The organism is Cobetia sp. QF-1, assembly GCF_002213105.1.
GTDB lineage: Bacteria > Pseudomonadota > Gammaproteobacteria > Pseudomonadales > Halomonadaceae > Cobetia > Cobetia crustatorum.
Window position 1 is genome coordinate 230,687 of record NZ_NBVS01000003.1, and the last position, 230,686, is coordinate 461,372.

The 230,686-nt window shown below is 58.2% G+C and carries 199 protein-coding genes and 14 tRNA genes (2 of these 213 cut by a window edge); 80 read left to right on the forward strand and 133 right to left on the reverse strand.

What is annotated here, in order from left to right; genetic code table 11:
- A protein-coding gene (locus tag CFN46_RS07405) for a hypothetical protein (protein ID WP_024952067.1) crosses the window boundary here: on the forward strand, positions 1-265 show its 3' portion. Its footprint begins 50 nt before the window's first position; 265 of the gene's 315 nt are visible here — the last part of the coding sequence; the start codon falls outside the window, past its left edge; the stop codon is at positions 263-265.
- 228 nt (positions 266-493) lie between these two features.
- The gene (locus CFN46_RS07410) at positions 494-2,893 is read left to right on the forward strand and encodes an AAA family ATPase (protein WP_088743143.1); all 2,400 of its coding nucleotides are present in this window, start codon (positions 494-496) and stop codon (positions 2,891-2,893) included.
- 120 nt (positions 2,894-3,013) lie between these two features.
- On the opposite strand, the gene CFN46_RS07415 is transcribed toward CFN46_RS07410, so the two are convergent.
- Positions 3,014-4,309, reverse strand: a complete 1,296-nt coding sequence (locus CFN46_RS07415; protein WP_088743144.1) for an NAD(P)-binding domain-containing protein — start codon at positions 4,307-4,309, stop codon at positions 3,014-3,016.
- A 247-nt stretch (positions 4,310-4,556) separates the two neighbouring features.
- Here CFN46_RS07415 and CFN46_RS07420 point away from each other — a divergent pair, with 247 nt between their 5' ends.
- From CFN46_RS07420 to CFN46_RS07430, 3 genes are all read left to right on the forward strand, one after another.
- Positions 4,557-5,447 (forward strand): pseudouridine synthase, encoded by an 891-nt coding sequence (locus tag CFN46_RS07420; RefSeq protein ID WP_088743145.1) that lies wholly within the window; start codon positions 4,557-4,559, stop codon positions 5,445-5,447.
- 143 nt (positions 5,448-5,590) lie between these two features.
- The gene (locus CFN46_RS07425) at positions 5,591-6,784 is read left to right on the forward strand and encodes a DUF3500 domain-containing protein (RefSeq protein ID WP_217897793.1); all 1,194 of its coding nucleotides are present in this window, start codon (positions 5,591-5,593) and stop codon (positions 6,782-6,784) included.
- On the forward strand, positions 6,781-7,488 hold the full coding sequence (locus CFN46_RS07430; RefSeq protein ID WP_088743146.1) for a hypothetical protein: 708 nt from the start codon (positions 6,781-6,783) through the stop codon (positions 7,486-7,488). The genes CFN46_RS07425 and CFN46_RS07430 overlap by 4 nt, the downstream gene beginning before the upstream one ends.
- Positions 7,489-7,511: 23 nt before the next feature.
- Here CFN46_RS07430 and CFN46_RS07435 read toward each other — a convergent pair whose 3' ends face one another.
- The 8 genes from CFN46_RS07435 to CFN46_RS07470 all read right to left on the reverse strand — a co-directional run bounded on the left by CFN46_RS07435 (position 7,512) and on the right by CFN46_RS07470 (position 18,145).
- Positions 7,512-8,738, reverse strand: coding sequence for a multidrug effflux MFS transporter (locus CFN46_RS07435; RefSeq protein ID WP_217897794.1), 1,227 nt, complete (start codon positions 8,736-8,738; stop codon positions 7,512-7,514).
- A gap of 447 nt (positions 8,739-9,185) precedes the next feature.
- Complete coding sequence (locus CFN46_RS07440; protein WP_088743147.1) at positions 9,186-9,884, reverse strand: competence protein CoiA; 699 nt, start codon at positions 9,882-9,884, stop codon at positions 9,186-9,188.
- A 244-nt stretch (positions 9,885-10,128) separates the two neighbouring features.
- On the reverse strand, positions 10,129-10,932 hold the full coding sequence (locus tag CFN46_RS07445; RefSeq protein WP_088743148.1) for a hypothetical protein: 804 nt from the start codon (positions 10,930-10,932) through the stop codon (positions 10,129-10,131).
- Positions 10,933-11,430: 498 nt separating this feature from the next.
- Positions 11,431-13,005 (reverse strand): glutamine-hydrolyzing GMP synthase, encoded by a 1,575-nt coding sequence (guaA, locus tag CFN46_RS07450; RefSeq protein ID WP_024952073.1) that lies wholly within the window; start codon positions 13,003-13,005, stop codon positions 11,431-11,433.
- 137 nt (positions 13,006-13,142) lie between these two features.
- Positions 13,143-14,612 (reverse strand): IMP dehydrogenase, encoded by a 1,470-nt coding sequence (guaB, locus tag CFN46_RS07455; protein ID WP_024952074.1) that lies wholly within the window; start codon positions 14,610-14,612, stop codon positions 13,143-13,145.
- A gap of 368 nt (positions 14,613-14,980) precedes the next feature.
- Positions 14,981-16,078: an ABC transporter substrate-binding protein gene (locus tag CFN46_RS07460; RefSeq protein ID WP_254918430.1), complete on the reverse strand. Its 1,098-nt coding sequence runs from the start codon at positions 16,076-16,078 to the stop codon at positions 14,981-14,983.
- The gene (locus CFN46_RS07465) at positions 16,071-17,474 is read right to left on the reverse strand and encodes a sensor histidine kinase (RefSeq protein ID WP_088743149.1); all 1,404 of its coding nucleotides are present in this window, start codon (positions 17,472-17,474) and stop codon (positions 16,071-16,073) included. Before CFN46_RS07465 ends, CFN46_RS07460 begins: the two co-directional genes overlap by 8 nt.
- Positions 17,471-18,145, reverse strand: coding sequence for a response regulator transcription factor (locus CFN46_RS07470; RefSeq protein ID WP_024952076.1), 675 nt, complete (start codon positions 18,143-18,145; stop codon positions 17,471-17,473). The genes CFN46_RS07465 and CFN46_RS07470 overlap by 4 nt, the downstream gene beginning before the upstream one ends.
- A gap of 192 nt (positions 18,146-18,337) precedes the next feature.
- On the opposite strand from CFN46_RS07470, the gene CFN46_RS07475 reads away from it, so the two are divergent.
- The 4 genes from CFN46_RS07475 to xseA all read left to right on the forward strand — a co-directional run bounded on the left by CFN46_RS07475 (position 18,338) and on the right by xseA (position 22,799).
- Positions 18,338-19,327, forward strand: coding sequence for a tripartite tricarboxylate transporter substrate binding protein (locus tag CFN46_RS07475; RefSeq protein ID WP_088743150.1), 990 nt, complete (start codon positions 18,338-18,340; stop codon positions 19,325-19,327).
- On the forward strand, positions 19,324-19,764 hold the full coding sequence (locus tag CFN46_RS07480; RefSeq protein ID WP_088743151.1) for a tripartite tricarboxylate transporter TctB family protein: 441 nt from the start codon (positions 19,324-19,326) through the stop codon (positions 19,762-19,764). The genes CFN46_RS07475 and CFN46_RS07480 overlap by 4 nt, the downstream gene beginning before the upstream one ends.
- An 18-nt stretch (positions 19,765-19,782) precedes the next feature.
- Complete coding sequence (locus tag CFN46_RS07485) at positions 19,783-21,285, forward strand: tripartite tricarboxylate transporter permease (protein ID WP_088743152.1); 1,503 nt, start codon at positions 19,783-19,785, stop codon at positions 21,283-21,285.
- A gap of 134 nt (positions 21,286-21,419) precedes the next feature.
- Positions 21,420-22,799, forward strand: coding sequence for an exodeoxyribonuclease VII large subunit (gene xseA, locus CFN46_RS07490; protein WP_088743153.1), 1,380 nt, complete (start codon positions 21,420-21,422; stop codon positions 22,797-22,799).
- Between the two features lie 156 nt (positions 22,800-22,955).
- Here xseA and glrR read toward each other — a convergent pair whose 3' ends face one another.
- From glrR to CFN46_RS07520, 6 genes are all read right to left on the reverse strand, one after another.
- Positions 22,956-24,323: a two-component system response regulator GlrR gene (glrR, locus tag CFN46_RS07495; protein ID WP_024952081.1), complete on the reverse strand. Its 1,368-nt coding sequence runs from the start codon at positions 24,321-24,323 to the stop codon at positions 22,956-22,958.
- Between the two features lie 121 nt (positions 24,324-24,444).
- Positions 24,445-25,011: a hypothetical protein gene (locus CFN46_RS07500; RefSeq protein WP_024952082.1), complete on the reverse strand. Its 567-nt coding sequence runs from the start codon at positions 25,009-25,011 to the stop codon at positions 24,445-24,447.
- Positions 25,012-25,055: 44 nt separating this feature from the next.
- On the reverse strand, positions 25,056-26,621 hold the full coding sequence (locus CFN46_RS07505; RefSeq protein WP_051510898.1) for a HAMP domain-containing sensor histidine kinase: 1,566 nt from the start codon (positions 26,619-26,621) through the stop codon (positions 25,056-25,058).
- A gap of 1,086 nt (positions 26,622-27,707) precedes the next feature.
- Positions 27,708-29,018, reverse strand: a complete 1,311-nt coding sequence (argA, locus tag CFN46_RS07510; RefSeq protein WP_088743154.1) for an amino-acid N-acetyltransferase — start codon at positions 29,016-29,018, stop codon at positions 27,708-27,710.
- A gap of 212 nt (positions 29,019-29,230) precedes the next feature.
- A complete protein-coding gene (locus CFN46_RS07515) occupies positions 29,231-30,514 on the reverse strand; it encodes an inorganic phosphate transporter (RefSeq protein ID WP_024952085.1) in 1,284 nt (427 codons plus the stop codon).
- Positions 30,515-30,554: 40 nt separating this feature from the next.
- Entirely contained in the window at positions 30,555-31,235 is a 681-nt protein-coding gene (locus tag CFN46_RS07520) for a TIGR00153 family protein (RefSeq protein WP_024952086.1), read from the reverse strand.
- A 489-nt stretch (positions 31,236-31,724) separates the two neighbouring features.
- Here CFN46_RS07520 and CFN46_RS07525 point away from each other — a divergent pair, with 489 nt between their 5' ends.
- Entirely contained in the window at positions 31,725-32,705 is a 981-nt protein-coding gene (locus CFN46_RS07525) for a CYTH domain-containing protein (RefSeq protein WP_176426432.1), read from the forward strand.
- Positions 32,706-32,810: 105 nt separating this feature from the next.
- Positions 32,811-33,821: an ion transporter gene (locus CFN46_RS07530; RefSeq protein WP_088743156.1), complete on the forward strand. Its 1,011-nt coding sequence runs from the start codon at positions 32,811-32,813 to the stop codon at positions 33,819-33,821.
- 131 nt (positions 33,822-33,952) lie between these two features.
- Here CFN46_RS07530 and CFN46_RS07535 read toward each other — a convergent pair whose 3' ends face one another.
- The 3 genes from CFN46_RS07535 to CFN46_RS07545 form a co-directional block, all read right to left on the reverse strand.
- On the reverse strand, positions 33,953-34,744 hold the full coding sequence (locus tag CFN46_RS07535) for a 5'-nucleotidase, lipoprotein e(P4) family (RefSeq protein ID WP_035159737.1): 792 nt from the start codon (positions 34,742-34,744) through the stop codon (positions 33,953-33,955).
- Between the two features lie 209 nt (positions 34,745-34,953).
- Positions 34,954-35,577 (reverse strand): L-threonylcarbamoyladenylate synthase, encoded by a 624-nt coding sequence (locus CFN46_RS07540; RefSeq protein ID WP_024952090.1) that lies wholly within the window; start codon positions 35,575-35,577, stop codon positions 34,954-34,956.
- 66 nt (positions 35,578-35,643) lie between these two features.
- Positions 35,644-36,504 carry a PHP domain-containing protein gene (locus tag CFN46_RS07545; RefSeq protein WP_084488060.1) on the reverse strand — a complete coding sequence of 287 codons (861 nt, stop codon included), beginning with the start codon at positions 36,502-36,504 and terminating at the stop codon, positions 35,644-35,646.
- A 416-nt stretch (positions 36,505-36,920) separates the two neighbouring features.
- Here CFN46_RS07545 and CFN46_RS07550 point away from each other — a divergent pair, with 416 nt between their 5' ends.
- The 3 genes from CFN46_RS07550 (at position 36,921) to mnmC (ending at position 40,205) form a co-directional block, all read left to right on the forward strand.
- Positions 36,921-37,505 (forward strand): septation protein A, encoded by a 585-nt coding sequence (locus CFN46_RS07550; protein WP_024952092.1) that lies wholly within the window; start codon positions 36,921-36,923, stop codon positions 37,503-37,505.
- Positions 37,505-37,804: a YciI family protein gene (locus CFN46_RS07555; RefSeq protein WP_024952093.1), complete on the forward strand. Its 300-nt coding sequence runs from the start codon at positions 37,505-37,507 to the stop codon at positions 37,802-37,804. The genes CFN46_RS07550 and CFN46_RS07555 overlap by 1 nt, the downstream gene beginning before the upstream one ends.
- A 184-nt stretch (positions 37,805-37,988) precedes the next feature.
- Positions 37,989-40,205 carry an FAD-dependent 5-carboxymethylaminomethyl-2-thiouridine(34) oxidoreductase MnmC gene (gene mnmC / locus CFN46_RS07560; protein ID WP_369597142.1) on the forward strand — a complete coding sequence of 739 codons (2,217 nt, stop codon included), beginning with the start codon at positions 37,989-37,991 and terminating at the stop codon, positions 40,203-40,205.
- A gap of 38 nt (positions 40,206-40,243) precedes the next feature.
- Here mnmC and CFN46_RS07565 read toward each other — a convergent pair whose 3' ends face one another.
- Together CFN46_RS07565 and CFN46_RS07570 are read right to left on the reverse strand one after the other, a co-directional pair.
- Positions 40,244-40,975, reverse strand: a complete 732-nt coding sequence (locus CFN46_RS07565) for a response regulator (protein ID WP_088743157.1) — start codon at positions 40,973-40,975, stop codon at positions 40,244-40,246.
- 4 nt (positions 40,976-40,979) lie between these two features.
- Positions 40,980-42,833: a sensor histidine kinase gene (locus CFN46_RS07570; protein ID WP_254918438.1), complete on the reverse strand. Its 1,854-nt coding sequence runs from the start codon at positions 42,831-42,833 to the stop codon at positions 40,980-40,982.
- A gap of 256 nt (positions 42,834-43,089) precedes the next feature.
- Between CFN46_RS07570 and CFN46_RS07575 the strand changes: the two genes are divergently transcribed.
- Complete coding sequence (locus tag CFN46_RS07575; RefSeq protein WP_246116457.1) at positions 43,090-44,340, forward strand: 2-hydroxycarboxylate transporter family protein; 1,251 nt, start codon at positions 43,090-43,092, stop codon at positions 44,338-44,340.
- Between the two features lie 142 nt (positions 44,341-44,482).
- Here CFN46_RS07575 and CFN46_RS07580 read toward each other — a convergent pair whose 3' ends face one another.
- From CFN46_RS07580 to ccmA, 13 genes are all read right to left on the reverse strand, one after another.
- Positions 44,483-44,761 (reverse strand): YheU family protein, encoded by a 279-nt coding sequence (locus CFN46_RS07580; protein ID WP_035159774.1) that lies wholly within the window; start codon positions 44,759-44,761, stop codon positions 44,483-44,485.
- A gap of 101 nt (positions 44,762-44,862) precedes the next feature.
- Positions 44,863-46,956, reverse strand: coding sequence for an NAD-dependent DNA ligase LigA (ligA, locus tag CFN46_RS07585; RefSeq protein ID WP_254918439.1), 2,094 nt, complete (start codon positions 46,954-46,956; stop codon positions 44,863-44,865).
- A 267-nt stretch (positions 46,957-47,223) separates the two neighbouring features.
- Positions 47,224-48,471, reverse strand: coding sequence for a cell division protein ZipA C-terminal FtsZ-binding domain-containing protein (locus tag CFN46_RS07590; protein WP_088743160.1), 1,248 nt, complete (start codon positions 48,469-48,471; stop codon positions 47,224-47,226).
- A gap of 259 nt (positions 48,472-48,730) precedes the next feature.
- Positions 48,731-52,255, reverse strand: a complete 3,525-nt coding sequence (gene smc / locus CFN46_RS07595) for a chromosome segregation protein SMC (protein WP_088743161.1) — start codon at positions 52,253-52,255, stop codon at positions 48,731-48,733.
- Positions 52,256-52,466: 211 nt separating this feature from the next.
- A complete protein-coding gene (gene ccmI / locus CFN46_RS07600) occupies positions 52,467-53,810 on the reverse strand; it encodes a c-type cytochrome biogenesis protein CcmI (protein WP_088743162.1) in 1,344 nt (447 codons plus the stop codon).
- On the reverse strand, positions 53,807-54,337 hold the full coding sequence (locus CFN46_RS07605) for a cytochrome c-type biogenesis protein (RefSeq protein ID WP_024952102.1): 531 nt from the start codon (positions 54,335-54,337) through the stop codon (positions 53,807-53,809). Before CFN46_RS07605 ends, ccmI begins: the two co-directional genes overlap by 4 nt.
- Entirely contained in the window at positions 54,334-54,945 is a 612-nt protein-coding gene (locus CFN46_RS07610) for a DsbE family thiol:disulfide interchange protein (protein WP_088743163.1), read from the reverse strand. Before CFN46_RS07610 ends, CFN46_RS07605 begins: the two co-directional genes overlap by 4 nt.
- Complete coding sequence (locus CFN46_RS07615; RefSeq protein ID WP_088743164.1) at positions 54,942-56,933, reverse strand: heme lyase CcmF/NrfE family subunit; 1,992 nt, start codon at positions 56,931-56,933, stop codon at positions 54,942-54,944. The genes CFN46_RS07610 and CFN46_RS07615 overlap by 4 nt, the downstream gene beginning before the upstream one ends.
- Positions 56,933-57,484: a cytochrome c maturation protein CcmE gene (gene ccmE / locus CFN46_RS07620; protein WP_088743165.1), complete on the reverse strand. Its 552-nt coding sequence runs from the start codon at positions 57,482-57,484 to the stop codon at positions 56,933-56,935. The genes CFN46_RS07615 and ccmE overlap by 1 nt, the downstream gene beginning before the upstream one ends.
- A gap of 91 nt (positions 57,485-57,575) precedes the next feature.
- Positions 57,576-57,758: a heme exporter protein CcmD gene (gene ccmD, locus CFN46_RS07625; RefSeq protein WP_246116440.1), complete on the reverse strand. Its 183-nt coding sequence runs from the start codon at positions 57,756-57,758 to the stop codon at positions 57,576-57,578.
- On the reverse strand, positions 57,759-58,553 hold the full coding sequence (locus tag CFN46_RS07630) for a heme ABC transporter permease (protein ID WP_024952106.1): 795 nt from the start codon (positions 58,551-58,553) through the stop codon (positions 57,759-57,761). It lies immediately after the preceding gene.
- A gap of 186 nt (positions 58,554-58,739) precedes the next feature.
- A complete protein-coding gene (gene ccmB / locus CFN46_RS07635) occupies positions 58,740-59,399 on the reverse strand; it encodes a heme exporter protein CcmB (protein WP_246116459.1) in 660 nt (219 codons plus the stop codon).
- Between the two features lie 65 nt (positions 59,400-59,464).
- Positions 59,465-60,184 (reverse strand): cytochrome c biogenesis heme-transporting ATPase CcmA, encoded by a 720-nt coding sequence (gene ccmA, locus CFN46_RS07640; RefSeq protein WP_024952108.1) that lies wholly within the window; start codon positions 60,182-60,184, stop codon positions 59,465-59,467.
- Positions 60,185-60,699: 515 nt separating this feature from the next.
- On the opposite strand from ccmA, the gene CFN46_RS07645 reads away from it, so the two are divergent.
- Both CFN46_RS07645 and CFN46_RS07650 read left to right on the forward strand, forming a co-directional pair.
- A complete protein-coding gene (locus CFN46_RS07645) occupies positions 60,700-61,176 on the forward strand; it encodes a LexA family transcriptional regulator (RefSeq protein WP_024952109.1) in 477 nt (158 codons plus the stop codon).
- Positions 61,177-61,220: 44 nt separating this feature from the next.
- Entirely contained in the window at positions 61,221-61,847 is a 627-nt protein-coding gene (locus CFN46_RS07650) for a YigZ family protein (protein ID WP_024952110.1), read from the forward strand.
- 108 nt (positions 61,848-61,955) lie between these two features.
- Here the strand turns inward: CFN46_RS07650 and CFN46_RS07655 are convergent, their stop codons facing one another.
- Positions 61,956-62,576, reverse strand: coding sequence for an FMN-dependent NADH-azoreductase (locus tag CFN46_RS07655; RefSeq protein ID WP_024952111.1), 621 nt, complete (start codon positions 62,574-62,576; stop codon positions 61,956-61,958).
- A gap of 181 nt (positions 62,577-62,757) precedes the next feature.
- Complete coding sequence (locus CFN46_RS07660) at positions 62,758-63,978, reverse strand: hypothetical protein (RefSeq protein WP_024952112.1); 1,221 nt, start codon at positions 63,976-63,978, stop codon at positions 62,758-62,760.
- Positions 63,979-64,485: 507 nt separating this feature from the next.
- On the opposite strand from CFN46_RS07660, the gene CFN46_RS07665 reads away from it, so the two are divergent.
- Entirely contained in the window at positions 64,486-65,397 is a 912-nt protein-coding gene (locus CFN46_RS07665) for a LysR family transcriptional regulator (RefSeq protein WP_024952114.1), read from the forward strand.
- Between the two features lie 233 nt (positions 65,398-65,630).
- Here CFN46_RS07665 and CFN46_RS07670 read toward each other — a convergent pair whose 3' ends face one another.
- The 4 genes from CFN46_RS07670 to CFN46_RS07685 all read right to left on the reverse strand — a co-directional run bounded on the left by CFN46_RS07670 (position 65,631) and on the right by CFN46_RS07685 (position 68,884).
- Complete coding sequence (locus tag CFN46_RS07670; RefSeq protein WP_024952115.1) at positions 65,631-65,837, reverse strand: cold-shock protein; 207 nt, start codon at positions 65,835-65,837, stop codon at positions 65,631-65,633.
- A 216-nt stretch (positions 65,838-66,053) separates the two neighbouring features.
- On the reverse strand, positions 66,054-66,512 hold the full coding sequence (locus CFN46_RS07675) for a lipocalin-like domain-containing protein (protein ID WP_024952116.1): 459 nt from the start codon (positions 66,510-66,512) through the stop codon (positions 66,054-66,056).
- Positions 66,509-68,170 (reverse strand): ATP-binding protein, encoded by a 1,662-nt coding sequence (locus CFN46_RS07680; RefSeq protein WP_088743166.1) that lies wholly within the window; start codon positions 68,168-68,170, stop codon positions 66,509-66,511. The genes CFN46_RS07675 and CFN46_RS07680 overlap by 4 nt, the downstream gene beginning before the upstream one ends.
- A gap of 3 nt (positions 68,171-68,173) precedes the next feature.
- Positions 68,174-68,884 carry a winged helix-turn-helix domain-containing protein gene (locus CFN46_RS07685; RefSeq protein ID WP_035159738.1) on the reverse strand — a complete coding sequence of 237 codons (711 nt, stop codon included), beginning with the start codon at positions 68,882-68,884 and terminating at the stop codon, positions 68,174-68,176.
- 632 nt (positions 68,885-69,516) lie between these two features.
- Here CFN46_RS07685 and CFN46_RS17565 point away from each other — a divergent pair.
- The 4 genes from CFN46_RS17565 to gnd all read left to right on the forward strand — a co-directional run bounded on the left by CFN46_RS17565 (position 69,517) and on the right by gnd (position 75,790).
- Complete coding sequence (locus CFN46_RS17565) at positions 69,517-69,678, forward strand: hypothetical protein (RefSeq protein WP_176426434.1); 162 nt, start codon at positions 69,517-69,519, stop codon at positions 69,676-69,678.
- Between the two features lie 587 nt (positions 69,679-70,265).
- The gene (locus tag CFN46_RS07690; protein WP_088743167.1) at positions 70,266-73,169 is read left to right on the forward strand and encodes a ribonucleoside-diphosphate reductase subunit alpha; all 2,904 of its coding nucleotides are present in this window, start codon (positions 70,266-70,268) and stop codon (positions 73,167-73,169) included.
- A 248-nt stretch (positions 73,170-73,417) separates the two neighbouring features.
- Entirely contained in the window at positions 73,418-74,650 is a 1,233-nt protein-coding gene (locus CFN46_RS07695; protein WP_024952120.1) for a ribonucleotide-diphosphate reductase subunit beta, read from the forward strand.
- A gap of 156 nt (positions 74,651-74,806) precedes the next feature.
- Positions 74,807-75,790: a phosphogluconate dehydrogenase (NAD(+)-dependent, decarboxylating) gene (gene gnd / locus CFN46_RS07700; protein ID WP_024952121.1), complete on the forward strand. Its 984-nt coding sequence runs from the start codon at positions 74,807-74,809 to the stop codon at positions 75,788-75,790.
- Between the two features lie 113 nt (positions 75,791-75,903).
- On the opposite strand, the gene CFN46_RS07705 is transcribed toward gnd, so the two are convergent.
- The 6 genes from CFN46_RS07705 to CFN46_RS07730 all read right to left on the reverse strand — a co-directional run bounded on the left by CFN46_RS07705 (position 75,904) and on the right by CFN46_RS07730 (position 80,571).
- Complete coding sequence (locus tag CFN46_RS07705; RefSeq protein WP_254918431.1) at positions 75,904-76,464, reverse strand: TIGR02281 family clan AA aspartic protease; 561 nt, start codon at positions 76,462-76,464, stop codon at positions 75,904-75,906.
- Positions 76,461-76,958 carry a hypothetical protein gene (locus CFN46_RS07710; RefSeq protein ID WP_088743168.1) on the reverse strand — a complete coding sequence of 166 codons (498 nt, stop codon included), beginning with the start codon at positions 76,956-76,958 and terminating at the stop codon, positions 76,461-76,463. The genes CFN46_RS07705 and CFN46_RS07710 overlap by 4 nt, the downstream gene beginning before the upstream one ends.
- Positions 76,959-76,984: 26 nt before the next feature.
- Positions 76,985-77,632: an ankyrin repeat domain-containing protein gene (locus CFN46_RS07715; protein ID WP_024952124.1), complete on the reverse strand. Its 648-nt coding sequence runs from the start codon at positions 77,630-77,632 to the stop codon at positions 76,985-76,987.
- 291 nt (positions 77,633-77,923) lie between these two features.
- Positions 77,924-79,288 carry a sensor histidine kinase gene (locus CFN46_RS07720; protein ID WP_024952125.1) on the reverse strand — a complete coding sequence of 455 codons (1,365 nt, stop codon included), beginning with the start codon at positions 79,286-79,288 and terminating at the stop codon, positions 77,924-77,926.
- Positions 79,285-79,992, reverse strand: a complete 708-nt coding sequence (locus tag CFN46_RS07725; RefSeq protein ID WP_024952126.1) for a response regulator transcription factor — start codon at positions 79,990-79,992, stop codon at positions 79,285-79,287. Before CFN46_RS07725 ends, CFN46_RS07720 begins: the two co-directional genes overlap by 4 nt.
- A gap of 90 nt (positions 79,993-80,082) precedes the next feature.
- Entirely contained in the window at positions 80,083-80,571 is a 489-nt protein-coding gene (locus CFN46_RS07730; RefSeq protein WP_024952127.1) for a PepSY domain-containing protein, read from the reverse strand.
- A gap of 231 nt (positions 80,572-80,802) precedes the next feature.
- Here CFN46_RS07730 and CFN46_RS07735 point away from each other — a divergent pair, with 231 nt between their 5' ends.
- Complete coding sequence (locus CFN46_RS07735; RefSeq protein WP_088743169.1) at positions 80,803-81,582, forward strand: hypothetical protein; 780 nt, start codon at positions 80,803-80,805, stop codon at positions 81,580-81,582.
- A gap of 302 nt (positions 81,583-81,884) precedes the next feature.
- Positions 81,885-82,238, forward strand: coding sequence for an ABC transporter ATP-binding protein (locus tag CFN46_RS07740; RefSeq protein WP_088743170.1), 354 nt, complete (start codon positions 81,885-81,887; stop codon positions 82,236-82,238).
- 141 nt (positions 82,239-82,379) lie between these two features.
- Here the strand turns inward: CFN46_RS07740 and coq7 are convergent, their stop codons facing one another.
- Positions 82,380-83,027 carry a 2-polyprenyl-3-methyl-6-methoxy-1,4-benzoquinone monooxygenase gene (coq7, locus tag CFN46_RS07745; RefSeq protein ID WP_024952130.1) on the reverse strand — a complete coding sequence of 216 codons (648 nt, stop codon included), beginning with the start codon at positions 83,025-83,027 and terminating at the stop codon, positions 82,380-82,382.
- Between the two features lie 247 nt (positions 83,028-83,274).
- On the reverse strand, positions 83,275-83,616 hold the full coding sequence (locus CFN46_RS07750) for a histidine triad nucleotide-binding protein (RefSeq protein WP_024952131.1): 342 nt from the start codon (positions 83,614-83,616) through the stop codon (positions 83,275-83,277).
- A gap of 268 nt (positions 83,617-83,884) precedes the next feature.
- Between CFN46_RS07750 and CFN46_RS07755 the strand changes: the two genes are divergently transcribed.
- A complete protein-coding gene (locus CFN46_RS07755; RefSeq protein ID WP_088743171.1) occupies positions 83,885-84,703 on the forward strand; it encodes an RIO1 family regulatory kinase/ATPase in 819 nt (272 codons plus the stop codon).
- 78 nt (positions 84,704-84,781) lie between these two features.
- On the opposite strand, the gene CFN46_RS07760 is transcribed toward CFN46_RS07755, so the two are convergent.
- The 5 genes from CFN46_RS07760 to phaR all read right to left on the reverse strand — a co-directional run bounded on the left by CFN46_RS07760 (position 84,782) and on the right by phaR (position 89,596).
- Positions 84,782-85,834, reverse strand: coding sequence for an alpha/beta fold hydrolase (locus CFN46_RS07760; protein WP_088743172.1), 1,053 nt, complete (start codon positions 85,832-85,834; stop codon positions 84,782-84,784).
- 84 nt (positions 85,835-85,918) lie between these two features.
- Positions 85,919-86,791 (reverse strand): phosphoribulokinase, encoded by an 873-nt coding sequence (locus tag CFN46_RS07765; RefSeq protein WP_024952265.1) that lies wholly within the window; start codon positions 86,789-86,791, stop codon positions 85,919-85,921.
- Positions 86,791-87,246: a thioesterase family protein gene (locus CFN46_RS07770; RefSeq protein WP_024952266.1), complete on the reverse strand. Its 456-nt coding sequence runs from the start codon at positions 87,244-87,246 to the stop codon at positions 86,791-86,793. Before CFN46_RS07770 ends, CFN46_RS07765 begins: the two co-directional genes overlap by 1 nt.
- 360 nt (positions 87,247-87,606) lie before the next feature.
- Entirely contained in the window at positions 87,607-88,899 is a 1,293-nt protein-coding gene (gene purD, locus CFN46_RS07775) for a phosphoribosylamine--glycine ligase (protein WP_024952267.1), read from the reverse strand.
- A gap of 190 nt (positions 88,900-89,089) precedes the next feature.
- Entirely contained in the window at positions 89,090-89,596 is a 507-nt protein-coding gene (gene phaR / locus CFN46_RS07780) for a polyhydroxyalkanoate synthesis repressor PhaR (RefSeq protein WP_024952268.1), read from the reverse strand.
- Between the two features lie 258 nt (positions 89,597-89,854).
- Here phaR and CFN46_RS07785 point away from each other — a divergent pair, with 258 nt between their 5' ends.
- The 7 genes from CFN46_RS07785 to CFN46_RS07815 all read left to right on the forward strand — a co-directional run bounded on the left by CFN46_RS07785 (position 89,855) and on the right by CFN46_RS07815 (position 97,372).
- The gene (locus CFN46_RS07785; protein ID WP_088743248.1) at positions 89,855-90,568 is read left to right on the forward strand and encodes a 16S rRNA (uracil(1498)-N(3))-methyltransferase; all 714 of its coding nucleotides are present in this window, start codon (positions 89,855-89,857) and stop codon (positions 90,566-90,568) included.
- Positions 90,569-91,508: 940 nt separating this feature from the next.
- Complete coding sequence (locus CFN46_RS07790) at positions 91,509-94,301, forward strand: monovalent cation/H+ antiporter subunit A (RefSeq protein ID WP_088743173.1); 2,793 nt, start codon at positions 91,509-91,511, stop codon at positions 94,299-94,301.
- A complete protein-coding gene (locus CFN46_RS07795) occupies positions 94,301-94,651 on the forward strand; it encodes a Na+/H+ antiporter subunit C (RefSeq protein ID WP_024952271.1) in 351 nt (116 codons plus the stop codon). Before CFN46_RS07790 ends, CFN46_RS07795 begins: the two co-directional genes overlap by 1 nt.
- The gene (locus CFN46_RS07800; protein WP_024952272.1) at positions 94,651-96,192 is read left to right on the forward strand and encodes a monovalent cation/H+ antiporter subunit D; all 1,542 of its coding nucleotides are present in this window, start codon (positions 94,651-94,653) and stop codon (positions 96,190-96,192) included. Before CFN46_RS07795 ends, CFN46_RS07800 begins: the two co-directional genes overlap by 1 nt.
- Positions 96,189-96,689: a Na+/H+ antiporter subunit E gene (locus tag CFN46_RS07805; protein WP_024952273.1), complete on the forward strand. Its 501-nt coding sequence runs from the start codon at positions 96,189-96,191 to the stop codon at positions 96,687-96,689. The genes CFN46_RS07800 and CFN46_RS07805 overlap by 4 nt, the downstream gene beginning before the upstream one ends.
- Positions 96,683-96,952 carry a K+/H+ antiporter subunit F gene (locus CFN46_RS07810; protein ID WP_024952274.1) on the forward strand — a complete coding sequence of 90 codons (270 nt, stop codon included), beginning with the start codon at positions 96,683-96,685 and terminating at the stop codon, positions 96,950-96,952. The genes CFN46_RS07805 and CFN46_RS07810 overlap by 7 nt, the downstream gene beginning before the upstream one ends.
- A gap of 18 nt (positions 96,953-96,970) precedes the next feature.
- Positions 96,971-97,372 (forward strand): Na+/H+ antiporter subunit G, encoded by a 402-nt coding sequence (locus CFN46_RS07815; protein WP_024952275.1) that lies wholly within the window; start codon positions 96,971-96,973, stop codon positions 97,370-97,372.
- Positions 97,373-97,467: 95 nt separating this feature from the next.
- Here CFN46_RS07815 and hemH read toward each other — a convergent pair whose 3' ends face one another.
- Entirely contained in the window at positions 97,468-98,457 is a 990-nt protein-coding gene (gene hemH, locus CFN46_RS07820) for a ferrochelatase (RefSeq protein ID WP_024952276.1), read from the reverse strand.
- Positions 98,458-98,654: 197 nt separating this feature from the next.
- Between hemH and CFN46_RS07825 the strand changes: the two genes are divergently transcribed.
- Entirely contained in the window at positions 98,655-99,074 is a 420-nt protein-coding gene (locus tag CFN46_RS07825) for a thiol-disulfide oxidoreductase DCC family protein (protein ID WP_035159891.1), read from the forward strand.
- A gap of 7 nt (positions 99,075-99,081) precedes the next feature.
- Here CFN46_RS07825 and CFN46_RS07830 read toward each other — a convergent pair whose 3' ends face one another.
- The 9 genes from CFN46_RS07830 to rnr all read right to left on the reverse strand — a co-directional run bounded on the left by CFN46_RS07830 (position 99,082) and on the right by rnr (position 107,949).
- A complete protein-coding gene (locus CFN46_RS07830; protein ID WP_222429699.1) occupies positions 99,082-99,438 on the reverse strand; it encodes a DUF6482 family protein in 357 nt (118 codons plus the stop codon).
- Between the two features lie 428 nt (positions 99,439-99,866).
- The gene (locus CFN46_RS07835; RefSeq protein WP_024952279.1) at positions 99,867-100,154 is read right to left on the reverse strand and encodes a hypothetical protein; all 288 of its coding nucleotides are present in this window, start codon (positions 100,152-100,154) and stop codon (positions 99,867-99,869) included.
- Positions 100,155-100,243: 89 nt separating this feature from the next.
- Positions 100,244-101,632 carry a replicative DNA helicase gene (gene dnaB, locus CFN46_RS07840; protein ID WP_088743174.1) on the reverse strand — a complete coding sequence of 463 codons (1,389 nt, stop codon included), beginning with the start codon at positions 101,630-101,632 and terminating at the stop codon, positions 100,244-100,246.
- A gap of 333 nt (positions 101,633-101,965) precedes the next feature.
- Positions 101,966-102,412, reverse strand: a complete 447-nt coding sequence (rplI, locus tag CFN46_RS07845) for a 50S ribosomal protein L9 (RefSeq protein ID WP_024952280.1) — start codon at positions 102,410-102,412, stop codon at positions 101,966-101,968.
- Between the two features lie 12 nt (positions 102,413-102,424).
- Positions 102,425-103,279, reverse strand: coding sequence for a hypothetical protein (locus tag CFN46_RS07850; protein WP_088743250.1), 855 nt, complete (start codon positions 103,277-103,279; stop codon positions 102,425-102,427).
- A gap of 12 nt (positions 103,280-103,291) precedes the next feature.
- Positions 103,292-103,519 (reverse strand): 30S ribosomal protein S18, encoded by a 228-nt coding sequence (rpsR, locus tag CFN46_RS07855; protein ID WP_024952281.1) that lies wholly within the window; start codon positions 103,517-103,519, stop codon positions 103,292-103,294.
- A gap of 25 nt (positions 103,520-103,544) precedes the next feature.
- On the reverse strand, positions 103,545-103,925 hold the full coding sequence (gene rpsF, locus CFN46_RS07860; protein ID WP_024952282.1) for a 30S ribosomal protein S6: 381 nt from the start codon (positions 103,923-103,925) through the stop codon (positions 103,545-103,547).
- A gap of 264 nt (positions 103,926-104,189) precedes the next feature.
- On the reverse strand, positions 104,190-105,080 hold the full coding sequence (gene rlmB / locus CFN46_RS07865) for a 23S rRNA (guanosine(2251)-2'-O)-methyltransferase RlmB (protein WP_084488079.1): 891 nt from the start codon (positions 105,078-105,080) through the stop codon (positions 104,190-104,192).
- 160 nt (positions 105,081-105,240) lie between these two features.
- Positions 105,241-107,949 (reverse strand): ribonuclease R, encoded by a 2,709-nt coding sequence (gene rnr / locus CFN46_RS07870; RefSeq protein ID WP_024952284.1) that lies wholly within the window; start codon positions 107,947-107,949, stop codon positions 105,241-105,243.
- A 316-nt stretch (positions 107,950-108,265) separates the two neighbouring features.
- Between rnr and CFN46_RS07880 the strand changes: the two genes are divergently transcribed.
- The 4 genes from CFN46_RS07880 to CFN46_RS07895 all read left to right on the forward strand — a co-directional run bounded on the left by CFN46_RS07880 (position 108,266) and on the right by CFN46_RS07895 (position 108,877).
- Positions 108,266-108,352, forward strand: a tRNA-Leu gene (locus tag CFN46_RS07880).
- A gap of 122 nt (positions 108,353-108,474) precedes the next feature.
- Positions 108,475-108,561, forward strand: a tRNA-Leu gene (locus CFN46_RS07885).
- 42 nt (positions 108,562-108,603) lie between these two features.
- Positions 108,604-108,690 (forward strand) — tRNA-Leu (locus CFN46_RS07890).
- A 100-nt stretch (positions 108,691-108,790) separates the two neighbouring features.
- Positions 108,791-108,877: transfer RNA gene (locus CFN46_RS07895), tRNA-Leu, on the forward strand.
- A gap of 314 nt (positions 108,878-109,191) precedes the next feature.
- Here CFN46_RS07895 and CFN46_RS07900 read toward each other — a convergent pair.
- Positions 109,192-110,046 (reverse strand): DNA/RNA non-specific endonuclease, encoded by an 855-nt coding sequence (locus CFN46_RS07900; protein WP_024953072.1) that lies wholly within the window; start codon positions 110,044-110,046, stop codon positions 109,192-109,194.
- 100 nt (positions 110,047-110,146) lie between these two features.
- Positions 110,147-110,422, reverse strand: coding sequence for an Lrp/AsnC family transcriptional regulator (locus CFN46_RS07905; RefSeq protein WP_024953073.1), 276 nt, complete (start codon positions 110,420-110,422; stop codon positions 110,147-110,149).
- Positions 110,423-110,771: 349 nt separating this feature from the next.
- On the opposite strand from CFN46_RS07905, the gene CFN46_RS07910 reads away from it, so the two are divergent.
- Positions 110,772-111,089, forward strand: a complete 318-nt coding sequence (locus CFN46_RS07910) for a high-potential iron-sulfur protein (protein WP_024953074.1) — start codon at positions 110,772-110,774, stop codon at positions 111,087-111,089.
- Between the two features lie 90 nt (positions 111,090-111,179).
- Here CFN46_RS07910 and CFN46_RS07915 read toward each other — a convergent pair whose 3' ends face one another.
- The 6 genes from CFN46_RS07915 to CFN46_RS07940 all read right to left on the reverse strand — a co-directional run bounded on the left by CFN46_RS07915 (position 111,180) and on the right by CFN46_RS07940 (position 121,419).
- Entirely contained in the window at positions 111,180-112,748 is a 1,569-nt protein-coding gene (locus CFN46_RS07915; protein ID WP_024953075.1) for a SpoVR family protein, read from the reverse strand.
- A gap of 47 nt (positions 112,749-112,795) precedes the next feature.
- Positions 112,796-114,079 carry a YeaH/YhbH family protein gene (locus tag CFN46_RS07920; RefSeq protein WP_088743175.1) on the reverse strand — a complete coding sequence of 428 codons (1,284 nt, stop codon included), beginning with the start codon at positions 114,077-114,079 and terminating at the stop codon, positions 112,796-112,798.
- A gap of 97 nt (positions 114,080-114,176) precedes the next feature.
- Positions 114,177-116,099, reverse strand: a complete 1,923-nt coding sequence (locus tag CFN46_RS07925; RefSeq protein ID WP_024953077.1) for a PrkA family serine protein kinase — start codon at positions 116,097-116,099, stop codon at positions 114,177-114,179.
- A 737-nt stretch (positions 116,100-116,836) separates the two neighbouring features.
- Positions 116,837-117,922: a low specificity L-threonine aldolase gene (locus CFN46_RS07930; RefSeq protein WP_088743176.1), complete on the reverse strand. Its 1,086-nt coding sequence runs from the start codon at positions 117,920-117,922 to the stop codon at positions 116,837-116,839.
- A 157-nt stretch (positions 117,923-118,079) separates the two neighbouring features.
- Positions 118,080-119,216 carry a 1-aminocyclopropane-1-carboxylate deaminase/D-cysteine desulfhydrase gene (locus tag CFN46_RS07935; protein WP_088743177.1) on the reverse strand — a complete coding sequence of 379 codons (1,137 nt, stop codon included), beginning with the start codon at positions 119,214-119,216 and terminating at the stop codon, positions 118,080-118,082.
- A 175-nt stretch (positions 119,217-119,391) separates the two neighbouring features.
- Positions 119,392-121,419, reverse strand: coding sequence for an NADPH-dependent 2,4-dienoyl-CoA reductase (locus CFN46_RS07940; protein WP_088743178.1), 2,028 nt, complete (start codon positions 121,417-121,419; stop codon positions 119,392-119,394).
- 299 nt (positions 121,420-121,718) lie between these two features.
- On the opposite strand from CFN46_RS07940, the gene CFN46_RS07945 reads away from it, so the two are divergent.
- Entirely contained in the window at positions 121,719-122,786 is a 1,068-nt protein-coding gene (locus CFN46_RS07945) for an AraC family transcriptional regulator (RefSeq protein WP_088743179.1), read from the forward strand.
- A gap of 161 nt (positions 122,787-122,947) precedes the next feature.
- Here the strand turns inward: CFN46_RS07945 and CFN46_RS07950 are convergent.
- The 6 genes from CFN46_RS07950 to CFN46_RS07975 all read right to left on the reverse strand — a co-directional run bounded on the left by CFN46_RS07950 (position 122,948) and on the right by CFN46_RS07975 (position 124,529).
- Positions 122,948-123,024: transfer RNA gene (locus tag CFN46_RS07950), tRNA-Asp, on the reverse strand.
- 4 nt (positions 123,025-123,028) lie between these two features.
- A tRNA-Val gene (locus CFN46_RS07955) sits at positions 123,029-123,105 on the reverse strand.
- Between the two features lie 50 nt (positions 123,106-123,155).
- A tRNA-Asp gene (locus CFN46_RS07960) sits at positions 123,156-123,232 on the reverse strand.
- 41 nt (positions 123,233-123,273) lie between these two features.
- Positions 123,274-123,350, reverse strand: a tRNA-Asp gene (locus CFN46_RS07965).
- A gap of 79 nt (positions 123,351-123,429) precedes the next feature.
- Positions 123,430-123,505 (reverse strand) — tRNA-Val (locus tag CFN46_RS07970).
- A gap of 214 nt (positions 123,506-123,719) precedes the next feature.
- Positions 123,720-124,529 carry an alpha/beta family hydrolase gene (locus tag CFN46_RS07975; protein ID WP_088743180.1) on the reverse strand — a complete coding sequence of 270 codons (810 nt, stop codon included), beginning with the start codon at positions 124,527-124,529 and terminating at the stop codon, positions 123,720-123,722.
- Positions 124,530-124,749: 220 nt separating this feature from the next.
- On the opposite strand from CFN46_RS07975, the gene CFN46_RS07980 reads away from it, so the two are divergent.
- The 4 genes from CFN46_RS07980 (at position 124,750) to fnr (ending at position 128,138) form a co-directional block, all read left to right on the forward strand.
- Positions 124,750-126,171, forward strand: a complete 1,422-nt coding sequence (locus tag CFN46_RS07980) for a cbb3-type cytochrome c oxidase subunit I (protein WP_088743181.1) — start codon at positions 124,750-124,752, stop codon at positions 126,169-126,171.
- Positions 126,168-126,836, forward strand: coding sequence for a cbb3-type cytochrome c oxidase subunit II (locus CFN46_RS07985; protein ID WP_088743182.1), 669 nt, complete (start codon positions 126,168-126,170; stop codon positions 126,834-126,836). The genes CFN46_RS07980 and CFN46_RS07985 overlap by 4 nt, the downstream gene beginning before the upstream one ends.
- Positions 126,833-127,105, forward strand: a complete 273-nt coding sequence (locus tag CFN46_RS07990; RefSeq protein ID WP_024952871.1) for a hypothetical protein — start codon at positions 126,833-126,835, stop codon at positions 127,103-127,105. The genes CFN46_RS07985 and CFN46_RS07990 overlap by 4 nt, the downstream gene beginning before the upstream one ends.
- A 283-nt stretch (positions 127,106-127,388) precedes the next feature.
- Positions 127,389-128,138: a fumarate/nitrate reduction transcriptional regulator Fnr gene (gene fnr, locus CFN46_RS07995; protein WP_024952872.1), complete on the forward strand. Its 750-nt coding sequence runs from the start codon at positions 127,389-127,391 to the stop codon at positions 128,136-128,138.
- 126 nt (positions 128,139-128,264) lie between these two features.
- On the opposite strand, the gene CFN46_RS08000 is transcribed toward fnr, so the two are convergent.
- Entirely contained in the window at positions 128,265-130,763 is a 2,499-nt protein-coding gene (locus CFN46_RS08000) for a fatty acid cis/trans isomerase (RefSeq protein ID WP_088743183.1), read from the reverse strand.
- A 263-nt stretch (positions 130,764-131,026) separates the two neighbouring features.
- Between CFN46_RS08000 and CFN46_RS08005 the strand changes: the two genes are divergently transcribed.
- The 8 genes from CFN46_RS08005 (at position 131,027) to CFN46_RS08040 (ending at position 137,497) form a co-directional block, all read left to right on the forward strand.
- Positions 131,027-131,293 carry a hypothetical protein gene (locus CFN46_RS08005; RefSeq protein ID WP_211242470.1) on the forward strand — a complete coding sequence of 89 codons (267 nt, stop codon included), beginning with the start codon at positions 131,027-131,029 and terminating at the stop codon, positions 131,291-131,293.
- Between the two features lie 117 nt (positions 131,294-131,410).
- Positions 131,411-132,364: a DUF692 domain-containing protein gene (locus tag CFN46_RS08010; RefSeq protein WP_088743184.1), complete on the forward strand. Its 954-nt coding sequence runs from the start codon at positions 131,411-131,413 to the stop codon at positions 132,362-132,364.
- Positions 132,361-133,227: a DNA-binding domain-containing protein gene (locus CFN46_RS08015; protein WP_024952875.1), complete on the forward strand. Its 867-nt coding sequence runs from the start codon at positions 132,361-132,363 to the stop codon at positions 133,225-133,227. The genes CFN46_RS08010 and CFN46_RS08015 overlap by 4 nt, the downstream gene beginning before the upstream one ends.
- A gap of 149 nt (positions 133,228-133,376) precedes the next feature.
- Entirely contained in the window at positions 133,377-134,285 is a 909-nt protein-coding gene (locus tag CFN46_RS08020; RefSeq protein WP_088743185.1) for a pseudouridine synthase, read from the forward strand.
- 122 nt (positions 134,286-134,407) lie between these two features.
- Complete coding sequence (tcdA, locus tag CFN46_RS08025; RefSeq protein ID WP_051511038.1) at positions 134,408-135,283, forward strand: tRNA cyclic N6-threonylcarbamoyladenosine(37) synthase TcdA; 876 nt, start codon at positions 134,408-134,410, stop codon at positions 135,281-135,283.
- Between the two features lie 44 nt (positions 135,284-135,327).
- The gene (locus CFN46_RS08030) at positions 135,328-135,585 is read left to right on the forward strand and encodes a DUF1653 domain-containing protein (RefSeq protein WP_246116443.1); all 258 of its coding nucleotides are present in this window, start codon (positions 135,328-135,330) and stop codon (positions 135,583-135,585) included.
- Positions 135,586-135,853: 268 nt separating this feature from the next.
- Positions 135,854-136,372, forward strand: a complete 519-nt coding sequence (gene purE / locus CFN46_RS08035; RefSeq protein ID WP_088743186.1) for a 5-(carboxyamino)imidazole ribonucleotide mutase — start codon at positions 135,854-135,856, stop codon at positions 136,370-136,372.
- A 3-nt stretch (positions 136,373-136,375) separates the two neighbouring features.
- On the forward strand, positions 136,376-137,497 hold the full coding sequence (locus tag CFN46_RS08040) for a 5-(carboxyamino)imidazole ribonucleotide synthase (RefSeq protein WP_088743187.1): 1,122 nt from the start codon (positions 136,376-136,378) through the stop codon (positions 137,495-137,497).
- Between the two features lie 104 nt (positions 137,498-137,601).
- Here CFN46_RS08040 and bfr read toward each other — a convergent pair whose 3' ends face one another.
- Together bfr and CFN46_RS08050 are read right to left on the reverse strand one after the other, a co-directional pair.
- On the reverse strand, positions 137,602-138,081 hold the full coding sequence (gene bfr / locus CFN46_RS08045) for a bacterioferritin (protein ID WP_024952879.1): 480 nt from the start codon (positions 138,079-138,081) through the stop codon (positions 137,602-137,604).
- Positions 138,082-138,388: 307 nt separating this feature from the next.
- The gene (locus CFN46_RS08050; protein ID WP_024952939.1) at positions 138,389-138,592 is read right to left on the reverse strand and encodes a bacterioferritin-associated ferredoxin; all 204 of its coding nucleotides are present in this window, start codon (positions 138,590-138,592) and stop codon (positions 138,389-138,391) included.
- A 728-nt stretch (positions 138,593-139,320) separates the two neighbouring features.
- On the opposite strand from CFN46_RS08050, the gene CFN46_RS08055 reads away from it, so the two are divergent.
- Positions 139,321-140,145, forward strand: a complete 825-nt coding sequence (locus CFN46_RS08055; protein ID WP_088743188.1) for a hypothetical protein — start codon at positions 139,321-139,323, stop codon at positions 140,143-140,145.
- Between the two features lie 120 nt (positions 140,146-140,265).
- Here CFN46_RS08055 and CFN46_RS08060 read toward each other — a convergent pair whose 3' ends face one another.
- The 3 genes from CFN46_RS08060 to lptF are packed head-to-tail and all read right to left on the reverse strand — an operon-like array spanning position 140,266 to position 142,902.
- Positions 140,266-140,733, reverse strand: a complete 468-nt coding sequence (locus tag CFN46_RS08060) for an RDD family protein (protein ID WP_088743189.1) — start codon at positions 140,731-140,733, stop codon at positions 140,266-140,268.
- Positions 140,726-141,808, reverse strand: a complete 1,083-nt coding sequence (lptG, locus tag CFN46_RS08065; protein WP_024952943.1) for an LPS export ABC transporter permease LptG — start codon at positions 141,806-141,808, stop codon at positions 140,726-140,728. Before lptG ends, CFN46_RS08060 begins: the two co-directional genes overlap by 8 nt.
- Positions 141,808-142,902 (reverse strand): LPS export ABC transporter permease LptF, encoded by a 1,095-nt coding sequence (gene lptF / locus CFN46_RS08070; protein WP_088743190.1) that lies wholly within the window; start codon positions 142,900-142,902, stop codon positions 141,808-141,810. The genes lptG and lptF overlap by 1 nt, the downstream gene beginning before the upstream one ends.
- Before the next feature lie 388 nt (positions 142,903-143,290).
- On the opposite strand from lptF, the gene CFN46_RS08075 reads away from it, so the two are divergent.
- The 3 genes from CFN46_RS08075 to CFN46_RS08085 all read left to right on the forward strand — a co-directional run bounded on the left by CFN46_RS08075 (position 143,291) and on the right by CFN46_RS08085 (position 146,717).
- Entirely contained in the window at positions 143,291-144,814 is a 1,524-nt protein-coding gene (locus CFN46_RS08075; protein ID WP_088743191.1) for a leucyl aminopeptidase, read from the forward strand.
- 144 nt (positions 144,815-144,958) lie between these two features.
- Positions 144,959-146,053, forward strand: a complete 1,095-nt coding sequence (locus CFN46_RS08080) for a branched-chain amino acid aminotransferase (protein ID WP_088743192.1) — start codon at positions 144,959-144,961, stop codon at positions 146,051-146,053.
- A gap of 193 nt (positions 146,054-146,246) precedes the next feature.
- Entirely contained in the window at positions 146,247-146,717 is a 471-nt protein-coding gene (locus CFN46_RS08085; RefSeq protein WP_088743193.1) for a DNA polymerase III subunit chi, read from the forward strand.
- A gap of 5 nt (positions 146,718-146,722) precedes the next feature.
- Here the strand turns inward: CFN46_RS08085 and CFN46_RS08090 are convergent, their stop codons facing one another.
- On the reverse strand, positions 146,723-149,665 hold the full coding sequence (locus CFN46_RS08090) for an ATP-binding protein (RefSeq protein WP_088743194.1): 2,943 nt from the start codon (positions 149,663-149,665) through the stop codon (positions 146,723-146,725).
- A gap of 280 nt (positions 149,666-149,945) precedes the next feature.
- On the opposite strand from CFN46_RS08090, the gene CFN46_RS08095 reads away from it, so the two are divergent.
- Positions 149,946-152,789, forward strand: coding sequence for a valine--tRNA ligase (locus tag CFN46_RS08095; protein ID WP_088743195.1), 2,844 nt, complete (start codon positions 149,946-149,948; stop codon positions 152,787-152,789).
- Between the two features lie 120 nt (positions 152,790-152,909).
- Here the strand turns inward: CFN46_RS08095 and CFN46_RS08100 are convergent, their stop codons facing one another.
- Positions 152,910-153,434: an META domain-containing protein gene (locus CFN46_RS08100; RefSeq protein ID WP_024952950.1), complete on the reverse strand. Its 525-nt coding sequence runs from the start codon at positions 153,432-153,434 to the stop codon at positions 152,910-152,912.
- A gap of 334 nt (positions 153,435-153,768) precedes the next feature.
- Here CFN46_RS08100 and CFN46_RS08105 point away from each other — a divergent pair, with 334 nt between their 5' ends.
- On the forward strand, positions 153,769-154,479 hold the full coding sequence (locus tag CFN46_RS08105; protein WP_088743196.1) for a phosphatase PAP2 family protein: 711 nt from the start codon (positions 153,769-153,771) through the stop codon (positions 154,477-154,479).
- 60 nt (positions 154,480-154,539) lie between these two features.
- On the opposite strand, the gene CFN46_RS08110 is transcribed toward CFN46_RS08105, so the two are convergent.
- The 5 genes from CFN46_RS08110 to CFN46_RS08130 all read right to left on the reverse strand — a co-directional run bounded on the left by CFN46_RS08110 (position 154,540) and on the right by CFN46_RS08130 (position 160,162).
- Complete coding sequence (locus CFN46_RS08110) at positions 154,540-155,730, reverse strand: GGDEF domain-containing protein (protein WP_024952952.1); 1,191 nt, start codon at positions 155,728-155,730, stop codon at positions 154,540-154,542.
- Between the two features lie 231 nt (positions 155,731-155,961).
- Positions 155,962-156,402, reverse strand: coding sequence for a VOC family protein (locus CFN46_RS08115; RefSeq protein WP_088743197.1), 441 nt, complete (start codon positions 156,400-156,402; stop codon positions 155,962-155,964).
- Positions 156,403-156,575: 173 nt separating this feature from the next.
- Positions 156,576-158,969, reverse strand: a complete 2,394-nt coding sequence (locus CFN46_RS08120; RefSeq protein WP_088743198.1) for an FdhF/YdeP family oxidoreductase — start codon at positions 158,967-158,969, stop codon at positions 156,576-156,578.
- 53 nt (positions 158,970-159,022) lie between these two features.
- Entirely contained in the window at positions 159,023-159,862 is an 840-nt protein-coding gene (locus CFN46_RS08125; RefSeq protein ID WP_024952955.1) for a formate dehydrogenase accessory sulfurtransferase FdhD, read from the reverse strand.
- Between the two features lie 39 nt (positions 159,863-159,901).
- A complete protein-coding gene (locus CFN46_RS08130) occupies positions 159,902-160,162 on the reverse strand; it encodes a hypothetical protein (RefSeq protein ID WP_141103643.1) in 261 nt (86 codons plus the stop codon).
- A 45-nt stretch (positions 160,163-160,207) separates the two neighbouring features.
- Between CFN46_RS08130 and CFN46_RS08135 the strand changes: the two genes are divergently transcribed.
- Positions 160,208-161,269 carry a rhodanese-related sulfurtransferase gene (locus tag CFN46_RS08135; RefSeq protein WP_084488143.1) on the forward strand — a complete coding sequence of 354 codons (1,062 nt, stop codon included), beginning with the start codon at positions 160,208-160,210 and terminating at the stop codon, positions 161,267-161,269.
- 126 nt (positions 161,270-161,395) lie between these two features.
- Here CFN46_RS08135 and CFN46_RS08140 read toward each other — a convergent pair whose 3' ends face one another.
- The 8 genes from CFN46_RS08140 to CFN46_RS08175 all read right to left on the reverse strand — a co-directional run bounded on the left by CFN46_RS08140 (position 161,396) and on the right by CFN46_RS08175 (position 168,719).
- Positions 161,396-162,253, reverse strand: a complete 858-nt coding sequence (locus CFN46_RS08140) for a LysR family transcriptional regulator (RefSeq protein WP_024952958.1) — start codon at positions 162,251-162,253, stop codon at positions 161,396-161,398.
- 146 nt (positions 162,254-162,399) lie between these two features.
- Positions 162,400-162,531, reverse strand: a complete 132-nt coding sequence (locus CFN46_RS08145; protein ID WP_024952959.1) for an entericidin A/B family lipoprotein — start codon at positions 162,529-162,531, stop codon at positions 162,400-162,402.
- A 232-nt stretch (positions 162,532-162,763) separates the two neighbouring features.
- Positions 162,764-162,895 (reverse strand): entericidin A/B family lipoprotein, encoded by a 132-nt coding sequence (locus tag CFN46_RS08150; protein WP_084488144.1) that lies wholly within the window; start codon positions 162,893-162,895, stop codon positions 162,764-162,766.
- Between the two features lie 45 nt (positions 162,896-162,940).
- Positions 162,941-163,075 (reverse strand): entericidin A/B family lipoprotein, encoded by a 135-nt coding sequence (locus tag CFN46_RS08155; protein WP_084488145.1) that lies wholly within the window; start codon positions 163,073-163,075, stop codon positions 162,941-162,943.
- Between the two features lie 62 nt (positions 163,076-163,137).
- Positions 163,138-164,133, reverse strand: a complete 996-nt coding sequence (locus CFN46_RS08160) for a zinc-dependent alcohol dehydrogenase family protein (protein ID WP_024952960.1) — start codon at positions 164,131-164,133, stop codon at positions 163,138-163,140.
- Positions 164,134-164,297: 164 nt separating this feature from the next.
- Positions 164,298-165,077, reverse strand: coding sequence for a TSUP family transporter (locus CFN46_RS08165; protein WP_051511051.1), 780 nt, complete (start codon positions 165,075-165,077; stop codon positions 164,298-164,300).
- A gap of 141 nt (positions 165,078-165,218) precedes the next feature.
- Positions 165,219-167,291: a TRAP transporter permease gene (locus CFN46_RS08170; RefSeq protein WP_217897798.1), complete on the reverse strand. Its 2,073-nt coding sequence runs from the start codon at positions 167,289-167,291 to the stop codon at positions 165,219-165,221.
- A 420-nt stretch (positions 167,292-167,711) separates the two neighbouring features.
- Positions 167,712-168,719 (reverse strand): TAXI family TRAP transporter solute-binding subunit, encoded by a 1,008-nt coding sequence (locus CFN46_RS08175; protein WP_088743200.1) that lies wholly within the window; start codon positions 168,717-168,719, stop codon positions 167,712-167,714.
- 414 nt (positions 168,720-169,133) lie between these two features.
- On the opposite strand from CFN46_RS08175, the gene CFN46_RS08180 reads away from it, so the two are divergent.
- Complete coding sequence (locus CFN46_RS08180) at positions 169,134-169,562, forward strand: HIT domain-containing protein (RefSeq protein WP_024952963.1); 429 nt, start codon at positions 169,134-169,136, stop codon at positions 169,560-169,562.
- A 99-nt stretch (positions 169,563-169,661) separates the two neighbouring features.
- On the opposite strand, the gene CFN46_RS08185 is transcribed toward CFN46_RS08180, so the two are convergent.
- The 6 genes from CFN46_RS08185 to CFN46_RS08210 all read right to left on the reverse strand — a co-directional run bounded on the left by CFN46_RS08185 (position 169,662) and on the right by CFN46_RS08210 (position 176,240).
- Positions 169,662-170,921 carry a nickel/cobalt transporter gene (locus CFN46_RS08185; RefSeq protein WP_088743201.1) on the reverse strand — a complete coding sequence of 420 codons (1,260 nt, stop codon included), beginning with the start codon at positions 170,919-170,921 and terminating at the stop codon, positions 169,662-169,664.
- The gene (locus tag CFN46_RS08190) at positions 170,918-171,622 is read right to left on the reverse strand and encodes a DUF1007 family protein (protein ID WP_246116444.1); all 705 of its coding nucleotides are present in this window, start codon (positions 171,620-171,622) and stop codon (positions 170,918-170,920) included. The genes CFN46_RS08185 and CFN46_RS08190 overlap by 4 nt, the downstream gene beginning before the upstream one ends.
- A 134-nt stretch (positions 171,623-171,756) precedes the next feature.
- Positions 171,757-173,211, reverse strand: a complete 1,455-nt coding sequence (locus tag CFN46_RS08195) for a sigma-54 dependent transcriptional regulator (RefSeq protein WP_088743202.1) — start codon at positions 173,209-173,211, stop codon at positions 171,757-171,759.
- On the reverse strand, positions 173,208-175,172 hold the full coding sequence (locus tag CFN46_RS08200) for an ATP-binding protein (RefSeq protein WP_176426435.1): 1,965 nt from the start codon (positions 175,170-175,172) through the stop codon (positions 173,208-173,210). The genes CFN46_RS08195 and CFN46_RS08200 overlap by 4 nt, the downstream gene beginning before the upstream one ends.
- Positions 175,173-175,212: 40 nt before the next feature.
- Positions 175,213-175,629: a hypothetical protein gene (locus CFN46_RS08205; protein WP_088743203.1), complete on the reverse strand. Its 417-nt coding sequence runs from the start codon at positions 175,627-175,629 to the stop codon at positions 175,213-175,215.
- Positions 175,629-176,240 (reverse strand): hypothetical protein, encoded by a 612-nt coding sequence (locus tag CFN46_RS08210; protein ID WP_141103644.1) that lies wholly within the window; start codon positions 176,238-176,240, stop codon positions 175,629-175,631. The genes CFN46_RS08205 and CFN46_RS08210 overlap by 1 nt, the downstream gene beginning before the upstream one ends.
- 354 nt (positions 176,241-176,594) lie before the next feature.
- Between CFN46_RS08210 and betT the strand changes: the two genes are divergently transcribed.
- The 3 genes from betT to CFN46_RS08225 all read left to right on the forward strand — a co-directional run bounded on the left by betT (position 176,595) and on the right by CFN46_RS08225 (position 180,806).
- Positions 176,595-178,592: a choline BCCT transporter BetT gene (gene betT, locus CFN46_RS08215; protein WP_088743205.1), complete on the forward strand. Its 1,998-nt coding sequence runs from the start codon at positions 176,595-176,597 to the stop codon at positions 178,590-178,592.
- A 386-nt stretch (positions 178,593-178,978) separates the two neighbouring features.
- On the forward strand, positions 178,979-179,455 hold the full coding sequence (locus CFN46_RS08220; RefSeq protein ID WP_088743206.1) for a Dps family protein: 477 nt from the start codon (positions 178,979-178,981) through the stop codon (positions 179,453-179,455).
- A 238-nt stretch (positions 179,456-179,693) separates the two neighbouring features.
- Complete coding sequence (locus tag CFN46_RS08225) at positions 179,694-180,806, forward strand: App1 family protein (RefSeq protein WP_088743207.1); 1,113 nt, start codon at positions 179,694-179,696, stop codon at positions 180,804-180,806.
- A 100-nt stretch (positions 180,807-180,906) separates the two neighbouring features.
- Here CFN46_RS08225 and CFN46_RS08230 read toward each other — a convergent pair whose 3' ends face one another.
- The 5 genes from CFN46_RS08230 to rmuC form a co-directional block, all read right to left on the reverse strand.
- On the reverse strand, positions 180,907-181,389 hold the full coding sequence (locus CFN46_RS08230) for a DoxX family protein (protein ID WP_088743208.1): 483 nt from the start codon (positions 181,387-181,389) through the stop codon (positions 180,907-180,909).
- Positions 181,390-181,507: 118 nt separating this feature from the next.
- A complete protein-coding gene (locus CFN46_RS08235) occupies positions 181,508-182,308 on the reverse strand; it encodes a DNA-binding domain-containing protein (protein WP_088743209.1) in 801 nt (266 codons plus the stop codon).
- On the reverse strand, positions 182,305-183,231 hold the full coding sequence (locus CFN46_RS08240; RefSeq protein ID WP_024952974.1) for a DUF692 family multinuclear iron-containing protein: 927 nt from the start codon (positions 183,229-183,231) through the stop codon (positions 182,305-182,307). The genes CFN46_RS08235 and CFN46_RS08240 overlap by 4 nt, the downstream gene beginning before the upstream one ends.
- A gap of 94 nt (positions 183,232-183,325) precedes the next feature.
- Positions 183,326-183,625, reverse strand: coding sequence for a DUF2282 domain-containing protein (locus CFN46_RS08245; protein WP_024952975.1), 300 nt, complete (start codon positions 183,623-183,625; stop codon positions 183,326-183,328).
- A gap of 423 nt (positions 183,626-184,048) precedes the next feature.
- Positions 184,049-185,764, reverse strand: coding sequence for a DNA recombination protein RmuC (gene rmuC / locus CFN46_RS08250; RefSeq protein WP_254918432.1), 1,716 nt, complete (start codon positions 185,762-185,764; stop codon positions 184,049-184,051).
- A gap of 185 nt (positions 185,765-185,949) precedes the next feature.
- On the opposite strand from rmuC, the gene CFN46_RS08255 reads away from it, so the two are divergent.
- On the forward strand, positions 185,950-186,513 hold the full coding sequence (locus CFN46_RS08255; protein WP_024952977.1) for a type 1 glutamine amidotransferase domain-containing protein: 564 nt from the start codon (positions 185,950-185,952) through the stop codon (positions 186,511-186,513).
- A 330-nt stretch (positions 186,514-186,843) separates the two neighbouring features.
- Positions 186,844-187,227: a hypothetical protein gene (locus CFN46_RS08260; protein ID WP_088743210.1), complete on the forward strand. Its 384-nt coding sequence runs from the start codon at positions 186,844-186,846 to the stop codon at positions 187,225-187,227.
- A gap of 138 nt (positions 187,228-187,365) precedes the next feature.
- Here the strand turns inward: CFN46_RS08260 and CFN46_RS08265 are convergent, their stop codons facing one another.
- A complete protein-coding gene (locus tag CFN46_RS08265; protein ID WP_088743211.1) occupies positions 187,366-188,829 on the reverse strand; it encodes an aminoacyl-histidine dipeptidase in 1,464 nt (487 codons plus the stop codon).
- A 356-nt stretch (positions 188,830-189,185) separates the two neighbouring features.
- On the reverse strand, positions 189,186-191,564 hold the full coding sequence (locus tag CFN46_RS08270; protein ID WP_176426436.1) for a tRNA(Met) cytidine acetyltransferase TmcA: 2,379 nt from the start codon (positions 191,562-191,564) through the stop codon (positions 189,186-189,188).
- 203 nt (positions 191,565-191,767) lie between these two features.
- On the opposite strand from CFN46_RS08270, the gene CFN46_RS08275 reads away from it, so the two are divergent.
- The 4 genes from CFN46_RS08275 to CFN46_RS08290 all read left to right on the forward strand — a co-directional run bounded on the left by CFN46_RS08275 (position 191,768) and on the right by CFN46_RS08290 (position 195,333).
- Complete coding sequence (locus CFN46_RS08275) at positions 191,768-192,328, forward strand: iron transporter (protein WP_035160284.1); 561 nt, start codon at positions 191,768-191,770, stop codon at positions 192,326-192,328.
- A gap of 123 nt (positions 192,329-192,451) precedes the next feature.
- A complete protein-coding gene (locus tag CFN46_RS08280; protein ID WP_051511057.1) occupies positions 192,452-192,814 on the forward strand; it encodes a cupredoxin domain-containing protein in 363 nt (120 codons plus the stop codon).
- A 174-nt stretch (positions 192,815-192,988) separates the two neighbouring features.
- Positions 192,989-193,849, forward strand: a complete 861-nt coding sequence (locus tag CFN46_RS08285) for an FTR1 family protein (RefSeq protein ID WP_024952982.1) — start codon at positions 192,989-192,991, stop codon at positions 193,847-193,849.
- A 71-nt stretch (positions 193,850-193,920) separates the two neighbouring features.
- Positions 193,921-195,333, forward strand: coding sequence for a 4Fe-4S binding protein (locus CFN46_RS08290; RefSeq protein WP_088743255.1), 1,413 nt, complete (start codon positions 193,921-193,923; stop codon positions 195,331-195,333).
- Between the two features lie 144 nt (positions 195,334-195,477).
- Here CFN46_RS08290 and CFN46_RS08295 read toward each other — a convergent pair whose 3' ends face one another.
- Both CFN46_RS08295 and CFN46_RS08300 read right to left on the reverse strand, forming a co-directional pair.
- Positions 195,478-197,037, reverse strand: coding sequence for a DHA2 family efflux MFS transporter permease subunit (locus CFN46_RS08295; protein WP_024952794.1), 1,560 nt, complete (start codon positions 197,035-197,037; stop codon positions 195,478-195,480).
- Between the two features lie 29 nt (positions 197,038-197,066).
- Positions 197,067-198,188, reverse strand: a complete 1,122-nt coding sequence (locus CFN46_RS08300; RefSeq protein ID WP_024952793.1) for an HlyD family secretion protein — start codon at positions 198,186-198,188, stop codon at positions 197,067-197,069.
- A 290-nt stretch (positions 198,189-198,478) separates the two neighbouring features.
- Here CFN46_RS08300 and CFN46_RS08305 point away from each other — a divergent pair, with 290 nt between their 5' ends.
- Positions 198,479-199,177, forward strand: a complete 699-nt coding sequence (locus CFN46_RS08305; RefSeq protein ID WP_024952792.1) for a TetR/AcrR family transcriptional regulator — start codon at positions 198,479-198,481, stop codon at positions 199,175-199,177.
- A 244-nt stretch (positions 199,178-199,421) separates the two neighbouring features.
- On the opposite strand, the gene CFN46_RS08310 is transcribed toward CFN46_RS08305, so the two are convergent.
- From CFN46_RS08310 to polA, 7 genes are all read right to left on the reverse strand, one after another.
- Positions 199,422-200,063: a hypothetical protein gene (locus tag CFN46_RS08310; protein ID WP_246116447.1), complete on the reverse strand. Its 642-nt coding sequence runs from the start codon at positions 200,061-200,063 to the stop codon at positions 199,422-199,424.
- Between the two features lie 61 nt (positions 200,064-200,124).
- On the reverse strand, positions 200,125-201,474 hold the full coding sequence (locus CFN46_RS08315) for a TRAP transporter large permease subunit (protein ID WP_088743214.1): 1,350 nt from the start codon (positions 201,472-201,474) through the stop codon (positions 200,125-200,127).
- On the reverse strand, positions 201,464-202,189 hold the full coding sequence (locus tag CFN46_RS08320) for a TRAP transporter small permease subunit (protein WP_088743215.1): 726 nt from the start codon (positions 202,187-202,189) through the stop codon (positions 201,464-201,466). The genes CFN46_RS08315 and CFN46_RS08320 overlap by 11 nt, the downstream gene beginning before the upstream one ends.
- On the reverse strand, positions 202,186-203,352 hold the full coding sequence (locus CFN46_RS08325) for a TRAP transporter substrate-binding protein (RefSeq protein ID WP_246116448.1): 1,167 nt from the start codon (positions 203,350-203,352) through the stop codon (positions 202,186-202,188). Before CFN46_RS08325 ends, CFN46_RS08320 begins: the two co-directional genes overlap by 4 nt.
- A 447-nt stretch (positions 203,353-203,799) precedes the next feature.
- Positions 203,800-205,290, reverse strand: a complete 1,491-nt coding sequence (locus CFN46_RS08330) for a sigma-54-dependent Fis family transcriptional regulator (RefSeq protein WP_254918433.1) — start codon at positions 205,288-205,290, stop codon at positions 203,800-203,802.
- A gap of 315 nt (positions 205,291-205,605) precedes the next feature.
- Positions 205,606-206,658: an HNH endonuclease gene (locus tag CFN46_RS08335; protein ID WP_088743216.1), complete on the reverse strand. Its 1,053-nt coding sequence runs from the start codon at positions 206,656-206,658 to the stop codon at positions 205,606-205,608.
- An 82-nt stretch (positions 206,659-206,740) separates the two neighbouring features.
- Positions 206,741-209,626, reverse strand: a complete 2,886-nt coding sequence (gene polA / locus CFN46_RS08340; RefSeq protein ID WP_088743217.1) for a DNA polymerase I — start codon at positions 209,624-209,626, stop codon at positions 206,741-206,743.
- Between the two features lie 245 nt (positions 209,627-209,871).
- On the opposite strand from polA, the gene CFN46_RS08345 reads away from it, so the two are divergent.
- From CFN46_RS08345 to speA, 3 genes are all read left to right on the forward strand, one after another.
- A complete protein-coding gene (locus CFN46_RS08345) occupies positions 209,872-210,201 on the forward strand; it encodes a DUF2782 domain-containing protein (RefSeq protein ID WP_024952856.1) in 330 nt (109 codons plus the stop codon).
- A 162-nt stretch (positions 210,202-210,363) separates the two neighbouring features.
- On the forward strand, positions 210,364-211,326 hold the full coding sequence (locus tag CFN46_RS08350) for a homoserine kinase (protein WP_088743218.1): 963 nt from the start codon (positions 210,364-210,366) through the stop codon (positions 211,324-211,326).
- 194 nt (positions 211,327-211,520) lie between these two features.
- Positions 211,521-213,419 (forward strand): biosynthetic arginine decarboxylase, encoded by a 1,899-nt coding sequence (speA, locus tag CFN46_RS08355; RefSeq protein WP_088743219.1) that lies wholly within the window; start codon positions 211,521-211,523, stop codon positions 213,417-213,419.
- Between the two features lie 167 nt (positions 213,420-213,586).
- On the opposite strand, the gene CFN46_RS08360 is transcribed toward speA, so the two are convergent.
- Positions 213,587-214,321 (reverse strand): fumarylacetoacetate hydrolase family protein, encoded by a 735-nt coding sequence (locus CFN46_RS08360; RefSeq protein ID WP_024952854.1) that lies wholly within the window; start codon positions 214,319-214,321, stop codon positions 213,587-213,589.
- 159 nt (positions 214,322-214,480) lie between these two features.
- Complete coding sequence (thpD, locus tag CFN46_RS08365) at positions 214,481-215,602, reverse strand: ectoine hydroxylase (protein ID WP_369597143.1); 1,122 nt, start codon at positions 215,600-215,602, stop codon at positions 214,481-214,483.
- A gap of 523 nt (positions 215,603-216,125) precedes the next feature.
- Here thpD and CFN46_RS08370 point away from each other — a divergent pair.
- The 4 genes from CFN46_RS08370 (at position 216,126) to CFN46_RS08385 (ending at position 219,929) form a co-directional block, all read left to right on the forward strand.
- Positions 216,126-217,073 carry a CsgG/HfaB family protein gene (locus CFN46_RS08370; RefSeq protein ID WP_254918434.1) on the forward strand — a complete coding sequence of 316 codons (948 nt, stop codon included), beginning with the start codon at positions 216,126-216,128 and terminating at the stop codon, positions 217,071-217,073.
- Positions 217,074-217,098: 25 nt separating this feature from the next.
- Positions 217,099-217,971, forward strand: coding sequence for a hypothetical protein (locus CFN46_RS08375; protein WP_024952851.1), 873 nt, complete (start codon positions 217,099-217,101; stop codon positions 217,969-217,971).
- Between the two features lie 132 nt (positions 217,972-218,103).
- The gene (locus CFN46_RS08380) at positions 218,104-218,487 is read left to right on the forward strand and encodes a hypothetical protein (protein ID WP_024952850.1); all 384 of its coding nucleotides are present in this window, start codon (positions 218,104-218,106) and stop codon (positions 218,485-218,487) included.
- A gap of 338 nt (positions 218,488-218,825) precedes the next feature.
- Positions 218,826-219,929 carry a sigma-54-dependent Fis family transcriptional regulator gene (locus CFN46_RS08385; RefSeq protein WP_176426437.1) on the forward strand — a complete coding sequence of 368 codons (1,104 nt, stop codon included), beginning with the start codon at positions 218,826-218,828 and terminating at the stop codon, positions 219,927-219,929.
- 137 nt (positions 219,930-220,066) lie between these two features.
- Here CFN46_RS08385 and CFN46_RS08390 read toward each other — a convergent pair.
- The 9 genes from CFN46_RS08390 to CFN46_RS08430 all read right to left on the reverse strand — a co-directional run bounded on the left by CFN46_RS08390 (position 220,067) and on the right by CFN46_RS08430 (position 225,429).
- Positions 220,067-220,141: transfer RNA gene (locus CFN46_RS08390), tRNA-Gln, on the reverse strand.
- A 3-nt stretch (positions 220,142-220,144) separates the two neighbouring features.
- A tRNA-Phe gene (locus CFN46_RS08395) sits at positions 220,145-220,220 on the reverse strand.
- A 93-nt stretch (positions 220,221-220,313) separates the two neighbouring features.
- Positions 220,314-220,389: transfer RNA gene (locus CFN46_RS08400), tRNA-Thr, on the reverse strand.
- A 41-nt stretch (positions 220,390-220,430) separates the two neighbouring features.
- Positions 220,431-220,505 (reverse strand) — tRNA-Gln (locus CFN46_RS08405).
- A gap of 5 nt (positions 220,506-220,510) precedes the next feature.
- Positions 220,511-220,586: transfer RNA gene (locus CFN46_RS08410), tRNA-Phe, on the reverse strand.
- 102 nt (positions 220,587-220,688) lie between these two features.
- On the reverse strand, positions 220,689-221,000 hold the full coding sequence (locus CFN46_RS08415; RefSeq protein WP_024953054.1) for an oxidative damage protection protein: 312 nt from the start codon (positions 220,998-221,000) through the stop codon (positions 220,689-220,691).
- 141 nt (positions 221,001-221,141) lie between these two features.
- The gene (gene mutY, locus CFN46_RS08420; protein ID WP_088743221.1) at positions 221,142-222,281 is read right to left on the reverse strand and encodes an A/G-specific adenine glycosylase; all 1,140 of its coding nucleotides are present in this window, start codon (positions 222,279-222,281) and stop codon (positions 221,142-221,144) included.
- A 108-nt stretch (positions 222,282-222,389) separates the two neighbouring features.
- Positions 222,390-224,786 (reverse strand): AsmA family protein, encoded by a 2,397-nt coding sequence (locus tag CFN46_RS08425; RefSeq protein ID WP_024953056.1) that lies wholly within the window; start codon positions 224,784-224,786, stop codon positions 222,390-222,392.
- A gap of 157 nt (positions 224,787-224,943) precedes the next feature.
- Positions 224,944-225,429, reverse strand: a complete 486-nt coding sequence (locus CFN46_RS08430; RefSeq protein ID WP_246116451.1) for an acetyl-CoA sensor PanZ family protein — start codon at positions 225,427-225,429, stop codon at positions 224,944-224,946.
- Positions 225,430-225,672: 243 nt separating this feature from the next.
- On the opposite strand from CFN46_RS08430, the gene hisB reads away from it, so the two are divergent.
- From hisB to hisF, 4 genes are all read left to right on the forward strand, one after another.
- Positions 225,673-226,266 carry an imidazoleglycerol-phosphate dehydratase HisB gene (gene hisB, locus CFN46_RS08435; protein ID WP_024953058.1) on the forward strand — a complete coding sequence of 198 codons (594 nt, stop codon included), beginning with the start codon at positions 225,673-225,675 and terminating at the stop codon, positions 226,264-226,266.
- 117 nt (positions 226,267-226,383) lie between these two features.
- Positions 226,384-227,025 carry an imidazole glycerol phosphate synthase subunit HisH gene (gene hisH / locus CFN46_RS08440; RefSeq protein ID WP_024953059.1) on the forward strand — a complete coding sequence of 214 codons (642 nt, stop codon included), beginning with the start codon at positions 226,384-226,386 and terminating at the stop codon, positions 227,023-227,025.
- A 115-nt stretch (positions 227,026-227,140) separates the two neighbouring features.
- Entirely contained in the window at positions 227,141-227,887 is a 747-nt protein-coding gene (gene hisA / locus CFN46_RS08445; protein WP_088743222.1) for a 1-(5-phosphoribosyl)-5-[(5-phosphoribosylamino)methylideneamino]imidazole-4-carboxamide isomerase, read from the forward strand.
- A 12-nt stretch (positions 227,888-227,899) separates the two neighbouring features.
- Positions 227,900-228,673 carry an imidazole glycerol phosphate synthase subunit HisF gene (hisF, locus tag CFN46_RS08450; protein WP_024953060.1) on the forward strand — a complete coding sequence of 258 codons (774 nt, stop codon included), beginning with the start codon at positions 227,900-227,902 and terminating at the stop codon, positions 228,671-228,673.
- 142 nt (positions 228,674-228,815) lie between these two features.
- Here hisF and CFN46_RS08455 read toward each other — a convergent pair whose 3' ends face one another.
- The 3 genes from CFN46_RS08455 to CFN46_RS08465 form a co-directional block, all read right to left on the reverse strand.
- Positions 228,816-229,670, reverse strand: a complete 855-nt coding sequence (locus tag CFN46_RS08455; RefSeq protein WP_088743223.1) for a CHAD domain-containing protein — start codon at positions 229,668-229,670, stop codon at positions 228,816-228,818.
- A gap of 99 nt (positions 229,671-229,769) precedes the next feature.
- A complete protein-coding gene (locus CFN46_RS08460; RefSeq protein WP_088743224.1) occupies positions 229,770-230,381 on the reverse strand; it encodes a YjaG family protein in 612 nt (203 codons plus the stop codon).
- Positions 230,382-230,504: 123 nt separating this feature from the next.
- Positions 230,505-230,686, reverse strand: the 3' portion of a protein-coding gene (locus CFN46_RS08465; RefSeq protein WP_024953062.1) for an MGMT family protein. It continues 112 nt past the right edge of the window; 182 of the gene's 294 nt are visible here — the last part of the coding sequence; its start codon lies off the right edge, out of view; the stop codon is at positions 230,505-230,507.

Below are 230,686 nucleotides of genomic sequence, written 5' to 3' on the forward strand. Positions count from 1 at the left end.
CCCCGACTCTACCGACCGCTGGTTGACGAAGTTTGCCTGGAAGCTACGCGCCCTGGCAGACCGCGTTGATAGCGGCAGTCGTACAATGAAGATTGACTGTAACGTTACCCCTGCACTCAGTAGTGATGAGATAGACACCTGCCTGGGCAAGGGCTTCGCCCTTAGCCAGAATTTGATGATGCAACTGGCCAACCACGGCGCATGTGAAGACGTGCTACGCGACGCCAAGGCAGAGCTTTACGCAGAAGAGCAGCACCCGCTGTAGATCTCAGTAGAAAATGGCAGATCTACTCGCGGAAGAAAGCGATCAGCACGACGCAAGAAAAAGCCCTCTCAGCTATGCTGAGGGGGCTTTTTCTAATGATAATTATTTAACATATCTTATTAATATTACTAAAACAAAATAAACACTATAAAACGTTGGAAGTACACGTGCCGATCTGCTATAAAATACATAGAGCTCTTAAAAAATTACCAATGAGTACTAATATATATGTTAAAAACATTTGAAGCTATAAAAAATATTGGTATTTTCAAAGACTTTGTATGGAAAAATGAAGTTAAAAGTAATGGCGGAGCAGTACAAAACTTCACCGATCTAAATATACTGTATGGCAGGAATTATTCTGGAAAAACAACTCTTTCTAGAATTATTAGGTCAGTAGAAACTAAAAATTTAACTGATAAATATTTAAATCCAGAGTTTATTATAAAGTTAGGCGATAGAACCGCTATAACTCAAGAAAACTATTCTTTACAAAATATTAAGGTTAGAGTTTTCAATGAAGATTTTATAAAAGAAAACTTGCGATTCATCATTAATCCTGATGATCATATTGAATCCTTCGCCATTTTAGGTGATAATAACGCGACTCTGGAAAAAGAAATAATTCAGCTTGAAGAAGAGCTTGGAAGCAATATTGAAAGAAACGAAACTGGAATCTATCTTAAGAAAAAAGACTCGCATAATAACTATATTGAGGCTGATGCGAAATATAGAACTGCACAAAGTAATCTTGATAAAAAATTAAATCAGAAAGCAACTGACAAGGAACTCGGTATAAAATACAAACCAGAAAAATATGGTGATCAAAATTATACAATAATCAAGCTTAAGCACGATATATCCCAAGTACTTTCTGAGAACTACACCCCGCCTAGCGAGGAGGAACAAAAAACATATGAAAATTTGATTTTAGAAAGCATCATACCTAGCACAAGTATACAAAACCCACCCTCATTCAGTTTATCCAATATAATTCAAGCTTCAAAAGAAGTTATTGAGCAAGAAGTAAGTGAGTCAAATAAATTAGAAGAGTTAGTAAAAAATTCTATTTTAAACAGATGGGCTAAAGAAGGCGTAGCCTTGCATAAAGATACAGATATGTTATGTGTCTTCTGCAGTAACGAAATAACTCAAGATAGATGGAGTAAACTAGAAAACCATTTTGATGAAGAATCACAAAAAATCGAAAACAAAATAGACTCTATCCTAAACAGCATAGCTCAAGAAAAGGCTAAGCACTCCCAAATAAACAAACTTGATACATCGAAGTTATATTCAAAATGGCATAGTCAAGCAAATGCTATACTAAAGCAGATAGGAATAGAAAGTGAAATCTATATAAAAAATCTAGAAATTATAGAGGAACAGTTATTAGCTAGAAAGAATGATATAATAAATACCATAGCATTTGAAACGCCAACGGATAACTCAAATGAATTGAATACGTATTGGTCTTTATATAAAGAAATATTTATTGAATCAAATAATTTTACAACTTCTTTAGGAAAAGAAAAAAATAAGGCTAAGACAGAGCTTAGATTAAAAGAAGTATATGATTTCTTAACAATCATCAATTATACCAACGAACAATTATCACTTCAAAATTTAAAACAAAGCCTTGAACCTGCGGTCCAAAAATATGAAGGTTATAAAGAAAAAATAAGTAGTACATTAAGAGAAATATCTACAAAGAAAAAAGCCCTTAATGATGAAGCAAAAGGAGCAGAAAAAGTCAACGAGTATCTGAATAATTATTTTGGCCATCAGTCTTTAAAGCTAGAAGCCATAAAAGAAAGCAACAGCGTTGATAATCATAAAGCTGTACGTTTCGAAGTTATGCGCGATGGGAATAAAGCGTACCACCTCAGCGAAGGTGAATGCAGTTTATTAGCTTTTTGTTATTTCATAGCAAGACTGGATGATATTGAAACCAAGGCTACCAAGCCATTAATTTGGATAGATGATCCAATATCTTCCCTTGATGGCAATCATATATTTTTTATCTTTAGCATAATTGACTCAGAAATAGTGTCCAGTGGTAATTTTGATCAACTATTTATATCAACTCACAATTTGGAGTTTTTGAAATATTTAAAAAAGCTTAACGATAATAAAGCTCAGGAGGATGGAACTAGCCGAAAAATTCAAAAATCTTATTTTACTATTAATAGACAGCACGACAAATCAACCATTCAAGTTATGCCTAAATATCTAAAAGATTATGTAACTGAATTCAACTTTCTTTTCCATCAAATACACAAGTGCGCCAATATTGAATCAGTTGACGACTCAAATTATCATGTTTTTTATAACTTCCCTAACAATTCAAGGAAATTCTTTGAAATTTATCTCTATTACAAATACCCTGATCAGGGGATGAATGATAAAAGCTTAGAAAGATTCTTTGGCAATGAGGGCATCCCTACTACACTTATATCGAGAATAAATAATGAATATTCTCACCTCTCTGGCGTATTTGAAAGAGGTGCGACTCCTATTGAAATACCAGAGATGCAAACAGCAGCAAAGCGAATACTTGAAAAACTGCAAGAAGACGAACACCAATATAATGCACTATTAAAGAGTATTGGTGCTGAAAATCAATGATAAAAAATAATGATGTAGTAACAAAACAAAAATCTAGCAGAATTATTCTTTACACAAATGAATATGGCAGCTTTTCAAAAGCCGTGGCTACTCTGCCACGGCTTTCTTCATTGTCAGCCGTTACCCGCAGCTCGACTCACATGCGGTGGTGTCTTTCGCGGCGGCCTTACTGACTGCCCCGCATATAGGTGCAGGTGTTACTGACTCAGGATCAACCAAGGCGGCGACGACGGATGTCACCTGCTGATAACCGGTGCGCATCAAAAAGGTCGGCGCGCGCCCATAACTCTTGATGCCGACGATATACAGGCCGGATTCCGCGTGGGCCAGTTCCGCGGCGCCATGCGGCGGCACGGAGCCACAGCTGTGCTGGTTAGGGTCGATCAGCGGTGCAAGACGCACGGGGCTTTGCGTGGCGGGGTCCAGCGAGACGCGTAGCTCCGAGAGTAGCGCGAGATCCGGTCGAAAGCCGGTGGCGGCAATGATGCGATCTACCGCTGGCAGATATTGCGCGCCACTTTCCACCACGAGTTGCCCACTCTCGTGATGAATCGCGTCAATGGCGAGATTCGTCACTACCTCGAATCTGCCCGCTTCCAACCATTGCTGGATACGCTCCTCAAGCGCTCGGCGCTCTTGCAGCTCATCGTCCTCGGGCGAGCGGATGACGTTATCCATCGTCGCGCCGCGCACGCCCCACAGAATGCGCGTATCAGGATGCTCATCCGCCAGGGCGATCAAGTCCTGCAACGCATTGAAGGCAGAATGCCCACCACCGACGACGAGAACGGTCTTGCCCGCATACTGCGCACGCGCCTTGCCGGTGATATCCGGCACGCCATAGGCGATGCTGTCGGCCGCCGCGATTTCACCCAGTGCGGGAATGCCGTGCGCGCCAATACCGTTGGGAGTTTGATAGGTGCCGGAGGCATCGATCACGGCGCGAACGAGCACATCGCGCTCGCCTGCCGGGTTTCCGCTCGCACCACTCACGCGCAGCACGAAGGGTGCGGCGTCTCGGCCAGAGGAGCGCAACACATCATGCTGCTGACGACTGACATGCGTGACGCGTGAGTGGGTATGCAAGCGCGAGGCAATCGCCGGATACGCTGCCAGCGGCTGCAGATACTGCGTCAGCAGCTCCGCGCCGGTGGGAAACGCCGTCGGCTCCGGCTCCCTCCAACCCGTCTGCTTGAGCAGAGCCGCAGCGGCGGAATCGATATTGTAGGACCACGGCGAGAACATGCGCACATGCCCCCAGCTCGCCAGGTGGGCTCCCGCCTGCTCACCGGACTCGAAGATGATGGGCTCAATGCCCGCCTCCAGCAGGTGAACCGCCGCGCTCAGCCCTATCGGCCCTGCCCCGATGACGGCGACTGGCAGCTGAGTGATGGGTTGGGTGATGTCATGCTCCATGCGTTATTCCCTCTTGATCGTGCTTGAAAGCCTCGTCACTCGGTATCATCAGCGTAAAACCGTCTGTGCCACTTGGCCATTGCTCTTTAGATAGGCCGCATATTCATATGCCAGAGGAAAAACCCTGGCAGACTTCGCCCGTTCGCCACGTGCCCGCCATCACTCGGTTACACTGACAGCCTCTTTGGCAAGCTGGGACTGTCTCGCCACTTGCTCATCCGTTCTCTCACTCTGTGTGACTCACGCCATGTCGATTTCCGCGCGCCCTTCCAAGCTGAGCCTGCCTCAGGTCAATCCCGGTGTGACGACGGTGCTGGAGTATCTGCTACTCAAGTTTCCGGCGATTGATGAAACGGCATGGCGAGCGCGCATGGCCGAGGGCAAGGTGCATCGCGATGATGGCTCGCTGATCACGTCGGAGTGCCCTTTCAAGCCGCAGCTGCGCGTGTTCTATTACCGCGAGGTGGCAAGCGAGCCGAGCATCCCCTTCGCGGAGCGAATCCTCTATCAGGATGAGCACATTCTGGTGGCCTACAAGCCACACTTTCTGCCCGTCACGCCCGGTGGCCTGTACGTGAACGAGTGCCTGCAGCAGCGCCTGCGCCAGCGCATCGGAATAGAGGCACTGCAGGCGGTACATCGCCTGGATAGAGTCACGGCGGGGCTGGTGATGTGCTCCGTCAATCCCGACACACGCCACCTCTACCATGAGCTGTTCAAATCGCGGAATATCCACAAGACCTATCAGGCCATCGCCGAGACACACAGCGATGAGTCCATTGTCGGCCAGCAGTGGGAGGTGAAGAATCGCCTCGAGCAGAGCGAGCAGCGCTTTCGCATTCACGTCACCGAAGGCGCCGCCAACAGCCACTCCGTGATTCGTTGTATAGAGCAAACTGACAGCCAGGCATTGTTCGAGCTGCACCCTGTCACCGGCAGAACCCACCAGCTGCGCGTGCACATGCAGACCCTCGGCTGGCCGATCCTGAATGATCGCTACTACCCCGTGCTGCAGCCACTCTCGCCGGATGATTATGCTAGCCCGTTGCAGCTGCTCTCCAGGGGACTCGAGTTCATTGACCCGGTGACTCAGGCACCGAGACGCTTTGAATACGACGGCCAGCTGAGCCTGGCGTGAGGCCAGATAAAGCCCATTCTCGTCGCCGCCTGCCGACATGCCGGCAGCGGCATGTGCACAAAGAATTCATCTGGCGAAGGCTTCCTGCTCGACGTCAGGCGGGCTAAGGTTTTCCTCCTGTCCCATAGAAAATAGGCACATCGATGTCCCGACGTCTCATGTTGACCGGTGGAACTGCGCTTGCCGCACTCCTCTCCTTCCCCGTCCTCGCTCAGCAAGGACAAGATGGGCCGCCGCCCGGTCATGATGGCCCGCCGCCGATGTCTGCTGAAGACGAGGCACTGAGTGAAGCGCTGCGCACGCGGATGGGCGACACCAGCACCCTGATGGAAAGCGTGCCTATCCCCGAGAGCGCCGCCGAATGTGGCGACACGCCAGGTTATGAGCGCATGCTGTGCCTGATTGATCTGCTCAAGGCCGATATCTCCGACGATGACATCCTCAAGAATCTGCAACATGACTACTCCCTCGAGGAAGCCGAGAACTGGAGCAATCTGCCCGCTGGCGCCTTCCCGAAACGCCCCGGCGTGCTGCTGGGCGAGCTGAACATCAAGCAGCGTGGCTTCGTCAAAGCCATCATGATGGAAGCCACCGGCAAGGCCCCGGATGAAGGCTTCGACGAGATGATCCAGACGCTCAACGCCGATGACTACATCAACACCGTCAGCACCGACTACAAGGCCGGTTACTCCTCCTACAACACCAAGTTCGCCTTCCTCGGCACACCGGGTGAGACCGGCACCTGGGAGCTGTACTACGGCGGCCACCACATGGCCTTCGCCAACACCTACACCGATGGCAAGCTGGCCGGTGCCACGCCCTCCTTCCGTGGCGTGGAACCCTTCCCGTATTTCGAGATGAACGGGCGCGTGAACGAGCCGCTGACCCAGGAACGCGATGCCTTCGCCACCCTGCTCAGCTCGCTCTCCGAGGATCAAAAGGCCGAGGCGACACTGGAAGGCACCTACCGTGACATCCTCGCTGGCCCCCAGGCCGACGATGCCATCCCCGAAAGCTATGAAGGCATTCCCGTCTCCGAGCTGGATGATGACCAGCAAGCCCTGCTGCTCACCGCCATCGAGACCTACGTCGACGACATCTCCGCGCCGGAGGCCAAGGCCTACATGGCGAAGTACACCGCAGAGCTTCCGGACACCTACCTCGGCTTCTCCGGCACGCCGCAGGTCAGCGCCGAGAACGATTACGTGCGTATCCACGGCCCCTCGCTGTGGATCGAATTCTCGTTGCAGTCGAACAAGTCCACCGACAAGGTCGGCAACCATCCGCACTCGGTATGGCGGGACCGCACCGACGACTACGGCGGCCAGACCGAATGAGCCGGCGCGTTTCCTGGCGCACCGCCCTGCTCCCCCTTGCCGTGATCTCCCTCGGCCATGGGGCCAGCGGGGCGGGAGGCGGCCTCATCGAGACGGCTCACGCCCACGCCCTGCCCGGCAGCGTGCTGACATTCGAGCAGCAACCGCAGCACACGCTGCACCTCACGCTCCAGTTCCCGCGCGAAGACCTGCTGATCGCCGCGCCGGCACTGGCAGCCCTTGGTGAGCAGACACCAGGCCAGCCCCTGCCGCAGCCACTGGTGGATCAACTCGGCGACTACCTCAATCACCACCTCGCGCTCTCCGAGGATGACGACTCGCTACCGATGACGCTCACCGAAGCGCATCTCGAATCGACCTATCAACCACAGCTCGGTGACTACGTGCTGGTCATCACCCAATGGAACGTGAAGACCGAAAAGCCCGAACCGGACTCACTGCTGCTGAAATACAACGCCGTGATGCACGAAGTCCGCAACCACCGCGCCGACGTGGAATGGCAGACGCCTGACGCCGACACCCGCCCACTGGCCGGTTTTGGCTTCTTCCACTCCGCCCACGGCATACGGCTGAACCTGCAGAAAGCCAGGCAGGCGCCAGCCGAGCAGGAGCCACAAGGCGGTAAGCGATCTCTGAATAGCGCCCACAAAAAAGCCCTTCCGGCCATTGGCCGGAAGGGCTTTTTACGCCGCTCTCTCACCTGACATCCTCAAGCAGGATGCACGTCTCAGGACGCCACGGCTTCTGGATCATCGCGTTTCGACAGGTTGTCGGTCACGAAGGAGCGGCCTTGTACCGCCAACCACATGAGCCCACACAGCACGCCGACCACGATAAAGAGACCTCCCAGGGTGGGAGTCAGATCACCGGAGTGTGCAGCGACCAGTTGCACCGCGATGGCGCCGAGCATGCTGGTGAGGAAGTGGATGAGGGCGACCGCGGAGCCGGTATCGCGCTGCTGCTGTTCCAGGATGAGGTTGGTGCCGGGCACGCGCAGGCCAACCACGGCGAGCGTAGCGCAAGCGGCACAGGCGGCGAAGAGCCACGGGGAGCGATCACCGAAGAGCACCAGTATCACGCCACTCACGACCAGCACCGCGAAACCCACCCGGATGATGGTCTGGACGGACATCACCCGCGACAGGCGCAGATACAGCATCGGGCCGAAAAGCGCGCACAGGGCATTCATGGCGAAAATCAGACTGAAGGCCTGCTCGGACATGCCGAACCCATCGATATAGATGTACGCGGCACTGCCGATGAACGCCATCAGGCACATCGGCGCCATGCCGAACAGCAGCACCAGATAGGCGAAGTGCGGATTGCGCAGCACCGTGCCGAGTCGGCTCCAGGATTTGAGCACTGGCCCTTCATAGCGATGCTCGAGCGATTCCCGAAACAGCAGCACGAGGGCAAACGCGAGGGCGCCAAACACGGCGAGTGTCACGAAGATCGCGTGCCAGGAGGCTATCTTCAGCAGCGCTGCCCCCAGCACGGGGGCGACCAGCGGCGCGATCACGACCAGCGACATGACGGTGGCCAGAATTCGCTCTCGCTCACGGCCCTTGTAGAGGTCCTTCACGATGGAGGTTTCCACCACCGTGACGGCGCCACCGCCGAAACCCTGCAGGACTCGGAAGATGATCAAAGGCTCGATGCTGTGAGTGAACACGCAGCCGATGCTGGCCAGAACATAGAGCACAAGACCGATCATCAGGATCGGCTTGCGCCCGAACTTCTCGCTCAACGGCCCCCAGAACAACATGCCGCAGGCATAGGCGACCATATAGCCACCCAGCGTCAGGTTCACGGCATCACGCGCAACCCCGAAGGTCTCTGCTATCTGCGGCAGCGCTGGCAGATAGATATCCATCGTCAGTGGAGGGAAAGCCCCCAGGACAATCAGCAGAAACAGCATCCCTCGTCGGCCCAGCCGTGGTTGTTCGGTCGTCATCGTCTTTCCTTCAGATTCGGGGGGGCTCCATCACTGGTCACGACACCAGCATCGGCACCGCGCAAGAGGGTATCACCGCGATGCGCGCGCCTTCCCGAATCTGCCACGACTCTCCTTATACTGACGAAAGCTCCACAATCTATCGCCAAAAGACGACTATTCGGCTGTGAGGCGAGGCTGTTGATACTCTCTGAGTTGCACCGCAATCTCATGACTCCACCATACTCTATGACGATGTGTTGGTTCTCACGTATGTATATGAAGTACAGAGAATGGCGAACATTGCCTTCTTACACTCCTCTCACGACGTGCGGCTGGATTTACAGAGGGATAGGCAGGAACCAGCCGGGCAGAAGTACACAAAACCGTAAACGGCCCTGAACTGAATCCACAAAAAAGCCCTTCCGGCAAATGAGCGGAAGGGCTTTCGGCTCCTATACACTTTTATTAATCAAGAGTCCAAGAACCTTCACGATATTTATATATCCCATCAATAATACCAGATAACCACACGGGTACTGTTGCGCTTTTTAAACATCCAAATTCAACCAATTGCTCAGCTTCAATATTAAGCATAGCTACTGGTAACTCGGGCAACATACCAGTACCAATTCCTCCAGGTGGAAATAGACCTTCGAAATCACGCTTCAACAGTAATCTAGCTGTAGCCTTACTTAGAGTTATAAATACATCTTTACGCACCAACCAATAACACTCCACGTCCGATTCAGCATACCTCTCCTGCCGGCGTATAAAATCGCGCAAGTGCTGATAAGAACGTTGCAACTCGATGGCTACTCTACGATCATTAATTGAAAAAAGCACATCTGCCTTCCAACTAGAGCCACTTGATGATTGGCCTAGAACCTCGTCGCAGTGCTCAATACCCATGCTAGCTAAGGCAGCCATCACTGTAGCTTTGCCAGACTTGTGCCATTTCGTTTCAGGTGCACTACTGCACTCACCTGATGCGTGAGCAAAGAACGGTAAGTTATTGATGCTCGTTTTAAGGATTGCTGGTGCATCACAACAAGGCATTATAAAATCATCTGAATTCACCGTCAGCTTTAATACTTCCCAATCAGCGATAGCTATAGAAGAAGCATATATTAGTTTGCCGCTATGCGTCCGAGCTACTTGCGTCATGTTTTATCCTCGCTAAAAATATCTATAAATTTTCAGTCAACATCAGCAGCACAGATTATAGCTCAAAACTAAAATCATATAACTTCTAGGCTTGGGGAGGGGGGGGGGAACACTCCATCCTATAGTTCTGATTGTGAGGAGCCAGTATAACTCTATCTAGACAACTTGACTATTATATAAAGCAAGAAAACTAGCAGGCATCATCTATATTTTAATTACAGATAATCACACCGCACACTTGAGATCAATAAGTACTACCTCGAATTATAGAGGCTTCTTGGATCGTAAAACTTGGCCCTAGATTGATCTGTACATCATTAATTATCAATCCCAAAAAACACAATTGTTCAAAATCAGTCCTTAACTCGTCAATAAAGACAGACTTATATGTTTTCTCATCAAAGCCATTAAACGGTATTTCAGCTCTATCCAAGGCAGTAAAAACTTTTGATACTGCAGAAATAAAAATAGGCAGCAAATCTAAATATACCTGTTTATCCGGATAGTTATCTTGTTTAGCCTTAGACCAAATCTTATCGCAAGACAGACTGTTTTCTAAAGAAATGAATTTTGACAATGCCTTAGTTACAATATTAGGAGCTATGTAGCCTGACTCTAGTCTCGGGTCAAGGCGAAAATATATATCTTCTAGTTTTATCAAGTGCATCGGCGGCGGTGGACATCCACCAACAGTTCGATGCCTTGCTATTAAGAATTCAGCACCAAGTAGTTTTTCAGGCCCTTCATCTAACCAGATAGTTTGAAGAATGCTATGAAATAAAGCATGATTTCGATGGTGAATGGCATTACGAATATTAATCAGTAAGTTTGCCTCAGGGCAGGCATTATAATCAAACACCCCCTTTGACACATCGTATAACGAATGAAAATATTCGAGTTTTTGTTCAAATGCGCGATCGAGATTATTAATAGCCTCTTCATGATCAATAGCAACTAAATACTTATATTTTAAAAAGGCTTCGTTATAGAGACGCATAGAATTAGCGAAACGCCCCAGTGCGTTTATTATAGCAGTAGAATTATTCATTAATAAACCTAGCTCAAAATTTTATAAAAGCTCGCAAACAACAAGCATTATTTAGCATGGCAACCTGAATACATAGAACTAAAACCCGCCATCAAGCTATAACCATAGAAAAAATATTACTATATTTTTGTCAAGGACAGTAAACTTTTCTCTACAGCTTGCCGCATGTTAACATTATGACTTATCAAGCCTTACCGTAAAGGGAATATTCAACAAGCATCACTTTAAATCTAGAAACTACTATTTTTAAAGCACCAGCCATATAGCTAATAATAACAACTTTATTTAGTTTGAAAATAATTATAACCACGCAAAAAAATCTTAACCTTTAGCGGTATAACAATAGTCCCTAGGTATAAGTGAATAATAATTACACAAAAAGCCCTTCCGGCCAATGGCCAGAAGGGCTTTTTGCTTGCTGCGTTCTCGTCTCGATCAGTTCAAGAGACCGTCTCGACAGAGCGCTGCGTCAGCTCAGCGAGGGGGATCGTCAGGCGATCATTCCCACTCGATGGTGGCCGGCGGCTTGCTGCTGACGTCATAGGTGACGCGCGAGACGTGCTCCAGCTCGTTGATGATGCGGTTGGAGACCTTCTCCAGCAGCTCATACGGCAGGTGCGCCCAGCGGGCGGTCATGAAGTCGACAGTCTCGACGGCACGAATGGCGATGACCCACTCGTAACGACGGCCATCGCCGACGACACCGACGGACTTGACCGGCAGGAAGACGGCGAACGCCTGGCTGGTCTTGTGGTACCAGTCGAAGTTGTGCAGTTCTTCGATGAAGATGGCGTCGGCTTCACGCAGGATATCTGCGTATTCCTTCTTCACTTCACCGAGGATACGCACGCCCAGACCCGGCCCCGGGAAGGGGTGACGGTAGACCATGTCGTACGGCAGGCCGAGTTCCAGGCCAATCTTGCGCACTTCGTCCTTGAACAGTTCACGCAGCGGCTCGACCAGTTCCATCTTCATGTCGTCCGGCAGGCCGCCGACATTGTGGTGGGACTTGATGACGTGTGACTTGCCGGTCTTGCTGGCGGCGGACTCGATCACGTCAGGGTAGATGGTGCCCTGGGCGAGGAAGTCGACATCCTTGAGCTTGGTGGCTTCGGCATCGAACACTTCGATGAAGGTGTTGCCGATGGCCTTGCGCTTGGCTTCCGGGTCACTGACGCCCTTGAGCTTGCCGAGGAAGAGGTCTTCAGCATCGACACGGATGACCTTGACGCCCATGTGGCGTGCGAAGGTTTCCATGACCTGATCGCCTTCCTTCTTGCGCAGCAGGCCATTGTCGACGAAGACGCAGGTCAGCTGAGCACCGATGGCCTTGTGCAGCAGCGCCGCGACCACGGAGGAATCGACACCACCGGACAGGCCGAGCAGCACCTTGCGATCACCCACCTGAGCGCGAACGCGATCGGTGAGGTCTTCGATGATCTTGGCCGGTGTCCACAGACGCTCTGCTTGGCAGATCTCGATCACGAAGTGCTCGAGAATGCGCTGGCCCTGCAGGGTGTGAGTGACTTCCGGGTGGAACTGCACGCCGTAGAGCTGCTTCTCTTCCCACGCCATGGCGGCAATCGGGCAGCTCGGGGTGGAGGCGGTGACCGTGAAGGTTTCCGGCACCTGGGCGACCTTGTCGCCGTGACTCATCCAGACATCCAGCAGCGGACGGCCTTCGTCATCCAGGTGGTCCTTGATGCCGCTGAACAGCGCGGAGTCACCATCGACACGAATCTGGGCATAGCCGAATTCACGCACGTTGGAGCCTTCGACCTTGCCGCCCAGCTGCTCGGCCATGGTCTGCATGCCGTAGCAGATACCGAATACCGGCAGACCCATCTCGAACACGCACTGCGGGGCACGCGGCGAATCAAGTTCGGTCACGGATTCCGGACCACCGGCAAGGATGATGCCGTTGGGGTTGTACTCGCGAATCTCTTCTTCAGTGATGTCGAAGGCACGCACTTCGGAGAACACGCCCAGCTCACGCACGCGACGTGCGATCAGCTGAGTGTACTGAGAACCGAAATCGAGGATCAGGATCTTGTGGGAATGGATGTCTTGCATCTTCAGTCTCTCATTGGGGAGTCGTGAGACCCGCTTCGGAGCTGCGAGGGAGCACGAGAGGGGCCGAGACTTCCGGAACCCTAAGCAAAGCGGGAACCCGTCTAGGGCTCCCGCTTCACGTCGCGCTTCGCTGTGCTTCAGTCGCGCCGGTAGTTGGGCGCTTCTTTGGTGATCTGCACGTCATGGACGTGGGATTCGGCGAAGCCGGCACCGGTGATCTGCACGAATTCAGGCTTGGTGCGCATCTCTTCGATGGTCTGGCTACCGGTGTAGCCCATGGAGGCACGCAGGCCGCCCATCAGCTGGTGCACGATGGCGCTCATCATACCCTTATAGGGCACGCGGCCTTCGATGCCTTCCGGTACCAGCTTCTCGACGCCGGCATTCTTGTCCTGGAAGTAACGGTCGCTGGAGCCTTGGGTCTGGGACATGGCGCCCATGGAACCCATGCCACGGTAGGCCTTGTAGGTCCGACCCTGGAACAGCTCGACTTCGCCCGGCGCTTCTTCGGTACCGGCGAGCAGGCCACCGATCATGACGATGCTAGCGCCTGCGGCGATGGCCTTGGCGATGTCACCGGAGAAACGGATACCGCCATCGGCGATGACCGGCACGTCGTACTTGGCCATGGCAGCCACGACATTGGCGACAGCGCTCATCTGCGGCACACCAACACCCGCGACGATGCGCGTGGTGCAGATAGAACCCGGGCCGATGCCGACCTTGACGCCATCAGCGCCAGCTTCGGCCAGCGCGATGGCGGCTTCAGCGGTCGCGATGTTGCCACCGATGACCTGAATCTTCGGATGGTTCTGCTTCACCCAGGCGACGCGCTCGATCACGCCCTTGGAATGGCCGTGTGCGGTATCGACGACGATGACGTCAACGCCGGCTTCGGCCAGTGCAGCAACGCGATCCGGCGTTTCCGGGCCGGTGCCGACCGCAGCGCCAACCAACAGGCTGCCGTTGCTGTCTTTTGCGGCGTTCGGGTAGGCCTTGACCTTCTCGATGTCGCGCACGGTGACCAGACCACGCAGGCGGAATTCGTCATCGACGACCGGCATCTTCTCGATGCGGCTTTCCTGCAGCTTGGCCTTGATTTCGTCCAGTGACGTACCTTCAAGCACGGTCACCAGCTTGTCGCGGCCGGTCATGATACCGGCGACGGTATCGCTGTGATCCGGTTGAAAGCGCATGTCACGGCCAGTGACGATGCCGACCAGATATTCACCCTCAACGACCGGGAAGCCGGAGTAGCCGTGTTCCGCGGACATTGACAGCAGGTCCTGGATCTTGGCTTTCGGGCTGACGGTGACCGGGTCACGCACGATGACGCTCTCGTGCTTCTTGACCTTGCGGACTTCCGCCGCCTGCTGGACGATGCTCATGCTCTTGTGGATGATGCCGACACCGCCTTCCTGAGCCATCGCAATGGCCAGGCGAGCTTCGGTGACAGTATCCATCGCGGAAGAGATAAGTGGGATATTGACGCTGATGTCACGTGTGAGACGGGATCTCAGGCTGACGTCCTTGGGGAGGACCTCGGAGTAGCCGGGGACGAGAAGAACGTCATCAAACGTCAGAGCTTCTTGCGCTATACGTAGCATGTCGAACGCCCAGTAGCAGTTTGTGAGGGATGCGCGAAAGCCGCAGTGCAGGGCCTGAGTGACAGGCGCCATGACTACGGATATTGCGGTGCTGCGAGAGGTAATGACCCATTATAGCTCATATGAATCCCTGCAGACAAACGTCGCACGCTATGGAAATGAAAATCCCGAACGCCGCGACACTAACCGATTGGTCAAGTGTGGCGGCGCCGCCGGGGGTCTGAATGCTCCCTCAATACTCTCTCGATTCATGCCTGGTGCAATGGCACGCCAGCCTGCGAGCGACACCATCAGCGCCGCCAGGGGCTTGGCCTCAAGAGCCAGGTTCAAAGGCAAAGACTCAGGCTCAAGCTCGCCTCCTTCATGCGTCAAGGGGTTGGCGCGCCCCCCGAGTAGGCATTGAACCAGCGGGTAAGAAAGTCCGCCCGGCGCGAGCCATCCAGCATGCTCAGCGAGGAGGCGTCCAACGGCTGCGGATAGAGGCGCTGACCGACCTGATCGCGCAGTGATTGCGCGGTGAAGGGGCCAACAACATCGCTGCGAATGCTGAAAAGCGGTGTTTCGCCCGCCAGCACATGCTGGCCTGCGCGGCTGAGCAGGAAATTCAGAAAGGTACGTGCCGCTTGCGGATGCGGTGCATCGCGATGAATGAACGCGGTACGCATCGAAATCAGCGCGTAGTCAGAGGGCATCTGCACGATGACTTCAGGATGTGACTGCGCCCATTGCAACGCATACGACCCCAGCAGGTTATAGCCCAGCCAATAACGCCCCTCGGAGAGCCCTTCAAGAATGCGCTGCGTACTGGTCTCAAGCGTGGCATTGACGCGCCCCAGCGCCTCGACCAGCGACCAGAAGCGGCCGGAGTAGCGCGAGTCCTGCAGATAGAGCACATAGCCCAGCGCACTCCGGGAGGGCGAATAGGCGGCAACGCGCCCTGACAGGGTGTCTGCGTGTTCGGTCAACAACCGCAGCACATCGGCATGCGAAGACGGCGGCAGCATCTTGCCCGCCAGATCCAGCCGATAGGCCATCACGATGGGCTCAAAAGTGAAGGCGAAGACTTCATTGCGCCACTTGGCCCATGCCGGCCATCGCCGAGCGACGTCGCTGTCGAGTCGCTGCGCCAGCCCTTGATTCACCAGCGCCACCTGCCACGGCATGGCGGAGCTGATGATGATGTCGGCACCGGGGGCAGTCTGCTCGGCAAGGGCATGGACGCCCATCGAGGTGCGGTCACGATAGTCGATCTCGAACTCGGGATGTTGCTGCGAGAAGGCCGTCAGCAGCGGCGTCGCGACCTGTTGATCGAGTGCTGCTTCAATCACCAGTCGCGAGGCTGCCGAGGCTGTCGATATCCCCATGCCCCCCACCAGCAGGCTTATCAACAGGCGCATCAATAGCCTCGTCAACAGATTCATCACCAGCTGAACGGTCAGTCGCTGTCCCGGCTTGCGCTTATGCATCTGCCTCTCCTGTCGGCAATTGCCGCAGCGTCAGGCTGATGTGCAAGCCGCCCTCAAGACGATTGCTCACCTGTAGCGTGCCTTGATGACGCTGCGCAATGGTCTCGACGATGGCAAGCCCAAGCCCTGAGCCTTCGGTGTCCTGACGCCCGCCGCGCTCGAAGGGCTGACACAACCGTTCCAGCATTTCGGGGGCAACACCCGGCCCATTGTCTTCGCTATACAGCACGACCTTGTCAGCCGCCAGCGTCAGTCCCAGCGTGATTTCACTGCCGGCGGGCGTATAGCGCAGTGCGTTCTCGATCAGGTTGCCGATCAATTCCCGTAGCGCCCACTCCTCGCCCAGCACGCTGATCGGGCTATCGGGGAGCGACGCCAGCCCCAGGTCATGCTGAAGCGCCATGTCGCGCTCTGTCCACTCCAGCACGACATCTCGCAACAGCGCGCTCAGCTCCACCACCTCGTGTTCGGCGGGCAATGCCAGATGGCGAAGACGGGTGAGATTCAAGAGCTGGCCCGCCAGTCGACTGGTGCGTGCGGCACTGGCATGGATGTCACTCAAGGCTTGATGCCACTCATCGGGAGAGCGGCTCTGCAGGGCAAATTCCGCCACGTTCTGCACCCCCGCCAAGGGCGTGCGCAGCTGATGGCTGGCATCCGCCGTGAAGCGCAGCAAGGCATCACGCGACGCCCCCTGACGATGGAAGAGTTGCTCAAGCGTATCGACGAGTTCGCGCATCTCCTCAGGCATGCTACCGGAGAGCGGACTGGCATCCTGCGACTGTCGGCGACGCAGCTGATCCCGCAGCCGCTTGAGTGGCGTGAGCGCCAGTCGCAGCGTGATGAAGATCATCACGACCGCCAACAGCCCCATCACCAGTATTCGCCCTACCGCACGGATCAAGAGATCGCGCGCCAGCAACTCGCGCCCCTCCGTGGTGTGGCCGACCCAGATCTGCACGCGAAACTGACGCTCCCAACCGGCAGAGCGCACGCTGCGCGCATGCAGTCGCCACTTCACGCCCTGGTAGTCGGTATCCAGCCAGACATCCCCCTCTCTGGCTTCGCGCTTGAGCTTGCTCGCCAGGGGGATGTCGAGATTGTTGGCCAGCACCCGCCCTTGGTCATCAATCAAGCGATAGAAGACGCGCTCCTGATGGCGGGTCGACAGAATGCTGAGCGCGGCGGGCGGCATCATGATGCGCGGCATGTCGTCCTGCCACTGGATGGCCTCTGACATCGCCAGCAAGGCATCTTCCAGTTGGCTGTCAAAGGCGCGCTGCGCCGAGCGCTGACTGGTCACCCAGGCGTCGATCAACAGCAGGCCGCCGACGATGAGCATCATGCTCATCAGCCAGCCCAGCAGACGATTGCGCAGCTTGCCCTGGATGATCATCCAGCGCCTGTCATCTCGAGGCGATAGCCCAACCCACGCAGGGTGCGAATCTGGACATCGCTGCCCGCCAACCGCTTGCGCAGGCGGCTGATATACACCTCCAGCGCATTGGAGCCGACCTCCCCATAGCCGAACACCTTGCCCTCGATGACTTCTCGCGACACCACCTTGCCGGCATGCAGCATCAGGCTTTCCAGCAGGCGGCGCTCACGCGGGGGCAGGTCCAGCACCGCGTCCTGCAGGGTCAAGGTGCCGCTACCGGCAGAGGACATCGTCAGTGGCCCGAAGCGGATGCTGTTGTCGCTGCGCCCCTGACTGCGCCGCAGCAGCGCACGCACGCGCGCTTCCATCTCCACCAGCGAGAACGGCTTGGCCAGATAATCATCGGCGCCGAGATCCAGCCCGCGCACGCGGTCATCCACCCCATCGCGGGCAGTGATGATCAGCACCGGCGTGAGATCACCGCGCTGGCGTAGCTCTGCCAGCAATTCCATGCCCTGCCCGTCCGGCAAGCCCAGATCGAGCAGCACGAGATCGAAGCCACCCTGACGCGCAGCATCGCGGGCCGAGGCCAGGCTTGAGAAGGTGTCCACCGCGAATCCCGACGCAGAAAGACTGCGCTCCAGGGCGCTGGAAATGAGGGGATCGTCCTCAATCACTAGCAGGCGCATGCGTCGAATGTCTCATGAGGGTTAGGGAAATCTGACAGGTTGATGAAAGGTCGCGCTCCTACCATGCCTTCATCGCCTCAGCATTCGCGATGCATCACCACAAGAGCGCCAGCTTTCGCCTTGAACATAAAGCAAAAAGCGCTCTGTGGACAAAAAAATCTGGACAACAACAAGACGCATCAGGAGCACACCATGCCATCCACAAAACGTCTCGCCGCCGCCCTCGTAGCACCGCTGGCCATCGCCACCGTCAGCCTGCTGTCATTGCCAGTCATGGCCGCTGACAGAAGCGAGTGCATCGCCCCCGCCAAACCGGGGGGTGGTTATGACCTGACCTGCCGCCTGGCCGCCAATGGCTTGCTGGAAACCGGCGTCATCGATTCCCCGATGATGGTGACCTACATGCCGGGCGGTATCGGCGCTGTCGCCTACAACCATGTCATCGGAGTACGCAGCGACGATCCGAACCTGATCGTGGCCGCCAGCACTGGCGCCGCCGTCAATCTGGCGCTGGGTAAATTCGGCAAGTTCACCGCCGATGACGTGCGTTGGGTCGGTGCGCTGGGCGTCGACTATGGCGCCGTGGTCGTGAATGCCGACTCTCCGTGGCAGACACTGGATGAGCTGATGGACGACCTCAAGAAACATCCGAGCGACATTCCCTTCGGCGCCGGCGGTACCATCGGTAGCCAGGACTGGATGAAGGCGGCACTGATCGCCAAGTCGATCGATGTCTCGCCGCGCAAGCTGCGCTATGTGTCCTTCGAGGGTGGCGGTGAAGCGCTGGCAGCCCTGCTGGGCAATCACATCAAGGTATATACCGGCGACCTTTCCGAGCTTCAGTCACAGCTGTCCAGCGGCAAGATTCGGGTGCTGGCCGCGCTGTCGGAAGAACGCGTGCCAGGGGCCTTCGCTGATATTCCCACCGCCACCGAACAGGGCTACGACGTGACCTGGCCAATCTGGCGCGGGTACTACATGGGCAAGGATGTCAGCGATGCTGATTACAACGCCTGGGTCGAGCGCCTCAAGCTGCTGAGCGAGAAGCCTGAATTCGCCAAGATTCGTGAAGCTCGCGGTCTGTTTCCGATCCAGAAATTCGGCCCTGACTTCGATCAGTACGTGAAAGCGCAGATCACCGACTTCAAGACCCTCGCCCAAGAAGTAGGTCTGACCCAATGAAAATCGCCGCCGACCGCATCCTGGGCATTGCCCTGATGGGGCTGGCGGCGTTCATCGTCGCCCAGGCCCTCAGTATCCATGTGCCCTTCGCCTACGACCCGGTAGGACCCAAGGCCTTCCCCATCGGGCTTTCCATCATGATGGCCGCCTTCTCTCTGGTGCTGATCGTACGTCCTGGCCCCGAAGGAAACTGGCCCTCTGCCGCGATTTTCGTGCAGCTGGGACTGGTGCTGCTGGTCCTCATCGTTTTCGCCTTCTTCTTCGTGCGTCTTGGCTATCCCCTCACCGCGGTGGCCGCGATTACCGCGATTGCACGGCTATTCGGCGCTAACTGGCGTGCGGCCTGCTTGACCGGTGTACTGATGGCCGGCCTGAGTTATCTGCTGTTTACCGCGGTATTGGAAATATCCCTGCCCACAGGCCTGTGGTTTTCCTGATACCGAGAGAGGTGTTGCATGTTTGATTTCATCATTCAGGGCTTCGGAGTGGCGTTGACGCCCCTCAATCTTGGCCTGGCCTTTACCGGCGCCCTGCTCGGCACACTGTTCGGTGCCCTGCCGGGCATCGGGCCCATCAACGGCATCGCCATTCTGATGCCGCTTGCCTATACCCTCGGCCTGCCTGCCGAATCTGCGCTGATCCTGCTGGCAGGTATCTATACCGGCGCGGAATACGGTGGTCGGATGTCCAGCATTCTGCTCAATGTGCCGGGGGACGCCGGCGCCGTCATGACCACCCTGGATGGCTACCCGCTGGCCAAGAAGGGCCTGGCGGGGCCTGCGCTGGGCATCTCGGCGATCAGCTCCTTCGTGGGCGCCAGCATCGCGATTCTCGGCTTGACGCTGTTCGCGCCGCTGCTGGCCAAGGTCGCGGTCCTGTTCGGCCCGGCAGAGCTGTTCACCATGATGGTGTTCGCGTTTGCCTCCATGTCCGTGATGATGGGCAATGATCCGGTCAAGACCGCCCTGGGCGCCATTCTGGGTGTGCTGATCGGGACGATCGGCGTCGACTCAGGTACCGGTATCCAGCGCTTCACCTTTGATATTCCGGACCTCTACGATGGCATCGACTTCGTGGTATTGATCATCGGCATGTTCGCGATCAGCGAGATTCTGTTGATGCTGGAAAGCCGACTGCAACACGGCAAGACAGGCGAGCTGCCCGTCATAGGCCGCGTCTTCGTGACCATGAAGGAAATTCTCTACTGCAAGGGCGCCATGCTGCGCTCCAGCCTGATCGGTTTTCTGATCGGCGTGTTGCCGGGCACCGGTGCTTCGGTCGCAGGGGCCGTGGCCTATACCACCGAAAAACGCATCAGTGACAAGGACAACACCTTCGGCACCGGTGACATGCGCGGACTTTCCGCCCCGGAGGCGGCCAACAATGCTTCGGCAGCAGGTTCCTTCGTGCCGATGCTGACACTCGGCATTCCCGGTTCTGGTACCACTGCCGTGCTGCTGGGCGCACTGATGCTCTACAACATCACGCCGGGCCCGATGATGTTCAGCGAACATCCGAAAGTGGCCGGTGGCCTTATCGCATCACTCTATATCGGCAACATCGTGCTGCTGCTGCTCAATCTGCCGCTGGCGGGTTTCTTCGCGCGCGTACTGACCATCCCGCGTTGGGCACTGGTGCCCGGCATCGTCATCCTGTCCTTCGTCGGCGTGTATCAGCTGCACTCGGACATGGGTGCCATCTACCTGATGCTGGGCATCGGCATCCTTGGCTACCTGCTGCGCAAGCTCAACTTCTCGCTGGCCACCATCGTGTTGGGCTTCGTGCTCGGCGGGCTGATGGAAGAAAACCTGCGCCGAGCACTGGCCATCAGTGGTGGCGACACCAACATTCTGTGGCAATCTGGTATCTCGCAAGGACTGTGGGCCGCCTCGTTGCTGTTGATACTCGTGCCCTTTCTGCTGTCACGCCTTGGCAAGCGCAAGGCACAGACTGCCTGATCAGGACACACCTGCTGGCAGTCACTCAAGCCCCCGCCTTCGTTCAAGAGGCCGGGGGCTTTTTGGTGGCAAGCCAGTCGCCTGTGGCATCATGGCGCTCTCTTCCGTCCAGCCCTCCACTCAAGGATTCGCGCGTGTTCGAACCGCCTTCTTCTGCCGCCAACGCCATCAGCGTGACTCAGCTCAACCGCGAGGCCAAGCGCCTGTTGGAGCGTGGGTTGGGCGAGCTGTGGATCGAGGGTGAGATTTCAGGCTTTTCGCAGCCGCGCTCTGGTCACTGCTACTTCACGCTGAAAGATGACGGCGCACAGGTGCGCTGCGCGCTGTTCAAGAGTCGCGCCCAGTTTCTACGCGAGAAGCCGAAGGATGGCGATCGTGTCCGTGTCCGCGCCAAGGTGTCGCTGTTCGAGGCACGCGGCGACTATCAGCTGATTGTCGAGGCGCTGCAGCAGGCGGGGCTGGGTGAATGGCTGGCGCGGTTGGCAAGACTCAGGGAGCAGCTGGCAGCCGAGGGTATCTTTGCCAATCAGCGTACCCTGCCTTATCCGCCGCAGCATCTGGGTGTGATCACCTCGGCGACCGGTGCGGCGCTGCAGGATGTGATCGCCGTGACCCGTAAACGCTGGCCGCAAGCGCATCTGAGCGTGTTGCCCGTCGTAGTACAGGGACCGCAAGCGGTGCCACAACTGATTCGCGCGGTGGCGATGGCCAATCGTGACAGTGACTGCGATGCACTGCTGATCACTCGTGGTGGCGGCAGCCTGGAAGACTTGTGGGCATTCAATGATGAGCATCTGGCACGCGCCATCTTCCATTCGCGCCTGCCGGTGGTCGCGGCCATCGGCCACGAGACCGACACCACGTTGGCCGAGCTGGCTGCCGACCTGCGTGCGCCTACGCCATCAGCTGCCGCGGAGGCGCTGTTCCCCGATCAGCGCGCGTTGGCGCATCAATTGGATGCCCTCTCCCAACGACTGTGGCGCACTCAACGTGCCCTGCTCGACCAGGCTGCACAGCGTCTCGATCATGCTCGCTCACGCCTGCGCCATCCGGCACGCGACCTGACGCTACAACGTGAACGTGCCAGTGAGTTGGAGCGCCGCCTGCACACTGCCCTGCGTCAGCGCTTGCTGAGTGAACAGGAGAAAGCGGCCCAGCTGGAGCGGCGCTTGAAGCAGGCCAGTCCCGCGCGTGATATCCAGCGTCATCGTCAGCAACTGGCGATGCTGACGCCGCGCCTCAACACTGCCCTGCCACGTCGCTTGGCAGCGGATCGCGAGCGGCTGGAAGCGGCCATGCGCGCGCTGAATTCAGTCAGTCCACTCAATGTGCTCGGGCGTGGCTATGCGATTGTCGAGCGTGTCGGTTCACAAAGCCCGCCGCGGGCGCAGCAGAAAGGCAATGAGGTCATCCGCGCCGCGCATCAGACCCAGCCCGGCGAGATGCTGTCGATCCGGCTCGAAGAAGGTCGGCTGGCAGTGGAGGTCAAACGCCGCTTCAAGCCAAAGCCCTGAGCACTTGATCGGCACTGATGCGCTGCCAGACCGAAAAAAGCCCCGCTACCTGAACAGGTAACGGGGCTTTTTCATGGGCTTTTTTCCACTGACACGTCAAGCTGCTGCTGGCTCAGGCCCTTCGCGCGTGGGCTTGCAAGAAGCGGCGCGTTAAACCTAGAAGTCAGGCGGGCCCTGTTCGGCGCCCGGCTTGAAGACGCCCGGCTCGAGGTCGTGACGACCCAACAACTTGTAGAAGTCGGTGCGGTTACGCCCCGCGATGCGCGCAGCCTGAGTCACATTGCCTTCAGTGATTTTCAGCACCTTGATCAGGTAGCTGCGCTCGAAGCCAGCACGTGCCTCGGAGAAGGACGGCAGTGCATTCTCTTCTGCGGCCAGCGCCTGAGAGACCAACGCCTCTGGAATCATCGAGGAGCTGGTAAGCGCGACACATTGCTCGACCACGTTGACCAGCTGACGCACGTTGCCCGGCCAGGCGCTGGACGCCAGCAGGTTCAGCGCTTCCGGCGAGAAGCCCTTCACGAAAGGCTTGTGACGCGCAGCGGCCTGATTGATCAGGTACTTGGCCAGTAGCGGCACATCTTCGGCACGCTCACGCAGAGCTGGCAGCTTGAGATTGACCACGTTGAGGCGATAGTAGAGATCCTCACGGAAGTCGCCGTCATGCATCGCTTTATCGAGATTGCGGTGCGTGGCCGAGATGATGCGCACGTCGATGGCAATCGAAGTGGTCGACCCCAGCGGACGAATCTGACGCTCCTGCAGCGCACGCAACAACTTGACCTGTAGCGCCAACGGCATATCGCCGATTTCATCCAGGAACAGGGTGCCGCCATCTGCTGCCTGGAATAGCCCCTGATGCGCACTGACGGCACCAGTGAATGAGCCCTTGGCATGCCCGAACAATTCGCTTTCCAGCAGTTGCTCCGGCAGTGCGCCACAGTTGATGGCGACAAACGGCTTGGAAGCGCGAGGGCTGGCATTGTGAATCGCTTTGGCCATCAGCTCCTTACCGGAACCGGACGGGCCCGTGACCAGCACGCTGACATCCGAGGCCGCGACCATGCGCGCCTGCTCGAGAATCTGCTCCATCTGCGGGGAGCGCGTGATGATACCTGCACGCCAGGCATCATCGCCTTCCTTGACCGGCGGCGCCTGTGCCAGCGCTTCATCGATGGCCGCGAACAGCTCATCCTTGTCGATCGGCTTGGTCAGGAAGCTGAACACCCCCTGGCGTGTCGCGCTGACGGCATCTGGAATCGAACCATGCGCCGTCAGCAAAATAACCGGCATGCCCGGTTGACGCTTTTGCAGCTCGCCAAACAGGGCCATGCCATCCATCTCATCCATTCGCAGGTCGGACAGGACCAGATCAGGACGTGCAGTTTCGAGACGATTAAGCGCCTCACGGCCACTCCCAGCGGTAGTGACCTTGAAGCCACGACTTTCGAGACGCATGCCGAGCAGCTTGAGCAGGCTCGCATCATCATCAACGAGCAGAATATGCGCTTGAGCGTATTTCACACTAACTCTCCTTGCGTCACTTGACGGCTTGGGGACAACCAGCCATCAGGCCCGCACAGTCTTGCGTCATCTAGCCAAAGGGGCCGATGACAGATCGTGGCCAGAGGCAGCCGCTGAGACTTCAGGGCGTGCTCTGGCGGCGAGAATTGATCGATTCCTCGATGGCAGTCAATGCTTCGAGCTTCTTGCTGAGCTGAGCATTATCGGCGCTCAGCTTGCGGCGAGCACTATCGCTCTTGTCACGCTCAACAATCAGGTCACGACGCTCCTCAAGTCCATTCAGCCACTGACGCAGCAGCGGCTGAAGACGACTCGGTGCCGTCGGCAGATCGGCCTTGAAGAGGTCGGATGCATGCTTCCAGTCCGACTCGTCACCCCAGCTCAACAGCACTGCGCGTGCGAGACGACGATCGTGACGGGTGCCTTCCAGCTGCTCCAGCGTGTTTCGACGCCAGTCGCTGTTACCACGCTGCGCTTGCAGGGAGAAGGCAACCCATTCATCCAGCAGGCAGTCTTCCTCAATGAAGTCCGGCAAGCCACCGGCGCCAAGACAGCTGTTCTTCACATCAGGACTCACCGCCGCGGACTCAGTGCCCGGCAAGGTGATATTTGACAGGGCTCCACAGGCACTGAGCGTACTGACCAGCATGAAAACGGTAAGGCCCATCAGTAGTCGTTGACCCTTCATTACTTCAGTTCCTTGCGTGTTTGATGGCACTCATTGGTGTCATTTCATGTGGTATGGATAGGGGGTAATGACGGATGATCATCATTGGCAACATGGGTGCCTGGCGGCAGATCATGCTCGCTACCCTCCCCTGACGGCAGCGAACGAGCCAGTGTGGGCAATGTCAGCCGGAAACAGACATCCGCTCTGGTATCGTCTATCAGCACCAATTGACCAAATTGGGCACGGGCGCTATCAGCAGCGACCGAAAGACCAATGCCAGAGCCCTTGAGCGGCCCTTTACGCTTCACCGCGCCTTGATAGAAAGGCTTGAACAGGTGATCGCGATCCTTGTCGGCAATCGGCTCACCACTATTGGCGACCTCGATGACCAGCTGACGGCGCTCCTTGCGCGCTCTCAGCCACAGATCGCCACCATCTTCGCCGTAAGCAATGGCATTGGAAATCAGGTTGTCGAGAATGCGTCCCGTGCGTGGCCTGTCAGCATCCCAGCTCAAGCTGGCAGGCGGAAGATGCACTTTCATGCCTTTCTTTTCCAGTGCCAGCCGATGCTTGGCCAGTACTTCCTTGAAGACCTCATGGACATCAAAGCGGCTTCTTTCAAGCCCTTGATTATGCTGTAACAGATTATAGTCGAGGAGTTGCTCGATAAGCTTCTGTAATTCCTTGCTGGAATCGTCCAGCAGTCCAAGGATTTCTGCCTGATGCGGACTCAGCGGTCCTGCCACTTCATCAATCAGCAGTCCGGTACCCTCGCGGATACTGGCCAATGGCGTCTTGAGCTCGTGCGACATGTGACGCAGGAATTGCTGCTTCTGCTCTTCCAGTTCATCAAGGCGCATCGACAACCAGTTGAGACGCTCACCCAGCTGCACCAGTTCGGCAGGCCCCTTGATCACGACCGGCCGCTCACTGTCATGACCACTCCCCAGGCCATTGATCCGACGTTCCAGCTGACGGATGGGGCGAATGATCAACCAGGTAAAGAACAGCATCAGCATCAAACTGATAGAGACCAGCGCTGCTGTCTGCCACCACAACTGACTTTTGACTTGAGTCGCACGCGCGCGAATACCCTCGATACGGGCATCGACGAGTTCACGGGTGGAATTGAGCAAACCACTGGCTTGTATCGAGAAGGGGCCAAAGTCCCCCAGATGGCTACTGACCTGCGCCACGCTCATCTCGGGCATGCGCTCCAGTTCCGACAGAGTGCCTTTCAGCTCACTGACGCGCGGGTCTCCCTCACCAAGCAGACGCGCCTGTGCGTCCAGCAGCTCACGGAAAGCGCTGGCCTTGTCGGCATAGATTTTCATCAGGTCGGGATTTTCCAGTACGGCGTACTGGCGAGCGCTACGCTCCATCTCGACGGCGAGATTGGTCAGCGTACGGGCACGCCGAGTCTGGTCAACTGCCTGACGGGCGCTGACGTCGGCAAGTTCCGACAGTTCTGATAGCGCTTGTCCCGCCTGGAACATAAGGACTGCGATCGGCAGCATCACCACAAGGAAGGCCATCAGCACTAGCTGAGGCAGAGAGCGGGGACGCCAACGTCGTGACACCGTGGAGGCCATTGAGAGAACTCTATGCAGGAAAGGGGTGGTCATCATCGAATCACGTCTTCCAAGAATACCAGAGTTCGCCAGCTTCCATCGCGGTTGCCAGTTCGTTAATAAATATGATTCTGATTTAAATCATTACACTGCCACGAGACAGACAGCCTCACGACCGGTATTAAGGATGATGCCAATGACCCATCGTCGTTAGACGCACAGCGAGACGCGCAAAAAAAGAGGGCCGGCAGGGCCGGCCCAAGTACGCAGGGAACTGAAGGGTCAGTCATCACAACGTGTCTCTAGAGACGCGTTGTGATTGGTGGGCCTGTCAGGTGGTCTGCCTGTCAGGCCCGGGAGGAAAGAATGTCACCTGGTGGTCGTTCCAGGTTAACCGACATTCACGACGGACAAGGTCCGCGCTCCCTATCGGATGTGAAGCAGGGGGCAACACATCACAATGCTACTCGTTGAGGCCTTCGATCAGCAGAGCACTTCAATGACTTGTGCTTGATCCACACTGAAAGCATCAACCTTGATCTGAAGATGATGGCGGCATATCCAAACAGCCACCACATCCGGTATCGGGCATCCATGCCCGGGCGTCCGTGCCCTCAAGATACTTTCCTTGCCCGCGAAGGGCCGTACCTGTCTCATCGCAACCTGAAGTCACACATCGCGTGGAGCAGACGCTTGGCCTGTCAGCGATCACGGAGCGCACAGGGTAGTGAGTACCGTCATCGCTGTAAGACCCGAGAAAGGGCTAATTACACGGCCACTAACTCTTGCTCACAATGTATATAGCGATCAACGTGCCATAAAACGTAAAATACATTAAAAATCAATATGTTAAAAAGAACACATGACCACGTTGTCTGTCATATCGCGCGCTTCCTCGTGATTGAGACATTTTCGCCCTGCTTTTCGTCGCAAAATGACAACACATATATAGGTTTTGGACATTATAGATTAAATATCAGTACCTTATAGCGTCTCCTTTGCAAGACATTGCAAGATTACCGTCGTGAAAGTGCAATCTCACAACGAAAAACACCCGGCAGGTACTCCACCTTCCTCAGGCAGGAAGGCAAGCACATGCCGGGTGCAAGCAAGGCAAGCGAGGCAAAAGAAGCGCCTCCCTCTTCACAGCGTCTTGAGCAACACCTTGGATTTACGTGCCGAGTTGTAAGCTTCACGGCGCATGGGCGGCAAGTCTTCCAGCACAGCAGACACGAAGCCGTGCTCGATGAACCAGTGCACAGTGTGCGTTGTCAGCGCGTATAACCGAGTCAGACCCGCCCGGCGCGCGCGTAACTCGATATCGGCCAGCAACTGCTCACCCCGCTGGCCGCGCCGGTAGTCATCGTGCACGGCGACACACGCAAGTTCGCCCATCTGGGCATCACGACTGATATGCAATGCTGCACAGCCAATGATCATGCCATCGCGCGCCAGCACCACGTAGTCATCGATTTCATGCTCAAGTCGCTCGCGGGAGCGGGCAACGAGAATACCGCGTTGCTCAAGGGGGCCGAGCAACGCCAACAGGCCGCCGACATCTTCAAGGCGTGCCTTGCGCAACTGCTCATAGCCCTGCCGGGTGATCATCGTGCCAATACCGTCGCGGGTGAATAGCTCGCCCAACAGCGCATCACGGTCACGCCAGCTCAGCAGGTGCGTACGCCCAACGCCATGCCGTGCGGCGCCACATGCGGCAGCCAGATGGCGTGACAACTCGCTATCATCTTCACGTGGTGGTGCCAGCGCCGCAGCTTCATCAGGATTGAGCTGACGCAGCAATTCTCCGTCATCACCCAATAGTCCCTCGCCCTCGCCCAGCAGGATGAGCTTGTCTGCCGCCAGTGCGATTGCCGCATGCTCGGCGACCTCGGCGGCGTCCAGATCAAACACCTCGCCAGTGCTGGAAAAGCCCAGCGGCGGCAGCACGACAATCGCTTGCTGAGAGAGCAGCCCCTGAATGGCCTCACTGCGTACGCGACGTACCTCGCCACCGTGAAGAAAATCGACGCCATCGCGTACACCCAGCGGCTTGGCCATCACCAAATTGCCCGAGACAGCAGAAAGCTCGACGCCATGCAGTGGCGTATTGGGAAGACCCAGCGACAGACTGGCCTCCAGGCGCAGACGCAGCGTGGCGACCTGCTGCTCCAGATGACCCAGGATGTCCCGCGTGACTATCCAGCGCCCCTGATGGCGCTCTGCCTCGATACCTGCGGTTTCCAGCGCATCTCTCACCTGTGGCCTGACACCGAACACCACCACCAGTCGAACGCCCAACGTGTGCAACAGCGCCAGATCCTGAATCAGCTGTGCTCGTCGTGAAGATGACAGGGCATCGCCCTCAATCAGAATGACGAAGGTCCGCCCACGATGAGCGTTGATGTAAGGCGAGGAATTGCGAAACCAGTCCGCGAAGGGGAAACGCGTGTTCAAGAGCCAGCTCCAGTACAGGAGGGAGGGGAAAAGGATGACAATGGATCAGCCCACGACACGGCCGCCATCATCAACTCATCATATCAGCGCCGCCGCCTGCACCGCGAGCAGCGCCCCTGATATCGATGGCTAGAGACAAGAAAGGCGACCCGAAGGCCGCCTTTCTTGTCGTGATCACTGCGTGCTGTCTGACTTCATTTGCATAGGTCGGCTTAGCCGAACATGCCCTTGAACATGAAGAAGAACAGGATCGACAGGATAGCGCCTGCCGGCAGAGTGATCAGCCACGACATGACGATGGTACCGATCACGCGCAGGTTGAGCGCTGCCATGCCGCGTGCCAGACCTACCCCCAGCACCGCACCGACGAGGGTGTGGGTGGTGGAGATTGGCAAGCCAGTGCCAGATGCCAGTACCACAGTAGAAGCGGCGGCCAGTGTGGCCGCAAAGCCACGCGACGGTGTCAGTTCAGTGATGCCGGAGCCGACGGTCGCAATGACACGGCGACCATAGGTGACCAGACCGAAGACGATACCGCCGCCGCCCAGCACCAGGACCCACCACGGCATGCTCGCCTTGGCGCCGATCTGGCCAGCAGAGTCCACCACGCTGATGATGGCTGCCAACGGACCAACCGCATTGGCCACATCGTTGGAGCCATGGGCAAAGGCCATCGCACACGCGGTGAACATCATCAGCAAGCCGAAGATCTTCTCCACACCGCTGAAGTCGAAATCATCACCCGTGGCGCGATTTTTCTCTGAAAGGCGCGAGCGTGCCACCTTGCGCTCCATCAACACCCCGATACCCATGACGATGGCACCGATGACGATGGACAGCAGCAGGCTGGATTCGAAATTCAGATTCAGCCCGACGTGCTTGAGCCCCTTGACCAGCGTCACCATCGCAATGATGAAGCCGACCAGGAACATGTACATCGGCACGTACCGTTTCGCAGCCGCGAACGGGTCTTCGTTATCGAAGATCAGCGTCTGCACGGACTTGAACAGCACGAAGGCAATGGAACCTGCCAGCAACGGCGAGACCAGCCAGGAGGCGGCGATCTGCCCGACCTTGTCCCACTGCACCGCATCCACGCCCAGACCTGCCGCGGCAAAGCCCACGATGGCGCCGACGATGGAATGCGTGGTGGAAACAGGCCAACCCTTCATCGAGGCAATCAACAACCAGATACCCGCCGAGAGCAGCGAGGCCAACATGCCATAGACCAGATATTGCGGATTTTCGATCAACAGGGCGGGATCAATGATGCCTTTGCGGATGGTGTCAGTAACTTCACCGCCCGCCAGCCAGGCCCCGAGGAATTCGAACACGACGGCGATAAGAATCGCCTGCTTGATGGTAATGGCCTTGGAACCGACCGATGTACCCATGGCATTGGCAACATCATTCGCACCGACACCCCATGCCATGAAGAAACCAAACACACAGGCCAGGATGACGAGGACATCGCCGTATTGAGCAATGATGGACATAGGGAACTCTTGAGCAGATGGCAGGACGTCCTGACAGCGCTTAACGCGCCATCAGGATCTGCAGTCGGGTACCGACTTTTTCAGCCTGGTCGGAGACATCACCAACCCAGTCGATAATCTTGTAAAGGAAGACAACGTCGACCGGAGGCAGACTAGCTTCCAGAGAGAACAGCGTCTGCCGGATCTCGACCTGCTGTTCGTCTGACTGCTTCTCGAGCTCATGCAGCTCGTTGATCAGCTTCTCGACCAGCACGCTCATGTTGCGCCCGAAACCGGACTCAACCAGATCTTCAAGCTCACCCAGCGCACGTCGCGCCTGGCAAACCGACTCCACCGCAGTCTTCAGATAGATACGCATGGCGGGCACCAGCGTTTCAGGAATCTGCATGCGGCGACCCAGCATGATACCGGCGATGTCCTTGGTGACATTCGCGATGGAATCCTGGACATGGATCAGCTCGAGAAGGTCGGAACGCGACACCGGAAGGAACAGTGAGTTGGGCAGATTGAGCCGTAACTGTGTTTTCAGCTCATCGGCTTCACGCTCAAGCTTACTGATGGTCTGACGAATGCTGGCCGCCTGATCCCAGTCGCCCTGTTCACAGGCGTCAAAGAATGTCAGCAAATGCTTGGCGCAGTCGTCGGTCTTGATGATGTGGGTGTGCAGCGCCTTGAAAGGCGAGCGCCCGAACATCGAAGAAAAAGGGTTAGTCGTTACCATAGTGGCCGTCGGCGTTAAGGATTGACGCGCGGAGTGTAGCAAAGGCTGTGAAGTGATCACATCACTTTCATCATGGCGTCACAACGCCGCCATGCTGTTGTAATTTTCGTAACATCAGCGGCAGCGGGAGAGGAGTCAGAACGACTCCGAGGAGAGATTGTCGTGCATCGGCGGGACCTTCAGTCACTCGCATATCACATCGCTTACTAATATAACCAAGGCCTTACTGGCAGGCAATCCACGCCATCGTGTCGCCATCACATCGTCATTGACTCATGATTCATGACGTCTTCTGCCACAGACGCTGGGGCAGAGAACGCTCGCCATGCTTGCCTTGCCATCAGTCAGGCGCGAGCATGAACGCCATGGGCACCTTTAGGTGCTTACTCGATGTTTATCCGCCAGCGCATCATCGCGCGGCTTCTCGGGTCGGGTCTGCCATCAGCACCCCCTATTTTCTTTTCTATTGTTTGTTTGCGGAGCCCCGTCATGGCCCAGGAAATTGAACTCAAGCTCGCGCTATCGCAGCCGGTCGTTGATCGCCTGTCCTTGCTGGAAACCTTATCCAGCATTCCCGAGCTCACTGGCCTCACGCCCAAGCGCCGCTGGCTGGCCAATACCTATTTCGATACCCCCGAACATGCATTGGAACGTGCGCGCATGGCACTGCGTCTCCGGCGTAGCGGCACAGACGCCGATAGCAGCGCCCCGTTACGTCAAACCCTGAAGACCAGTGGCGAGAGTCACGGCGGACTGCATTCACGTGGCGAGTGGGAATGGGCGCTACCCGAGGATCAGGCCACTCTCGACCTCGATGGGCTGCGTGCACTCCCCCCACTGCAAGCGCTGAACGAGACCTCGCGTGAGCAGCTACTTCACGCCCTATCACCGACGTTCAGCACTGACTTCGAACGCCATGCCTGGCAGATAGAGGTCGCGGTCGCCGGGGGCAGCGTGGGCGTCGAACTGGCCCTCGATCTCGGTGCCGTCAAGGTTGAGGGCCGTGAGGTCGCGATTCAGGAGCTGGAGCTTGAACTGACCGGCAACGACCAGCTGCCGATCGAGAGCCGTGAGGCAGTGTTGTGGACGCTGGCGGATGCACTGGCCAGTCGACTGGCACTACGCCCGGCAGATGCCAGCAAAGCTCAACGCGGTGCGGCGCTGCGGGATAACGACTGGCATGAACGTTCTCTGGACACGACAGACCCCCGCGCCCTGCTTGCCGCCGCCATAGATGCTCTCGATGCGCATGCCGATCGACAATCTCAGGATGGCGAGCGCTGGCTGGCCCATGCGCTCGCCGCCGTGTCGGCACTGGCGTCACGGTTGGCCGCCAGCCAGCACCATGGGCACATCCATGCTGTAGCACTCGTCGAAGCGCTGGAGCAGAGCACGGGCACAGAGACTACCTGGGCCACCCTCGCCTTCGGTCAACACAGCCTGTCGCTATTGGCTGCCTTGCGCGACTGATCTTTCTGGACAACCTCCCGCGCTCCTTTCCACTTACTCGTGGAGGCACGCTTCTCTTATTCTTCCGCCGTACAAATAGCACGGCGGTGACTGAAGGATTTTGCCATGCCAGAGCGTCAAGGCCCGGCCAACCAGTATGGCGGCACCTCGCATGTCGAGACGTCACCGACACGTACCAGCGGTTTCGAGCCCGCCACTGGCCGCTTTCGCGCCCGGCTATTCCACTGGATATTCGAATCTGACACACCGGCGGCCAAGGCCTTTGATATCGGCCTGATCATCATGATCTTCGCCAGTGTCGCGGTGGTCATGCTCGACAGTGTCCCCTCCCTCAATGCGCAGCACGGCGAACTGTTCAACATTCTGGAATGGACCTTCACGATCATCTTCACGCTGGAGTACGCCGTCCGCCTTTATTGCCTCAAGCATCCCGGGACCTGGGCGAAAGGCTTCTACGGCGTGCTCGATCTGCTCTCCATTGCGCCGACGTGGCTATCGCTGCTGATTCCCGGTGCACAGGCACTGCTGGTCGTGCGCGTACTGCGCGTACTGCGACTGTTCCGCGTGCTACGCCTGATGGCCTTTGTCGGCGAGGGCCGCATGCTGATAGAGGCGTTGGCACGTAGCCGGCGCAAGATTCTGCTGTTCTTCATCACCGTGCTCAGCATCATCACGGTGTTCGGTGCCCTCATCTATCTGATTGAGCCGCCAGAAGCCGGCTTCACCTCCATCCCCAAGGCGCTCTACTGGGCCGTGGTGACACTGACTACGGTTGGCTACGGTGATATTGCGCCGATCACCCCACTGGGTCAGTTCATCTCGGCGATGATGATGATCCTCGGTTACTCGATTCTGGCGGTGCCGACCGGTGTGTTCTCGGCGGAAGTCATCAATGGCCTGCGCATGCAACAGACCAGCGATGAAGCCTGCCCGGGCTGTGGCCGTGAAGGCCATGACCGCAATGCCAAGTACTGCAAGCACTGCGGGACCTGGCTGGATGAAGATACCCGCGACCCACGCGAGTCTGACCTCGAACCCAAGCCTGAGCCCGAGCAGCAGTCGGCCGATGAATCCGAACCTCCGGCAGCAGAACCGCCCAACCTGGATCGCAGCTGACCACACTGGCGGTGCTGGATGTTGGCAACGGCCAGACACGAAAACGCCCCACGACCGAAAGGTCGCGGGGCGTTTCACGTCACAAGCCAGCACTGAAAGACAGATGCTGACACGCTGCTGCCAAAGACGACTTACTGGGAAAGCGGCTTATCCCAAGACGTCAACGAGGCCTTGCTCCAGCTACCGTAGGAAGCATTCGGCAACATGATCCAATCCTTGCCGAAATGTGCTGCTTGCTCAGCCACCAGCGCTTTCTGCTGCTCAGGCTCCTTGGAGGAGAAGGCATCAGAGAAATCGTGCAGGCTATCGCCCAACTGCATCACGATATCGTGGTCTTCTGCGATGCTCTGACGGCGTACCGATTTGCTCGGACCTAGCAGGCGAACATGCTCATCATCGACTTCAGGCAGGTCCAACGCACGCAAAGTGGCCAGCGTAGCGTCCTTGTTCTCCTCATAGCGATCAGACACGTAATAGATCGCCACATCCTTTGAGGCAGCATATTCAAGGAAATCCTTGGCGCCGGGAATCAGACTCGGCGTGCCCTCACGCTCCCACGCTTTCCAGGTATCCCAGCCAGTAAAGTCATGGCAGGCCTTGAGGTCACGCACCAGCAGCGCCGAGTTATCGATCACCGTCTCGTCGAGGTCGGTCATGATCGCGGCAGGCTTGCTGCTATCACGCGCGGCCAGCCGCTGCTCCAACTGATGCGTGGCCAGTACATAGCTCTGACGCTGCAGAGCAGCCACTTCAGCAGATTGCTGCTGATAGCGCAGCGCCATGGCATAAGCTGCCGGGGCGCAGTGTTCAGCCGTGGCATCCGTCGTCGTATCCGCTTGGCTAGCAGCCGATAGACTCAGCCCCGCAACGCCCATTCCAGCAACAAGCAAGACACTCAATTGACGTGAGACAGTGTTCAACATGGATAGCCCTCCGCGGCGCAAGATTCATTCCATAAAATTATGAAAACATGCGAATATTATCATTAATGTTCATGGCTCTCTCTGCGCGCGACATCCGACGACTCGCGCTCGCTTCGCGCCATGCACGCACACCGGCTAGCTTGGCTTGCTGGCACGCCTCGCAACCTTCCACGTATCTCACAGATCTCACGTATCTCACGCGTGAAGCATCACTCCGTGAAATGCGAGGTGTCGCCACGCCCTTCACGCACGATGACCGGTGGCAGCTCACGCAGGTCAACCACACTGGTGGCTTCCAGACGGCAGGCACCACCATCGATGATCAGGTCCAGCGCGTGGCCGAAGCGCTCACGAATCTCTTCCGGATCAGTCATCGGCAACTCCTCACCCGGGGGAATCAACGTCACACTCATCAGTGCTGAACCATGCGTTTCCAGTAGTGAATGGGTGATGGCGTGATCTGGCACGCGTACCCCAATGGAGCGACGCTTGGGATGCAGCAACAACCGCGGCACTTCGGTGGTGGCTTGCAGAATGAAGGTATAGGCGCCTGGCGTGTGACTCTTGAGCAGACGGAAGACAGCGTTGTCGACCTTGGCGTAGGTACCGATCTCGGAAAGATCAGAGCACATCAGCGTGAAATTGTGCTTGTCATCGAGCTGACGCAGACGCTTGATGCGCTCGATGGCCTTCTTTTCACCCAGATGACAGCCCAGCGCGTAGCCGGAATCGGTCGGGTAGGCGATCACGCCGCCTTGCTGAATGATGGCAACAGCCTGATCTATCAAGCGCTTCTGCGGGTTATCAGGATGAATCTGGAAGAACTGGCCCATGTAGTGCTCCTTGCGTCAGGACTGCATGTCTGACGGTGACATGCAGGTCTCAGAAGATTCTCGATATCATATGGTGGCGATGGGAGCATCAAAAAAGGTCGCCAGCCGTGGATGACACCATACTGGCGGTACCTTGGTGCGCGGCGGCGGGCTCATGCTACCTGGTGCCAGCGGCCCACCCGGGAAGTGAAAATCGCTGCCAACCGAAGCATACATGCCCAGCTCATCAAGCTGGCGCGCCAGATCACGCGCGCGATCAATGTTCTGGAAGCCACTGACCAGCTCGGCAGCTTCGCCACCGGCGGCAATGAAGTCTCGCAACAGCTCGCCCCGCTTGGTACGGGTCAGCTTGTAGCGCATCGGATGCGCCATCACTGCGACTCCACCATCGGCACGCACCCAGCCCACCGCTTCTTCCATTTCAGGCCAGTGCGCCTTGACGTCCCCCTTCTGACCGGAGCCAAGGTGGCGCTTGAAGGCGTCTTGCAGGTTGCGCGCCAGGCCCGCTTCTACCAATGCGCGCGCAAAGTCAGGCCGTGAGAGCGGACGATCACCGGAGCCATTCAATGTGGCCTGCTCGCGGGCACGCTCCATGGCGTTATCGAGGCCGATTTTCTCCATGCGCGCCGCTATCTCATGGCTGCGGCGCTCGCGTGCTTCATGCTGCTGGACAAGGCCTGCGCTAAGCGCGTCGCCCGCCCCATCTGGCATCAATGCCACGATATGAATGGTCTGATTGCGCCAGCGTACCGACAGCTCACAGCCCGGCATCAAGGTGACTCCCAGCGCGGCGGCAGCCTGCTGCGCCTCGAAAATCCCTTCCATGCTGTCGTGATCGGTCAACGACATGCGCGATACGCCACGGCGGGCGACCAACGCGACCAGATCAGCAGGCGCCATGCCACCGTCAGAGGCTGTGGAATGCATGTGAAGATCGATATCAGGCACGTCGATGTCGGACTCAAAACGCTTGGGCAGCGGTCGTGGTTGCACTCGCAGCGGCGCTTGTGAAGACTCAGGCGCCACATCGATATCATGAGTCTCGGATGACGGGGACGTCGGTGAAATAGCAGACACGTCGTCGGACACGGGGAACCTCTCGGGATAAACGCTTTTCGCCTTGGAATACCCGCGTCAGGAGCAGGCAGCAAAGGCAGGCGTCAGGGGCAGTGTTGACCGCCACGTGAACTCTCGCGTTACACGGGCTTTGTCAGCAGGCAGCAATGGCGGCAGAATGAGCACATGCAGGCAAGGGCTCGCCGTCGATATCCATAGGATACCACTCACGTAAGCCCTTGCCTTCCCGACGGCTGTGCCGTCGTGTTCAGGAGTGTGTGATCCCCATGAAGATGTTGCTCGACTTTCTGCCGATCGTGATCTTCTTCGTCGTCTACAAGACGACCGGCGACATGATCATGGCTACCGCGGTACTGATTCCCGCGACGCTCGCTCAGGTGCTCTATATCTACTGGCGCCATAAACGGGTTGAGAAAATGCAGCTGGTGACGCTGGCACTGGTTGTGGTGCTGGGCGGCGCAACCGTCTTGTTCGGTAACAGCTCCTTCATTCAGTGGAAGCCCACCGTGGTCAACTGGCTGTTCGCTGTCGCTTTCCTGCTTTCGCCGCTATTTGGTGGCAAGCCGCTGGTGGAACGCATGATGGAGAAGGCCATTCAGCTGCCACGCGCCATCTGGCACCGCCTCAACTTGGCGTGGGTAGTATTCTTCCTCGCCATGGGCGGCCTGAATATCTATGTCTTCAGTCATTATTCCGAAGATGTCTGGGTCGATTTCAAGCTGTTCGGCATGCTCGGCCTGACCCTGCTGTTCGTGCTCATTCAAGGCGTCTATCTGTCTCGCCACATGGTACAGGCGCCACAGGACGATACCTCAAGCTCTAATTCTCCCCGCCAAAAGGATGATTCGTGATGCTGTATTCCATTGTTTGTCAGGACGTTGAAGGTAGCCTGGAAGCGCGCATGGCAGCTCGCCCACCACACCTGGCGCGTCTTGAAGCACTGCGTGATGCGGGCCGTCTAGCCATCGCTGGCCCCAATCCGGCCATCGATAGCGAAGCCCCGGGTGAAGCCGGCTTCAGTGGCAGTGTCATCATTGCCGAATTCGCCTCGCTGGAAGATGCGCAAAAATGGGCCGATGCCGACCCCTTCGTCATCGCCGGTGTTTACGCCAGCGCCGAAGTGAAGCCTTTCAAGCAGACACTGCCCTAGGCCTTCACGCATCACCCCGAGATTCAGTCGTGTTGAATCTCACTGGACGACGGACGGCCTTGCCGTCCGTCGTCTGCGTTGCAGCCTATGACATGTAGTCGATTGCATTGAGCCGCCAGCGCTGCCTGCCGTGCAGCTCCCCTCTTGCTCTTCCTTCCCAAGCCCTTCCCTTTCAGGAACGCCCGTGAACGATCGACCTATCTCCTCGCCTGCGCCTTCTCTCAAGGCGCCCGACGCCATCCCGTCGGTGACCGCCCCCGGCATTGTGCCAAAAACGGTACTGGCACCACTGGCAGCGCTGGAAGAGGCCAAGCTTGAGTGGGACGACACCGCGCCACAGGCGACGGAGTACGGCGATGTCTATTTCTCGATCCACGATGGCCGCGCCGAGACAGTGCACGTCTTTCTCGACAGCAATCGGCTGAGTGAGCGCTTTGCAGGCTGGCAGTCTTCGCGTCCCTTCGTGATCGGCGAGACGGGGTTCGGCACTGGTCTCAATATCCTGTGTGCTGCCCAACGCTTTCTGGCCACCGCCCCGCCCAAGGCACGCCTGCATATCATCTCGGTGGAAAAACACCCGATGCGCGCCGATGACCTGCGCCGTGCACTGTCGGCATGGCCGGACCTCGCCTTGCTGGCAGAGACGCTCACCGCACAATGGCCAGCCTCGATATTGGGCGTACACCGCCTACAACTCGATGCGAGTATCACGCTGGACCTGCATTTCGGTGATGCCGTCGAGCGGCTGTCGCGACTGGAAGGCGGTGTCGATGCCTGGTTCCTTGATGGTTTTTCACCGTCGAAGAATCCCGAGATGTGGTCGCCCGAGCTGTTTGCAGCCATGGCTGGCGTATCACGCCCCAGCGCGACCTTCGCCACCTTCACGGCGGCTGGCTTCGTGCGTCGGGGCTTGCGCGCTGCAGGCTTTGTCTGGCGCAAGGTGGCCGGCCACGGCATGAAGCGCGAGATGATCTGCGGAGAACTGGACGAGGTGACCGCCACGGCACGCGCCGAACTGATGGGGCTGCAATCGGATGATGTGCAGGATGAAGTCCCGAATAAAGCATGCGCCATTCGCGGCGCCCTGCATCCGCTGCGGACCGAACAGCCGTGGACTCAGCCACCCCAGCCAGCCCCTATCACGACCCAGACACGTATCGCGGTACTGGGGGCGGGCATTGCCGGCACCAGCTGCGCCGAGGCGCTCGCGCGGCGTGGTTTCACGGTCACGCTTATCGATGCAGAGGCGCCGGGCGCACACGCGTCGGGTAATTCTCAAGGAGCGCTCTACGTCAAACTGGCGGCTGAAACCAACCCTGCCAGCCGCTTCCAACTGGCGGCACTGCAGTACAGTCGTCGTTGGCTGGAGCAGCTCGACCCGCAACAGCGCCTGTGGTCAGCCAGTGGTGTGCTGCAGCTTGCCACCAGCCCACGCGAGCTAAAGCGTCAACAGCGCTTTCTGGAACAGCACTCGCTGCCCGATGCACTGGTGAAGGGTGTGAGCGCCGCAGAAGCCAGCCAGCTGGCCGGCAGTGATATCGCCCATGCTGGCCTCTTCTATCCGGTCGCGGGCTGGGTGCGCCCTGCAGCGCTATGTCAGCACCTTGCTGCGACAGACGGCATACGCTTTCATCAGGCGCGCATTCACGCCATCCGTCAGCAGGATGACGCACAGGGCACGCACTGGCAGCTGGAAGATAGCGAAGGGCATCATATCGTGGTCGATCAGCTGATCGTCGCGATGGGCGAACGGACTAACCTGCTGGCGCCACTGGCGCATCTACCGCTGCAGCCGATTCGTGGCCAGGTCAGCGAGATCACGGTGTCAGCCGAACACACGGCCGAACTGCCATCGCTTGATTGCGTGGTCTGCGCTGGCGGCTATATCTCGCCTTGCCAGCAGCATGTTGATGGCAGCATGACCTTGAGCTTCGGTGCGACGTTTGCGCCACGTGATGAGGATGAGGCAGTACGCAAGGTGGATCATGACGCGAACGTCGCGGAATTGAGAAGCGCCCTGCCCGCCTTCGTCAGTGACTGGGAGCATGCACGCGGAACACCGCTGGAAGCCGATGACTGGCGAGGACGCGTCGCCTGGCGCGCCGCCAGCCCCGACAAGAGCCCGCTTGCCGGCCCCGCCCCCGATGCTGACGCATGGCGTACTGACTACGCAGCGCTGGCCTTTGATGCCAAGAGACGCGTTCCCCAGCTCAGCGGCGCTCACCTGCCGGGGCTATGGCTGTCCACGGCGCATGGCTCGCGCGGCTTCACGACAGCGCCACTCTGTGCTGAACTGATCGCCGCCCAGATGTGTGGTGAGCCACTGCCGTTGGAGCGTGAACTGGTCGAGCATCTGCATCCGGGCCGTCGCCTGATCCGCGATATCATTCAGCGTCGCTGAACAGGTGGCAGTACGCATGATGCATTGCGCAGTACTGCTCAGCACTCGCGACACAAGCGAGCCAACGCCGGACGATCAACGACCTGGTAGGTGAAGGATGGGCGGCCCACCTGCCCATAGTGAAAGGCTTCACTGAGCAGACTTCGGGTCGCCAGATGGCGCAGATACTTGCGAATGGTGACCCGCGACATACCGGTAGTGGCCAGCAGCGCCTCGCTGGTGAAGCTGCCCTCATCACGCGGCAAGGCCTGAATGGCGCCCGCGACCAGTGCCAGAGACACCGCCGTCACTCCCTTGGGCAATCGTCCATCATCGACTGACGGCGCTGCACCTTCCGCGTGAGGGCTAAACAAGCGGTCCAGCTGATGTTGGTTGACCTCGCCGTCCAGACTGGCCAACTGCTGTCGCCCATGACTGGCCAGTGCCAGTGCCTGCTGAAAACGCGCAAAACTGAACGGTTTGATCAGATAGTCACACACGCCAAGGGCATGGGCGCTGCGTACGGTCTCTGCCTCGCCGGCTGCCGTGATCAAGATTACCTGTATCTCCGGTGCCGCATGACGCCTGAGCCAGCGCAATACCTCAAGCCCATTGCGACTGCGCAGATAGATATCCAGTAACACCAGATCCACCTCTTCCGCGGCCAGCACATCGAGTGCCGACGCAACGTCCTCGCATTGGGCGACCAGACGCATGCCTGCGACACGATTGAGATATTCGACGTTGAGACGCATGACCATAGGGTCATCTTCGACGATCAACACACGCATACGCTCAGGCTCCGAGGTCAGGCTGGTCAGAAAATCGCTGCGACTCAGACAGCAGCGGACAGGATGGTTGAGGACAGGGCAACGCCAGCTCGACAAGGGTACCGCCGCCGGGCAGTGAGTATAAATGCCACTCTCCGCCGCGTGTCGTCACGATGTCATGCACCAGCGCCAGCCCCAATCCGCGGCCTTCGCCGCGACTGCTGACACCGGCCTCGCGTGCTCTCTCCAATAGAGCGGGCGGCATGCCGGGGCCATTGTCAGCCACGCTGATCAACAACTGCACCTCCGCGGGTGCCGTCGAGGATTCCAGCATCAGACTGAGCGTGACACGCGGGGGTGCCTCTTGCGTGTCCTTGCATGCGCCCCCTCGTTCGCTCTCCAGCGCCTCAAAGGCGTTATCGAGCAGGTTGCCGATCACGCTGACCAGATCATGACTCAGGCTAGATTCCAGCACCGGAAGATGGGGAGTCGCGTTTGTCTCATGCGTACGCTCACCCTCAGTCTCAAGTGCGCTCTCAAGCTCGACCGTCAAGATGATGCTGCGTTCACGGGCTTCGCTGTGCTTGCCAATCAGCAACCCCGCCAGTAGTGGATCAGCAATCTGCTCGGCAGCGGGGGTGTCGGCAGGCAATTCGTGCTCAACCAACACCGCCAAATACTCACGCAGGCCGACCAGGTCGCCCATATAGGTCAGGCCTGACAGCACATGCAGACGATTGCGGAATTCATGGCGCGAGGCACGTAGCGCTTCGGCTTGGCGACGTACACCGGTCAGCTCCTCGGCGAGACGCTGCATGCGGTCATGCTCACGCAGTACCAGAACGCCCCCCATCAACTGCTCGCCATCACGCACCAGCTGACAGCGCACCAGCAAGCGCTGGCCACCATGGCTGACGCGCCGCGCGGCATCCGGTACTGCTACTGACTGCCCCGCCAGTTGCTCGGTCATGCCGGTGCCCGGCAGCCCATCATCAAGCATCTCACCGAGCGCCAACGGAGGGACCAACAATCCGTGTGCAGCAGCATTGATCAACGTGATACGCCCTGTGGGGTCCACGACAATGATGCCTTCCTCCAGGCTGGCCAGCACTGCCTGATGCTCCTCGACCAATCGCGCGATGGCTACTGGCTCCAGTCCCTTGAGCTGTCGACGCAGGTAGCGGGCCAACCCCAGGGCGCCCAGCGTACCAAAGAGCATCAACACCCCCAGTCCCAGCAATAACTGGCGCTTTTCACTGGCGAGACGACGCCCCAGTGATTCCAGCGTGATACCGATGGCTACCGCACCGATAACCGCAGGTTTCCCGTCAGCGATCGAGGGGAGTGTGACAGGGGCAAAGCTCCTCAAGCTTTCACCAAGACTGCCACGCGACTCAGAGAGATAGGTCGCGCCCGCCAGCGCCTGTCGCTCATCGCCGCCTTGAAACGACTGGCCGATCCGCGCAGGGTCGGGATGCGACAGCCGGAGTCCGTCAGGACGCATCACCACGATGAAATCGACACCATTTTCACGCCGTAAACGCTCGATGTGATTCGCGAGCGGGCTGGCCGCGGACGGCCGAGCGGTGCTGGAGTCCGATGCCATCAGCGCTGCCCGCACCTCAGGCAAGCGTGCAATATGCTGGGTCAGCGCAGCAATACGCTGGCCCTGAATGTCGTGCTGTGTGCGCTCCAGTTGAGCGCTGAACAACCAGGCCGCCACGACCAGGCTCACGATCACCATGCTAGCCGCCAGCAATGAAGTGAGCGTGCTCAGGCTCGGTTGAGGATGACGCAACACATCAAGCAGCTCATTTGCACCCTTGGTGGCATGGTCAATTTCACCACGCCGTGAACCGTCATCGCCGCGCACTTTCATAAGTTTCAAAAGGCTTTTTTTAGTTCGCAAAACTTGGCCCTCGGGGCGTACGCCGTAAGCTCGCCTGTGACGAGTCTCCGTCTCACGTGCACTGTGACACGAGAGACGAATGTCCTTCCTGATCGTGATGCCACGCCTGCGCATCACGGCATAACAATACGTCCTGCGGCATGTCCACGCAGGATGAGGAGCACGCATGACAAACGCCACTCAGGCCGCCTCAGCCTCGCCTACCGTTGAGGCCTCTCGTCCCGGGATGCAGATCTTCGGCATGTCCCTGCCGATGTTTGCCTTACCGCTACTGGTGCTGATCGGTGCCATCGCCTCGGATACCCTGCCCACTGGCATGATCGGTGCGCTGCTGGTCATGATGATTCTCGGTGAGTTGCTCGGCTTTCTCGGCGACCGCCTGCCGATCATCAGCAGCTATCTGGGCGGCGGTGCCATCCTCGCCATCTTCGGTGCCGCAACCTTGATCTATATGGGCTGGCTACCGCAGGACGTCTCAGCCAATGTCAGCGAGTTCATGAAAGCCGGCGGCTTCCTCAACTTCTACATCGCGGCACTGATTACCGGCAGCATCCTCGGCATGGACTCCCGCGTGCTGGTCAAGGTCGGGGCGCGCTTCGCTCTGCCGCTGCTGTGCTCCGTGCTGTTCGCGGCGCTGTTTGCGATGTTGGTCGGCTGGATCATGGGCTTCTCGCCCAAGGACGCGGTGATGATCATCGCACTGCCCATCATGGGGGGCGGCATGGGTGCTGGTGCCGTGCCGATGAGCCAGATCTACGAGCAGCTATTGGGACAACCCGCCAGCTACTACATCTCGATTCTGGTGCCGGCACTGGCACTGGGTAATGTCTTCGCCATCATCATTGCTGGCCTGCTCAACGGCCTTGGCAAGCGCTTCCCATCCCTCACCGGCGGTGGCCAGATGATGCCGGGCGTCGAGGTACGTGAAGAGAAGAGCGCGCCTGATCTGTCCCAGCTGGGCATCGGCATGGTGATCGCCATGAGCTTCTTCGTCGCCAGCCAGATCATCGGCAAGGTCATCCCGCTGCACCCGTATGCGCTGATGATCATCGCTGTGGCAGTGCTCAAGTGCGCCAACCTGGTGCCGGAAAGCATCAATCAGGCCGCCGCCCAGTGGTTCCGCTTCGTGGCCGGTAACTGGACCTTCGCGTTGCTGTTCGGCATTGGCGTGGCCTACACCGACCTCGGTCAGGTGATCGATGCCATTACCATCACCTACGTAGTGATCGTGTTCGGGGTTGTCGCAGGCGCAGCCTTCGGCGCCGGTATCGTCGGCAAGCTGGTCGGCTTCTACCCCATCGAATCAGCCATCACTGCTGGGCTGTGCATGGCCAACATGGGCGGTACCGGCGACGTCGCCGTCCTGTCAGCTGCCAATCGCATGCAGCTGATGCCTTTTGCCCAGATTTCTTCTCGCCTGGGCGGCGCGCTGATTCTGCTGATCTCGAGTCTGGTCGTGCCGATGTGGTTCGCGTAGCACTTTTCTACGCTTATCTGCTTCACGGTAACACCACTCACGACAACGGCCCTGGCTCACGCCAGGGCCGTTGTCGGTTTTAAGACATGGCTCAGAGATGACTCAGCTATTGTTCAAGCGTGAATCAGGCTACGGACTCTACTCAGTCACCTTCTTCCTCATCATCTGCCAACTGGCGACCGAAAGACTGCCATTGCTCCAGCGTCATCACTTCGGTGGATTCAGTACCGATGTCGTGGACGATCAGCAACTTGCCGCGTGATAGCTGACCTTCCAGCTCCGCGACCCAACCCGCCATGCCTTCCCCCACATCAGTGGTGTCGTAGCCCTGACGGGTGACAAAGGTCTCCAGCAAGGCACGGCGTGTCTCGGCGGGCAGCATGCGTGACGGTACCTCGATGAAGCGCTCGCGCGGGTCCATCTGGTCGAGTGGCATCTGACTCATGGGCACCTCCTGATCATGGGTGGCGCTGTGGGAAGAGACAGGGAGTTCCTGTAGCGGCTCATGCAGCGTATCCGTACTCATGCGTCCGTTCCTTCTGATTCATTCATGTCACCCGACTCCCAATCAGCGAGCCGCGCGACGAAGGTGTCTTCATCCAATACGGTGAGACCCAGTTGCATGGCTTTCTCCAGCTTGCTGCCTGCGGCGGTACCAGCGACGACGCCAGCGGTCTTCTTCGAGACGCTGCCGGCCACCTTGGCTCCCAATGCCTGCAGGCGCGTCTTGCCCTCATCACGCGTCATGCTCTCCAGACTACCCGTCAGCACCCAGGTCTGGCCGGCCAGCGGTTGCGGGCGCTCGCCAATCTCGACTTCTTCCCACGTCAGTCCACAGGCCAACAAGGCCTCAAGAGTCTCATTGTTATGCGGCTGTGCGAAGAAGGTATGGATATGCGCCGCCACGATGGGCCCCACATCATCCACTGTTTCCAGCGCTACCTGATCCGCGGCACGTAACGCTTCAAGCGTACCGAAATGCGCGGCGAGGCTTGCGGCCGTAGCCTCACCCACTTCACGGATACCCAGTGCATAGACAAAGCGTGCCAACGTGGTGTGACGGCTCTTGTCGAGCGATGCGACCAGATTGGTGGCTGACTTCTCGCCCATGCGCGGCAGTTCGGCCAGCGTCGCAGCATCCAGTGTGAATAGATCCGCGAGTGTCTTGACCAGCTCACGCTCGATCAGCTGTTCGATCAGTTTTTCACCAAGGCCATCGACATCCAGCGCCTTGCGGCTGGAGAAGTGCTTGAGCGCTTCCTTGCGCTGGGCGGCACAGATCAAGCCACCGGCGCAGCGCGCCACGACTTCACCTTCAAGTCGTTCGATCTCGGAGCCACATACCGGGCATCCGTCCGGTAGCATGATGGCCTGACGGGTCTCGCCTTCATGGGCGATACGCACGACCTGAGGGATGACATCACCGGCGCGGCGGATGATGACCCGATCACCAATCTGTACGCCGAGGCGCTCGACCTCATCCATGTTGTGCAACGTCGCATTGGACACCACTACACCGGCCACCTGCACCGGGTCCAGACGCGCCACCGGCGTCAGCGCACCCGTACGGCCCACTTGGAAGTCGACGCCTTCCAGCGTGGTTTCCTGCTCCTGCGCCGGGTACTTGTAGGCGATGGCCCAGCGCGGTGCGCGCGCCACGAAGCCCAATTCACGCTGTAGACGCAGGGCATCCAATTTGATGACTGCGCCATCGATGTCGTGATCAAGACGGTCACGCTGCTCACCGAGGCGCCGTGTGTAATCGATGATACCTTCGGCACCACTCACCACTTCAAGTTGTGGGCTGGTACGAAAGCCATAGTCGTTGAGCAGCGCCATCAGGCCGGAGTGATTCTGGCCTGCCTCACTTGCCAGCAATGATTCATCAAGACGTGCGACCTGATAGGCGCAGAACTCCAATGGGCGCGATGCGGCAATTTTCGAATCCAGCTGACGCAGGCTACCCGCTGCGGCATTGCGCGGATTGGCAAATACCTTGCCCTCCTCATCACGGCCACGCGTATTGAGCGCCTCGAAGCCGGCATGGCTCATATAGACCTCACCGCGCACCTCAAGCAGCGCAGGCAGGTTCTCTCCGCGCAGCTTGAGCGGGATAGAGCGAATCGTGCGCAGATTGGTAGTAATGCCTTCACCTGTGCGGCCATCGCCGCGCGTGACACCCTGCACGAACACGCCATCTTCATAGATCAGCGATACCGCCAGGCCATCGAGCTTGGGTTCGCAACAAAAGCTTAGCTGGCTGCCATCACGCAGCTCCAGCGTCTTGGCGGCCCGCTGCACGAAGGCACGTAGTTCATCACCATCAAAAGCATTGTTGAGCGACAGCATCGGCACGGCGTGCTGCACTTCCTCGAAGCCGGTCGCCGGTGCCGCGCCGACCCGTTGCGTAGGCGACTGTGGCGTTACCAACTGCGGATACTCGGCTTCAAGCTGCTCCAGACGACGCAGACGCGTGTCGTAGTCAGCATCAGTCAGTGTCGCATCGTCCTGCACGTAGTACCGATGGTTAGCCTCGAGCAGCTCGCCATGCAGACGCTCGACCTCGAGCAGCACATCATCGGGAATACCCTGCGCAGCGGCCGACTCATCAGGCATCGCCCCATCGACGAAAGAGGCGGAAAACAGATCATCCTGAGCTGACATGACATTCACTCGAAACAGTGGCCTTGCCAGTGCAGCAAGTCTGCAGACACTGGACGACCTGAAAAGCGGGTGACGATACACCAACTCGATACCGAGTGGATCGCCATGATGCTGCCATTGTACCCAAACGCTGCACATGGCAGAAACGCCAACGGCGACCCGAAGGTCGCCGTTGGCGTCATGACAGACTTGCTGACTCAGACACTCAATTGGCCTGTCTCAATTGGCTTGATAGCGGTGCAGACGATTGCGGCGTTCGAATTCGTGTACCTGCTGGCGCTTGAACTCGATGGTCTGCGCGGTCATCACGCTATGGTTCTCGTCTTTCAGCTCACCGCCCAGGCGACGTACCAGCAACATGGCGATCTCGACCATTGTCTCGAACGCAGCAGACGTATCGTCTGCACCTGGCAGCGGCATCAGGAAGGTCACACCATCCAGCTGACTATCGACCATCTCTTCAGGATCGAAGATACCCGGCTTGACTACATTGGCCATCGCAAACTGCAGCGGGCTGTCTTCACTTTCCTCTTCATGGCGCAAGAACAGCCCCATGTTGGAATGACGCAGACCACAGGCCAGTGAGACACCCAGCACATCCTCGCCGCTGAAACCTGAATCACCACGCGCCATCACGGAAATGATAATGACTTCACTGGCATCCGCCAGCATGTCGCGGGCTAGCCCATCATCGACCTTGTTGCGCTCGGCACGAATCACCAGCGGATGACGCTCATCGACAGATTCACTCTCTTCTTCTTGCGCAGTGGCGCTAGAAGAAGACTCCGTTTCAAGTATCGGCTCTTTACGAGAAGAGGTCGTGCTGGCATCAGGCATGTCCGATGCCGACGCGCTCGAGCCTTCTGTCTCCGGAATCTCTGCCATCGGCTCGATATTATCGGCCCGCGAAGCAGAGATGCTCACATCGTCTTCAGATTCATGCGAGACGGCATCATGATCGGCGGGATCGCCTTGTTCATCATGCAGCGCTGGTTCACGGTGAACGGTATCTTCTTCATCTTCACGGCGCGCACTCAAGCTGGCGGTCACGTCACGCATCGACTGACTGGCGCGCGCACCGAACGCCGCAGCACGTTGGCCAAGGCCCTTGCGCTCCGGTGATTCACGTCGCTCCATACGCTCCGCGGGACGACTCGGCTGAGTCACCCGCGATGCCTTGATACCGTGAGCATTATCGAGCACAGAATCGTCTTCCTCTGCCTCGTCATGCTGCTCAGTATCACCGATCACCCGGTAACCGCCGTTCGGCAGCTCCCAGTTGTCGCGTTTATCCACTACTACGTCTTCTTCTCCCGCAGCCGCATCTGCAGCATCGGTAGAATCCATCGTACCCACTCTATCTAGACGGGGTACTCGACGTTGACGCTGGAGCCGACGCACACCGTCAACGACGATGATTGCGACCAGCACCAACCCCAACAAGATGAGCCACTCTCTCAATTCCATGGGTCATTAGCCTGTTTGCTTGGGCACCATGCACGTAAACAGCATAGCGCGATTGCAGAAAAAGGGGACATTATTCGAATGTCAATCCTGTGGTGGTGACCTACGCAATCGCCCTTCAATTATCCCTGACTGACACTATGACGCAAAGTCGTAGTGCTTTCGATCACTCCGTGCAACAAGATTTTGCCAACTAGGCCGCAAGTCCGGCTACTGGCTGCCGTGCGTGAGGATGACCTTGCCCTCTTGCACGGCTTTTATCTCAGGCTTCGGCGAGTACCGCAGCTTCTTCTATCCCTACAGAGACCAGTCGCGAGACACCTGGTTCCTGCATGGTAACGCCCATAAGCCGATCTGCCGCTTCCATCGCTATCTTGTTATGCGTGATATAGATGAACTGTACGCTTTCTGACATCTCTTTCACCAGTCTGGCATAACGGCCAACGTTCGCATCATCCAGCGGCGCATCAACTTCATCAAGCATACAGAATGGCGCCGGATTGAGCTGGAAGATAGCGAACACCAATGCAAGTGCTGTCAGTGCTTTCTCGCCTCCTGACAGAAGATGGATGGTGGAGTTTTTCTTGCCGGGAGGACGCGCCATGATCGCGACTCCCGTCTCCAGCAAATCATCGCCTGTCAGCGTCAACCACGCGGCCCCACCACCGAAGATCTTCGGGAAAAGCGTCTGGATTCCGGCATTGACCTTGTCGAAGGTATCCTTGAATCGCACCCGTGTTTCCTGATCAATCTTACGGATGGCACGCTCGAGCGTTTCCAACGCTTCGGTCAGCTCGGCATGCTGAGCCTCAAGGTAGTTACGGCGCTCAGCCTGCTGGTCGTATTCCTCGATGGCCGCCAGGTTGATAGCGCCAAGCCGCTTGATGCGCTCACCAACCTGCTCGAGGTTATGGCTCCAGGCAGACTCGGTGGCATTGGGGTCAAGACCGTCTTCGAGAAGGCTCGTTGCGGTCTCGTCATAGCCCAGCTCCACCAGCTGTTCATCCTGCGCATCGGCCTTAAGTGTCAATGCCTGCACCTGCATGCGCCCTTCTTCGAGCCGCTGACGGATGCCTTCCAGATTACGTTCATGGGTCTGGCGCGACTGCTCTGCCTGACGCATCTGTTCGACTAATTCATGAGTCTTATCACGACAGGCGTTTAGCTTGGTTTCTTGATAAAGCCGAGTTTCGAGCAACATTTCGAGCTGCTCACGCTCTTCTTCCTGCGGCAACGTCGTTTCTTCACGGCTGGCTTCAAGCAATTCGATTCGCTCTGCCAGCTTTTCGCGCTGTTCGCTCGCACGCGCACGCTGACCCTGCATGCCATCGCGCTCAGTCACCAGGCGCTGGCGCTCCATGTCGAGACGGCTGACCTGTTCACGCGCCGGTGCCTGCTGTGCACGTAATCCAGCCAGTGCACTTTGGTGATCGCGTCGCGACTGCTCCAGCGTCTCACGTGCCTGTGCATTGTTCTCGACCGACTCCAGCGTCTGCTGCCAGCGCTCGCGGGCTTCTTCGAGCGCCAGCGCGTGGCCCTCACGTGTCTCTGCCAGCTGTGCGAGCTCTTCATCGAGCTCACGCGCACGACCATCAACATGCTCAAGGCGACTGGCGAGCCCCGCTTCCTTGAGGCTCAGCTCACGCTGGCGTTCACCCAGCTCACGCTCCTCGACACGCAGATTTTCGAGCGCAGCCTCGGCGACAGCAATCTGCTCGGAGGCTTCTGCCAGCCGTGCCTCAATGTCCTCAAGACGGGCATCCAGTGCCTCTAGCTCCAGCGTGACCTGCTCAAGACGCGAACGCTGAGCAATCACGCTGTCAGCACGTTCACCGGCAACCTGACGGCGGCTCCAGCCACGGCCTAACCACAGGCCATCAGGCGTCAACACACTCTCATGAGACGCCAGTGAGTCACGTTGCTGCCAGGCGGCTGCCTGCGTCTCGACGCACTGGATAGTGGCCAGCCAGCCATTCAGTGCCGCAGCACCACTGATACGCGCAGCCAGTGTGCCCGTCGGTGCAGCCTCAGCACTGGCCGTCTCGACCATCGACAGTTCGCCACCGGGCAGCGCCGCCAGCAATTCTGACAGCGACCCTGCCAGCGGCGACTGATCAGCACTCGCCATGCGAGCACGCAGGAAAGGCCCCAGCACCCAGGCACTGGCAGACTCCCAGCCAGTATCGACCTCCAGCCCTTCGGCCAGCGTAGGTGCCTGTGACAGACCATGTGCTTCCAGATGCGCGGCCAGTGAGTCATCGTCATCACGCAACGCGGCCTCTATCAGCGCTTCAAGCGAGGCCTTCTCGCCTTGCAGCACATTACGCCGTTGGCGCAACTGGTCACGTTCGGCGTCCAGTGCCAGCCGATTGGCTTGCGCCTGTTCGCGCGTTTCACTGGCCTGCTCGCGGCGTGACTCGAGAGATTCTCCCTGGAGCATCACCTCATCGAGTTGCTCACGGAGCTCCTCGCGGGCCTCACGCAGTTCTGCCACATCTGTCAACTCGCCGAGCTGTTGACGGCGACGCTCGCGCTGACGCTCCGCTTCACCAATTGCGCTTTCCAGACGCTGAATCTCGCTCTGGGCACGCTCAGCACCACGTTGCGCCTCGTTATCTGCCTGGCTGAAACGCTCCCACTCACTTTGACTGTCCTGACGCCGCTCTTCGGCTTCTTCCAGTGACAGCTCAAGCCCTTCGAGCGTCTCGCGCGCCATCTCAAGCTCGGGTGCAATGTCCTCAAGACGTGCGTCGATCATCTCCAGACGCTCGCCATCCTCGCCCTCGATACGCTGCACATCGCTGAGTTCGCGACGTGCGACTTCAAGGTCTGCCGCCAGCTGCTGCTCACGCGTACGAGCGTGCTCCAGGCTTTGCTCGAGACGCGCGATCTTGGCCCCCGTCTCGTAAAAGGCCGCCTGATGAACTTCCAACTCACCCGCGAGTTCATCGTGCTGGTAGCGCTGTTCTTCCAACTGACTTTCGCACTGACGTTGGCCGAGAATCTCGCGCTCGACGCCAGTTTCCAGTTCGGTGACACGAGATTGCTGATCGCGCTGCTGTGCCCGCAATCCACGACGGCGCAGCACAGCCAGTTCACCCTTGAGGCGATATTCGTCCTGTTTGAGCGTCTGATAGCGCCGCGCCGCTTCGGCCTGACGCTTGAGGCGCTCGAGCTGTTTGTCGAGTTCCTCACGCAGATCATCAAGGCGCTCCATGTTCTCCTGGGTGCGCTTCATGCGGCTTTCGGTCTCGCGGCGGCGCTCCTTGTACTTGGAGATGCCGGCCGCTTCTTCGAGGGTGCCGCGCAGATCATCGGGACGTGCCTCGATCAACTGCGAGATCATCCCCTGCCCGATAATGGAATAGGAACGTGGCCCAAGGCCGGTGCCGAGGAAAACATCGGCGATATCGCGGCGGCGACACTTCTGGCCATTGAGGAAGTAGCCGGACTGGGATTCGCGTGTCACCAGACGCTTGACGGAAATCTCGGCATACTCGGACCAGGCACCCCCGAGACTACCGTCAGCATTGTCGAAGGTCAGTTCGACGGAGGCCTGACCGACCGGCTTACGGCCGGTGGAGCCATTGAAGATGACATCTGTCATCGACTCACCACGCAGGTTCTTGGCGCTGGACTCACCCATGACCCAGCGCACAGCATCGATGACGTTCGATTTACCGCAGCCGTTGGGGCCGAGTATCGCCGTCATGTTGCTATCAAAAGGCACGGTGACTGGATCGACAAAAGATTTGAAGCCGACCAGCTTGATCGATTTGAGCCGCATTGCGCCTGGCGCGTCCTTGAGGTCTAAAACGTGAAAAAGGGTCTGACGAAGATAATTTTGAAAAACCAGCGCGCAGTCTACCCAAAAGCGCCGGTGGCCCCAACCACGACGGCCTGCAGCGTGTCATCCACACTGCAGGCCGAGTCGTGATTCCAGACACTAGCAATAGACTGCAACAAGGCAGTGCATTGCACGCGGCCCGGCCTATCCCCTACGGAGTGGTGGCCGCGGCACCCACCACATGATCGATATGCAGAGCCAATGGCGTTTCGGCAGCCGTATCACCACGCGTGACCGTCACGTCGGACAGCCGCCCCTCAAGGTCACCCGCCTGAGCGGCTGGTGCGCCAGAGGCCGAGATACGGGCGACGAGATTCACCTCATCAGCCATTGATAAACGCGCCATCGGAGCCATCGCGTTGTCATCCGATAGCGTAACCGTCAGTGGCAGCTGATCCGCCGTGGTCCGCACGACCGCCAGCGGGGGTAGCTTACCCGCGCTATCACGCGCGACGATGAACAGCGTCGCCTCAGGGCGTGCAGCCAATTGGGCCTTGAGCGCAGGAGCAACCGTAATGCTCAAAGTCAGCTGAGCTGTCTCGGCGACTGCCTTGGCGCTGTCATCGACAGTATCACTGTCATTGGCATCGCCTAGTGCTGATTCACTCAAGGCGACCGAAGCATCTACCTCACCGGCCTGTGCCATGCGGGCACGTGCCGCGCTGATCCCCTCGCGCAGCGCCTTGGCTGCACCGGGGTTCTCCATGCCTGCAATCGCCTTGCGCCAGTAATCAATGGCCTGCTCATAGCGGGAATGATCGAATGCATCGATACCGAGCAGCCCCAACACTGTTGGCTGGCGCGGGTCTACGGCCAATACCTCATCGACCAGCGCCTGTACCTCATTCGTCAGCGTGCGCTGAGCGGCAAAGAACTTGAGCTGCGCCATCTGCGCCAGCAATGCTGGCACTCGCCCTTCAAGACGTATCAGCACATCCAGTGCCTGCATGGCCTCGTTGAGCTGACCCGCATCACGATATAGCGGAAACAGCGCCATCCATACCTTGGCGTTATCCGGCTGCGCGTCGGCCTCAGCGCGCAAACGGGCGATACGTGCCTTGAAACTGGCGGCATCATGTATCGGCGTCGCCTCGATGGCGGCCGTCAATGCGAGATCACCACTCGCGCCCTCGAGTTGATACCAGTACAGCGAGCCTACCGCCATACTCACGACCAGCAGCGGTACCAGCAAGCGTCCACTGACAGCAGCCTTTAGTGGCGCACGGCGGGCTGCCTCGGCGTCTTCCAGCAGGCTACGCTCCAGTTCGACCCTCCCTTCTGCCAACGCCGCATCGTCCATATCTCCGCGTGCGTGACCGCGCTCCAACGACGCAAGACGGCTCTGATAGACGCGCACGTTCTCGACCTCAAGGCCGTCATTACTCTCAAAGGCCTGCTGAGCCGCATGCGTACCGCGAGCACGCCGGAGCGGCAACAGCAGCAACCAGGCGGCAGGGATCAATAAAAGGCCAATCGCCAGCCATAGCAGCGTCATGAAGATTCCTTTCCATTTCGAGGGCGACCATGAGCCTTCAGCAGCGCAGAGACTCTGGCCTGTTCGTCAGGGTCAAGCGCACGCACACTTGCACGGCGTCTGGCACGTACGATCAGTGCCACACCGCCAAGCCCGAGCAGAATCAACACGGCCGGCCCACCCCACAACAACCAGGTGCGGCCATCGAGGCGCGGGTTATACAGCACATACTCGCCGAAACGATCGACCATGAAATTCTGGATCTCGCTGTCGCTGCGCCCGTCATTGAGCAAGTCCGCTACGTTCTGACGCATGTCGCCAGCAATGGGTGAATCCGAGTCGCCAATCGCTTGGTTCTGACATTTGGGGCAACGCAGCGCGGCCGTCAGGCTGTCATAGCGCGTCTGCAGCACCGGGTTGTTGAACTGATGCATCTCGATGGCGGCCTGCGCCTTGCCAGCCGCCAGCCATGACAGGAACAGCAACACGACCAACGCCTGAACCAGCGGAACAGCGACACTGGCGAGTGAATGCTTGAGTCGACTCATGTCGTCTTCTCCTCGCCATCGCTACCACTACTCCCATTACTACCATTACTGCCACCATCACTACCGCCCGCCGCCGGAGCTGTGATGCGCTCCAGTGTCGGCAAGATGATCTCGCGCACATCTTCAGGGCGGATATAGCCGGTGTGGTGATAGCGGATCACGCCCTGAGCATCGACAAGAAAGGTCTCGGGTGCGCCGTAGACGCCCAGATCAAAGCCCAGCGTGCCCTCGGGATCGAATATATTGATCTCAAAGGGGTCGCCGAATTCCTCAAGGAAGGTACGGCCCTTGTCGCGCGTGTCCTTGTAATCCACGCCGATCATGCGTACGCCACGATCCGCGAGATCCAGCAGCTGTGGCATCTCGTGCTTGCAGGTCGGGCACCATTCGCCCCACACATTGACCAGACTGACCTGCCCCTTGAGCAGCGACTCGCTGACACGCGCGTCAGGGTCCTCCAGCGTGCTCAGTGTAAAGGTGGGGAAGTCACGCGACAGCAGCGCGGAATCACGCGCATAGGGGTCATCATCGAGGCGCTGATAAAGAAAGGCACCCAATCCCACCACGATCAGCAGCGGCACGAAAAGCACTAGACGAGGCATGCTCATACGGACACCTCCCGCTCGGTCGTGAGTGATGTCGGGCGCGGGTCGACTCGACGACGGTAGCGACGATCCAGCACCGCAATCACACCGCCCGCCCCCATCAGCAACGCCCCCAGCCACAACCAGCGCACGAAGGGTTTGACCTGAATCCGCACGGCCCAACTGCCATCATCAAGCTTTTCGCCCATGGCGACGTAGAGGTCGCGCGTGAAGCCGGCATCCAGCGCGGTTTCAGTCATCGGCATGCCGCTGGCCAGAAACAGACGCTTCTCCGGATGCAACACGGTGACGGGCTTACCCTCACGGCTGACCTCGACCGTGGCGCGATTAGCCAGGTAATTGGGACCACGATATTCGCCAAGCTGCGTCATGTTGAATTCATAGCCGCCTACCGTGACCACCTTGCCTTGTGTCATGCGCACGTTTTCAGCGACCTCGGTATTGGAGACCAACGTCACGCCGACGATAGTGACCGCGATTCCCAAGTGCGCCAGCTGCATGCCCCAGTAGCTGGGTGTCAGCCGCTTGAGGCCCGCCAGACGGCCGGCCTTCGAGGCGCTCTTGTCCCACAGGTCTCGCAACAGTGGCAACACGACCCACAGTGCAATCACCAGACCCAGCGCCACCGAGGCACTCCATGCGATATCCAGCGTGAACGGCAGGAGCCCACCGATGACAAGCGCGGCAACACCAGACAGTGCCAGACGACGGAAGATTTCGCGGCCCTGCATCTGCTTCCAGCGCGAAGAAGGTCCCAGCCCCATGAAGGCACACAGCAGCGTGGTCAGCGGGACGAACAGCGCATTGAAGTACGGCGGGCCCACCGAGATCTTGCCCAGATTCAGCGAATCCAGCACCAGCGGATAGAGGGTACCCAACAGCACGGTGACCATCATCACCAGCAAAATCAGGTTATTGACCAGCAGGAAGGCATCCCGCGACAGCCAATGAAAGCCGAGTGTCGAGCGTACACGTGGCGCACGCAGCGCAAACAGCAGCAACGAGCCGCCGACGGTGATACCGAGCAACACAAGGATGAACAGCCCGCGGTCCGGGTCACTGGCGAAGGCATGCACTGACGTCAACACGCCGGAACGCACCAGGAAGGTACCCAGCAGCGACAGCGAGAAAGCGAAGATCGACAGCAGCACCGTCCAGCTCTTGAAGGCGCCACGTTTTTCCGTGACCGCCAGCGAGTGGATCAGTGCGGTACCGGCCAGCCACGGCATCAAGGAGGCGTTCTCGACCGGATCCCAGAACCACCATCCACCCCAGCCAAGCTCGTAGTAGGCCCACCAGCTGCCCAGCGCGATGCCGACGGTGAGAAACGCCCAGGCAATATTGGTCCACGGTCGTGCCCAGCGCGCCCAGGCGGCATCGAGACGCCCGCCCAACAAGGCGGCCATCGCGAAGGAAAACGCCACCGAGAAACCGACGTAGCCCATGTAGAGCATCGGCGGATGGATGATCAGGCCTATGTCTTGCAGCAGCGGATTGAGGTCCGCGCCATCGGTAGGCATGTCTGGCAGCAGGCGCGCGAATGGGTTGGAGGTCAGCAGTATGAACGCCAGGAAACCTGTCGAGATCAGCCCCATGATGCCCAGCACGCGGGCCAGCATGTCACGCGGAAGATGACGCGCGCCCAGTGAGACGGCAAATCCCCAACCAGCCAGAATCAGACTCCATAGCAGCACTGACCCCTCATGGCTGCCCCACACCGCACTGAACTTGAAGTACCACGGCAACTGGCTGTTCGAGTTATTGGCAATGTAGGCGACGCTGAAATCATCGAGCATGAATCCCGCCGTCAGGCAGGCATAGGCCAACAAGACGAACAGGAACTGCCCCCACGCCATCGGCTGTGCATAACTCATCCATAGCGGACGACGCGTGGCCGCTCCAACGAGCGGTACGACCGCCTGCACACAGGCCAGACAGGCGGCCAGAATCAGCGCAAAATGACCGATTTCCGGCAACAGTTGCGTCACCATCACGGTGTCTCCTGCGGTGTCACGTCACTGGCTGGCTCAACGCTCTGCGCGCTGTCTCTGTCGCTATTACTTCCTTTCTCCATGCCTTTTCCCATGTCCTTCTCAATGACCTTGTCGCCCGACACGCTGCGACCAGAGGCCTTGAGCGCTGCCGATACTTCCGGCGGCATGTATTTCTCATCATGCTTGGCCAGCACTTCGCTGGCCTCGAGATGCTCGCCGTCAAAGGTGCCCATCACCACCACACCCTGCCCTTCACGGAACAGGTCCGGCAGGATGCCCTGATAATGCACCGTGACATCGCGATCAAAATCGGTGACGGTAAAGATGACGTCCAGCGTCTCGTTATCGCGGCTCACGCTACCCTCGCGCACCATGCCGCCCGCACGAATCTGACGCCCCTCGGGCGCCTCGCCGCTCGCAATCTGGGTCGGTGTGTAGAAGGCATTGATATTGGCGCGCAGGGCATAGAGCGTCAGGCCCACCGCGAGGGAGGCCAGCAGCACGACGGCCGTGACGATATACAGGCGCTGCTTGCGTTTGGGGTTCATGGTCAAGACTCAATCAGGGCAAGGGGCAGACAAGCAACAGGAAGCAGATAACGCCAGACCAACTGACCGTCAGCCGGAGATTAAAACGACATCAGCTGTGGGAGCGCTCACGACGCACGCGACGACGAATATCGGCTTCTACCGCGCGGCGAGACAAGCGCGTGGAGATTACCAACCCCATCAGCCCAGCGGTCGTCAGTCCCCAGGCGGACCACACATAAACGGCATGGCCGCCCATCGCGAAAAAGTCGGCGACACTCGTAAAGGCCATCATTCAGTGCCTCTCATCTTTGGCTTGGACTGATGCAGCGTGAACTGATGAGGCGCGCTCAGGCACGATATTCAGCAGCAGGCGCACCCACTGCTTGGCACTTTCGCGCCGCAACACCTCCACCCGCGTACGCATCAGCACCAGCGCCGTAAAGAAGGCATAGAAACCCATCACCATCAGCAACAAGGGTATCCACATGCTGGCCGGCATCGGCGGTGCTTCGCTCAACGTGAAGGTGGCAGGCTGGTGCAGTGTGCTCCACCAGTCCACCGAATACTTGATGATGGGGATATTGACCATACCGACCAAGGCCAGAATAGAGGCGGCGCGTGAGCCGCTATCACGACTGGCGAAGGCGCCGCGCAACACGATCACCCCGAGGTAAAGAAATAGCTGGATCAGCATCGAGGTCAGGCGGGCATCCCAGATCCACCAGGTACCCCAGGTGGGAATGCCCCACACGGAACCGGAGAACAGTGCCAGCGCCGTCATCAGCGCTCCAATGGGTGCGGCGGCAGTGGCGACCATATCCGCCAGCTTGATCTTCCAGACCAGGAAGATCACCGCGCAAGCCGCCAGCAACATGAAGCACGACTGGGCGAGAATGGCCGCCGGCACGTGTACATAGATGATGCGGAAGCTGTTGCCCTGCTGATAGTCCGCCGGAGCAAAGGCCAGCCCCCAGACACTGCCGATGAGCAGCATGATGATCGCCAATGACCACAGCCACGGCAGCCAGCGTGAGCTCGCTGCGAAGAAGGTCGCGGGCGCACTCATACGGTGTAGCCACGGCCACAGCCCCCCCTTGCGCGGACGTACCTCAGCGGTACGCTCACGGGGGGAAGGCTCTTGGCGCGCAGGCGCTTTACGAGAGCCAGCGTTGTGAGAGTCAGTTTCGGCGTTCACGCAGACCTCATGTCAGGGTTCATGCCGGCAGGTGCCCCAGGGCCACATGCCGCAGTGAAATCGAGTGATCGCATCAGGTTAGCCATTGACGCTCAAGCGCAGGCCCGCTGCGATAGCCAGCGGTGCCAATAACAGCGCCAGTGCCAGCATGGCACCCAGAATGGCCAGATGTGGCAGGCTGGGTAGCCCTGCCACGGCGCTTTGTACTGCGCCCGCCCCGAAGATGAGTACCGGGATATACAGCGGCAGGATGATCAAGGACAGCAGCACACCACCACGTCTCAACCCGACTGTCAGTGCGGCGCCGATCGCACCGATCAATGACAGGCTCATGCTGCCAAGTGCCAACGATGCCATCAGCACGCCGAAGGCAGCGCTCGGCAAACCCAGCATCACACCCAGTAGCGGCGCCATCAACGCCAGCGGCAACCCGGTCAACAGCCAATGGCCCACCACCTTGGCCAAGACCAGTAGCGGTAACGGCTGCGGGGTCAGTAAAAGCTGTTCAAGACTGCCATCGTCGAAGTCCTGTCTGAACAGGCCATCCAGCGACAGTAATGTTGCCAATAGCGCAGCGACCCAGACCAGCCCCGGTGCCAGCGTCGCCAATAGCGCCTTGTCCGGTGAGATTCCCAGCGGAAATAGCGTGATCACCAACGCGAAGAAGGCCAGTGGATTGATCAGCTCACTCCGTCGTCGCAATGCCTGACGCAGATCACGCGTGAGCGTGGCGGCCATCGCTGCTCCTAGTGACCCCGTGCTCGCAGCGTTGCTCTCCGCCAGTGGTATCAGTGGCTCGCGCCTCATGCGGACTCCTCATCAAGCGCTGGTCTCTGACCATCGACATTGCCACCGAGCTGAATGCGCCGTAACCGCGATGGGTCCGAAAAGCGATGGTGAGTCGTCATCACGACGCTACCGCCGCGCTCGGCATGCGCGAGCAGCAATTGCTCCAGCGCTGCCACACCTTCGATATCAATGGCAGTGAATGGCTCATCAAGCACCCACAATGCCCGCGGCGTGAGATGCAACCGAGCCAGCGCGATACGTCGCTGCTGACCCGCCGACAGCTGCTGGGCCGGAACATCTTCAAAGCCTGCAAGCCCAACTGCCGCGAGTGCTGCCCACGGTGCATTCACAGAATCAACACCCGCTACACGGTCTACAACCCCGCCGAGCGCCTGATACCAGGCAAGATTCTCGAGCGCCGTCAGGGCACCCTTGATACCGGGCTGATGCCCCAGATAAAGCAGTGATGCCAGAAAATCACCGCGCGCACGCGACACTGGCTGTCCTCGCCAATATACCTCGCCCTCATGGTCATTGAATTGACCCGACAGAATCTTGAGTAGCGTGGTCTTGCCGCTGCCGTTGGGGCCTTCTATCTGCAGAATTTCTCCGCCAGACAGCATGAAATCGAGTTCGCGGAACAACCAGCGCTCATCACGCTCGCAGCTCAACGCCTCTACCGCCAACAGAGGCGGTGCAGAATAAGCGGCATCAGTAGCAGGCTGAATGGACATCTCACAATCCCGATGCTGAACCGTCGTGGAGTACGACAACAGTGATCAACCCGTGTCGATCACTGGTCGCCATTCTACGAGCTGAGGCCGACACTGACCACCGATGTACCTTTCCAGCACCGGCCCATGCAGCCTTCTAGCCAAATGCCACCACGGGCAAAGGCAGTGCAAACTCAAGGCAGCGTCAATGGCCAGTATATTAAATTAGATAAAGCTGATGCATATTCATACGACACAAAGATGCTCAAATATCCATCCCGACATTCTTCCCTCTTGCCTCGTCGTGAGAGATTGCTATGATGCAAACACTGTATACAAAAACAGTATCCATACAGTACCTTCATCGCATGCCTGCCACACCGCAGGCAGCAGACTGATCGGGTCGGCTCTATCGCGTTGTCATCATGTTCGCAGAGCCTAGCAGGCCACAGATGAACTTAGCCTGACGACCCTCCACGCTGCACCGCAGGCCAACGCACATACTGCACCGGCCGCATGGCATTAGGGGATAGCTCATGTCACGACTTCACACTCCGCACTACCTTCAGCGCCTTCATAATCTGCCGCTCAATGATGCAGCCTGGAAAGAAATCGAAGCTTGCCATCTGATGGATATCCCGCTGCTGGGCAACATCACCGCCGGAGTGCCCATTGAAGCCATCGCCGACTGCGGCACCATTTCCGTACCGTCGCGCATGGTGCGCCGCAACACTTATGCTTTGCGTGTACGTGGCCACTCGATGATCAACTGCAACATCCATGATGGCGACATCATCATCATCGAGCGTAGTGAAAGTGCCGAGAATGGCGAAACAGCCGTGGTCATGATCAACCAGCAGGAAGTGACGCTGAAGAAGCTCTATATCGAGAAGTCCGGTGTGCGCCTGCAACCGGCCAACGACAGCATGGCACCTATATATCTCAAGAATGCAGACATCGAAGTACTCGGCATGGTGATGGGAGTCGTGCGCGGCAATGCTGTGACGCATTGAGATCCTGCGCCTCATTGGTGGCGTGACTGCGGTAAGATGGCACGATGAGCTATCTGATACCTGCATTGGCGCCCGAGGCGCATCACGAGCACAGCATCGAAATCGAGAAGAGCCGCTTCATTGCCTGGCTCGCGCATGCGCCCACCTCTGATGGCATGGCCCGACTGCTGGCCAGAGCGCATCTCACACACCCCAATGCACGCCATCATTGCACCGCTTTCATTGCCGGTGCACCAAATGAGCAGAATGCGATTGGCTTCTCCGATGATGGGGAGCCCGGCGGCACTGCCGGTCGGCCGATGTATCAGGTACTTGAAGGCAGCGGTGTCGGCCAGGTGGCGTGCGTGGTCATCCGCTATTTTGGTGGCATCAAGCTCGGTACTGGCGGACTGGCACGCGCCTACAGTCGTTCCGTACTTGAAGGGCTTGAACAGCTACCGACCACGACCTTCACTCCACGTACCCCACGTCGTTTCAAGGTCGGCTTTGCTCACGAAGCCGATATACGCCATTGGTTAAGCGGCTACGGAGTACCGATCGATGGTGGTGACTATACCGCTGACGGCGTGATACTGACGGCGGGATGGCCTCTGGGTGGGACTCCCCCACCGCTTGAGGAGCTACGTGCCCGACTCAAGGGAGCACTGCAAGTGCTTGATGAGACGAGCTGAGCATACGTTCCGCGCACATATCGAACAGTTGAGTGACTGACCTGCACACGACAGCGCCGCCCCCAAGGGCGGCGCTGTCGTGTGCAGAGTCTCACTGAGCGATGATCTTTATAGCATTTCAACGAAGTTCGCGATGCCTGACTGCGCCTCTGTCATGGCCTTGGCTTTATATTCATCGCCCATGTTGAGTCCTTCTGCATAAACATAATGCTGGTCTGCGATGCCCATCAATCCCAGCATGGACTTGAGGTGCGGTGTCTGAGAGTCCAGCTCGCTACCGGCATAAACCCCTCCACGCGCTGCCAGTACCAATGCCTGCTTGCCTTCCAGCAGGCCGACTGGACCTTGCGCCGTATAATTGAAGGTTTCACCGGCACGTAGCACGCGATCGAACCATGCCTTCATCTGACTCGGTATGCCCAGATTATAAAGCGGGGCGGCGATTACCAGCAGATCGGCTGCTCGCAGCTCGGCGAGGAAGGTATCTGACAACATGACTAGCTCACGCTGCGCTGCAGTGCGCTCATCTGCTGGCGTCATCCATGCCTGCATTTCTGCCGCTCCGAGATGCGGCAGATCACGTTCGACCAGATCATGATGTGTCAGCTTATATTGAAGACCGGACGCCTCCAGCGCACGGACGAATGAGGCTGCCAGTACACGAGAGTTACCGTTGTCATCGAACAGTGAAGCGGATACCAACAAGACATTGAGCGGCGCAGTAGACATGAGCAGATTCCCTTTAAGCAGATGAGTAGCCAAGCGAGCGACTGAATCAGTGAGCCAGCATCAATGCTGAATGCCTCAAAGCTCGCTTCGTCGTGCTGCCATCATAAGTGAATCCACTTGTACAAAAAGCGACAATTATTGTGCGAATCATGTGATAAAACCGAATGATTCTATCACCACCTCAATAGCGAAATGCCTCACCACACCCGCCCAACGTACGGCCATCCAGTGTCAGGCTTGCCGTCAGCGGATAGGGAGCGCCCTGCATGGAATCAAAGCAAGCCCCCGGCGTAACAGAAAACTGTAGGTGCTCCACGCCACTGGCACCTTTCGGCAACGTAGCCTTGAGCACTCGCTCGCCGGCGTCATCTTTTGCTACACGGTAGGGCAACGTCAGCACCGTAGCAGTGGAGGCGATTACAGCAGGCATTGCAGCCACGATCGATTCGTCTGCAAGCACATCAGACCGCGCAATGAGTAACTCCTCTGGCGAATCTGCGGAGCGAGCTACCAGGCTGTCACCATGAGCCGAGGCTAGCAGACCCGCGGAAGCGGTCAATGTCAGCAGATTACGCGTTTTATCCAGGCTGACCTGCCAACCGGGCTCATTGCCTTGTGCGACCAGCAACGGTTCACTGGCTATCGGGCGGATCTGGCGTCGATCATCCTGCTCGCATTCAAGCCTGCCACGCGCATTGCGCAGCGTAGCTTGCGTGCCCTTGAACCAGACTTCCAGCCCTTTCTCGCCGCCGCTTTCCACCTCCTTTTGCTTCGCTTTCTTCTTCATTCTCTCCTGCCCGCTGTCCTTATCAGCCTCTTTTTCAGCCTCTTTTTCAGCCCTGTGCTCGATCTTGCCCTCTGACATCGGTGCCGTACCTTCCGCTTGATAACGTGCCCCTGAGGCGCTGATCACGTGCTCCAGCGTGTAGGCATGGTCGCGTGACCACAGATGCAGCCTGTCCTTTTGGGGCTGATCATGATGGCCTGATGTCGCACCTGCAGCCGACTGACCGAAAGCCATCAGCAAATCCTGAGCTGGCGTACAGCGCCAGACCTGATATTCGCGCGCGCTCACGGGCGGCAAGAAAGCGCCCGGCAACTTGATAGCCGGCGCTCGCCCAAGATCTTCAGCACTGGGAGCCGGCGGCGCGGGTGTTGCAGGTGCCTTGCTGACGACGGGGCGTGGATCACTGACAGGGGCAGGTATCTTGAGTGGGATCGGATGGCCACGCGACGCCTTGTCGGCATCATGACTCCATGGCAACGAGGTACAACCTGCCATGACAAGCGCCGTCCCCGCGAGCGCCAGAGGAGCGACTCTACGTAACTGGGCGAGAGCAAAGCCTTCTCTCTTGCAGGAGGCAGAGATAGCAACGAAACGATGACAGCGCTGACGAGACATGAGCCCTCCCTGGGCATGCCTGGGTGCAGGATAAGGCGCGGTAACTCCATAAAGAGAATCGGCGCCGCCACTGGACTCGAAGGCGAAGATGACGACGCCGTCCTGGCGCGCCTTTCAGAAAGTTTATCAAGACTTTCACGTCTTGTGGGCCTGCACAAAAGAGAAATGGCGCGCATAAAAAAGCGCCTGGCATGATACCCGACGCTTTCGATGCCAAGGCATCGCTCTCTCTCTATAGACGACTCAACCCATAGATGACTGAATCAAGGCATGACTGATCAGCCCAGACGCAAGCGCAGTACACGATCGGCACCAATACGCGGATAGCCAAGAGTGTGAGACAGTGTCATGAGTGTGCTCCATCAGCACCCTCGTGGCGGCATCATTTATATTTAGAATGGTTTTCTTGTGCGCCTTTTTACGTCTAGGCGATTGACCTCAGTCTCGTGTCCGCCAAAAATTGAATAAAACTAATTAATCCAATCATAAACATGAGCAACACTCACCATGCTCGAATTACGTCATCTCCGTACCCTGCTAGCTCTACGTGATGCCGGTTCGCTGGTCGAGGCTGCCGAGCGCATCCACCTCACCCAGTCTGCTCTCTCGCATCAGCTGAAAGATCTTGAGGAACGACTCGGCACGCTGCTGTTCGTGCGCAAGACGCGGCCGGTAGAATTCACACGCGCTGGTCAGCGACTATTATCGCTGGCAGAGCAAGTATTGCCACAATTCCGCATGGCGGAGCGTGACATCACACGCATGGCCGGCAGCGAACAAGGGCGGCTGCACATGGCCATCGAATGTCACAGCTGCTTCCAGTGGCTGATGCCAACCGTCGATCGCTTTCGTGATCACTGGCCGGAAATTGAAGTCGACATACCTTCGGGACACAGCTTCGCGCCGCTCAGTGCACTGGGGCGCGAGCAATTGGACCTCGTCATCACTGCAGACCCGGTGGAAATGACGGGTATTCGCTACATTCCCTTGTTCCGCTATGAAGTCATGCTAGCCGTGGCCCGTCAGCATGCGTTGGCAATCAAGGGGCATGTGGCTCCTGAAGACCTGCGTGATGAAGTGCTGATCATCTATCCGGTCGAACACGACCGCCTCGATGTCTTCACCCAGTTTCTGGAACCGGCCAATGTTGCTCCGCGCGAGATACGCACCGCCGAAATGACGGTAATGATGATGCAGTTGGTCGCCAGTGGCCGTGGTGTCACGGCGCTACCCAACTGGGCGCTGACCGAGTACCTGTCACGCGACTACGTGCGGGGACTATCACTGGGCGACGGCATCTGGGCGACACTCTACGCCGCCGTCAGGGAAGATCTACTAGGTACGCCGTGGATGGATGATTTTCTGCGTACCGCCCGCGAGACCTCTTTCGAGGTACTCGATGGCGTGAAGCCTGCCTGACGCTTCGCTGACTGATCAAAAGCAACCGATCTGAAAAAGCCCACCATGCCACGTAGTCAATACGGGCATGGTGGGCTTTTTGATGTCCGCTACCTGGCATGATACTGCCCACCATATTGCGACAGCATCATGCCAAGCGTTTTTCATAGGCACAAAAAAACCGTCCCAGCATAAGCTGGGACGGTTTTGACATCTATCATCTCACGCGAAGTGTACTCCGCGATGAGTGATGATCAGTCGACAGCCTTGACGTTAGCTGCCTGCAGGCCTTTCTGGCCTTGGGTGACGTCGAAGGAGACCTGTTGGCCGTCCTGCAAAGTCTTGAAGCCGTCTGCTTGGACTTCGGAGAAGTGAACGAACAGGTCGTCACCACCGTCTGCCGGAGCGATGAAACCAAAACCTTTAGCGTCGTTGAACCACTTAACTGTACCGGTAGCCATGAGAAATATCCTCTCTGATGAGCATGTTTAATTAGAACGGGCGTTACCCGAAGAGCGTGGGCAAAGCAAAACCATGCATCAAATCAGCGAGGCATTTCGGCGCGCTCAAGGCGTGAAACCGAACTGCGCAGGCGACTGAGTGGTGCGTCTTGCTATCCAACAGACGCTACTATGCACTTCAACCCACCTTGACGTCAAGCCTTCTTGTGAATGAGTTTAATGATTCGGTAATCGCTGCCACTGCAACCAGGTTAAAAAGCCTCCTTCTGGCAGCTGAAGATTCGGAGCGTCGGTCCCTAACAGCAGACTGCCTTCCTTGAAGCTGACACTCCGATTGAGCGTCACACCATCCCAATCCGCGATGGTTGCCAGCGACAACTGATGGCAGACCTCCTCTCTCTGCCCATCCCAGTACCAGCGGCCACAATAGGCAAATCCCTTACGAAATGCTGTGACCAGCTGATCATCCGAAGGCGCCGTCCCTAACGGCTCGCGCTCACAGGACACCAACTGCACGCTCATGAAGCCATTTGCCAGGTAATGCAGCTGTCCCTTGCAGGCGCCGAGTGGCTCCAACTCCCTACCATCCGGCCAGGCATACCAGAAACGTTGCAGCTGCCATGACCCGATCAACTCTGGATGCAAATGTGCCGTCGTATCTGAAGTGTCTATCATACGCCCTCCTTTCCATCAGCCACAGTAGGTAGAACAGGTGGAAGCACTACAGGCATCTCGCGCCCTAATTTCCCCGATGTCAGTGGCAACAGCAGACTGAAGCGCGCCCCCTTGAGGGCCTTGCCGTGGTCCACCACGACGCTGCCACCATGCGAGTGCATGATCTTCTGAACGATGGATAACCCAAGACCATAGCCCCCCGAAGCGCGTGTACGTGAATCATCGAGACGCGCAAAGGGCTTGAAGACCTTTTTGCGATCGTCTTCGGCAACGCCCGGCCCGTCATCTTCAACATCGATACGTATCACCTGTGGGTCATTCGTGATGCGCACCAGTACACGAGAATCAGCATGGCGACAGGCATTGGAGACAAGGTTTTGCAATGCACGCTGTAGATAGCGGGCCTCAGCCTCTACCTCAAGGGACTCCCCTTCGATACTCAACAATAGCTCTGGGTGTAATGGTGCGAGTGTCTCGCACACCTGCTCTGCCACTTCGCGACAATCCACTGCGGTCATATTGAGCTGAATACCTGCCGCATTGTTGAGGCGCGCATAGGTCAGAATTTCATCGATCAGCTTGTCGAGCTCTTCGATATCACCATCGGCTCCCTTTACCTGCCGAAGCACGAAGTCGTCGTCGACCATGTCCTCGATCATCTGCAAGGCAAAGCGGATACGCGCCACCGGCGTACGCAACTCGTGAGAGACAGCGCGAATCATGTCTTGCTGAGCCCCCAGTAGCCCCTGCACTCGCTCCGCCATACCATTGAAGGCCATCCCAAGTCGGCCTAGAAAGTCGTTGGACTCAATGCGTACCCGCGTATCGAGATAACCACCAGCGATACGTGTCGCCGCTCTCTCCAAACGTGTCAGGCGCGCTTCAAGCGACCTCACGACTAGATAGATGACTCCCCCCAACAAGGTAATGACGGACAGCACCATCGCCGCGATCAGCGCAGGTGGGGTGGTTTCAAAGCCACGTAGTGGTCCGACCTTAAGCAGCGTCTGGTGGCCCAGGCGAGCATAAAGCACCATCGCCCGGCCATGACTGGCGACATTGAGCACCACCCGCCCATCATTGATACGACTGGACTGCTGGGCATCGAGACTGTCAGGCACATCCGGGAGCTGCGCAAAAGATAACCCGGAGACCTGCTGCAACTCCGCCAACATGCTGCCACGTTGCTCGGGCATCAACGGGAGCAACGTATCGCGGAGCAAGGCCATCAGACCGCGTAGCTGGCGCTCTGCCAGATGCAGCAGCCGAAGCTCCAGCACGCGATGCTCACCCGGCACCTGCATCAACAACTGCCAGCCCGTATCAGCGTGTGCTCTGACCAGTGGTCGCCCGGCATCCAGACGTCGTTGCTCCCACCAGTTGAGATCAAACATCTCGACGGGTGCGAGTAAAAGACGCGCATCCAGCAAGCCAGAGACTCGGGCGAGAAACTTGCTCCGCTCCGTATCTGGCGTAGCAGATACCCGCTGAGTCAGCAGCTTCATCGGCGCTGCCCCCAAATGAGTCTGGTAGGCCTCTAGCCGAACCATGTTGGTTAGCTGGAAGCCGCCCAGCGCAATACCTAGCGTCAGTATCAACGCCAGGAGCAACGCCATGTAGACGCGCAGAAAAATACTGTCGGACAGGGCACGCCGCATGACTCAGAGATCCTTGACGAACAGGTATCCCTTGCTACGCACCGTTTTGATCCGCTCCGGATGATTGGGATCATCGCCAATCTTCGGTCGGATACGTGAGACTCGCACGTCGATGGAGCGATCCTGGCCGTCATATTTGATGCCGCGTAGCGCTGAGAAGATTTCTTCGCGCGTCAGTACGCGACCAGCATTGGATGACAGCAGCCACAGCAGATCGAACTCGGCGCTGGTCAGCTCGATACGTTCACGTGACAACCATGCCTCACGCGTCGCGTTGTCAATTTCCAGATCATTGAACACCAGGCGTGTTTCGCCGGCTGATGCTTCCGGGCCATCGGCACGGCGCAGCAGGGCGCGCATGCGCGCTAGCAGTACACGAGGCTGTACCGGTTTAGGCACATAATCATCAGCGCCCATCTCAAGGCCCAGCACCTGATCCATATCATCAGTACGCGCGGTCAGCATCAGGATCGGGCCTGAGAACTGTGGACGCACACGGCGGCATATGGAGAGTCCATCCTCTCCCGGCAGCATCAGATCAAGAATCACGAGGTCAGGGCGCAGACTGATGATCAGGTCTACTGCCCGTCCGCCATCGTGCTCAACACTGACACGGAAGTTATTGGCTTCGAGATACTCGCGCGTCAGTGTCGCTAGACGCTCGTCATCTTCGACAATCAGTACATGTTCTTGCGCATTGGTATCCAAGGGCATTCCATCCGCATCGTTGGGTCGGCGTGGCAGGCAGCTCACAAGTCGTTACTGTCCAGTGCCACGTCGTAACCTTTTCAGGGTGATTTGTCACGAATGATACGCCAATTTGTGCGTTTGCGCGCCAGCAGAGCAGACCCTGCAAGGATTGACGGGGCGCATAAAATTTAACGCTCAATGTCTTGACATCGCCTGTCCACAGGGCCGAATTTTCAACCACACGTTACCCACAAGTTATCCACTTGCACGCCCCTGCAAACAACACTATCTTGTGTTTTCAATCAAACACTTACACAACATGTGGTGATTTGCGCCATTAGTCCATAATGAAAGACGCTTCTTTTTAAACGCGAAAGGCCCCCTCTCAAAAAAGAGGAGGCCTTTCAAACCACAGGCAGTATAAGTGCTTGCGGGCGGGCAACTCGTATCACTCATGTAGAACTTCGGCGCGCCAACGCCACTGCATAGTGATCTCTGAGCTCTAGCTGAAATCTACAAGTGCAACTGTAGTGACGACATACCTCAATGTAAATGCTCCAGATGCTTTATCAGAATGTTCTGATGTCACTACTTATAGCTCTATTCAGCTGCCAGCCTGCTTCACTCTGCCTTCTTTATGTGAGGAGGCGCTTTACATGCGCATCTCTGCCAACGAGCAGCTAAAGAAAAACCAACGTAAGGCTAGTAAGGCAGGCCGCACGCTTCAGCAGTGGAAACAACACAGATCTCTCCTGAAGAAAAGAGCAGCTTATGAAGAGGCTGGGCAAAAAAATTTCCAGTTCGAAGAGCCACCGTAATCAAACCTTGCGCTGAATAGCGTACTACCAAGTCGCAATACGCGGCCACAAGCACTATCTTATGAAAAAACGCCTCGAGCGCCAGCATTCTAGCTTTTCTAGGATACTGGCGCTCGAGGCGTCTTCTATGGAAAGAACTCATAGACTCTCATCTCGTCATCAATACCAAAATTTTGGCCACAGACGAGTGGAAAAAATCGCGCTCAACATCTTGACATCGCCTATCGACGGGGGCGCTAGAGGATGGAATTTTCAACCACATTTTGCCCACAGTGTTATCCACTTGCGCTGAAGAGTGGATAACACTATCTTGTGTCAAAAATCGCTTTTGTCCCTATATGTAGGGGTTTTACGACACCATAGCTCATCGAGCCAAGAGGCAATTGTCAAGCCTCATGAGCCATTGAAAGCGTGTCGAATTAGCACTGATCAGCATGCCACTGAGCTACCGCTGAACGGTTCACATGCGATTGAAAATTTCATATCCCAAATTACTCGTGAGAGCTTGCAACAATAGCTGTCCGAAGCGAACTGCCAACGAGCCTCAAACGGCAACGATTCATCTTCAGACGATTCAGGAAGGCGTCATGGATACCACTACCAGCACCGATCAGGCAGCAGTCGATCTGACTGCACCCCAGCGCCTGCGCGTCATTAAGCGCACCGGCGATGTTGCGGCCTTTGACGCCAGCAAGATCTCCGTCGCGCTCTCCAAGGCATTCATCGCCGTGGAAGGCGACCAGGTCGAGTCCAGCTCGCGCATTCGCGACCTGATCCAGCAGCTGACCAGTCAGATCACTGACGCCTTCCAGCGCCGTATGCCTGATGGCGGCACGCTGCACATCGAAGACATTCAGGACCAGGTTGAACTGGCACTGATGCGTTCCGGCGAGCACAAGGCAGCCCGCGCTTACGTCCTGTACCGCGATGAGCACACGCGTGCCCGCAGCGCGCAGAACGATGGCATCACCAAGCCGCACCCGACCATCAATGTCACCCATCTCGACGGCACCGTGCGCCCGCTGGACCTTGGCCGTATCGAAACGCTGGTCTTTGATGCCTGTGCTGAGCTGTCCAACGTCGATGCCCAGAAAATCGTCGATGACTCGCTGAAGAATCTGTACGACGGCGTGCCGATCGATGGCGTGTCCACCGCACTGATGATGACCGCGCGTACGCTGGTCGAGAAAGACCCGAACTACACCTACGTCACCGCTCGCCTGCTGCAGGACAACCTGCGCCGCGAAGCCTTGAGCTTCCTCAAGGTCGCTGACGAAGCGACGTTCGGTGAAATGCAGGAGCACTATCCGGTCGCCTTCAAGGCCTATATCGAAAGCGGCATCGCCTTCGAGCAACTGGATGAGCAACTGGCCACCTTTGATCTGGAGCGCCTCGGCGCAGCCATCGATCACTCGCGTGACAACCAGTTCACCTATCTCGGCCTGCAGACCCTGTACGACCGCTACTTCCTGCACCAGGACGACGTGCGCTATGAGCTACCGCAGGTCATGTTCATGCGTGTCGCGATGGGCCTGTCCCTGAACGAGGAAGACCGCGAAGGTCGCGCCATCGAGTTCTACGAGCTGCTGTCCAGCTTCGACTACATGGCCTCCACGCCGACCCTGTTCAACGCCGGGACTCGTCGTAGTCAGCTGTCCAGCTGCTACCTGACCACCGTGCCGGATGCTCTCGATGGCATCTACGGTGCTATCCGCGACAACGCCATGCTCTCCAAATGGGCCGGCGGTCTCGGTAACGATTGGACGCCAGTACGTGCCTTGGGTTCTTACATCAAGGGCACCAACGGCAAGTCACAGGGTGTCGTGCCCTTCCTGAAAGTCGTCAACGACACTGCCGTTGCCGTCAATCAGGGTGGCAAGCGCAAGGGCGCTGTCTGTGCCTATCTGGAAACCTGGCACATGGACGTCGAGGAATTCCTCGACCTGCGCAAGAACACCGGTGATGACCGTCGTCGTACTCACGACATGAACACCGCCAACTGGGTGCCGGATCTGTTCATGAAGCGTGTCTTCGATGACACCGACTGGACCCTGTTCTCGCCGTCCGACTGCCCGGATCTCCACGACCTGTACGGCGCTGCCTTCCAGGTCCGCTATGAGCAGTACGAAGAGATGACCCGTCAGGGCCAGCTGAAGCTCTTCAAACGCGTCAAGGCACGTGATCTGTGGCGCAAGATGCTGTCCATGTTGTTCGAGACCGGCCACCCGTGGATCACGTTCAAGGATCCGTGCAACATCCGTAGCCCGCAACAGCACGCCGGCGTCGTGCACTCGTCCAACCTGTGCACCGAGATCACCCTCAACACGTCCGAGGATGAGATCGCGGTCTGCAACCTGGGCTCGATCAACCTGTCCCAGCACGTCATCGACGGCAAGCTGGACGGCGACAAGCTCAAGAAGTCTGTTCGTACCGCCGTGCGCATGCTCGATAACGTCATCGACATCAACTACTACGCAGTTCCACAGGCACGACGCTCCAACATGCGTCACCGTCCGGTGGGTCTGGGCATCATGGGCTTCCAGGATGCGCTCTATGCGCAGTCCATTGCCTACGCTTCTGAAGAAGCCGTGACCTTCGCTGACGAATCCATGGAACTGGTCAGCTATCACGCCATCGAAGCGTCCAGTGACCTGGCTGCCGAGCGTGGTCGTTACGAGAGCTTTGACGGCTCACTGTGGAGCCAAGGGATTCTGCCGATCGATTCCATCGAGAAGCTCAAGCAGGAGCGTGGCGCTGACTACATCGAGATGGACGAAAGCCAGACTCAGGACTGGAACTACATCCGCGAGAAGGTCCGCAGTCAGGGCATGCGTAACTCCAACGTGATGGCGATCGCGCCGACCGCGACGATCTCCAATATCTGTGGTGTCTCGCAGTCCATCGAACCAACGTATCAGAACCTGTTCGTGAAATCGAACCTGTCTGGCGAGTTCACCGTGGTCAACGCCTACATGGTTAACGACCTCAAGGCGCGCGGCCTATGGGATGAGGTCATGATCAATGACCTCAAATACTACGACGGCAGCGTGCAGCCGATCGAGCGTGTTCCGCAAGACCTCAAGACGCTGTATGCCAACGCCTTTGAAGTCGAGCCGAAGTGGATCGTCGAAGCGGCCTCGCGTCGTCAGAAGTGGATCGATCAGGCGCAGTCTCTGAACCTGTACATCCAAGGCGTGTCCGGCAAGAAGCTGGACGTGACCTACCGCATGGCATGGTTCCGTGGCCTCAAGACCACTTATTACCTCCGTGCTCTGGGTGCGACTGCCGTGGAAAAATCCACTGTCGATCGCAGCAAGCACAACGCTGTTGGCAACGACACTGCGACAGCACCGGCCGTCCCTGCTCCGGCAGCCCCGGCACCGGCGGCGCAAGAGCCGCGCGGCATCGAAGACTTCTTGAAGGGTAAGAGCGGACAGCGTGCCCCCTCCGCCAGCACCATCGACGAACTCGGCTGCGAGTCTTGCCAGTAAGCGAGTGACTTGCTGCCTCCGATGCGATTCTGTACCGGAGACAGCCTGCGGCTACCTACCAGGACCGAGCCTCGCTCGGTCCTGTGCCGTCACTAACAATCATCGCCTCCTGACACCTCTCGGCCTGTCTCCTTTGCATCACACAGAGACACGCGACCCGATGGCGCCTGCGTCGTAGAACGCACCGCTCACGCTTTTGCGTCACGCTGATCATCCGCGTGGCCACCAACGAACACGAGGAACGCAACATGTTGAACTGGGACGATTTCCACGAAGATGAAGCGCCGACCGCCGAGAAACCTGCGGCTCCGACGCAAGCCGCTCCGGCACCGACCGAAGCGCCGATCGCGGTCGAGAACAGCGAAGGCTACGCCGTCAGCGACGCTGACCGTATCGCGCGCGCCCAGCAAGCACTGGACGAGCTCGACATTGCCAAAGGCCTCGAAGAACTGGAAATGGGTGCCCAGCGCATTCATGTAGACGAAAAGCGCATGATCAATGCCCGCGCTGACGTCAACCAGCTGGTGCCCTTCAAGTACGACTGGGCATGGCAGAAATATCTCGACGGCTCCGCGAACCACTGGATGCCGCAAGAAGTGAACATGAACGCGGACATCGCGTTGTGGAAAAGTCAGGATGGCCTGACCGATGACGAGCGTCTGATCGTGATGCGCTCGCTGGGCTACTTCTCCACTGCTGACTCGCTGGTCGCCAATAATCTGGTGCTGGCCGTCTACAAGAACATTACCAATCCGGAATGCCGCCAGTATCTGCTGCGTCAGGCCTTCGAAGAGGCGATCCACACTCACGCCTACCAGTACTGCATCGAGTCACTGGGCATGGACGAAGGCGAAGTCTTCAACATGTACCGCGAAGTGGATTCCGTCGCACGCAAGTCCGCCTGGAGCCTCAAGCACACCCAGGCCCTCGGACGCGCTGACTTCCAGACCGGCACGACGGAAACGGATCAGGAATTCCTGCGTAACCTGATCGGCTTCTACGCCGTCACCGAAGGCATCTTCTTCTACTGCGGCTTCTCCCAGATTCTGTCCATGGGTCGCCGCAACAAGATGACCGGCGTGGCCGAGCAGTTCCAGTACATCCTGCGTGACGAGTCCATGCACCTGAACTTCGGTATCGACGTGATCAACCAGATCAAGGTCGAGAATCCGCTGCTGTGGACTGCCGAGTTCCAGGACGAAGTCACCCAGATGATCCTCGAAGGCACCCAGCTCGAGATCGAATACGCACGCGACACCATGCCGCGCGGCGTACTGGGCATGAATGCGGCCATCATGGAGGAATACCTCCACTTCATCTGCAACCGTCGCCTCGCACAGCTGGGCCTCAAGGAGCAGTTCCCGGGCGCCAAGAACCCGTTCCCGTGGATGTCCGAGATCATCGACCTGCGCAAGGAGAAGAACTTCTTCGAAACGCGCGTCACTGAATATCAGGTTGGCGGCGCACTGAGCTGGGATTGATTCTGGCCAAGGGTCGTGTACTGATGTAACTAACGCGACTCACAAAAGTGCTAACGGGCCATGTCATTGACATGGCCCGTTTTGCGTCAAAAGAGCTCACAGGGTAGGCTTCGCGCCGTCCCGACTCTCCCCCGGCTTCACGTGAAAGGAACGAACATGCAACTCGGTATCATCGGACTCGGCCGCATGGGCGGCAACATCGCTCGTCGCTTGATGCGCAATGGCCATGAAGTGGTCGCTCATGATCGCGACGCCACCATAGCCCAGTCACTCGTGGCTGACGGCGCGACCCACGTCGAAAGCCTCGCCCAGCTGGTCGAGCAGATCGATGCGCCACGCGCGATCTGGGTCATGTTGCCTTCTGGCGAGATCACCGAGCAAACCATTGCCGCACTGGCTGACATCATGGAAGCAGGCGACACCATCATTGATGGTGGCAATACCTTCTACAAGGATGATGTCCGTCGCGCAGCGAGCCTGAAGGAGAAAGGCCTGCACTACGTCGACGTGGGCACTTCCGGCGGCGTGTGGGGGCTGGAGCGCGGTTACTGCATGATGATTGGTGCAGAGAAAGAAGTGTTCGATCACCTTGAGCCGCTATTCGACACCCTTGCGCCGGGCTATGGCGACCTCGAACGCACCAAGGGACGCAATGCCCCGGACGAGCGCGCCGAGCGTGGCTACATCCATGCAGGCCCGGTCGGTGCCGGTCACTACGTGAAGATGGTACATAACGGTATCGAGTACGGCCTGATGCAGGCCTACGCGGAAGGCTTCGAGCTGATGCAGAGCAAGGGCTCCGCAGACCTGCCGGAAGATCAGCGCTTTGATCTGAACATGGCGGATATCGCTGAAGTCTGGCGTCGTGGCAGCGTCGTATCTTCCTGGTTGCTCGATCTCACCGCTCAGGCGCTGGCCGGTGATGAACGTCTTGATCATTACAGCGGCGCCGTCTCCGACAGTGGCGAAGGTCGCTGGACCGTCGATGCCGCCGTCGAGCAGGGTGTCGCCGTGCCGGTGCTGGCCAATGCGCTGTTCTCGCGCTTCAGCTCGCGCAAGGAAAACACCTATGCCAATCGCTTGCTATCGGCGATGCGCTTCGGCTTCGGTGGCCATGTCGAGCCGCCCCGTCAGGACTGACTGCTCAATCGCTCCGATGGGAGTGACAGGCAGTGGCCAATGATTGCTGCATGAAAAGCGCCCCGCTCATTGAGCGGGGCGCTTTTGTATTCTGTCTTTTCTGAAGGTGTGCATCAGTCGGAAATCGGTGTCAGACGCATCTGCTGACCACGCATGTTGATATCGAACTGACCCAGAAAGCTCATGCCCAACAACACCAGGTCATCGTCCATACCGGGCACGATAGCACCGCGCACCTCTTGCCACACAAGCCCGGCCAGACTGACTTCTTCTAGCGTGGTCAGCGCACCGTGACTGACACCATTGGCAGTGGTGAAGCGCGCATCCCGTCCACGTGGCAGATTCAAGCGCTGCGCCAGTGCCTCGGAGACCGAGACATAGGTCGCGCCGGTATCGAGCAGGAAGGTCACCGCTGCACCATTGATCTCTCCAGGTGCCACAAAGTGACCCGCGCGATTGCGCGTAAGCGTCAAGGGCTGCTGCACCGCCAGTGATTGGCCTGCCAGCGAAGCATTAGGCCGGCTCCTCTCGTCAAGCTGCCCTTGAAACCACCAGACCAGCATGCCAAGCATCAGCCCCCAGCACAGCACCAACATGCCAATGCCATAACGCCGACTCGGGTCTTTCTCGGCAGGGTCATTCTTGGTCGGTTCGTTGTGGTCAGCGTCACTCATCCGCCACCACTGCGCAGCAATAGGCGCAATGCCACTACGCACAGCGCTACGCCCAGTGCGAACGGCACCCCTATCAGCCAACCGCGCGCGCTGGGCAGGCTTGCCTCATGCGGGGCACTGCGCCGATAGGTGAGCACGACATTCTCGCCCACAGCGGGCGTCGGTGAGGGAACCGCCAGCGGCGAGATATATTCGTGCCAGCCGCCCCGCTCATCCTGATAGCGCACGACCGGAGCATACTGAATGGCCTCGATATTGAAGCGCCCGCCCGGCGGCAGACCCGCCATCGCCAGCGCTTCACCCTCACTGAGAGGGCCACCCTTGGGCAGATGAATGCGCCCGCGCCCCTCCACATTCAGCGCGCGGTCGTGGTTGATCACTTCTCCTGTCACCTGCACGCTTTCTCGCGCAAAGGATTGAGCGTGCTGCCAGCGGTATCCTCCCAGCAGCAGCAAAGCTACACCCATTATCAGCAGTCCCCATGTCACGGTCATGCGACGCTCCTTCTGACGATCTACCGTCATGCTTGATGAGGCGTCGGCGGCTCAACTTCATGGGCGATACCACGTTCATGCCCACCGGCCGCTTCCAACATCTCACACACCACCTCAAACGTGCGCCAGCGTGCATGGGCTAGTGGTGTAACGCCTTCGGCATCCGCCAGATTGACGTCGGCGCCATGGTTCAACAAATGTTGCACGACCTGCTGGTAGGCGATATCACCATCACCCAGTAATACCGCTTCAATCAGAGCAGTCCAACCGAGCGTATTCTGGTGATCGACATCGATGGATGTCTGCTCCAGCAGCAGTTCACAAATACCACTGTGGCCGCGCTCACTCGCTGACATCAACGCGGTAGAGGAAAAACGATTGAGCACGGTAGCCGAGGCACCATGCGCCAACAGACGCTCCAGGCAGCCTTGATGCCCCAAAGCCGCCGCAGTCAGTAATGGCGTGTCGTGCAGGGCATCGGTCTGCTCGCTATCAGCACCTGCCGCGAGTAGTGCCGCGACAGCTTCTGGCTGATTGGCCTGCACCGCCACCATCAATGGTGAGCGACCACGATAGTCGATGTCATTGACTCGCTCGCATGCATCCGACGCAGCCAATGCTTCAGCCAGCCCCGCTAGATCGCCATGTTGAGCACACATTGTCATGTCCTTCATCACAACCTCCTGACGCCCGACGTGTCACATGACACCTGACTGATAGCCTATGCGATCTTGAGCATGACTGTTAGCGTTCGCGAGGGGAAGACCTTCTACGGTGACGCTCTACAGGTATAAAAAAGGCGCTCCCGAAGGAGCGCCAGTTCGTCATCACCGCAGGGCGCGGCAGACGAGACTCAGAAACGAAGCCCGTCCGGCTGCCAGCCGGACAATCACAGAGTACGCTGCCACCATAATAGCGACCAATCATCTATAAAGATCATTATCATAGCCAGTGACTATGTAAGATCAGGCCGTCGGATGCGCACCGACCAGCGGCGAACTGGGCAGCCAGACTCGCGCGGCCAGCCCTCCCAGCGATGAGCGCATCAGACACAGCTCACCACCGTAGAGCGCCATCAGGTCATCCACGATCGCAAGCCCCAGCCCAGAGCCGGAACGCCCTTCATCGAGGCGCGCTCCACGGCCGAGTGCAGCAGCCCCTTCTTCATCCGTCATGCCCGGGCCGTCATCCTCAATGATCAGCAGCACGCCACCATCGCGTGTTTCGCTGCTCACCCGGACTTCTTTCTGCGCCCACTGCAGGGCATTCTCGAGCAGATTACCGACCATCTCCTGCAGGTCCTGCGGGTCAACCCGCACGCTGGCGTCATCCTCGAGCGCCAGACTGAGCGTGATACCACGCCGGCCAGCGAGGCGACCCAAGCCTTCAAACACGGGTCCAGCAGCGTCACGCAAGCTGATACGCCCACTCAAGTGCGCGCCACCGGCAGCACTGGCACGCGCCAGGTGATGTCGGACAGCCTCATCGATTCGCCGTAGCTCAGCATCGATACGTGCACGATCATCTCCGTCAAAGCGTTCAGACTGCGCCTTGAGTACGCTGACCGGCGTTTTCAGCGCATGAGCCAGATTACCGGCTGCCGCACGTCCACGCTCGATCAGGCGTTGATCACGCTCGAGCACGGCATTGATTGCGCGGGTCAGCTCAGTAAGTTCCGGCGGCAAGCGTGTCTCTTCAAGGCGCTCGGCCTCTCCGTCAGCGACCCGCTTGAGCCGCGAGCGCAAGCGCCTGAGTGGCGCCAAGCCCCAGCTGATCTGCGCTGCAGAACCACAGGCCAACAGTGAAGCCAGCGCGGCCAGCGCGCCTGCCAATAGCCACTCGAAGCGCGCGACCTCAGCATCTACCTCGCTACGGCTGGCAGCGACCATCACATGCAGTGGCTGGTTGCGTCCAGGCAGGCGAATATCGCGCTCGATAGCACGCAGTACCTGATGTCGCGGCCCCTTGATATCGCGACTTTGTACGATGCCATTACTCATGTCTTCCAACGGAGGCAGCCGTTGATCCCACAGCGAGCGTGATGTCAGTACGTTGCCGTTGCGATCGGATATCTGCCAGTACCAGCCAGAATAGGCCTGATCAAAGCGCGGATCACCCAGCGAGCGAGTCAATCCGGGGCGGCCTTTTTCACGGTCAAACTGGATAGCCGCAATCAGCACCTTCGACAACGACAGCAGCCGCTGATCGAAAGCAGTGGTAACGGCATCACGGAAACTCCATGCCAGCCCAAGACCGGTCAGTGGCATGACAATCAGTGCAATGACCAGCGAGCCACCGAGCAATCGGCGGCCGACTGATAATGGCTTCATGCGTCGTCGCCATCATCGTGTGACGCGCTTGCTTCCGACTCGGCATCAGGGTCACGCAGACGATAACCGCGACCGCGCAGGGTCTCGATGCGCTCAGCACCCAGCTTGCGACGCAAACGACTGATCTGCACATCGATGACATTGGAATCAGGCTCATGGTCGCGATCGTAGACGTGCTCGACCAGTTCAGAGCGGCTGACCACGCCAGGCACGGCATGCATCAAATGCATCAGCAGGCGAGTTTCCTGTGCGGTTAACGAGACCGGACGTCCGGCCAAACTGACAGTGCCGCCATGGGTATCACAGGCCAGGTCACCCAACTTGAGCACCGGATGTGCATGGCCGCGAGAGCGGCGCACTAGCGCGCGCAGACGGAAGATAACTTCGGCAGTCTCGAAAGGCTTGGTGACATAATCATCAGCACCGGCAGAGAAACCAGCCGCCTTGTCAGACCAACGCTCACGTGCCGTCAGCACCAGTACCGGCACTTCGATACCGACTTCACGCCATTGTGCCAACCAGCGGGTGCCATCGCCGTCCGGCAGACCTAAATCCAGCACCACCGCGTCATAGCGCTCAGTCTGCACCAGAAAGTCTGCATCACCCCCGGTGGTAGCGTGCTCGACCAGCACATCCGCTTCGCTTAGGCGTGCCATCAGCGCCTCGGCTAGCGGCATATCATCTTCAACCAGCAATATTTTCATCAGCTCTCAGGCTCCTGACGCAATCGGTGTCCTGACGCCGGCACGGCATCGCTGCGCTCAACGTGGGAAGTACTTCTAGCATACCGCCCATCAGGGTGGCCCGGCACCCTCATCGATAACCCTGTCATCATCCATGACACTGTTATCGTCCATGACATTGCCATCAGATAGCGTGCCGTCAGCATGGCGCCGCATGTCTCCAAGATTGATGCCACGGACTTCGCGCAGGCTGCCATCAGAGGCACGCACGGTGAACTTGGCCATCTGCCCCTGCGGGCCGAGCATCTCGACTTCATAGATCAGCTCACCATGACTTTCGTCCAATTCCACCTCGACCACTTGCCCCAACCAGTCACGCTCGAGGCCATCAAGTAGCTGAGACAATGAAATCACACGCCCTGCTGCCACCTCATCATGCAGACTGCGCCAGCGTTCGCTGTCACACATCGCCAGCTGCGGAAGTGCCAGTGAGCCAACCAGCAAGCTTCCCAAGCCGATACATAACCAGGTACGTCGATGCCGGAATCGACCCAAGCACGATGCCCGGGAAATATCAGGGGCCTTGCGGGAAGTCTGCATGAAGGGGCCTCTTGGAATGCGGCTATGCATGCTGCGCGCCGGGAAAGAGGTGCCGGGCGAAAGATAAGCGGCAGGTAGGAGACAGAGAGAAAGATATTCACTGACAGCCACCCATATGACGCAAAGACTGACAGGATGCAATGAACCTCAGATGAATTCAGCTCTCAGTCTTGCGCAAGGTCGCCTCTGCCATGCTACGTGACATGCTCAGCCATCCCTGAGGAGGAGTTCATGTCCACACTTTCTGCATCGCGTGCTGCTCGGCCAAAAAGCGCTCGGTCGCGGGCCGCCTATTTCTGGCTAGACAGCCAGTCAGCACAGAGCTTGCGTCATGGGCTTGGCGTTGGCGCTCTTGGTCTGATGCTGGGTTCAACTCCCGCCTATGCCAATGGTATAGAGGACCTTCCGGCCCGCCATCAGCTGAACGCCTCTGGACTCATGCCAGGCACGCAAGGCGCCGGCAACACGATTCAGATGAATACCGCCGACAGCGAGGGGGCTAGCAAAAATAACGTTCATGCTCACGGTGACGCTACATGGCTCTCCGCCGATGCCGCAAGCCACGCTGACAGCACTACCCTATCCGCTGGACTCGCGCCGGAGCTGCTGACACAGATGATGATGCACGCCAGTCGCCAAGGCATGCTGCAGTTCAGTACCATGGACATCCGCCATGATCACGTGCAGTTCACCGGATGGGGAAGAAGTGGCTGGGAGATGGAATTATCCATCAACCTTGCTGACGGAGAACTTCTCAGCGAGGCACTGCGCAAGGCATCCTCCCCGACTGATGATGCCGCGCTTGATCGCGATAACATGCGCGAGACCTTGAATTTTGCTGCCAGCGACGGCATTAAAAGCATACAGACAGTGGAAGTTGATGCAGATGGCATCTTGATAAAAGGCTTGGACCATCAGGGACAACCTCAGCAGATGTCACTGAACATGCCACTGCCAATCGGTAACATTGGCTTGGCAAGTGCGCTGTCTCTTTATCCCGGCTACCGGTAGATTAATGGCCAGCGCAGGCGAGCAGCAGATTCTGATCAAGACTGATGTAAAGAGAGCATGATAGGCGGCGCGACAGGTACCACAAGAGATGCTGCGCAAACCGACACATCAACGCCGGACAGCCTTGACGACAACGATGCCAGCTTCGATGCTGATAGCATAAGACAGCAGTCAGTATGGCCAAGTCATGAACAAGCCTGAGTAGACCCCAATTCCGGCCCGATACCCCCGACCATCCACTTTCACCTATCGGGTCATCCTTGCCCGGCCTAGCAGCCCGGCATCTATAGCGGAGAATCAATATGCAAGGTCAACAACACAACACATTATGGAACCAGGCACGTCAGTGGCAGACCAATGCAGGCAACCAACGCCCTTCCAATGGTCTGTCCGGGTTCAAACTTGTCGCAGCATGGATTGTTGGCAGTATCGTCATGGTCTTCAGCCTGTTTGCAGCGCTGATCATGATGGTACTCGGCATCATCATGCTGCCCTTCATCCGTCGCCGCATGAAGAAGCGCATGAGTGAGATGCAGCAGCGTATGCAAGAAGCTCAGGACAAGGCCAATGGTCGACAGAACTATTCACGCCCTGAAACCCGCGAAGATGGCAGTGACGCTACAACGCTGGACGGAGAGTATCAGGTCAAGGATTGACCCTTGAGGTTGATTCCTGCCCTTGATGCTATCTAAAAACGCACGACTTGAAGACAAGAAGGCCGCCCCACCAGGGCGGCCTTCTTCATGCCCAAGACCTGCGACTGATGCTCAGGCCCGCATGATTTTTACCTGCATACCCTATACCCGATAAACACTGGCCGTCATCACCTTCGACATCAGACGCATGGCACTCTTGAGTGGAGCGGGGAAACGATGACCTCCAGCCTCCAACGCCCACTGCTCATGATGTGCCTCGTCAATTTCCATCTGACGTAGCACCGCGCGCGAACGCTGGTCGCCCTGCGGCAGGGTCTGCTGGTGTGCTGAAAGGTGCTCGCCGACCAACTCTTCGGTCGCTGCCACAAAGCCAAGGCTCACCTTGTCATTGATGGCACCCGCTGCCGCCCCCAGTGCAAAGCTCGTCATGTAAAACAGCGGATTGAGCAAGCTGGTATTGGCATCCAACTCCACCAGACGCGCATCGCACCACGCGAGGTGGTCCACTTCCTCTTGCGCAGCAAGCTCCATCTGGTGGCGAATCTCCGGCAGCCGAGCAGTGAAGCCCTGTCCCTGATACAACGCCTGAGCACACACCTCACCGGTATGATTGATACGCATCAGGCCAGCAGCGTGCTGACGCTCTTCATCACTGATCTCGTCATCGCGAGTATCACCGGCAGGCGACGGCCTGGACGGCTGGGCAGCGTGAGGCACGAGAGTGCGCAGCACGGTATCAAACTGCTGAATCAACTGATCAGCGCGACTGTGACGGCGCGGAGCCGGAATAGCATCGTGGTGCGACATGTGAAGCTCCTGCGCGACATAAGCAATACCCTCATCTTACGCAAGCCATCGCCTGACAGTAAGAGGCAGGATGTCGCTCTGGATGAGATAACTATTTTCTCTCGACCATCGAAAACCGGCGACGACACCAAGGTGTCGCCGCCGGTATGCGCCTGTGTGCCGCACGCTTTCAATCGCTAGCCGCTACCTGCCCATCAACCACTGGTACAGGCGCCTGCTCTTTACCGGCTCAGCCAGCCGGCCAGGTAAAGCGGCGACCACCCATCAGGTGCATATGAATATGATAGACCGTCTGGCCGCCATCTTCATTACAGTTCATCACGACACGATAGCCATCCTCAGCAAACCCACGCTCACGCGCCAGGTTGGCAGCCACGAATTGAAGTCGGCCGATGGTCGCTAACTGGGATTCCTCAATGTCGTTCAGCGTGGCGATGTGCTGCTTGGGAATGATCAGCACATGCGTCGGTGCCTGAGGACTAATGTCATTGAACGCCAGTACCTCATCATCTTCATAGACGATATCGGCTGGAATCTCGCGGTTGATGATCTTGCAGAACAGACAGTCCATGGACATTCTCCCTCGACGATGGTGCTGCCTGCGGCAGCGCGGCTTTCAAGCGTAGCGCCCAAGGGCGATCGGGCCAAGAGTGCGCAGAGAAAGGCACCCTATCAAGCACTTGAGCAAGTGCTTGATAGGGTGCCTGAACAGTATGAATAGTGACGCGCTTGAGCGAATGTCGCTCGATGAGCAACAGACTGATTCATGCATACCGCTGGGCGGCATGGGAAAACGATAGGATAATCATTGTTATCCAGCTAACAAGAAGCCTTCCACCATGCGTCTGCTCAATCGTCCTGGCTCCGCCCTGCACAAGAGTCACCATCCTCTGGAAGCCGGCCGTGCCTGCTCCTCCACTCCGGCTGCCCCTCTCACCCCTGACGAGACACCCCAGACAGCAGCAGAGGGGCTTACCGCCACTTCGGTTCATGCGACTTCAGATGCCAGCACACTAGAGAATGAATATTCGGGGCAGATGTCCGCCCACTTTCTACAGCGCGCGAAGGGCTTTCTGAAAGCCGAGGTCTACCTGACCCAATTCAACGGCCAATCAGTGGTCTGCAAGGACTATCGCCGCTATGCCGGCACACCAGCAGCACTCGTGGCGCGCTGGCTGGTGCGGCACGAACTGAAAATGCTGGAGCAACTCGGTGGCTGGACACATGCTCCACAGGCGATTGCACGCTTGTCACCACTGGCACTGGCAATGGAATATATCCCCGGCCCACTGCTCAGCGATGTCGCATCGACGTCTGATGCCACGCTGAGCCAGCAGCTGATACGCATCGTGCAGCAACTTCATCAGCAGCAAATGGCTCATAACGATATTCGCGGCTCCAACGTGGTGCTGCGTGATGGCGTACCGGTATTGATCGACTTCACCTCTGCAGTGCGACTACCGCGCTTGCCGGGCACCGCCACTCTCGCGCGCATGATGCGCCGCTTTGATCTGCGCCACTCGCTCAAACTCAAACAGCGTACACTGGGGCGGCCACTCAGCACCCGTGAAGCTCGGTTGGTCATGCGTAGCAAGCGCTTTAATGGCGCACTACGGCTGTGGAAGAAGCAGATTCTGCCGCGCCTCAAAGGCAGGTAGCCCTGAATATTGAGGATGAGAGAACCTGAAAACAGGCTTCTTGCCGGTTTTCTCATCCTGATATTTTCGTCGCTTCACTCACGCCTTGGGCTGTGCCATGAGCGCTTTTTTCAATTCCACTTTAAATCGTTCGAAATCCTCGATCTGCGGTAAATGTCCCAGGTTGTCCAGCTCGAACAATTCGGCATCCGGGATCAATGCAGCCGCCTTTTTCCCCAACTTGTCGTAACGACCCAGTTCATGATCAACACCGGCCTTTTTCCAGTTACGACCAGGACCGGTTCTGTCGCGCGTACCAATGATCAATTTAACGGGCACTGTGAAATCACCAAACTCGGTAATCACCGGCTGAGTGAAGATCATGTCATACGTTTTTGCATTGACCCACGCCATCGTTTCCTTATCCGGACCTTGTATCTGACCTGTGATGAAATCAGTGAGAGAAGAATACGTTGCGTTCCACTCGCCTGCATAATAATTCTTCTGCTGATAACGCCTGACACTTTCGGGAGTCTTGGCCAATTCGTTTTTATAAAAGAAATTGGTGTCTTTATAGTCAACGTATTGAAGATAGTTCTCGAGGCCAATCGGGTTCAACAGTATCAATTCTTCGGTCGCACTCGGATACATCAATGCAAAGCGGCTCGCCAACATGCCACCCATGGAGTGCCCTAATACAATCGATTCTTTTATATCAAGTGAGTCCAGCAGTGCATGCGTTTGCTGCGCCAGAGCGGCAAAAGAGTACTGATAGTCGACTGGCTTGGATGATTTACCGAACCCTATTTGATCCGGGATCAATACGCCATAACCTAGCGACTGCAAATACTGAGCGGTTGATGTCCAATAATCGGCATTGAAGTTCTTGCCATGCATGAGCGTTACCACTGGCATGCCTGACGTTGGCTTCAAATAGATATACGCCATCTTCAAGGGTTGACGCTGTGAGTCGAACGAGAAGTAATTGACAGTGAAGTCGTATGGATACTCACTTAAAAGCGCATCATACGACAGAGACGATGTATCTTGAGAGATAGCTACTTGCGTGCTATCTCCCGATGCATTATTGGCAAGAGCATTACCTGCCAATAGCAACAAACCAGAAAGACACACGGATTTTACGGGAGACATTTTGATTCCTATGAACAAGCGACGCCTTCATTCAATGGCGTTTCGCTTGATCCATCAAGGGTGAATATGGGCGACAGCCGCTACCTAGCGGAAACGCCGTTGAGCCAGCAAGCCTTTTACCAATGGCGTGATGATCAATTCGATGGCTAACGACATCAGCGCACCAGGTACCACCAGCGTATGCGGACGCGACATGAATGAGCCCTGAATCATGGCCAACAGGAAGGGAAAGTCGACACTGCCCGGGTCACGAAAATGGACGACAACCATCGACTCAGCATCCGTGGGAATATCCTGGGGCTCGAACGGGTTGGAGGTATCTACCGTCGGCACGCGCTGGAAGTTGATGTGCGTGCGCGAGAACTGCGGTTGAATATAGCGCACATAGTCATCCATACGGCTCAGGATGGTATCCACTACCGCTTCCTGGGAGTGCCCTCTCAGCTTGGTATCGCGATCAATCTTCTGAATCCACTCCAGGTTCATGGTGGGCGCCACGCCGATCAGCAGGTCTACATGACGTGCGATGTCATGCTCCGGCGTCACCAGTCCGCCATGCAATCCTTCATAGAACAATAGATCAGTGCAATCCGGCAATGACTGCCACTCTGTGAAGGTACCAACCTTATAGCCAGCCTCGATCATCCGCTTGTCTTCGGCGTGAATATAATGCCGATGCGTGCCAGAGCCCTGCTCACCATATTCGAGAAATAACGCTTCCAGACGATCAAGCTGATTGGCCTCGACGGCAAAGTGCGATAGCTCACGCTTGCGTTCCGGTGCTTCCTTGAATATGCGGACCAACTCAGCACGGGTGTAGCGGTGAAAGGCATCACCGTCCACGTAGGCAGCATGAATTGCTTCACGCGAGAACATACGCTCAAAGGTACGCATGACCGTGGTGGTTCCTGCGCCGGAGGAGCCCGTCACGGCAATGACCGGATATTCCCGCGACATCAGTTCGCCACCCTGGAGGTCATGGCGGAGATGGCCCGCTCAATGGCATCGCTGACGCGCTCACTCGGGACGACCAGTCCTTGTGCATCAGCGAAGACCAGTCCGACACGCAATGTCGCCAATATCTTGCCATCGCTCTGACGTACGAGGCGGTGATAAATCCCAAGCCCTTTGCCAGAGACAGCCTCCATGGCAGTCTCCACGATGATGGCATCGCTCAATTTTCCCTCGCCCTGATACTGCACAGCGAGATCAGAGACGATGCTCATCAGACCATCAACATCCCACTCGGGAAAGCCCAATGCCTGCCACGCTTGACCACGTGCTTCGTGGGCAAGGCTGATCACACTGTCATGCCCGAGGTGCTGGCCATAATTGATGTCGCTGACCCGAATCGTCATTGCATGACGATGCACAAGGCGCGGTTCCGGGAATTCGAGCCGGATACGATCCATGGTGACTCCTTGTGACTACGCCTGTGTAAGGCGGCGTGTGTAAGACGGTATGTGCAAAGCGGCGGAGGTGAGGCGGATGAAGAGAGAGTTGATCGCACAAATCGCTAACCGACTAGCCACGCTCAGGCATCTCCCGAAATGACATCTCTCTTTATTCCCCGCGAACCGATCGCACGTCCATCAATCCTGGATTGTATTTGATAGAGGGTTATCGCACGGGCAGTGCCAGTCTGACCAGACTCTCGACACGATGGTCGTAGAGCCATATTGCACTTTCATGGGAGCTCTAACGACATGACCCGGCCATTGGCCGGGTCATGTCGTGAAGTCGAATCAACCCCCACTCAGGGCTGCAATGCCTTAGGCATCGCCACGTTCACGGGCGATGGCACGCCAAGCGATATCGCGTCGTACCAGCATGTCCTGCCAGTTGATGGCATCGACACCTTCGTAAGCGCGCTCAGTGGCGGCGGCCACGCTGTCACCCAGTGCAGTGACACACAGGACACGACCACCGCTGGTGACGACTTGCCCGTCCTGCTCGGCAGTACCTGCATGGAAGACCTTGCAGCCAGTCGCCTCGGCAGCATCAAAACCACTGATGATGTCGCCCTTGCGATAGCTGGCTGGATAGCCACCAGCGGCCAACACGACACCGACGGCTGCGCGGGAATCCCACTCGCAGGTCTGGGTCGCGAGACGCCCTTCTTCGGCGGCCAGACACAGCGCAACCAGATCAGATTTCAAGCGCACCATGATCGGCTGAGTCTCCGGATCGCCGAAGCGGCAGTTGTACTCGATGATCTTCGGTGTACCTTGTGCATCGATCATCAGGCCGGCATACAGGAAACCCGTATACGGATGGCCTTCCGCTGCCATGCCACGCACGGTGGGCAGAATGATTTCGTCCATCACGCGCTGGTGGACATCAGCTGTCACGACTGGCGCCGGTGAATAAGCGCCCATGCCACCAGTATTCGGGCCAGTATCGCCTTCACCGGCCCGCTTGTGATCCTGGCTAGTTGCCATCGGCAGCACATTCTCGCCATCGACCATCACGATGAAGCTGGCTTCTTCGCCGTCGAGGAATTCCTCAATCACGACACGCGCGCCCGCATCGCCAAAGGCGTTGTCTTCCAGCATGTCACGCACGGCGGCTTGCGCCTCTGCGTCACTCATTGCCACGACAACACCCTTGCCTGCGGCCAGGCCATCGGCCTTGATGACGATGGGAGCAGGATGCGCCGCGAGGTAAGCCAGCGCCTTATCGACTTCAGAGAAGGTCGCGTAGTCGCCGGTCGGGATGGCGTGGCGCGCGAGGAAATCCTTGGTGAATGCCTTGGAGCCCTCAAGCTGCGCGGCACCGGCAGTCGGACCAAAGCACTTGAGGCCGGCCTCACGGAAGCGATCAACCACTCCGATCACCAACGGTGCTTCAGGGCCGACAATGGTCAGCTCGATGACGTGATCACGCGCGAAGGTCACCAGTCCGTCGATATCATCCGCGGCAATTGCCAGATTGGTCAGCTTGGACTCGCGCGCTGTACCTGCGTTGCCGGGAGCCACGAAGACCTCCTCGACACGCGATGATTGGGCGGCCTTCCAGGCCAGCGCATGTTCGCGGCCACCGCCGCCGATGATCAGGACCTTCATCTTTTCAACCTTCATGAGCCAGTGAGGATCAAGGCTACCCGCGCGACGCGAGCCACCAGTGAATAATCAGGGTGCGCATTATGGCAGAAAGGCGCTCCACTCGGGACGCCCCTTTTCACATCATGCCAATTTTATGTGACACCCATGCCGCTTCAAGGCCAACGATACCCTTCGAACAAGAACCTCACCTTTAGGTGCGATCATCCTCATTCGGTGTCTCGTCATCACGCGGCGCATCAGCCTCTGGCTGTGCTGGCCCTTTTGATCCCGCCATCCCCGTGCCCATCGCCTGCTGCCAGAAACGCAGATTTTCCTCAGCCACCTCGCGCATCATCTCCATTGGCGAGTGACGTATGGCCTGAGACCACTGCTCCTGCATGCGCTGCTGCTGCTCCATCATCAGGCGCGTGCCCTGCTCCAGATAACCGGCCAGCGGCAGCGGCTTGGCCATCGCGTAGATACGGATGAACTGCTCTAGAAGTTCGTTGGAGAAGATTTGGGCGTCGCCGTCGCCTTGCTCCTGCTCGATGATGATCGTCAGCAGGATAGTGCGGGTTAAGTCCTCACCACTCTTGGCGTCTTCCACCTTGAAGACCTCTTCCGCCAGCACAAGGCTGCGCAGGTCCTCAAGGGTCACATAACGGCTCTGTTCGGTATCGTAGAGGCGCCGATTGGCATATTTTCGGATGACTCGCACAGGTCAGGCTCCTATCGATTTTTCTTCATTGTGCACTCAAGGGGGGGCACTGCAAGAAAAGCCTCATTCGCACGTCGGTGTTCTGCGCGGTACAAACGATGAACCCGTCCGGCAGCATTGAGCGCCATGCTAGAATGGCGCCCGCTGTTTTATGCCTGCTGCTCGTTATATGAAGGCGTTTGTACTCATCGAAATGTGTCGCTGACCTATTGCCATGCTTCACCTTTCCCCTATCCGTCTACTGCCTCCGGTATTGCCATGAACCTGATCTTGCTCGGCGCTGATGACCTGATCGCGTCTGATCACGCCCGCGTCACCGACCCACGCCGTCTGCGCCATCTACGTGAGGTGCATCGCGCCACCGTGGGAGACGAGATGACACTGGGGATCGAAGGCGGCGTGATCGGTCGTGGCCGTTTGGAGAGCATCGATGCGGAATCCGCAGAGTTCAGCCTGCGACTGGAGCATGCGCCACCTCCTCCCCTGAACGTACACTTGCTACTGGCGCTGCCGCGGCCACGCATGCTGGCACGGTCGCTGGAACACGTCACCGCGTTGGGTGTGAAACACATCACCTTGCTGCACACACGGCGCGTCGAGAAGAGCTACTGGCAGTCACCGGAATTGGGCGCAGAGAAAATTCGTCAGCACCTGATCCTCGGGCTTGAGCAGGCACGCGATACGATCATGCCGACCGTCACGCAGGAAAAACTCTTCAAACCCTTCGTGGAAGACCGTCTGCCAGACCTGATGACACCAGCAACGCGCGGCATCATCGCGCATCCAGGCATGGTCAATGCCTGCCCGCGTGCGGTCAGCGAGCCGATCATGTTGGCGATCGGGCCGGAAGGCGGGTTCGTGGATTACGAGGTAGAGCAGTTCCTGAGCGCCGGCTTCCAAGGCGTCCATCTCGGCGAGCGCATCCTGCGCGTAGAGACGGCTGTCACAGCACTCTTGGCACGTCTTGGCTAGCACTAGACCCCATGAGCGCTCAAATAACCGACTCAGCGCCACGCCACACTGCAAGCCTGCCATGGCTGACTTCAAGGCACCTCACCTTGTGTAGATGCGGGCGGCGTTCATGAAGCGGAAAGAACCGTCGGTTATCTTCCCACCAAAGATCGCGATGCAGCCAGACTAGAAATGTCTCCCGCGAGCTGCCCGAATTCATGCGGATGATGTCACGCGGGGCGGCTCCGAACATCGAGTCTCGTCGAATGTTTGCACAAGAAAAAATGCGCTCCGTACAACGTGAATTGCGACATAAGTCTCAATAGCACCGGTCCGGCGTGCGCTGGCGAGGGGTGCAAGTGCGTGATACATTCGAGAGGTTAGGTCACGTTCCATCAATGTTTTCAACAAGATCGCGCAAGTGTCTCCACTCACACACACTTGTCATCCAGGGGCTTCAGGAGGAATACGGCCATGCTCGCAAGACATGACATGACCGCAATAACCCGGCATTTTCGCCGTCTGCCCGTCGCGGGTAGTCGGGGACGCGCTGCGGACCTCATCCCATCCTGGATGCTGGCACCCCGTGCCGTGCGTCTCCCCTTCCTGACCGATCCGCCCCTCGTGGTGGCGACGTCTCGTCCAGAAGGTAGTGCGTGCATCAAGTGCGCATGACCCTCAAGCAGCCCTGAGGCTGCCACTGCAGACCATTGCCCGCCCCTGATCGGGGTTATAGCACGCCATTATGAGAGTGCCTTTCCTGACACGGCTCTCGCGGGCTTAATGATATGCGTTACGGCGCCATCACTACGGCAGCCTGCAGTGTGTTCGCCTATCCTATCGGCACCCAGTGGCCGAAATTCCGCGTCCTGACCTCGAAGCTGGCGGCCTGGCCTATGCCTGCGTCTACCCCGGTAGCGAATAACGGACAACGCCCTACAACGACTGGAGCGAGTCTTCCATGACCCTGCTGTTGATCGTGCTATTGCCGTTACTCGGTGCCCTGGTCCCTTTAATGGCCAGAAATCTGCCCCGCGGCCGTCTTGCCTGGCTGACCGCAGTGGCACCTGCCATTGCGCTCGGCATTGCTGTCTTCCATCTCGGAGATGTCTTTGCCGGTCAGACTCCCCAATTCCACCTACCGTGGATTTCGGAGCTAGGGCTAGATCTGGCACTACGCTTTGACGGCCTCTCGGCGCTGTTCGTGCTGCTGATTCTAGGCATTGGCCTGCTGATCATTCTCTATGCCCGCTACTATCTCTCTGGCGAGGATTCGCTGGCACGCCTCTACAGCTTCCTGATGCTGTTCATGACCGCAATGATCGGCATCGTGATGGCAGACAACCTGCTGCTGATGTGGGTGTTCTGGGAGCTGACCAGCCTGACTTCGTTCCTGCTGATTGGTTACTGGTATCAGCTGAGCGAGGCGCGCAAGGGCGCCCGGATGGCGCTGACCGTTACCGGCGCTGGTGGCCTGGCACTCTTGGCTGGCATTCTCGTCATCGGGCACATCGTCGGCAGTTATCAGTTCGATGATGTTTTGGCCGCGGCTGATCAGATTCGTTCCAGTGAACTCTATCCTGTCGTGCTGGTACTGGTATTGCTGGGAGCCTTTACCAAGTCAGCCCAGTTTCCATTCCAGTTCTGGTTGCCGCATGCGATGTCTGCCCCGACGCCAGTCTCGGCCTTCCTGCACTCCGCCACCATGGTCAAGGCGGGCGTCTTCCTGCTCGCGCGTATGCACCCGATTCTGTCGGGCACTGACCTCTGGTTCTACATCGTCAGTTTTACCGGGCTTGCCACCTTGCTCTATGGCGCCTGGTTTGCACTGATGAAGCAAGACCTCAAGGGCGTACTGGCCTTCTCGACCATCAGCCATCTGGGTCTGATCACGTTACTGTTCGGCTTCAATAGCCAAATGGCTGCCGTGGCGGGCCTGCTGCACATCATCAACCATGCCACCTTCAAGGCTTCGCTTTTCATGGCGGCCGGCATCGTCGATCACGAGTGCGGTACGCGTGACATCCGCAAGCTCAATGGCCTGTATCGCTACATGCCACATACCACGATATTGGCGATGGTGGCCTCGGCCTCGATGGCAGGCGTACCGCTGCTTAACGGCTTCCTCTCCAAAGAGATGTTCTTCGCCGAGAGCCTCGATGCCCAACTGCTCGGCGGTCTGTCGTGGCTGATACCGGCACTGGCAACACTTGGCGGCATTCTGTCAGTGGCCTATTCACTGCGCTTCATTCATGACGTGTTCTTCAATGGCGAACCGAAAGACCTGCCGAAGACCCCACATGAACCGCCACGCTATATGAAGTTGCCGATCGAGATTCTGGTGTTGATCTGTCTGTTGGTCGGCATTCTGCCGTCGTTGGTGATCAAGGACCTGCTGGTCAGTGCCTCCGCCAGCGTGCTGGCTGGCCCGGTGCCAGAATTCAGCCTCGCCATCTGGCATGGCTTCAATGTGCCGCTGATGATGAGCGGCATCGCGCTGGCCGGCGGGGTAGGTGTCTATGCATTACGCCATCACCTCTACTCCTTCCAGCGTCAGTTCCGTGCCCGCAATGCATTGCTGGTCTTCGAGGCCAACATACAGCGCCTGGTCAATCTGGCCGAACGCAGCATGGACAGCTTCGAGAACGGCTCCCTGCAGCGCTACATGCTGTGGCTACTACTGACAGCACTGCTGTTCGTCGGCATTGGGCTGCTGGCAGTTCCGCAGCTCAGTGGTGAGTTTGAGCAGCAACCCTTCGACGCCATGCTGCTGACGGGGGCCGTGATTACCGGCCTGGCAGGCCTAGGGACCGCCATCACACACCGCAAGCGCATCGTCTCTCTGCTGATGCTATCGGTCGTGGGTTTGATGACCTCGCTGGCCTTCGCACGCTTCGCAGCGCCAGACCTGGCGCTGACACAGCTGGCAGTGGAAGTGGTGACCATGATTCTGCTGATGCTGGCGCTGTTCTTCCTGCCCCAACGTACGCCCAAGGAATCCAGTGCCCGCCGCATCATGCGCGACGTATTACTGGCCAGCGCCTTTGGTGTCGTGATCGCTAGTCTTAACTTTGCCATTCTGACGCGTCCGGTGGAGTCGATTTCCGACTTCTTCATGGCCAATGCAGTGTCCGGTGGCGGCGGTCACAACGTGGTCAACGTCATTCTGGTCGATTTCCGTGGCTTCGATACGCTGGGCGAGATCACCGTACTCGGCATTGCAGGTCTGGCGATCTTCAAGCTGCTCAATCGCTTGCGCCTGTTCATGCCCTCGAGTGATCTGGATGGTCGGAGCTGGTCTCCAGATCGCCATCCGATGATTCTGGCCACCGTATCGCAGACCCTACTGCCATTGGCACTACTGGTCTCGGTCTACATCTTCCTGCGTGGCCACAACGAGCCGGGCGGTGGCTTCATCGCCGGTCTAGTCACCGCCGTTGCCATCATCCTGCTCTATATCGCACGTGGTGTGGACTGGACACAGCGCTGGCTGCGCTTCCCGTATCAGCCAGTCGCAGCCGCGGGTGTACTGATCGCAGGCCTGACAGGAGCAGGTAGCTGGATGTTCGGCTATCCCTTCCTGACCTCGTCCTTCGGTCACTTCACGATTCCCGTTATCGGCGAAATCGAGTTGGCCACTGCGTTGCTATTCGATCTCGGCGTCTACCTGACCGTGGTCGGCGCGACCCTGATGATTCTCGCCAATCTCGGCAAGCTGACGACACCGCACCGTCCGACCAAGGAGAAGAGCTGATGGAAGCCCTCTACGCCACTACCACCGGTCTACTGGCCGCCTGCGGTGTCTACCTGACCTTGCGCGGGCGCACCTTCCCCGTCGTGGTCGGCCTGACCCTGCTGTCCTACTCAGTCAACCTGTTCCTGTTCTCAATGGGCGGTCTGGCAATGCATGGTAATCCAGCCGTTGTCGGCGCTGGCACACCGGCCGCTGATCCACTACCGCAGGCACTGGTACTAACCGCCATCGTGATCGGCTTCGCCATGACGGCCTTCGTCGTCATATTGGCGATGCGCGCCCGCGGCGACCTGGGCAGTGACCACGTCAATGGTAACCGTCTCGATGTCTCGCGGGAGGACGGCAAGTGATGCTGCAACACCTGATCGTTCTACCGGTCGTCCTGCCGCTACTGGTCGGTGCCAGCCTGCTGCTGAGCCGGTCCTCGTCACCGGTATTGCGACGCACCATCAGTTTGGTCGCCCAGGCTGTGATGGTGATCATCGCTATTGCACTGGTCGCGCAGGCTGGTGATGGCACCATTCGCTACTATGCACTGGGTGACTGGCAGCCGCCGTTCGGTATCGTGCTGGTACTCGACCGTCTCTCGGCCAGCATGGTGCTGCTCAGCTCGGTACTGGCGTTCTTTGCCTGCTTATATTCCACGGCAGGTATCGATGAGACCGGCTCCAACTTCCATGGCCTGTTCCTGCTCCAGCTGATGGGTATCAACGGCGCCTTCCTGACCGGTGACCTGTTCAACCTGTTCGTGTTCTTTGAGGTGCTGCTGATCGCCTCCTATGCCCTGCTGCTGCACGGCGGCAGCAAGGCTCGCACGTTGTCAGCGCTGCACTATGTGGTGCTGAACCTGCTGGGCTCAGCGTTCTTCCTGATTGCACTGGGCATTCTCTATGGCGTGACCGGCACCCTGAACATGGCTGACATGGCGGTCATCGTCACCACGCTGGACCCGGGCCGCGCGGGTCTGATGGAAGCCGGCGGCCTGCTACTGCTGGTGGTATTTGGACTCAAAGCCGCGATGGTGCCGCTGTACTTCTGGCTACCGCGCGCCTATGCCGCTGCCTCGGCACCGGTGGCGGCGCTGTTCGCCATCATGACCAAGGTGGGTATCTATTCCATCCTGCGCGTCTATTCGCTGATCTTCACCGACAACGCCGGCACACTGGCCGACCTTGGCCGCGACTGGCTGTGGTGGGCGGGGCTAGCCACCCTGGTGGTGTCGATGATCGGCGTACTCTCGGCGCGTGATCTGCGTACGTTAGTGGCCTATCTGGTAATGATCTCCGTGGGGACATTGCTGACAGCGCTGGGCATGAACAGCGTCGAGGCAGATAGCGCATTGTTGTTCTACCTGATTCATTCGACCCTGATTACCGGCGGCCTCTTCCTGCTGGTAGATGTGATCGCGGGACAACGCGGAAAGGCGGGGGCCCGTATCGTACGTGCCCGCCCGTTGCTGCAGGCAGGACTGCTGGGGGGGCTATTCCTGATCGGTACAGCCGCTGCCGTCGGTCTACCGCCCTTCTCCGGCGCTATTGGCAAGGTGTTGATCCTGACGTCGGCATCTCCCGAGCAACAGATATGGCTGTGGCCGCTACTGCTGCTGGCGGGACTGTGCTCGATGATCGCTTGCTCTCGCGCAGGCTCCAGCATTTTCTGGCGCACCGGAAAATCAGAGCCCAGTGGTGATCGCATCGGCCTGGCACGCGGCATCGCCACCGGCGGCCTACTTTCAGCAGCGCTTGCGCTGGTGGTACTCGCTGGCCCGCTGTCGAACTGGACGCGTGCCACCGCCGAGCAGCTATCGAATCCAGCACCGTACCTTGAAGCCTTGCTGGGCAAGGATGCTTCACCGGAAACCGCACCGCCGCTGAAGGGAGACGAGGAATGATAAAGAAACGTTCTCGCCTGCTACCGACGCCCATGCTGTCAGTTCTGCTACTGATCGTATGGCTGATGCTACAGAATAGCGTCGCACCGGGTCAGCTTCTGCTAGGCGCAGTACTGGCCATCGCGATCCCGATGCTGACCTATCGCTTCTGGGAGCCACAGCCAGACCTTCAGAAACCGTGGCGATTGATCAGCTACTTTCTGCGCGTGATTATGGACATCATCATTGCCAATCTGCAGGTGTCGCTACTGATCCTTAATCCGCGGGCGAAATTCCGCCCGGCCTTCGTGCACTATCCGTTGGAGTTGGAGGAGAAGTTTCCGATCACTCTATTGGCAAGCACCATCACGCTAACGCCGGGCACGGTGTCAGCCTACCTGACACTGGATGGCCGCCATCTGATCATCCATGCGCTGGATGTGGAAGATGAACAGGAGTTGATCGACGAGATCCGTCAGCGCTACGAGCGCCCGCTCAAGGAGATCTTCGAATGCTAGATATTGCTCTGTGGATCAGCATCGCGTTGTTTGCGGCCTCGCTGATGCTCAATGTGTTCCGCCTCGCCATCGGACCAGATCTGCCAGACCGCATCCTCGCGGTGGATACCATGTATGTGAATTCCATCGCGCTGATCGTGCTGTTCGGCATTCAGCTCAACAGCAAAGCCTACTTCGAGGCGGCGCTTCTGATCGCCATGCTCGGTTTCGTCAGCACCGTAGCGGTCTGCAAGTACCTGTTGCGCGGCGACATCATCGAATGACCTGAGCGGAGAGTTTCCATGCCTACCTGGTTCTATCCCGTCCTTGAGGGTGTCATTGCCTTCTTCCTGGTGGCTGGCGGTATATTCGCCTTCATCGGATCTCTGGGGCTAACGCATCTCAAGGACTTCTACATGCGCCTGCATGGCCCCAGCAAGACCACCACGCTAGGGGTCGGCTGTGTGCTGATGGCGTCGATGATCTATTTCCGCGCCACCACGGGCCACTTCAGCTTTCAGGAGATGCTGATCACCATCTTCCTGTTCATTACTGCACCGGCCACCGCACACCTGCTCTCAAAGGCAGCACTACATCAGAAACTGGTCGCGGACATTCGCACCCGCAACGTTCCCGATCAGCTGGAAACCGCAAGTGAGCCCGACGAGGCCAATGCTCAACAGACAGAATCACGCCTGCCCTGAGTGTATGGGTTGATAAACGTAAACGCCCCGCCATGGCTTCCATGACGGGGCGTTTTACATTAATGGACAAACAGGTAGGAGACGGCGCTAGTGGCTTACCACCCCTGCGAGTGCTGAAGGCACAGCGCTTCCAGTAGATCGATATGCTCCGGTCGGTCATTGAGTGCGGCGATGTAGCGGAAATCGCCACCACCGGCCTCAGTGAAGTAGCCGCGATTCTCTTCCTCCAATTCCTCCAGCGTCTCGAGACAGTCGGCCGCAAACGCTGGCGAGATAACATCAACACTCTCCAGGCCTTCGGCCCCCCATGCCTTGAGCGTCATGTCGGTGTAGGGCTGAAGCCACTCAGCCTTGCCGAAGCGCGACTGATAGGTCATCGCCCACTCGTCCTCGCTGAGCTCCAGCGCTTCTGCCAACAGCTGGCTGGTGCGCTCACACTGACGTGGATAGGGGTCACCGGCCGTGGCGTAGCGCTTGGGAATGCCGTGATAGCTCATCAGTAGACGCTTTCCACGCCGCCCTTCTGTTGCCCAGTGCTGACGCACGCTATCAGCCAGTGCAGAGATGTAATCCGGATGATCGTGATAATCGCGAACGAAACGAAGCTCCGGCAGGTGCGGGCATGGCTGGAGCGCTCGCGCCAAGCGATCAAATACGGCGGCAGTTGTCGTGCGCGAAAACTGTGGATAAAGCGGCAATACCAGAATGTGATCAGCGCCACGCTTGGCCAGCTTGCGTCCCACTTCTTCCATCCTCGGATTCCCATAGGTCATGGCTAGTTCGACCGGAATATCTTCCCCCAGCGACTCTGCCAGACGAGCTTCCAGCGCCGCGCGCTGACGCTTGCCGATCGCCATCAATGGCGATCCATCTTCTGTCCAGACCGAAGCATAGGCCTCAGCGACCTTCTTCGGGCGAGTGGTCAGCACCAGCCCATGAAGTATCGGCAACCAGAGCAGACGCGGCAGATCAATCACGCGCACGTCGCCGAGAAACTCTCCCAGATAGCGCCGTACCGCCTTGGGCGTTGGGGCATCCGGGGTACCGAGGTTGACCAACATGACGCCAAAACGCGGGGGACTCATGGATGACGAACTCCTGACAGTAGGGCAAGGATTACGATGAGACGGCGGCCATGGATGCCCCGCCTGGCAACATTATCATCTTACCAGCTCGCACTGTTCGACGGAGATAAAGTTATACTATCATCACGATTGGTATAACTTTTAAACAAGTATTGTCCCAACTTGCTTCGCTCGATAATTACGGACAAGGAATCAGCATGAGCCATATTTGGCAGGCCAGCGCTCCCGTCACGCTTTATCACGATGGTAAATGTCCGCTGTGCCAGCGTGAGGTTGCCTGGCTATCACGTCACCCCAAGCGTGAGCGAGTTCAAACCGTCGATATTCGTGCCGAGGATTTCTCGCCCAAAGCGCTAGGACTGACGTTGAACACCATGATGGGACGGCTACATGTGCAGGATGCACGTGGCGAATGGTATGTAGGGATGGATGCCAGCCGAGCACTGTATACAGTACTCGGATATCGACGTTTGGTGAGAGTTTCGCTGCTCCCGGGGCTACGTCCGCTAATGGACATGAGTTATCGTTTCTTCGCGCGCCATCGTGAACGTCTCGGTCGCTGGGTGCCTGATGCTAAACACTGCAATCAACACCAGGAGCGAAAAAATCGCACCTGAAACAAGATTAAAAACGGAGCGACATACGAGAGTCCAGCGGTTGATGGTACTGGGGCGGGCGACCGATCACCTCGTCATTGACGACCTGCGAGACCAACCAGGCGCGATGCAAGCCCGCCCGACGCAACTCACTGTAGACGTCCTCAAGTGAGCGGAACAGCATTGGCTTACCGCGCCGAGTGAGCAACTCGCTACGCTCGGCACGTATATCGTCAGCGGCCCCAATCATCAGCTCGACTAGATAGAAATGACTGGCGGCATGACTGATGATGCGTACTTCAAGCTCAGGATATTCGGCCACTAGCGACTTGAGATTACTGGTAAAAAGATTCACAGGCCTGGAGGTGTCGACGATTCTGGACATGATAGTAGCTCCTGCGCCATCGAGAGCATGGCACCCAAGGATATAAGGCTCGATGGCACGAGACTTGGGAATACGGTATCTGTCTAATGATAGTCAGCATCGCCACGACAGGCGGCAAGGCTTCACGCCAGACTAAGGGTCGTGGATGACAGTATTGAGGCGAAAAGATGGCGATTGAATGACGTACTCACGCCTGCCGCGAAGTGTCATCGCGACCTGGCGCATACGCAAAAGCAACCCAGCACCCAGCCAGAATCAGGGGGGAATGTTGCTCTATCAGCAAAAAGAGGGAATGAGGATGGAGGGGAAAGACGCCAGAATCAGAACATGCTGACATGAAAAAGGGAGAGGGCAGATGCTCGTAATACAACCACGCAGGCTCTCATCCATGACAGATTGAGGAGAGCCTGCGTGCCTCACCAATTCGCTTACAGCGAGTTGGGGTCAATGGCCTTGCCAAGCGAATTACGGTCGATCCACTTGCCGGCCTTGGTTTCCTTGTAACGGAAGACCACCATGTCGCCAGCGACAACCGGCACTTCACTGTCTTCGGTCTGATAGCTGTAGCTCTCGCCCTCCACGACCAGCGTGAAGCGATAGAGATCCGGCATGCCCAGCCATTCCTTGAAAGGCCCTTCGCGCTCAAGGCTCTCAAGTGGGCCACGCCCCTGCAGCTTCGGCGTACGTGCGCGTCCGCGCCCAAATCCACCTGCCATGTTATCTCCTCCCCGTCATTCCGGGTCTTGCGAGGCAACGGCCGCAGCCACTGCCCGAGTGCATGATTGATACGCGAGTGCGCATCACATTATTCAGCGAAGGCCTGGCCATAACTGTCCGGCGCCAGATCCTCGAAGCGGGTGTACTTGCCAATGAAGGCCATATGGACCGACCCGATAGGGCCGTTACGCTGCTTACCGATGATGAGTTCGGCCAGCCCCTTATTATCGGGATTATCCTTGTTATAGACCTCATCGCGATAAACGAAGGCAATCACATCGGCATCCTGCTCGATGGCGCCGGATTCACGTAGATCCGACATCACCGGTCGCTTGTTGGGACGCTGCTCGAGCGAGCGGTTCAGCTGCGACAGTGCTACTACTGGGCAACTGAACTCCTTGGCCAGGCCCTTGAGCGAGCGCGAAATCTCGGAGATCTCGGCGGTGCGGTTATCGGAGAGTCCCGGCACCTGCATCAGCTGAAGGTAATCGATCATGATGAGGCCAAGGTTGCCATGCTCACGCGCCATGCGCCGACAACGTGAACGCATCTCGTTGGGGGATAGCGCCGCCGTGTCATCGACGAACAACTGCTTGTCCTTGAGCAGATTGACCGCCGACGTTAGTCGCGGCCAGTCCTCATCCTCAAGCTGCCCAGTACGCACCTTGGTCTGGTCGATACGGCCCAGCGAAGAAATCATGCGCAGCATCAGCGATTCGGCAGGCATCTCCATGGAAAACACCGCAACAGGCTTATCACCTGAAACGACCGCATGCTCCACCAGGTTCATGGCGAAGGTGGTCTTGCCCATCGAAGGACGCCCGGCAATGATCACCAAGTCAGAGGGCTGCAGGCCTGAAGTCATATCATCGAGATCTCGGAAGCCCGTCGACAGACCTGTCATCTGACCTTTGAGATTGAACATCTCATCGATGCGATCGACAGCGCCGGTCAGCAGCTGGCTCATGCCCTTGGGGCCACCACTCTTGGGGCGTGACTCGCTGATCTGGAAAACGAGGCGCTCGGCCTCATTGACCAACTCGTCGGCATCACGGCCTTGCGGGCTGAACGAGCTCTCGGCAATCTGGTTGGCCGCCTGAATCAGCTTGCGCAGGGTCGCACGCTCACGAACGATATCAGCGTAGGCCTTGATATTGCTCGCCGAGGGCGTGTTACGCGCCAGTTCGGCCAGTGTCGCCAGTCCGCCGACGGACTCTAACTGATCACGACTGTCCAACAGCTCGGATAGCGTCACCACATCCAATGGGCGACTGCCACCGACCAGCTGCGTCATGGCATTAAAGACCAAACGGTGCTCATAACGATAAAAGTCGTCGGCCACCAGCCGCTCAGAGACTGTATCCCAAGCACTGTTGTCCAGCATCAAGCCGCCAAGTACCGATTGCTCGGCCTCCAACGAATTGGGGGGCACCTTGAGCGCCGCCGTCTCGCGATCCTGACCCTGCATCTCGCTCATGCCTGACTGACTCCTGCTGATGACTGACATGCCCACGGGCGCAACTATTCTCGTGCATCACTGTGGACCTGCCAACAGCAATGCAATGAATCCAACATACGTCATGGGGGCAGGCATTCTAACGGATTTCAGACCGCCTTGCCCTGCCTGCATTGCCGTCGGAGACCACCGATGCTACTGAACAAGGCTTCCTGGCTTCGCCCCACTTCTTTCCTGCCCCCTTGTGGCCACTGAACAAGGGGCACAAAAAAACCGCTTCCGCATCAGAGATGCGAAGGCGGTTTTGAGTACTGCATGTAGCGGCTGCATAGTGCAGCCGCTACGGATCAGCGATTACTCGCCGACCACAACCACACGAACAGTAGCAGTTACTTCAGCGTGCAGTTGCAGCACGATGTCGTATTCGCCAGTGCTGCGCAGCGGGCCTTCCGGCATACGAACTTCGCTCTTGGCGATTTCGATGCCAGATTGGGCGATAGCTTCGGCCAGATCACGCGGACCGATGGAACCGAACAGCTTACCCTCTTCGCCAGCTTTGGCGACGAGGGACAGTTCGATTTCATTCAGCTGAGCGGCACGCGCTTCAGCTTCAGCCTTGCGTTCTGCAACCTGTGCTTCCAGCTCAGCGCGCTGAGCTTCGAAAGCAGCCTGGTTTTCAGCAGTTGCCGGAACAGCCAGGCCGTACGGCAGCAGGTAGTTGCGACCGAAGCCAGCCTTGACGGAAACCTGGTCACCCAGGTTACCCAGCTTGCCAATCTTGTCGAGCAGAATGACTTGCATCTCGTAAACCTCTTATCGATGACTGCCAGCGAGACGTGCGCGAAAATCCGCAAATACGTCAGTAAGGGCCAGCAGCAGCAAAATCAGAATCGTGGGCCAGGTGGTCAGCAGCAAAAAGTAGATGCCGATAAGCCATAACCCGCTCATCCCCTTTAACCCGATATAGCCATGCACCAGAGCGATGCCAGCCACCAGTAGCGGTATCCAAACAAGCAGGAGCACCGCGGGAACATTCAGCAGCACGCCAAGAATCCCGCAGGCTGCCAATACCAGGATTTCGCGCAAGCTCAGCCGGAAAGCATGAAACTCATCACGAAACCCACCCGGATTGTAGAGCCCGGATTGCCAGCTACGCGCCAAGGCCAGACAGGCAGTGGCAGCCAGCATAACGACTAACCCAGTGATGCCGCCGATGACCAGCCCTGCGAGCTGTTCAGTCGACACGCCTTGAGCGGCAATGTCGTTCAGGCGTGCATCCAACTCAGGAGCATTCTGACGAATGCTCTCGAGCAATGGGCCAGCCCCGCCTGGTGGCAGGAATATCCCTAACTGCACCATCAGTGCCGACGTCAGACTAGCGCCAATTAGCGCTTCTCCCCAGCGCACGCGAGCGCGCAGCAAGGTAGCCATCAACGTGACCAGCAACACGGTTGCCAGAGGCACCGGGTCACCCTGTGTCCACCACCAGCCCGCCGGTAGGGCGGCAGCAATGAAGACGGGTGCGGCTGGTGCAAGGCCACGCCGAAGCGTGACCAGCGCACTGATGGCGGCACTGAACCAGAAGAGCCAAGGCACAAGTCCCGCCAGCAGCGCAATGACAATGCTCTGCAGCGGACCGCGCATGGCCCAACGTGCCAGTGCCAGCATCATGGTGTCGCCTTACTGGTGGCTGTCGCTGTACGGCAGCAGTGCCAGGTAGCGTGCGCGCTTGATGGCAGTCGCCAGCTGACGCTGGTAGCGCGCCTTGGTGCCGGTGATACGGCTCGGGACGATCTTGCCGGTCTCGGTGATGTAAGACTTCAGGACTTCGATGTCCTTGTAGTCGATCTGCTTCACGCCTTCAGCGGTGAAGCGGCAGAACTTGCGACGACGGAAGAAACGTGCCATTGCAATGACCTCCTGGGGTGCGGTATCAGTTGACGTCTTGAGCTTCGGATTCGTCGCGCTTGTCTTCACGACGCGGGCGCTTCTCTTCAACCGGCTTCATCATCGGAGACGGCTCAATCGCCGCATCCTTTGCACGCACAACCAGGTTACGGATGATGGCATCGTTGAAACGGAAGATGGTTTCGAGTTCTTCGACCACTTCACCCGTTGCTTCGATGTTCATCAGCACGTAATGGGCCTTGTGGATCTTGTTGATCGGGTAGGCCAGGTGACGGCGGCCCCAATCTTCCAGACGATGCACAGTACCGTTAGCTTCGGTAACGATAGAGGTGTAACGCTCAATCATCGCCGGAACCTGTTCGCTTTGGTCCGGGTGGACCATGAACACGATCTCATAGTGACGCATGGCTTGGCTCCTTTCGGTTTGGCAGCCTCCACGGCGCGTCTCGGGCCGGGAAGCAAGGAGTGGAGTGATTACTACGGTTGTGCGATCAGACCCGAAGATCATGGATCGCGCGTACGAGCGAGGGCCGTTGCCCTCATGCCGCACATTCACTGCAGACTGCACTTCACAGAACCGCAGTATTGTAGAGAGGTGTCAAGGGCTTGGCAAGCAATCCGTGGGCCACCTCATCTTTAATCAAAGCCTCAGTCACCCACAGTGCAAGTATCAACCGCGACGCTGGCGCACCGCCTCGAATAAACAGATGCCCGCAGCGACCGAGACGTTAAGGCTCGAGACACTGCCCGCCATCGGCAGCTTGACCAGGCTATCGCAGTGCTCGCGCGTCAGACGACGCATGCCCTTGCCTTCCGCGCCCATCACGAGGGCAACAGGGACGGTGAAGTCCGCCTCGAATGCCAACACTTCAGCTTCGCCAGCGGTCCCCAACACCCAGACGCCAGACTCTTTCATCGCATCCAAAGTGCGCACCAGATTGGTCACCTGATACACCGGCACAACCTCGGCAGCGCCACAGGCGACTTTACGAACGGTAGCATTCAGCGAGGCAGATTTATCCTTGGGCACGATGACGCCATGTGCGCCCGCAGCATCAGCACTGCGCAGGCAGGCGCCGAGATTGTGCGGATCCGTCACGGAATCCAGCACCAGAAACAGCGGCGGCTCCGCATGTGACCAGCCATCCAGACGCAACTTGAGGCCCGTCTCGTTTTCGGTTGCCAGTGGCGGGCACAGGGCGACCAGCCCCTGATGTGCTCCACCTCCAGCAGCCAGAGCATCCAGTTCATCACGGCCACGCAAGGTGACGCGCGAACCAGCAGCACGCGCCTGCTCGATCATATCGCTCAGGCGTGTCTCGGCTTCGCCTGCCTGCACCCAGAGCTCGCTCGGCGCACGCCCACGCGCCAACAGCGCCTCAACGGCATGCACGCCATAGACAGCTTCTAGCCCGCCCGGGATCTGCGGTGCACGAGAGCTGCCTGACGAATGCCGACTGCCACTTCTACGGCCTGCACCACGCTCACCGCCACGATCACTGCCGCGCTGTTCGCCTGCGGGCTTACCGCGGCCGGGCTTGCGCCCCTTGTCCTGACTCATCTGTGCTTTCCTGCCTTGTGGCCCTGACACTGGCCCATGAAACGTGGACTACCGCCATGACAGTAGCCGTGAATGTCTGGCGAATAATGCAACCGCCTAACGCATCAACCCCGACCGAGGCCGGGGCTGAGACTGCATGTGACGACGAACCTGCTAGCGATTAGCTACGTCCGTTACCACGTTGCCCACGAGAGCGCGAACCACGCTTGCGAGACGGGTCATCTTTACCGGCAGCGCCCATCGGCGCCACAGCAGCAAAGGGGCTGTCCGGAGATTCAGGGCCGCTCGGCACTGCCGGTCGTGCAGTTGCAGGGGCATCAGAGGGTGCAGCGCTGGATGACGCCTGACGCTCATTGCCAGCAGCCGGCTTGCGATCACCACGACCGGAACGATCTCCACGCGGCTTGCGCGCGGGACGCTCAGAAGCTGCTGCTTCCTGAGGCGCAGCTTCACTATCGGCTTGCCCCACCTCATCGGTCAGAGACTTGAGACGTTCGCGCTCACGCTTGCCCGGACGCCCCTTGGCAGCAGATTCCTTGCCACTGGTCTCCTTGGTGCCCGGCGCGGCCTCGCCACTGCGATCAGCACTACGTGCCTTGCGCGGCTTGCGCTTGGGACGCGGTGTCGGATCGTTGAGCATGAAGTCGATCTTGCGCTCATCCATGTCGACGCGTGCGACCTGCACGGTGACACCATCGCCCAGACCATAGCTGACGCCCGCACGCTCACCCTTGAGGCGATGCTTCTCTGCCTCGTAGTGATAGTAATCAGACGGCAGTGAGGAGATATGCAGCAGCCCCTCGACATAATAGGCATCCAGGCGCACAAACAGGCCGAACTGAGTGACAGCAGCCACGGTGCCTTCCAGCACCTCGCCCACCTTGTCTTTCATGAACTCGCACTTGAGCCAATCATTGACGTCACGCGTCGCCTCATCGGCACGACGCTCGGTCATTGAGCAGTGCTCACCCAGTTCGAGCATCTGCTCAAAGGTGTACGGGCACCACTTGGTCGGGCGTTCGGTCACGGCATCTTCGGCACGCAGGACAGTATCGGTCTTGCGCGGGCCACGAATGACCGAGCGAATCGCACGGTGTACCAGCAAGTCAGGATAACGACGAATCGGCGAGGTGAAGTGCGCGTAAGCTTCATACGCCAGCCCGAAGTGACCTTCGTTCTGCGGCGAGTAGACGGCTTGCGTCATGCTGCGCAGCATCACGGTCTGAATGATATCGAGGTCCGGACGCTCGGCGATGGATGCACGCAAAGTCTGGAAATCCTTCGGTGCCGGCTCGTCGCCGCCCTCAAGCGTCAGGCCCAGCTCGCCCAGGAAGGCGCGCAGGTTGGCTAGACGCTCAGGCGCAGGCTGCTTGTGGACACGATAGAGTGCCGGTAGGTCGTGCTGATCAAGGAAGCGCGCAGTCGCCACGTTGGCGGCCAGCATGCATTCCTCGATCAACTTGTGCGCATCATTACGCGTACGCGGCACGATCTGCTCGATCTTGCGCTCATCGTTGAACAGTATCTGCGTTTCGGTCGTCTCGAAATCGATCGCACCACGCTTGTCACGCGCCTTGCGCAGCACAGCATACAACGCGTGCAGGTTATGCAACGACGGCAGTAGCGCATTGTATTGCTGGCACAGCGACTGGCCTTCTTCGCTATCCGGGTCCTGCAGCATCGTGGCGACCTTTTCATAGGTCAGACGAGCATGCGAACGGATCACGGCTTCAAAGAAGCGATAGTCGAGCATTTCACCGCTGGTGTTGGAAATGGTCAGTTCGCACACTAGTGTCAGGCGATCGACATTCGGGTTGAGCGAGCACAGACCATTAGATAGCAGCTCAGGCAGCATCGGCACGACCTGGCCCGGGAAATACACCGAGTTGCCACGCGTATAACCTTCCTGATCCAGCGGACTACCGCCACGAACGTAGTGAGACACGTCAGCGATGGCCACCATCAGCTTCCAATCACCGTTGTCTTTCTGCCAGGCACAGACGGCATCATCGAAATCCTTGGCATCTTCGCCATCGATGGTGACCATCGGCGTCTCGCGCAGATCGATACGACCTTTCTTGTCTTCTTCCAGCACTTCAGCGGAAATGGTCGAGATCTGGTCTTCGACTTCTGGCGGGAATTCACTGGGAATGTCATGCGAGCGGATCGCAATGTCGATTTCCATTCCCGGATCCATCCGCTCGCCAAGCACTTCAACGACCTCACCGACCGGCTGAATGCGGGTCGCAGGCTGCTGGGTGATGCGCACGGAAACCACCAGACCGTCCTTGGCACCATTGGCCGCACGGTTGGGAATGATGACTTCCTGAGCGATACGCGAGTTCTCGGGAATCAATACCCCGAAATCCGGCTCAGACTGACGGTAGATACCAACCAGTGTCTGGGTGTTGCGCGCCAACACTTCGACGATGGTGATCTCGTCGCGGCCACGACGATCACGGCCACTGACACGGGCCAGCACCTGATCACCGTGGAAGACACGACGCATCTGGCGCGGCGGCACGGCAAGATCAGGCTTGATGCCGTCTTCACGCGCAAGGAAGCCGAAACCATCTCGGTGACCGACGACGCGGCCACGAATCAGATCGAGCTTATCGATCAGCGCATAGGCGCCGCGTCGATTGCGCAGCACCTGACCGTCACGCTCCATGGCATTGAGGCGACGACGCACTGCTTCCTGCTGATCGTCGTCCTCGAAGCCGAGCATACGGCTCATGTTCTCGTGGGTGATGGGCTTGCCATACTCTTCCAGCTTGTCGAGCAGATACTCGCGACTGGGGATGGGCTTGTCGTACTTATGGGCTTCGCGTTCCGCGTGCGGGTCGTCGCTGAGCGTCCATTGGGTCATTAATCAGGATTCCTTGACGATGAATTCGAGACGGGCAGCGGTCGCGGCACGGAATGTTAGTTTGTCTCTCATGCGCGCATTATAGCCCGTACCCTTGGGCCGACCCAACCATTCCCCGTGCATCACGTGAGTGATGGAGCAAAGAAGTGTCAAAGACAAGCCTGAAAAGCACACAGGAGTAAGCTTCACCAGCGCTTTGTGGCGAATGTCATTTGACCTCATCAAATCTCTATTCGGCTTAATGGGGATGCATCAAAAGCGAAGCATAGAAATTACTTGCATTTCGGCCATGCATCCGTATTATTCGGCACCACTTGCCCAGATGGCGGAATTGGTAGACGCGCTAGCTTCAGGTGCTAGTGTCCGTATGGACGTGGAGGTTCAAGTCCTCTTCTGGGCACCAATTTCGGGTTTCATACTCACGTCACTGACGTTAAGATGACAACCGGAAAACGGGTTAAGCATTTAGGTTTCAATAACTTGATTGCTTGTCCGGGTCGAAAGACCGAATGAGTTCTGATGTCTGCCCAGGTGGCGGAATTGGTAGACGCGCTAGCTTCAGGTGCTAGTATCCGTAAGGATGTGGAGGTTCAAGTCCTCTCCTGGGCACCACGGCCGTCAGACTCACAATCGAACGTCCCTGTATCGCGCTTCGCCCAGATGGCGGAATTGGTAGACGCGCTAGCTTCAGGTGCTAGTATCCGTAAGGATGTGGAGGTTCAAGTCCTCTTCTGGGCACCACGATGCGCACTCGAACAGGGAACATGTAGCCCACTACCAAGGGTTTCATGATCGTTCAGCTGACAGACTCACCTCATGAGCCTCCAGCATACAACTTGATGCCCAGATGGCGGAATTGGTAGACGCGCTAGCTTCAGGTGCTAGTATCCGTAAGGATGTGGAGGTTCAAGTCCTCTTCTGGGCACCATCAAGTTGTTATCTGATGTTACTTCTGCAGCGCCTGCTGCCTACATCACTCCCTCTGCTTTATCTTAGCAATGCTTTCCAATACTCAGTAATGCCCAAGCAATACCTCACGATGCCTCGCGTCGTCTTCCGCGTTTCTGTATTTTCTGCCAATCGATAGCACCTACCTACTGCACGTGCCTTACCCTCTTTCTTCGTTCGCCAGGCGTCAGACTCTGCAAGTGACTGTGGATAAAGTCCGTCGCACGTCTATGAGGCATGTCATTACGCCATGACCAGCGCTCATTTGGCATTCCCTCGCGATCAATGACGCTTTCAGTAACGTGAAGGCGTGCGATTGAAGCTCTCGACCTTCCAGCCCTCACGCCTGACTTGTGATTCCAGTCGCTGCTCGACAGTATCCGGCAGGTCATGGAAGAAATTGAGGCCGGTCAACGCTTCTACCCTATCAATGCTGACGAGAAAGCGATCCAGCGGCTCATCACCCCGCACCTGCTGCGGAAATAAAAATGCCAATGCGCGCGGTGGGTGCTGCGCATCTCCCGGTGCAACAATGATCTTGTAGAAAGCATCAGGGATCTCGATAAGGCTGGAAAGTCGCTCAGTACTGCCGGTAAACACAGGCCCTGCCGTAATCCACAACGCTCCCTTTCGCGGCAGGATATTATCCATGACGGCTGCTTCTAGCCGTTGCCATAGCTTGCGATTCAGCGCTGGGGTCTGTGGAGAGATATTGGTCATGCGGAAGGTCTGCTCCTGCGCTTTCAGACCATATATCTTGCCAATCGCATAGTTGGGTGCCAGATGGCCACGATCATAACCGCTGCCACGATAGCTATCCGGTGACACCGGCCATAGTGAGCGCCAGTCGCGCTCAAAACTTTCCGGACGTTTGCCTTGTCGTGAGGTATCAGCATGGTCCAGTCGCCAAGTTACCCACAGGGGATTGGCGCGCAGGTCAGACCAGCCCACCAGATAAGCATCGCTACGCAGAGCACGCACAAAGGTTTTCCAGTCGAGCTGACGCGCCTCAGGTACGCCCTGCCAAGTGTAGAACTGCTGATAGTCGCGCTCCTGCCACCACCACAGGCCACTACCGACCAGCGCAAATGCCAAGCTGACCCCTAGCCCACGCCACAGCTTGCGTCCGGCTGAACGTATTTCGTCCATCACTCCCAGCATCCAGCCACTTCCCTTTTGTTATCAATATGTTAGTTGTCAAAGATTGGGAAATTGGCTATCGAGACGTTTCTTCCAAAGCGCGCATCCGCTAGAGCCCAAGATCAAACATGGTATCGAGGTCGTGGCGCGAGTGGACCTGTAACGCATTGAGTGTTTCGGTATCACGAATTCCTTCAATGCACGACAGACGCCCCGTCACCAACTCCGCGAGTTGCTCAAAATCACGCACACGGGCGATGGCCACCATGTCGACTCGCCCACCGGTAGAATAGACTTCACTGATACCGTCCAGCTCAGCAATGCGCTCGGCCACATCACGAATACGGCCATGTTCGGCATGAATCAAAATAATGGCACTGTGCATGAGACGACTCCATAAGAATGAGTAGAACACCAATAGCGCACCTCACGGGCAACGCTGTTTACAGACGTTATCATGCCAGAGACAAGCTTCCGAGGCTGACGGCTGCGCCATCTCAGGCCACAATATACAAGGAGCTTATGCGACTGCACCGTGAGTGTGCAGACTGCTCTTCGGCATCATGCATGCTTGGCTGCATATCGACCACCTGACATCGATCGCAGCGCTTGGCATATAGCGTGCATGAGATGTCGAGACGCACAATGATAGTGTGCCAGCGCCTCCTGACGGCGTTTCGTGACGATACTCGCGCCCAAAGAAGCGTGAGCCATTGATGACAAGGAGCTTGACCATGGCTAATCAGAGTCGCCGTAATTTCATGCGCAACAGCCTGCTGGGCCTTGCCGCTCTGCCGTTGGGTGCCGCCATCCTGTCCCCGCGCGCACTTGCTGCCGACCTACCTCTGCTGGATACCTCCAACCCGCAGGCTAAAGCACTAAATTATGTAGAAGACGCCAACGAGGCCAAGGATCATGCCGCCTTCAAGGCTGGTTCCGATTGCGCCAACTGCATGTTCTACAAGCCAGAGAACAAGGGCTGCCAGCTATTCCCCAGCAACAGCGTAGCGCCAAAGGGCTGGTGTCAGTCCTGGACCAAGCGCCCGGCGTAACGCGCGCACCTTGGTTTGCGTGTGAATAAAAAACCGCCACGAGCCCGTGCCCGTGGCGGTTTTTTATTCAGTCTCTGACTCACATAAGCGCTAACCAGAGGCACTATCCTCCTCCGGCAATGGCCACTGATATCGCCTGGCAATCTCATCCTGCTCCATTGATTCCATGTGCACGGGGAATCCCCACAGCTGATGCAGGTGCCGCATGACGGGATAGACGCTACGTGCCAAAGGTCGTCGATCATCCTGCACATGACGCAGTGTCAGCGAGCGATCGCCACGAATATTGGCTGCCCACACCTGAATATTTGGCTCACGATGGCTCAGTGCATACTGGACCGACAATGCTTCACGAATACGCTTGTAACCACGACTATCGTGGATGGCATCAATCACCAGATGGTCGTCATGATCATCATCCATCAGCGAGAATAGCTTGAGGTCGCGAATCACCTTCGGTGACAGAAACTGCTGGATGAAAGACTCATCCTTGAAGTTACGCATGGCGAAATGCACCGTCTCCAACCAATCGCTACCGGCGATATCTGGGAACCACTCGCGATCCTCGTCATCAGGATGCTCACAGATGCGCTTGATATCGGTAAACATCGCAAAGCCCAGCGCATAGGGATTGATGCCGTTATAGTGCGGATGATCGAAGCCCGGTTGCTGCACGACCGACGTGTGCGACTGCAAGAACTCCAGAATCACTCCCTCACCGATCAGTTCTTCATCATAGAGCTGATTCATGATGGTGTAGTGCCAGAAACACGCCCAGCCTTCGTTCATCACCTGAGTCTGGCGCTGAGGATAGAAGTACTGCGCTAGCTTGCGCACAATACGCACTAGCTCGCGCTGCCAGGGTTCCAGCAGCGGTGCGTTCTTCTCGATGAAATAGAGCAGATTCTCCTGCGGCTCGGAGGGGTAGCGTCCACGGCGGTGCAGGCCGAGCGGATCATTGACCTCATCCAGCTGCTCATCATCGTCTTCTGCCTGTGGAATCGTGCTCCACAATGCATTCACCTGCGCTTGCAGATAGGCCTCGCGCTCCTGCTGACGCTGAACCTCTTCCTCTGGCGAGATGGGCGAGGGGCGCTTATAGCGATCCACCCCATAGTTCTGCAATGCATGACAGGCATCCAGCAGCTGCTCGACCGCGTCTACACCATGGCGCTCTTCGCATTCCGCAACGTACTTCCGTGCGAACACGAGATAATCGATTATCGCCGAGGCATCGGTCCAAGCGCGAAAAAGATAATTGCCCTTGAAGAAGCTGTTGTGGCCATAGCAGGCATGCGCCATGACCAGAATCTGCATCATCAGGGTGTTCTCTTCCATCAGATAGGCGATGCAGGGGTCTGAGTTGATGACCAGCTCATAGGCCAGCCCCATCTGGCCACGACGGTAGGCCTGCTCTACCGAGAGGAATTGCTTGCCAAAGGACCAATGGTGATAGCCGACCGGCATGCCGATGCTGGCATAAGCATCCATCATCTGCTCAGAGGTGATGACTTCAATCTGATTCGGGTAAATATCCAGTCGGTATTGCGCCGCAATACGCGCAATCTCGTGCTCAAAATGCTCCAGTAGCTCGAAACTCCAATCAGAGCCGCTGGCAGGCGCATGATTCTCAAGTCGACTCTCACGTTTGTGGCTCATGGGGCCTCCCGACCCGGCATATTTGCCGAGCACGTCACATGATGCCGTCAGGCGCTGACGCGGCGCTTGAACAGCTCTCGGAATACCGGATAAATATCGCCTGCCTCAACAATCTGCTGCATGGCAAAACGATCGGGGAATTCCTCTTCAACACGTTCGTACTCACCCCATAGCGCCTGATGAGCATGCGGCGTGATCTCCACATAGGCGTAGTACTGCAACCGCGGCATCAGCTTCTTGATCATCAATTCGCGGCAGTTAGTGGAATCATCGTCCCAGTTGTCACCGTCTGACGCTTGGGCCACGTAGAGATTCCACTCACCGGCTGGATAGCGTGACTCGATCACTTCATCGAGCAGCGTAAGCGCACTGGATACGATGGTGCCGCCGGTCTCACGCGAGTAGAAGAATTCTTCCTCGTCGACCTCCTTGGCAGCGGTATGGTGACGAATGAAGACCAGCTCGACCTTCTCGTAGTTGCGTTCGAGAAACAGGTACAGCAACAGGAAGAAGCGCTTGCCGATGTCCTTATGGGCCTGAGTCATCGAGCCCGAGACATCCATCACGCAGAACATTACAGCCTTGTTGGACGGCATTGGCTGGTTGATGAGGTGGTTGTAGCGCAGATCATAGGTATCGAGAAATGGTACGGCCTTGAGACGTGCTTCCAGCCGTTCTATCTCGGCCTTCAACTCGGCAATGCGTACCTTGTTACGTAGCACTGGGTCCTTGCGCTCTTCCTGCTCCAGCGCCTCAGTAGCCTCTTTCAGTGCCCGCTTGATAGGCGAGCGCATGGCGATGCGTCGCGCCTGTGCCGAGCGCATCGAACGCACGATATTGATACGTGCCGGAGGACCGTCACGTGCAATGCCAGCACGTACCGGCCGCACCTCATCCATGTCCGCGACCTGCTTGCGCTCCAGGTGTGGCAATTCAAGTCCGTCGAACACGAATTCCAGAAATTCCTCGCGCGATAGACTGAAGGCAAAATCATCTTCACCCTCGCCTTGATTCGAGGCTTGCCCCTCGCCACTCCCTCCACCACCGCTCCCTCCACCTGGGCGACGCATGCGATCCCCTTCAACGAATTCCTTGTTGCCGGGATTGATCACACGCCGCTTGCCACCCTGCCCATGCTGGAAAACCGGCTCGGAAATATCCCGTGTCGGAATGGACACCTCTTCACCGCGCTCCATATCAGTGATGGAGCGACGATTGACGGCATCCTCCACCGCCCGCTTGATATGACTGCGATAGCGTCGAATGAAGCGCTGTCGATTCACCGCACTCTTGTTGCGTGCGTTGCCGCGTCGGTCAATGAAATAACTCATTCGCCCTCCTTGCCGGTCCCACCGTCAGTGGCTGACCGGATGGCAAGTGCCGGCGGAATTCCTCCCCACCGGCAGGCCTGTCGTCAGTCGGCAGGGCTTACTGCGACTTGCGCACCCGCAGATACCACTCGGACAACAGGCGCACCTGCTTCTCGGTATACCCGCGGTCTACCATGCGCGCCACGAAGTCTTCGTGCTTGCTCTGATCCGAAGTCGAGGCCTTGGCATTGAAGGAGATAACCGGCAGCAACTCCTCAGTATTGGCAAACATCTTCTTCTCGATTACTGCACGCAGTTTCTCGTAGGACTGCCAGCTCGGGTTCATGCCGTTGTTCTGAGCACGGGCACGCAATACGAAGTTGACCACCTCGTGGCGGAAATCCTTGGGGTTGGAGATGCCCGCCGGCTTCTCGATCTTCTCTAGCTCCTCGTTGAGCGACTGACGATTGAGCAGCTCGCCGGTTTCAGGGTCACGGTACTCCTGGTCCTGAATCCAGAAATCGGCATAGGTCACGTAGCGATCGAAGATGTTCTGGCCGTACTCGGAATAGGACTCGAGATAGGCGGTCTGGATCTCCTTGCCAATGAAGTCGACGTAGCGCGGCGCCAGATACTCCTTGATGAAGCGCAGATAGCGCTCGTGCGTGTCTTTCGGCAGCTGCTCCTGATCAAGACGCTGCTCCAGCACATACAGCAGATGCACGGGATTGGCAGCTACTTCACTGGCATCGAAGTTGAAGACCTTGGAGAGAATCTTGAAGGCAAAGCGAGTAGAGAGCCCATCCATGCCCTCATCGACACCAGCACTATCACGGTATTCCTGGATCGACTTGGCGCGCGGATCAGTATCCTTGAGATTCTCACCATCATAGATGCGCATCTTGGAGTAGACGCTGGAGTTCTCTGGCTCGTGCAAGCGCGACAGCACGATGAACTGAGACAGCATGCGCAGGGTATCCGGTGCGCATGGAGCATGGTTGAGCGAAGAGTGCTCCAGCAGCTTGGCGTAGATTTTCACCTCTTCAGAGGCTCGCAGGCAGTACGGCACCTTGACGATATAGACGCGATCAAGGAAGGCCTCGTTATTGCGGTTATTACGGAAGGCCTGCCACTCACTTTCGTTGGAGTGCGCCAATACCACGCCGTCGAAGGGAATCGCTCCCATCCCCTCAGTAGGGTTGTAATTACCTTCCTGCGTCGCTGTCAGCAGTGGATGCAGCACCTTGATCGGTGCCTTGAACATCTCGACGAATTCCATCAGCCCCTGATTGGACTTGCACAGCCCACCGGAGAAGCTATACGCATCAGGATCATCCTGCGCATAAAGCTCGAGCTGACGGATGTCGACCTTACCGACCAGCGCTGAAATATCCTGGTTGTTGTCGTCACCCGGCTCCGTCTTGGAGATGGCGATCTGATTGAGTCGTGACGGATACAGCTTGACGACTCGGAACTGGCTGATATCGCCACCGTACTCCTTGAGACGCTTGGCCGCCCACGGTGACATGGCACTTCTCATGCAACGCTGTGGAATACCGTATTCCTTCTCGAGTAGCTCGCCATCCTCCTCCGGAGAGAAGAGTCCCAGCGGAGACTCGAACACCGGAGAGCCCTTCACAGCATAAAAGGGAATCTGCTCCATCAATAGCTTGAGGCGCTCGGCCAACGATGATTTACCACCGCCTACCGGCCCAAGCAGATAAAGAATCTGTTTACGCTCCTCAAGACCCTGCGCAGCATGTCGGAAGTAGGACACGATCTGCTCGATGGCATCTTCCATGCCATAGAACTCGGCGAAGCTGGGATAACGGCGAATCAGCTTGTTGGAAAAAATACGTGAAAGACTGGGGTCCTTGGCGGTGTCGATGACCTCCGGCTCACCGATGGCCGTCAACATGCGCTCGGCGGCGCTGGCATAGGCAGAGCGATCCTGCCGACATAACTCCAGATACTCCTGGAGACTCATCTCTTCTTGCTGAATCCGCTCATAGCGGCTCTGCACGTGATCGAAGATGCTCATGGAAGCCTCCTTGTCGCGACTCCTGGTCGCTGGAACCATCGCCGGGCCCACACATGTACGACTACTTCACCCTGTCACTTGATTGCTTCACCGCTGGCTTCCAAGTGACTGCCTCGGCATGTTTATCAGCATAGATCGATATAGGTAGCGAGTGTCCAATACACTTGATAAGTGCATTCAACGAACTTTCTGCCACCCACGTCATCTCGTACTCACCGCATCTCATTACAGGGCAGACATGACGTATGCTGCAGCACTCTTTCATGCACTCCAGCACTCCTGCATAGCCGTTGAAGCCACTTACCCCTCATCACTCATATCGGGCAACACTGCTATCGTCATGTCGCACTGCAGCACCTTTCAAGAATAGGAACAGACTGGCGACTACCGCCAGCACGTCACGCGGCAACATCACACGTACCGCGGGCATCCACGGCGTTAATGAAGCCCGACCACCATCAATCCGCCACCTCTTCCTTCTCTTGATTGAATACGCGGTCCAGCTGATGCTGGATGCTTGGGACGAAGCAGTTACTGACATCATGATTCTTTCTGATGCAAGCCATGCAACGCGACAACATGAAAAATCATCACGCAAAAAAAATCGCCCACCGAGAACGGTGGGCGATTCATTAGCCTCACAAGCAGGCTTTCATGGAAGGATCAGTAGGTCACAGCAGCTCGGTGCTTCATAAGCCCAGTCATTCGAAAGCCAAAAGGCTCTGAGGCTCAGACGCCTAAAGCACCTCGCGAATGTCTTCCAGCAGACCGTCGAGTAGATCAGTCGTCGTATTCCAGGAGCATACAAAGCGAGCACCGCCAGCGCCGATGAAGGTATAGAAGGTCCAGCCGCGTGCACGCAGTGCCGTCAGCACGTGCTCAGGGAAATTTGCGAACACGCTATTGGCCTGACTGGGGAACAACAGCTCGATACCCTCAAACGCTTCAAGACGTTCAGCAAGATAGTGGGCCATGCCATTGGCGTGGCGTGCATTCTTCAACCAGACATCATTCTCGAGCAGCCCCATCCATGGCGCAGCAATGAAGCGCATCTTGGACGCCAGCTGACCGGCCTGCTTGCAGCGATAATCGAAGTCACGTGCCAACTTGCGATCGAAGAAGATGACAGCCTCTCCCATCGCCAGACCGTTCTTGGTCCCCGAGAAGCACAGCACATCGACGCCAGCCTTCCAAGTCAGCTCGGCTGGTGAGACCCCCAATGCAGCACAGGCATTGGCGAAGCGCGCACCATCCATGTGGATCTGTAGATCATGACGGTCCGCCACCTCACGAATCGCCTGTAGCTCTTCAATGGTGTAGACGGTGCCGACCTCGGTGCACTGGGTCAGAGAAATCACACGCGGGCGCGGATAGTGGATATCGGTGCGCTTGGTGATCAGCTGCTCGATACCGTCCGGCGTCAGCTTGCCATTCGGGCCTGGTGCGTTGAGCAGCTTGGAACCATTGGAGAAGAACTCCGGCCCGCCGCACTCATCGGTCTCGATATGTGCCAGCTCATGACAGATAACACTGTGATAGGACTGACAGAGATGCGCCAGTGACAACGAGTTGGCTGCAGTGCCATTGAAGACGAAGAACACTTCGCACTCGGTCTCGAACAACTTCCGGAAGCTATCGGTGACCAGCTGAGTCCAGCGGTCGTTGCCGTAGGCCAGATCATCATCGCGATTGGCCTGCATCATGTATGCCATCGCCTCAGGACAGATACCGGACGTATTATCACTGGCCAGAAAACGTGAGGTGCCGGTGTCCTCGGCAGCAGTGGTCGCAGATCGTGTCGGAGCTATGGCGTCAGTCGTCATGGGAATGTCCAGAGCAGGAGAAGGGGTTACCTTATCCGATAAAACAAACGCGACCCCTCGGGTAGCAGGCGCCGCAGCAGAGACCCCATCATAACAGCGCTATACGGCACCGCCAGTCACGCTCACGACCATGGCGACGGTTTTATTGGCAGCGGTTTCAAGCCAGATTCAGAGCCGGATAACCGCGCCGCCCCTGCAAACCACCAGTATGCAACACTCGGACTCGCGTACTAGGGGCGATCAGTCCATTGGCAAGATGATGCGCCAGTGCCGCAAATAGCTTGGCGGTATACACCGGCTCGATCTCGAGGCCCGTCTCAGCCTCAAAGCGCTGGATGAAGTCGATCAACCAGGCTGGCGCCTTGGCAAACCCTCCCGCCTGCGCCCCAAGCCACAACCCCCATTCGGGAGTCTGTTGCTCGCTACCGCCGCTCTCCGCCAGCAAGCGTCGCACACGGTGATAAAGCTGATCACCATGATTCATGGTCGGCACCCCCACGACACGCAAACCATCACGCTCACCTAACGTGCTCAGTACACCTGCAAGCGTGGTGCCACTGCCACACGCCAACAGTACAAGCTGCGGGGCGGGAGAACCTGCCAGCGGCGCCACCAGCGCTTCTGCCAGCGGTGCCAGACCGGCAACACCATCAATACTGCCGCCGCCTTCCGGCACCCATAGTCCATCACCATGGCGTGCTGCGAAGTCCTCCTGATCGCGCTGCTTATACTCGGCACGAGAAATAAAACTCAGTTGCATGCCATTGGCGCGAGCATCGGCAAGCGTGGGTGTCAGCGGTGCCTCCGGGTGTCCGCGCACCAATCCGTGAGTGGCAATACCCAGTCGCGTGCCTGCGGCTGCCAGCGCATGTAGATGATTCGACCAGCCACCACCACAGCTGATGATACCGCACCCCTCACTCAACGCCCGTGCCAAAGGCAGCCTCAACTTCCATGCCTTGTTACCTGATATCTCATTATCGAGTGTATCGGCGCGCAGGCACTCGACGATGACACCGGCATCATGAGCCATCGACCAATCAAGACGCTCAACCGGAGGCGGAGTAAACAGATCCAGCAGGTTTTCCAGCGCGGGAGGCGAATGCTGACACAGGGGAGACGAGGACAGTGAGGGGGAATGAGGTGGAAAGGAAGGCAAGGAAGCGCATGAAGGAGGAGACTGCTCCTCCGACCCTCCCATTCTACTCGCCTCTTGTTGAGACGCAGGAACATCAGCATCCAGCGGCTGAGTCTCGTCGGAGGTCTGGCGAGAGGCGGCAGCGTGCGGTGACATGAGCGTGTCCCATGGTGGCGGAGTGCGAGAGATGGGCGTGCAACACTAACGATTGAGGCCGCAGATAATGCCAACTCCCCAAGGGAAGTGACACGACCTACAGCCTCAATCAGTCTAGGCAGAGCATCGACTCAGCTCAACGCTAAATATCCCCATCTTGCGTCATATGAACGTCTCATAGTGCAGCAGCAGCCATGGTGCCTTGAGCGATGGCACGCTTCGCATCCAGCTCGGCAGCCTTGTCGGCACCTCCAATGATATGCAGCTCGACTCCCGACGCCTCAAGCGAGGTCTTGAGGTCCAGCACCGAATCCTGTCCAGCACACAACACGATACTGTCGAGCGCAAGATGCTGAGTCTCGCCATTGATCGCAACACGCATACCCTCGGCGTCGATAGCCTGATAGTCACAGCCAGCCACCATCTTCACGCCACGTTGCTTGAGTGTGGCGCGATGCACCCAGCCGGTCGTCTTGCCGAGATTCTTGCCAGGCTTTGAGGTCTTGCGCTGCAGCAACCACACCTCACGCGGGCTCTGTACGGGAGCCGCTGGCTTGAGACCACCTGGCGCGCTGACCGAGAGATCAACCCCCCACTCTTCACACCACAGCGCACCGTCCAGTGCGGGCGAGGGATCAACATGCGTCATCAGCTCCGCGACATCAAAGCCGATACCGCCCGCTCCGATTAGCGCGACACGCTTGCCAACGCGCTCCGGTGCCATGATCGCCTCTGCGTAGCTAAGCACCTGCCCTCGCGCGATCCCCGCCTCAATCCCCTCGATCTGAGGTATCCGCGCCTGCACACCAGAGGCCAGAATCACTGCATCGAACTCTGCCAGCATTTCAGGCGTAGCGCGGGTATTGAGACGCACCTCAACCCCCGTGCGCACCAGCTTTTCGTTGAAGTAGCGCAATGTCTCATCGAACTCTTCCTTGCCAGGAATTCTGCGCGCGAAGTTGAACTGTCCACCCACCTCGGCTTGCGCCTCGAACAACACTACCTCATGGCCACGCTCAGCAGCGGTTACCGCAGCGGATAGCCCTGCCGGACCACCACCGATTACTGCGACACGTCGCTCGGTACGCGCCGGCTCGATCACCATCTCGGTCTCGTGGCAGGCTCGCGGATTGACCAGACACGAGGTCAACTTCATCTGGAAGGTATGGTCAAGACACGCCTGATTACAGGCAATGCAGGTATTGATGATATCGGCATCGTTGGCTTTCGCCTTGCTGATCCAAGCCGGGTCAGCAAGGAAAGGGCGCGCCATCGACACCATGTCAGCATGACCTTCGGCCAGCACGGATTCCGCTACATCAGGCATGTTGATACGGTTGGTCGTGATGAGCGGCAACGACAATTCAGCCTTCATGCGGTGTGTCAGCTCAGTGAATACCGCCCGCGGCACACTCGTGACGATGGTCGGCACCCGCGCTTCGTGCCAGCCGATGCCGGTATTGATCATGCTGGCACCCGCAACTTCAATCGCCTTGCCTAGCGCGACCACTTCCTCCCAGGTGCTGCCCTCATCGACGAGGTCCAACATCGACAAGCGGTAGATGATGATGAAATCGTCGCCCAGTGCCTGGCGGATGCCCGTGACGATTTCCACGGCCAGCCGGATACGATTCTCGAAGCTCCCACCGTATTCATCGTCACGCTGATTGGTCCGGCGGCAGATGAACTGGTTGATGAAATAGCCTTCGGAGCCCATCACCTCAACACCGTCATAACCAGCATCACTCGCGAGACTGGCGCAGCGAATGTAATCGGCGACCTGCCCCTTCACTTCCTCAGTGCTCAGTGCACGCGGCGTGAAGGGGTTGATCGGCGCCTGAATGGCGGAAGGGGCGACCTGATCCGGCGAGTAGGCATAGCGCCCAGCATGCAGAATCTGCAGGCAGATGCGGCCGTCTTCGGCATGCACGGCATCCGTCACTTCACGATGCTGGACAGCTTCTTCAGTAGTCGTCAGTTTGGCGGCGCCCTTCATCACCGCACCTTCCGGATTCGGCGCAATACCGCCCGTCACGATAAGCGCTACCCCATGACGAGCACGCTCGCGGTAGAAGGCCGCCAGTCGCGTGAAGCCATTGGGCGCTTCTTCAAGCCCGGTATGCATCGAGCCCATCAGCACACGGTTCTTGAGTGTCACATGGCCCAGTGTCAGCGGGCGAAACAGCATCGGATAGGCAGACATGGCGGTCTCTCCTTTCAGTCGCCGCCCCCTGTCAATCACCGCTCCCCTGTTACACAGAGGCACGGCAACGCCATCAGGCGATCATTATTGTGGTGTAGCGTTGAACATCAGCGGCGTAGTGGTCAGGACTGACGCAAATAAACAGACGTATGAAACAGAGATGATCAGTGTAGTGCATGCACCACGGCACTCAATGCTTCTAAAGGACATATTGATAGTCTTATAAGACACAGGTGATAATGAAAAGTATCGGCAACCACAGAATCTAGCTCGATCGCGTGCAATCCGGGAGATCCAACATGCAGCTGGGAGAAGTCTCGATCAGTCTGGTGCATCTTGTCGCGCGTAGCCTGAGCCAGCAGAAGATAGACCCCGCTCCTGTCATTCACCCTTACACCGACTGGCCGCTGATCGCCGATGGCGAGGCGCGCATCGGCATCGCTCGCTACATGCGACTCGGCCATGCCGCCATTCTCGCCAGTGGTGATGAGTTACTGGGGCTGGAAATGGCACGCTTGATACTCCCCGGCGATTTCCTGCTGCCAGGGCTGGCCTGTGCCTGCGCGCCTACGCTGGGAGAAGGACTGCAGCTGCTCTGTGAAGCCGAAACGCTCTACAGTGACAACAGTCGTGGCCACGGACACTTTGAACGTCACCACGAGGGTGGCTGGCTGACGTTTTACTCGCTGGCGCCTTATAATGCATTCAACCGCTTTGTCGTCGACAGCGTACTGGGCAGCTGGTGGCAGCTAGCTCGTCAACTCAGCGGTGATGAGCTCAAGGATGCCCGATTCGAGATCGACTACCAGATACCTGCTGTCGACAATGATGAAAAAGTCGCGAGCAATGAAAACGCCTGGCGAGAGCGCTATGCGCAACGTCTAGGGCTGCCGCTGACGCATTTACGCTTCACGGCGAGCCACAATCGCCTGTGGCTGCCTGCAAGGGTGCTAGATGCCCCTACCTGCCAGACAGCCCCCGTAGCCTTTGCCCAGCTACGCCAGCAGATTCTACAGCTGCTGGAAGCCCGCCAAGGCCATCTCGATAGTGTGTCACGTACACGGCGCGCCATTGCCATGCGTCTATCTGGACGCACTCCCGGGCGTGACGAGGTGGCCGCTGCACTCAACCTTCATCCGCGCACGCTGGCACGTCGGCTGGCTACCGAGGACTGGCACTACGAGGGACTACTGGATGACACGCGCCGAGGATTGGCTGAACGCTATCTGCGCGACACTGGATTGAGCCTCAAGGAAATCAGCTGGGTGCTGGGGTTTTCAGGCCCTGAGAGCTTTCAGCACGCTTTTCGTCGTTGGCACGCACAGCCACCGGGCACATGGCGCAAGCACAACCGGCGCGAAATGTGAGCGCAAATCCACTGCTACGAACACGGAGCACAGAAAAGAAAGAGGGAGGGGGAGAGGGAGAAAAAACCGTCCAGACCAGATGCATGGATCAGACATATATCGGTCAGAAACGCAAAAACCCGAGCACGAAGGCTCGGGTTTTACGAATTCTTGAAATCGAGTGGCGGACTGGACGGGACTCGAACCCGCGACCTCCGGCGTGACAGGCCGGCATTCTAACCAACTGAACTACCAGTCCACATTGGTGGGTAATACTGGATTCGAACCAGTGACCCCAAGCATGTGAAGCTTGTGCTCTAACCAACTGAGCTAATCACCCAACACAAACGATTCTTGCTGCAAGCAGCGGTGACATCTTGTCATTCAAAGTGGCGGACTGGACGGGACTCGAACCCGCGACCTCCGGCGTGACAGGCCGGCATTCTAACCAACTGAACTACCAGTCCACTTTGAAACAACTCAACATCGGGCGCATGACAAACTAATATGGCGGACTGGACGGGACTCGAACCCGCGACCTCCGGCGTGACAGGCCGGCATTCTAACCAACTGAACTACCAGTCCACGACAATCGCTTGCTTCTGCTAACGAACCAGGTCATTTAATCAAGTAACGCCTTGATAGGCAATAACTTTTTTTCAAATGGTGGGTGGTACTGGGTTCGAACCAGTGACCCCCAGCTTGTAAGGCTGGTGCTCTACCAACTGAGCTAACCACCCCTGTCTCGTTGGCGCTGCATTCTACGTAATCCGGCACATGAGTCAACACTTTTTTTACAGGCACTCCTGCGAGCACCCTACGACAGAGTATTGATAAGACTGAGATTTCCAGACTTACATCCCTGTACGCCAGCAGCCATCAGCCTTGCGCCATTTTTCTGACATTAGGTTGTCGTAATCGAGAATAAGTCTTCCTCTGCGCTATTGACACGCTCTAGCCCAATGCAGGGTGATGAGCGAGCACATGAGCTGCCGAGGCAATTAATCGCTGCTGTGTCTCACCACTGGAGCGACGCGGTTTGAAATCATGCTCACCATCTTGCAACCAATGCAGTGTGACTCGCTCAGGTAGTGCATACCCTTGCACATCTTCCTGTGTCCCAAAGGGATCACGTGTACCCTGACAGATAAGCCCGGGCATATCGATATCAGGCAGATGCGCAATCCGTAGCTTTTCCGGCTTCCCCGTAGGGTGGAAGGGATAACCCAATGCATACCAGCCAATCGGCGAGCACTCGAGGCAACGCTCTGGCATCGGGCCTGCCAGCGCCTGCATCAAGTGAGATGCCACACGACTTCCCATTGATTTACCTCCGACCAGCAATGGCACACCCCCTAACGCTGCCAGGCTCGGTGCAAGCGCCTCGCACCACTGGGCCATTTCATCGATCAGACCCGGTAGACGTGGCGGTGGGCGACGCTTCCCCTCTCGGCGCATTTGTACGAGATAGCCAAAATCAAACGCCAGCCACGCCATTCCCTCGCGAGCGCAAGCAACACCGAACTGCTGATGAAAGCCCGTCTCGCGCCCTGCACCTGCACCGTGGGCGTGCAGCAAGATGGCGCGCCGGGGGCTGCCATGAATCTCCAGTGATCCCAGCGATGCTATCCAGCCTCGCCACGGTCCGCGCTCAATCAACTCAACCTCTGACAGCGTAATCCGCATGGCCAGCTCGATAGCCACTTCCTCGAGCGACGCGGGACAAAAGCCCTCCTGCTCATAAGGGAACGGGGCCTCAGCCATATTGGACGCATCTCGATCTTCGTCCGATGATGAAGTAACAGGGGGCAAGCGGTGTACTCCTGTGAATTCGGGCCGACGTGTGTCGACCGACTGACTGATCGCCGGGATCTCTTGTGTAAAAGCAACAAAAAAGAGAGGACGCCTTCAGACACTATCGTCTCGCGTGATGTATGCCACCGCCAGCGATGCACCTTCGTTCATCGCCTGATGAGGCTCTGACATGAGTACAGCACCTGATGCTTCACTCTCTCACCACAAGGTGATCCGCCAGTTGGCGCTCATGGCCATGCTGTGGGGGGGGCTCAGCCTCTGCCTCGCGGTCTGGCTGTGTGCCGTGCGGCTATGGCCAACTCTAGACCTTCAGCTGGCCTGGTTGAGCTACGGTCGTCTCGCTCCCCTGCAGACGCATGCACTGCTCTATGGCCTCGGTGGTTCGGCATTGATCGCCAGTATCTTTCACGTCGCCCAGCATACTGCACAGCATCCGCTCTGCTCTCCACAGCTGGTGCGGTTCGCGTTACTCGGATGGCAAGGCGTCATCGTGCTGGGTAGCCTGGCGCTGATGGCCGGATTCTCTTCTGGCCATCTCATGGCCGAGTATCCGTGGCCGGTTGATGTTCTGATGACGCTCGTCTGGCTCGCAGTGTCCTGGATATTTTTCACCACACTCGAGCAGCGCAGTATCCGCCGTCTACCGGTGGCCTGCTGGTTTATCATCGGCTGCCTGGTGATGGTGCTACTGAAGCATGTCCTTGCCTCATTGACTCATCCCATCAGTCTCGTGCTGGCGATACCGCTATATACCGGCAGCCTGGATGCTCTTTTACAACGCTGGCAGGCTGGCCCATTGCCCGGCGGCATGTTCGCGCTGGGGTTCATCGGCATGCTGTATCACGCCCTACCGAGACAGACGCAGCGGCCGCTATACTCTCACCGACTGGCCATCGTCAGTTTCTGGAGCCTGGTGCTGCTGCTGACATGGGGCGGCGCACCACTGCTCTTCGCTAGTCCCTTGCCCCAGTGGAGTCAGACGCTAGGTATGGCGATGGGTATCGTACTGCTGGCACCGGGGCTTGCACTCAGCATCAATGGCCTGCTGACGCTGAATGGTGACTGGCAATCAATGCGGCGTGATCCGCTGCGATGCTTCATGGCTGCCGCGCTTGTCTTCTATGGCCTTGCGGTGTTGGAACAGACGCTACTGTCGATTGCGCCGCTTAACGCATTGACCTTCAGCGCTGCCGGCAGCCTCTCTCCGGCAAATGCACTCGGTGCCATGGCGATGATATCGGTGGCCATGCTCTACTTTCTGCTTCCTTATCCGCGACTGCCTCATCGATTTTCGACACGCTTGATCGCCCTGCATGCAAGCCTGGCCATCGTTGGCACCTTGCTGTGTGTCGGCGCCAGTTGGGCGACCACACTGCAGCAAGCTGAGATGTGGCATGCATTGGCCGCGGATGGCAGCCCGCAATATGCGCTTGACGAGATACTGGCGACTGCGCGCACTCCGATGCTGGTTACATTGGCAGGCCTGAGCTGTTGGGTGATGGGCATGTTGTTGATGGCCGCCAATGTCGCACAGGCACTGGCTAACTCTTCAACAGATCGAGAACTGTCACGCGGAGGACATCCCGCATGAGACATGTGCTGCTTGAACGTCACGCTGGGCTGATGACAGCGCTGTGCCTCATAACGATGAGCCTTGGCGCCTTGGCCCAGTTGCTACCACTGGGCTTTCAGACCACGCTTTCCACTCCATCCGATGGGCTGAAGCCACTGGATGCGCTGGCGCTGGAAGGGCGCGACATCTACCGCCGTGAGGGTTGTCAGCAATGCCATACGCGGGTGGTGCGCGATCTACCCGGCGACTACGCTCGCTACGGCGCGGCCCAGACATCAAGCGACCTCGCGTTCGATCGCCCTTCCTTGTGGGGCAATGCTCGCCATGGGCCAGACCTGAGTCGTCTACCCTTGCAGCATGACGAGGCCTGGCAGCGAGTTCATCTGTACTCCCCTCGTACCAAGGTGCCTGATTCCTCGATGCCCGGTTATCCGTGGCTATTCGAGCAGGCACTGACCGGCCAGACCATTGCGGCCCGCATGCGTAAGTTGCAAGCGCTGGGGGCGCCCTATCGCGATGACGAAATTCTCGCCGCGCCCAGCAAGGTACGCGGCGTGGCTGAAGCCACTGCATTGCTCGCCTATCTGCGTCACTCCTCTCAAAACCACACCTCGTCAGATACAGCACTAGCCGCATCAGGACAGACTGAAGAATCAAGAAAACAGACAGGAGATACGCCATGAGCCTACTGGGAGGCGCCGACCTGGCAGTGTTCTGGAATATTTGGGTAGGTGTTATCAGCCTCGGCAGCCTCGCGCTGTGTGCATTGCTACTCTTCGGCTGTCAGGCACGCCACCAAGCGAACGCAAGCGACCCTGAAGGCGATGGCCCACCAGAAGAACATCGCATCGACGGCGTGCATCAGCCAGACACGCCGCTGCCACGCCTTTGGAGCCTGCTATTCCTGATGACCCTACTCACTGCCCTCGCAATACTATTAGGTGCGAGTTAATGAGCCAAGATGATGCATGAGGCAAGGCGTCGCAGCTTGCCTATTGCCCTGTCAGTGCGCCTAACGTTGTGAATATCAAATGCCGTATGCTGCACGACAAAATAAGCCAAAACTAATATAGTTGATAAGACTCACGGCACTCATTGGAGGTCGCCCCACTCAGGGCCCTCTGATTGAAGGAGGAGTGGAAACGGAATCCCCCTCAGATATCGTGCTGTGCTCGGACGCCCCCATCAGAAGCTCGCCCCCACGGGTTTCGACGCTATGCCCCAGGAGAGTCACCATGACGGCCAACGCACTGGCATCTCATCGACTACGCGCACATGAAGCTCGCTGCCAGACCTGCTCGCTCAGTTCACTGTGCCTACCGCTGGCGCTGAACATGGAAGCCATTGATCAGTTTGATGCCATCATTCGCAGGCGCGCACCACTCAGAAAGGGCGAAACACTCTTCACCCAGGGCGAGACTTTCGACTGCGTGTTCACAGTGCGCTCGGGCAGTCTGAAACAGATCACGACCGAGAACAGCGGCGCAGAGCAGCTCACCGGCTTCTATCTTCCCAGTGAGCTGGCGGGATTGGACGCCATCGATAGCAATTGCTACTCCGGCACTGCCGTAGCGCTGGAAACGACCACTGTGTGTGAGATCCCTTTCGATCGTCTCAACGCGCTCTCTGAGCAACTTCCCGAGCTACGCACTCAGATTTTCAAGAGCCTAAGTAAAGAATTGCACGAAGATCGCCGCATGATGATGCTTTTATCGCGCAAGACTGCCGATGAGCGTCTAGCCAGCTTTCTGGTCAATCTCTCGCAACGCTTCCGCCGCCGTGGCTATTCGCCCTACAGCTTTCGGCTCTCGATGGCGCGTGCTGATATCGGCAGCTATCTGGGGCTTGCAGTGGAGACAGTCAGCCGTATCCTGACTCGCTTCCAAACCCAGGGGCTGGTAGACATACAGGCGCGCGAGGTGCACATCTTGCACCTGGATGGCTTGATCGAGCTGGCGGAAGGTGAGTGTCAGGGCGGACGCTAAAGACACACTGATCAAGCCCTCCCAACTGCTTGCCCCTGAAACGCCGAGGCCCGTCACGATATCGTGACGGGCCTCGGCGTTTCAGCATGTTGACCACTCTCGATGCACCAGTGGCGAACGTGCGCGCTAGCGGTTCTGCAACCGGTTGTAATCCAGCAGTCCAGATTCCACCGGGCGATCAGCGTAGTTGGCACGCAGTACGCTGTCCGAGAACTCCCAGAAGCGCGGGTCCGTACGTCGTATCCCGACATCAGCCATCAGGGCACGATAATCGTCCTCATCCTCGAGCGCCGCGACACGCTCCGCCAGGCCATCGAGCCTTTCGGGCGTCAGATGCCAGAACGCATTCGGATAATCTCCTGCCACGCCACGCAACACATCGAGTGAGTCTTCCTGTGGACGACGATTGGCCGCCTCATCGAACAGGCTGGTGATATTGGCATGTGCCGAATTGCGCAAGACACTGAAGAGCTGCGGGCTACCACCATCACCGCCATCCAGTGCGATGATCGTGACTTCTGGCATCAAACTGGCCGCGAAGCCTCGCACGGCGCTCAAGGCCTCAAGCTCGTGACGCACGAATGTATTCTTGACGTTACTCAGACTTCTGCCTTGCTCAAGTTCAGGCGCCAAACGCTGATGCATACGCGTCATCAGCCCCAACCGAGCCTGTTCTGGTGACGACAGCTCTTCTGGCGTCCAGACGATGCCACTCGGTGCATCGAACTGTGGCGGCTTCTTGAACAACAGCCCCTCCAACCCGGAACCCACATCGCGATACCAACTATCGTGCACGGCCTGTCGTTCGCCGGCCGGCAGTAGCGCCAGAAAGTTGCTCTCGCCTTCCATGCGCAGAAAATCCATGTACAGCCGCGTGATCAACTGATGACCAAGGTTGCCGTAGACATCGAAGCCAGCGACCAACAGATAATGTATCCGCTCCAACATCGGGTAATCGATGATCCAGGCTGTCTTGGGGGTACTGCCGACCAATCCTTTCATCACCGCGGCATTATCGAAGTGGCGATAAATGGTCAACGCAGCATTGGGGTTGTGCTCACCGCCCGGCCCGTCAGCCCACCCACTGCCATCCCACATGACTCGCGTATCCAGACGCAGGTTACCGTCGGCATAGGCCTTGGTCATCAATGCCTGTTTGGCCTCTAGATAAGCCGTCTGCTTGCCTTCAAACTTGATCCAGGAGCTGATAGGTAGCGCGTTGCTGCTCTGCGCTGCGGGCAGGCTAAGGTTCTTGCCTTCTCGCGCCAGCGTGCGCTCGACCTCCGGACGACTGAACAGGTCCGGGTCCGTGAAACCGACCCAGAAATGATCATTGATCACGTCCACCGCCACCTGCCCACGACACACCGGCCCCTTGATGAAGCCCATGATGGTGTTCTGCGCCTCATCGAGCATGAAGCGATAGCGCGACTCGGCCGGGATCGCCTCGAAGGTCAAGAAGGGATTCGAAGCCGTCTTGAGATCGTAATCCGGCAAATCATCCACCGCGTATTGCGGCGTGAGGAACAGAGCTTTCCAGCGTTCGAGACGCGCCTCGCTTAGCGAGTAAGGCAAATGATTCTTGGCCAGAATCGTGGCGCGCTCCTGCCACAGCCGGTAGTAAACCCGCGGACGGCCAGCGTCATCATGCGGCATGGTCAGGCGGGCATCACCGGGATAGGCGGTATAAGGCGCATCGTAAGGACGACGGGTGGAAATCCGCTGCAGCGGTTCGTCCGGCGGTGTGCTGGAACGCACCAGCTTGAAGAAGATAGGGCGACCATCAGGACCATTGATACCCGGAAAGTACAGGTGTGTCAGGAAGAGGTGCTCATAGATATAACGGGTCATCAGCCGTTGCTTGAGACTATCACCGTTAAGGAAGGCCTCTACCTTTTGAAGGCGTGGCGCCAGCGACTTGGGCAACGGGATCGGCCCCGTCATCAGTGAACCCTGCGCAAGCCAGTTCACCAGCGTGCGGTGCTCTTCATCACTGATTTGTGGCAGCGCATAAGGCATGCCCCAGTCGGGATGGTCTTCCGCGAAATCGTCATAGCGTTCGACGGGGGCACAGACCTGGCTGCGATTGAGCGAGAGATCAAAGCGGTCTTCAGGCAGCAGGCCTTCGTCCGTCACGGGCAGTGGTGCCTTGCGCTTCTGGCTCAGTGCGCGGAACAGCGTACTACCTTCCAGATTGGCCTCAGGCGAGTCCACACGCTCATTGAGCACCGGCGAGAAATTCATGTTGCGCCATTGCTCGGTGGTATCGGCATCCTCAAACATACGCGTCAGGTTAGCCGCCAGCAGGCGCGTGCCGTCATAGACCGGCGCAGGATTCATTCCGCGATCAATCCCCGCTGCCGAAGACATCTTGAGCTGACAAGGCGCGTCGTAGCAGCCATGACAAACGACGCAACGCGTCTCAATGACTGGCTTGACCTCACTCTCCCACTGACGACCAGCAAAGCTGTCATGTGACACTTCACGATTGTGTGGCGAGGGGGTACCGAAACGTGCATCCAGTTGTTGCAGGGCAACGGCGCTGCATCCACCAAGCAGCAGTACCAGCAGAACGCTCCAGCGCCAGCGCGGAACGCGCCACAGGCGTCGAAGTAGACTCAGCATACAAAAACTCCAATCAACAGAAGCAAAGGGCGTAGAACACGACCTTGGTTGGATATCTGCACAGTATGCCACACGCTGCCTAACGGTCCTTCGCCAACGTTGAATGAGGTGCGTGTGATTTTTTTTAGTCAACACGCATCCGATATAAAGTCATCGGCGTAAGACTGAGTGACCCGCCTAGATTGCCTGACCGGCGCGGTAGATCGCGATGAGCCTTAATAACTAATTAAATAATGACGGGCCTGGCCCGCAAGGAAACCATCATGACCATGAAGAAGACCGTAACCGCTGTCACTTTCGCTGCCGCAGCTGCCGCACTTTTCTCTACCGCTGCACTAACCTCCATGTCGGTTCAAGCCGGTGATAACGCCGTGAAGTGCTCTGGCGTCAATTCCTGCAAAGGCACCTCCGACTGCGCGACTGCCAGCAGCGCCTGCAAGGGCCAGAACGCTTGCAAGGGCCAGGGCTGGTCTTACACCGCCAGTGCAGAATCCTGTGCCGGTGAAGGTGGTACTGTCATCGAAGGTTAATCCTGACGATAACCGCTCCATCACCTCCATGATGGAGCGGTACAGCCGAAGGGCTACAACGGGAGGACGGCTTGCCGTCCTCCCGTTTTTGGTTCTGGACTTGAAAGGAGCACGCGTATGCCGGTCACTCATACTTCACGCCACTCCACTCCTGCCACGAATGACATTGGCCAGGGGCTAGGGCTGCGCCCGGAGTACTATCACGAGATTCTCACAACCCTGCCGGACATCGACTGGTTCGAAGCCATCAGTGAAAACTACATGGGGCCAGGGCTCTCTGATGCCGGTGGCTTGAGCGCAGGCGGCAAGCCGCTGCACTTCCTCGAACGCATCAGAGAACACTACCCCATCGCACTGCACGGGGTTTCGCTGTCCATCGGCGGAAGCAATGCGCTGGATACGCGTTATCTACGCGAGCTACGCGCGCTGTGCGATCACATTGAGCCGCTGTGGGTTTCCGACCATCTATGCTGGACCCGCACCGGTGCTCACCAGTTCCATGATCTGCTCCCGCTGCCCTATACCGAAGCCACCATCACGCATCTGGCCGAGCGCATCGATCAGGTCCAGAACGCACTTGGCCGCCAGCTACTGCTGGAAAATGTCTCCAGCTACCTGACATGGCAGCCCGATGAGATGAGCGAGTGGGAGTTTCTCGCTGAAGTCAGCCAGCGCGCTGACTGCCTGATTCTGCTGGACCTCAACAACATCATCGTCTCCAGCTCCAATCACGGTTTTGACCCGCTGACCTATCTGGATGCCATGCCCTCTGAGCGCGTTTGGCAGCACCACCTGGCCGGACATACCCAGCAATCGGTTTCCGGTGGTGAACTATGCATCGATACGCATGATCAACCAGTGCCTGATGCGGTATGGCAGCTTTACGATGCAGCACGCGAGCGCTTTGGTGAGGTTGCCACGATGATCGAGCGTGATGACAACTTTCCGCCGTGGGCAGAGCTGATGGACGAATATGCCGAGCTACGCCGTCGCAGTGGCCGTCCTCTGGGCGACACGACGAACAATGGCTTCTCAACTGACAGCCGCATGGCAGGAGGCCTGCACACATGAGCGACTCGCCCTCTACTGCCTTCACGCGCGACGATCTCATGCGCCTTCAGGAGGTCACTGGCGCCTTTCTCAGCCACCCGACACACGAGAAGCGTGACGCTGCGGCACAGCCAGTGGTCAGTGATGCACTCGCAACCGCAGAGGAACGCCTCGGCATCTATGCCACAGCCTATCGCCTGCGTCTTTTCGAGGTGCTAGGCGGGGACTTCGAAGCAGTACATACATTGATCGGCGATGATGACTTCGCCGCATTATGTCGTGATTATCTGACCACTCATCCGCCGAGTCATTATTCGATCCGCTGGGCCGGCCAACAATTCCCCGCCTTCGTGGCGCAGCGTGAATCTGTACTGCCCGTCGTGCGCGAGATGGCTGAATTTGAGTGGGCACTAGGGCTAGCACTGGATGCCCCTGAAGCACATTACCTCAGCGTGGAGACGCTTCAGCAGCTCCCGCCCGAGGACTGGCCAGCTCTCCACCTCGCCGCGCACCCCTCACTGTGTCGCCTCGACTTTCATCACGACACGCCAGCGCTCTGGAAGGCCATCGACAATGACGAGCCACCGCGTGCACCAGTACAGTCGGAGACCATCGTCGCATGGCTAGTATGGCGCCAGCCCACCGAGGCAGCGCCGGAGGTACACTTTCGCTCGCTCGCGCCTCTCGAAGCCCTCGCTCTCGATGCGATCATCGCCGCAGATGCCACCGGCCTGAGCTTCGCCGCCCTCGGCGAGCTCTTGACACCGGAAGTCGGCCCGGAAGAGGCGCCCGGACACGCCATCAATCTACTGATTCAGTGGCTACCCGCTGGCATGCTAGTGCAGCCTGCCGCACTCTCCACATTCTCCGTGCAAGCCGACTGAGCCTTGCCCTGACATAGCTCACATGACGCTATACATGACAGGCATGCTCGAAAACCGGACAATAGCGACCGGCTGCCCTTGGTAGCCGGTTTTTGCCTTCTTGCCACCCTGATGTCTTGCCATCCTGACGTCTTGCTGCCGTGATGCCCATGCCCCGTTCTCCAGACACCCCGAATTCTGACGCGCCTTCTTCTGACGTGCTTTCCATTGATCTGATCGGCGATGGCTTGGTCGGCGATGACCTGATCGACAATGATTTCGAGGCAGCGCCGCCACTGGATATCCTCTATCAGGATGACGTGCTGGTCATCGTTCTCAAGCCGTCCGGCCTGCTGGTGCATCGCAGTCCGATTGATCGCCATGAGACAGAATTCCTGCTGCAGCGACTACGCGATCAGATCGGCCAGCACGTTTTCCCGGTACATCGCCTCGATCGCCCAACCTCCGGCCTGATGGTCTTCGGCCTTTCACCGAGCAGTGCACGCAAGCTGAGCGCCGCCTTTGAAGAGCAACTGGTCAGCAAGCGCTATCTGGCGGTGGTACGAGGAGTTGCGCCGGAGCATGAGCGCCTCGACTACGGGTTACGCAAGGAAGATGGCCGCCTGCCGAAGGCCCAGATGCCAGAACAGGATGCCATCACCGACATCCGCCGCTTGGCACAGGTCGAGCTACCTGTCGCGATTGACCGCTATCCCCAGTCGCGCTTCTCGCTGGTGGAAGCTCGCCCGCTCACCGGCCGCCGTCACCAGATTCGTCGCCACCTCTCGCGGCGTGGCTACCCCATCATCGGTGACGCCAAGCATGGCAAGGGCATCTACAATCGCTACTTCGGCACGACGCTTGAGTGCCCACGCTTGTTATTGGCGGCCGTTGGCCTGGAGCTACCGCACCCCGATGGCGGCTGGCTGAGCCTGTCGTGCCCACCACAGGGCGCCTATGAAGCTCTGATGGCTCGCTTCGGCTGGCTGGGGCACCTGCCTGAGCGATACGCCAAGCATTTGCCCGAGCGCCCTGCCGTGCGCTGGACAACCCCGCCTGCAAGCGACCTGTCCGACTGAGCCTTCCTGTTCCCTTGAGAATCACGAGCCTGCGCATGACCACATCACCTGACGACACCTTCGCTGATTCCTCCACATCCCCCGCAGCGGTGACCTCCACAGAGACATCCGCCAGCGAGCAGATGCTGGCCGGTTTTTTTCCAGCCGGCGATGACATATCAGCGACAGATGACTACGACTTGCGCTTTGGCGGCATCCGGCGTCTGTATGGTGCAAGCGCCTTCGCGCACTTCCGCTACGCACATGTTGCCGTTATCGGCGTAGGTGGCGTCGGCAGCTGGAGTGCCGAGGCACTGGCGCGCTCGGGCATCGGGGAGCTGACGCTGATTGATCTCGATGACGTCTGTGTGTCGAACGTCAATCGTCAGCTGCATGCGCTGGATGGCCAGATTGGACGCCCCAAGGTCGAGGTACTAGCCGAGCGCTGCCGTCTAATCGCTCCACAGATCAAGGTGAATGCCATCTCGGCTTTCGTGTCGGCAGACAACCTTGGCGAGCTGATTCACGATGAACTGGACCACGTCATCGATGCCATTGACAGCGTACCCGCCAAGACGGCGCTGATCGCCTGGTGCAAACGCCGCAAGCTAGGCTTGACCGTGACCGGCGGTGCCGGTGGCCAGCTTGACCCGACGCGCATTCAGATCGCAGACCTTGCGCGCACCGAACAGGACCCCCTGCTCGCACGCGTTCGCTCTCTGCTGCGCCGCGACTATAATTTCAGCCGTAACCTCAAGCGCCGTTTCGATGTCGAGTGTGTCTACTCCGATGAGCAGCTGACCTACCCCGGTGCCAATGGTGAGGTCTGCGCCAGCAAGCCCGGCGATAGCGCCACGCGCCTTGATTGCGCAGGCGGCTTCGGTGCCGCCACCTTCGTCACCGGCAGCTTCGGTTTTGCGGCTAGTGCTCGTGCACTGGCACGCATTGCCCGACGCGGTGCCAAGGCCACGCCTGCTGACACTACCGTCAATGGCCATTCAACCACTGACGAAGCATAAGCATTCAACGTCTCGCGCCAGCTCACCTCTGCAAGGAAATCATCATGTCTGATTTGCCCCCCATGCCGCCGCTACCGGAGAATCGTCCCGTGCCGGGGCTCTACCGTCATTACAAGGGTGCACAGTACGAGGTGATCGGTACTAGCCGCCACAGCGAGACCGAAGAGCTGCTGGTGGCCTATCGTGCTCTTTACGGTGAATGTGGCCTGTGGGTGCGACCACTGAGCATGTTCATGGAAAACGTCGAGGTTCAGGGCGAGTCCGTCCCGCGCTTCGCGCTGGTCACGCCGTGGTCCTGCTAGCGCGCGCAAGCACGCCAGCGAGGCACAAACGCCCCTGCGGTATTACTGGCGCGCCCGAGCACAGCTCATAAGCTGACCGACCGGACAGGTACATGCCGGCCTCCAGGGGCAGTGCTATACTGCGCCGCTTGTTTTTCCAGACATACGCATTGAGTCGGTGACGGGCATGATCTGCCCCGCCGCCTCGGCCACGCCCACACAGCGCGCTGATCGTCTGATACAGCAGACGCTGTGAGCTGGTTCATACCACGTCAAGAGCGGAGGAAGCATGAGCGCACTGGTTGGTGTCATCATGGGATCGAAATCGGATTGGGCGACCATGTGCCATACGGTCGAGACCCTGGAAGCCCTGGGGATCGAGCATGAGGTCAAGGTTGTTTCTGCCCACCGAACGCCCGACCTGTTGTTTGACTATGCCGATACCGCAGCGGAGCGTGGCCTTGAGGTCATCATCGCCGGTGCCGGTGGTGCAGCTCATCTGCCAGGCATGTGTGCTGCCAAGACCTGGCTGCCCGTTCTCGGCGTGCCGGTACAGTCCAGCATGCTCTCGGGTGTCGACTCGCTGCTCTCCATCGTGCAGATGCCGGCTGGCATTCCAACCGGCACTCTGGCCATCGGCCGCGCCGGTGCAATCAATGCTGCCCTGCTCGCCGCCAGCCAGCTGGCCAACAAGTATCCGGCCATTCGTACTGCTCTGATCAACTTCCGTGCCGAACAGACCGACCGGATACTCGACAATCCGGACCCGCGCCCCGATGCGCCCAGCCTGACCCTCGGAGGCGAGTGAGCCATGAGCCAGCCGTTCTGCTTCGGTATCGTAGGCGCCGGCCAGCTGGGCCGCATGCTGGCTCAGGCCGGTGCGGCCCTGAATGCCCGCTTCACCTTTCTTGATCCTTCCGATGATCCCTGCGGCCGCGCTCATGGCCATCATCTGAAGGCGGATTGGCAAGATGGCGCGGCGCTGGCGCAGCTGGTGTCAGCGTCTGATGCCATCACCTTCGAGTTCGAGAACGTACCCTCGGATGCCGTGACTACCCTCGCCGCCAGCCGCCCGACCTATCCGCCTGCCAAGGCACTTGATACGGCACGTGATCGCTGGAGCGAGAAATCGCTGTTCATGCGTCTGGGCATCGAGGTACCGCCATTGGCGCTGGTCGACAATCAGGCAGATCTTGACGCTGGCGTTGCGACCATCGGACTACCTGCCGTGCTCAAGACGCGCACGCTGGGTTATGACGGCAAGGGCCAGAAAGTCCTGCGCGAAATGGCTGATGTCGCAGGCACCTTCGCAGAACTGGGCAACGTGCCGTTGATTCTAGAAGGGTTCATCACTTTCGATCATGAAGTCTCGGTCATCGCCGTACGTAGCCGTGACGGTGAAACCCGTGCATGGCCACTGTCACGCAACGAGCACCGCAGCGGCATTCTGCACTGCGCCACACCACTGGCAGAGCATCCGCTGCAGAACGTGGCCGAGGCGGCCGCCTTCAACGTGATGCACGAACTCGACTATGTCGGCGTGATGGCCTTCGAATTCTTCGTGGTCTCCGACGATGCTGGGCAATACCGCCTGCTGGCCAACGAGATCGCCCCGCGGGTGCACAACTCGGGCCATTGGAGCATTGAAGGTGCCGTTACCAGTCAGTTCGAGAACCATCTGCGAGCCGTCGCGAATATGCCCTTGGGCGAAACGAGTCTGCTGGCACCGTGTGCGATGCTCAACATCATCGGACGCATGCCAGCGCGTGACGCCGTGCTGGCCGTACCAGGCACTCGCCTGCATGACTACGGCAAGGCACCACGTGCAGGGCGCAAGATCGGCCATATCACGGTGTTGGCGGCCGATACGGCAAGCCTCGATGCACGCATCGCTGCCGTCGAAGCACTGCTGGTCAATGATCTGGGCAAGTAACCACCTGCCAACATTGACCACGCACAAACGAAACGCCCCCGCTGCCATTGGCAACGGGGGCGTTTTCATTCAGATCATTTGATCAGCCAGCGACTGACACTCGATCAGTCGATCTCGTGGTGAATCTGCTTTTGCAGGTACAACTCGATCCCGACTTTCTCGATCAGACCCAACTCGGTCTCCAGGTGATCAATATGCTCTTCCTCGTCATCAAGGATCTTGCGGAACAGATCACGTGAAGTGTAATCGCGCACCTGCTCAGCGTAGGCAATCGCTTCCTTGAGATCTCCGTGAGCCTGATGCTCTAGCGCCAAGTCACACTCAAGCATTTCCTTGGTGTTCTCACCGATACGCAGCTTACCGAGGTCTTGCAAGTTAGGCAGGCCCTCCAGGAACAGGATGCGCTCGATCAGGGTGTCAGCGTGACGCATCTCTTCGATGGACTCGTCATATTCCCACTTGGCCAGACGCTTGAGGCCCCAGTCCTTGTACATGCGCGCATGTAGGAAGTACTGGTTAATGGCGACCAGTTCATTGGCCAGTATCGTGTTGAGATGTTCATTGATCTTGGGATCACCTTTCATATCGCCATTCCTCTCTTATCTGTCTGTTGGCTTACCGGCATGACGCCAGTGTCAGGGTGCCATCAGGGCATCAGTACAAAACGCCCTGCTCATCATGTCAGGCAAGTATGACCCAATTACACGGATTTTTCGAGACATAGCAACAAGTTATCGACTTTTAGGCGCAAATGGTAAGGATTGGTATCCGCGTTGTCATGTGAGAATAAAGCGTAACGAGCGCATTCAAACCAAAACGCCCGCGGCCAAGTCAATTGACTTGGCCGCGGGCGTTTTAATAAAGACTTCGATGACAAGGACGAACGATGAATCAGACAGCGTAGGCGAGATCTTCCAACGGCATCATTTCGCGAGTCACTGCCTCGCGCGTGATGGTCTTGGCCATGCAGGCACACTTGCCACACTGGGTCGCGCATCCGGTCTGCTCACGGACTTCACGGAAGCTACGTGCTCCCTGCTGAACGACTTCGCGTATTTTATGGTCTGACACACCCTTGCACAGACAGACGTACATGGCTCACCTCATCGCTCCGAGTGAGACAAATGTAAATGATTCGCAGAAAGATGCGCAATACCTAGCTGCAAAAAATTCTCATTTACATGAAAAGTCAGTCACTTACACGACCACCATTTACCATGAATCCTTCTTTCCTCTCCTGCGGCGCTTGATACACCTCCCAAGAAAGCGTACTCAACGAAGTTTCCTGACAACCAAAACGCGCAAAATGCCGCAGCACACGTCAAAACTCGTTGCATCACGGAAATAGGTCGCCGTATAAATGAGCATGGCATCAAGCGCTGAGCCACACGGATGACAGGCCATGCGCTCAGCCAAAAAGCGGTGGTGATATGCCGCAACACCGTGTAAATCCATGAATCAGGGTTGCGATTTTGGGCAGTATCGCTAATATGTATAACGCTCGATTATACATTGAGCCGCAACAAGGCAACAAAACATAATAAATTGCCACCTACTGGCAATTCCGGTTGGCCATCCGACAATCGCATCAATATGCGTCACACGTCGTTGAGGCAAATGACTGCCACGGCCAGCCAGGCAATCAGGAAAAGCATATGAACAGGACACAACAAGAGATTCCGTCGACGCACACCAGTACGGCCATCCTCACCATCGGCATGCCGATGATGGGCGCCATGCTGACGCCGTGACCGGCCTGAATCTGTCTACTGTTTCTGTTTTGCCAATCCTCGCTTTGCCAATCTGTAAGGAGCTTTAATCTGATGTCTTCACTACTCGCTACTGCCGATCATCATGCTACCTCTCATCTACCCTTGAACCTGGATGCTGTCCGGGATGCAGGTATCTGCTTCGGCGATCATCACCGTCTGCCGCTCAACCCGCTATTGCGCAACCTGTACCGTGAAGCGCGCCGCGAAGGGCTGGTGGATGAGAGCTGCAATGCTCGTGAGTTGATGAACCATATCGCTCTGCCGCAGGATCATGTCGTCACTCAGGAAATTTCCGATCGCGTGTGGCGCTATAACGTCGGCTACTCCAATACCGGTGCCAGTGCTGACCAAGGTGACCTGAACGGCGCACTGGACTCTCTCAGTGATCGCACACTGGATGAGCCACTGCCGGGCGCCCTGCAACGTTTGACCGAAGCATGGCTGTACCTGCCCGGCGAGCTGGAAAGCCCGCGCCAGGCGAGTGCCGACGTACTGTGGCTCGATAAGCAGGGCCGCGCCCGCTATCGCCTTGATCAAGCGCGTCACTGGTTCGCCACCCTGCGTGATGAAGCACTGGTCGTGGACGACTGGCTGGCATGGCGCTTGACCCACCTGCCGCTGACCAGCGCTCCTGTCTTCGATACCGTCAGTGCATTCACTCGCTTGGCACGTCTCGACCACGACGGCCAGCGCCCGATCGGTCAGCTGTCCTTCGTACGTTATCGTGATGGCGTGCGCTTCGAAGGTATGGGTACCGCAGTGATCGACCTGCCGCGCGAACTGCCGGAAACCGCAATACAGGAAGATAGCCTGGTAGTATCACGGGCGAGCGTCGAACGCATCATCACTCGCCTCGACGGTCTCTTGGGTGTCTAAGTGACACTCATTTCGGGTCTCTGATCAGCTTGAGATATACATGCAGCACACAAAAAACGCCCCGCCAGTCGATGACTGGCGGGGCGTTTTTTGTGTGCTGCATGACAAGACTCGTACCAATCAGCCGCGCCTACCGCGCGCTGGTATCACAACAACCCGAGTTCCGGAGACAATGTCCTGCCAGCTGCGCTGCTCGTGATCCAATAGTTGCCAGACATACCCCAAGCCGCAACAAGCCAGTGAAAGCCCAGCGATCAAAAAACGAATCAGGCACTGCGTCAGTGTAGGAGCACAGCCCTCTGGAGTCTGTATCCGGATCCGCCAAGCCTGCATGCCCAACGTCATACCACTGCGGCTCCAGAAGTAGGCAAAGAAGGCATACATGGCAACCAGCAGCAACGAACGGAACAGCGGGGACTGATTAGCCTCACCATCGTTGGCCGCCACGCCGACAAAGCTGAGCACGATCAGCAGCGCCAGCACGAGGAAGGTATCGTAGATCACCCCTCCCAACCGGCGCGCCAAGCCTGCAGGCGCTACGCTCTCCTGCGCAAAACACCGCCGTCCTGCGCGGTTTGAATCAGCCACTGCGACGTATCAGCAGCAGACCGATCACATAACAGGCAAGCGTAGGCGCCAGCACTGCCCAGATAGGTGCAAAACCAAACACTACCGAGGCGGGCGCCAGCAGGTCCTGCAGATACTTGAAAAGCAGGCCCACGATGATGCCGTAGAACACCCGCGTACCTGCTGCCACCGTGCGCAAAGGGCCAAACACGAAGGAGGCGGCGACCAGCACCAACGCTGCCAGTGTCAGGGGTTGTAGAATCTTCTGCCAGAAATAGAGCAATGGCTGATTGGCAGAGAGTCCTTGCTCCTTCAGGTAACTGGCGTAGCGCCACAGGTCAGAGGCTGATTGCTGCTTTGGCTCAGTGATCACCAGCTTGAGCAAGTCAGGCGTGAGACTCGTGTCCCACTGACGTGAATCCTGCTGCGCCACCTTGGTGGCTACCGCTTCGCCATCGCGACTCTCGAAGGTAGTGGTCTCCACACCTTCCAGCGTCCATTCGTCCCCTTCCCACACACCACGCTTGGCATATAGCGCTTGATTCAGGTGCTGCTCATCGTCAAAGCGATAACGGGTGACATTGAGTACCACATCATCGCTTCTGATCGAACCGAAGCGATAATAGTCATTGCCTTCACGCTGCCAGCCCCCTCCCTCGGCATACACTGCGCCAGCGCCCTGTTGCTTCTCGGCACGCCAGGCATCTGCATGTAACTCAGTGACCGGCGCGACATACTCGCCGATTGCCATGGTGATCGCGATGACCAGCCCCAGCGGCTTCATCACCCCCCAGAGAATGCGCGTCAACGAACGCCCCGCAGCACGCATGATGGTCAACTCATTACTGGAAGCCATGCTGCCCAGACCAATCAATGCTCCTAGCAACACACCCACAGGCACGAATTCGTAAAAGCGCGATGGTAGCCGCATCAGCAAATAGATAAGTACCTGCAGGGCACCATAACCGCCCTCCACGTCGCCCAAGTCATTGATATAGGTAATCATCAGGTCAAGCCCGAGAATCAATACCTGCACCACCAGCATGGCCACCAGCACATTACGCGCAATGTAACGGTCGAGACGATCAAGCAGCATCAGCGGCCACCTCCGCGGTTGTCGCGCCAGCTCAGCCAGATGCCGAGCGCCAGATAGACGCCGTGAATGGGCCATAGGCCAATAGAGGCCGGGTATTTGCCGGAAGCCACGGCGTTCTGTGCCGCGATCAGCAAACTCAAATAGGTAATGTGAACAAAGATGGCCGGCAATAAGCGTGCAAAGCGCCCCTGACGCGGGTTAACGCGCGCAAGCGGCAAGCCGATCAGCATCAAGATAGGCACCATCAGTGGCAGCGAAATACGCCACTGCAGCTGGGCCTTGGCCTCCGGCGTGTCAGTGGCGATCAGCTCAGCAGTCGTCGCAAGCTCGATGTCGTCCTTTAAACTCGCCGCGTCCTGCCCCTCGGTAACGCGTACACCGTAACGATCAAAACCCAATCGCTGAGCAACCGCCTTGCCCGGCTCCACGGCATAGCGGGTACCGTTACCGAGCACCAGATAGCGACTGCCCGTCTCGGGACTAACCTCCTGGAAGGCACGCTGGGCACGAATGACCGACTGACGCGGCTCGCTATCAGCAGTGTTGGCAGCTTTCTTGTCGTCACGCTCGGCAATGAAGACGTTCTTCAGCTCACTGTTGTCACCACTCATGCTCTCGGCATACACGGTACGCGTGCCGATATCCTGAAAACGCCCTGCACCTAATACCGAGAAATCAGTTTTCTGCTTCTGCAGCTCCAATATCAACTCGTTCTTGAGCGCACCGGCCGGCGTCAGATAGAGACTACACGCCGCCACCATCGCCGTGACCAGCAGAGCCGGCAGCAGAGTGACGCGCAGCAGGCGCTCCGGCCCGACACCACACGCCACCAGCACGGTAATTTCACTGTTCATGTACAGCTGCCCGAACGCCAGCAACACTGCGAGGAAGAACGACAGCGGCAGTAGTAGCTCGAAGAAACCGGGCAGGTGATAGAGCATCAGACTACCGAGAATCGACGCCGGGAAGTCCCCCTCCGCTGCATCACTGAAATAGCGGATGAATCGGCTGCCCATGATGACAAGCATCAGCACCCCAGCCACAGCAGCCATGGTGGTGAGAATCTCGCGAGTCAGGTAGCGGAAGATGATCAAGTAGAACTCCTGTTTCCCGCCCGTAACCGAGCGTGTTGACCTGAACGATGATAGCCGGTGAATGAACGGTGCGGATCACATAAAGGCATCATCGCCCTCATGCATGGCGAGCGGCCTTTGCGTACACTGGCACAACGGTACTGAATGGAGCCAGACACCCAGCAATGCATGTGAATGCATTATCCAGAAAGCATACCGGCTTGTCGCGGCTACTCCATTGCAATGATCTTTCTTGTTCAGCGTAATGGGACAGCTGACACAAGCGCTTGTCATTGCACGTTTGCGCCCCCATCCAGACAATGACCCTCGGATACCGCAGCCTGCCTGATCCGATCGGCCTGCCGGTGTCTCTCACTTTTGTATCCCTATCCGCGCGCGTGGAGTTGCCATGGAATTTCCTGTAGTCATTGCCAATCCGGCCCAGCTTGAAACCGCCTGCGTGGTGGTACCTGTTCTAGAGGGCGACCTCTCCGGTGCCGCTGCACGTCTGGACGATGCCAGCGAGAAGCTGATTTCCCAGCTGATCGAGCGCGGCGACTTCAAGCCCGAGCTGGGCAACACCCTGCTGGTGCCTTTCGCACCGGGCCTTGGCGCTCAGCGCTTGCTGCTGGTCGGCTTCGGCAACGAAGACAAACTCGACGAGAGCCGCTTCAAGCGGGGCCTCGATGCCGCCATGATCGCACTGCTCAAGCTGCCGATTGAAGACGCCGCCTTTGCCGGCGTCAACGAGCTGAGCATCGAGCTGCGCGACGCCGACTGGAAGGCGCGCATGCTCGCTGAGAGCGCATTGCGTAACGCCTACCGTTTCACCGAAATGAAGAGCAAGCCAGGCGAGCCTGTCAGTCTGACTCGCCTGAGCGTGGTTAGTGCCGATAAAGGCCAGCGAGCCGAGCTGGAAGCTGGTCTGCATATCGGTGCTGCCATTGGTGAAGGTGTCAGCGAAGCACGTACGCTGGGCAACCTGCCGGGCAACGTCTGCACGCCGCGCTATCTGGGAGAACGCGCTGAGCAGCTGGGCCAAGCCTCCGCAGGCGCTCTCAAGGTCACCGTACTGGGGGAAGAAGAGCTGGAAGCGCTAGGCGCACTGTCGCTGCTTTCGGTCGGACGCGGCAGTGAAGAGCCGAGCCGCCTGATCATGATGGAATATCGTGGTGCAGAAGACGAAAACGAAGCCCCGCACGTGCTTGTCGGCAAAGGGATCACCTTCGATACCGGCGGTATCTCTCTGAAGCCGGGTGCTGGCATGGACGAGATGAAGTACGACATGGGCGGCGCAGCAAGCGTCTTCGGCACCATGCGCACCGTGCTGGCACTCAAGCCCAAGCTCAACATCATCGGTATCGTGGCCAGCGCCGAGAACATGCCGGACGGTCGTGCCACCAAGCCGGGCGACATCATCAAGACGCTCAAGGGCCTGACGGTCGAAGTCCTCAACACCGATGCCGAAGGCCGTCTGGTGTTGTGTGATGCCCTGACCTACGCCGAGCGCTTCGAGCCAGCCAGTGTCGTCGACATCGCCACGCTGACAGGTGCCTGCGTCATCGCGCTGGGCAATCACGCCACTGGCCTGATCTCCAACGATGATGATCTGGCACTCGACCTGCTGGACGCCGGTGAAGAGGCCTGGGACCGCGCATGGCACATGCCGCTGTGGGATGAGTACCAGAGCCAGCTGGATTCCAACTTTGCGGACATCGCCAACATCGGCGGTCGCGAAGCGGGCATGATCACTGCGGGCTGCTTCCTGTCCCGTTTCGCGGATACCTTCCCGTGGGCGCATCTGGATATCGCCGGAACGGCCTGGATGTCCGGCAAGCAGAAAGGCGCCAGCGGTCGTCCCGTCGGCCTGCTGACCCAATATCTGCTGGATCGCGAGGCGGAACTCAATACCCCGCAGGAAGAGACTGTCTGAGGCTTCGCATGCTCTCTAGAGCGTGCTAGCGTTGAGGCATGCGGATCAGAGACTCCCTCGGGCGCCTCTGATCCGGCTAGCCTATAAAAATGATCGACCCCCAGCGTCTTGCGCTGGGGGTCTCGCTGCTACGGAGACACTCACGTGACCAAAGGCTTCGACGTCCGCGCGTCCACACAACCGGCGGATGCTGCCGTTCGTGACACCATTCTTGCCAATCCCGGTTTCGGCCGTCACTTCAGCGACCACATGGCTCATGTACGCTGGACCGTCGATGGTGGCTGGCATGGCCATGAAGTACGCCCTTATGGCCCGCTGATGCTTGATCCTGCTGCCTCTGTGCTGCACTACGCACAGGAAATCTTCGAGGGCATCAAGGCGTATCGTCACGCAGACGGCTCGGTATGGACCTTCCGTCCCGAGAAGAATGCTGCGCGCTTCCGTAACTCCGCGCGTCGTCTGGCGCTGCCGGAGCTCAGCGACGAAGACTTCATCGGTTCGCTCAAGGTCCTGCTCGCTCAAGACAGTGCTTGGGTGCCGACACCAGCCAGCGCCAGCGATGAATGCAGCCTCTATCTGCGTCCATTCATGATCGCCAGCGAAGCTTTCCTTGGCGTGCGCCCATCGCGTGAAGTCGATTACTACGTGATCGCCTCACCGGTCGCGGCCTACTTCAAGGGCGGCATCAAGCCAGTCTCCATCTGGCTATCCTCGCACTACAACCGCGCTGCCGCTGGCGGAACGGGGTTTGCCAAGTGTGGCGGTAACTACGCCGGTTCCTTGGCCGCACAGAGCGAAGCTACAGCCAACGGCTGTGATCAGGTCGTCTTCCTCGATGCAGCAGAGAACAAGTGGGTGGAAGAGCTCGGCGGCATGAACCTGTTCTTCGTCTACAAGGATGGCCGTCTGGTCACGCCGCGCCTGACCGGCACCATTCTGGAAGGCGTCACGCGTGACTCCATCCTGACCATGGCGACCGATCTCGGCCTGACGCCGGAAGAGCGCCCGATCAGCATCGACGAATGGCGCGAAGGCATTGCCTCCGGTGAGATCACCGAAGTCTTTGCTTGTGGCACTGCGGCCGTCATCACGCCCGTCGGTGAATTGGCCAGCGAAGATGGCCGTCTCGACCTGACCGCCAATGCCGGCGATGTTGCCATGCGTCTGCGCAGCCAGCTGCTCGATTTGCAGTATGGTCGCGCAGAAGACACTCGTGGCTGGATGACTCGCCTGGCGTGATCATGGTGTTCGCCAGATAACGTCTGCGTGCAAGCTCCCGGTGCAGCCATCCATACGAAGGCCCGCCTCTCTCGAGGCGGGCCTTCGTGTTTCATACCAGCGTGCTTTTTATCAGTATGTTTAGCGTCGAAGGCATGCCACGAGTGCGGTATCCTGCGTGTCTGATCGTGACCTTTCTGCTCAGCGGTGCCCCATGACCCAGATCGACTTTTATATTCTGCCCGACACCACGCTTGCAGCACGGCTGGAATTCGCCTGCCGACTGGCGGAGACCATCCATGCCAAGGGCTTTCGCCTGCACGTGCATGTCGAGGATGAGGCCATGGCGCGCCAGTTCGATGAACATCTGTGGCAATTCCGCCCTGAAAGCTTCGTGCCGCATGCACTGGATATCGATCTCGACACTGCCGCACGTGAGGCCGAGCACGCCGATGACATACCGCGCCCGCCTGTCACTATTGGCTGGCAGGAAGCGCCTGCACCAGGCATCGAAGCACTGCTCAACCTGCATCCTGAGATTCCCGAATGGTTCTCACGCTTCGATCGCGTCGCAGAAATCATCAATCAGCATCAGGATGTGCTGGTGACCAAGCGTGAATGCTGGCGCACCTACAAGTCGCGCGGTTACGCAGTGCGCTCGCACCAGCTCAAGGGCGTTAGCTGAGCCGCTTATCTCTGCGCCTGAAAATTCCTCACCAGCCAGTCAAGCCAGCGCTCTATATCAGGAATGGTCGGCGGACTCTCTCCTGTATCGAAGAAGGCCTTCGGCAATCCAAGCTGCTCCTCTCCAATGTCACGTGGCCCCAAGCGCACCGCCCATAGCGGCTGATCGCGCGGCATACGCTGAATTTCTGCAAAGAGCGCTAACACGCTCATGTCGGGGACATGGCCAAATAGCACCAGACATGGACTGATGTCACGCACCAATCGTAATGCCTGAGCCGCGCTACCGGCCGCAATGATCTCCAGATTATCGATATGACTGCCGATGACTTCGAGACGCAGCCTATCTTCCGATCGGGTACTGATCACTAGCCAACGGCACGGCACTGGCAGCACACGATCAGCCGACCATGCTGCCTGCACGATATGCTCATGTGCGCTGACATCCGCCAGCGGCAGCCACACGCGGAAGCAAGCACCGTCACCCAAGACACTCTCTGCCGTGATATCGCCGTCCATGCGACGTGCCAGCTCGCGTGACAGGGCCAACCCCAGCCCAGTGCCTTCAATACCGGAATCTTCCCGTCCAAGTCGCGAGAATGGTTGGAATAGCTGATCAGATTGCATCGGATCAAAACCGAAACCACCGTCAGCCACCTCAACCCACCCCATCTCGCGGCCATCTGCATTGGGCCCTTGGCCAATGGCAATACGGATCCAGCCACCCGTGCGGTTATACTTGATGGCATTTCCCATCAGGTTACCCATGATTTGATCGAGCCTACGCCTGTCAGCATTCAGCCATGTCGTCGACTCCTCCAGTGCAAGCGTGAGCACCAGTCCTGCCTGCATGAGGCGCGATTGATATTGTCCGATGACACGGGGTAGGTGCTGGCCTACCGACATCGGCTGGCAGTCGAGAGGCAGTTCACCTGCTTCCAGGCTCGACATCTGCAGCACATCCTCGATCAAGGCTGATAGCTGCTCGGCAGCATGGCTCGCCTCTTCCACATAACGGCGTTGTTCACGCGTCAGTGCGGATTCTTCAGATAGCAGGTCGGTAAAGCCCATGATGGCGTTGAGCGGCGTACGGATTTCGTGACTGAAGCTCGAGAAAAAACGCGACTTGGACTGACTGGCCTCGGTAGCACTGTCACGTGCGGCCTCGAGTAACTGCAGCGATTGCTTGTGACGCTGAATATCCAGCGCAAGCCCGGTACCGCGCAAGGGGCGTCCATCCGAATCACGCCGTGTCACCTGTCCACGCACCTGTACCCACACCCAGTGACCTTGCGCGTGTCGATAGCGCACGTCTCGCGCCTCAGCCCAGCTATCGCCGTGCATGACTCGCCAGCGGGCTTCCAGCAGGCCCGCCAGATCTTCCGGATGCGTCATGGCATCCAGATCCGCCAGATGCATGCTGCCGCGCATCGGCAGCCCCAGCATCAGGAAGAAGTTTTCGTGAAAGTAGAGGTCATCGCGCTCGAAGTCATAGCGCCAGGTGGCATCGCCCGAGGCTGCCATGACCATTTCGACATGACGAGCGCCTTCTGCGCGCTCCAATTCAATCTGATCACGCCGCAGTGCCGCCTCACGCAATGACTCCCCCGCCTGATCCAGCTCCTCGAGCAGAAAGCGCTCTCGAACCACCGGCTGGCCTCGTCCAATACGCAGTGCCATTTCACTGAGGCGTGCCAGTGACTCCGACAGCGTGGCGGCCATCGCTTCGGCCCGCCAGCGCATCATCACCAGCAATGCGAGAAAGAAGACAATCAAGCCTACCAGCATCACGTAGCCCAACTGGTTAAAGCGTACGTTCCAGACATCAGTACCACTGTCTATCTGTTGCGCATCGACGACGGCCAGTAGCTGCCAGTCGGTCCCTGCTACCGAGTGCCATCCCACCAGACGCTCGCCTGATAGTAATGGCATGCGCTGAACGCCCTGAGGCTGATCAGAGATACTGCGCAACAGGTGCGCCATCTGAGGAGAGCGCCCCTGATCATGAGCCGTATCGAGAAAGCGATCACGTGGCAACGGCAATGGCTCTATTCGAGGTGCGGGATAAGCGCCGAAATCCTGTTCACCACTCCGCGGCATGGCTAGCACGCCGTCGCCGCTAACCAGCACGAGATAAGCCCCCCAGGGGAGATCAGCGCTTTCTAGACGCTCTACCAGCGCATCTAGCGTGACATCAAGACCGACAACACCTTCCAGAAAATCGCCGCGATGCACTGGCATCAGCGTCGAGACCAGCCAACCGCTGCCGACAGGGTCCTGGTAAGCCGGCGTCACCACAGCGCCCCGCCTGGGGTTGTTGCGATCATCGGCCAGGTAATAGAAGCCATAGCTGGTGAGATCGACACCTGGCGTAAAGTTAGTGTGCGTATCATTCCACGGCTCTACCCGAAAGTAGCCGTCATAGCTGGAAAACCAGATCTGGCGTAGCTCAGGGCGCGTATCGAGCATGTCGTCCATCAGAAAATCCATCGTTGCCAGCCGCACGACCTTGTCATGGTCTTGCAGATAACTGGGTACCAACGATGAATAATAGGAGCCTGCACCGCCATCATTGTCCGGCGCATAAAGCGTGCCATCCTTGCTGCGTTTATGCCGTTTGAGTTCTCGCTCACGCTGAGCCGCATCAACGGAAGAATCCAGATACCGCAAGGTGCCCCGTGCCAGTTGATGTGCTTCTGTGCGCCAGTCATTGACGACCAGATTGACGTGCTCTGCCTCGTACTGAACCAACTGCTCCATCTGGGTGTTGATCAGCTCATTGCGTGCCGCTTCCTGTTGCCCGGACACTAGCCAGTGCAGTACCAGATAGCACCCCAGCAGTGCCACTTCCAATACCAGCAGCGGCACCAGTGCATGACGCAGCAATTCATGCCACACCCAGCGACGGGTCGGACGAGGTGACGCATCCGATGAGGATGGCTTGAGCATTACGACTCCACGACGAAAAAACGAACGAAATTGACAAGTAACAGTACATCACCGGCACCTTGGTCCCCGGAAGACGACAGGATACGGCATCGCTGCGTGGATATTGCCTACTTTAATATGCAGTGAGTCACGTCAGACAGACAGCAAGTTGCCGATGCCTCTGCATCACGAATGACGCCTGACATCAGCGGCGCTATAATCGAGCCCATTTTCTGCCTGCGCTGCCCCGCTCACTGAGCCGGCGCGGGACGTCCCGCCCAACCGGATCATTTGCAGACCCATGGACAAGACCTACCAACCGAACGCCATCGAGACGCGCTGGTACGAGCGCTGGGAATCCGAGAATCGCTTTGCGCCGTCAGGCCAGGGCGAGAGCTTCTCACTGGTCATCCCGCCGCCCAATGTCACCGGCTCCCTGCACATGGGCCACGCCTTCCAGGACTCCATCATGGACACCTTGGTACGTTGGCGTCGCATGCAGGGGCGCAACACCCTGTGGCAGGTAGGCACCGACCACGCCGGCATCGCTACCCAGATGCTAGTCGAGCGCAAGCTCGCCGCCGAGGAAGGCAAGACACGTCACGATCTCGGACGTGAAGCCTTTACCGACAAGATCTGGGAATGGAAGGAAGAGTCCGGCGGCAACATCACCCGTCAGCTGCGTCGCATGGGCACCAGCATCGATTGGAAGCGTGAACGCTTCACCATGGATGACGGCTTCTACAAGGCCGTTCAGGAAGTCTTCGTGCGTCTGCACAAAGAAGACCTGATCTATCGTGGCAAGCGTCTGGTCAACTGGGACCCGACACTGCACACCGCCATCTCCGATCTTGAGGTCGAGAATCGCGAGCAACAGGGTAGTTTCTGGCACTTCCGCTATCCGCTGGCCGATGGCGTCAAGACTGACGACGGCAAGGATTACCTCGTTGTCGCCACCACCCGGCCAGAAACCCTGCTGGGAGACACCGGCGTCGCCGTCAATCCGAAGGATGAACGCTACGCAAGTCTGATAGGCAAGTTCATCGAACTGCCGCTGGTCGGCCGTCGCATTCCCATCGTTGCCGACGAACATGCCGAGATCGAGAAGGGCTCGGGGTGCGTCAAGATCACTCCGGCACACGACTTCAATGACTATGAAGTCGGCAAGCGTCAGGGCCACCTGTTGATCAGCGTGATGAGCCAGGATGCCACCATCTTGGAACGCGCCGAGATCTTCGATTTACAGGGCCGTCCGCAACCGGATGAAGACGCCAGTCTGCCGGCCGCCTACGCCGGACTGGACCGTTTCGTCGCGCGCGAAAAGCTGGTCGCTGACATGGATGCTCTGGGTCTGCTGGTGCAAGTCGAAGCCGTCAACAATACCCTGCCTCATGGCGATCGCTCCGGCGATGTCATCGAGCCACTACTGACCGACCAATGGTTCGTCGCCGTCGAAGAGCTGGCACGTCCGGCCATCGAGGCCGTCGAGAATGGCGATATCGAGTTCGTGCCGAAAAACTACGAGAACATGTACTTCTCCTGGATGCGTGGCCTCCAGGATTGGTGTATCTCGCGTCAGCTGTGGTGGGGACACCGTATTCCAGCGTGGTATGACAACGACGGCAATATCTATGTTGGCCGTAACGAGGAAGAAGTCCGCGCTGAGAATAACCTCGGTGCTGATATCGCCCTGCGTCAGGACGAAGATGTTCTCGATACCTGGTTCAGTTCGGCCCTGTGGACCTTCGGCACCCTCGGTTGGCCAGAAGATACCGAGGAACTGAAGACCTTCCACTCCACCGATGTGCTGGTCACCGGCTTCGACATCATCTTCTTCTGGGTGGCTCGGATGATCATGTTCACCTTGAAGTTCAAAGGTGAAGTGCCGTTCCGCAAGGTCTACGTGCATGGTCTGGTGCGCGATAGCCTCGGACAGAAGATGTCCAAGTCCAAGGGCAACGTGCTCGACCCCATCGACCTGATCGACGGTATCGAGCTCGACGCGCTGGTCGAGAAGCGCACCGGTAACATGATGCAGCCGAAGAAGGCCAAGGCAATCGCCAAGGCCACGCGCAACGAGTTCCCGGAAGGCATCGAGCCACACGGCACCGATGCGCTGCGCTACACCCTGCTGTCGCTGGCCTCCACTGGGCGTGACGTGAAGTTCGACATGGGTCGCCTCGACGGCTATCGCAACTTCTGCAACAAGCTGTGGAATGCGGCGCGCTACGTGCTGATGAATGCCGAAGACCAGGATTGCGGCGTCAACGGCGAAGCCGTCGAGCTGTCACTGGCCGATCGCTGGATCATCGCGCGCCTGCAGCAGACCGAGCAGCAGGTCACCCGCGCGCTGGAAGAGTTCCGCTTCGACCACGCCTCCCAAGCACTGTATGAGTTCATCTGGAACGAGTACTGCGACTGGTATCTGGAGCTGTCCAAGCCGGTACTGTGGGACGAGAATGCCAGCGCGGAAGCCAAGCGCGGCACACGTCGCACTCTGGTGCGCGCACTGGAGACCATCCTGCGCCTGATTCACCCGATGATGCCGTTCATCTCCGAAGAGATCTGGCAGCGCATCGCGCCTTACGCCGGCAAGTCGGTCGAAGGTGAGAGCATCATGAGCCAGCCATGGCCACAGGCCGAGGCAGACCGCATCGATGAGCAGGCCATTCTTGATATCGAGTGGCTCAAGGGCGTCATCATCGCTGTGCGTAACATCCGCAACGAGCTGAACCTGTCTCCAGGCAAGCCGCTGGATGTCTTCCTGAAAAACGGTGCGGCCGGTGACGATGAGCGCCTTGAAGCCAATCGTCGTTTCCTCTCCAAGCTGGCACGCCTGGAGAGCATCACCTTCCTCGCCGCGGGCGATGAAGCGCCGATGTCCGCCATTCAGCGCGTCGGTGAGCTGGAAGTGCTGGTGCCGATGGCAGGTCTGATCGACAAGGAAGCCGAGCTCAAGCGCATCGACAAGGAACACGAGAAGCAGCAGAAGGTCATCACCGGCCTCGAGAACAAGCTCAGCAACGAGAAGTTCGTCGGCCGCGCGCCAGCTGATGTCGTCGAGAAGGAACGCGCCAAGCTAGCCGATGCGCAAGCAGAATTGGCTCTGCTGGAAAGTCAGCGCACCAAGATCGAAACGCTCTAGCACTGGCAACAGGTGCTGGGTAGTCACAGCACTGAGCAATAACAAAAGCCCCCGCACCTTCCGGTGCGGGGGCTTTTCTGTCAGTGGCAGTCAACCACCCATCTCACATAGCACAGTGGCCTACTCGGCTATCGCCTCAACCGCCAGGAAGGTCGCCAGTAACTGACCGGAGGTATCCATGATCTGCAAGCGGGCACTATCACCGCTGCCATTCACCTGATAGCTGGCCGCCTCTTCCAGCATGCGATTGAAAGCACTGGACTGCTCAGCATTGCGACACATCTTCATGGTCGAGGCCAGCGGGCCAATGTCCAGAGTCTGACGTGACTCGTCCAACGTGACAGGCCCCATCAGACGATTACAGCCATTGCTGCCCACCAGTCGCAGGCGATCATCCTCTTCATCCGCCCGCTGCTCCTGAGTCGGGGGTTGCAACAGGAAATTCGGTGCCTCCTCATCCGAAGAGGTAGCAGAGAAACTCCAATGCGTACCGACCACTGTAGGCACCTGACTCGGCGCAAGCCCGCTGCGACTATCACTTCCCGTGGACATGGCAGCGCAACCTCCCAGCAAAGATATGCTGAGCAGCAGAGATGTGCCGATCACTCGAGACATGGGCAATAAACGACGGGCGGGGATAGTCATGAACAAATTCCTCGTGGGGCTTGGCAAACAGATACCGAGGCAGGCAAGGAGGCCTTGGTAGAGGGCAGTCGTGCGCAGCGGACCTCATGATAGAAACATTACCATCGGCCACCCTTGCTGGCCTCTTCCGCTGGTATTCGAAAATAACGTAGCGCACCCACAGGTCGCGGAAGGCGCGTTGAGTGCAACATTATGTCACACCGCAAGAGATGCAAAACAGTGTTTCTTAAGAGAGTCTTAACCTAGAATTCACCTCTAATCAGAGAGGCTATTCGCGCCATTGCCTGTGCCTCCTCATCTTGTCGCGCAAAATCACTATCAAGGAGATGATGGCATGCACTTTCGACGCCTGCTTGTCTTGAACGCCGTCGGCCTCGTGTTACTGACCTGCTGGTGGGTACCGACGCTAGACTTCTGGGCCATACTGGACAGCGATATCTTCTGGGGATTCAACCTGTTGATCTCTCCCCTCAATCCGCACTGGGATACGTTGCTGGGACTGCTCAATACGCGTGCCTTCGATGCCTGTTCCTTTCTGATGATGGCCGCACTCTTCACTTGGGCAATGTTGTCCGATGAGCGTCCGTATCGTTATCGTCACTGGCTGAGCATTGGCATCACCATGCTACTGACCGCTGGACTGATTTCATTGTTCGTCTTGCGTGTCATCAGCTATGAACACGCAAGTCCGACGCGGATGTTCGCCCATGCGCAGCACCTCTCCGAACTGGTGTCATTCAAGACCAAAGATTCGGCGTCCAACAGTTTCCCCGGAGACCATGGCCTGATGCTGATGGTATTTGCGAGCTTCATGCTCGTCTTCGCTCCACGTCGCATAGCGCTATGGAGTCTGGCATTTGTCGTGCTGCTGAGTGCTCCGCGCATCATGGTGGGCGCGCATTGGTTCAGTGATGTTTATCTGGGCTCGCTCAGCATTGCACTGATCGCCCTACCTTGGGTGCTCTGCACACCACTTGCGCGTACAGCCGCCTCTCGTATGGAGCGGTGTCTTGCAAGAGTCAACCAGTACCGTCCGCAAGCCTGAGCTTTACGTTGCACTGAAGCTGAGCATAAGTCTGAACCGCTGTATGCCGCGCCCGACACGTCAGCCCGCGACTGAGCCGCCCGAGAAGCCGTCCAGTGCGTGATGACGACTGGACGGTGCGGCGAGATTGGCTTGGGGTGTTTCGCCGGGATGCTCCTTGCTACCAGGCTCTGCAAGATTATCTTGCGAGGCGCCTTCTTCACGCTCTCCACCTGCGACGACACGATCACGTCCGGTACGCTTGGCGTGATAAAGGCGTCGGTCAGCCAGCAACAGCAGGTCATCAAGACTGTCGCTTTCATGACTGACGGCAACACCAATCGAGACTGTAATCGGGATGGGCCGCTCTGCAAACATCGGAGGTGAACTGGCCAGCAATGAACGCATGCGGCCCGCAATGGACACGGCCTCGGCACGCCCACTTCGCGGCAGCAGTATCAGAAACTCTTCCCCACCAACGCGCCCAACGCAATCGCCCTGACGTGACGTGGCGTTCAGCAGCCGTCCCAAGTGCCGCAGCACCTCATCACCGACGGCATGGCCGTGGCGATCATTGACCAACTTGAAGTGATCGGCATCCAGCATCAATGCCGAACACGGTACTGCATCCCGCCACCAGCGCTCGGCCTGCCGCAGTACCTGACGTCGATTCAATAGCCCCGTCAGCTCATCGCGACTGGCATCTTGACGATACTGACGCTCGAAATGCTCCGTCAGGGCCAGCATCCGCCACAAGAAGGTCACCATCAGCAAGAAGACCACAAACAGATTGGTCGATTGCATCAGCCAGACGGCGATATAGCCATCACTGGCATGCAATGGAGAAACCCACAGTGCTGATACCGCCGCGATGAACAACACCAGTGTCGCCAGCACACGCACCTTGCCGGGCAACGGTGCGAGGTGAATGCCGGCCATCACGATGAAGAAGTAGTATTCATAGCCTGCTGAGTGGCCAAAGCAATAGACCGATAGCCATGTCATCAACGTCAGGGCGCTTAGCATCAATGACAGTGCGAGGGTCAATTGATGGTAGCGATGCAGCAGTATGCCGAGTACCGCCAGTAGCACCATGATGCCACTGACAAACGCAAGGCGAGGCTCCTGGAGCATGCTGAAAAAGGGCAGCCAGAGGGCAAAGAGCCCAAACAGCATCAGGTAGATCCATAGATAGCCGTGATAGAAACGACGGTGCTCCACAGCGAGCAAACGTGGTTCATGGCGTAACCAGGCACGAATGACACTCAGCATCAGGCAATCCTTGCCAGCAGAACACTATCCGCGCAGAAAGCCATCTACGCAACACAGCGAAAATATGGGGAATTTCGACAGCCGATACATGAAATGTCAGGTTTTTATGCATCGGGACTTATTATTCTCACTACATCATAAGCGCTCATTGGGGATGCGCCAGCAGCCCTTATTCAAACGCGTCCTTTTTATGCGACGCTTACCAACACGTCAACATTCGTCATAGGTGAATTACCAGCTACCAGTATTGGTCATGGAAGCCCACGGCTCCTGCGGCTCCAGTGCATCGCCTTTCTGCAGCAACTCAAGCGAGATGCCGTCGGGGCTTTTGACAAAGGCCATGTGGCCGTCACGCGGCGGACGATGAATGGTCACGCCATTGTCCATCAGGTGCTGGCAGGTCACGTAGATATCATCGACCCGATACGCCAGGTGACCGAAGTTGCGCCCGCCGCTGTATGCCTCAGGATCCCAGTTATGCGTGAGCTCCAAGAGCGGTGCCTGTGTTTCACGTGCTTGCTTGGCATCACTCGCGGCAGCAAGGAAAATCAGCGTGAAACGCCCTTTCTCGGAATTCTTGCGCGAAATTTCCTCAAAGCCCAGCAGCTCGCAGAAAAAATGCAGTGAAGCATCGACATCAGTGATACGTAGCATGGTGTGCAGATATTGCATGGATAACTCTCTTGAGCAGTAGTGTCAGGTAGCGGTGATCAGTGACGGCTGGCGCCCCGCAATGATCAAGCGGCGCTGGCAACATTCTAGGCACACGAACGCCGTGCCGCGAGTCATCTCACGGCACGGCAGTGTTGCATCATCGAAAACTTATATTGGTAGCTTGCAGACTATCAAGCAATACGCGCGCTGCGTTCCAGTCGGACGGGGACAGCCTTGGAGGACGGCGTACCGGTGTCGCTGCCATGACTCTCCAGCGCGATCAGTACATTGGTTTCCGGATAATAGGCCCCAATACAGCCGGCGGGAATATCGTACTCCACCAATCGGAACTGAGGCGCGCGGCGCTCGTGACCATCCGGGCGCGGCTCGCCCAGCATATCAACCCAATCGCCGTCCGCCAGCCCAAGGCGTGTCAGGTCCTGCGCATTGATGAAGATCACTCGGCGCTGGCCAGATACGCCGCGATAGCGGTCGTTGTAGCCATACACCGTTGTATTGTACTGATCATGGCTACGCATGGTCTGCAAGGTCAACCAGCCATCGCGGCGCGACTGTTGCTGGTGAATCACGGCTGCAGGCAATGCAGCGTACGAGAATTCGGCCTGACCACTGACGGTCGGGAATTCGAGTGCACGCACCGGATTCGCGAGATGAAAGCCACGTTTATGTGCGAGGCGGTCATTGAAGTCGTCAAAGCCAGGAATGACAGCGGCAATTTCATCACGGATCAGGTCATAATCTTCCGTCAGTGCCGCCCAGTCGACCGGGTCACTCACGCCACGTGCAGGCAATGTCCGCGACAACGTCTCGCGGGCGATGGCCGCAATGATGGCAGGTTCAGAGCGCAGTGCATCGCTGGCAGGCGCCTTGATGCCAGCGCTTGAGTGCACCATCGACATCGAATCTTCGACACTGATGTGCTGTGAGGCAACAGATGCCGAGCGATCAATCTCACTGCGCCCGAGGCACGGCAGAATCAGCGCCTCTGTCTGCTTGCCCACCACCAGATGGCTGCGATTGAGCTTGGTGCTGATCTGCACATTGAGCGTGAGTTGACGCATGGCCGCTTCGGTGCGCTCGCTATCCGGTGTCGCACGCGTGAAGTTGCCGCCCAGCGCGATGAAAGTCTTCACTCGCCCTTGCTCCAGGGCCGCAAGACTCTCGACGGTATTGAAGCCGGCGGCACGCGGCATCGTCACGCCATAGCGCGCTTCCAGCGCATCAATCAGCGCCGTCGGTGCATTCTCATCGATCCCCATCGTACGATCCCCCTGCACGTTGGAGTGACCTCTTACCGGACAGGCGCCAGCCCCTGGGCGCCCGAAATTCCCCCCCAGCAGCAGCAGGTTGATGATCTCGCGCACGCTATCGACGGCATGCAGGTGCTGGGTAATCCCCATCGCCCAGGTACAGATGACATTGCCGGCGCCCGCATAGAGTCTGGCCGCTTCTTCCAGCTCCTCACGCGTGAGCCCTGACTGGTCTTCGATAGCCGCCCACGAGGTGGACTCCACCGCTGCCTGCCAAGCTTCGACGCCCAGGGTATATGCTTCGATGAAGCCCTGTGCACGCGTGAATTCGCCTTGCTGTTCCAGCACAAACAGTGCCTTGGCCATGCCACGTACCGCGGCCATGTCACCCCCCATGCGTGGCTGGTAGTAACGCGAGCTGATGGTCTGACTGGACAGCGTAATCATTTCCAGCGGTGATTGCGGGTCTGCAAAGCGCTCAAGCCCACGTTCACGTAGCGGATTGAAGCTGACGATACGCGCACCACGCCGCGAGGCACGCCGCAGATCCCCCAGCATGCGCGGGTGATTGGTGCCGGGGTTCTGACCGAACACGAAGATGGCATCAGCGTGTTCGAAATCTTCCAGCAACACCGTGCCCTTGCCGACGCCGAGACTGGCCTTCATGCCGACGCCACTCGCCTCGTGGCACATGTTGGAGCAGTCAGGGAAATTATTGGTCCCGAAGAGTCTCACGAACAGTTGATATAGGTAGGCGGCTTCATTGCTGGCTCGCCCCGAGGTATAGAAAAGCGCCTCATCCGGCGATTTCAACGCACTCAAGTGCTCGGCGATGAGTGTAAAAGCCTCTTCCCAGCCGATGGGCAGATAGCGATCACTCGCAGCGTCATAACGCATCGGCTCTGTCAGGCGGCCCTGATCTTCCAGCATGAAGTCATCCCAGCCCAGCAACTCACTGACGGTATGCTGAGCAAAGAAGCGCTGCGTCACACGCTTGGCGGTCACTTCCCAGGCGACGGCCTTGGCACCGTTCTCACAGAATTCAAATGACGAGCCATGCTCCGGGTCGCCCCACGCACAGCCAGGACAATCGAATCCCTTGTCCTGATTGGCCTTGAGCAATGAGCGCACACTCTTCCACGGCGCCCTCGAGTGAGTGACGTGTCGTCCCACGCTTTTGAGCGCTCCCCAGCCACCCGCCGGGCCGCCATAAGGTACGATTTGAGGATGGCGTGTCTGCTGCGCATCCTCACGCGGCAGGTTCGCCGACACACTGACAGGCGCAACGATTTCGGGGGCGGAAGATTCAGTCATTTCAATGTCCACTGGGAGTAAGTGAGGTAGCGGTGAAACACGCAGAGAATCCGTCAGCGCGGCTGGCAAGCTCCTTGGACGAGGGGATGGCCACCTGCATGACCGCTCAATAGCTCCAGCCGTTGGCCACGATGCGCGCAGACCAGATTAAGATCACAGGCGCGTGCGGTTTCTACCGCGAGACGCGACGGCACCGCCAGTGTCACCAGAGTGGGGATGTGCGCACGAATGGTCTTCTGCACCAGTTCCAGACTGCAGCGACTGGACACCAGCAACGCTTCTGGCCAGACACCGCTATCGAGACTCATGCCAATCACGCGGTCCAACGCGTTATGGCGGCCGATATCGGCACCCTGCGCCGTCAGCGCGCCGTCGGCGGCTAGGCCAAGCGCCAGATGCATGCCACGGCGTGATGCACGCTCCAGTCTATCGAGACCTCGCATCAGCGCAGCCGGTGATAGTGCCGCACGTGGCGGTAAACGCGTCAGGCCTGCCATCAGTTCAGCTTCATCCTGAACGCCGCACGCGCCGCAACTGGAGACGGAGCTCTCGCGCCGCTGATGCCGCTCGGCAGAGCGTGCCAGTGATTCACTGACCTCCAGACGAACGGCGAGGCCATGGCGCAAGCGCGACAGTCGAATCGCCGTTACATCGTCGCGACGCGTGATCCAGCCGGCCGTAAAGGCATGGCCAAGCGCGAGCGGCTCCAGCGCTTCAGGGCTGGCCAATAGCGTTCCCATCGGCGTGTCATTGAGCGCCAGACTCACCGGCAATTCTGCAGGGCCTTCCAGCTCACGCAGCGGTATATCACGAGCATCCTGATAGCTCGCTTGCGGCGGCTGAGCCGCGCTCACAAGGCCGCTCATCGCTTTTTGATAGAGTGAATCACTCATTAAAGTACTCCGTAGCGAAACGCTTTACTGTGGAATACGTCAGTCACACGCCACACTAATGAGGCATATCCTAACCTCATGCATCAACTGCGACCAATTGAGCTTGACCGCCACTTGATAGACGACACCAATGAAGGTGACATGCAGATAGCGCATCTTAGATTTATCGATAACAGTACCGAAAACGACGCCAAGAGCAGTGTCGAGAAGCTGCCAAGAGGCGCGGTTGAACGCACATGTGATCGCGCGCAGGAAATTCCCGTGCAAGTTGCGTAAAATGCGTCGCCAGACATTCATCATCTTGCTCCGGATTTACGATTCGGCCCGCACGAGGACAGCATTCGCATGATCGACACTACTGTTAGCTCTTCTCCAGCACCCGCTGCCGCGCGGCCCAGCCCGCTGGCACCGGCCCACGTGGTCTGTGCGCTATACAAGTTCGTTGCGCTGGAGGACTTCGAGGCACTACGCGACCCGCTTTTGGCTGTCATGGATGAACACAACATCCGCGGCACCCTGCTGTTGGCACGCGAAGGCATCAACGGCACGGTTTCCGGTTCACGCGCTGGCATCGATGCCCTGCTCACCTGGCTGACTTCCGACCCACGATTGGCGGAGCTCGACACCAAGCAGTCACTCGCCGAGCAGGCGCCCTTCCTGCGTGCCAAGGTCAAGCTCAAGCGCGAGATCGTGACCATGGGTGTCGAGGGGATCGACCCGCGCCACACCGTCGGTACCTATGTCGAGCCGAAGGACTGGAACGCACTGATCTCCGACCCGGAAGTGCTGTTGATCGATACGCGTAACGACTACGAAGTGGAAGTGGGGACATTCGCTGGTGCCATCAACCCGAATACCACCGCTTTCCGCGACTTTCCCGAGTATGTCTCGCGTGAGCTGGACCCGCAGAAGCACCGTAAGGTAGCGATGTTCTGCACCGGGGGTATTCGCTGCGAGAAATCGACGGCCTACCTCAAGGAACAGGGCTTCGATGAGGTCTATCACCTCAAGGGCGGCATCCTGAAATACCTGGAAGACGTGCCGGAAGAAGACACCCTGTGGCAGGGCGAGTGTTTCGTCTTCGATGAGCGCGTCACTGTTGATCATCAATTGCGCCCCGGCCAGTACGACCAATGCCACGCCTGTCGTCTGCCAATCACCGCTGAGGATCAGCAAAGCGAGCTATATCAGAAAGGTGTCAGCTGTCCGCGCTGTTATCACACACAGAGTGACGCGCAGAAGAAACGCTTCGCTGAGCGCGAGAACCAGATTCAGCTAGCACGCGAGCGCGGCGAAGCGCATCTGGGGATGGATGCCGTCGCTCAGATGCAGGCCCGCCGTGAAACGAAACAACAGCAACGTGATGCTGCACGCCTTGCTGCGCAAAAGGGCAACAAGAAGGTCTGAAGCGCCGCTTGTCATACCATATGACACCAGACAATATCGGGCGGCACTGAACGCTTATCCAAACAAATCACCCCAACTTCATGGGGTGATTTTCATTGTGGCCCGATGTCTGGTGACAGCCAACGGTTAGCGCAGCAATTCAAGCACAGCCGACAGACGCCGACTGCGCTGCTGACCGGCACGCCACAAGAGCCCTACCGTCTCGCCTTCTCCTGGCAACCGCTGCGCTACCAGATTCTTGCCCAGTCGTGAATCAGCCAATCCTTCCGCCAGTATGCTGACGCCTAATCCAGCCTCCAGCATCACGCCTAGCGCCGCAATCGAATTGGCCTCCAGCAATGGCGACGGGCTCAGGCCCAATCGCTCAAACTGCTGATTGAGTCGACGCCGCTGTTGCATCTCCGGGGTCAGCAATACCAGCGGATAGTCGCGCAGACAGCCCCATTCGGGCGCAGATGGCAGGCTGAAGTGCTCTCGACTGGCAATCAGTGCCGAATGCTCCTGATACAGAGGGCGGCAGGCGAAGCCACTCATCGCAGGCGCGGCAGGATAGCCTACGGCAAGGTCCAGCTCTCCATCCTCCAGTCCCTGCGCCAGTGATGAGGTCGATAGCTCGCGTAGACGCAGCGACAGCTGAGGGTGAGTCTCGCGCAGGCGTGGCAAGAAATCACCCACCGCAGCGAGCGCCGACGGCACCACGCCCAACGTCAGTCGCCCGGTCAGCACGGCATCTGGCGCCAGGTCTCCCTTGAGCTCATCCAGCTCGGCCAAGATACGGCGCGCATGTGTCAGTACCCGTTCCCCTTCCGGCGTGAAGCTCTCGAAGCGATGTCCGCGAATGATCAGTGCCGTCCCCAGCTCTTCCTCAAGCTGCTTGAGCCGTGCCGACAGCGTCGGCTGCGTGACATGGCAAACCCGCGCAGCCCGTCCGAAATGGCGCTCACTGGCCAGGGCGACCAGAAAGCTTAGCTGACGATGATCCATGAGGAACGACCTTTCATTGCAGAGCAGATGGGGCGAATGGGTATTCAGACACAAAAACGCCCAGCTAAATAGCTGAGCGTTTTCATCGTAGCCTCACCCTAGCGTGCCTAGCGGCCAACTTGGATGATGCGGTAACGCAGCTGTCGTTATTGGGCAGCGTCCTGAACCGCTTCACCGGCTCGCTCGACATCCTGCCCAGCGCCATCAACGGTGTTGCAGCCAGACAACGCTGCCAGAGTGAAGAAAGACGCGAAAATAAGTGCGATGGTGCGAGTCATGGCCATGCTCCTTTGCGTGAGCATCGAGGGCGATATTCGCCACCAATGCCCTGTCGTGATGAATCTCATGAATGCTATTTCTCGACACACCATAGCGCGTGTCAGTGATAGATACCTTGGGTCAAGCCGTTGGCTTTCAAGGGGTCTAATTCATGTTTTATTCATCTCGAAGGAGATATCCCACTCGGCATCATCAGAATGCTTTCATCGTCTTGCTTCAGGCCCAGACTCATCAACTGGCGGAGTCTTCGATCGAGCCACCCAGATGTTCAAGATCTTCCCCGAAGCCTTCCACGGTATTGCAGCCACCCAGAAAAAGGCTAAGCAGAAGCGCGGAACCGGTCATCATCATGAATCGTCGCATGGGTCTTCCTCTGTTCAACAGATGTGTCGAGACATGGTACTGGACTCAGCTGGCAGCGTTATCAATCTTGCCACCCAGATGCTCGAGATCCTTGCCGAAGCCGGACACTGTATTGCAGCCCGCCAAGGCCACACTCGCCACCAGAAAGGCAGCAATCATCAAGCGAGTCACGCGCATCATGCTAGTTCCTGATCAATGTTCAACGCTGTTATGACAGCCTGATGGCCCAAAGGTGCCAGACCTCAGCGATTCACCAGCAGAATCTTGCCCAGAGCATCGCCAGACTCTATCAGTGCATGTGCCTTGGCGACATCACGGAAGCTGAACTGATGCTCATCGAGCAGCGGACGCACTGCGCCAGCTTCCAGCATCTCGCTCAGAGCGTTGAGAAGCTCAGGCTGGTCGTCCATGCCAATACCCGTCAGCAGCGGTACGGAACGGAAGATGACATGCAACGACAGATTCTTGGCATGCAGCTGGGTCAGGTCATGCGTCGAACGCGTATTGATGGAGCATAAGCGGCCAGACGTCGCGGTTGCCTCGATGGAGCGATCAAGATTATCACCACCCACCGTATCGAAAACCAGATCAAAACCACGACCTGAGGTCAGGCGCGCGACATACTCGCTGACGGCTTCTTCGCGATAGTTGATCACTTCATCGGCGCCGAGCTGGCCCGCCAGCTCGGCCTTTTCATCACTGGAAACCGTGGTGGCGACCTTCGCGCCCAGATACTTGGCAATCTGGATCGCTACATGACCCACACCGCCAGTACCCGCGTGAATCAGTACGTGTTCGCCTTCCTTGATCTGGCCGCGCGAAACCAATGCCGTCCATGCCGTCAGGAAGACGAGTGGCAATGCTGCGCACTCCTCAAGCGTCAATGCGGCAAGGCTCGGACGCTTCACGATCACACGCGTATCGGCAATCATGAAATCAGCCAGCGCACCTTGCCAGCCTTTCACGCCGCCGGCGCAGCCCAACACCTCATCACCGACCGAGAAGTCGCTCACACCATCGCCTATCGCATCGATCACGCCAGCCACATCGCCATTAAGGATAGCGGGGAAGTCCGGGTGCGACTTGACCAGCCCGCTGCGCAGCTTGGTCTCGATAGGATTGATGCTGGAGGCCACGACCTTGATGCGCACCTGCCCACGCCCCGGAGCGGGGGTATCCAGCTCGCGCTCGACAAACACCTCAGGACCACCGTACTGCTCAATGACCATGGCTTGCATGAGTGAAAACTCCTGAAAAATGAAAAATAGGGACGCCGTCATCACTGAAGGCGTCGTCATAAACTGTTATTTGCGTGCTACTACCGACATGTCGTGGGAGTGCTGAACGTACAAATACTGCGAGCTTACTCCGACTCGCGCACAAGGTCAGTAGGCGGCGCGGATCAGGTGAGCAACAGCCGCAGCACGATGATGAAGATCACGACGACCGTTAGCCATTTGACCCAGCGTGCACCTGCCGGGCTCATGTTGACCCGTGCGCCAAGGAAGGCGCCGCTCATGTTACCGATCGCCAACACCAGCCCGAAGGCCCACCTTACCTGTCCGTCAAACACGAATACTGCCAGTGCCGGCAAGGTGTACATCAATACGATAAAGACCTTGAAGACATTCACCTGTGTCAGGTCAATTCGCAGCAGTCGATAAAGCACCACGATGAACAGCACTCCGACGCCTACCTGAATGAAGCCACCATAGATGCCGATGCCAAACATCGCCACCAGCACCGTCGGTGTGATGCGTTCTTTTGTCAGTTCGCGAGTATCGAGTGTCGGGGTCGGCAATAGCATCAATACCGAGCACACCACCATCACCACGATCAGTACACTCTCAAAGGCCTCGGCACTGATGCGCGTCGCCATCCAGGCCCCCAGCATGGCCCCTACCACTGCCGGCAATGCCAGCCGCCAGGCCACGCCCATATTATGCGCACCAGCACGCAAGAAGGTGCTGGTTGCCGTGGCACTTTGCAGTACGATCGCGACCCGATTGGTGGCGTTGGCCTGCCCCGGTGGCAGCCCCAGGAACATCAACAGCGGCAGCGTCAGCATCGAGCCGCCCGCCGATAGCACATTGATGAAACCGGCCACACCGCCTAGCGCGATCAATGCCAACACACTGCCGACATCCAACCCAGCCGCCAGCTCTGCAACTCCAGACGTCATGCAGACCTTCCTTGTCCAAACGTGAGATGAAAACTTGCCAATGGTACGCCGAGCGCACGATGCCCGGCCCACTGCCCCAACGAGGGGAAAGTGATGCCGGGCATCGTTCATACCGTATCGATCATTGCCATTTGCGCTTGATCAGTGCGCTAACGCTTCCTGACGACTGCTCTGGCGAACACTATACGTCAGCACCAGCAGAAAGACGGCCAATCCGCCCAGATCCACTGCCAGCATGCCATGCGGCCACAGCATCAGCGCACCCAGCGGGAACATGGCCAGACGCAGCCACCACGGTAGCTCGTGCTCAAGATAGCCTTCCATGCCCGCCACGATAGCGTAGATACCGAACAGCGCGAACACGAAGACCGTCAGCATCTCACCGATGTCTCCTGAAATCAGCGGGCTCCAGGCGAACAACAGCGGCACGATATACAGCCCCTTGGCGATCTTCCAGGCGGTCAGCCCCGTCTTCATCGGTGGCGTCCCGGCAATGGCGGCAGCAGCGAAGGCGGTCAAACATACCGGCGGCGTTACGTTGGAATCCTGCGACAGCCAGAAGATGATCATGTGGGCACTCACCAGCGCCATGGTCAGCGCATGCGGCGACAACGCCTGCTCATACAGCTGGCTCTGGAAGGTATCCGGCACCAGTGCCAACAGCTCGCGGGCAGCATCCATGCTCATCGGTGCGCCCAACAGATCCAGCTTGTCAGGGGCTGCCAGCATGAAGATGGCCTTGGCCTGCTCCGGCAGATTCCCCGCCGCCAGCAAATCCACCAGCTGAGAGTGAGCAATCAGATTATAGAGTGCCGGTGCAGACAAGGTGCCCAGTACGATGTACGAGGCCGTTACCGGCAGACCCATACCTAGAATCAGCGAGGCTAGCGCGACCAGCGCGATGGTAATCAACAGGCTACCACCTGCCCAATCAGTGATCATCAATGAGAAGGTGTTGCCGATACCAGTGGTTGAAACGACATTGACGATCAGTCCGACCGTGATCAATAGAATCGCCGTGGTGGTCATGTTGCGCACCCCCGACAGCATGGCTTCCACAATATCCCCAAGCTTCATCGGATTCTTCGACAACCACGACGCGGCGATGACGGAGAGAATCGCGATACCAGCGGCATAGGTCGGCGTGAAGCCGTAGATCAGCGCACCGACCAATACGATCAGCGGTGCCAGATAGTGCCAGCCATCCTTGAGCACGTCCTTGAGACGCGGGCCCTGCGGGTCATCCAGCGCCGTCGCATCGGAGCGCTTGGCTTCGATACGCACGAACATGGCGACTGACAGGAAGTAGAGCAGTGCCGGCAGTGCAGCCACACCAACGATAGTCAGGTATGGCACTTGAGTGTAGGACGCCATGATGAAGGCACCTGCGCCCATTACCGGCGGCATCAACTGGCCACCGGTCGAGGCCGCAGCCTCTACCCCCGCCGCAAAGCGTGCAGGGAAGCCAGCACGCCGCATCAGCGGGATCGTGATCACGCCAGTGGAAACGGTATTGGCCACACTGGAGCCAGACACCGACCCCATCAGGCCGGAGGCGAACACGGCCACAAAGCCCGGCCCACCCTTGAAGCGGCCAGCAGCACAGCGCGCCAGATCAATGATGAAGTCGCCCGCTCCTGATTTGACGAGGAAGGCACCGAACAGAATGAACATGAATACGTAGGACCAGGAGATGCGCGCAATCGAGCCCAGCATCCCTTCGCCGCCGATGAAGCTTCTGAACAGCACCGTTTCCCAGGTCAGGCCCGGGAAGTTGAACACGCCACCGACATACTTGCCCCACCACGCCACGTAGGTCAGCGCGATCAGGCACAGCACCGGAATGAACCATCCCGTGGTACGGCGCGCAAACTCAAGAATCAGCCCCACTGCAGCAATGGAGACCACCCAATCCGCAGTGGAGAACACTACACCGCGATCATAGAGCGCATCTTCAAAGCCGATCAGATACAGCCCACACCCCAATGCCGCCAGCCCGAGCATGATATCCACACCCAGTACCCAGCGCTTGGCACCGTCACTGGCCGGCGTGATCATCGGGATGGTCAATGCGCACAGCAGACCAAACAGGCCGAAGTGCAGCGCACTCACCCATAGTTCCGACAGGGTCGAGAGCGTATTGAAATACAGGTGTGCGAAGCAGATGACGATGGAGAGTACGAAGACGGCACGCCCTAACCAGGGCAAATCCATACGCCACGGGGCGGCTTCAGCGGATTCGTCACGCACATCGGAGAGATCCGGTGTGTCGGACGTGGTGTCAGAAGGGTGGGAAGGCTCTGGCGAGCGAGAATCATGCATGGCGGTGCCTCGGGACAGGGTCAGGCAGCGAAGGCGTAAGTATCGATACAACGACGTACGCACAGGCTTGCGAAGGTAGAGCGGGTCTAGATGCTGATGCTTGAGCCTGGGCATCAGACTCGAATGCATTGCTCTGGCCTCAGGCCGGCAATGATTTATTGGAAAGCACTTATGCGAGGCAAGTGACGTATTGCCATCAATGCATGACGCCACTTGCCGGAATTCGAAGGGTCACTGCTCAGCCTCCATCGCAAATTCCAAGAACAGACGATGAAGGCAGGCCTTGAAGATAAAACAGACGTTACGCGAGACTTATTCGGCGATCAGACGTTCCGGAATCTCGATGCCCTGCTCCTTGAAGTAACGTACAGCCCCCGGGTGCAGCGGCAGCGGCAGACCCGCGATGGCCTTGTCGATGGCCATGGCCTTGGTGGCCGGGTGGATGTTGTTCAGGAATGGCAGATTCTCGTACATCGTTTTGGTGATCTGATAAACATCTTCTTCAGAGACATCATCACGCACCACCAGGATATTCGGCTGGGCAATGGTGTTGATTGCCTTGGTCTGGCCCGGATAGGTGTCGGCAGCTATTTCGTAAGGTGTCCACAGCTCGAACTGAGAGTTGACCTTGGCCAGCTGCTCAGTAGTGAAGTCCAGCGTGGTAATTTCATCACCAAGATTGGCATAAGCGCGCGTCACGGCAGAGGCCGGTGCACCCGCGGGGATGTTCATGCCATCGATGTTGCCGTTCTGCATGGCATCGGCGCTCGGGCCATAGCCCATGTAGGCCAGATTCATCTTGTCGGCATCGATTCCCAGCTGATCGAGAATGAAGCGGCCAGAACCCTCGGTACCGGAGTTTTTCTTGCCGATGGAGAAGCTCTTGCCATAGAAGTTGGTCATGTCATCGATCGTGCCGGACTTGGCCTCGTCGTTACGCACCACGAAGTGCTCGACGTTCTGCCATAGCATCGAGATGCTGCGCAGATGCTTGTGGGCCTTGTTGACTGGCGGAGTGCCATTCCATGCCCAGGCGCCGTAAAGGCCCTGAATGATGCCGAACTGAGCCTGATCTTCTTCCATCAGCTTGAGGTTCTCGCCGGAGCCGGCAGACGAGATCGCGGACACGGAAATGCCAGCGGTCGGCTCAAGCTTGACCTTGATCAACGTGGACAGTGCCACCCCGACTGGATAGAAAGTACCGCCGGTCGTGGCAGTACCCATGATGTACTGGCCTTCCGCTTGAGCCACGGCACTGAGACCAAGAGAGGCTGCGATGGCGAGACCGAGACCGGCCTTGAGGAACTGGCGCTTTTGCATGGAATGACTCCTTGGCGAACCTGCCGGGACGCAGGTTTAGCATTTATTGTTGGAAGTTATGGTGCGAAATCGTTCTTGGAATACAGGACGGAGGCGGGCACCAGACTGAGCAAGTCTTCTGAGGTATCGGAATCGCGTGGTCACTCACGACAGCAACAATGGCGACAACTGCGAGATGGCGCTGCGGCAATGACTGTCGAACGCTGCGAGGCGTGTGCTCCGTCTCGATTGAAGACTAGCAAGTCATGGGCAAGTGCGGTATGTGGCGATGGGGGCATTGCGTCAGCGCTGAGCCGACGGAAGGGAATCATCAAAGTGGCAGGATTCTGCCGATCTGGTCACACTGGGGTCATTCGGGCACACCGCCTGCCGTTCGCCATACTGGCGCATTTATCATGCTTGCAAGGAGAGATGATGAGCGATTTTCACCTGCACACGCAGCTTGAGGCTGACACCCACTTCGTGGCCGATCTCGCCTTGTGTAGCGTGCGTCTGATGGACGATGCCCGCTATCCGTGGCTGATTCTGGTGCCGCGACGCGCCAATATCCGTGAGGTTTATGAGCTCGACAACTCCTCACAACATCAGCTGTGGCATGAAACTACCTTGCTGGGCGAGTTGTTGATGCTGGTCAGTGGCAGCGAAAAGCTCAACATCGGCACGCTGGGTAATGTCGTGTCGCAACTGCATGTGCACGTGATTGCCCGCAATAGCGACGACGCCACCTGGCCTGGGCCCGTGTGGGGTGTGGGCCGTGCCGAGACTTACGAAAGCGAAACACTCACCGTGCTGATCGACACGCTACGCATGAAGATTGCCGAGCTACCCAGCTACTCATTCTAGCCACTGGCCATTTCTTGCTGCTAGCCAACAGACACGGGGCCCATATGAGCCCCGTGTCTGTTGGTGAGAGTACCGCCTTCCTCTACCATCACTGCAGCATCACTGGCTTGGTGACCGTGGCGGAGTCTCTTCCGAGAATGGCGAGCGCGCCTCTGGCACAGCGCCAGGGGCGAGTGACTGCGGGGCACTGGGAGCCGATGCACTCGGGGCCGGACGCCCAAACGGTGAGGCACCACGGCCGGTCGGCGACTCCATGGCCTTGAGACTGCTGGCCACCAGCAAGGCGCCAAATACGCTGATGATGATGCCGCCGACCAACCCGATCAGCGCCGCCCAAGGCCAGTGACGCACGGAAGCACGGCGGTTACTGCCCTCTTTGCCCAGGCGTGCGCCAGCCGCTACCAGCCGTCCGCTGGCCTTCATGAGTAGCGTTGCCATCGCGACGCTGCCCACCGTGAGCGCCGTACCCAGTGACATCGCCAGCACTGCCAGCACTCCACTGCCGACCATGCCCAGTGCCAGCGCTGCCAAGAGCACCAGAATCGCGCCGGAACACGGTCGCAGACCGATAGCCAGCACCGCCATTCCCATGGTGCGCCAGTCACCGCTGGCCTGCTCTGCCGTCACGCCATGCGCATGCCCACAACCGCAGTCGTGATCATGGTCGTGGTCGTGCGAGTGGTGATGTGAGTGTTCGTGTGAATGGTCCTGTGAGTATTCATTCAAATGGTCGTGGCCATGCGCTGCTCCCTGCACAGATATCCGAGCGGCTCGCCATAATCCTCGTGCAGCACGCAGAATCAGCAATAGCCCCAGCAGCAATACGCCGACATGGCTGAGCAACGTGACCTTCTCGACCTGCCCGAGCACCTCACGTCCCGCCCAATCGAGCAAACCAGCTCCCAGCCCGACCAGCACCAACGCGCTGACGCCCTGCAACAATGCCGCCAACAACGATAGCCATAGCGCGCGACGGCGAGCCACCGTCTGACTGGCCAGCAACGTACTGATGACGACCTTGCCATGCCCTGGACCCGCGGCATGCAGCACACCATAGGTGAAGGAGAGGCCGATCAATGCCCAGGGCGTGCCCGGGTGGGCAGCCAGCTCACTCATGGCGCGGCCAAGCGCGCGCTGGAAGCGAGATTGCTCGGCAAAGATCCACCCCAGTGCCTCCCCCCAGCCCTGCACCAGACTCGGCCATACCAGCATGCCCAGTACGACCAGACCACACCCGATGGCCAGGACGCCCGCCCATTGACGGCCACGAGCAGAGGCAGGCTTCATGAGGCTGTCGCGCATGCCCTTGAGACTTTTGACATCCTGCAGTCCACTGGAATCTTCTTGCTCACGACTCATTGAGCGGCCTCACAGCGCACGCTGCCGATTTCGGCGAAGTATTGACCCAGATCCATCGGTGCCGTGGCATTGATGTCCAGCATCGATGCCTCGGCGACCTTTTCGGGGTCAGGGTCCGCGGGCTTGATACCCGGCGTGCAGCTCAATGGCGAGGTCTGCGATTCCAGCCCACTGACGACCAATCCCTCTTTGACGGCAATGGCATCCGGGTCGTGCAGAATCTCGATGTAATAAGTGGGGTCGTAGATACGATAGCTGAGCGTATGCCCTGCCATGGGGACCGGCTTGGCCAGCGGCAACTCCATCTGGAAGGCGACCCGCTCGCCCTTGAGCCAGGTGGTCTGGTTCTTCGCCTTACCCAACGCGACCGGTGCGTCATCCAGAGTGACATGGGTGTAATACTCAAATTGCGAGAGATTGGCGAGAATCTCGTTGCCCAGGGCATCGAGACGCTGCTCCATGCTGCTGTCGTCCTCAAGCGCCGCCAGCTCCTGACGCAACGTCAGGCTATAGAAGGGATCAAGCAACCAGTACTGACGCAGTGCGACTGCTCGCCCTTGGTCATCGAGACGCAAGGTGACGCGTAAATCGACCCAGCCATGAGGGTGCGCAGCCGCCGGCTGACTCACACTCAGCAGAGACATTGTCAACAAGGGCAATAACAACGCCATGCAGGCGTTGCGATAAGCGGCAACAGACATCGAAAGACTCCGAACAAGGCGGATGAAAGGATTCAGGCAAGATGAATGGGCGAAAAGATGTCACGCCCGACGATAATGGCTTGCAAAAACTGATGACTCACACAAAACGTTACCTTATAACACCAGCAGATGCATCACTCTCCAGACTCGTCACCGCCCTGGCGGAAGCTGTCACGACGCAGCCCATACTTGTGCATCTTGAGGTTCAGCGTGCGACGCGGCAGCGCCAACTCATCAAGCACTAGTGCAATATTGCCGCGCGCACGCTGCAGAGACGCGCGAATGAGAGTTGCCTCGAAGAGCGCCACCTGCGCTGCAAGCCCTGTAGAGTGATTGCCCTCGTCCTGCTTCCCTTCACCGTCCACCGGGACCGGTTCAGTCTCTCCCAGCACGACTCTCTGACTAGCCAGTTGACGTAACTGCCATAGATTACCGGGCCAATCGGCCGCCATCAGCGCCGCAAGCTCACCGGTGCCAAATGATACCTCTGCCACCTGATGCACCTCCGCCGCCTGGCGGCTGAAGTGCGCCATCAATAACGGGATATCTTCTCGGCGCTCACGTAACGCAGGGGTGCTCAGTTCTATCTCGGCCAAGGCATGACCCAGCGTCAGGCTCAGTGCGCCGCCGGCTATCAGCTCATGCGGGCTTTTCATCGCGCTGCATACTAACCGTGGTGATTGACGCCCTGCATGTGACTGGCTCACCAACCAACCGTCTAACCACTGCCATTGTTCGGCGCTCAGGCCACTCACTTCATGCAACAGCAATGTCGTCGCGCCAGGCGCTGCCGCCAGTGCATCAGCCATAGCTTCGGCCAATGCGCCCGCTCCGCGCGCATCACCGGTCAACGGACGGCACTCGACTCTCGCCAATAGTGCATGTGCTGCCATCACTGCATCGCTACGCGCAGATGCTGTCTGTGGTGCAGCATGCTCAGCAAGGGCGAGCGCAGTTGCGGTACGCCCACTGCCCGGCTCACCCGTGATCCAGAGGCGTGCCGGATGTCCGCGTAATTCCAATAGCTGTTCACGTAGCTGACGTACCTTCGGACTTTCGCCGCGCAACAAACCGCTTAGGCCACGTACGCTCAGTCGGCGGCGCAAACGCTGGTTCTCATCACTCAGTCGCCGACCGGCCAATGCTTGACGCAGTTTCAGTTCAAGCGCCTCCGGGTCGAATGGCTTCTCGATGAAATCACGGGCACCACCCTGCATCGCCGCGACTGCCGTGGCGACATCGCCATGGCCCGTCATCATCAGCACCGGCAATTCCGGAGCGGCGAGCGCAAGCCGAGCCAGTAGCGTCATGCCATCCATGCCTGGCATGCGAATATCGCTGATCACCACGCTGACGGGTTCTCCGCTGGCTAGTGCTTCCAACAGTGCTTCGCCACGACTGAAGCAACGCAACGTCAGCTCAGCCAACTCGAGCCACTGAGCCAGCGACTCGCGGACGGCAGGGTCATCATCGACCAACCAGATTGGCGCCTCACGTGTCAGTTCCCGGTCATGCGTCAGACGTTGCTCTGCTACAGAAAGGTGTTCGATGAGTAGTCCGTCCGCAGAGTCGTCAGAGAGGTCATTCATGCTTGAGGCGCCTGTGAAGATATCTGATCAACATCATCCCTCCGGGCCTGATTACGCGATGCAAGGTCTGGCGTCAGTAGCCATAACTCAAAGACGGCACCGCCCAATGACAACGGCGATGATGCGGCATCGTCGGCCAGTCGCAGAGCCCCACCGAGATCTCGCGCCATGCCGTAGCTTAGAAACAGTCCCATGCCCATACCTTCACCGATGCCACGTGTCGTGATGAAAGGATCAAACAGCGTGGCACGCAACTGCGGATCAATACCGGGGCCATTGTCTTCGATACGCAGGCAACCGCCTGCCTGCCCCTCAAGGCAGGTAACATGCGGCCATGCCTGCCAGCGCAGGCGTAACCGGGGTGCTTCGCCCGTCGCACCCTCTGCCTGTTGACCATCCAATGCATCCAGCGCATTGCGGATAAGATTGGTCAGTAGTTGTTCAAGACGTACCTGCTCACCGATCACCTCGAGCGTATCGATGAGCCCCTCACGCTCGACCGTGATACCGAGCCGCGATAGCCGCTCTTCGAGTAGCTCCAGCACGAAGTCCACACGCGGCGTCAGCGCCAGCGGCGCGGGAGGCTGCTGACTAGCCGGACGCACGAACACGCGCAACTGACGAATCATGTCACCCAGCCGCTCGGCCAGCTCGCCAATGCGTGTGAAGTTACTGCCTGCCATCACGGCAGTACGGGAGGCTTTCTCTGGCTGGGCAGCACCACGCGCCAGCAGTTTGCTACCGCTGGCCGCATAGGTGCGAATGCCCACCAGGGGCTGATTGAGCTCATGGGCGATACCGGCGGCCATCGTGCCGAGTGCCGCCAGCTTGCCAGTTTGCACTAGCTCATCGCGCGTGGCTTCCAACTCACGGGAGCGCTCGGCGACCCGCACTTCGAGTCGCTCATTGATCTCTCGCATGACGCTGGCTTCGCGCCGAATCAGGCGTAAACGAGCCTGACGCTCACGCATCCAGAGCGCCAGCAGGCCAAGGCTAAATAAAGCAGCAAGACCCACGAGGACGGCATTGCGCGCCTGTGCGTAAAGCGGGCGCATTGGCATCAAAAAATGCAGCTGCCACTTAAGCGGCCCACTGGCCAGTGACTCATCCAGGTAACGTTGCCCGACGGCAGCCGAGGACAGAGACACAGCATCGCCGGCCCCGAGCACCAGACTGCCGTCCTCCAGAGAGCGTGCCAGCGGGGAAAGTGGCGCGCCACGGAACTGCTGCTGAGCGCGGATATTGGTCATCGCAACGGGCGTCAGCGCGGCAAGCGCACGATATTTCCAACTACGCCGAGCGGCCAACAGCACAATGCGATTGGCATCGGCGAGCAGCACCGTCTCGCCTGCCTGCCGCCAGGTGTCTTCAAGCGCCTCCAGCGAGACCTTGACCACCAACACACCTAGTGGCTGATCATCCGGCCCCATTACTGGTGCAGAAACAAAGTAGCCGGGCCGACCGGTGGTATTGCCCACCGCGAAGAACTCTCCGCGCCCACCAGCAATGGCATCAATGAAGTAGGGCCGATAGGCATAGCGATGGCCGACAAAGCTCCCTTCTTCATCGAAGTTACTCGCTGCGAGCGTCAGTCCCTGACTATCGGTCAAGAAGATGGCGGCGGCACCGGACTCCTGCGCGACACGCTGAAGATGCCAATCCAGACTATTGCGGTTGCGACTGTCATCTGATGCTTGAGGGGTAGAAGCAGTCTCGTCGAAAGCGGCACGCACGCGCGGCTGCCGTGCCAAAAGGCCCGGCAGCCACTGAAAGCGCGATAATTCCGCATTGAGAGTGCTGGCATAGAAGTGCAACCGCGTGGCAGCGTGCTGACGGGCATCCCGCTCACCGCGCGAAAACTCCCAATGCCAGAGGGCAAACAGCGCCATGAGCCCCGCTAGCAGACTGGCGGTCAGCGCCAGCCACACCAAGCGGCGGCGACGCAATGCACTTAGTCGCATGTGCTGCACTGCCTATCGCACCGAATCATCATGCTTCTCGTCACGGGACGCCAATCACCGGTACGGTGCGGGCGTTGAGTGCTATCGCCACATCCACCAGTAGATTATCGAGACGGCCCGGCGCGATATCAGCACCATTGCTGTCACCGGTCACGCTGAGACGAATCTGGCCATTGACCTCGCTGACCCACGCCTCGAGCATCAACGGCGGACGAGCCGCAAAGCTGGCATCGAGACGTTCCAGATCAGGGTCCGCGCGGTCAATGATGAAGCCGCGTTCAGCAAGCGTCGTCAGCAATGTGACGAATACCTGCTGTGACGTCAGTGCACCGCTGTCCGGGACAATGACAGCGGTACGTGAATCCGGCGCGTGGGTGGGCTGCGTCATGCAACCGCCCAATGCCAGCAAACCAAGGCACGCCATCAAGCGCAGGAATGTTGGAATACGGTATTTCATCAGCGAACCTCCCGAGGATCACGACCAGCCAGTGCGGCATCAAGCTGGCGGGCGATCTGCCGGCAGCTATCGCTGTCATTCTGTGGGCGGGCATCAATCACATAGCCACCTTGATTGATGACCTGTTCATCGCGGATCACCCGTACACGCTCATCCGGTGCGACCAGCGAGATACGCTCAAAGCTGATCGGGTCATCACGGTAGACATCATTGCCGACACCCACGCCTACACCGCGGCCGGCTGCCACGCCATAGCCGACAGAGAAGCCAATACGAGAACCAAAGGGACCGCTGATGGCGCCCAGTCCTGACTGATCTACCTTGCGCTCCCCTGTCACGACACCGAGTGTCTGCTCGCTCTCGCGCACTTTATAGCCGCGCGCTTCGACTATCTGAGTCGCTGCCTGCAGCCATTGATGAGCATCGCCTTGGCGCGGAAAGATGCATGCCTCAGGCAGGCCAGTACTTTCTTGAGCCGCTAGTGGGTCCTGCGGAGCGAATACAGAACAGCCGCTCAGCAACAGCAAGCTGACAGCGGTCAATGCCATGCGTGGCCCTTGCCAACAAGAACGACGGGATAGATAGCGGAGTGCAATAAGTCGATGGGGCATGCGGACATCTCCTATCAGCCCATAAGCACAGAGATATCTCACGATTCTTCGGCGAGACACGTCAAAGGCGCTAGACTGACACATAAGTCTTGTATGGTTCCTGCACAACTTTAGTGTCAGACACTTGGTTGGCAGGTGGTCTCATCTTAGCGCTCAGCCGAGACAGCGCCTACCTTACTAGCCCTGTGATACCGCCTTCTTGCGCGCCAATCAACCACGAGAGAGTGACACCTCGGGGAAGAAGAATCGATCCATCAATGGCGCTCGCGTAGTACACACGCGCGGACAACTCACGACGCGGCTGGTTCAATAAGTTACCATTATCAACGGATAGGCAATCAGGGAGATTAATTTATGTCAGAAAACGCTGACCAACCTACGGTCGCGAAGATCAATCCGCCGGTATTCTTCGGCTCTGCCATCGTGATTCTGGCCTTTGTGCTCTTCACGGTACTGAAGCCAGAGCTTGCTAATACGGTCTTTGGTCACGTTCAGACTTGGATCATCGATACCGTCGGCTGGTTCTACCTGCTGGCGATGGGGCTGTTCGTAATCTTTACGCTGGGTCTCGCCTTCTCACGGTATGGCGATATCAAGCTGGGACCAGATCATTCAGAGCCGGATTTCAGCTATAAATCCTGGTTCGCCATGCTGTTCTCCGCAGGCATGGGCATCGGCTTGATGTTCTATGGCGTCGCCGAGCCAGTGATGCACTTCACCTCACCGCCTGTCGGTGATGCTGGTACTGTGGAAGCCGCTCGCGAAGCGATGAAGACCACCTTCTTCCACTGGGGTCTACATGCTTGGGGCGTCTACGCCGTCGTCGCACTGGCACTGGCTTATTTCAGCTTCCGTCACGGGCTTCCGCTGCGCATCAGCTCTGCACTTTACCCAATCATCGGTAAGCGTATTCATGGCCCTATCGGCCATGCGGTCGACATTTTCGCCGTCTTCGGCACCATGTTTGGCGTAGCAACCTCGCTTGGCCTTGGTGTACTACAGGTCAATTCGGGGCTGCATTATCTGTTTGGCATCGAGAATAGTCTGACGACTCAGATCATTCTGATCGCCATCATTACCGGGCTCGCCACCATGTCTGTGGTAATGGGTCTGGATGGTGGCATCCGCCGCCTCTCCGAGCTTAACCTTGGCTTGGCTCTGGCACTGATGCTATTCGTGCTGTGTGTCGGCCCGACCATCTTCCTGCTGCAGTCGCTGATCCAGAACATCGGTGGCTACTTCAGCGAGGTAGTGGACAAGACCTTCAACATGTACGCCTACATTCCCGATGATGGCCCGTCCAAATGGCTGGGTGGCTGGACACTGTTCTATTGGGGCTGGTGGATTGCATGGTCTCCGTTTGTCGGCATGTTCATCGCGCGTGTCTCGCGCGGCCGCACCATCCGTGAATTCGTCTACGGCGTACTCTTCGTGCCAATGGGCTTCACCTTCCTGTGGCTGACTTTCTTCGGTGACAGCGCGCTACACCTGTTGATGACTGATGCTGCAGGCGGCCTGGCTGACGCAGTATCCAACGATGCTTCGGTGGCACTGTTCAAGTTCCTTGAACTCTTCCCCTTCAGCAGCGTGACCTCGTTGCTGGCGACATTGCTGGTGGTAACTTTCTTCGTGACCTCCTCTGACTCCGGCTCGCTGGTCATCGACATGCTGACCTCAAAGGAAGGCGATGAGTCTCCGGTGTGGCAGCGTATTTTCTGGGCCGTTTCAGAAGGTTTCGTAGCCGTTGCCCTGCTTGCGGCCGGTGGCCTGGGTGCTCTGCAAACCGCTTCGCTGGCCTCGGCACTGCCCTTCGCCATCATTCTGATGTTCGTGGCTTATGGCCTGCTCAAGGCACTGCGGCTCGAGGGCGTCAAGCAGCGCTCCATGCAGCACCTGAGCAATACACCGGGCCACACAGCTGGCGGTGCTCGCAGCTGGCAGAAGCGTGTACAGACGCTGGTCGAAACGCCACGCCAGAAGAGTGTCGAGCAGTTCGTCATTGATCTGGTGACACCGGCACTGGCAGATGTCGCGAAGGAATTCGAGGCCCAAGGCCTGGATACGCGCATCAACGACGAAGAAGACCGCAGCTATCTGCAGGTCAGTCATGGCGAAGAAATCGACTTCGTCTATGGCGTACGGGTACGCGAATATGCGGCACCGGCCTTTGCCCTGCGCAGCGTCAAGCGCAAGGGGGCCAGCGATCTGCAGCGTCAATACCGTGCCGAGGTCTTCCTGCGTGAAGGTGGCCAGACGTACGATGTGATGGGTTATAGCAAAGACCAGATCATCGGCGACGTGCTGGATCAGTACGAGAAGCATATGCACTTCCTGCATCTGGCTCGTAACTGAGCAAGCGATCACTGACAGCATGCTGTTCGATACCCATGTGTTCGGCAGCACTGTGAGAAACGGTACTCTGATACAAGTATCGTGATCGACAGCCGATGCTTTGGCTGTCGCAAAGACCCCGCCTCGTGCGGGGTCTTTGCGTTTGTAGGCCTGCCATCATCACGGCGATATGGTGCACCTGCCTTGAAAAGGCCAACCACATGCCGCATCTAAGTAGGAAGCGCCGTGATAGCAATCAATAATGAGGGCAATGCAGCAAATTCGTTACCCTCCTTGCAACGGCACGCTCTACACTGGTCTCATCGACGCGTCGTGGGCTCATCCCCTGCGTCGCCGGCCTACCTCACAGCGCCGGTTAATTTCATATTCCATAGGGAGAGTCATTCATGTCCACCGATACCAATGCCATTGGCCTGCACACGTCCACCGCCACTCAGCTGGCCGAACACCTCAACATCCTGCTCGCCAATTACCAGACCTTCTACATGAACGCGCGTGGCTATCACTGGAACGTGAAGGGCAATCAATTCTTCGAGCTGCACGTGAAGTTTGAAGAAACCTACACCGACCTGCTGACCAAGGTTGACGAGATTGCCGAGCGCATCCTGACCCTGGGCCACGAGCCGATGCACGCCTACAGTGATTACGCACGCGTGGCGACCATCAAGGAAGACACCCATGTCAGCGACGGCACCACCTGCGTCAAGGGCCTTCTGGCGGGCTACAAGTCACTGATCGAGCTGCAGCGTGAGATTCTCTCCGTGGCATCTGATGCCGACGATGAAGGTACTGCCTCGCTAGTGGGTGACTACATCCGTGAGCAGGAAAAAACTGTCTGGATGCTGTCTGCCTACCTCGGCTGATATTGTTTGGCCAGGATCACCTCGGCTGTGCAGCACTGATATTCGACTCTGACATTCAGTACGGATATCTGACACGACATAGCCAAGCTCCACCGCCAAGCATCGTCTGAGCAAGCGCCGCCTTCTTCCCCCGTATTCTCGCGGATGGTAGAAGGCGGCGTTGTAATTATGACGCAGAAAGTAGAGGGATGACCTGTATCCAGAGCGGATCATCTGGCCGATATTCAAGGAGGAATGCATGTCATTGCCACTGACACGTCTGTTACGCAAGCTGCTGCATGTGGCCGCCAAACCCATGCGTCACTCACAAGGAAAAGACGGCTGCGTCATTCATGCCTACCGTGGCTATGGCTCTCGCAGTGAAGTTTTCCTGATGGGCCGTATCTTCCAGCAGCCCGGTTCGCGCAGCCAGCTTGCGCCAGGCGCTGGACGTGACCTGATGGATGTTGCGCGTCGCATGTTGCGCTGGGGAAAGGGCGGCGTGGAGGTAGACGTCAGTCTCGGTGATAACTGCACGACCGTGACCACTGATCGTGATGGCTACTTCAGCGTGCACCTTCCTCTCACATCCCCCCTCGTGCATGAAGGCCAGTGGCAGACGGCTCAATTGATCGCGCGCCCGCCGAAACAGGCTGCGGTGGAGGGCGAGGCACAAATCTACCTGCCTCCCGCCAGCACCAGACTGGGCGTGATCAGCGATATCGATGACACCGTGATGCATACCGGTGTCGCCAACAAGCTGAAGATGCTTTATCGCCTCTTTATCGAATCTGCCGAACGACGCATGGCTTTCCCCGGTGTCGCAGCGCTTTATCAGGCACTGCATGAAGGGCCTGATGGCCAACAGCAACGCCCCCTACTCTACGTCTCCCGCGGACCGTGGAGCATCTACGAAATGCTCGAGATCTTCTTTCAGCACAACCGAATTCCGGTAGGACCCATTCTCTTCCTGCGCGAGTGGGGACTGACGCTGCAGCGTCCATTGCCCAAACGCTCTGAAGACCACAAGCAGGCACTGATCGAGAAGATGCTCGATCTCTACGATGAGATGCAGTTTCTGCTTATCGGTGACAGCGGTCAGCATGACCCTGAAGTCTATGCCGATGTCGTACGCCGCTACCCGGGGCGTATCTGTGCCATCTATATCCGCCAGATCGGCGATTCCGACTCGCGCAAGGCCGAGCTAGCCACATTGAGCGAAGAGCTGTCAGTGCTCGGCTGCGACATGCTGCTCAGCACTGACAGTCTCGACATGGCGCGTCATGCATACGCCAATGACTACATCGATGCCGCAAGTGTCGAGATGGTACGCGCCGAGATTGAGCATCAGTACTCAGACGTTGCTGCTTGAGCGATACCCGCCTAGAGAGGCATGAGACTTATCCACCAGACAGCAAAACGGAGACCCATGGGTCTCCGTTTTGCTGTCTGGCGAATGACTGCTCGGCAAATCAGCCCTGACGTGCACGGATCAGATGATCCAGCGATAGGCGCCCCGGCCCCTGCAATACAAGTACCAGCAAGCTGGACATCCACAGGCCATGAGTGACCCAGGCGTCTGGATAGACGAATAGCTGGATGGTCAGTGTCATGACGGCGAGTCCCAGCGCGGCAAAGCGCGACCCCAAGCCTAACCACAACATGAGCGGGAAGAAGTGCTCAGCGAACGTTGCCAGATACGCGGCCAACACCGGCGAGACCAGCGGTAACGCGTACTCATGCTCAAACAGGAAGAAGGTGCTTTCCTTGAGGGCGAAGCCGTCGACCTTGGTTTGTGCCGACATGAAGAACACGGCGCCAATGACGATGCGCATCAGAATCAGCACGGCATCCATGCGCAGATTTTCCAGCCAGACCAAGACACTCAATAGCTTGCCGGCGATACCGGAGCGAGAAGAGGATGTTGATGACGCGGATGATGATTCAAGGCTCATGAGTGAGGCCTCCTCGAGAATGCGCTGATGCGCGGGGCGTTACCGGGAGTCACCCGCATAACAGGGCATGAGTCGTAATCGAAGACACAGTACGGCTTACGCCGGTGTGCTCTGATCGTCAGTGTTCTGAATCCAGGGCGATAAACACGCCACTGCTCAACAGTGGGGCTAGCAGCAAACCGAGATCTTCCTCGGGATAATGCTCCGCCAGCGTCGCAGCAGCGTCGCCCAGGGCCTCACCCGCAATAAGCTCCTCGAGCAACCGCGCACCTGCCACCGACAGCGGTAGTACTTGAACGTCGAAAGCCGGCCGCGTCACCAGAAGCGTCTGTGGCTGATTGATGTCCAGCCCTGCGAGCGTGGCCTGCGGCTGTTGATGACGCTGCCATATGTCCAACACGCAATACTCGAGATGCAGCAAGCGGGCTGCCGGGTGCGAGGCAAAGCGCAACGCCATGACCTCTTCCGGCGCCAGTTGAGAGAGCTGCGTCGGTACCAATGCCCGGGCATCAGCAGCGTGATACGCCTCTCGTCGTGCGACCTCGAGCTGCGCTAGATCCACTGCATAGAAGGGCAGACGATCACGAGTCGCCCGGCCACTCTCGGCAAGTGTTGTCAGCGTCACCTGCAAGGTGTCGGCGAGCCCGTGACCGTAATCCATCATCAGTGGTGAATCCGGCAAATGCTGGCGCGCATGGTCATGTGCCAAGGCAGCGAAAAATCGCTCACCCAGTACCTGACGCGTCACGGGATAAGCCTCTTCCAGCGCGGCGATGAGACTGGCCCAAACATTATTGCGGTATACATCGAGTCGTTGCTGATGGCCTGACTCGATACCAGGCAAATGAGTATCCGGCTCGGCCAGCGCCGCAACGAAGGCTTGCTGCCAATGAGACAGATCCTGCGCCGAAGATGTCATCGAGCACTCTCCGCCTTGAGGTGAGAGGCTGTATGAACACGGCTTTCCTGCATCAGCGCCTCAGCGCGTGATGCCTGCCCCAACAACACTTCAAGGGCAGGCACCTGGGTATCCCATTCGATCAATGTCGGCCGCGAACCGATACGATTGATGAAGTCGGCATAGAGTGCCCAGACATCATCACTGACAGGAGCGCCGTGATTGTCGATCAACAGGCTCTCCCGCTCGTCCGCGATATGGCCTGCCAGATGGATCTCACCGACGGCTGACGCGGGAATCGCCTCCAGCCAAGCAGCAGGATCAATGCCAATGTTATGTGCCGAGACGAAGACATTGTTGACGTCGACAAGCAGACCGCAACCACTACGCTCGATCAATTCATTGAGAAATAGCGTCTCTGGTATCAGCTCGGCTCCCAATTCATGCGCATCAAAGCGCAGATAGTGAGCCGGATTTTCAATCAATACCTGACGGCCCAGGGTGTCCTGCAGCTGCGCCAGATTATCAGCAACCCGTGCCAGCATCGCCTTGGTCAGCGGTACTGGCAGCAGGTCGTTATAGAAGTGGCCACTATGGCCGGCCCACGCCAGATGCTCAGACACACTGGCGGGAGTATGACGCTCGCAGAGCGTCTTGAGACGGGCAAGATGCGCACGATCCAATGGACGATCTGACGCCAACGACAGGCCGACTCCATGAATGGAGAGTGGGTAGCCCTGAAGTGCATCCAGTCGTGCGTGAGGTGATCCTCCGGCGCCCATGTAGTTCTCGGCATGAATCTCGAGAAATCCCAGTGCCGGACGCGATGACATCAACTCACGCACATGTTGTGCCTTGAGGCTGATGCCAGCGGCCATATCAGGCAGTGCGGGCTGAACTCTACCGGAGGTTGAACGACCGGCTGTCTGCAATTGATCGCGCATGAAGGCCCCTTGAATATGCTGACGTCCGGTGGACGACTATTGAGAGTGTTACCACCGGACGTCGGTCGCGGATCTAGTACCCGAAACGCAGTGCTTAGCCTTCGATCACTTCAAGGCTGCCGTGGCCATTCGGTGTCTCGATGGAAGCGCAGGTACCTTCCGGAACGAGCTTCCAAGCGTTGCCCTGATAATCGGAAGTGGAAGTACCAGCACAGGAAGTACCCGGGCCAGCGGCACAGTCATTTTCACCTGCCAGTGAAACGCCGTAGCACTTTTCCATGCCGGCAGCATGTGCAGGGATAGAGACGACGGCAGTAGACAAGGCAACGGCAGTACCGAGGGCGGACATCAGGGCGAAGGCAGTCTTGGCAGATTTATTGGACTTGGTAGACATGGGTACATCTCCTGAGAAAAAGCTCTTTAATGAGCCAAACGTTGTTTATCTATCATTTTCGCCCCTTCACTGCGGGCTCAATCCAACTTACGCGGAGGCCATGGATACGGATGCAGACAGAAACCAACTTTTTGCAGCAATACCTGGATATTCTGCCAACGCCACGCATCCCCTCCTTTCCAGCCCTATAACGATAACGTGTCCTTACGTTGGTCATCTTGACGCTGACAGAGACATGGCGAGGCAGGGAAATGACGACGATAGCTGGTCTGTACAGACGGCTGGGCGCCGAAAAGGCGCCGTGGAGGAGGTGTACTGCTGAAAAGTAATGGCTGCGATAAATAGCGGAAATGAGGAGCTGAAGCAGAGAATGAAGCGGAGATTGAAATAACAGCAATGGCAGCAAAAAAGAAGGAAGAGATGTCAGGAAGGATCGCCCTGCCACTTGCGCTCCAGATTTTCCCAGCGCGATAACGGCGGTGCTACTCGCGGCTCATCGGCTTTCGCTGCCGTCTCATGATCAGTGTCAGCGCCCTGCTGATGAGATAGCTCCTCTTGAATCTGACCATCTTGAAATAGCCCTTCCTGAGGCGGACTTTCCTGCGGCTGACTTTCGCGTGATTGGCGCACCAGTGTCTCCGGCAACGGCTTTTTCATGCGCGCACCCAGCGCCTGCAATTCTTCAGCCCGGCTGATCAGATTACCGCGCCCACTGGCCAATCGTTTCATGGCTGTCTCATGAACCTCACGGGTACGCCCAATCTGACTCCCTAACTCTTCCAGTGACTCGGCCAATCCGCGGAACTTGTCGAGCAGCGCTCCTGCCCGCTCGCCAATCACTCGCGCATTGTCATTCTGGCGCTCAAGGCTCCACAGGCTGGCCACGGTGCGCAGACTTGCCAGCAGCGTAGTCGGCGTCACCATCACGACACCCTGCGTGAAGGCATCCTGAAACAGGCTGTCATCGTGCTCAAAGGCCAGTGCAAAGGCCGGCTCCATCGGCAAGAACAGGAACACGAAGTCCGGTGAGGCCAACCCATCGATAGCCGGATAGTTACGTCGCGCCAGACCTGTGACGTGCCCACGAACCGAGGTCAGATGCGCGCGCAGCGCACGGCTGCGATTGATCTCATCATCGGCATTCACGTAGTCGGTATAGGCCTTGAGCGAGACCTTGGCGTCGATGATCAGATGCTTGTTGTCGGGCAAATAGACGATGGCATCCGGCCGCTGGCGGCCACCTTCTCCACTGAAGGACACCTCGCGCTTGAACTCGATGCCATCACGCAGCCCGGAGCGCTCCAGTACCGTCTCGAGAATCATCTCACCCCAGTTGCCCTGCATCTTGCTGTCGCCCTTGAGTGCGCGCGACAGATTGGCGGCTTCTTCGGTGATCTGACGATTCAGACCCGCCAGTTGATCGAGCTGACTCTTGAGGCTGGTGCGCTCACGCACTTCCTCGCCATGCAACTGTTCAAGACGCTGACGAAAATCACCGACCTGCTCCCGAAACGGCTTGAGCAGCTGTTCGAGCTGAGCACCACTGGACGCCGTAAAGCGCTGCTGGCGCTCCTCGAAAATCTTGCCCGCCAATTGCTCGAATTCCTGACTCAGCCGCGTGCGAGCATCGTTGAGCAGCGCCAGTTGCTCGGTGTGGTGACCCGCCTCCTGCCGCTGTCGGGTCACGAGTGCCGCGTGGGTTTCACGTAGCTCAGTGTAGCGCTCACTCAGTGACTCCAGACGCTCTTCGCGCTCTAACAGCTGTGCCTCCAGCACCTCTTGCTGACGCGTCAGGCCACGCGCCTGTGTCTGCTGCTCACTCAGGGCACGCGATTGCTGATCCAATCGTATCTGGAGAGCCTCACGCTGCCCCATCAGTTCATCGCGTGCCTGACGCGCCTCTTGCAGTGCCTCACCGAGATGACGTTGCTGCTGTTCGGCCAGCGCTTCACGCTGGGCTGCCTGTTGATGTGCCTCGCGCGTCTGCTCGAGCGCATCCTGTGCCTCGTCCACACGCGCTTCAAGTGCATGAACATTCTCACGCGCACGCCGCCAACCCAGCCCGATCATCAATGCAAGCATCAACAGAATGCCAATCAACAGCCATAGCAACGCAGAAGGTTCAGAAAGCAACGACATCGGGCACTCCAGAGCCAATGAAAGAACACGAGGGCTCACCCCCCTTGAAAGTCAGTATCGCGCATCCATGTCTTGAGTGTCAGGGCGCAACTCGGGTGAGCCCCCGACCTCACATGGTGCGGGGCTTCTCACTGCCAGCTCGTCCCTCTCGCTCGCAAGACCCGCATGAATGGAAGGAGATACGTATGGCTCAGCAACTGCAAGGCAAGCGCGTCGCTATTCTCGCCACCCATGGCTTCGAAGAATCAGAATTGGCAGTCCCCCGCGCTGCACTCCAGCAGGCAGGCGTGGAGGTTCACATCGTCTCTCCACAGAAAGACGGCATCCGTGCCTGGGCAGAGACCGACTGGGGCGACACTTACCAAGTCGACAAACTACTCAGTGAAGCCAGCGAGCACGACTATCATGGCCTGGTGCTACCAGGCGGTTTGTTCAATCCTGACACCCTGCGCCAGGATGGGACTGCACTGAACTTCGTGCGCGCCTTCTTCCAGGCCCATAAACCGGTCGCGGCCATTTGCCACGCACCGTGGGTACTGATCAATGCTGGTGTCGTTGAAGGCCGCCGCATGACCTCTTACCCTTCCGTCGCCGAAGACCTCAAGAATGCCGGCGCCCAATGGGAAGATAGTGCCGTCGTCTGCGACAGTGCATTGATTACCAGCCGTACTCCAGAAGATCTGGATGCCTTCAATGCCAAGCTGATCGAAGAACTGGCCGAAGGCAAGCATCAGCACCAGCACGCTTGATCCACCCAGATAAACGCTGATGAAGCATCTGACGCGCCCTTGCCGCTCTGGCAAGGGCGCGTTGTCGTTCAGTGATTCATTACGCTCCGCACTTTCGCGCACTTCATTAATGCCACTAGGGACCCGATGGCATCAAACCTTCAAAAAATCATTTTGCAAGCAGTCACTTACGCCACAGACACCGAATGACGCCAATCAACGACACCAGAGCAAGTCCTCAGCAAGTGCATGTCATATTAGGAAACGCCTTTCGTAAAACACCGGACAACCCGATATCCTGATAGCAGGGATCGATAAGGGTGACTATCCGACAACACGGGAGACCGCCCCATGCACACCACTATATTGGCGCCACTGCTGCTGGGTCTGGGACTTATGCTGGCCGTCGCCGCACCCGCCGCCGCTGACGACCGCCAGCGCCACGGCAATCATGCACGTGGCAACGACCATAGCGTACGACACAGCACTCCCAACAGCCGCCACGAGGCCATCAAACGCCGCCATCTGAGAATGTTTGACAAGCCACGCGTGGTGGAGCGCCGCTACTCTGAACGCCGCGACTACGAGCACGATCGCTATCAACCGCGTCCTCGCTATTACGAATCACGCCATGGCTACGCGCCGCATCGTTACGAGTACCGTGGTTATCAACAACGACGCCATCAGAGCGGCGTGGTGATCGGGATACCGGCGATTCGCATCAATATCAATTGAGGCGACCGAGCTACGCAAGTACATATATTGATGGCAGAGACGACAACGCCCCGCTGGGTTAACTGGCGGGGCGTTGCTGTTTTGCGTGACATCTTCTGTGCTGCACGTCGTCAAATGCTGTCACTCAAGCGTCGTTACTCAAACGCTGGCGGGCGCTGCCAACTCAGTAATCAAGCCCTTGAGTACCTGCCAGAATTCACCAACAGACTCGACTTCGACCCGTTCGCTGGGCGAGTGTGCGCCACGAATCAGTGGCCCGAAGGAAATCATCTCAAGCGCCGGATACTTGGCACCCAGAATGCCGCACTCAAGCCCGGCATGGATGACCTTTATCTCTGGTGCACGACCGGTGACGGTCTCATGCAACGAGCAGAAGCGCGCCAACAGCGCCGCCTCAGGCACCGGCTTCCAGCCAGGGTACGCATTCTCGGCCACCGTGGTGGCACCAATCAGTGCGAACAGACCACGAATGCGCTGCTCCATCATGATCACCGCATCATCACGTAACGAGCGAACCAGCGCACAGAGATGGAAGCGGCCTTCACGCAACTGCACCACGCCAAGGTTATTGGAAGTCTCGACCACCCCTTCCACCGCTGCGCTCATACGCTCCACGCCATAAGGGGCAGCATCCAGCACGGCAATCAGTTGTCGACTGTCAGTGACTGACAAGGCGCTTTCGGCATTGCCGCGTCCCAGCGTCAGCGTCACGTCAGGATCGGTATCGCGTAGCTCGTCACGAATCTGTGCTTCGAAGGCGGTCAGGCGCTGACGCGCGATGGAAACGTGCTCATCGAACAGTACCAGGCTCGCCTGCGCTTCCCGTGGCAGTGCATTGCGCAGCGTACCCCCCGACCAGCTGACCAGACGCGGCGAGAACTCGGCCAGCTCTACCAGCGCCCGCGACATCAGGCGATTGGCATTGCCACGCCCACGATGAATATCAAGCCCTGAGTGACCGCCAATCAAGCCTCCGATGGTCAGCTCCAGCGCGGCCTCGTCCTCACGCAGCGAGGAGGTCGCGAATGCAGCGGAGACATTGATATCCGCGCCACCCGCACAGCCGATATAGACCTGTCCGCGGTCTTCTGAATCCAGGTTGAGCAGATAACGCCCTTCAAGCCAGCCTTCAGCCAGGTTCAGCGCGCCGCCCATCGAGGTTTCTTCCTCGAGGGTGAACAGTGCTTCAAGCGGACCATGGACCAGCTCATCATCCTCAAGCACGGCCAACGCCGCGGCCACGCCAAGTCCATTGTCAGCGCCAAGCGTAGTACCGCGTGCCTTCAACCAACCGTCTTCCAGATAGGTATCCAGCGAATCACGTGTGAAGTCATGTGCCGACCCACTGGCCGCTTGAGCCACCATGTCCAGATGGCCTTGCAATACGATGCCGGGCGCCTGCTCGTGGCCGACAGTGGCCGGCTTGCGCAAACGCAGGTTGCCAAAGTTATCGCGATCATGACTCAGCCCCCGCGATTCGGCCCAGGCGATGAGATGGGCGACAAGTGCCGCCTCGTGCCCGGAAGGACGCGGGATATTGCAGAGAGTGCGAAAATGACGCCAGAGAATGGCGGGTTCCAGCGTATCAATATGTTCATTCATGGCGAAGATTCCTGTTCTTGTCGCCTTTGAGCATACGGAACACCGGATGGGCATGGCTAGTCATTGGCAACAGCTGTCGATCAGCGAGTGCGAATATGCAAGGATGGCAATATCGATCCCTCGCCACGGGAGGCGACGCTGCTGCTTCATGCGCTCGCCCCTACGCGACCCTTGCGCTTTGGAGCCTTTATGCCACGCCGTCTGTTATTGCTATCCGTGATCTCCACCATTGCTGGCCTATTGATGCTAAGTGGCTGCTCGCCCATTCCTGACCTGCCCGGCCCGATCGGCATCCCGGGTCTGTAAGTCCAGCGGCTCTGGCTAGCCTTTCGGCAGCGAGCCCTCCACTAGCTGACCTACTGCACTAGCTGACCTACTGCTGCGCGACACCAGCGATCGCGCGCCTTTCGACCATCCAGTCCATGGGTGGCCGCCCAGCGCATGAAGGTCGGTGCATCCTGCCCATCCAACGCCAGTGTCAGCCCCTCTCGCACTTCATCGCTCAGGCGGGAGGCACTTGCCGTATCACTGAGCGCTGCCACCAGCCATGGCCGCAGCAATGCCAGTCCGCCACCGCCACGTCGATACCAGTCGAGTCGGTGGCGCGTCTGTTGTTCGTCATATCCAAGTGATGCCTCATCGCCAAGCAATGCCCCGTAATGCTGACTCAGCGACTGGCGGAGAATGTCGGGCAGGATGGATAGCTCGTGTGCCAACAGCGAAGGCAGCAGGTACTGAAAATCAGCCTGCATGGCCTCAAGCAGCGGCATCGTATCAGGCGCGAGCGCCTTGCCCATCATCACGGCATGTTCACCGCTGGCGGCATCTCGCTTAAGCCCTAGTCGCAGCGGTGCGAACCCCTGCGCCTGCCAGAACGCCAGCAACCCGACCTCCGCACCAAAGCTGGTGCCAAGCCGGGCGATGCCCTGCAACAAAGCGTGCTGCTCCACCGCTTGCAGCAGCCGCGTGCCCTGACCACACCGCCACAGCGCCGGATGTACGGCAATGCGTAGCACGCGCCACCAGCGCGCTTCAGCGGCCGCCTGATGCCCGGCATGTGCCGCCAGCGACTGCGCCAACAGGTGCCCGCGCGGGCGACGCTGACCGCTCCAGATTTCTGCTGCGAGCGGTGCTGGAAAACCGCCTTCCTCGACCACCGCCACCACACCCAGCCAACGTTCGCCTTGCGATTCCTCTCCAGCCTCGTCGAGGGACTCACACGCTGTCACGTCTTTGGCCACCGACGTGCAATGGCGAATGCCCATCAGCGTGAGGCCAGGGGTATCGAGCAGCTGGCGCAGGTCTGACGGCGTGGTGCGGTAGTGTGCCTGCACCAACAGGCCAAACAGCTGTGTCAGCGCCGCCTCGTCCTGCGCCAGCCGTTCGCGGTCCAGCACGACCACCTGTGTTTCCGCCAGCCACGCGCGAAACTGATCGGCCGCATTCCCCGTCGCCGCAAGTACCTCAACCTCACACGGCTCAGCGGTCAGTAGCAGCACGTCACTCGTCAATTGTTCCAGCGGATCATGCGCGGCCCAGCGAACGGGCGCCGTCATCTCGCGTGCCTGCCAGCCGGGGCACTGTCGGTCGAGATGCGCACGAAATCGCAACTGGAAGCCACGTCCCGTCCCTTCATAGCCATGCACGGTGGTGGCAAAGGCAATACGCGGAAAGTGCGCCAGATAGTCCTTCAGCAACGGGGTGGGAATCGCCGCCGCTTCATCGACATAAAGCCGCGGTAGCGCAGCGGACGTTTCTGCGGGCAGGCCTTCAAGCGCATCGCCTAGCGCATCAGGCGCGATGAACCTCAGCACTGCCGCAGTCTGCTCGCCTTGTGCGGGCATCCGGAAGACATTGCCCTCGCGGCACCCATCCGGCACCAGCGCGGCCAGTCGCGCAAAGATGGCCACCACCGCCGCAGGACGCGGCGCCGTCAGCCACACATCTTCACCGCCTCTCAGACAGCGGGCAGCGGCGATACCCAGAGCGGCACTCTTGCCGCGTCCACGGTCAGCACTGATCACCAGCGGCCGATGCGGTGCCAGTGCCGCTAGCGCTGCAACGACTGCACACTGATCATCCGTCAGGCAGTCAGGATCGTGGGAGCTGTCGCCACTACTCACGACCGGCCCAGCGTCAGACGGTGATGGAGAATCAACGGCGGTAGCAGTAAACGCCAGCGGCAACGTCACCGTTTCAGGCCACTGCATGATCTGTTGATCACGCTGAAGGCAGCGCGCCAAGCGTGTCAGGTAACGCGCTGCAAGCTGCTCACGCGCGACCGGCCAATGCGCCAGCCGGGCATAATCGGCGTCGGGCACCGCCACGGGGTCAGCCTGCGCCCACTCGGCTGGCGTCAGTAGCACCAGCAAGCCCCCCGCTTTCAGAGTGCCGGACACCGCCCCGAACGCATCAGGATCAAAGCCGCTATCACCGCTTGCCGCATCAAAGATGACCAACGACTGCTCTCCTCCGAGCTGTGTCGCGGCCTTGGCCATCGCCAGATGACGTACTGAAGCGCCATCCACAGCTACACTGCCTCCCAACCACAGTGGCGCGCCTGCGGCGTCTGGCCAGGCAGCACACAACGCCAGGGCGCGTGCCTGCACAAGCGTCCTTGGCCCGCTGATCCACAGGCAGCCACGATGCCGGCAGGCCAGCAGGCGTGTCTGTAGCCGTTGGCTGCCGCGCTGCAGGGCGGGAAGGTCTAGCGCTGTCTCAAGAGAAGTCGTCATGACGCGCAGCATGCCGCATGACGGCGCATCAGGCCAGATCGCTCAGCATCAGCGAAAAACCCGCATTAATTGAGCACTAGCGCATATTGGAAAACGCCCGGTTGCAAGATAGGCAACGCACGCGGCGCGTCAATGAGAATGGTTATATTTATGCTTATCAGGATAATGAGACAACATTTCCCCAATCATGCGAGCTCCTACTGATGCCACAACGTCACATTGTCACCACCACACTGTCTCGTGCGCTCAAGCCTGCCTTGCTCGCCATGAGCCTGGTAGCACCGTTTGTGGCAGGTCAGGCATTGGCACTGGAATACCCCATCGGTACGCCGGCCAAGGAAGGGGGCATGGAAATTGCTGCCGTCTACCTGCAGCCAGTCGTCATGGCACCCGCGGGCAAGCTGCCGGCCAATAAAGCCGATGTTCATCTGGAAGCCGATATCCATGCGCTGATGGAGAATGACAACGGCTTCGCACCGGGCGACTGGATTCCCTATCTCGGTATCCACTACACCCTGACCAAGAATGGCAGCGAGACGCCGATCGAGGGTGACCTGGTACCGATGATCGCCAACGATGGCACGCACTACGGCAAGAACGTCAAGCTGGACGGACCAGGAAAATACCACCTGACCTTCGTCATCCAGCATCCGGATATGCCGCGTCATATCGACAAGGAAACAGGCGTCGCCGAATGGCCGGACACCATCACGACCGACTATGATTTCGTCTATGCAGGCATTGGCAAGAAAGGCGGCTACTAAACCGTAGCGCGTCTGCTATTGTCCACGCTCAATGGCTGCCCTCGTGGCGGCCATTGGTCGCTTTGCCGCCCCGCTTTTCTGATGGACGGCACCTGCTCCTCACTCCCTGACATGGAGCTCACCATGCGTCTGTCCCGTCGCCTGTACGCCCTGTTATCTCCTGTTCTGCTGCTTGTGTTGTCCGCTGTCCTGCTTCCTAACACGGCACTCGCCACCGACATGCCCTCCTACGACCTGACCCTGAAGAATGGCACTCTCACTCCCAAGGTGCTGAAAGTGAAGGCCGGTGAGAAATTCATCATCCAGCTGCACAACGCGGGCAATACTCCTGCCGAATTCGAGAGTAATTCCCTACGCAAGGAGAAAGTGCTGGCTCCGGGCGTGAAGTCATTCGTGGTCATTCACCCGCTACGTGCTGGCAGCTACGACTACTTCGATGATTTCCATCTACCGGATGCGCGTGGTCAGGTAGTGGCTGCCGAGTGATGTGCCCTTCTGTTTCAAGTACATCAGTTTCAAGTACATCAGTCTCAAGTGCTTCTGTCTCAAGTGCTGTCTTGGTCAGCACTGATGTCATGTGTACTGATCTTATGAGTACGGATGTCATGAGCACTGCCCTCACGTCATTCTTTCTTGCCTGCTGTTGCCGAGAGTCCCGCCATGTTTGATCAGGTTCTGTTTATCGTCTGGCGCGAAAGCGTCGAAGCCATTCTTGTCGTCGGCATCATGCATGCCTGGCTGGTGCAGTCCGGCACCCGCGCCGGCTTGCGCTATCTATGGGGCGGTGTCGTCGCGGGTCTCGTGCTGGCAGGCCTGATGGGTGCTGCCCTGATGGGGGCCAATACCTGGCTGACGGGTACCTCACAGGAAGTCTTCCAGGCAGCATTGGTACTGATCGCCTGTCTGTTGATCACTCAGATGGTGCTGTGGATGCGCACCAAGGGACGCACGCTCAAAGCAGAACTCGAAAGCGGAATGGCCAATGCCGTGTCTTCCGGCAGCTACTGGGGCGTGGCGATTCTGGTCGCCATTGCCGTGGCGCGTGAAGGTGCCGAAACCGTCGTCTTCCTCTATGGCATGGGCGCCGCCAGCCTGCAATCCGGTGGCATTGGCAGCTTCTCCCTCGCCGCCGGCATCGGCTTCGCGTTGGCCGTCGCCACTTTCATGGCGCTGCAGCTGGGTTCGCGCCTGTTCTCCTGGAAGCTGTTCTTCCGCGTCACCGAGATACTGTTGCTGCTGTTGGCTGCCTCGCTGCTGATGTCGGGTCTTGAGCAGTTGATTGGCCTCGGCTATCTGCCAGCAGGCATGGACCCGCTATGGGATTCCAGCTGGCTGCTGGATGACGGCAGTGGCCTGGGTGGCCTGCTGGCAACCTTCGCCGGCTACCGCGCCTGGCCTGCCGCGACCATGGTGGGTGGCTACGTCCTCTACTGGGTGGTGGTGATCAGCATGATGAAGAATCAGCGCAAGAATGAACGCAGTGACCAGCGCAGCCAGCTGGCCGCGCGGGCGCGTAGCTAATTCGCTAGGCAGCCAATTCCGAGGAGAAAGCGTCCATGGCCAACTGTGGCATTCAATCAGCGGATGACTCCATGACATCACGCCCGAATCGCATTGCGCGCTTCGGGCAGGCGATGCAGCAGCGTCGTGGGCTAATCCAGTTGATTCAGTGGGTGGTGGTCGGTCTCTACGCCTTCCTGCTGGTAGTGCCCGCCCTGCTACCACTGCCGGACTATCAGGCGCATATCCTGACCAGCCTGACGGTGTTCGCCGAATTCGTGTTCTGGGGGCTGTGGTGGCCCTTCGTGCTGATTAGCATGGTGCTGATGGGCCGTGTCTGGTGCGGCGTCTTCTGTCCGGAAGGCACGCTGACCGAGGCCGCCAGCCGCATTGGTCTCGGCCGGCCGATTCCTGACTGGATGCGTTGGGGCGGCTGGCCCTTCGTGGCCTTTCTCGGCACTACGCTCTACGGCCAGCTGGCCAGTGTCTATCAGTATCCGCTCGGCGCACTGGTGGTACTGGGGGGCTCAACCGTGGCGGCGATCATCGTTGGCCTGATCTACGGCAAGGGCACGCGCGTCTGGTGTCGTCAGCTGTGCCCGGTCAATGGCGTGTTCAATCTGTTGGCACGCCTGTCACCAACCCACTTCCGTACTGATCAAGCGCAGTGGGCCGCACACAATCAAGCCGTGAGAAACGGTGATGCAGTACGCATGTCGGCACCGGACTGCGCGCCGCTGATTCCGCTCAAGCAGCTCGACAGTGCCGGTGACTGTCATGCCTGCGGACGTTGCAGCGGCTACAAGGACGCCATGCAACTGGAATGGCGCGCACCGGGGGCCGAGCTGGTCGAGCCGCCGCAGCCGGTTCGCTTCACGCACTACTCCGTGCTGGTGTTTGGCCTGCTGGGGATCGCGATCGGCGCCTTCAGCTGGAGCGCCAGTCCGTGGTTCGTGCAGATCAAGCAACTGCTGGCCTTCTGGCTGATCGAGCACGACCTGATGTGGCCGCTGACCACCACGCTACCGACCTGGATTCTGACCAACTATCCCGAGCACAACGATGTCTTCAACCTGCTCGACGGCAGCCTGATCACATTGTGGATCGTGGTGGGGGGCGGCTTGTTGGGCGCCGCGACCAGCCTGCCGCTGCTGCTCGGCAACTGGTTGATGGGCGGCAAGGCGACTCTCTCGCGCCTGTGGCACCTGTCGCTCAGCCTGATCCCGCTGGGCGGACTTGGCGTCTTCCTCGGCTTGTCCGCCACCACCATGACGCTGTTGCGCGGTGACGGCATCAACCTGACCTGGGCCAATGATCTACGCGCCACGCTGTTGGTACTGGCCTGCCTGTGGGGCCTGCGACTGGCGTGGCGCATCACAGGCGAGCAGCTCAATAGCGGCCAGCTGGGAGGCGGGAGCACCTCGCGCTTGATCGGCACCACCAGTGTGGCGATGGCTTGCCTGCCGGCAATCGGTGTGTGGTACCTGATGTTCTGGGGCTGGTAAACGCTTGATAGCCTGATACGTATAGACTGCCTGCTGAAACGAAAAGACCCGCCATGATGGCGGGTCTTTTTTGTGGCGACTGAAAACAGTACCGAGAGCCGAGAGCAATGTCAGGCACGAAGCCAAGCACAACACTACCTCTGCCTAGTGCGCACCACCGTCCTCAGTAGGCTTCTCACTCTCAGGCTTGCGGAAGGCAAACGCCACGATACTGCCCACCACATAGACGGCCCCCAGCCACAGGAACAGATTATCGAAGGCCAGCACCTCCGCCTGCACACTGATGCGCTGCGAGATCATCTCGACACCCGCACGCCACGGGTCGGCCAGTCCTGCGAAGGCTGACTGATAGCTGGCGAGCTGGTCCACCACTTCCTGACGCCCCAGATTGATGGAACCGATCATCTGATTCCAATGATAGTCCTCGCGCATCTCAAGCAGGGTATCGATCAATGCCAGTCCTACCGCGCCACCCAGATTACGCATCACGTTGAACAGACCGCTGCCATTGCCAATGGCGCTCGGCGATAGCGTACCCAGCGCCAGCCGCGACACTGACAGCAGCACCAGAATCTGTCCCACGCCACGAATCAGCTGCGGCCAGAAGAAGTCGTCATAGCCAGAGGCTGAGGTCAGATGCACATTCATGCCGGTGCCCACCCCGGTCAGCACCAGCCCGATACACAGCAGCAGGCGCAGATCGAGCACATCGGACAGCTTGCCCGCCACGGGGGCCATCACAAACATCGCGGCACCGGTCACGAACATGATTTCGCCGATCTGCAGGCTCGAGAAGCCGCGAATGGTGCCCAGAAATAACGGCACCAGATAGACCAGTCCGTAGAGCACCACCCCGACCCAGAAACCGATGATCGCCCCGAGCCCGAAATTGCGATTCTTGAACACGCGCAGATCGACGATCGGATTATCTGCCGTCAACACGCGCCAGAAGAATCCTACTCCCGCCAGCGCGCATATCGTCGCCCAGAAAAGAATCAGCGAGCTTGCGAACCAGTCATCACCGGGGCCTTCCTCGAGCACATATTCCAGGCTGCCGAGGAAGATGGCCATCAGCGTCAGGCCCAGCGTATCGAGGCGTTTGAGCAGCTCACGATTGCCAACATCGATGTCCAGATTGCGCCACACCAGCCCCGCCACCAGGATGCCCGGCACCAGATTAGCCAGAAACAGCCAGTGCCAGCTCAGGTATTCGGTCAGATAGCCGCCGACGGTCGGCCCGATCGACGGCGCCATGGTCGCCACCAGCCCGATCAACGCCTGAATGCTGCCCATCATGCGCCGCGGGAAGATCGAGAAGCTGACCGCCTGCGTCAGTGGAATCATCGCACCGCCCATGAAGCCCTGCACCGCGCGCAGCACGATCAATGACTCAAGCGAGGTGGACAGCGCACAACCGAGACTGGCCAGCGTGAAGCCCAGCGCCGAGACGGTCAGCACCACACGTGTCGAGAAGATACGCGCCAGCATGCCGGACAGCGGAATCATCACGATCTCGGCGATCAGATAGCTGGTCTGAATCCACGACACCTGCTCGCGACTTGCCGAGAGCCCGGCCTGAATCTCATTCAGGGAGCTTGCGACAATCTGGATATCCAGAATCGCCATGAACATGCCGAATACGGCCGCGATAAAGCCGATCTGATGGGCGCGCGACGGCATATCGTTGGGTGCGCTGGCTGACATGCCGGTTCCTGCGCTTGTCTCAGCCACGCCTACTGCGCTCCGGTCGCGCTAGCAGTGGTGACGGAGGACGCCGTAACAGGAGAATCAACAGGAGCCGCCGCATAGGTGCCACTATCCGGCAGTTCGCGCGTATCGATACTAGGTATCGCCGAAAGCCCTGCCCGCAAGCGCGTCAGTGCCTCTTCAGGCCCAGTCAGGCGAATGCGTACCGGCACCCGCTGCACGATCTTGTTGAAGTTACCGGTCGCGTTGTCGGTTGGCAGCAAACTGAACTCGGTACCCGTCGCTGGCGCGAGGCTATCGAGCACACCTTTGAACTCGATGTCCGGATACGCATCCACCTCAAGGCTCACCGGCTGCCCGACGCGCATGCGCTCGGTCTGGGTCTCCTTGTAGTTGGCCACCACGTAGGCACTATCGACCGGCACCAGCTGCATCAATGTCAGCGAGGCACTGGCCATGGTACCGACCTCAGCACTGCGATTACCGATCACGCCATCCTGCGGCGCGATGATCTTCGTCTTGTTCAGCTGATGGCGGGCATAGGCCAGGTCCGCCGCGGCAGAGACGATCTCGGCGCGCGCCGAATCCAGCTGGGCCTTATAGACCTCAAGCTGTCCGCGGGCAGACGTCAGTGCGGCCTGCTTCTGCGCAACGCTGGCCTCGGTGGTGCGCAGCGTCACCTGATCATCCTCATAGGATTGCTGCGAGGCGTAGCTGCGGCTTTCCAGGCTCTTGGAGCGCTTGAGGTGCAGTGCCGCCTGATCGCGCTCAGCCTTGGCGGAATCCAACGCGGCCTTGGCCTCGTCGATCTTCGCCTGCTGCAACGTCAACTGGCGCTCGGCCTGCACTTCGCCGGTGCGCGAGTTGTCCAGCTGGGCACTGGCCTGATCCAGATTGGCTTTGGCATCACCATCATCAAGTTCCACCAGCAGCTGACCCGCCGTCACCGGCTGATTGTCGTGCACCAGCATGCGCGTAATACGCGCCGTGGTCTCGGCGCGCACAGGCACGCTGTCGGCACGCACGTAGGCGTTGTCAGTTTCCTGCATGAAGCGCCCGACCCGCCACCACTCCAGCCCCATGACTCCACCGGCGATAACACCCGCGACGACGACAAGAGCAACGATGCCCTTTCCAGCCTTGTTCATTGGAAAACCTCTCTAACTGCCGTCTCGCCGTCAGTCTCGCGACCTGAACGGAGCACGCACAGGATCTGTAGAGCGATGCGATCACCGATATACACGCTAAGCTGTCACGGCATGCACTGTTGAATCTTGTACAGCGATGGTCTTGCATCATCATTAAGTGTAATAAATACTACAGTTAACTTGCGCGCTCTGACAGTTGCACCCCACGTCCCCTTGCGTTCAGGTAACTGCAACCCAAAAGCTGCATGCTGTAGCGATGCGCACGCTCCACTCCCCAGCAGGGTATTCGTATGATCGACTTACGCTCTAACGCTCCTGCAGCGACAGCACCTTCTTCAGCAGTATCTTCGGCAACATCAGCCACGCGTGCTTCGCCACGCGGTGAGGCACGCCGCAAGCGCCAGTTGAGCGTGGCGCGCGAGCACTTCCTCGAACAGGGATTCGCGGCCACCAGCATCAACGACATTGCACGTGATGCCGGTGGCTCACTGGCGACGCTTTACCGCAACTTTGGCAGCAAGGAGGGGCTGTTTCTGGCGGTCATGCAGCAGGAGGCCAAATCCGTGTGGGCACTGATGGACCAGCAGGTCAGCGATGGCAGCAGACCCGCCCAGGCACTGGAGCGCTTCGGCATGGCCATCTTGTCGCTGGCACTGCAGCCGCGCTTGATCCGGCTGCTACGCGGGCTGGCCTTCGAAAGCGGACGTACGCCCGAACTGGGCCGCCTGTTTCTGGAGAATGGCCCCGACGTCACGCGCCAACGGCTCGCCGACTATCTGAGCCAGCAGGTGAAAAAGGGCACGCTACCCGCCAGTGGGCTAGGAACGCAGCCGCTGAACGCCGCCAACATGCTGATGGGCATGTTGCTGAGTCCACTGCATATCGATGCACTGCTGGGCCGCCCTGACCGCACTGACAGCATGGAAATCCACCGACCGCATGTACAACGCTGCGTGCGTGTCTTTGTGGCCGGTTTCGGGGCCAATTGAGAGCGGCCGGTGTCGGAGCCAATTGAGAGCGGCCAGTGTCGGCGCCAATTGAGAGCGGCCAGTGTCGGCGCCAATTGAGAGCGGCCAGTGTCGGCGCCAATTGAGAGCGGCCAGTGTCGGCGCCAATTGAGAGCGAACGATGGCGGCGCCTGACAAGGGAGGGCATCAGGAGAGGCAAGCGTCGTTGAGCAGAGAGAATGAAACTGAGGCAGGAGTGAAGCGGGAATCGTGCAGGAGCGCAGCACTACTCACTCAAGCGCAGCACCTGGCCATTGAGTGAGCGCCCTGCTCCTCCTGCCAGAAATCGCGCACATTCCGCGACAGCGGCAGGACCACTGTCCTGTGGGCACAGCAGATTGGCGCGTACCTTGTCCGGTGAGCGAGCGGCCAGCCGCTGAATCAGCTCACCCAGTGCTGCCTGAACCATGGCTGCACTCTGGCTATCACGCTTGTCACCAAAGGGTGGCGCTACCGCCAGCACCCGACCGCCGTGACGCAACATGCGCGCACAAGCCGCCTGCAGCAGTGCTCCTGGGCCTGCCACCTGCTGAACGAGACACTCTTCCAGCGTCTGTCCCGGCCCTGCCGATGGCGGCATGCAGACCAGCACATCGAGCCGCCCGAGGCGCGACACCAGTGCCTCGAAACAGCCCTCGCCCACCACGCGGCCGAAGCGGTCGTCCTGCTCACCACCCAATGCGTCCAGCACGCGGTTCAGGTCCTGACGGCCAGTCCCCATCAGGGCGATGATGGCGCCTTCCTCGAGAAAGGTCCGCGCCATGGCTTCCAGCCATTCATCCTGTCCCGCAATCAGTACCCTGCGTCGTGGCAGCATCACTTTCTCCTTGGTGATAGCCCCAGTGATTGCTCCTGATGCATCAGGCATGGCCACCGCTTCCCTGTCGGCAGCCATGCACTTGCTTTCTGGCACTAGCGCTCAGTCAGGCTCACGGCATCAAACCCGGCAACCACAGCACCAGCGATGGGAATACGATGCACAGCGTCAGCCCCGCCAGCTGCAGGCCCACGAACGGTAGAATCGAGCGGTAGATGGTGCCGATGGAGATCTGACCCGCAGTGATGCCCTTGAGGTAAAACAATGCATAGCCAAACGGTGGCGTCAGGAAGCTCGTCTGCAAATTGATGGCGACCAGAATGGCGAACCATACTAACAAGCCCTGCCCCGACAGCCCGAAACCGAAGTCCAGCGCCTCGACGACCGGTGCGACCAACGGCAGCACCACGAAGCTGATCTCGATCCACTCGAGGAAGAAGCCGAGCACGAAGATCAGCCCCATCAGCAGCAGCAACAGGCCGTAGGGGCCCAGGCCAGTGCCGGTAATGACATCCTCGATCAGGTAATCGCCGCCGAGGCGCTTGAAGACCACCGAGAAACAGGTCGCGCCGATGACGACGAACAGGATCATCGCGCTGGTGCGTGACGTGTCACGTAGCGTATTGCGCAGCGTCGGGAAAGACAGCCCGCCCATCACCAACGCCAACAGCAAGCTTCCGCCCGCGCCGATGGCCGCAGCCTCAGTCGGTGTAGCGATACCGGTCATGATTGAGCCCAGTACGGCGACGATCAACACCATCGGGCCGAACAGATCCCGCAGCAGCGCCAGCGGCAGCGGTGTCTTGTCAGTGCCCAGCAACTTCTGGTCTGGCAGTGGCGCCCACTCCGGATGAAGCTTGGCGGTAATCAGTAGATAAGCGACATACAGCGCGCCGAGCAGCAAACCAGGCACCAGTGCCGCCTTGAACAGCGCGCCGACCGAAATCTGCAGGATGGAGCCCATCAGCACCAACATGATCGAGGGTGGAATCAGAATCCCCAGCGTGCCGGACGCGGCAATCACGCCACAGGCCATCTCAGGCTTGTAGCCCTGTCCCAGCATCACGGGCAGCGCCAGCAAGCCCAGCATGACCACGGATGCACCGATGATGCCGGTACTGGCTGCCATCACCACGCCCAGCAGCGCCACTGATACGGCTAGCCCACCATGCACACGACCAAACAGACGTTGCAGCGTCATCAGCAGGTTGCGCGCCACGCCGGAGCTCTCAAGCATCAGCCCCATGAACACGAATAACGGGATCGCGATCAACAGCCAGTTCTCGATCACCCCGCCGAAGATGCGCGACCCGACGGTGCCAAGAAATGCCACGGGTATATCGCCGAGGAAGGCAAACACGATGCCTAACCCGCCAAGCAGGAAGGCGACAGGATAGCCGGAGAAGATACCAACAAGCAGCGCCACCACCATCGTGATGGGCAGAGCGTATTCAGCGAGCATTATCATGGCTCCCGTGGGCAGAGTCGTGGGGGGCCGCGGCGTCAGTCGACGCGCCTGCCGCCTGAGGGGCAAGGCCGGTCAGACTGGCAATCTCATGATCTTTCAGACGTTCCGGCACACGGGCCGGGTCAAACAGGCAGGCCAGATTCTCGAAGATCTGCCCTAGCGCGCCGAGGGCGAGGAAGACCAACCCCGTCGGCAGCATCGCCTTGATCAGGTAACGATCCACCAGTCCGCCGTAGTTGGACTTCTCGCCAGACACGTAGGACATGTTGACGAAGTGCTTCGACAGCCAGGCGATCAGCAGACAGAAGGGAATCAGCATGATGAGGTGACCGATAATATCGACCACGGCACGTCCACGCGGCGAGAGCCGCTGATAGAACAGATCGACCCGCACATGCGTATCGCTGTGCAGGGCGTAGGTGCCACCGAAGAGCGTCAGGATACCGAACAGGTGCCATTGCAACTCGGTGACGGAATTGATGGTGATCGCCGTGCCGAACAGCAGCACATCCGGCGACCCCCAGTTGGCGATTTCATTGATGCCCAGGGCGTTGAGCGTGACGGTGGTGAGCACGGCCAGGATGATCGCCAGACCCAACCAGCTGGTCAGGCGACCCACCCACAGCCCCAGGCCGACCAGCGGTCGACCCAGGGCATCACACACCGCCCCGCCCTTTGCCCGCCAGGGCGCAAGGCGGGGGTCGGTCATTGTGAGGCGTCCTCATCAGCTTTCATGGCCATCGGCTGCGGCATGGCCTGCAGCTTGTACCACTCGTCAATCAGCGCCGCGTGCTTCATCAGCGAATCGTAGGCCTTGGCGAAGTCCGGATTGGTCTTCTTCTCTTCTTCCAACACTTCAGCCCACGCCTTCTGCAGCGCGGTCATCACCGGCTCAGGGAAGCGCTTGACCTGAACGCCCTTGGCCTCAAGCTCGTGAATTGCCTTGACCTGTGCCGGCGGGGCTTCTGCCATCGCCCACTGCAGCGTCGCGCGACAAGCAGTCTGGAACTGTGCCTTGCGCTCATCGCTGTAGCTGTCCCACACCTCTTGATTGACCAGCAGCGAGAACCAGCTCGCGCTCTGATGCCAGCCCGGGAAATAGTAATACTTGGCGACTTCATTGAAGCCCATCGCCTGATCGACCTGCGGCACCGAGAACTCGGTGGCATCGACACGGCCACGTTCCAGCGCCAGATAGATCTCGCTACCCGGTACCAGCTGAGTGGAAGCGCCCAGCTTGTTGAGCACCTTGGCACCGAGACCAGAGATGCGCATGGAAAGGCCATTGAAGTCTTCCGGCGTATTGATTTCCTTGTTGTACCAACCGCCCGTCTCCTGTGGAGAGATGAAGCACGGCAGCACTTTTACGCCGTAGGGGTCATAGGCGGCCTGGACCAGTTCGGTGCCTTCACCGGCCCACATCCACGACATGAAGGCTTCCGGACTCGGGCCGAACGGCAGTGCGCCATAGAGGTTGGTGATCGGTACCGTGCCTGCCCAGTAGCCCATCCAGTCCCAACCCGCCTGTATGGCACCGGAGGATACGGAGTTGAAGACCTCGAATGCCGGTACCAGATCGCCCGGTTCATGGACGCGCAGGCTGACGGCACCGCCGGTGGCGGTCTTGAGTTCTTCGGCGAGACGCACGGCACCCGCGCCAAGGAAGTTCTTGGTCGAGAAGGTACTGGCCACATCGAGCTTCTTCGGGCCTTCGGCTTGCGCCGGTACCGCAACCATCAGCGTCGTGGCGGCCACGGCAGCTGCAATGGCAGTACCGAGGCGCAGGCGACGCGGTGCAGGGCTTTCAGCGGAAGTGACGGTAGTGGACGACTGCAGATGCTCAGATTGATGAGGCATGGCTTGATGCGGCATGGGACGGCTCCCTGATTATTGTTTTACTGCCCAGTGGTGCTGGTCAGGCGTACTGATGAAACATGCTGCCACTTGCATAGCTTACGCTTACGTCAACTTGCCCTTGTGTAACGCAAGTCACTGACCACAACACTAGAACATCAATAATTTCAGCCATCTACACCCACATCGTCAGGCATTCTCTTCATGTCACTCGACTTCGTCTGCTAAAAAACATGCGAGGCGTCCGGATAACCGGACGCCTCGCATGTTTTTTAGCGCCAAACCGCCACCAAGGTCGCGGATCGATAACCGCAGCAAATACCTTTTGGTCAGCCATGACTCTTGCAAGAGTCACGGCTGATGGGGGATGCAGCGCGATGACAGAGTGATTTCTCAAAAACGTCCGGAAATCCGGACCATTTCCGGATTTCCGGACGTTCTATGTCATTCTCCTGATCTGACGGCCTACAAACCATGCCGAGCGAGCTTCTCGTACAGTGATGACTTGGCGATACCCAGCTGACGTGCCGCCTGGGTACGGTTGCCGCCACAAGCGCACAATGCTTTCTCGATCAACTGATGCTCAGCGTGTGCCATTGCCTCGCGTAGTGGGCCCGTCGTCACTGGCGTATCAAGGGTAATCGCTGACGTACAGTGCGCGGCGGAATCCAAAGGGGGGGTGGATATCTCACTACGCCGTGTGCCGATAGCGTCCGGCAGGTCTGTCGGCTGGATATGACTGCCGCCGAGATAGAAGGCTGCTTCGAGCACATTTTCCAGCTCGCGCACGTTGCCGGGCCAGTGGTGGGCGCACAGTCGCTCCAGCGCGGCAGGCGACAACACGGGCGGGCGACGGCCACTGCGCCGAGCGAGACGTTCCAGTAGATGCGCTGCCAGACCGGGCAGATCTTCACGGCGTTCGCGCAGCGGCGGAATCACCAGCGGTACCACGTTGATGCGATAGAAGAGGTCTTCGCGGAATTCGCCACTCTCGACCAACGCCTCCAACGGACGGTGGGTCGCGGCGATCACGCGTACATCCACCGTCACCAGGCGCGTCGCGCCGACAGCCTCGACTTCACGGTCTTGCAGAACACGCAACAGCTTGGCCTGCATCGCCAGCGGCATGTCGCCGACCTCATCGAGAAATAGCGTGCCGCCATCTGCGAGCTGGAACTTGCCGGGCTTGCCGCCACGCCGTGCACCGGTGAAGGCGCCCTCCTCATAACCGAACAGTTCGGCCTCCAACAGTGCCTCGGGAATCGCCGCGCAGTTGAGCTTGATGAAAGGCCCTTCCGCGCGTGCCGAGGCACGATGCAGCGAGTGGGCGTAAAGCTCCTTGCCGGTGCCGGATTCGCCGCGAATCAGCACGGACGCGCCGCCGGGGGCAATTTTGCGCACGCGTGCGGCCAACTCACGCATCGCGGAGGACTCACCGATGATGTCGCTCAGCTTCCAGCGGGCGCCGGTGGTGGTTTCCAACGCCTGACGGTAGTAATCCACCTCCGCCTCAAGCGCCTGCACCTGCGCATTCACCTGCCGCCATTCCCAGGTATCGTGATAGATCACTGAGCCGATGACACCGATGACCTCGCCATCACGCAGGATGGGGTAGCGATGGGCGATCATGTGATGGCCACGAATCAACTGCAGCTGGGCAAGCTCTGCCCGTCCGCTCTCCAGCACCTCATGCATGCGCGTGTTCTCGATCACCTCACGGGCATCACGTCCCAATACCGCCTCAGCATCGACGCCGAGAAATTCAGCGTAAGGCGCATTGAGAAACTGGATGCAGCCGTGGGCATCTACCACCACCACCCACTCCTCCACTGCATTCATCGCCGCCTTCAACAGCTCTCGACGTGCACTCTCCAGAAGAATCGACGACGCAGGCACCTCGTGACGCATCGGCGTCACCACTACTGCACCGCCTGACACTGGCATCTGCTGAGCCATCTTCCGCTCTCCCTTGGCGTGTCCGATCATCGTGGGTAGCCGTCATGCCGCCACCAACACCCGCCGGATCTGATTGTTGTGTGCCGCGCCATTCCGCGGCCAGCGTCCGGAAAACCGGACACCACCTACAGCATCGGCCTACCGCCGCCAAGGATCAACGTAGCCAGTGGTCGTAGATACAAAAAGTAGCTATATACTCAATAAATTCTATATTATTTTTACTTTATTCTTTCGTCCCCTGCTATTACCAATCGCCACCTCTATCTTTCCTTTAAGTATACTTTTATGCTTGCTAGCATTATCTAATCCCCTGCACTAGAGTTTAAACCTCTCAGTTTCATCTCGAATAATCTTATCTTCAGTTATCTCTACTTGCTTGATTAGCGCACAACTAATTACAGAGTTAAACATAATACAAATATCTTCTTCGGAAATTTCTGACATTTCGGCGAACACATTACTATTAACCTTATCCTTAGAGAAACAGTAGTTAGACTGCTTCCCACTGCGACCATCCACAACATGAACTTTATATATATCCCCACCATTCCAGCTATCAGACAGCAAAATTATAAACCGGATCCCTCCGAATAACTCTATAAACCCAACAGCCTTTTTCTTTTCTGAAGAAGCAATAATTACAACCTTATGGCTAGTTACAGGCAGCTCAACATTGCCCGGGGTACTATTTGGATAAAAATATACCAGGCTAATTTTACCACTACCATTATTTATATAGTCAATGATATCGTAAAATATTCCAGATCTAAGTCGATCAGGTGAAATAAGAGTTGCCGTATAGGTAAGTGCCATTTTAGCCACTGACCTTTTATGCTCGCCTGATTCCATACTAACACTCATCTCTACCGGTTTTATATACTCCTTATGAGTAGTAACTTGGTAGTTAGAAATTTCCTCTTCCTTCTTACCGAACCTTTTTAACTGATGAGAAAATAATTTTTCAGCGCTGCCGATATCTTTAGCCTGTATAGATATATTAATAGTTTCACTTTCGCTACAAACGCTTATCTTAGATTGCGATACTACTATTTCACCACCAGATTTGAGCGAGAACGGAAGATCATTATGGCAACCAGCATTGTTTATTGCTGCTGCAGGCCTCCCCCTGCCAGTCGTGATACCACAAAGTGTAGAAAGGAATTTCAACCCTTCACTAACATGCTCATCGATCTCATTTCCAAGCCTAGCATTACACTTTACACAGCATATATTCCTAGATATTTTCCTCCCTCCAATCGAAGAAAGTATGGCATGTTCTTTAGATCCTTTCCCTTGTACAAAAAACTCATCGGGACAATAAATACAGTTGAGCATCCCCTCCCCCCCCTTCACATCAAATGAATCCATCGAGCCTTGCTCCACACGTACTAAAAAGAGGCCCTCATTAACTGAGAGCCCCTTTCAAATTCTATTATAACAGCGATTTTAATTAATGCGCTTCTTCCCAGTTGTCGCCTTGTTCGACTTCGACAAGCAGCGGGACATCGAGGGCGGCGGCGTCTTGCATGCGTTGGGCGACGTCTTTCATGAAGGCGTCGACTTGCGCGTCGGCGACTTCGAAGACGAGTTCATCGTGTACCTGCATGACCATCATGGTGTCGTAGCCTGAGTTGCTGTCCGCCAGCCAGGCATCGACGTCGATCATGGCGCGCTTGATGATGTCAGCGGCGCTGCCTTGCATCGGGGCGTTGATGGCGGTGCGCTCAGCAGCACTGCGGCGCGCGTGATTGCGCGAGCCGATTTCCGGCAGATAGAGGCGACGCCCGAAGATGGTTTCGACATAGCCTTGATCAGCGGCAAGACGGCGCGTGTCTTCCATATAGGTCGCAACGCCCGGATAGCGATCGAAGTAGCGTTCGATATAGGTCTTGGCCTTGCCCGGCTCAATATTGAGCTGACGCGACAGCCCCCACGACGACATGCCGTAGATCAGCCCGAAGTTGATCGCCTTGGCACTGCGGCGCTGGTCCGTGCTGACACGCGCCTCATCGACACCGAAGACTTCCGCCGCCGTGGCAGCGTGCACATCGCGATTCTCAGCGAAGGCCGACAGCAGCCCTTTGTCGCCCGAGAGGTGCGCCATGATGCGCAGCTCGATCTGCGAGTAATCCGCCGCGACGATGCGATAGCCGGGGCGTGCGATGAAGGCCTGACGAATACGCCGCCCCTCTTCGCTGCGCACCGGAATGTTCTGCAGATTCGGATCAGACGATGACAGACGGCCCGTCGCGGTCACCGCCTGGTGATAGCTGGTGTGCAGACGACGCGTGACCGGATTGACCAGCTGCGGCAGCTTGTCGGTATAGGTGCTCTTGAGCTTGGTCATACCGCGATGGCGCATGATGATCTTGGGCAGCGGGAAATCCAGCGCCAGCTCTTCCAGCACCGCTTCAGCCGTCGACGGCGCGCCCTTGGGCGTCTTCTTCTTGACCGGCAGCTTCTGCTCCTCGAAGAGAATTTCGCCCAGCTGCTTGGGCGAGGCGAGATTGAACTCACGACCCGCCAGCGCAAAGGCTTCTTTCTCGGCCGTATGAATCTGCTCGATCAGCTCACGCGTCTGGATGTGCAGCCGCTCCGGGTCAATCGCGACACCGTTGCGCTCGATACGTGCCAGCACCGGAATCAGCGGGAATTCGAGCTGTTGGAGCACCTCTTCCAGTCGGCCGGTTCTGGCGACCTGTGGCCCCAGCAGCGCCGCCAGACGCAGGGTGATATCGACATCTTCACAGGCATAGGGCATCGCCTCTTCCAGCGCGATCTGATCAAAGGTCAGCTGCTTGGCGCCCTTGCCCGCGATATCGGTGAAGCTGATGGTCGTTTCACCCAGATACTTGAGCGCCAGCGAATCCATGTCGTGACGTGTCACCGTGGAGTTGAGCACGTAGGACATCAACATGGTGTCGGCCAGTGGGCCAGAGACGGGAATATCGTAGCGCGCCAGCACCTCGATATCGTACTTGAGGTTCTGGCCAACCTTGGTGATGGCGGGGTCTGCCAGAATCGGCGTCAGCGCCGCCAGTACCGCCTTGCGGTCCAGCTGTGCGGGGGCATCCAGATAGCTGTGCGCGACCGGAATATAGACGGCCTCGCCTATCTCCAGCGCCATGCCGATGCCGACGATATCGGCTTCCATGTAGTTGAGACTGGTGGTTTCGAGATCGAAACACAGCGAGGTGCTGGCACGCACACGCGTCAGCCACTCATCCAGCTCGGCCTGTGTGGTGATGGCGCGATAGTTGCGCGCTTCACGCGGCGGCAGCACGTCAGGCGTCATGTCGTCGTGTGCGCCGTCACTCTCGATGACAGGCGCTGGGGCAGCAGCGGCCTTGTCCTTGTCAGTTGCGGGGGCAGCGACCGGCGCGATGCTATCGCCGAACAGGTCTGTCGCGGCCACACCGCTGTCCTTCTCGTCGGCGTGCGGCGTGGCGGCCATGTCACCACCCTCCAGCAGCTCCTTCAGCCACGCTCTGAATTCCATCTCTTTATATAGCTCGACCAGCGCGGCGGTGTCCGGCGCGGCAATCGCGAGATCATCCAGGCCGTGTTCCAGCTCGCAATCCAGCTTGATGGTGGCGAGACGATAGGAGAGATAGGCTTCATCGCGATGCGCTTCCATCTTCTTGGCCAGTGTCTTGGCGCCACGGAAGCTGAGCGTCTTGATGCGATCCAGATCGCCATAGATGGTATCAAGTCCGCCTTCCATGCCTTGCAGCAGGCCCAGTGCGGTCTTCTCGCCCACACCCGGTACGCCGGGAATGTTGTCGACCTTGTCACCCATCAGCGCGAGGAAATCGATGATCAGATTCGGCGGAATGCCGAACTTCTCGGTGACGCCGTCTACGTCCAGCGTCTCGTTCTTCATGGTGTTGACCAGCGTGATGTGCTCATTCACCAGCTGCGCCATGTCCTTGTCGCCGGTAGAGATGACGGCGTCACGCCCCGCTTCAGTCGCCAAGCGCGCCAGAGTGCCAATGACGTCATCCGCCTCGACACCCGTGACACACAGCAGCGGCAGGCCGAGGGCGCGCACGCAGGCATGCAACGGTTCAATCTGCAGACGCAGGTCATCCGGCATCGGTGGGCGCTGCGCCTTGTACTCGGCGTACATGTCATCGCGGAAGGTCTTGCCCTTGGCATCGAACACGACCGCCATGGGGCTATCCGGGTACTGGCGAATCAGGCTCTTGAGCATGTTGATCACCCCCTTCACGGCGCCGGTCGGCAGCCCTTTGGAGGTGGTCAGCGGCGGCAGGGCGTGAAAGGCGCGATAGAGATAGGAAGATCCATCGACGAGAACGATCGGCGTGGCGGCCATGAGCAGTCGCATCCGTAGGCTGAAAGGTGGGGCCGGGGCAAACGCCGGCGGCAATGCGCTCATGATACGCAAGGGCTGACGACACGCCCAGCCGCCATCCACGATCAACGACACGCAGGCGGGCTAGTGCAGTCGAGAGACGGGCGACGTAAACTGCTCCCAACGGGAGCGCCTGATCACCAGACGACAGGCCGGCTACCCATCTGCACGTCAGCGCACAGAACGTTGCGCTCAGGAGATATGCCATGCGCACGATTGCATCTTCCGCCCCGCGTTGTACCTTGACACTGCCTCGCCTGCTGGCCGCCAGCCTGCTGGTGGCGGTCACCAGCCTGAGCGCACCATTGGCCGTGGCCGAGAGTGACGCACCCAAGCCGCAGGTCACCAGCCGCCAGCAGGATGACCGCACGCTGCGCGAATATCGCGTCAACGGCCATCTGTTCGCGATCGAGGTCATTCCCAGGGAAGGCGCGCCCTTCTTCCTGCTCGACAGTGATGGCAACGGCAATTTCATCAAGTCCGGCGTGAAAGACGCCGGCCAGCTGCAGGTGCCGGGCTGGGCGCGTAAAAAATGATAAGCTCCAGTCAGCAATACGTTTGATGTCAGGCCTGCCTCTCGGCGGCCTGACATTCAGCGCAGCCTCACCTCTGCATCCCCACAATAATTCTCTCCGCGAACGGCACAGTCATGACGTGCAGGGCAGCGGCGGGACAGGCACATTCGGCGAGAGTCACAGATGGCAGTCTTTACCCCCCTGAGCCACGATCAGGTCGCACAGTTTCTGGCAGAGTACGATGCAGGCACGCTGACCTCCCTTGAGGATGTCGCGCATGGCACCGAAAACTCGACCTTCTTCGTCACGACCGACCGCCGTGAAATGGTGCTGACGCTGTTCGAGCAGGGCGAGCACGATGAGCTGCCCTTCTTCGTCGAGTTGCTCGATTTTCTCGCCAATCACAAGCTGCCCGTGCCCGGCCCGCTGCATGACCACGACGGCCAGGCGCTCAAGTCACTGGCGGGCAAGCCTGCGTTGCTGTTTCCGCGGATGCCGGGCCAGTGGCCTGTCGCGCCCAACACCACGCAGTGCGCCGAGATTGGGGCCGCGTTGGGTCGCATGCATGCCGTCTCGCAACACTTCACTGGCCAGCGCCCCAATACTCGTGATCTCAACTGGATCAAGCCGATGCACCACAAGGTGCTGGCGTATCTGACGCCGAGCGATCAGACACTGATGGCCGACGAGATCGATATCTGTGAAGACGCTTTCAGCGGTGTCGATCTCCCGCAGGGCGTATTGCATGGTGATCTGTTCCGCGACAACACGCTGTTCGATGGTGATCGCCTCGGCGGTATCATCGACTTCTATAACGGCTGTACCGGTGATCTGATCTTCGATCTGTCGATCGTGGTCAACGACTGGTGTTCGCACGACGATGGCCGCCTGGATAGCGCGCGTTATGACGCTCTGCTCGGCGCCTATCTCGCTGAGCGTCCGATGAACGCTGATGAGCGCCGCCTGTGGCCGAGCATGCTGCGCATGACCGCACTGCGCTATTGGTTGTCGCGTCTGCTGGTGGTGTATGTCGATCCGCCCGCGCACAGCCTGACGCCGAAAGACCCGACACAATATCGTCAGTTGCTGGGCCGTCGTATCGAAGAAGGCGCGCTGCCGCTACCTGAAGCGACGCTGCCCGCCTGAAGAATACGCATCATGCGCTAAAGCGATTGCCTGCAGGCTGTCAGCAGGCATAATGCGCCCCCTGAGCGCCCGCATCCCGTGCGGGCGTACTTGTCTTCTCCGGTGCCACTGAGCTGATGCCGCTTAGCTGATACTAGTGAGCTGATGCCAGACCACCGGGCTTGCCTTCACGCCGTCCATCTCCGGAGACCGCGATGACCTCCTTTGCAGCCGAAGCACGCCGCACCTATAACATTGACCAATGGGGCAGCGGCTATTTCGACGTGGGTCAGGATGGCCTGACGCTGGTGCGCCCACAGGGCGAGCCGGGCACTCCCGCGTTGTCGCTGATTTCGCTGGTCGACAAGGCGCGCGAACAAGGCCTGCGCCTGCCGCTACTGATTCGCTTTGCCGACATTCTGCATGACCGCGTCGAGCAGCTGTGTGCCGCCTTCGATGCCGCCATTGAGTCACGCGGCTATGGCTCCAGCTACACCGCGGTCTACCCGATCAAGGTCAATCAACAGCGTCGCGTCGTCGAAGAGCTGCTGGCGACCAACGAGCGCTCACGCGGGCGCGTCGGTCTGGAAGCCGGTAGCAAGCCGGAATTGCTGGCCGTGCTGGCGCTGTCGGACAATGGCCCGTCGGTCATCGTCTGCAACGGCTACAAGGACCGCGAGTACGTGCGTCTGGCGCTGATGGGCGAGAAGCTCGGTCATCGCGTGCATCTAGTGGTCGAGAAGGCCAGCGAGCTTGAACTGGTGCTGGAAGAGGCCAAGCGCCTTGGCTTGCGCCCGCGCATCGGTCTGCGCGCGCGCCTGGCGACCATCGGCAAGGGCAACTGGCAGAATACCGGCGGCGAGAAATCCAAGTTCGGCCTGACCGCCAGCCAGATCGTCGCGCTGGTCGAGCGTCTGCGTGAAGTCGATGCACTCGACTGCCTCAAGCTGGTCCACTTCCATCTCGGTTCCCAGATCGCCGATATCAGCGATATCCAGCGTGGCCTGGCGGAATGTGCTCGCTTCTATCAGGGGCTGCATGAGGCCGGTGCCGGCGTGGAAATCGTCGATGTTGGCGGCGGCCTGGGCGTCGACTACGAAGGCACACGCTCGGAAAGCGCCTGCTCGCTCAACTATTCCATGCGTGAATACGCCGACTATGTGGTTGGCGCCTTCCACGCCGTCTGCGAAGCGCATGACCTGCCGCACCCGCACATCATCTCTGAATCCGGCCGCGCACTGACGGCACATCACGCCGTGCTGGTGACGGACGTGATCGGTGAAGAGCGTGTCGACCTTCCGCTGCCGGTACGTCGCGAGGATGATCTGCAGATCGCGGCACTCTGGGCACAGGCCGGTCGCCTCGATGGCGCGCTGGAACCACGTGAATTGGTCGAGATCTACCACGCCGTGGTGCATGCCCAGAAGCAGGTGCAGGAACGCTTCGTGATGGGGCTGGCCAGCATCGCCATTCGCGCCGAGGCCGAGGCCATCTACACCAACGTGTGTCGCAGCCTATCCACGCGCCTTGATGCGCGCCAACGCTCACACCGTGCGGTACTGGATGAGCTGAACGAGAAGCTGGCCGACAAGCTGTTCGTCAACTTCTCGCTGTTCCAGTCGCTGCCGGACATCTGGGGCATCGCGCAGATTTTCCCGATTCTGCCGCTGACGGGGCTGAATCGTGCGCCGACGCGCCGTGGCGTGATTCAGGACATCACCTGTGACAGCGATGGCCGTATCGACACCTATGTGGATGATCAGGGCCTCGATGCGACCCTGCCGCTGCCAGAATGGAATGACGATGAAGAAAAGCTGCTGGGCTTCTTCATGGTCGGGGCGTATCAGGAAATTCTCGGTGATCTGCACAACCTGTTCGGTGATACCGATTCCGTGGATGCAAGCCTGGGCGAAGATGGCCAGTGGCAGCTCTCGCATGCCATTCAAGGTGACAGCGTCGCTCAGGTACTGCGTTACGTGAACTTTGACCCTGACAATCTGGCGGCGCGCCTGGCGCGTCAGCTCAAGGCCTCTAGCCTGAATGCATTGGAACAGGCTGATTTGCTGGAAGACCTCAAGGCAGGTCTCGATGGCTACACCTACCTCGAGACCTGAGCGACACTACTGATTTTTCGGCGCTGACCTTTCGCCGCTAAAAACGCCAAAAGCCCCTGCTGGATCACCGGCAGGGGCTTTTTTTGTGCAGGACGAATGCCTTGTCAGATCACGCTTCGTCAGACATGCCCAATCAAACGCACCTCGTCAAATATGCGCTAGCGCGATCACGCTACGCTTCGCGTCGTCGTCTCGATGCGCAGCAGTTCACCGCTGCCGTCCGGCGCATCCAGTGCCAGTGCCAGCGACTGCTCCGGATTCAGCTCACCGACGCCTTCCGGTGTGCCCGTCAGCACGACATCACCCGGCAGCAGCGTGAAGCTGTGGCTGATCTCGCTGAGTAGACGTGCCACGGGGAACAGCATCAGACGAGTCTCCGCGACCTGCCGCTGCTCTCCATCAATCGAGAAGCGATAATTGAGCGCCTGAAAATCGACATCATGCAGGGTGCCATCAGCGTCTCGCCAGCGCGGCCCTTCCAGCGGCACGAAGGCCGAAAGCGGACAGCTGCCATCGAAGGCCTTGGCCAGTTCCCACGGCTGACCCTTGGCCTTGAGCTTGCTTTGACGCTCACGCAGGGTCAGGTCCAGCGCCAGCCCCATGCCCGCCAGTGCCTCCAGCGCTTCCTCTTCGCTGGCCTCACAGAGTGGCTTGCCGATCAGCAGCGCCAGTTCAGCTTCGTAATGGTACTGACCACGGCGATGCGACAGCGTCAGTGGCTTGTCCAGTGCTACCACGCTGGTCGCCGGCTTGATAAACAGTAGCGGCTCGCTGGGCACTTCATTGCCTAGCTCTGCAGCATGCGCAGCATAGTTGCGTCCGACACACACCGCCTTGCCCAAATCATGGGCAAAGACACGGCCATCACTGAAACGTGGTGTGAAACGCTGGGCAAGTGGCATGCAGGGCTCCTGTCGGATAGTGAAGATACAGCGTATTGAAGGCGTTCAATCTTACGCCGCCTCTGCTGTCGTTCACTACAACACTATCGTCAGAGATTTCGTTGCCTTGGTGGAACCTTGGGTTCATCAAATCGGTTCACTCAGGCGGTATTCCTCACACTAGTGGCTGACGCCATCGGTGCGCTCAAGCGTATCCCAGCCTCCGTCATCACGATGCGCCAGAAACTCAGGTCGCGGCCGAGATGCGGCATACGGTGCCTGCATCGCGTTATCGACGCGGTTATAGACGAAGAAGGCATTGCTGCGCGGGTCCGGCGACATGTTGGCGTTGGAGCCATGCAAGGTATTGCAGTCAAACATCAGCAGACCACCCGCCGTGCCCGTCGGCGCTTCAATGCCCCGCTCGGCGACTAGCTCACGTAGCGCCTTACGCGATGGCACTCCGACTTTCTGCGATTGCAGCGACGACTTGTGATTGTCTTCCGGCGTCTCGCCAAGACAGTGCACAAAGACCTTATGCGAGCCGGGAATCAGCATCAGCGGGCCATTGAAGTGGTGATTGTCCGTCAGGATGATCGAGGCACTGACGGCACGCATCTCCGGCATGCCGTCTTCGGCGTGCCACGTCTCGAAATCAGAGTGCCAGTTGAAGCCCTTGCCCTCGAAGCCCGGTTTGTAATTGATGCGCGACTGATGGACATAGACGCCTCCGCCGAGAATCTGGCGGGCACGCCCGATCAGACGCGGGTCTTCTGCCAACTGACGAAAGCGCTCAGACAGGAAGTGCACGGCAAATATCGAGCGGATCTCACGACTCTTGGGCTCAGTAATGGTGAAGTCACGCCCCTGCCACTCCTCATTGTCGAGCAGCGCGGCCAGCTCGGCCTTGAGCACCTCAACCTCCTCCTCTGCCAGAAACTCCGGCTCGAAGATGAAGCCGTCACGCTCAAAGCGCTTGAGCTGCTCTGCTCCCAGCGGCCCCTCATCAGCATGCGAATGAACGATGGGCTCTTGCCGTGTCTGCCAGAGATGCTGCGGCGGCTGACTCAGGCGCGTGGGGTAGGCATCTTTTGCGGCAGAACCACGGTCGCTGCCGGATTGGTCAAGATAGGCTTCTGGTGCCTGACAGCGATCAGCATCTACCTGGCGCATACCAAGGCGCTGACCAGTATCTGACGCAGCATGATGTGCTCTGCCACCGCCATGGGCGCGGTAGCTGCGCTGCTTGGAGGCTGAGGCGGTGGCGATGTGGCGAGAATTCATATGGCGTGAAGCTGTCATCTTGCTCTCCTTAAGGCATCAATGGCTTGCATTGAGGAAAGAGGAATCTGGCATCTTGCAGTACGGAGTCTCCGCATAGGGACTATGTGGACCCGATAGCTAACTTCAACCCCTCGCGGCACGGATAAATCACAGAAATATCAGCCTTGGCATCGTTAAAACACCATTAACCACTGCACTACCCTCCTCAGACTCGCGCTCGCGAGAAGATGACAGCTCTACCGACATACGACTGACAATTTTTCTCAGTCAGCCCGCCGCATTATTACAAGCTCATTCAGCCTTATCGTGACTCTCATCAAGGCTAATAATCGAGTCTTATCATCCCCTAATACCGCCACATCGAATGCTAGTGATTTTCTTCAATCCGCCTCGCTTTTTGCAAATTGCAGCACCCCCTTATTTTGCAAAAAATCGTTAAGTCACTAAAAAACAACAGCAATAAACTTGGCATACTTCCTGCCACTTAGAAATACAGAAACACAACTGATAGACACATATCAGAGTACAAGAACGGCGCAGGATGATGCGTCACACCAGGGGAACTTCCAGCATGTTAAAGCCACGTATTTGTATGGCCGCTTGCATGGCCACAGTGCTGGGGGGCTGCGCTACTGTCGAACCACAATTCGATAATATCGAGCCCGTTGTTGGGCCGCCAGTCACCTCAAACAATACGCCTTACAGCGAATGTCTCGCCTCTCTTAGCCGAGTAGAGGGCATCGATAATCTACCGGTCATTGCTGTCGGACAAATCACTGATAAAACCGGACAGAGAAGCTATTCCACTGTTACCGAGAGCGCTGCTGTCACTCAGGGCGTATCTGAAATGCTGATCAGTGCGCTCTACAAGACTCAGAAAGTCCACTTGACCGAGCGCTTGGATGTTCGCGTCCCCCTGGCCGAACAGCAACTCTTCGAGCAAAAGGCCTTGGCCTTCGCGCCCCGAAAACTGGCGGTACTGCCCTCTAATTTCGTGGTTTTAGGCGCACTGACAGAACTAAATTACAACATTTCCAGTGGCGGAACCCGCCTGTTTGTCAGTGGTATCGGTGCAGGTCTACGCACCGCTGTCATCAATGTCGGGCTGGATCTTCGCATGGTCGATATTCGTACCTTCCGCACCATCTATGTCACCAGCTTGCAGAAACAGGTCGTGGGTTATGAGGTCGAGGCGGGCATTTATCGCTTCTTCGGCAACCAGCTAATCGAGTTTGATTCCGGCGCAGTGCGTAATGAACCACTGCAGCTGGGCGTGAGATCAGTCGTGGAGATGGGCGCATACCAACTTCTGACTGAAGGCCTGGGACTCCCTGTCCCTGCAGGAGAGGATTGTCAGCTTCATCCAGGCCAGCATGTTGCCACTGACAAGAGCAACACGCGTGAAGTTGCAGCAAGTAATACAACCGCAACACCAGCAGTAGAAACATCAACAACAGAAGTACCCGCAGCACCAAGCGCAGCACAATAAGTCAACATTCATGAGGAACATGACAATGACTACTTATAATAAGCTCGCAGTCGCTATCGGCCTCGCCAGTGGCATCATGATGGTAAGCCAGGCACATGCCTTCGAGAACGTGAACTGGAAATGGCATGGGCACGTCGACACCCATATCAAGGTCAAGGCCAACATTGATCCCACTATCGTTGATCCGGGTGGCTTGGTGATGGTCGAAAACCTTCAGAAACAGATCGGCGATGTCAGCTCTACCGCTATCGTCAAAGATGTCAGCTATGGCAGTGGTCCGGGTGAAACCACTGTCGAGACTGGCAACTTTGCCGGAGCTGCCGCTGGCGCAGCAGCGAGTGCTGGTGCATACAGCAGCCGGTATGGCAGCAATAGCGGCGCAGACGCAGTGGCGGGGGCCGGTGCCATCGCAGGCAGCTACATCAACACCACGACGACTGACCCTGTCATCAATGAGGACATCGTCAATCTGGAAAGCCTTGAAAATGCGGCGACCTCCGTGGGTAACAACGCTTCAATCGAGAGCGATGCCATGGTCAACCTGCATAACGAGCAGTTCCTGGCGGGCAGCGGCGGGTATGGCTACCACATGGGGAGCGCCGATATCGATTCACTGGCCAAGGTCGAGAATATCCTCAACCTGAGCGTGGACAATGCCGCAACTTCCGTGGGCAACAACCTGTCGGTCACCCAGGACACTACCGGTCTTGATACTGCACTGATTGCCGACAATACCCAGATGAGCTTCGCTAACGTGACCTCCACTGCGCGGGTCAGCAACATCACACTCGGCCTGCCACCAGTGGGTAACTTCGAAGGCCCGGTTATCAGCAATGTCGCAACTTCAGTGGGCAATAACATGTCCATCAATGTCGGGCCACAGACCGCCACTCCGTAAACCGGCAGCACGCAGTCAACACACGCGGGGCAACCCGCGTGTGTTTCATTACCTGCACTATTCAGGGTGCAGCAAGCGTCAGAAACTGCATATTTCAACAACGGTGTGCTTCAAAGGCTTAAGGAGTAAGACATGAACGCTTTCACGCGTATCGGCCTGGGACTTCTGAGTACAAGCTGCCTGATGGCGAGTGTCGTAAGTGCTAGCTCGTTGATGGGCCCCTTCCCCTATGACTTCCCTGCCCGAAGTTCAGAGTCCGCCTTGATTCTGTACGAGAGCAAGAAAGCCGGTAGCCTGGGTGAAGGTTCAGATACCAATATCGGTGAGTACACACTCAATACCGGCAGCAGTACTGCGATTGGTAACTGGCAACAGATCCAGCAGACGCTCAGTGATGGTTCAACCGGCACTATCGATGGCAATGCAGATCAGTCAGCCGATAGTAGTTCACAAACTGCCACTACCGACCTCACGCACACGACCAACAATCAAGTAAATGAAGAGGAAGAGCCATGATAGATGACCGTGAATCCCGAAGCCTGTCGTCACTGGGTATTGAGTCTTACGTTTCAAACGAGAGGAGAGAACTAGTCAGTAGCTCGGCCTGCAATGCTGAGAGGCCTGTCACTTGAAGGGAGGGATAAAAACCTACTAAAAACCGTCAAGCTCATTCTCAACAACCGATTACGCTTGGATTAAGGCACATAGAACAACTCACACCGAAGACTCAACGATAAGAGTCCGCGTGCCATATCCGCGAGGCTGTCATTAGAAACAGCCGTACAACAATGCTTTCACAGCGCATTCGCTCGTTGAAGTGCTGTAGAAAGATAAGCAGGAAGGGAACATCGCTCATGACCGCACTGAAGGCTCATCATCAGGCTGCACCGGCTGCCTCCGCACTGAACCTGGCTGCCGACTCCTCCATCATTCCCAGAGTCAGGGAATTATCGGTACCGCGGCGTCACGGTTTTGAGGGGTTTATCGGAGGCTCATCGACCATGCAGACCCTCTATCGCACCCTCATCCAGGTCGCCCATTCGGACGCCCCGATCTTCATTACTGGCGAAAGCGGCAGCGGCAAGGAGCTATGTGCGACAGCCATCCACCGTCACAGCCCAGTGCGTGATGGACCCTTCATTGCGGTCAATTGTGCCGCGATTCCTGCGGAACTGCTGGAGTCCCAACTATTTGGCCATGTGCGTGGCGCCTTCACTGGCGCTGTCAGTGCCCAACAAGGACTCGCTGTCGCCGCCGACGGTGGCACGTTATTTCTTGATGAGATAGCAGAACTACCGCTGCCGCTACAGAGCAAGCTGCTGCGCTTTTTACAGACGGGCCAGGTGATGCCTGTCGGCGCCACCCGCACGACTGAGGTCAACTGCCGCATCGTCTGCGCGACTCACCAAGACCCTCGCCAGCTGGTCGATACACATCGCTTCCGCGAAGATCTTTTCTATCGCTTGCACGTCATTCCCCTCAAGGTTCCGCCACTACGTGAGCGCGGGAAGGACATACTGGAGATCGCCAATGGCTTGCTGACCCGCATGGCGAGTCATGAGGGAAAGCACTTTACGCACTTGAGCTCGTGCGCCGAGCAACAGCTGCTGACACATGACTGGCCCGGTAATGTACGTGAGCTGGAAAACACTCTGCGTCGAGCCATCATTCTCAATGAAGGTGAGGTACTGACCGCCGCCATGCTCGATCTTCCCGCGAATCACTCTGCAGTCGGCAGGCACGTTACAGCGACGCGGTCACCAATACTCTCGGAAAGTGACGACCCCTGGCTGCGCCCGCTATGGATGGTAGAGCGTGACGCGATAGAGACGGTTATCGAGGCCTGCGAAGGTAGCATTCCTCGCGCTGCCGCGATTCTGGAGATTGCGCCTTCAACCATCTATCGCAAACGTCTCAGCTGGCTGGCTCAGCATCCGGAAGCCCCGACAGCACATTGAGCACGCGTCATAAGAATGAGAAGAGAAGAGAAGATTGAACACATTTTCTGATCGATAGACACAAAAAAGCCACCCCGAAGGATGGCTTTTTTGTTGGCTGCCAAATTCATCTTGCGACTTCATCAACATGCCTGAATTGGCTGGGGTACCAGGACTCGAACCTGGGAATGCCGATACCAAAAACCGGTGCCTTACCACTTGGCTATACCCCAAAATGGTGGCCAGAGACGGAATCGAACCGCCGACACGGGGATTTTCAATCCCCTGCTCTACCAACTGAGCTATCTGGCCAACCTAAAGACACAAAAAAAGCCGCCAAGGCGACTTCTATATCATTTGCTCTTCGTTCATTTACAAGTCTTGCGAACACAAGTGCCTGTAAAATGGTGCCGGCTAAAGGAGTCGAACCCTCGACCTACTGATTACAAGTCAGTTGCTCTACCAACTGAGCTAAGCCGGCACAAAGAACTCATGATATGAGTCTTCTTACTGCGCGTTGGCTGGCTGGGGTACCAGGACTCGAACCTGGGAATGCCGATACCAAAAACCGGTGCCTTACCACTTGGCTATACCCCAACACTTGGTGGCCAGAGACGGAATCGAACCGCCGACACGGGGATTTTCAATCCCCTGCTCTACCAACTGAGCTATCTGGCCTTGCCAACGAGGACGTATTAAATAGAAAACCTTTCCCGACGTCAACCCTTGCTTATCAAGAATTTGGCGTCGATATTGGCACCCCCCGCCCTCGAGAGCAGGTCAGAGTTCGTAGCCCTGACCACCTTGCGATTCTTCCTTCGCGGCAGCGTCTGTCGGCACGAAACCTTCCGCTTGATCCGTCTCTTCGTTGTTTAGAAAACGCTCCATCTGCTCCATCAGGTAGCGACGGCTATCAGCATCCATCATGTTCAGGTGCTTCTCGTTGATCAGGCGTGTTTGCAGTGTCTGCCACTCTTGCCATGCCTGCTTTGAGACATGCGACCAGATGTCCTGCCCTTTCTCGCCCGGTAGCGGCGGAAAATCGAGGCCCGGAAGCTCTTGGTCATACTTGCGGCAATGTACGGTGCGCATAGGTGACTCCGACGTTGGTAAGTAATGAGCAAATGACTGTCGCCTGTCGTAGACGACTCTCGCATTGAAGATCATTCTCGCACGCCTTGCCGGCATCCCCCCAGCCTCGCCTGACTTGATTCCCTCAAGGCAGGATAAATCTCAACCAAGACCGAACAGATCACCGGTACAACGTGCAAGCAATGCCTTGACCGGAGCAGGCAAGCCAACAGCATCTGGTGCAGCGGGGTCAACGAAACGCTGCCCAGCGCCAGACTCACGCACCTCTTCGGCAGCACTCGCTGGCACCAAGCCTGACTCACCCAACTGTACCGGCTGCGGAGTGATCGTCAGCCGGAAATGGCTAAAGACGTGCTCAAAGCTCGCCAGTGGCTCTGCCAGATGAGCACCACGCGCTTGCTGAGCAATCCAGTCACGGGCGGCCTGGCGATCCTCAACCAGCGGCGGTGCCCACAAACCTCCCCAGATACCCGTCGGTGGGCGACGCTCCAGCAGCACGCGCCCTTCGGTATCAAATACCAGCAACATCAACGTAGCGCGCTGGGGAATCGCCTTTTTAGGCTTGCTCTCGGGGAAACGCTTCTCCTCGCCACGCGCATGCGCCACGCAGACATCGTTGAAGGGGCAACGCTCACAATCAGGACGACCACGCGTGCACAGCGTCGCCCCGAGGTCCATGACTGCCTGAGTCCAGTCGGGTAGGCGATTGTCGGGCGTATAACGCTCCGCCAGCGTCCACAATTCCTTTTCGACCGCCGGACGCCCAGGCCAGCCTTCCACGGCATGCAGGCGTGCTAGTACGCGTTTGACGTTGCCATCGAGAATCGGGGCACGCTGTCCGGTACTGATACTGATGATCGCACCAGCGGTAGAGCGCCCGATACCCGGTAGCGTCGAGAGCGCTTCAACACTCTCGACGGGGAATTCGCCACCATGCTCCGATACGACCTGCTGCGCGGCCTTGTGCAGATTGCGTGCACGAGCGTAATACCCCAGCCCGGTCCACAGGTGCAGGACATCATCGCTATCAGCAGCAGCCAGCATCTGCACCTCAGGGAAGCGCTCCATGAAGCGCGCATAGTACGGCAGCACCGTCGCGACCTGAGTCTGCTGCAGCATGATTTCAGAGACCCACACTCGATATGGCGTGGTGTCTTCCTGCCAAGGCAGATGCTTGCGACCATGTACGTCGAACCAGGCGAAAACACGTGCCTGAACATCTTCAGGACTCAGAGCAATCTCGGCCACGCGTGGCGCAGCGGCAGTGTCAGGACGCGCCATCGAAAACTTCCTATACAGATTCTTGGATTCAGGCGGGCTCAAACAACAGCACGCCAGCCCCGAGGAGCTGGCGTGCTGTTGTATTTCTCTACAAGCTCTGGTGTCGACTCAGTTGAACAGGCCTTGAATGGCCCCTTTCAGCTTGTCACTGGCACCTTCGCCGAGCTTGTCATCGATCTTCTTGCGGGTATCTTCGTCCAGCTTCTCATCCAGCTTCTCGGAAACCTTGTCGCCAGCCTTGCGCTTGGCCTCTTCCTTGGCAAGCTCCGCGGCGGCTGTCTGGAAGCCCTTCTGATCGAACCCACACCACTCGCCCGGCTCGCCACTCAGGCTGCCCTTGCACTGCACCGGGAAGCGCAGCTTGGTCAGGCGCGGGTTGACCTTGCAGCCAGCCACATCAGTGCCTTCAACAAAGCGTGCTGCCATCGTGTAATCAAAGGCGTCGGTCGGCAGATTGAGCTGACCCTTGCCGTCCAGTGTGATGCCCGGAATCGCCAGCGCCAGATCCTGATTGCTGATCACGCCATTGGTGACCTTGAAGCTGCCTTGGGCACGCTCCAGCGGCGTATTCGCCTTCCATTCACGCTCGGACTGCTTGCCGCTGAGCGTTGCGACCGTCGTGCACATTTCCTTCGACACGTTGACGTCGAGCACCTCGCCATTGCGAATCTCGAAGTTGCCGCTGCCGTTCAGATTACGCTTGATGCTGTCGATTTGATTGGTGCTCGTGGTGTAGTCGCCATTCAGGGAGAGACGACCACGCAGGACTTCCTTCTGCTCCGGTGCCAGCGCCTTGAGGAACGGCGCAATATCCAGATTGGTCAGTTTCTCACTGAAACTCATCGCCAGCGGCGCCTTGCGACTATCAATACGCGCATTGGCGGCCAGCGTACCGCTGTAGAGATTAGCGGTCAGGCTATCAAGCTTCTGCAGGCCCGGTTGACCAGACAGCTTGGCAGAAACCTTGTTCATCTCAAGACCAGAGGCGATCAGGGTGTTGATATCCAGCTGCCCCTGCAGACCCAACGCTTTCAGTAACGCGACCGGTAGCAATTCCGCAGTGCTTTCGGCAGCGTACGCGGGTGTGACCACTGCAAGGCCCGCCGTCTTCTTCTCGGTAGCTGGCGGCAGATAGTCATCGATATTGATCTTGTCGACATCCAGGTCGAAGGTGATCTTCGAGGCATCGAAAGACGAGCCGAGGCGGCCATTGATCGCAGTATCATCCAGCGCGACGACCAGGTTAGTCAGCTGTACCTGAGACAGGTCACCCTTGAGCGGGCTAGAGAATGCCAGCGATGTCAGTGCGCTCGACTTGGTGGTTTCTGGCGCAGTCATGCCTACACGCGTCATCCACGCCTTGGGTGACAACGGCGCCAGCTTGAACTGACCGGTGTAACTCAGCGCATCGCTGGTGACATCCTTGGCCTTCAGCGCACCACTCAGGCGCAAGTCGTTACCGGAGGTCAGCAACAGGTCATCGATATTCGCGGTGCCCGCCGCCAGATCAGCTTCAGCACCGAAGGTCGCCTTCAGCGGTAACGCCTTGTCACCCAATGCTGGCTGATCAAGAGTGGCCTCCAGCTCTGCGCCTTCTGCACGATAGAGCTGCTTGGCGGTATCGAGCGTAAGGGTGTCGATGTCCAAGGCGACTTTTTGATCTTTCTCGCCCAGTGCCGGCATGTTGGTCGTGGTATCCAGACTCACGCCGGTCAGTACGTGATGGCCTTCCTTGAGATCCAACGCGACCTCCCCATCGAGACTGATGGTGCTGTGCACCTTGGGCTCACGCCCATCGGCCACGAACGACAGTTTCACAGGGAATGCCTTGGACGGGCTGACATCGCTGGACGTCAGCGACAGCTCGTTCAGTGTCATGTCCAACCCACTGGCGGCATCCTGATAGGAAATCTGCCCGTTGGTGACCTGAATCGAAGCGATATCAAGATTGACCGACATGCCAGCCGTTCCATCCTTCACACTTTCCGCATCATCGGAGGTCGTGTCGGCAGCTTTCTCATCCGCTACCGCAATGCCCGCACTCTTGGCCGGCGGTAATGCCTTGTCGGCCGCGCCACTCTCAGCAGCATCAGAGGCGTGCTCAAGCAGGCTTTCCCAGTTGCCACGCCCCTTGGCATCGCGATTGAGCGCCAGCTTCAGGCCATCGAGAAACACCCCCTCGACTTCAACCTCGCCACTAAGCAGCGGTGCAAAGGAGACGCCTACCTCGGCGCGCTGGAATGAGGCAAAGGGCGCTTGATCACGCTGCTGCTCCGGCAGCCAGGCCTCGGCGTCTTCGACACTGACGCCCAAGCGCGGATAGAAGGACCAATCCAGCGGACCGTTCAAGGCCAGCTCAAGCCCAGCCTGGTCCTTGACCGCCTGGACGAGGCGCGGCTTGAGATCATTCGGGTTGAGGAAGGTCGTGACATAAATCACCCCCGCCACGACTACCAACGCCAGTACGCCGACGATGGCCAGCAAGGCCCTGAACAGTGCTTTCATCTGCATCCTCCCTTTGACACGATGAGAATATCTTCCCTGCCTTCACTCCAGAAGACAGTGATTGGTAAGGCAATCAGTGCTTGTTACGTCAACCAATGATGACACAGGCGGTGGACAGATCCTGCTGGCATCAGTTCCGCATGCCTCTGCTTATCGCTCAATCATGCGCCAACACGAACCCGTCACGCACAGGATCGCGTCTATACCCCAATCGAGACACCAGCAGCTCATCCGCGACTGTCAGCCCTTGGCACGGCACGATGAGCACACGTTGGGTGGCAGTGGCTTCCAGCGACATCAGTGCCATCAACCGTGTGCCAACCCCGCGCCGCCGCGTGGTCTGTCGTACACAGCAATGGCTGATTCGCCAGCACTCGCCATCGTCCTCGCATAATAGCGCACCGATATGGCGATCATTGAAGAAGGCGCTGCAGAAGCGATGGCCAGCGGCCAGACTAGCCTGAATGAAGTCATCCGGCGCTGCTGGAAGGCGCTCGACCGGCGCCTCATGGTAGATACGTGACAGATCGATGCGCACTTGCTCATCGGATTGCCAGCGCGCGTGATCGATCATCTGAAGAGTGACCGGCATGGTGAGATCCTCGCCCGCGATATGAATGCCCGCCATTGTAGCGGATGCCATGAACCTTTCTCTATAATGACAGGTCGGGCAAGCGGACTTAGCGCCGCACATGCCGCCGATCACTCGCGCCAGACAGGCCTTTTGATCACGATTTCGATTGCGACATCACATGACAACAACCACATGATGCGCACTTCCCGGCCGGACTGGACACACGCCTAGCATTCCAAAGGCCCCAGACTGCGCCCTGATGTCATCAGATCAGAAGCCACTGATGACGTCACCGACCGCTGGAGAGACATCATGGCAGAGCGTATCGCTGAAGTTCATCGCAACACCTCGGAGACCAAGATCCGGGTTCGCATCAATCTGGATGGCGAAGGCAAGCTGACCGCCAATACCGGCGTGCCCTTCCTTGAGCACATGATGGACCAGATCGCACGACATGGCGTGATCGATATCGACGTCGATTGTGATGGCGACCTGCACATCGACGACCACCACACCGTCGAAGACATCGGCATCACCCTCGGTCAGGCGTTTGCTCAGGCGCTGGGCAACAAGGCAGGCATCCGCCGTTACGGCCATGCTTACGTACCGCTCGATGAGGCACTGTCGCGTGTCGTGATCGATTTCTCCGGGCGTCCGGGCCTGTTCATGCAGTGTGAGTTCACGCGCGGCAATATCGGGCGTTTCGATACTCAGCTGTTCTGGGAGTTCTTCCAGGGCTTCGTCAATCATGCCGGTGCCACGCTGCATATCGACAACCTCAAGGGCTTCAATGCTCACCACCAGGCCGAAACCATCTTCAAGGCCTTCGGGCGTGCCGTACGCATGGCGGTGGAAGAGGACGAGCGCATGGGTGGTCGTATCGCCTCCACCAAGGGTTCGCTGTAAGCTATTGATTTGAGTGGTAGCAGCATATTGCGCTCACTCCAGCCTTCAGCTCGAACAAGCACCCAGTCCGCATGAACATCCAGTGCCGGAGCTCGCTCCGGCCTTCGGGAGAAAGACATGACGATTGCCGTCATCGACTATGGCATGGGCAACCTGCACTCTGTCGCCAAGGCGCTTGAGCATGTGGCCGACGAAAATATCGTGATTACCAGCGACCCACGCGCCATTCGCGGCGCAACCCGTGTCGTGCTGCCGGGCCAAGGCGCTATTCGCGATTGCATGGGCGAGCTTGAACGCGCGGAGCTGCGTGGTCTGGTCGACGAGCTGCTGTCCAACCACAGCAAGCCGCTGCTGGGCATCTGCGTCGGTCAGCAGATGCTGATGGAGCGTAGCGAAGAGAACGGCGGCATCGACTGTCTCGGCTATCTCAAGGGTGCCGTGAAGCGCTTCGACGACAAGCAGCTGGATGAACACGCCCAGCGCCTCAAAGTACCGCACATGGGCTGGAATCATGTCAGCCACATACAGGGGCACGCCCTGTGGGACGGTATCGAGGACAAGGCGCGTTTCTACTTCGTGCACAGCTACTACGTCTCGGCCAGCGAGCGCTCACAGGTCTTTGGCGCGACACATTACGCCGGTGCTGAAGCGCATGTCGCCATCGGCAAAGGCAGCATCTTCGCAGTGCAGTTCCACCCGGAGAAGAGTGCGGCCGCCGGCCTCAAGCTACTCGAGAACTTCGTCCGCTGGCAGCCCTGAGGGCTGGCCCGCATGACACCTGCTCAACCGCATGATGCAGCGATGGCGTAATGGCACACGCTGCACCATCGACGACAATTCAGGCGTGCCAAGACACGCCGAGAGGACACCCGACATGCTGGTAATCCCCGCGATCGATCTCAAGGACGGTCAGTGCGTGCGCCTGAAACAGGGCCGCATGGAAGACTCCACCAACTACGGCGATGACCCCCTGGCCATGGCCGCGCGCTGGGTCGAGGCCGGTGGTCGCCGCCTGCATCTGGTCGATCTCAACGGTGCCTTCGAAGGCAAGCCGGTCAATGGTGACGCCGTGACACGCATCGCCCGCGCCTATCCGGAGCTGCCGATCCAGATCGGCGGTGGCATCCGTGATGCCGCGACCATCGAGCACTATCTGGAAGCCGGCGTCGGTCAGGTCATCATCGGTACCAAGGCCGTGAAAGAACCAGCTTTCGTCGCTGAGATGTGCCGCGCCTTCCCGGGCCGCATCATCGTGGGCCTGGATGCACGTGATGGCTTCGTCGCGACCGATGGCTGGGCTGAAGTCTCCACCATCAAGGCGACTGAACTGGCCAAGCGTTTCGCCAACGATGGTGTGTCCTCCATCGTCTACACCGATATCGCACGCGATGGCATGATGCAGGGCGTCAACATCGAGGCCACCGTGGCACTGGCTCTCGCCGGCGGCATTCCGGTGATCGCCTCGGGTGGCGTGACCAATCTGGATGACATCCGTGGTCTGGCGGAAGTCGCTGATCAGGGTATTCTCGGCGCCATCACGGGTCGTGCCATCTACGAAGGCAGCCTGGATATCGCGGAAGCGCAGGCACTGTCTGACTCGATCACTGGCCGCAAGGCCTGAGGGGAGCGATCCATGGCACTCGCCAAACGCATCATCCCGTGTCTGGACGTCGACGCCGGGCGCGTCGTCAAAGGCGTCAACTTCGTTGGCATTCGTGATGCCGGTGATCCGGTCGAGGTCGCCAAGCGCTACAACGAGCAAGGCGCCGACGAGATCACCTTCCTCGATATAACCGCCAGCGTCGACAACCGTGGCACCACGGTCGACATGGTGTCGCGCATCGCCGGTGAGGTGTTCATCCCGCTGACGGTCGGCGGTGGCATCCGCACCTGTGAAGATATTCGCACCATGCTGAATGCGGGCGCGGACAAGGTCTCCATCAATACGGCGGCCGTGTTCAATCCGGACTTCGTGCGTGAAGCGGCGGACCGCTTCGGCAGCCAGTGCATCGTGGTTGCCATCGATGCCAAGTGCGTTAGTGAAGACGGCGAGACGCCGCGTTGGGAAATCTTCACCCACGGTGGCCGCAAGCCGACCGGACTCGACGCTGTCGAGTGGGCGAAGAAGATGGTCGAGTTGGGCGCTGGTGAGCTACTGCTGACCAGCATGGATCGCGACGGCACCAAGGCCGGCTTCGATCTCGGCGTGACGCGTGCCATCTCCGACGCCGTCAGCGTGCCCGTCATCGCCTCCGGTGGCGTCGGCACCCTCGACCATCTGGTGGATGGCGTGCTCAAGGGCGGCGCGGATGCGGTGCTGGCCGCCAGCATCTTCCACTTCGCCGAGTACACGATTCCGCAAGCCAAGGCCTACATGGCCGAGCGCGGCATCGAGATGCGCCTGTAACCAGTCAGCTATGCACTGTTGTCGTACCCGAAATACAAAACGCCGTCGACTCTCGCAAGGGAGCGGCGGCGTTTTGTATTACATATCATGCCCTCATGCGACGAATGAGGAGGATGGGGCATAACCTCAGGCACGACCGCATTCAAGTGACGTAACCTGCTTTTGCCAGCGGCTTGAGTGCCTGTGCCAGCCGCTGTTCCGCCAGTGCCATGACCGCGCTGACCAGATGCGCCTCGCTTTCACGCGGTATCACCCGCTCACCGACCCACAGCGCCAGCTCGGCCAGATCATGTTGATTGCCCAAGCGCGAGGCAGCCTTATCAAGCAGTGCCGACTCTCGACGACGGCCATGAGTCGGTACTTCAAACTGCGCAAGCGTGGCATCACCGAAGGCAGCATCCGCAAGTTTGAGCTGGAACATGCGGTACTTCACCCACTTGCGCAGTCGGTGGGAGGCCTCGACCTCGCGTGTTTTCACGACTTGCGCCGCAAGTCTGGCAACCCGTTCGCGACTGAATGCGAGCCCAGCCTCGAGTTCCACATACATCAGAGGCATCTCGCGCCAAGCGGACTGCTCCTGTGCCAGCAGCCTCAGGAGCGGCGCATGCTGAAGTTTGGCCGGTGGTTCGTCCAACATCGCTGCCGTGAGCCCCGGCCTCAGCGCATCTAACAAACGCTGACTGTGCGCATCTACCCAACCATAAGCGCGCGCATGCGTCTTGCGCAGCATCTGTGCTTCACGTGGCCCAGCGAGTGCCTTGGCAATGTCGCGTGGGCGCGCCTGATGCTCACTGACCAACTGCTTGCCTAACGAGGCGCGCCGCAGCTGCCATCCGCTGCGCAAAGACTTGCAGTCAACACGTAGTGCATGAATGTCTTCGCCGCTTAGAGTGGGTTGCTCCAGACGCGCCTGCATGCTCTCAAGCCGTGCGGTGATCACTTCTGCCAGCAGAGTGGCCGGTGAAAACTGCTTGCGACCTTCGGTTCCGTCGACCATTCAAGCTCTCCCGCTGCAGATGCCAACCTGGTGAGCTGGTGAGAGTCACCAGCTCAGGAATGACCGCCAGCACGGGTCTCTCGCTCACCCGTCGCGTGGTCACTCCTGCAAGGATAGTCCGAGGTTGCTGACATCTTCATTACGGCCCAGCTGCTTGAGTGCTCGCCAGTCATCGCGTTCGAGGCGTGGCGCCTCCACGCTTTCCAGCACCGTATCCTGAAAATCACGTTCATCCTCCATCAGCGGATGTTCACGGATAAGCGCCTCCAGTGCCTCCTGCTCCACTCCTTCTCCGGCCTGCAGATCGATCAACGCGCGAACGCCATCAGCAGACAAACGACTGATCTTGAGTGCAGCCTCTGGTTCCTCACTGACCAGTACATCAATACAGGCTGTCAGCGCCATGACGGCTTCCAATGCACGGCGTGCGCCAAAGCTCTCATCAGCTTCCTCAGGCTCGAAGGCAGCGACTTTTTCAGCCTGCAGAGAGAAATCGATCTTCGCTTCTCGTACCCGCAGCTGCTCCCACACCAGATCCAGCAGCTTGCGTAGCTCACGGGTGGCTTCCAGTGCGCTGGCAGTGCCATTGGCCTCGGCGTAGAAACCGGCATTCGGTAGCAGGCGCTCAGTCAGAGCCGCCATGAAGGCAGTACGCCGCATAGGAGCAAGTGCATCGAGTCGGGTACGGAAACCGGGGACAGGCTGAGTCATGAGTATTCTCTTATCTCATCGAAAAAATCGGCAAAGACACCTGCGCAGCAGATGGCCAAACATATAAACAGGATATAACACTGCGCCGGTAACAACGTACGAAGCATTAACCAGCATCCCGACTCAGGGCCACAGGCACTCTCGTGGCACGCGGCCAACGGCATCAAACAAAATGCCTTCACTACGCAGTTTCGCACGCTGGTTCACCGCGCCACCGTGATCGGTCACTTTCAGCGACGCGTTGATCACCCGATGCCAGGGAAGCTCATGCCCATCGGGCAGATGGCGCATGGCTGACCCGACCA

Excerpts from the sequence above, each read along its gene's own strand:
- CFN46_RS07945 (WP_088743179.1), top strand. The coding sequence starts at position 121,719 with ATGCAGCTGGGAGAAGTCTCGATCAGTCTGGTGCATCTTGTCGCGCGT.
- CFN46_RS08090 (WP_088743194.1), bottom strand. The coding sequence starts at position 149,665 with ATGCTCAAGCCATCCTCATCGGATGCGTCACCTCGTCCGACCCGTCGC.
- CFN46_RS08295 (WP_024952794.1), bottom strand. The coding sequence starts at position 197,037 with ATGTCAGCCAGCGCACCCAACGATATGCCGTCGCGCGCCCATCAGATC.
- guaB (WP_024952074.1), bottom strand. The coding sequence starts at position 14,612 with ATGCTACGTATAGCGCAAGAAGCTCTGACGTTTGATGACGTTCTTCTC.
- hisA (WP_088743222.1), top strand. The coding sequence starts at position 227,141 with ATGCTGGTAATCCCCGCGATCGATCTCAAGGACGGTCAGTGCGTGCGC.
- CFN46_RS08225 (WP_088743207.1), top strand. The coding sequence starts at position 179,694 with ATGTCATTGCCACTGACACGTCTGTTACGCAAGCTGCTGCATGTGGCC.
- polA (WP_088743217.1), bottom strand. The coding sequence starts at position 209,626 with ATGGCCGCCACGCCGATCGTTCTCGTCGATGGATCTTCCTATCTCTAT.
- CFN46_RS07650 (WP_024952110.1), top strand. The coding sequence starts at position 61,221 with ATGAGCTATCTGATACCTGCATTGGCGCCCGAGGCGCATCACGAGCAC.
- CFN46_RS07805 (WP_024952273.1), top strand. The coding sequence starts at position 96,189 with ATGATAAAGAAACGTTCTCGCCTGCTACCGACGCCCATGCTGTCAGTT.
- CFN46_RS07470 (WP_024952076.1), bottom strand. The coding sequence starts at position 18,145 with ATGCGCCTGCTAGTGATTGAGGACGATCCCCTCATTTCCAGCGCCCTG.
- CFN46_RS07415 (WP_088743144.1), bottom strand. The coding sequence starts at position 4,309 with ATGGAGCATGACATCACCCAACCCATCACTCAGCTGCCAGTCGCCGTC.
- CFN46_RS08040 (WP_088743187.1), top strand. The coding sequence starts at position 136,376 with ATGAGCCAGCCGTTCTGCTTCGGTATCGTAGGCGCCGGCCAGCTGGGC.
- CFN46_RS08430 (WP_246116451.1), bottom strand. The coding sequence starts at position 225,429 with ATGGCATCCGCTACAATGGCGGGCATTCATATCGCGGGCGAGGATCTC.
- CFN46_RS08290 (WP_088743255.1), top strand. The coding sequence starts at position 193,921 with ATGACATCACGCCCGAATCGCATTGCGCGCTTCGGGCAGGCGATGCAG.
- CFN46_RS07480 (WP_088743151.1), top strand. The coding sequence starts at position 19,324 with ATGAAAATCGCCGCCGACCGCATCCTGGGCATTGCCCTGATGGGGCTG.
- CFN46_RS07760 (WP_088743172.1), bottom strand. The coding sequence starts at position 85,834 with ATGTCTCCCGTAAAATCCGTGTGTCTTTCTGGTTTGTTGCTATTGGCA.
- rpsF (WP_024952282.1), bottom strand. The coding sequence starts at position 103,925 with ATGCGTCACTATGAGATCGTGTTCATGGTCCACCCGGACCAAAGCGAA.
- betT (WP_088743205.1), top strand. The coding sequence starts at position 176,595 with ATGTCAGAAAACGCTGACCAACCTACGGTCGCGAAGATCAATCCGCCG.
- CFN46_RS07830 (WP_222429699.1), bottom strand. The coding sequence starts at position 99,438 with ATGTCCAGAATCGTCGACACCTCCAGGCCTGTGAATCTTTTTACCAGT.
- CFN46_RS07460 (WP_254918430.1), bottom strand. The coding sequence starts at position 16,078 with ATGCATAAGCGCAAGCCGGGACAGCGACTGACCGTTCAGCTGGTGATG.
- CFN46_RS08165 (WP_051511051.1), bottom strand. The coding sequence starts at position 165,077 with ATGACGTCTGGAGTTGCAGAGCTGGCGGCTGGGTTGGATGTCGGCAGT.
- CFN46_RS08325 (WP_246116448.1), bottom strand. The coding sequence starts at position 203,352 with ATGCCGCATCAAGCCATGCCTCATCAATCTGAGCATCTGCAGTCGTCC.
- CFN46_RS07685 (WP_035159738.1), bottom strand. The coding sequence starts at position 68,884 with ATGCCCTTGGATACCAATGCGCAAGAACATGTACTGATTGTCGAAGAT.
- CFN46_RS08140 (WP_024952958.1), bottom strand. The coding sequence starts at position 162,253 with ATGGATCATCGTCAGCTAAGCTTTCTGGTCGCCCTGGCCAGTGAGCGC.
- CFN46_RS08260 (WP_088743210.1), top strand. The coding sequence starts at position 186,844 with ATGCACACCACTATATTGGCGCCACTGCTGCTGGGTCTGGGACTTATG.
- CFN46_RS07740 (WP_088743170.1), top strand. The coding sequence starts at position 81,885 with ATGCAAGGTCAACAACACAACACATTATGGAACCAGGCACGTCAGTGG.
- CFN46_RS08415 (WP_024953054.1), bottom strand. The coding sequence starts at position 221,000 with ATGCGCACCGTACATTGCCGCAAGTATGACCAAGAGCTTCCGGGCCTC.
- CFN46_RS08310 (WP_246116447.1), bottom strand. The coding sequence starts at position 200,063 with ATGCCTGATGCATCAGGAGCAATCACTGGGGCTATCACCAAGGAGAAA.
- CFN46_RS07725 (WP_024952126.1), bottom strand. The coding sequence starts at position 79,992 with ATGAAAATATTGCTGGTTGAAGATGATATGCCGCTAGCCGAGGCGCTG.
- CFN46_RS07800 (WP_024952272.1), top strand. The coding sequence starts at position 94,651 with ATGCTGCAACACCTGATCGTTCTACCGGTCGTCCTGCCGCTACTGGTC.
- CFN46_RS07795 (WP_024952271.1), top strand. The coding sequence starts at position 94,301 with ATGGAAGCCCTCTACGCCACTACCACCGGTCTACTGGCCGCCTGCGGT.
- CFN46_RS07835 (WP_024952279.1), bottom strand. The coding sequence starts at position 100,154 with ATGGCAGGTGGATTTGGGCGCGGACGCGCACGTACGCCGAAGCTGCAG.
- CFN46_RS08180 (WP_024952963.1), top strand. The coding sequence starts at position 169,134 with ATGAGCGATTTTCACCTGCACACGCAGCTTGAGGCTGACACCCACTTC.
- CFN46_RS08220 (WP_088743206.1), top strand. The coding sequence starts at position 178,979 with ATGTCCACCGATACCAATGCCATTGGCCTGCACACGTCCACCGCCACT.
- speA (WP_088743219.1), top strand. The coding sequence starts at position 211,521 with ATGACCTCCTTTGCAGCCGAAGCACGCCGCACCTATAACATTGACCAA.
- CFN46_RS07440 (WP_088743147.1), bottom strand. The coding sequence starts at position 9,884 with ATGACGCAAGTAGCTCGGACGCATAGCGGCAAACTAATATATGCTTCT.
- CFN46_RS07500 (WP_024952082.1), bottom strand. The coding sequence starts at position 25,011 with ATGAAGGGTCAACGACTACTGATGGGCCTTACCGTTTTCATGCTGGTC.
- CFN46_RS07425 (WP_217897793.1), top strand. The coding sequence starts at position 5,591 with ATGTCCCGACGTCTCATGTTGACCGGTGGAACTGCGCTTGCCGCACTC.
- CFN46_RS08175 (WP_088743200.1), bottom strand. The coding sequence starts at position 168,719 with ATGCAAAAGCGCCAGTTCCTCAAGGCCGGTCTCGGTCTCGCCATCGCA.
- CFN46_RS07590 (WP_088743160.1), bottom strand. The coding sequence starts at position 48,471 with ATGGAATTGAGAGAGTGGCTCATCTTGTTGGGGTTGGTGCTGGTCGCA.
- CFN46_RS07535 (WP_035159737.1), bottom strand. The coding sequence starts at position 34,744 with ATGTTGAACACTGTCTCACGTCAATTGAGTGTCTTGCTTGTTGCTGGA.
- CFN46_RS07765 (WP_024952265.1), bottom strand. The coding sequence starts at position 86,791 with ATGTCGCGGGAATATCCGGTCATTGCCGTGACGGGCTCCTCCGGCGCA.
- purE (WP_088743186.1), top strand. The coding sequence starts at position 135,854 with ATGAGCGCACTGGTTGGTGTCATCATGGGATCGAAATCGGATTGGGCG.
- ccmE (WP_088743165.1), bottom strand. The coding sequence starts at position 57,484 with ATGAACCCCAAACGCAAGCAGCGCCTGTATATCGTCACGGCCGTCGTG.
- CFN46_RS07690 (WP_088743167.1), top strand. The coding sequence starts at position 70,266 with ATGGATACCACTACCAGCACCGATCAGGCAGCAGTCGATCTGACTGCA.
- hemH (WP_024952276.1), bottom strand. The coding sequence starts at position 98,457 with ATGAGTCCCCCGCGTTTTGGCGTCATGTTGGTCAACCTCGGTACCCCG.
- dnaB (WP_088743174.1), bottom strand. The coding sequence starts at position 101,632 with ATGAGCGAGATGCAGGGTCAGGATCGCGAGACGGCGGCGCTCAAGGTG.
- CFN46_RS08095 (WP_088743195.1), top strand. The coding sequence starts at position 149,946 with ATGGACAAGACCTACCAACCGAACGCCATCGAGACGCGCTGGTACGAG.
- CFN46_RS07750 (WP_024952131.1), bottom strand. The coding sequence starts at position 83,616 with ATGGACTGTCTGTTCTGCAAGATCATCAACCGCGAGATTCCAGCCGAT.
- CFN46_RS07430 (WP_088743146.1), top strand. The coding sequence starts at position 6,781 with ATGAGCCGGCGCGTTTCCTGGCGCACCGCCCTGCTCCCCCTTGCCGTG.
- CFN46_RS07730 (WP_024952127.1), bottom strand. The coding sequence starts at position 80,571 with ATGCAGACTTCCCGCAAGGCCCCTGATATTTCCCGGGCATCGTGCTTG.
- CFN46_RS08345 (WP_024952856.1), top strand. The coding sequence starts at position 209,872 with ATGCGCACGATTGCATCTTCCGCCCCGCGTTGTACCTTGACACTGCCT.
- ccmD (WP_246116440.1), bottom strand. The coding sequence starts at position 57,758 with ATGATGGCCTTTACGAGTGTCGCCGACTTTTTCGCGATGGGCGGCCAT.
- rplI (WP_024952280.1), bottom strand. The coding sequence starts at position 102,412 with ATGCAAGTCATTCTGCTCGACAAGATTGGCAAGCTGGGTAACCTGGGT.
- tcdA (WP_051511038.1), top strand. The coding sequence starts at position 134,408 with ATGCTGGCCGGTTTTTTTCCAGCCGGCGATGACATATCAGCGACAGAT.
- CFN46_RS07410 (WP_088743143.1), top strand. The coding sequence starts at position 494 with ATGTTAAAAACATTTGAAGCTATAAAAAATATTGGTATTTTCAAAGAC.
- CFN46_RS08375 (WP_024952851.1), top strand. The coding sequence starts at position 217,099 with ATGACTACTTATAATAAGCTCGCAGTCGCTATCGGCCTCGCCAGTGGC.
- CFN46_RS08240 (WP_024952974.1), bottom strand. The coding sequence starts at position 183,231 with ATGCGCGATCAATTGCAGACAGCCGGTCGTTCAACCTCCGGTAGAGTT.
- CFN46_RS08370 (WP_254918434.1), top strand. The coding sequence starts at position 216,126 with ATGATGCGTCACACCAGGGGAACTTCCAGCATGTTAAAGCCACGTATT.
- CFN46_RS08265 (WP_088743211.1), bottom strand. The coding sequence starts at position 188,829 with ATGAATGAACATATTGATACGCTGGAACCCGCCATTCTCTGGCGTCAT.
- CFN46_RS08235 (WP_088743209.1), bottom strand. The coding sequence starts at position 182,308 with ATGACATCTTCGGCGCAGGATCTGTCTCATTGGCAGCAAGCCTTCGTT.
- CFN46_RS07785 (WP_088743248.1), top strand. The coding sequence starts at position 89,855 with ATGAACCTGATCTTGCTCGGCGCTGATGACCTGATCGCGTCTGATCAC.
- CFN46_RS07905 (WP_024953073.1), bottom strand. The coding sequence starts at position 110,422 with ATGCACAGTGCCATTATTTTGATTCATGCCGAACATGGCCGTATTCGT.
- CFN46_RS07615 (WP_088743164.1), bottom strand. The coding sequence starts at position 56,933 with ATGGTGACGCAACTGTTGCCGGAAATCGGTCATTTTGCGCTGATTCTG.
- ligA (WP_254918439.1), bottom strand. The coding sequence starts at position 46,956 with ATGCCTGATGAGTCGGCCGCTGCGCAGGGTATTCCCGATGATGTGCTG.
- CFN46_RS08455 (WP_088743223.1), bottom strand. The coding sequence starts at position 229,670 with ATGGTCGACGGAACCGAAGGTCGCAAGCAGTTTTCACCGGCCACTCTG.
- CFN46_RS07930 (WP_088743176.1), bottom strand. The coding sequence starts at position 117,922 with ATGACGACTGACGCCATAGCTCCGACACGATCTGCGACCACTGCTGCC.
- ccmB (WP_246116459.1), bottom strand. The coding sequence starts at position 59,399 with ATGGCCGCCACGCTCACGCGTGATCTGCGTCAGGCATTGCGACGACGG.
- CFN46_RS07985 (WP_088743182.1), top strand. The coding sequence starts at position 126,168 with ATGAGACATGTGCTGCTTGAACGTCACGCTGGGCTGATGACAGCGCTG.
- rmuC (WP_254918432.1), bottom strand. The coding sequence starts at position 185,764 with ATGTCGTTGCTTTCTGAACCTTCTGCGTTGCTATGGCTGTTGATTGGC.
- CFN46_RS07570 (WP_254918438.1), bottom strand. The coding sequence starts at position 42,833 with ATGAAAGTGCGCGGCGATGACGGTTCACGGCGTGGTGAAATTGACCAT.
- CFN46_RS07575 (WP_246116457.1), top strand. The coding sequence starts at position 43,090 with ATGCAGATCTTCGGCATGTCCCTGCCGATGTTTGCCTTACCGCTACTG.
- CFN46_RS08115 (WP_088743197.1), bottom strand. The coding sequence starts at position 156,402 with ATGCAATATCTGCACACCATGCTACGTATCACTGATGTCGATGCTTCA.
- CFN46_RS07670 (WP_024952115.1), bottom strand. The coding sequence starts at position 65,837 with ATGGCTACCGGTACAGTTAAGTGGTTCAACGACGCTAAAGGTTTTGGT.
- CFN46_RS07735 (WP_088743169.1), top strand. The coding sequence starts at position 80,803 with ATGTCCACACTTTCTGCATCGCGTGCTGCTCGGCCAAAAAGCGCTCGG.
- hisB (WP_024953058.1), top strand. The coding sequence starts at position 225,673 with ATGGCAGAGCGTATCGCTGAAGTTCATCGCAACACCTCGGAGACCAAG.
- CFN46_RS08050 (WP_024952939.1), bottom strand. The coding sequence starts at position 138,592 with ATGTACGTCTGTCTGTGCAAGGGTGTGTCAGACCATAAAATACGCGAA.
- CFN46_RS07940 (WP_088743178.1), bottom strand. The coding sequence starts at position 121,419 with ATGTCTGCCTATCCGATGCTGTTTCGCCCGCTGACACTGGGCCATGTG.
- CFN46_RS08380 (WP_024952850.1), top strand. The coding sequence starts at position 218,104 with ATGAACGCTTTCACGCGTATCGGCCTGGGACTTCTGAGTACAAGCTGC.
- CFN46_RS08350 (WP_088743218.1), top strand. The coding sequence starts at position 210,364 with ATGGCAGTCTTTACCCCCCTGAGCCACGATCAGGTCGCACAGTTTCTG.
- CFN46_RS07810 (WP_024952274.1), top strand. The coding sequence starts at position 96,683 with ATGCTAGATATTGCTCTGTGGATCAGCATCGCGTTGTTTGCGGCCTCG.
- ccmA (WP_024952108.1), bottom strand. The coding sequence starts at position 60,184 with ATGTCCATTCAGCCTGCTACTGATGCCGCTTATTCTGCACCGCCTCTG.
- CFN46_RS07465 (WP_088743149.1), bottom strand. The coding sequence starts at position 17,474 with ATGATCATCCAGGGCAAGCTGCGCAATCGTCTGCTGGGCTGGCTGATG.
- CFN46_RS08315 (WP_088743214.1), bottom strand. The coding sequence starts at position 201,474 with ATGCTCGCTGAATACGCTCTGCCCATCACGATGGTGGTGGCGCTGCTT.
- CFN46_RS07610 (WP_088743163.1), bottom strand. The coding sequence starts at position 54,945 with ATGAGCATGCCTCGTCTAGTGCTTTTCGTGCCGCTGCTGATCGTGGTG.
- CFN46_RS07445 (WP_088743148.1), bottom strand. The coding sequence starts at position 10,932 with ATGAATAATTCTACTGCTATAATAAACGCACTGGGGCGTTTCGCTAAT.
- CFN46_RS08005 (WP_211242470.1), top strand. The coding sequence starts at position 131,027 with ATGACCATGAAGAAGACCGTAACCGCTGTCACTTTCGCTGCCGCAGCT.
- CFN46_RS08030 (WP_246116443.1), top strand. The coding sequence starts at position 135,328 with ATGTCTGATTTGCCCCCCATGCCGCCGCTACCGGAGAATCGTCCCGTG.
- CFN46_RS07715 (WP_024952124.1), bottom strand. The coding sequence starts at position 77,632 with ATGAAGGACATGACAATGTGTGCTCAACATGGCGATCTAGCGGGGCTG.
- CFN46_RS07695 (WP_024952120.1), top strand. The coding sequence starts at position 73,418 with ATGTTGAACTGGGACGATTTCCACGAAGATGAAGCGCCGACCGCCGAG.
- lptG (WP_024952943.1), bottom strand. The coding sequence starts at position 141,808 with ATGCTGCTTGATCGTCTCGACCGTTACATTGCGCGTAATGTGCTGGTG.
- CFN46_RS07540 (WP_024952090.1), bottom strand. The coding sequence starts at position 35,577 with ATGGGCCAGTTCTTCCAGATTCATCCTGATAACCCGCAGAAGCGCTTG.
- CFN46_RS07790 (WP_088743173.1), top strand. The coding sequence starts at position 91,509 with ATGACCCTGCTGTTGATCGTGCTATTGCCGTTACTCGGTGCCCTGGTC.
- CFN46_RS07475 (WP_088743150.1), top strand. The coding sequence starts at position 18,338 with ATGCCATCCACAAAACGTCTCGCCGCCGCCCTCGTAGCACCGCTGGCC.
- CFN46_RS07705 (WP_254918431.1), bottom strand. The coding sequence starts at position 76,464 with ATGAGTGACGCTGACCACAACGAACCGACCAAGAATGACCCTGCCGAG.
- CFN46_RS07550 (WP_024952092.1), top strand. The coding sequence starts at position 36,921 with ATGAAGATGTTGCTCGACTTTCTGCCGATCGTGATCTTCTTCGTCGTC.
- CFN46_RS08170 (WP_217897798.1), bottom strand. The coding sequence starts at position 167,291 with ATGGATTTGCCCTGGTTAGGGCGTGCCGTCTTCGTACTCTCCATCGTC.
- CFN46_RS07815 (WP_024952275.1), top strand. The coding sequence starts at position 96,971 with ATGCCTACCTGGTTCTATCCCGTCCTTGAGGGTGTCATTGCCTTCTTC.
- CFN46_RS08015 (WP_024952875.1), top strand. The coding sequence starts at position 132,361 with ATGAGCGACTCGCCCTCTACTGCCTTCACGCGCGACGATCTCATGCGC.
- CFN46_RS07915 (WP_024953075.1), bottom strand. The coding sequence starts at position 112,748 with ATGAGCCACAAACGTGAGAGTCGACTTGAGAATCATGCGCCTGCCAGC.
- CFN46_RS08245 (WP_024952975.1), bottom strand. The coding sequence starts at position 183,625 with ATGTCTACCAAGTCCAATAAATCTGCCAAGACTGCCTTCGCCCTGATG.
- rlmB (WP_084488079.1), bottom strand. The coding sequence starts at position 105,080 with ATGAGTCAGGACAAGGGGCGCAAGCCCGGCCGCGGTAAGCCCGCAGGC.
- CFN46_RS07655 (WP_024952111.1), bottom strand. The coding sequence starts at position 62,576 with ATGTCTACTGCGCCGCTCAATGTCTTGTTGGTATCCGCTTCACTGTTC.
- CFN46_RS07900 (WP_024953072.1), bottom strand. The coding sequence starts at position 110,046 with ATGGACGAAATACGTTCAGCCGGACGCAAGCTGTGGCGTGGGCTAGGG.
- CFN46_RS08085 (WP_088743193.1), top strand. The coding sequence starts at position 146,247 with ATGACCCAGATCGACTTTTATATTCTGCCCGACACCACGCTTGCAGCA.
- CFN46_RS08425 (WP_024953056.1), bottom strand. The coding sequence starts at position 224,786 with ATGAAAGCACTGTTCAGGGCCTTGCTGGCCATCGTCGGCGTACTGGCG.
- bfr (WP_024952879.1), bottom strand. The coding sequence starts at position 138,081 with ATGAAAGGTGATCCCAAGATCAATGAACATCTCAACACGATACTGGCC.
- CFN46_RS07665 (WP_024952114.1), top strand. The coding sequence starts at position 64,486 with ATGCTCGAATTACGTCATCTCCGTACCCTGCTAGCTCTACGTGATGCC.
- CFN46_RS08125 (WP_024952955.1), bottom strand. The coding sequence starts at position 159,862 with ATGAGTGATTCACTCTATCAAAAAGCGATGAGCGGCCTTGTGAGCGCG.
- CFN46_RS07555 (WP_024952093.1), top strand. The coding sequence starts at position 37,505 with ATGCTGTATTCCATTGTTTGTCAGGACGTTGAAGGTAGCCTGGAAGCG.
- CFN46_RS07485 (WP_088743152.1), top strand. The coding sequence starts at position 19,783 with ATGTTTGATTTCATCATTCAGGGCTTCGGAGTGGCGTTGACGCCCCTC.
- CFN46_RS08280 (WP_051511057.1), top strand. The coding sequence starts at position 192,452 with ATGCGTCTGTCCCGTCGCCTGTACGCCCTGTTATCTCCTGTTCTGCTG.
- CFN46_RS08275 (WP_035160284.1), top strand. The coding sequence starts at position 191,768 with ATGCCACAACGTCACATTGTCACCACCACACTGTCTCGTGCGCTCAAG.
- CFN46_RS08155 (WP_084488145.1), bottom strand. The coding sequence starts at position 163,075 with ATGATGCGCGTGACTCGCTTGATGATTGCTGCCTTTCTGGTGGCGAGT.
- CFN46_RS08145 (WP_024952959.1), bottom strand. The coding sequence starts at position 162,531 with ATGACTCGCACCATCGCACTTATTTTCGCGTCTTTCTTCACTCTGGCA.
- CFN46_RS08200 (WP_176426435.1), bottom strand. The coding sequence starts at position 175,172 with ATGCGACTAAGTGCATTGCGTCGCCGCCGCTTGGTGTGGCTGGCGCTG.
- guaA (WP_024952073.1), bottom strand. The coding sequence starts at position 13,005 with ATGCAAGACATCCATTCCCACAAGATCCTGATCCTCGATTTCGGTTCT.
- CFN46_RS08460 (WP_088743224.1), bottom strand. The coding sequence starts at position 230,381 with ATGACTCAGCCTGTCCCCGGTTTCCGTACCCGACTCGATGCACTTGCT.
- CFN46_RS08150 (WP_084488144.1), bottom strand. The coding sequence starts at position 162,895 with ATGCGACGATTCATGATGATGACCGGTTCCGCGCTTCTGCTTAGCCTT.
- gnd (WP_024952121.1), top strand. The coding sequence starts at position 74,807 with ATGCAACTCGGTATCATCGGACTCGGCCGCATGGGCGGCAACATCGCT.
- CFN46_RS08385 (WP_176426437.1), top strand. The coding sequence starts at position 218,826 with ATGACCGCACTGAAGGCTCATCATCAGGCTGCACCGGCTGCCTCCGCA.
- CFN46_RS08230 (WP_088743208.1), bottom strand. The coding sequence starts at position 181,389 with ATGAGCCTTGAATCATCATCCGCGTCATCAACATCCTCTTCTCGCTCC.
- CFN46_RS07515 (WP_024952085.1), bottom strand. The coding sequence starts at position 30,514 with ATGTCCATCATTGCTCAATACGGCGATGTCCTCGTCATCCTGGCCTGT.
- fnr (WP_024952872.1), top strand. The coding sequence starts at position 127,389 with ATGACGGCCAACGCACTGGCATCTCATCGACTACGCGCACATGAAGCT.
- CFN46_RS08120 (WP_088743198.1), bottom strand. The coding sequence starts at position 158,969 with ATGACTGAATCTTCCGCCCCCGAAATCGTTGCGCCTGTCAGTGTGTCG.
- CFN46_RS08020 (WP_088743185.1), top strand. The coding sequence starts at position 133,377 with ATGCCCCGTTCTCCAGACACCCCGAATTCTGACGCGCCTTCTTCTGAC.
- ccmI (WP_088743162.1), bottom strand. The coding sequence starts at position 53,810 with ATGACGCTGCTATGGCTGGCGATTGGCCTTTTATTGATCCCTGCCGCC.
- CFN46_RS07990 (WP_024952871.1), top strand. The coding sequence starts at position 126,833 with ATGAGCCTACTGGGAGGCGCCGACCTGGCAGTGTTCTGGAATATTTGG.
- mutY (WP_088743221.1), bottom strand. The coding sequence starts at position 222,281 with ATGGCGCGTCCTGACACTGCCGCTGCGCCACGCGTGGCCGAGATTGCT.
- CFN46_RS07980 (WP_088743181.1), top strand. The coding sequence starts at position 124,750 with ATGAGTACAGCACCTGATGCTTCACTCTCTCACCACAAGGTGATCCGC.
- CFN46_RS08285 (WP_024952982.1), top strand. The coding sequence starts at position 192,989 with ATGTTTGATCAGGTTCTGTTTATCGTCTGGCGCGAAAGCGTCGAAGCC.
- CFN46_RS07925 (WP_024953077.1), bottom strand. The coding sequence starts at position 116,099 with ATGAGCATCTTCGATCACGTGCAGAGCCGCTATGAGCGGATTCAGCAA.
- CFN46_RS08135 (WP_084488143.1), top strand. The coding sequence starts at position 160,208 with ATGATCGACACTACTGTTAGCTCTTCTCCAGCACCCGCTGCCGCGCGG.
- CFN46_RS08305 (WP_024952792.1), top strand. The coding sequence starts at position 198,479 with ATGATCGACTTACGCTCTAACGCTCCTGCAGCGACAGCACCTTCTTCA.
- CFN46_RS08075 (WP_088743191.1), top strand. The coding sequence starts at position 143,291 with ATGGAATTTCCTGTAGTCATTGCCAATCCGGCCCAGCTTGAAACCGCC.
- CFN46_RS08000 (WP_088743183.1), bottom strand. The coding sequence starts at position 130,763 with ATGCTGAGTCTACTTCGACGCCTGTGGCGCGTTCCGCGCTGGCGCTGG.
- rnr (WP_024952284.1), bottom strand. The coding sequence starts at position 107,949 with ATGACCCAATGGACGCTCAGCGACGACCCGCACGCGGAACGCGAAGCC.
- CFN46_RS07850 (WP_088743250.1), bottom strand. The coding sequence starts at position 103,279 with ATGCTGGCACTGGCACGTTGGGCCATGCGCGGTCCGCTGCAGAGCATT.
- CFN46_RS07605 (WP_024952102.1), bottom strand. The coding sequence starts at position 54,337 with ATGAGTCGACTCAAGCATTCACTCGCCAGTGTCGCTGTTCCGCTGGTT.
- CFN46_RS08270 (WP_176426436.1), bottom strand. The coding sequence starts at position 191,564 with ATGACGACTTCTCTTGAGACAGCGCTAGACCTTCCCGCCCTGCAGCGC.
- CFN46_RS07420 (WP_088743145.1), top strand. The coding sequence starts at position 4,557 with ATGTCGATTTCCGCGCGCCCTTCCAAGCTGAGCCTGCCTCAGGTCAAT.
- CFN46_RS07565 (WP_088743157.1), bottom strand. The coding sequence starts at position 40,975 with ATGCGTGTGTTGATCGTCGAAGATGACCCTATGGTCATGCGTCTCAAC.
- CFN46_RS07680 (WP_088743166.1), bottom strand. The coding sequence starts at position 68,170 with ATGCGGCGTGCCCTGTCCGACAGTATTTTTCTGCGCGTCTACATGGCG.
- CFN46_RS08330 (WP_254918433.1), bottom strand. The coding sequence starts at position 205,290 with ATGGCTCAGCAGATGCCAGTGTCAGGCGGTGCAGTAGTGGTGACGCCG.
- purD (WP_024952267.1), bottom strand. The coding sequence starts at position 88,899 with ATGAAGGTCCTGATCATCGGCGGCGGTGGCCGCGAACATGCGCTGGCC.
- thpD (WP_369597143.1), bottom strand. The coding sequence starts at position 215,602 with ATGACAGCTTCACGCCATATGAATTCTCGCCACATCGCCACCGCCTCA.
- CFN46_RS08160 (WP_024952960.1), bottom strand. The coding sequence starts at position 164,133 with ATGCAAGCCATGGTCATTGAGCAGTACGGTGGTCCTGAGGTGTTTGTC.
- CFN46_RS07530 (WP_088743156.1), top strand. The coding sequence starts at position 32,811 with ATGCCAGAGCGTCAAGGCCCGGCCAACCAGTATGGCGGCACCTCGCAT.
- CFN46_RS07935 (WP_088743177.1), bottom strand. The coding sequence starts at position 119,216 with ATGTCACCGCACGCTGCCGCCTCTCGCCAGACCTCCGACGAGACTCAG.
- CFN46_RS07435 (WP_217897794.1), bottom strand. The coding sequence starts at position 8,738 with ATGACGACCGAACAACCACGGCTGGGCCGACGAGGGATGCTGTTTCTG.
- CFN46_RS07645 (WP_024952109.1), top strand. The coding sequence starts at position 60,700 with ATGTCACGACTTCACACTCCGCACTACCTTCAGCGCCTTCATAATCTG.
- CFN46_RS08110 (WP_024952952.1), bottom strand. The coding sequence starts at position 155,730 with ATGCTGAGTGTCATTCGTGCCTGGTTACGCCATGAACCACGTTTGCTC.
- CFN46_RS07710 (WP_088743168.1), bottom strand. The coding sequence starts at position 76,958 with ATGACCGTGACATGGGGACTGCTGATAATGGGTGTAGCTTTGCTGCTG.
- CFN46_RS07975 (WP_088743180.1), bottom strand. The coding sequence starts at position 124,529 with ATGGCTGAGGCCCCGTTCCCTTATGAGCAGGAGGGCTTTTGTCCCGCG.
- CFN46_RS07755 (WP_088743171.1), top strand. The coding sequence starts at position 83,885 with ATGCGTCTGCTCAATCGTCCTGGCTCCGCCCTGCACAAGAGTCACCAT.
- rpsR (WP_024952281.1), bottom strand. The coding sequence starts at position 103,519 with ATGGCACGTTTCTTCCGTCGTCGCAAGTTCTGCCGCTTCACCGCTGAA.
- CFN46_RS08190 (WP_246116444.1), bottom strand. The coding sequence starts at position 171,622 with ATGTCTGTTGCCGCTTATCGCAACGCCTGCATGGCGTTGTTATTGCCC.
- CFN46_RS07770 (WP_024952266.1), bottom strand. The coding sequence starts at position 87,246 with ATGGATCGTATCCGGCTCGAATTCCCGGAACCGCGCCTTGTGCATCGT.
- CFN46_RS08130 (WP_141103643.1), bottom strand. The coding sequence starts at position 160,162 with ATGATGAATGTCTGGCGACGCATTTTACGCAACTTGCACGGGAATTTC.
- CFN46_RS07545 (WP_084488060.1), bottom strand. The coding sequence starts at position 36,504 with ATGCATTCCACAGCCTCTGACGGTGGCATGGCGCCTGCTGATCTGGTC.
- hisH (WP_024953059.1), top strand. The coding sequence starts at position 226,384 with ATGACGATTGCCGTCATCGACTATGGCATGGGCAACCTGCACTCTGTC.
- CFN46_RS08300 (WP_024952793.1), bottom strand. The coding sequence starts at position 198,188 with ATGAACAAGGCTGGAAAGGGCATCGTTGCTCTTGTCGTCGTCGCGGGT.
- CFN46_RS07825 (WP_035159891.1), top strand. The coding sequence starts at position 98,655 with ATGAGCCATATTTGGCAGGCCAGCGCTCCCGTCACGCTTTATCACGAT.
- CFN46_RS08185 (WP_088743201.1), bottom strand. The coding sequence starts at position 170,921 with ATGAGTCGTGAGCAAGAAGATTCCAGTGGACTGCAGGATGTCAAAAGT.
- CFN46_RS07660 (WP_024952112.1), bottom strand. The coding sequence starts at position 63,978 with ATGTCTCGTCAGCGCTGTCATCGTTTCGTTGCTATCTCTGCCTCCTGC.
- CFN46_RS17565 (WP_176426434.1), top strand. The coding sequence starts at position 69,517 with ATGCGCATCTCTGCCAACGAGCAGCTAAAGAAAAACCAACGTAAGGCT.
- CFN46_RS08320 (WP_088743215.1), bottom strand. The coding sequence starts at position 202,189 with ATGACCGACCCCCGCCTTGCGCCCTGGCGGGCAAAGGGCGGGGCGGTG.
- CFN46_RS07520 (WP_024952086.1), bottom strand. The coding sequence starts at position 31,235 with ATGGTAACGACTAACCCTTTTTCTTCGATGTTCGGGCGCTCGCCTTTC.
- CFN46_RS08055 (WP_088743188.1), top strand. The coding sequence starts at position 139,321 with ATGTCTTCACTACTCGCTACTGCCGATCATCATGCTACCTCTCATCTA.
- hisF (WP_024953060.1), top strand. The coding sequence starts at position 227,900 with ATGGCACTCGCCAAACGCATCATCCCGTGTCTGGACGTCGACGCCGGG.
- CFN46_RS07580 (WP_035159774.1), bottom strand. The coding sequence starts at position 44,761 with ATGGACCCGCGCGAGCGCTTCATCGAGGTACCGTCACGCATGCTGCCC.
- CFN46_RS08100 (WP_024952950.1), bottom strand. The coding sequence starts at position 153,434 with ATGACTATCCCCGCCCGTCGTTTATTGCCCATGTCTCGAGTGATCGGC.
- CFN46_RS08205 (WP_088743203.1), bottom strand. The coding sequence starts at position 175,629 with ATGAAATACCGTATTCCAACATTCCTGCGCTTGATGGCGTGCCTTGGT.
- smc (WP_088743161.1), bottom strand. The coding sequence starts at position 52,255 with ATGCGGCTCAAATCGATCAAGCTGGTCGGCTTCAAATCTTTTGTCGAT.
- CFN46_RS07525 (WP_176426432.1), top strand. The coding sequence starts at position 31,725 with ATGGCCCAGGAAATTGAACTCAAGCTCGCGCTATCGCAGCCGGTCGTT.
- CFN46_RS08210 (WP_141103644.1), bottom strand. The coding sequence starts at position 176,240 with ATGCCCCATCGACTTATTGCACTCCGCTATCTATCCCGTCGTTCTTGT.
- CFN46_RS07675 (WP_024952116.1), bottom strand. The coding sequence starts at position 66,512 with ATGATAGACACTTCAGATACGACGGCACATTTGCATCCAGAGTTGATC.
- CFN46_RS08105 (WP_088743196.1), top strand. The coding sequence starts at position 153,769 with ATGCACTTTCGACGCCTGCTTGTCTTGAACGCCGTCGGCCTCGTGTTA.
- CFN46_RS08335 (WP_088743216.1), bottom strand. The coding sequence starts at position 206,658 with ATGGATTCATTTGATGTGAAGGGGGGGGAGGGGATGCTCAACTGTATT.
- CFN46_RS08010 (WP_088743184.1), top strand. The coding sequence starts at position 131,411 with ATGCCGGTCACTCATACTTCACGCCACTCCACTCCTGCCACGAATGAC.
- CFN46_RS07920 (WP_088743175.1), bottom strand. The coding sequence starts at position 114,079 with ATGAGTTATTTCATTGACCGACGCGGCAACGCACGCAACAAGAGTGCG.
- CFN46_RS07910 (WP_024953074.1), top strand. The coding sequence starts at position 110,772 with ATGGCTAATCAGAGTCGCCGTAATTTCATGCGCAACAGCCTGCTGGGC.
- CFN46_RS08255 (WP_024952977.1), top strand. The coding sequence starts at position 185,950 with ATGGCTCAGCAACTGCAAGGCAAGCGCGTCGCTATTCTCGCCACCCAT.
- CFN46_RS08195 (WP_088743202.1), bottom strand. The coding sequence starts at position 173,211 with ATGAATGACCTCTCTGACGACTCTGCGGACGGACTACTCATCGAACAC.
- CFN46_RS07720 (WP_024952125.1), bottom strand. The coding sequence starts at position 79,288 with ATGAAGCCATTATCAGTCGGCCGCCGATTGCTCGGTGGCTCGCTGGTC.
- CFN46_RS08360 (WP_024952854.1), bottom strand. The coding sequence starts at position 214,321 with ATGCCACTTGCCCAGCGTTTCACACCACGTTTCAGTGATGGCCGTGTC.
- CFN46_RS07505 (WP_051510898.1), bottom strand. The coding sequence starts at position 26,621 with ATGATGACCACCCCTTTCCTGCATAGAGTTCTCTCAATGGCCTCCACG.